We start from the raw sequence: 230686 nt of genomic DNA, 5'->3' as shown, positions 1-230686 counted from the left end.
GTTTTTACTCTAATCCATATTTAACCTTAAAAGAAGCTCAAGAGGAGGCAGACTCGGAGAATGCCCGGAGACAATTAGTAGGAATAGGCTCTGGATGAGATCACGCAGGAGGCGTTTAGGGTAAGGCGAGAGCCGCACCCTGCAGGGCGAGTAAGCTCAGACAGAGACCCTACTAATGTCGAAGGGTGTTCGCAGAGCTGACTCCTCTTACCTTCATTCTCCACACATGCTTGACTGATTTAAGCTAGTTGGCACTTAAGCAATCAAAGCTCGCTAGAGCTGCACTAATCTCATAACTAGTTGGAACTTAATCATCTAGCTCGAAGAGCTGCACGTAAAACTAACCCAGTTGACACACCCTAAACCTCCATGATACACTTAAAACAGAAAATGACTGACAGTCAGTCAAGGCGACTTCACTTAAACAGTCAGTCAAAAGAGAGAACTTATAAGAACCAAAAACAGTTCACACGGAGGTCACCACACATGCCACACCCACAAAAATACGAGCAGCTCCTACAAGCTGCCATGGAACTCATTAAAGAGAACGGCTTCGAGAAAACGTCCGTTTCTCAAATAGTAAAACGAGCTGGCGTCGCTCAGGGGACGTATTACCTTTACTTTTCCTCAAAAAGTGAAATGGTGCCAGCTATCGCAACGATGATCCTTGAGGAGCAGCTACAAAGACTGCAGGATCATTACACCAAAAAAGAGCCATCTAAGGAGGCGTTAGCCGAAGCGCTCGTCGATTCGACGTTTGAGATTACCGACGAATTTAAGGAGTTCATCTCCTTCTGCTATTCCGGAATGGCGCTATATTATTCCTTTGAACGCTGGGACGACGTGTATCGTCCGTATTATGCATGGCTCGAGCAAACGATGGAAGAGCTCGGCTTCGGAGAAAGCATGTCCGTCGCATCCATCGCCAACCTATCCGTTGGACTCGTCGAGCATGGGGCAGAGGCGTATTATCTATCAAACACTCAGCCGCACCCGCCCGAACAAGCACGACAAGAGCTACTACTCTTTTTAAAGCAAGCATGGAGGTAACATAAAAATGGAACGCAACATGTTAATATTATCGGTCGTCGCTGCAGTTGTCTTTTCGGTGTCTGGAATCATCTTCGGACTCCTGTTTCAATCGCAAATTATTCTATTCGACGGCCTCTACTCACTCGTGAGCGTCGCACTCTCATTCGCGTCACTCGCAGCAGCATCGTTTATCGCAAAAGCCGACTGGGATCGCTTCCCGTATGGCAAAGATATGATCCAGCCGCTCGTCATCTTAATTAAATACACCGTCATCCTACTACTCGTCGTAGGATCACTCATCGCCGCCATCGTCGCCGTCGCAACAGGTGGCCGCGACATCGCACTCGGACCAACCGTGATCTATTCCACCATCGGCATGCTCGCGTGTCTTGGATTCTTCCTATATATTAAGCGCAAGTCAGCCAAAACAAGCTCGGCATTCGTACGCGCCGAAGCCAACCAATGGCTACTCGACACCATGGTCTCCGTCGGCGTATTCGTCGGATTCATCATCGCCATCATCCTAGCCCAAATCCCAGCAACCGCCGCCGTCGTCCCATACGTCGACCCAATCATGGTCATCATCGTCTCGATCTACTTCCTCAAATTCCCACTCGTCGAGATGAGAATCGCGCTGCGCGAAGTGCTTGATATGACCCCTGCGGGAGAAACAACGCAGAAGCTCTCCCAGCTCGTCAAAAAACTAGAACATGATCACAAGATCAACGAATCCTTCGTACGGGTATCCAAGGTCGGTAAAACGCTTTGGGTAGAAATCGACTTCGTCGTCTCTACCGAGTCAGACGTTCAAACAGTTATGGAACAAGACCGCATAAGAGAAGAACTATCCACGTATTTAGATCGCATCACCGAACAAAAATGGTTAACGGTCTCCTTTACAGGCGATCGCAAATGGGCAGTAGAATAAGGTCTCTAGACCTATTTTACTACCCACCTCTTTAATTATTTTTCTCCCTAGCCGATAAAGTAAGTAGATAAGTACGAGACAATTAAATAGACAATCGAATAGGGAAAGGTGTGACGCGTATGCGACTTACGGGATTTGCAAGTGGGTTGGATATTAATCAAATGGTAAAAGATTTGATGCGCGCCGAGCGAATGCCTGTAGGTAGGCTTGAGCAAAGCAAGCAAACGGTCCAGTGGAAGATGGATCAATATAGAGAAGTGAATACGAAGCTGGAGGCTTTTCGAACGTCGATCTTTGACGGCGTTATGCGAGCTTCTAATATGCTTGCAAATAAAGCAACAACTTCAAACAGTGGCTTTGTTAGTGCAACGGCTGCGGCTAACTCGCAGGCAACGACGCTTCGCATTAGCTCCGTTGATCGCCTCGCAACAGCGGCGACTAACGTGAGCACGGCTGCTATCTCAGGCAGCCAAAAGCTCAACCAGACGCAAAGCATTGCGTCTCAAAACCTACCTGCTGACAGTGCGTTTAGCACGAGCAACGACGATGGTATTTGGAAAAAAGGACTTCGCAATAGAGAGACAATTACGGTGAGCCAATCACAATCGTCTCTAACAATTGCTCAGTCTATGGCTGATCCAACGGCGACTGTCGTAAAGGTGAATGGTAGTTCGTTTAAAGTAGTGACCGACAAGGAGCCGAATGATCTTTTAGCGACAGAAGTGTTACTGAAAGACGATGGGGAGCTTGTTTTTGGACGTAATTTAAACCGTGGCGATCGCGTGGAGGTTACCCAGTTTAAAGAAGATCCAGCTGGGACAGTGTTTTTCTCGGATGCGTCCATTACAACGTATGATAATAACGGTAATCCCAAAACAACGGACTTCGTCTTTACGTCCGACCAGTCATTAAATGCGATGATGAGCGAGATTAACGCTTCAGGAGCAGGCGTGAGTGCGTTTTACGATAGCTTTCAGGACAAGGTATCCTTCGTTCGCAAAGACACGGGGGTACGCAATACTGGCGGCAACGAAATGCAGTTTAGCGGCGATTTCTTTACGGCTGGCTTAAACATGTCCGATGCGGCAGAAACAGCGGCGCAAAACGCTCGCTTTACGGTGAATGGATTAACAACGGAGCGCCAAACAAATTCCTTTGACTTAAACGGTCTATCGCTTACGTTGCACCAAACGTTTACAGAAAGCCAAAGTGCGGTTACTATTGGGACAGAGCGTGATACAGGCAAGATTTTTGATACTATTAAAAAGTTTGTAGATGACTACAACGAGCTAATAGACATGGCAAACGGTCGTCTTCGTCAAGAGGTATTTCGTGATTATCCTCCGTTAACCGAGGAGCAGCGCGAGCAGCTTTCGGAGTCGGAGATCGAAAAGTGGGAAGAGAAAGCACAAAGTGGTCTGCTTCGTAACGATGCATTACTAAGTAACGGTGTCAATCGCTTCCGTAGTCAACTTTATGCCCCAGTTAATTCTAGTGCGTCAACCGATTTTCGTCAGCTAACGTCTATAGGTATTACGACAACTCGTAACTTCCAGGACGGCGGAAAGCTTGAGATTAATGAGGATAAGCTACGAGCGGCGATCGAAGCCGATGCAGAGGGAGTCTTCCAGCTGTTTGCGGCCGATGGTCCGACTCAGGCAGATAAAGGGATCGCGCGTCGCGTCCGTGAGAGCGCCAATACGATGATCGATCAGATCTCGCAGCGCGCAGGCGGTATGCGTGGACGTACGGTGAATCAGCAGTTTACGCTCGGACGTGAGCTAAATAGCATTGAGCAACAAATGTCTAACTTTGAGCGCCGCTTAAAGCAGGTCGAGGAGCGCTACTGGAAGCAGTTTACGGCGATGGAGAAAGCAATCTCTCGCTCGAACTCTCAGTCTGAAGCATTATTCGCGCAAATGTTTGGTGGTAATATGAGATAATTGTTCGTTTTAACGAATGACATTGATGATAAGGAAGGAGGGACTTTTATGACAAAATACACAGCTATTTACAAGGGCACGCAGGAGCTTCATGCACACCTCAGTAAGCCAATGCCAACCGATGATACGCGTGATACGTATATCGAAACAGTGACGGACATGCTTGCAGCTCGTGAAGAACTATTAGTTGGTGTAGAGCCTCCTTCGAATGATGACGAAGAAGTCGTCGCGAAAGAAATCGTCGAAATGAACAAGGTGATTCAAATGAAGCTTAAGATCTTCCAAGGAATTATTCAGCAGGATATTAACAAGCTGAAGCACCGCAAAAAGTCCGGTCAAAAATACGAAAACCCTTATGATGGTCCTACGACTGACGGCATTTTCTTCGATTCAAAAAAATAATTTGAATTGTTCTTTAAAACAGTTCTCTTCGTGCCGATATATAGAAAAAGACGAAGGAGCTGGTCACATGGAAGTGAACGCAGTAGGTTCTCCGTCTATTCACGAGATTTCGACAAAGCAGCCGCAACAAGCCGAGCGAAGCGTCTCTCAAAATAGACAGAGCAATGAGTCACACGGAAGTATTGATACATCATCACGTAAGGCAGAATTTGATTCACGCGAACTAAGTAAGGAATGGAGCCAGGATGATTTAGACCGCGGCCTCGAAGCAATGAACGACCTAGCACTATTCAAGGATCGCGCGCTACAATTCGAGCAGCACGAGCGCCTGAACCGCACCATGGTAAAGGTGATCGATAAGCAAACCGAAGAAGTCATCAAGGAAATCCCACCCGAAAAGTTTTTAGATATGATCTCGTCCATGCTGGAATTCGCCGGCATTTTAATTGACGAGCGCCGATAACATTGATGTTAATGATAAAAGCCCTCGCGAGGGCTTTTTTTGTTTACTGTTTTTTGGGGGACGGTGCGATTAATCGAAAAATTGTTGTAATAAACCGGAAAGGAGCCTCGATTAACCGTTCAGGCAGGTTAATAAACCGGAACAGGGCCTCGATTAACCGTTCAAGCAGGTTAATAAACCGAAACCGAGCCGCAATAAACCGTTTATAGGGAGCAGTTATGACAATATGTAAAAAGCTACGCAAGAGTAGGCTTTGCGGCTGGCCCTTTATTAACTTAGGTCTTCGATTACTGGCAGTTGGTTAAATGGATCTTAACACTGCAGACATATAGAGTTATCCACTATAAGTGAGCGTCGATTAACCGTTCGCGCGGCTCAATAAACCGAAAACGAGCGCCAATTAACCAGAAACCAACACCAATTAACCAACCCCCCACACCACTTATCCACCGCACTTATCCAGCTACCAACACAATCCGCATCCTATCGCACCCCAAACCCAACGTGAACCAACTGCCAGCTACAAGTTATCCACATCGACAAAAGTCGTACTATTTTTTCTCACAAATGTGTCGTCTAGCCTAAACTCTTTAGTAGATTGGTCGATATAAAGTACATGATAAGGGAAATTAGCATGAACGACACGCATGTGCGTTAGAAGGGGAGTTTGAGATGGCAGTGAATAATCCGTACGCAACATATAAGCAAACATCAATGGAGACAAAGTCAGCGGGGGAGCTAACGCTGATGCTGTATGAGGGATGTCTGAAGTTTATTAAGCGCGCTGAGAAGGCGATTGAGGCAAAGAACATGGAGGAGAAGAACCTCCAGCTCATGAAGGCTCAGGCGATCATTCGCGAGCTCACCGTCACACTCAACACAGAGATCGAGGTCAGCCGCAACATGCTCCAGCTGTATGAGTACATCCTATCCCAGCTCGTCGAGGCCAACACAAAGAACGACCTCGAAGCACTCAAAAATGCCGAGTCATTTGTTGCTGATTTTACAGAAACCTGGAAAGAAGTCATAAAGCTAGATCGTGTGCAACGCCACGGATCCGGGCAAGACAAACAGCCAGTTGGATCAAAGCCGCAAGCGGCAACAACAGGAAGTGCTCCAAGTGCAGCGGCTCCGAGCGCTAGCGCGCCTCAGCCGGAGCCGGCAAAAGCGGCAGAGCAGCAGGCAGCACCAGTAAAACCAGCAGTAAATCCATACGCAAAACAAAATATCAATAACCCATACGCGAAAGCAAAGCAGGCAGCGGCAGTAGCGGCAAGCTTTCGTGGGTAACAGTTGAGGCGTCCCATTTTGGGGCGTTTTTTCTTTATGGACCTCCGGTCCTCCTACGCTCTCGGCTGGCGCTTTCCTGAGGGGCTTGCTCAACTATTTCATCCGTCCTGGGGCCGGCTGAAAGGATTTTCGCTGCGCGGAAGTGCCCCTCTAGGAGACGCCAACCTTCGCTTCGGAGGACCGGAGGTAACAATTTTCTATAAAAATGCTCTTCTTTATTTATTGATTTACTAGGCGTAAGTACGTATCTCGCTTTAAGAGAGGTATTATTTAAAGCATCTTGCTCACGGTACATTTATCTCAAATACGGTACATAAAATTTCTACACGGTACATAAATCTCGTATAGCGTACATTTAATAGAGAACGCTCCCCTCAAAGTACATAAACTATGAGTACGGTACATTTATTTTTTATACGGTACATAAATCTTGTGTACGGTACAGTCTACTCAAAATACGGTAGATAAAACCTGAATTGCTAAAGACCCACTTATCTAAGTTCCAATAAAACATACTTAAGTAAGCTCTTCTTACAAAAGAAAAGCTCTATTTCATGAACTTTTTAAATCAAACGCAGAGCTGGCAGACCCGGAGGACATTCGAAGACAATCCATAGGGGGAAGAGGTTTTTGAGATCCCACAGGAGGCGTTTAGAGGGAGACGGCAGTCGAGCTCTGCCGACGAGGAAGCTCAAAGACCGGCCCTATGGATGTCGTAGAGTGTTCGTAGGGCTGACAGCTCGAAGAGCAGATTTAAACTATTTGGCACTTAGGCAATTTAAGCTCGAAGAGCTGAGGTACTTGAACTAAAATAGTTAGCCCTTAAGCAATTAAGCTCGAAGAGCTGAGGCACTTGCTCTTAAAACTAGTTGGCACTTTATCAACTCATGATCTAACACAAAGTATGAAATTCCTTCACTTTCCTGCTAAGCTAGAGGAAAGGAGGCGGCCTATGTCGAAACAGTTAACAATCAAACAAAAGCAATTCCTACAGTCTTACCTAGGCTTACTAAAAGAAGTAGAGGAAGCACTCCGCTATGCATCAGAGTGCTACATAAAGGACGATGACGACATTGCGGATCGTCTCATTAAAAGTGTGATGACTGGACTGTTAACGTATGGTCCTGAGAATATGACGATGCATTCGCTAATAACTCACGATCAACAAGCACAGGAAGAGCTTGAGACCTTTTATACGTATACCGTGACAGCAGCGAAGCTCGACGACGAGTTTTCTCAAACAGCAGAAAAGATGTCGTTTTTACACGAACGACTGTTGCCACAGCTCGAGCGCTGGCGACTGGCGATGACGAAGGGATGGGACTTGGATGCCACTGACGGATTTACCAATTGAGGCTTTGTATGAGTATGCGGGGCGCAATCCGCGGCCGGAGGATTTTGATGCGTACTGGGAGGCAGCGTTAAAGGAGCTCTCAGAGGTGGACGCGCAGATCGAAATACGAGAGGCGGCGTTCCAGACGCCTTTTGCGGACTGTTTTGATCTGTATTTTACGGGTGTGAAGGGCGCGCGGGTGCATGCGAAATATGTGCGTCCTAAAAATGTGCAGCCTGGAACGGCGATTGTGGAGTTCCATGGGTATGGCACGAATTCTGGTGACTGGCAGACAAAGCTAGGCTTTGCGGCGGCTGGTTTCTCGGTGTTTTCGCTCGACGTTCGCGGGCAGGGTGGTTTGTCGGAGGATGTTGGAGGAGTGATCGGCAACACGCAGCAGGGGCACATTACCCGCGGGCTTGCAGGCGAGCCGAAGGATTTGTTTTACCGGAGCGTGTTTTTGGATTGCGCGCAGCTAGCTGGAATCGCACTTGATCAGGAGCATGTGACCGACGTCTACGCGACTGGCTGGTCGCAGGGCGGCGCGCTCGCGCTAGTTTGTGCAGCGCTCGAGCCTCGTGTGTCGCGTGTGGCAACGGTTTATCCGTTTTTGAGCGACTACAAGCGTGTGTGGGAGATGGATCTTGCGGTCGATGCCTACGAGGATATTCGTCGCTATTTCCGCCGCTTCGATCCGACGCACAAGCATGTCGATGAGACCTTCCGTCGTCTCGGCTACATCGATATTCAGCATCTCGCGCCGCGCGTGAAGGCGGACGTGCTCATGGGCACTGGCCTCGCAGACGCGATTTGCCCGCCGTCGACACAGTTTGCGGCGTACAATAAGCTCACTGGTCCAAAGTGCGTCGAGATTTATCCAGACTTCGGCCACGAGGATCTCTCAGGCTTCAGAGATACGATCTTTCAGTTCTTTTTACAGAAAAACGGGTAGGGACTCTGGAATCTAGCTCTTCGAGCTTCAATCGATGAAGTGCAAACCAGTTTTTAAGCTCTTCGAGCTTTAAATGCTTAAGTGCTAACTAGTTACTTACAGTTTAATTTGTATTAAGAGTAAGAGCAGTCAGCTCTCCGGACACTCTCCGACATCCATAGGGTCTGTGCCTGAGCCTCCTCGGTTCGGCAAAGATCGCCTTCCCTGCGGGGTCTCATTCACAGCCTATTCCTATGGATTGTCTCCGAATGTCCTACGAGTCTGCCTGCTCTTAAATTGTATCTACTATGTACTATTTATTTCTGTGCATATGTACATAAAGCACGATAAACGATGTGGAGTACCAAACGATGGGTATGTCTTCGAAGGATAGTGTTAGTGGAGATTGGATGAGCGTGTTTGTGAAGAGTAATAACGTAAATAAGAATAGGAATTGGATGATAATGAATCCGTAAGGAACGAATGTCGTAGTAGCATAAATGATTCCGAGGAAAATTAAAAACCAGATACCGCCTACAACGAGGACTTCTAATAAAATGCTCAACGCCATTCCATCCGACATGTGATCAAACAACTAAGCGCCTCCTCATTCTTTCTTGATAGTTGAAAAGCTAGTTTAATAGTATCAAAGAAGAGCGGGTTGTTAAAGTTTATAAACGTAAGGTTGTCTCTGTTATATTGCCCATTATGATAATAAATGCCACGACGAAACCGTATCATTGCTTTTGAAATTAAAGCGAGAATACGGTTTTTTTCTTTATGAATTAGGAGAAGGATTTATAAGGCATTTAAAACGAAGTTTACCATTTATGTAACGTTCCTTTTTTAGAAATCGACTAACACTTTAGAAGCGCGTTACTAGGTTTTCTGAGGAGGGGTAGGGTGAAAGCAATTGTTATTGTGCTGCTTATGTTGATAGTGGCAGGATGTTCGGAGCAGAACGAAAGTGATGAGATACATGCGGATGCATCCTCTGTTAATGGAGATGACGGTAATGCGCCAGAGCAGGTGGATGAAGAAGAGTTGAAAGTTGCGACGGTGCTTGAGGTCCATTCAGAGAAAATAATATCAGTTAGTCCTACTGAGTGGCTCCAGTACGAAGATAATCCAGAGTTAACTATTTATCTCGAGGAAGCTTACGAGCCAACCATCTATGACGAAAACAGAAACGAAATTAAGTTAACCGATATAGAAAAAGGGGATACCGTGGAATTCAGATTAACTCGTGGATATGAGGAGAGCTCACCGCCATCCGCTGACGCTGATTACATTAAAATTCGATAGAGCTTACTACTATATAGGCTGGAAAGGGAGCGATGTTATGAAAAAGCTATTAGTAGTTGCGTCCATGCTTGTTTTAGTAGGGTGTAGTGAAGACGCAGATCAAGCAAACAGCCAAGCCGAGTATCCTTATGACGTTGTTGTTACAGATACTCATGAAGAGTTTGAACTTGCGCTATTAGAAGACGAAAATACCTATTATAAGGCGATCCGCTATCTTGGAGAAGAAAGCGAAATCGACATTCAATCTTCCTCTCGACCATTCACCTCTGCGTTATACGTAGGCGACGACGTCTATACAGTAGACGTCGCAGATATAGCAACTACATTTACACTAGAAGGCAATAACCCTTATGTAGAGGAAGTGCTAGTGAACGAAAATATTCAAGAATATGAAAATGGAGTTTTAAGTGTAACAGCCACATTCTATTACAACGATGAGCATTATGAGTTACAAGTGGAGAGTGAATTGGAAACCGATCAAGCGTCAGTGAACGTAGAAAATTATTAACAGGCAAGGTTGTTGTCGATGGATAGTGATCATTTTAGTGTAAATGTAAATGAAGCCTATTCATCCTATGCACAACAGGAGAAGCTAGACTATAACAGCGATCAAAAGGTAATTGCGATTCCGCGCACAGATAACCTAAGTATTCTCACTGTAGACAATGAATCTATTACAGAAAAAGATTTAGAAGAAATGTTAACGGAGCATTTATATATAACTGTCTATATAGATTATGATGCAAGTGCCCATTATCATAATGAATTAGGAGAGCAAGAAGATCCTTCTTACCCAGTTATTGAGTCTAGTGTTTTGATAATAGGTGAACCAGTAATGTAATTAGGGACACATCACTTCATCATCTTTAACAGAAAATCATTTTATAACTATCTATAATAGCTGACTTATTTATACGAGAGCAGCGGAGCTCACTGCAAGGACATTAATAGTATTGATAAACATATGATGAAGGAGAGGTGCATAAATACTGTTATACTTTTGATATAAGTACCCTAGAGATAAGCCAGCCACAATCAGCCCAGGCATAATAAGCGTTATAGGATGGGCTAATACAAATAGAATTGAACTTATTAAAATTGCGATAGGCACACTAAATTTGTTACTCAAGGCCTCTAGTATCCCTCCCCGAAAAATAATTTCCTCGATAATTGGTGTAACAAAAGCGATAGCTATCAATGCTGCAAAGAAAGTAAAAATAGTGATGTTTAAAGAAGCGGTACCATTTTGCGGACTAGAAAGGTTTTGCATATCATTCCCAAAATAAATCATAAGAAAAAGGACTTGAGTAGCAACCATTAAAAACCATAGTAATGGTATTTGCCATGCTAACTTAATGAGTTGCTGCTTATTTAATCTTCTAAACCCCAATGCCTCCCAACTAAGTCCGTTTTTTCTTAGCATGTATTTATTAATTGATAAAATTACTGTGGATAATACGATTATGCTTATTATGCTTAGCGAAAACTCTAGGGCATGGGTCACGTCAGCAAGAATAATGATTGTTGGTATACTTAATAAGATAATCCACGTTAAACTAATAATCATCGTTTTTAATACATCTCTTACACTAAACCTCATAGTGAGAGCCTCCTATTGAACAAACCTAAAATGATTCTTTAATAAATTCCATAAATATATATTAATGTAACTATTATTCATTAGTATTATACGATTAGAAAATCAAACAAGTTTCAAACGAGTGGTCGATACTATCAATGAATGGAATGGTTATATTTACTAAGTAGAAAGAAAGATGTGAAGGCATTAATATTATTTAAACAGAAAACGGCTTACCTTGAGTCGTCGTTCATACATCTTCAATCAGCAATCAGCCCCATCATAAAGCCCTTTACATCATTTACTATGAATGTTACGGTCTATAACTATTAAGATCTTTATACTTACTGGAACAATAGCTAGTTATAGTTGAGTAGGCAAAATAAATCATAGAACGCCTCACTTTAACTCAAAGAAAGGATTTATATGTTCTCGAAAAAATCATGGTTGATACTGCTTGCTTTGTTAATAACAATTGTTTTAATTCTCTCATTCTCACTTTATCAATCTCAAAAAGAACTGGATCATCAATATAGCCGTGCACTTTACCAAACGGTGCTTGCAACAGATCAATTTGCAACGTATTTAGAAGACTCACCAGAGTCAAACAGCAATATAGAGATTTACTCTCTAACTGTTACCAACGCTACACGAAACGTATACGGCTTTAATAGTGACATGTCGGAGCGGAATCGCGAATACAGAGAGCTATTTTCTGATTACGAAACTGCCTTTATCGAATTTCAAGAAGATAACGTATCAGTAGAACAGTTAGCTTCTACCGTCAGAGAGCTACACACGAAATTAATGGAAGACTATGAATCACAGTAATTGTGTAAGGTACCTGCTTATTAGTTAAGAAGACCAAAATAACCGACAATCCCTTTGAGGAATTGTCGGTTGTTTGATGTTAAGCAATATAACGAAGTTAATGTTTTACAAGTGAACTACTATAATAAAGCTTTTACATTTGCCCTTTCTACAAAAAGAACAAAGGCGGCAGACTCGAAGAACGTCCGGAGACAATTCGTGGGAAGTCGAGGTGCTTGAGACCCCACAGGAAGGCGTTTAGAGGAAGACGACAGTCGACCTCTGCCAACGAGGAGGCTCAAGCGCCGAGCCCACGAATGTCGTAGGGCGTTCGTAGAGCTGAAGCCTCTTACCTCATTATATAAAGCTCGAAGAGCTGAACTAAACTAGTTAGCACTTAGCAATCAAAAGGCTCGAAGAGCCTAAGAAAGGTAAACTTACTCAGCCTTCAACACCACAGCTTCTAATCCCTCAACCTCAACCACCAGCGTCCCACGCGACGCCTTATACGACTTACCAGTAAGCATATCAACAAAGCTTCCTTCAGCTGGTAGCTTCACCTTCGTCTTCTTCTCGTCACTATTCATGACAACAACGAAGTGATTCGCGTCATCTTCACGCTCAAACGCCACGTACTTCGCGTCCTTTTCTGCCTTCAAGAACGTAAAGCTTCCGTCGCGTAGCGCGCGGTAGTCCTTGCGTAGCTGAATCAGCTTCTTATAGAACGCAAACATGTCCTTGTCCTGACGGTCCTTTTCCCAGACCATCGGCTTGCGGCAGTCTGGATCTCCACCACCGTCCATACCGATCTCATCGCCATAATAAATACACGGCGCGCCTAAATACGTGAGCTGGAACAGCGCTGCAAGCTTCATGCGCTTTTTGTTTCCTTCCGCAAGCGTCAATAGACGTGGTGTGTCGTGCGAGTCTAATAGATTAAATGTCGCCTCATTCGCCTGGAGCGGATATGCGATTAAGAGTTGCTCTAAGCGACCCATAAAGGACTCAGCGTCAATTTCATCCTTGACGAAAAAGTCGAGAATACTATTTGTAACAGGATAGTTCATCACTGCATCAAACTGGTCACCTTGTAGCCATGCTAACGAATTGTGCCAGATTTCGCCTAAAATATACGCTTCCGGATTAGCAGTTTTTACTGTATCACGGAACTCTCTCCAAAAACGGTGGTCGACTTCGTTTGCCACATCAAGGCGCCAGCCGTCCACGCCAATGTCCTCGACCCAGTAGCGCGCTACTTCTAACAGATACGCCTTTACTTCTGGATTTTCGGTATTAAGCTTAGGCATTTGCGGGACAAAGCCAAACGTATCGTAATTGAGTGGGCTCTCACTAATCGGCAAGCCGCGCAGGTGGAACCAGTCCGTAAAGCGAGAATCCTCGCCGCGCTTTAACACGTCCTGAAACGGCGGCCAGTAGTAGCCGGAGTGATTAAACACTGCATCTAGCATAATCTTAATGCCACGCTTATGCGCTTCGTCGACAAGGCGCTTCGCCGTCTCGTTATCGCCAAACTGCGGATCAACCTTTAAATAGTCAATTGTGTCGTATTTGTGGTTGGAGTACGCCTCGAAAAAAGGCGTGAAATAAATACACGTGATCCCGAGATCCACTAAGTAATCGAGGTTATCAATCACCCCTTGCAGATCGCCACCGAAGAAATTATCGCGCGTTGGCACTGCATCCGCGTGCCATTCTTCGGCTCCTTCAGGCGTAAGCGACGGATCTCCGTTCGCAAAACGCTCGGGGAAGATTTGATAAAACACCGCGTCCTTGACCCACGCAGGTGGCTTGTTGACGTCAACCGCATTTAAAAATGGGAATTCAAACATTCCAGACGGCGACCACAGCATACCAACACCTGACTGGCTGAGCTCGTCTTCTTGGAATCCTACCTCATTTAAAAACACCGTCTTCTTGCCTTTCTCAAACTTAAATGCATAGGCAAAGCGGCGGAATGGCGGCTTAATCTCCACTTGATAATAGTCAAATAGCTTATCGTGCGCGAGCACGGTCATTTCCGTCGTCGTAATTTTCTCTGGCTGAAAATCGTATTTATCTCCCCACACGACAGACACTTTATCCATGTCGCCACGCTTTGTGCGAACGCGAATGTGCAAGGTCTCCTCGTCGTATGCATACGCATACTGGGATTTAGGCTGGTGGTGAATAGCTTCTAGAAGCATATCTTCGTCCTCCTTAAAAAGTATGTACCCATTGAATAGGTAAGCGTAGTTTCGTACAATAGCGGTAAGCACGTAAAGAAAGAGAGCGCAACCGATTGCGCAAATGTACATACGCTTTTCCACTAAAAGTATAGCACGGACGTGTAAGCGTGTCCATGTGCCTAGAGAGGAGATACAGATGAACGATATTTTACTATTAGATCCAATATTTAAAGAAAAGGTTTGGGGAGGCGCTGCCCTCAAGGAGCAGTTTGGCTACGATATCCCGAGCGAGAAGACAGGCGAAAGCTGGGGGATCTCCGGTCATAAGCACGGCTCAAACGTTGTCTCAAACGGGATGCATAAAGGCAAAACGATCCGCGAGCTCTGGGAGCAGGCACCCGCTCTCTTTAATAGAAAGAACGAGTCCGAATTTCCGCTACTCGTCAAGATGATCGACGCGCGCGACGACCTGTCCGTGCAGGTGCATCCAGACGATGCGTATGCAACCGAGCACGAGGGCTATGCGTTTGGGAAGACGGAGTGCTGGTACATTTTGGCGGCCGAGCCAGGAGCGGAGCTGATTTTAGGGCACCATGCAACTACACGTGAGGAGTTAGCAACAATGGTCGAAGCAGGGGAGTGGGACAAGCTCCTACGCCGCATCCCAGTTCAAGCAGGCGACTTCGTCTACGTACCAAGCGGCACCGTACACGCCATTGGGAAGGGAATCGTGCTACTAGAAGTCCAGCAAAGCTCCGACATCACGTACCGCTTTTATGACTACGATCGTCCAGATGACGACGGCAACATGCGCGAGCTCCACGTCGAGGATTCTATCGCATGTACGATGGTGCCACACGAGGACTTAACACCAGAGCGCCAAACGACAACAGATGGAGACGCCACCGTCACAACACTCATCGAAGCCGAATATTTTACGGTCACACGCTATGAGCTAGACGGCGAGATGATGCTAGGGGACTCCGACATGCATCTATTAACTGTGTTAGACGGCAATCCAACCGCCTACGCAGCAGAAGTAACCTACAAGCTCCCAGCAGGTCGCAACGCGATCTTACCAGCAGGGGTGCAAGTAAAGCTAGAAGGAAAAGCGACGTTTATTGTGGCAAGGGCTAAATAGGGAATAGAAAAACGCAGGGGGCCTAAGAGCCCACCTGCGTTTGTTGTTCATCTTGATATATTTTAACGAGCATTCGAACAAGTGCTTCATCTGAGTTTACGTGCTCCTTATATTGCCGTTCCGATACGTGTGACAGCTCTTGCACGCGGTGCTCAATCAACTGAAGGTTTGATAGTTGCTCATCTAATTGCTCGTGTATCGTATCCATATCGTTTTTCGTTATGAGCTGTGACTCTATCTTGGCTAAGCGATGCATGACGACTTTTAATAATTCGATATCTCTACCCATCTATTCAGCTGTGGCAATAGCCGATACATCGATTTTTTCACTTATAGGAGCTTGCTTTAATGGATCGGACATGACGTCTGATTCTACCACTTCACTCGCTGGTGGTTTGGGCTGCGTCTCCGGTGGAACAGGCGCAGAGATTGCGGGAACGCTTTCACGATTGAGCTTTAAAAAAGACACCGTCTCACCAATAATATCAGGGATCGTGTACTGTCTTTCTTGCCCAAGCTCTAGCTGTCTCATTTGAATGCGACCTGTTACAGAAACCATAGAACCCTTTGTACAATACGTAGCTACTCGTTCCGCTAATTTATTCCAAGACACAATGTGGATAAAGTCAGTATCGTATTGTCCTTTTGTGTTTTTAAATGGTCGACGGACCGCTAAAGCATAGCGAGTAAAATGAGTGCCGTCCTTTGTTTTCATCAAATCTGGTGTACGTACAATTCTTCCTACAAATGCAAATTGGTTCATGTCGCTAGTCTCCTTCGAATAGTAGTTGGATGATTAATAGATCAATTGTCACGAATATAGCGAAACTGCGAATCTCCTTTCGTAGATTTTAAAGCAAGGAGAAAATTAATGACTAGTATTGAGTTAATAAATTCCATAAGATCCTCCTGTCATCTATAGTAAACGATTGAATATGTGCAATTCATGTATCTAAAGACCTAAAATGTCAAATTACCATCAAATTTAGAGTGTTTTTCCCATATTTTCTTAAAGTGAGGGAATGTATGAATATTGTTGGAATAATCAGAATAATAATTGACGCGCTTTATGTCGTATTGGTATAGTAGGTGTGTGGAGGCAATCCCACGTTATCTTGAAGCGAAGGGTGCTGGCGCAAATGAAGGGTAAAGTGAAATGGTTTAACGCAGAAAAGGGCTATGGCTTTATCAGTCAGGATGGTGGGGAGGATGTATTTGTCCATTACTCAGCCATTGATCAAGACGGCTACAAATCGCTTGAGGAGGGGCAGGAGGTAGAGTTTGACGTCGAGGAAGGTGCACGAGGTCCTCAGGCTACTAATGTAAAGAAATCGTAAGGTGAATACGTAAGGCCCAGATCCGTCTCCATAAGTAGAAGACGGCTTTTTTCTACCCTGATAGCTCGGCTACCTGTAAAAGGTTCTGCAGTTTTTGTAAAAAAAGCGTAAAGAATATTTATGTTTTAGCAGGATTGTGAAGGGTACAAGTAGAATATGTTCGTATAACCGAAAGGAGTTGTTTGCACATGAATTTCAACATTCGCGGCGAAAACCTAGAGATTACTCCAGCACTGAAGGATTACGTAGAGAAAAAGGTAGGTAAGTTAGAAAGATACTTTGACACTACGCCTTCGTCAGACGTTCACGTGAAAATGAGTGTCGTGAATACAGATCAAAAGGTAGAAATCACAATTCCAATGCCTAAGCTCCTGCTTCGTGCGGAAGAAAAGAATCCAGATATGTATGCAGCAGTAGACCTTGTGATTGAAAAGCTTGAGCGTCAAATCCGCAAGCACAAAACAAAGGTCAACCGAAAATTCCGTACCGATGACAGCTTAAAGTATATGTTCAAAAACGAACTAGAGCCACTAGCTGAGGAAGAGATTCCACTAGAGGAAGATGATCTGGAAGTTGTGCGCACAAAGCGGTTTGATTTAAAACCAATGGATACAGAAGAAGCGATTCTCCAAATGGACATGCTCGGCCATAGCTTTTTCGTATTCTCCAATTCCATTAACGGTGACACGAATGTTGTCTACCGACGCCGAGACGGCCGCTACGGTCTCATCGAGCCAGAGTAAGACTATACATTGAATATGATTTATACTCCCCGTACTCCTAGTGAGGGCGGGGAGTTTTTGGGTTAAGGGAGAGTGGGAGCGGGTGGTTATGACAGAGTGGGGAGCTGTTATGACAATGTGGCGTGAGGTTATGACAATGTGGGGAGCGGTTATGACAAAATGGCGAGAGGTTATGACAGAATGGGGTGGGGTTATCACAAAACTCGGTGTAGCTATGTCCAAATGCTAGGGATGATGGCAACGTTAAGGCTATTTATGATGAAACACAGATCATTGTAAGGCGCAGAATATTAGTAACACGGTGAATTTACAATCTTCGATAAATGAACTTCTTTTTATTACTTGAATTAATAATTTATATGCTTCACTCATTTTTTCTATTCGCTAAAATACGTCTCATCTTTTCATTATCCTGCTTTAACGATGCGACTTCCTTACGAAGCTTCTCCACTTGCCCCACAATAATTCCCGCGAATACACCTAACAATAGCCCGAACCCTCCAAGTAAAAGGAATCCTGGCAAAGCGAATATAAAAATATAAAATAAAATCATTTGTGCTTCACCTCCAGCGGAGTATTTTACATGAATACCAACTATGAGAGCAATAGAATGTAGTAATGTCACTTTAAAACTATCATTCGATCAGTTGAAAAAAGACTATTAAAGGTTTTACAACATGGCTCTTATTCACCTAAGCACTTTAAGGCAGAGTGGAAAATGCTAACTAAAACAGTTAATAAAATGAAACGAAATCTACTGCTTCAACGACTAATACATAAACGTTTAACAGAACGTATAATATGAATCCAGTAACGATCTTTATTACCAAGTGATTTTCTAAAAAGGATGGTGAGCAATTGAATAGACTTTTAATCATAGTCGGTACATTACTACTTGTCATTGTAGCAGGGTGCTCGGACAGTAGTGATGCGGAAGAAGGAGCAAACCGAGTCGATAATAACCAGATGAACGAAACAATTACGAATGAAACAGACGTTGAAGAAGAATCTGAACCGATCATCACGGTCAGTAAACTCAGTGAAGACGAACAATTTGAACTGATTGTTAAAATTGATACGGAAAGATCAAAAGTTTATAAATCAGTTAAGTATTTGGGGGACAACGATGTTGAGATCGTTTCTGCATTACCTAGAGTAGATGTTAGGGACAATAATACAAACTATGTATTTTTGCTTAAAAGGGTTGCTACTAATTTACAACCGATGGAAATGATCACAGAAGAATCATCATTGAGTGATCTCACGGGCAAAAATAAGATTAATGTTTTAGCCAAGTTCAGCATCGGTGATCATGGCGAAGACTACGAAATCGAAATAAACGATATCGAAGTAGACCTTAAAGGTGACGATAAAAACTCCTAAATCCATCCACAACCCACAAAAAAACCCCCAGCCGCATGATGCAGCCGGGGGGTTCACTTCAATTAATAAACCCTATTTAATTCTCACATTCCCCGTATCGCCAGTTTTCACTTGCCCTGGATCGAGGTCGACGGATTGACCGTCGGATAGATTCGTGAAGATAATTGGCGTGATCGATGCCTTCGCCTCGGCGCGAATCTTGTCGAGATCAAACTCGAGTAGCTTGTCGCCGATTTGTACGTTATCGCCTTGCTCAACGAACGCCGTGAAGCCTTCACCGTTCATCTTCACCGTGTCGATCCCGACGTGGATCAGAATCTCCGTGCCGTCCGCGGCCTCGAGGCCGATCGCGTGCTTCGTGTGGAAGACCTGCACGATCTTTCCATCGATTGGCGAAACCACGATACCCTCCGACGGTTCGATTGCAAAGCCATCACCCATCATCTTTTGTGCAAACATATCATCTGGTACGTCAGACAGTGGCTTCAATTCTCCTGTGATTGGCATAGAAAGAGTGACACTGCTTTCGACTGGACCAGTTGATTCTTCGATCTCTTCTTCAGGCATTGGAGTTTTCCCGTCAATAATGTCCTGAATCTGTCCTTTAATTGTTTCAGAACGCGGACCAAAGATTGCTTGCATGTTGTTATTGATTTGCATGACACCAGATGCACCAAGCTTCTTCAAACGATCCTTATCAACCTTAGCTGGATCATTTACTGAGATACGTAGACGCGTAATACATGCATCTAGGTAAGATAAATTTTCTTTTCCTCCAAACGCTTTAAGCACCTCATAAGGTAGCTCGTTGTTGCCACCAGTTGCCTTGCTTGATGAGCCTTTGTCGCTATCTGCATCCGCAGCTTCACGACCTGGCGTCATGAGATTGAACTTTTTGATCGCAAAGCGGAAACCGAAGTAGTAGATAACCGCAAACACAAGACCGACTGGAATCACCAGCCACCAGTCCGTACGACCTGGCAGGATTCCGTATAGGAAGAAGTCAATTGCTCCACCTGAGAATGTTTGCCCAATCTGAACGCCTAGTAAGTGCATCGTCATAAAGGATAGACCTGCAAATAGTGCGTGAATCGCAAATAGTACTGGTGCTACAAATAGGAAGCTGAATTCGATTGGTTCTGTAATCCCTGTTAAGAAGGACGTTAGTGCTGCAGAACCCATGATACCAGCGACTAGCTTTTTATTTTCTGGACGAGCGCAGTGGTAGATCGCTAGAGCTGCGGCTGGTAGACCAAACATCATGAATGGGAATTTACCCGTCATGTACGCGCCGGCAGTAAGCTCTGCACCGTCACGAATTTGCTGGAAGAAGATTTGCTGATCCCCGCGCACGACATCGCCAGCGGCACTCGTGTACGAGCCAAATTCGAACCAGAATGGTGAATAGAAAATATGGTGTAAACCGAATGGGATCAACGAACGCTCAATGACACCGAATACGAATGTCGATAGCGTACGGTTTGATTCCGTCATAAAGATAGAGAACGTATTTAACCCGTTCTGTGCGTACGGCCAAAGCCAAAACATTAATACCCCTAAGAATAACGCAGAACCTGCTGTTACGATTGGAACGAATCGCTTACCAGCGAAGAATCCTAGGTAAGAGGGTAGTTCAATCTTATAAAACTTATTGTACATAAACGCCCCGAGAAGACCGGCTATAATACCGCCAAATACCCCGGTTTGCAAGGTCGGTATCCCGAGCACACTTGCATATTCTGGACTGCCGTCCAACATACTTGCGTCTACTTGCGCGAGTACGCTCATGACCACGTTCATAATTAAGTAACCAATGATTGCGGCAAGACCGGCAACCCCGTCACCACCAGCTAAACCAATGGCTACACCAACGGCAAAGAGTAGTGGTAAGTTCGCAAACACGATATCCCCAGCTTCTTGCATAAGCTGAGCAAGTGTTGCAAAGAAGGCAGAGTCTAGAAAGCCAAGGCGTGCGATCATATCTGGATTTTGCATCGCATCACCAAACGCGAGTAAAATACCCGCAGCAGGTAGTAGTGCTACCGGAAGCATTAAGGAGCGACCGACTTTTTGCAACGTACCAAATGCATTATTCATGGTAAAACCTCCTAAAAAAGTATGGGTGTAAAGCGTATGAAAGCATGCAGACAACAAAAAAGGCATGAGGGAAAAAGAAGGTCGCTTCAAAAACGTTCTGAGGATACACGTATCTCAAAGATCGTTTACTGAAGGTTGACCGCCCTTTTCTCTCATGCCTGCATAACCAGTAACACGGAAAAGTTAGTTCATCCGCTGTTTAGTTGTATAAATTCGCTGAATGTGAAGCGTTAAATAAACGGCTTCTGCATCAGGGACGCGCTTTTGTAAGCGCTTTTGCATCACTTTCATGAGCTTCCATGACAAAGTGTAGCACAGGGGATATTCTTTTTGCAACACATTTAATAATGTATCCTGACTTTCGGCATACGTCTCTGTTGCCACTCGCTCAATCGCATGGTGCAAATGCCGCACGAGTCGCAAATAATTCATATCATCCCGCTCAATCTCCATCTCCAAATTCGTTTCGATCAGACCGACAAGCTCACTCACAAGCTGCGTGTGACGGTTGATCTCCGACAAGTCCCGATTCGTTAGCGCGCTATGAATATGTAGCGTGATAAACCCGATCTCTCCCTCCGGAATCCGCACATCAAACTGCTTATGAATTCGCTCCGCAAGCTCCGTTGCCGCCCGATATTCTTTAGGATACGCCAATTCCGTTTCTTTGAGAAAAGGATTTTTAATGCCATGACCTTGCTGAATTCGTTTCATTGCGAAATGAAGGTGGTCTGTCAGTCCAACGTGAATATGCTCATTTAAGGAGGACTGAAACTGCTCCTCAATCCGTTCAAGCGAATCGTTCATAAACGAGATAAAGTCCTCATCCACGAACTCCAGTAACGTTTTATACTGCTCCTGCTCCTCTGCGTTCCGCAGGACAAAAAACTTTTCGGCGCTCTCTTTAGCAATAGGTTCACCTGCTTTTTTACCAAAGCCAATGCCTTTGCCAATCAGTACGACTTCCTCGTACTCTTTGTGAGCGGCGATGACCACGTTATTATTAAGTACCTTTTTTACGGTAACGATGATCCTCCCTCCCTTCAGAAGTCCTGCGACTAGTTTAACCCGAAGCGGGGTCTGTGACAATATGTAGGTTTTTAGTACCTAAGGCTAATCAAGTGCTAACTTGTGTAGTGCAGCTCTTTGAGCTTTAAGTTGATGAAGTGCCAACTAGTATAGTGCAGCTCTTCGAGCTTTAATTGCTTAAGGGCTAACTAGTTACGTTCAGTCTCTGGAGTTTTATAAAAGCAGAGGAGGAGTCAGCTCTGCGGGCACTCTACGATATTAGTAGGGTCTTTGCCTGAGCTTACTCGTCGGCAGGGCGCGGCTATCGCCTTGCCCTAATCGCCTCCTGCGTGATCTCAGTCAAAGCCTATTCCTACTAATTATCTCCGAATGCCCTCCGAGTCTGCCTCCTATTGAGCTTCTTGATGGATAGGGTAGATCAAGAACAAATACTTAGTTAAGGTCAAAACCAAAACCAACAAATTTAGTTTAATTGCTTAAAACGTAAGTTAAGAAGAGAGCTCCACTTATTTGAACTAAACCGACAGTAAGTGTCATTATAATAAAAGGTAATTTAATTCCAAAAAGAGCAACATATGTTACACTTAGATTATCAGAATTTAGAAAATAATAGAGGTATTATGGCGTTATTTGGGTATAGGAGGGGCGCAATGAAGAGTCAATTATTGAGTAATCCTATGGTAGCAGCTTATGCAGGTCTTACAGTTGGGATTTTGGGGAGCCTTGGTGACAGGTTATTAGTTAGTGTCGTGTATAGCTTAATCTTGGGTGGTCTGTTTTTTGTAGCCACATATTTCATAGAAAAGGTAATAGTTAAGCATAAAAAGTCAGGGTGATAACCTTGGCTTTTTGTAGTGATAGAATCAATTTGGAGAGTGTTATAAAGTTGCTATCCACAACTTACTGGGCCTTTAATAGAACAACGGAAATAATCGAAAAAAGCATTAGCAATCAGTTATCCACTAGACTGTATAACTGAAATGAAAGGATTAACAGAAATGAAAATATTAATTTCAGTAGCGCTAATTATTATATCATTTTGTATAACGCATCGAGTTGGAGAAAATGCAGTGAGGCTATTGAGAGAAAAAAATATAAACAAGGAGGTTAGTTGGTTTGCCTATGCTTTTTCATTTTTTATACTCTTTTTGATACTAGAAGCAAGTGATCGCTATATTGACTTACATATTACCTTTTTCAAGCAAGTAGTTGGATTAGTGACTTGCTTGATGATTTCGTATTTAAGCTTATTACTTATTCTCAAAAAGTTAAATCATAAATGGTATCGAAGAATGGTTAAAGAATTAGAAAATCATGATAAAAATATTTAACGTATAACGAGTAATTAAAAGTTGACCAATAAGATTATCTTTTTATCTTTAAGAAATCTAAATGAATTGAATCAAGGTTTGTCATCTCTATAAGCATCAAGTTTAATTTATTTAAAGCCAATTTCAATAAGTCTTATGTTTTCAAGTTGTTCTTTCTCAGCTATAAAGAAGCACAAAGGCGGCAGACTCGGAGAACGTCCGAAGACAATTCGTGGGAAGTCGAGGTGCTTGAGACCCCGCAGGAAGGCGCCTAGAGGGAGACGACAGTCGACCTCTGCCGACGAGGAGGCTCAAGCGCCGAGCCCTCGAATGTCGCAGGACGTTCGCAGAGCTGACGCCGCCACCTCCTAATCTCAGATCCGTTAACAAAGTTTTCTCATGAACGAAACAAAAAAGTAGCTCTTCATCAATAAAGCTCGAAGAGCTGCCTTTGATTTTGAACTAGAACTTGAACTTGTATTTGATTTTGAACTAGAAACTAAACGGAACTTAGAATATGGCACATCCTCAAACTCCAACGGTCTATCTTGTAAGCAATTGGTCAAACTGATAAAATGGAAGGTAGCGTCTTACAGGAAGACATCATTTCGTGTGAACGGACTGAAATTAAGAAATAAGGGAGCAATGTCCAATGTTAGGAATGTTAAAAAAGGTCATTGGAGATTCAGATGCACGCCATCTGAAGAAAATGGATAAATTAGTGGACGAGATCGAAGCGTTAGCGGATGACATGAAGCAGCTAAGTGACGATCAGTTAAAAGCGAAAACGGATGAGTTTAAACAGCGTTATCAGGACGGAGAATCTCTTGATGACTTATTGCCAGAGGCATTTGCCGTCGTACGTGAAGCATCAACACGTGTGCTTGGAATGACACATTTCCGCGTACAGATCATCGGTGGTATTGTCTTACACCGCGGCGATATTTCGGAAATGAAGACAGGGGAAGGTAAAACACTTGTTGCAACCCTACCTGTTTATTTAAACGCGTTAACTGGGAAAGGCGTTCACGTCGTTACAGTGAACGAATATCTTGCTCGTCGTGACTCGGAAGAAATGGGCAAGCTATATAACTTCCTCGGTATGACAGTTGGCTTAAACGTCGCTGGTATGTCGAAGGATCAAAAGCGTGAAGCGTATCATGCTGACATTACGTACGGAACGAATAACGAATTCGGCTTTGACTACTTGCGTGACAACATGGTGACGTATAAGAGCCAAATGGCGCAGCGTGACCTGCATTATGCAATCGTCGATGAAGTTGACTCCATTTTAATTGATGAGGCGCGTACACCGCTTATCATTTCTGGAGCATCACAGCGTCAATCTGAGCTTTATTCAACGGCGAATAACTTCGTTAAACTGCTTAAAGAGGACGTCGATTTTACGTATGACGAAAAGACGAAGACGGTTAACATTACTGAAGATGGCGTGAGCAAAGCAGAGCGCATCTTTAACATCGACAACCTTTTCGACTCGGAGCATGTGCAATTAAATCACCATATTAATCAGGCGTTAAAGGCGCATAAAGTCATGATCCGCGATGAAGACTATGTCGTAGATGAAGGCGATGTTGCGATCATTGACCAGTTTACCGGTCGTTTAATGAAGGGACGTCGTTACAGCGATGGTCTTCACCAGGCTATTGAAGCGAAAGAAGGTCTGGAGATTAAAAAGGAAAGTATGACGCTTGCGTCGATTACGTTCCAGAACTACTTCCGTATGTATGCAAAGCTTGCCGGGATGACTGGTACAGCGAAGACAGAGGAAGAGGAATTCCGTAACATTTACAACATGAACGTATATTCTGTGCCGACAAACGCGCCGATTATGCGTGAGGATCGCCCTGACTTAGTGTATAAGTCCATGAAGGGTAAGTACGAAGCGATTGTTGATAAAATCGAAGAGCTGTATAAGAGTGAGCAGCCTGTACTTGTTGGTACGGTAAACGTAGATACGTCGGAGCTTATCGCAGCTCTCCTTAAAAAGCGTCGTGTGCCACACAACGTCTTAAACGCGAAGAACCACGCGCGTGAGGCAGAGATCATTCAAAATGCGGGACAGAAAAAAGCTGTTACGATTGCGACAAACATGGCCGGTCGTGGTACGGATATCAAGCTTGGCGAAGGTGTCAAAGAGCTTGGTGGACTATTTGTACTCGGTACCGAGCGCCACGAATCACGTCGTATCGACAATCAGCTCCGTGGACGTTCTGGTCGTCAAGGTGACCCAGGTACTTCCCTATTTTTCCTCTCGCTAGAAGACACATTAATGCGTCGTTTTGGCTCAGAAAATATGAGTAAAATGATGGAGCGATTAGGGATGGAAGAGGATCAGCCAATCGAGAGTAAGATTATCACGAAGGCTGTAGAGCAATCTCAGAAGCGAGTCGAAGGTAATAACTTTGATGCGCGTAAGCAACTCTTGCAGTATGACGATGTTATGCGTGAGCAACGTGACGTTATTTACGAGCAGCGTAACGAAGTACTTGACTCAGAGAATCTGCGTCCAGTCGTAGAGCGTATGCTCGAGTCTACAGTAGAGCGTCTTATTGCGGCGTATACGCCAGCGGACGAGGTGCCTGAGGACTGGAATTTACAAGGCTTAGTGGATGCCGTTAACAATACGGTATTAGCAGAGTCGAAGATTGAGTTATCAGATGTAAATGGACAAGAGCCTGAGGAAATGCAGGAGCTTATCATCGATAAGATGAAAGAAGACTATGATGCTCGTGAAGCACTTATCTCGTCTGAGCAAATGCGTGAGTTTGAGCGCGTGATCCTATTACGTACAGTGGACCAGCGCTGGATGAGCCACATTGACCAAATGGAGCAACTACGCCAAGGTATTCACTTACGTGCATATGCACAAAATGATCCACTTCGTGAGTACAAGTTCGAAGGCTTCGAAATGTTTGAGTCGATGATTGCCACGATCGAAGAAGAAGTTTCCCGCTATATGATGAAGGCGCAAGTACAGTCTAACTTACAGCGCCAACAGGTTGCAGAAGGTAAAGCAATCCACCGAAGTGCGCAGGATGCACAGCGTCAGCCTGAGCAAAAGCGCCAGCCGGTTGTAAAAGGTGAGACAGTAGGCCGCAATGATCCATGTCCGTGTGGATCAGGTAAAAAATATAAAAATTGCCACGGTACACAGGAATAACCGAGGTATACACAAGGCTGGCCGAGAGTGGAGTGATTCCCTCAAGGACAGCCTCTTGTGTGAGCAACTCTATTTTATTTTCATAAAAAGGATGATGAAGCATGGAAATGGCAGAAATTAGACAAGAGCTCGAAAAAATCTCTACGTTGTTAGATGAGTTTAGGGGGTCTCTTTGACTTAGAGGAAAAGGAGACACGCATCGCCGAGCTAGAGGATCGCATGGCGGATCCGTCATTTTGGAACGACCAAGAGAATGCGCAAAAAGTGATTAATGAGAATAATGGGCTGAAGGCAGTCGTCGATACGTATCGCAGTTTAGAAACAAGGCATGCGGATTTAGATGTATCCTATGAGCTTGTGAAAGAAGAGGCCGATGATGATCTGTTAGAGGAGCTTGTAAGTGGCTTAAAGGGCGTACGTGAAGAGCTCGATAAGTTTGAGCTTCAGCTACTGTTAAGTGGTCCGTATGATCCGAATAATGCTATTTTAGAATTGCATCCAGGCGCGGGCGGAACTGAGTCGCAGGACTGGGCGTCGATGCTGCTACGTATGTATACGCGCTTTGCTGAGCAGCGTGGCTTTAAGGTAGAGACACTTGATTATCTACCAGGTGACGAGGCTGGCGTAAAGAGTGTGACGTTAAAGCTATCCGGGCATAATGCTTACGGCTATATGAAGGCAGAAAAAGGAGTACACCGTCTCGTACGTATTTCGCCGTTTGACTCGTCAGGTCGCCGTCATACGTCTTTCGTATCCTGTGATGTCATGCCGGAGCTTGACGAAAATATTGAGATCACGGTTTCTACAGAGGATTTACGAATTGATACGTACCGCGCAAGTGGAGCGGGCGGACAGCACATTAACACGACCGACTCGGCTGTTCGTATCACACACGTACCAACGAATACAGTGGTAAGCTGTCAGGCCGAGCGCTCGCAGATTAAAAACCGCGAGCAGGCGATGAAGATGCTGAAGGCGAAGCTTTTCCAGCAGGAGATGGATCGTCAGCGCGAGGAAGCAGAAGAAATTCGTGGCGAGCAGTCGGATATTAGCTGGGGTAGCCAAATCCGTTCGTACGTGTTCCATCCATATAATATGGTAAAGGATCATCGTACGAATGTGGAAACTGGGAACACGCAGGCAGTGATGGACGGGGATTTGAATCCGTTTGTGGATGCGTTCTTGCGTTCGCAGGTTAATTAAATAGAGGTTTTTGGGGCGTCGTGGTGTTTGTAGCTACGGCGTTTTTTGTGTTTTTTGGAGGTTGAGTTTAAGATCAAGTTCAAGCTCAAGGTCAAGTGCGGTCACCTCCGGTGTCCCTGCGCGCCAGTTGCAACTAACGGTGGTGGCTTGGCGGGCTTTTCTAGCGGCCAAACAAATGGCCGCTAGAAAGGATTTTCGCTGCGCGAAAGGGCTACCACTGTTAGTACGCAACTGTCGCTACGGGACACCTGCGGTTATGGTAGTAAACTTGACCAACTTCCTTTATTGGTAGAGAGTTTTTTAAGATCAAGGTCAAGTTCAAGGTCAAGTTCACGGTAAAGATCAAGTGCGCTCACCTGCGGTTACGGTAACAATGTAAACTACCTTCTTTCTATTTTGATAGGGAGGTGATTTAGTGAACGGTACTTCTAGTGAGAATTGGTGCTGTAGATAGATTTAGAGGGTTGTACAAAATAGCGGAGGTTTGGTGACAAATTAATCGATAGTGGTGACAAAATGAAAAGGGTTTGTGCAAAAAATAGAGGGTGTTGTGCAAATTTCACAGATAAGTGGAACTTATTAACGGAGATTTTGAATGAAAGGGAAAGAGTGAATGAAGTGCCAGCAGGCGCAAAGAGGGCAGAAGGAGGAACAAACAAGGGGGCAGGACGCGCAAAGGAAAGCGAGACGAGCGAACGAAAGTCGAAGAAGCACAAACAAACGCCTTTCCTACACACGTTTACGTAGTAAAGCGTTACTTGAATCGTGTTTACACTCCTTTCGTCCAGTGCTATACTATCGAAGGATTTTATCATATTTTTACATAGAGAAAGGAGCACTTGGATGAAAAAGCAAGCTAGAAGAAGGAACAAAGCGGAGGTACATACACCAGTTCGTCGCGTCCTTCTAGATTTTATAACAGTTTTAGCAGGGTCTGCGATCGTTGCCCTTGTTTTTAATACGTTTTTACTTCCCAACCAGATTGCATCCGGCGGTGTCTCCGGTATTTCTACCTTGTTTGTTACCTTGTTCGGATTTGAGCCAGCCTTTACGCAGTGGGCCTTTAATATTCCTTTATTTGTAGCTGGTATCTTACTACTCGGTGGTAGCTTGAGGGGTAGTATCCTTTATGGGTCGAAGACCCTTGCAGGGACATTGTTTCTTCCATTTATCGTCTATGTCACACGAGATGTGCCGCCGGCTACGACGGATCCGCTGTTGGCGGCGATTGTTGGTGGAGTGGGCGTTGGTGTTGGACTTGGATTTGTCTTCCGCTCGAATTCTTCAACAGGAGGAACAGACCTTGCCGCGCAGATTATTAACAAATATGCCGGATTATCATTAGGTGCCTGCGTCTTTGTTATTGATGGACTTGTCGTTGTATCTTCTGCATTTATATTTGGACTTGAATTCGCGCTATATGCGCTCATCGCGCTTTTCACAACCGGTAAAACGATTGATATTGTTCAAGTTGGCTTTGGGTATTCGAAGATGGTCATCATTATCTCCAAGTATGAGGAGGAGGTAAAGCAGGGGCTGCTTACGAAGGTGGATCGAGGAGTGACGAAGCTTGCAGGCTTCGGCGGCTATACAAATCATGACCAGCCAGTGTTGATGTGCGTCGTGGGGAGAAATGAGGTCACAAAATTGAAACAATTAGTACAAACCATTGACCCGCATGCATTTGTGATCGTAAGTGACACATCAGAGGTGCTCGGAGAAGGTTTCAAAGCGAAGTAAATCGGTTATAATGAAGTAGGTAGTTTGAAAATCCTGCCAACCAATTCATCGTACTAGGAGGGAATTACATGAAAAAGGTAATCGGAATCGTGTTTGCAAGCTCGCTATTATTAGCAGCGTGTGGAGGCGGCGACAACAACGCACCCGCTAATGATCCAGCAAACGACGGGATGAACAACAATGGTGCTAACATGGAAGAGAACATGAACAATGAGGCAGCTAACGAAGGCGGCGAGTATGATCTTGCTAACGGCGAAGAACTTTATGTCGGTAACTGTGCATCTTGTCACGGTGGCGAGCTTGAAGGTGGAGCTGGTCCAGCTTTAGAAGGCTACGACTTTGACGCTGTTTTAGCAGCAATTCAAAATGGTCCTGGTGGCATGCCAGCAGACCTAGTTACAGGATCTGACGCTGAGGATGTTGCAGCTTGGGTATCTGAGCAATAATACTTAATAGAGAGAAGTGCTGTCCTTTTGGATGGTGCTTTTTTTGTTGTTAAAGAAGGTTTATAGCTATTACAAGTATACGAACTGACACAAACCGACCTATATTTTCCTCGAATTTAATCCCAAATCACCTCTTGGCTCAAGCGTTGCAAGGCTTTCTTCTTGATACACATTTGAAACATAATTGTAAATTTAAAATCGATTCTTTTCGACTCGTTACGTGATATAATGTCATGGCGGACGAAAAGGAAGACCTAGGAATGGCATTTTGTTCGACAAATATTGACACAATTCTTTGCTGTGGCTCTATTTTCTTAAGCAAAGATGGGACAATGAATCTAGGAAGTGATTAGTTTGATCGAAATGCAAGATGTTTGGAAGACGTATCCAAACGGTGTCATGGCGATAAACGGGATCTCTATATATATAAAAAAGGGAGAGTTTGTTTACGTGGTGGGGACAAGCGGCGCGGGTAAATCAACCTTTATCAAAATGATGTATCGCGAAGAAAAACCAACTCGCGGTATCATTACGATTGATGGGACGAAGCTTGCGACGATGAAGGAAAAAAATATTCCATACTTACGCCGTAAGATCGGAGTCGTTTTCCAAGACTTTAAGCTATTACCTTCATTAACAGTTTACGAGAATGTTGCGTTTGCGTTAGAGGTAATCGAAGAGAAAAGCGCGAATATTAAAAAGCGAGTAATGAATGTGCTAGATATCGTTCGCCTCAAAAATAAAGCACGCTTTATGCCACATGAGCTATCAGGTGGAGAACAGCAGCGTGTTGCTATTGCGCGGGCAATCGTAAATAATCCTAGCGTTCTTATTGCTGATGAGCCTACGGGTAACCTTGATCCAGATACATCGTGGGAGATTATGCATATTCTTGAAGAGATCAATGAGCGTGGTACAACAGTCGTGATGGCCACGCACAATCGTGACATCGTCAACAATATGCGTAAGCGAGTTATTGCAATCGATGGCGGTCGCATTTCCCGAGACGAAGTTCGGGGAGGGTATGGCTATGAAAGCTAGAACACTCAACCGTCACATAAAAGAAGGATCAAAGAATTTATTTCGTAACGGCTGGATGACATTTGCGTCATTAAGCGCGGTTACGATCATGCTACTAGTCGTCGGAACGTTCCTCCTTATCATCATGAACATCAATAGCTTTGCATCAAGCTTAGAGGATGATGTGCAAATTCGCGTGTTTATTGATCGCGCGGCTGAGCAGGAGCAAATCGACACGCTAGAGGCGGAGATCGCAGCATTGCCTCGGACAGAATCTGTTCTATTTATTCCTAAAGAAGAGGGACTTGAATCTATCATTGAGAGTCTTGGAGATCAGGGGGGCTCATTCGTTAATTTACGGGACGAAAATCCATTAAATGACGAATTTGTTGTGCATGCGATCGATCCAGCGCAAACAGAATTTTTAGCGACAGAAATTGAGTCCTTAGCAAGCATCGAAGACGTTAGTATTGCAAACGACCTGTTAGACCGGTTGTTTGCGGCAACAGACCTTGTACGAATTATCGGTGCGGTGCTTATTGTTGGACTATTATTTACAGCAATCTTTTTAATTGCCAATACGATCAAATTAACGATTGTGGCAAGGAAAACGGAAATACAGATCATGAAGCTAGTTGGAGCAACGAACGGTTTTATTAGATGGCCGTTCTTTGTAGAGGGACTCATGCTAGGGGTTATCGGATCACTGATTCCAATAGCCTTGCTATCGTACGGCTACAGACAATTTTATGAAACAGTTGGTCAAAGCGCGAATCTCGATTTCTTCGAATTTCTGCCAGCGTATCCACTCGTGTTTCAAACAGGAATATTGTTAATCGGCATTGGTGCGATCGTTGGAGTATGGGGAAGTATTATGAGCGTTCGTAAATTCTTGCAAGTATAAGTAGCTTAGTTGTAACAAAAATCGCAGTCTATGAATCTTATTTCCCGGGAAATGAGAAAAAATTGAGGGGGGTTCCATGTGCTTCGTCGAATAATGGTGTCAATTCTTGCAGTGGTGCTACTGGCAACGTTACTGCCAGCAGGTGCGCTTACAGCATCAGCCAATACGGGACAAGAACTAGAGAACAGAATTCAACAATTTCAACAGCAACAAGAAGAGACAAATCGTCAATCGAGTCAAACAGAAAGTGAGCTTGGAGAAGTGCAACGTGAAGTATCCGTTGTCCAAGCTGAAATCCAAGAGCTTGATCAGCAAATGGCTACAACATCACAAAACATTGCTGACAAGGAGCAAGAAATTGATGAAACCAATACTCGCGTAGAAGAACTACGCGACGAGATCGTTATTTTAGAGGAACGAATTGCAGAGCGCGATGCTCTTTTAAAGGACCGCGTTCGCTCGATGCACCAAAGTGGGGGAGCAATTAGCTACCTAGAAGTTATTCTTGGAGCGGAAAGCTTTGGAGACTTACTAAACCGTATCTCCGCTTTAAACAACATTGCTTCTCAAGACCGTGCCATCCTAGATGAGCACGTAGCTGATATGGAAGCGTTAGAAAATGCGACAGCAGATCTAGAATCACAGTTAGCTGATTTAGAATCACAGCGTGAAGATTTAGAAAACTTACAAGCGCAGTTACAATCAGAGCTTTCTTCTAAAGATAGCTTGTTAGGAGAGTTGGAAGCACAGGGGGTTGACCTCGAAGATTATCTACTAACTTTAGACGAAGAACAACAACTCTTAGCAGCACAAGAACAAGCAGCGAAGAGTGAATTAGCTGCTTGGGAAGAAGAGCAACGTCGATTAGAGGAAGAGCGTCGTCAGCGTGAAGAAGAGGAACGCCGTGCTCGCGAAGCCGAAGCACAACGTCAGGCTGATGAGCAACGCGCAGCGGAAGAGCGCGCGGCTGAAGAACGAGCGGCATCGCAGCGAGCAAGCGAGCAAAGCTCGTCGTCTGGTTCATCGAGTTCTTCTAGTTCATCAAGCTCATCGGGCAGCAGTTCAGCTGAATCTGCAGCATCTGCGCCGTCTTCATCAACTACATTAGCACGACCATCAGATGGACGTATTACGTCTCCGTATGATATGAATCGTTTACACCCAGTCCATGGTACGGTTCGACCACACCGAGGAATTGATTACGGTGCAGATGGTGGATTAAATATTTACTCAGCTGAGGCTGGTACAGTTAGTTACTCTGGATACATGAATGGTTACGGGAACACACTTATGGTGACTCATAACGTAAATGGCCAAACGATTACTACCTTATATGCTCACTTAGCATCCTCCAACGTATCTGTTGGACAGCGAGTTAGCCGCGGACAAGTAATCGCAACAATGGGTACAACCGGCGTATCAACTGGCGTACACTTGCACTTCGAAGTACATCCAGGTGGATATAGTGGTAGCTCATCAGCTGTTAACCCAGCAAGATATTTACCATAATGATTAGGCAGAAGCGTATAGGATGCGCTTCTGTTTTTTATTGTTTGGGAAAATAATGCTAAGTGTTTATTAGCATATAGCAATTGTGTTGTAAATGTAGCTAAGGCTTATTGAGGGGGAGGTTTGGTTGGCTAGCAGTTTGTTCAAGTAGGTTATTGGATTTGTTAGTAGTTAATCAATTTAAATAATTGGTGCCGATGGAAAGGGAGCATCGACTGCGCAAGTTGAAGGCGCAACTGCGCGAAAATCAGGGTGGATCGCGCGAGAAAGAGGTCGAACTGCGTAAGTACAAAAAAAATCGCGCAAGTTGAGGGTCGAACTGCGCAAGTTGAAGGCGCAACCGCGCGAAAATCATGATGAACCGCGCGAGAAAGAGGTCAAACTGCGTAAGTACAAAAAAACCGCGCAAGTTGAAGGGGTAAATGCGTAAGTTGAAAGTCCAACCGCGCGAAAGTCAGGGTGAATCGCGCAAGAAAGAGGTCGAACTGCGTAAGTACAAAAAAACCGCGCAAGTTGAGGATCGAACCGCGCAAGTTGCAGGCACAACCGCGCGAAAATCATGGTGAACCGCGCGAGAAAGAGGTCAAACTGCGTAAGTACAAAAAAACCGCGCAAGTTGAAGGGATAAATGCGCAAGTTAAAAGTCTGATTGCGTGAAAGTCAGGGGTAATCGCGTGAACAAGTAACCATTCCTTCTACAAAGAAAAAACACCTATCTAAACTCCTCCCACTATTTTCAACAATTATTCATATTTTCTAAAGCTTTAGAGATGCTATGATGGAGAGGATATACGGAAAAACCGTAGTTACTTTCCTACATTAGGGGAAGTTTGTTATGATAAGAGTAGTCTTAACAGTGGGGGAGATTAAATGAGGTGGTCAGATGAAAAATAACATCTTCCTGCCAGTGCTCGTGTTACTAGCAGTATTGCTTGGAGCCGGTGGGATGTTTGCCGCGATGACGTTATTCCAGGATAACGAAACGGCGCAGCAACCAGTAGATCAAGTAGCGGTCCAGGGTGACCAGGAGCCATCAGCTGAGGACCAGTCAACAAATGAAGATGTGTCATCGGAAGTGACTTTCGATAAAATCGAACAAACCTTCCGCACGATTCAAGATTCTTACGTCAATGACGTAGACGATCAAACATTAATCGAGGGTGCTATTTCAGGCATGCTCGAAACATTAGAAGATCCTTATTCCGTTTACATGGATCCCTCTACCGCAGAGGAATTCATGAGCTCACTTGAGTCCTCATTTGAGGGGATCGGAGCAGAGGTAAGCATGACAGACAACCGCGTGACCATCGTAGCGCCGTTCCGAGATTCACCTGCTGAGCAGGCTGGACTTCGACCGAACGACCAGGTCCTTGAGATCGATGGCGAAGATATAGAAGGGCTATCTCTTTACGAAGCAGTTCTTAAAATTCGCGGTGAGAAGGGCACGACTGTTACTCTAACGATTGATCGACCAGGGGCGAGTGAGCTATTATCCATTGACGTCGTGCGCGACGAGATTCCAATCGAGACTGTTTACGGTGATATCGTGGAGCAGGACGGCAAAAATATTGGAATTCTAGAGCTTCGTTCTTTTTCAGAAAATACAGCAGCGCGCTTTGAAGAAGAGCTTGCTGAATTAGAAGAACAAGGTATCGATGGATTAATTCTCGATGTTCGCGGAAATCCAGGTGGTTTCCTCCAGAGCGTTGAGGATATTGGTAACTTAATTATTCCTGGCGGCGAGCCAGTTGTGCAAATTGAAGATCGTGATGGAGAGCGCATGCGTCATATCTCCACATTGGAAGAGCCAAAGGATTATCCTATTGTCGGCTTAATTGACGAAGGAAGTGCGTCTGCTTCAGAAATTTTAGCAGCAGCACTCATTGAAGCTGGCGACTACGATGTCGTTGGTAACACGACCTTCGGCAAAGGTACCGTGCAGCAGACGCTTCAGCTAGGTGACGGCAGTCAGCTCAAACTGACGCTATTCCGCTGGTTAACTTCTGACGGCAACGATATTAATGAAGTAGGCGTAGAGCCAACTATTGAAGTGGATCAGCCCGAATTTTTCTATGTATCACCAATTGAAATCGAGGGCGCGCTCACGCTTGATATGAATGATGATCGCATTCGCCAAGCGCAGCTTATGCTTGAAGGTGTAGGCTTTGACCCAGGACGCGACGACGGCTACTTCGACGAAGAGACGGAAGCCGCAGTCCGCTCCTTCCAAGAGCAAGAAGGCATCACGGCAAACGGCGAGCTCGATGCCGAGACAGCCGAGAAGCTACAGGAACGCCTCTTAGAAGCAGTGCAAGACGAAGCAAACGACCTGCAACGCCAAGAAGCAATCCAAACAATCCTTGATCAATCTTAATCCGTTTGAGGAAAAAAAGGCTCCGACTCTTGCAAACAAGCAGGGGAAGGAGCCTTTTTTTAGTTAGTGCTGGGGAAGGAACTTAACTTCCATACGAGGAACATAACTTGGCTTGAGCTAAGCATGAAGTCCATAACTCTCAAATGCGGAACATAAAATTAGAATGCGGAACATAAATCCGGGACGAGGAACATAACTAGGCTGAACCAGAGCACGAAATCCATAATATTCAAATGCGGAACATAAAATCAAAATAGAGAACATAAATCTGAGACGAGGAACATAACAAGGCTGAACCAGAGCACAAAGTCCATAACTCTCAAATGGGGAACATAAAAACAGAATAGGGAACATAAATCCGGGACGAGGAACATAACTAAGCTGAACCAGAGCACGAAGTCCATAATATTCAAATGCGGAACATAAAATCAGAATGCGGAACATAAATCCGGGACGAGGAACATAACTAGGCTGAACCAGAGCACGAAATCCATAACATTCAAATGCGGAACATAAAATCAAAATAGAGAACATAACTCCAGAACAAGGCACATATTTCCCAATCACAGAACATAACTCCACCCAATCCCAACAACCAGTAAACATCAACATCATCATTAACACACAAACTAGCGCGAAAAAGCACAGCTAAAGCTCGTTATAGCATAGCTCTTCGCGCATAAAGCACGTAAATGCGTGCATCAACTAAAGAACCCAAGAGCGCAAAACCACCACCAAATCACACTCCACCACATACTTTATTCCTGCTTGTACAAAAACCGCTTCCTTTTTCCCGTATTTCATTTACAATGAAAGGAAGGACATTACGATTAGGAGGGATTCTGTTGGAGGTTATCGCATTAGAAGTACTACGAGCAATAGGACGATTGTTTATCCATCCCCTTACATACATATTTATCTTGGCAGCTTTCCTTTTACATATAAAACGAGTGAAGATAGAACGACGAGATTTTCATACACGCGCAGTAGATGTCATCAGTGGCGTCTTATCGCCCGTCCCGAAAGGACTACTCGCGGCGCTCATCGTGTCCACTATTGTGATCCTTGCCGGCATTCAACTACCGTTTGCGATCGCGCCATTATTCACACTCATCTGGCTGATCCAGTTCGCGTTCCGGAACGCAGCCTTTTATAGCGTCACCATCACAGGTGCCGTAGCAATCTTAATCACGCCATTCCTCCCAAACGGAGGCACAGACATCGCAATCGTTGACGCATGGTTAGCGCAGCTCGCAGCAATGGATTTAGCACACTTAACCTATTTTGTCGTCCTATTATTTGTGACAGAGGTATTCCTTCTGCTCATCGACGGCGCAACGTCACCATCACCGCGCATCGTCAAAAGCCGTCGCGGCAAAATGGTCGGACAGCAAGTTGCACAACGAATCTGGTTCCTACCCGTCCTCTTGCTTTTCCCAGTAGGAGACATTGCAAATGCAGGGTACTGGCCAGCGCTCGCGATCGGCACAAGCATCACATTCGGACTCGTGCTCTTCCCATTTGTGTTAGGCATACAAGTCCCAATCTCATCCGAGCTACCGAAAGCAGGCGTCAAAACATTAGCGCGCAGACAGCTATTAATCGCTGTGCTTGTGATCGCAACAGCAGCCCTATCCGTCGTCTCAAGCATCTTTTTGTTTGCGACAGCAGCCATTCTTTTAGTGGGACGCTTATTCACTTACGTCCAATTCGCTAGACGCGAAAGCCAGCACACTAGCATCTTTAACACACGCGAGCAAGGACTCGTCATCGTTGGCATCATCCCGCATTCCATCGCCGACAAATCCAATCTCGAGGTAGGAGACATCGTGCTCAAAGCCAACGGTGCACCAGTCGCCACCCAGCGTGAGCTCTATGAGGCGCTCCAGCTCAATTCCGCCTTCGTCAAACTCGAGATCCTAGGCACCGACGGACAAATCCGCTTCGCGCAATCCAGCGTCCATCAAGGCGCACACTATCAGCTCGGCTGCCTCTTCGTCCCTGACGACGAAGCCGGCAACCTCTCGCTCCGAGGACTACGCTCCTCCGTCGTGGTTCATAAAGACCGTACCGAGCTTTCTACGGGTACAACCACACAACCGGAGCCTCTAGAGAGTACGAGCCAAAACGATGTAACAACAGAGCACCAAAACTCTCCCGCTGACAAATCTCAACAAGTAGCAGAGGAAGCGGAAGCAGCAACTACGTTGGAAGAACCAACCTCCAACACAGCATTAGAAACGGACTCGTCAGTAGCAAAAGAAGAAAATCAGTCTGACAATGAACGTATAGAAGCAAATGAAGAAACTCTTTTAATTGAGGGATCTGATTCTGATACGAAGCTATTAGAAGACACAAAGCCTGAGCCTAAACGCATAGAAGAAGTTTCTTCAGCTGACAGCGAATCAAACTCTACGCAAGAAGAGTCCGCTCCAGCAGAAGATAGCCAAAAGGAAGAAGCAAAACCTGAGGCAGATTCGAATAAACAAAAGGACGCCCACGAAAAAGGCCTCCCATATGGACAAGCAGCAGGCCTAAGCTCCTTCTACGAAGAATTCAAAAAAGGCAAGTCAGACTAACAAAAAGCACCCCTCCATGAACAAGCGGAGGAGGTGCTTTTTAATTACTATATTGCTTAAGCGCCAATTAGTTTTGTAGCTCTTCGAGCTTTAATTGCTAAAGAGCTAACTAGTTTCTTGCAGTCTTGCTATGTACATATTGTAAGACGAGTCAGCTCTGCGAACGCTCTACGACATTAGCAGGGTCTGAATCTGAGCCTATTCCTGCTAATTGTCTCCGAGCATTCTCCGAGTCTGCCTCCTCTTGAGCTTCTTTATGGTAGTTTAAGAGCGTCTCTTGCTCATGGTACATTTCTTTTGTGTATGGTACATAGATTTTTTATACGGTACATAAAACTTGAGTTCGGTACATTTATTTCAAATACGGTACATAAAAAATCTCCATTGCCATAGAGCGACTTATCTAAAACCATATATCCAAAAAGAAGGGCACTCCTACAAAGAGGAAGGCTCTTTTCTTTTGCCCTTTTTAAATCAAACGCAGAGATGGCAGACCCGGAGGACATTCGGAGACAATCCATAGGGAAAAGAGGTTTTTGAGATCCCACAGGAGGCGTTTAGGAGGAGACGACAGTCGAGTCCTGCCGACGAGGAAGCTCAAAGACCGGCCCTATGGATGTCGTAGAGTGTCCGGAGGGCTGACAGCTCGGAGAGCAGATTTAAACTAGTTAGTACTTAAGCATCTTAGCTCGAAGAGCTAGGCACTAAACTAGTTAGCACTTCATCAATCTAGCTCAGAGAGCTAGGAAGTAAATTAATAAGCTATCCATTAACTAGATCATATGTTCGCAAATTATATTTTCTCATGATATAATGTTGAGAGATGATTAAAACAGGGTACGAGGAAGAATAGTTGCTTTTTACATACAAAGCGTTATGATATATGGCAGAAATGCCGAAGCTAATATGAGATCAACATGGAAAGGAAGATGTTCCTTGGCTATTGCACACGTTCCGTTTAAGTTGCAGTCCGCGTACCAACCGTCCGGTGACCAGCCACAGGCGATTGAGGAGCTAGTTTCGGGGATTGAACGAGGAGATAAATTTCAAACGTTGCTTGGAGCAACGGGTACTGGTAAGACGTTTACGATGTCGAATGTGATTCAGCGCGTTAATAAACCAACGCTGATTATTGCACATAATAAAACACTCGCAGGTCAGCTTTACAGTGAGTTTAAAGAGTTTTTCCCAGAGAATCGCGTCGAGTACTTCGTCAGTTACTACGATTACTATCAGCCAGAGGCGTATATTCCGTCGTCTGATACCTTTATCGAAAAGGACGCAAGCATTAACGACGAGATCGATAAGCTACGTCACTCAGCAACAAGTTCGCTGTTCGAACGCGATGATGTCATTATCGTTGCGAGTGTGTCCTGTATTTACGGTCTTGGTTCGCCAGAGGACTATAGCGAACTCGTTGTTTCTCTCCGCACAGGCATGGAACGCGAACGTAACTCTCTACTTAGACAATTAGTTGACGTTCAATATGAGCGCAATGATATTAACTTTACGCGCGGAACGTTTCGGGTAAGAGGCGATGTTGTCGAAATCTTCCCAGCCTCACGGGATGAGCACTGCGTTCGCGTGGAGTTTTTCGGTGATGAAATTGATCGGATTACAGAAGTAGACGCCTTAACAGGTGAGATCCTTGGCGAGCGCGAGCACGTTGCGATCTTCCCAGCATCCCACTTCGTTACGCGCGAGGAAAAGCTAAAGCGCGCGATGAAAAATATTGAAGCAGAGCTAGATATCCAGCTTAAAGACATGCACGAAAAAGGCAAGCTTCTTGAGGCGCAACGGTTAGAGCAACGTACACGCTATGATCTAGAGATGATGGAAGAGCTCGGCTACTGCTCGGGAATCGAGAACTACTCGAGGCACCTCACATTCCGAGAGCCAGGTGCGACGCCGTATACCTTGATTGATTATTTCCCGAAGGATTCCCTTATTATCGTCGATGAGTCGCACGTGACTTTACCACAGATTCGCGGAATGTATAACGGGGACCAGGCTAGAAAAGGGGTGCTAGTCGACCACGGATTCCGACTACCATCCGCAAAGGATAACCGACCACTACAATTTGAAGAATTTGAAAAACATATTAATCAGATCGTTTTTGTTTCTGCCACACCAGGACCGTATGAAATGGATCACTGTCCGAAAATGGTCGAGCAGATTATTCGTCCAACTGGACTACTTGATCCGACGGTTGATGTACGTCCAATCCAAGGACAGATCGATGATCTTATCGAAGAAATTCGCTTGCGTAAAGAGCGTGGGGAACGCGTGCTTGTCACGACATTGACCAAAAAAATGTCAGAGGATTTAACCGACTACTTTAAAGAGATCGGAATTAAGGTAAAATACCTCCACTCCGATATTAAAACATTAGAGCGGATTCAAATTATTCGCGAGCTACGACAAGGTCAGTTTGACGTGTTAGTGGGAATCAACCTCTTACGAGAAGGATTAGACATTCCAGAGGTTTCGCTAGTAGCTATCTTAGACGCCGATAAAGAGGGCTTTTTACGATCAGAAAGGTCCCTCATCCAGACGATGGGACGTGCCGCGCGTAACGAAAACGGTCACGTTATTATGTACGCAGATAAGATGACGAAATCGATGGAAATCGCGATCGACGAAACAAAACGACGACGCATTATGCAAAAAGAGCACAACGATAAGCATGGCATCACGCCAGCAACGATTCAAAAAGCGATCCCCGAAATCATTCAGGCAACAAAAGCAGCCGAAGATGGGGAAGCGTACGAGGCGCTTGAAAAAGCTCCTAAGCAAAAGCTCAGTAAGAAGGAGCGCGTGAAGGTCATTGAACGAATGGAAGCCGAAATGAAAGAGGCCGCGAAGGCGCTTGACTTTGAGCGTGCCGCAGAGCTTCGAGATATCGTGATAGAACTGAAAGCGGAAGGATGATCCTATTATGGCGTTAGATAATTTAGAGATTAAAGGAGCGCGCTCCCATAATCTAAAAAACATAGATGTCACGATCCCTCGCAATAAGCTCGTCGTTATGACGGGCTTATCTGGGTCAGGGAAGTCGTCACTCGCATTTGATACGATTTATGCCGAAGGACAGCGTCGCTACGTGGAGTCACTCTCCGCCTATGCGAGACAGTTCCTCGGACAAATGGACAAGCCAGACGTAGACTCCATTGAGGGACTATCTCCCGCGATCTCCATTGACCAAAAAACGACAAGTAAAAACCCACGATCTACAGTTGGGACAGTTACGGAGATTTACGATTACCTTCGACTATTATTTGCGCGTGTTGGGAAGCCGATTTGTCCAAATCATGGCATCGAAATTTCTTCTCAAACCGTGCAACAGATGGTGGATCGTCTCATGGAATATCCCGAGCGCACCAAAATGCAGATCTTAGCTCCCGTTGTTTCTGGCCGAAAAGGGACGCACGCGAAGGTCTTTGAGGACATTAAAAAGCAAGGGTACGTACGTATGCGCGTTAACGGCGAGATGCACGAGGCAGCCGATGAGATCGAGCTCGACAAAAATAAAAAGCACAGCATCGAGGTCATCATCGATCGCGTCGTGATCAAGCCGGACGTTGAATCGCGTCTTGCTGATTCGTTAGAAACCGCGTTAAACTTCGCGGAAGGACAAGTTATTGTTGACGTGATTGGCGAGGAAGAACTCTTGTTTAGTCAGCAGCATGCATGTCCACAGTGTGGATTTTCGATCGGAGAGCTTGAGCCACGTATGTTTTCATTTAATAGCCCATTTGGAGCTTGCTCAAGCTGTGATGGACTTGGGCACAAGCTTGAAGTGGACCAAGAGCTAGTGATTCCTGATATGAGCTTAACGCTTCGTGAGGATGCTATTGCACCTTGGAAGCCTACGAGCTCGCAGTACTATCCATCCCTATTAAAGAGTGTTTGTGATCACTTTGGTATTGATATGGACGTACCGATTAAGGATCTGCCTAAAAAGGATCTCACCTTACTCATGAAAGGCTCAAAGAAAGAAAAGATCCACTTCCGTTACGAGAATGAGTTTGGTAGAATTCGTGAAAAGTATATGCACTTTGAAGGAGTGCTTACGAACATTTCTCGTAGATACCGTGAGACGGGCTCCGATTATATTCGCGAGCAAATGGAGCAGTATATGACGGAAACGCCGTGTCCGAAATGTGACGGCTATCGCTTAACGGAGGAGTCCTTAGCTGTAAAAGTGAACGGACTTCATATTGGCCAAGCAACAGAGAAGTCCATTAAGGATGCGAGAGAGTTCTTTGATGGTCTGGAGCTTTCAGAGAAGGATCGTAAAATCGCGCGACTTATTTTGCGTGAGATCGAAGAGCGCCTTGGTTTCCTCATTAACGTCGGTCTTGATTATCTAACGCTCTCGCGCGCTGCTGGAACGCTATCCGGTGGGGAAGCGCAGCGTATTCGTTTAGCAACGCAAATCGGATCGTCACTCATGGGCGTTCTCTACATTCTCGATGAGCCATCCATTGGTCTGCATCAGCGCGATAACGAGCGTCTCATCCGCACGCTTGAGCGTATGCGCGATCTCGGTAATACGCTCATTGTCGTGGAGCATGATGAGGACACGATGCTCGCTGCCGATCACTTGATTGATATTGGACCTGGGGCTGGTGTTCACGGCGGAGAGATTTGTGCTACCGGCACACCAGAGGAGGTTATGAATGATAAAAACTCTCTTACTGGTAGCTATTTGTCGGGCGAAAAATTTATTCCACTGCCGGCTGAACGCCGCAAGCAGGACGGACGCTTCATTAAGATTGCGGGAGCAAAGGAAAACAACCTGCAAAATACAAGCACAAAGATTCCACTCGGGATGTTTGTTGCCATCACGGGTGTGTCGGGCTCTGGTAAGAGTACGCTTATCAACGATATTTTGTATCGTTATTTAGCTCAACAGCTTACAACGGCTAAAACAAAGCCTGGTAAAGTGCGCTCGATTGAGGGTGTGGAACATTTAGAGAAGGTCGTCGATATTGATCAGTCTCCAATTGGTCGAACGCCTCGTTCGAATCCTGCGACATACACAGGTGTATTTGATGATATTCGCGATGTGTTTGCTATGACAAACGAAGCGAAGGTACGCGGCTATAAAAAAGGGCGCTTTAGCTTTAACGTCAAAGGCGGACGTTGCGAAGCGTGTCGTGGGGATGGGATCATCAAGATTGAAATGCATTTCCTCCCCGATGTGTACGTTCCGTGTGAGCAGTGTCACGGAAAGCGATATAATCGCGAGACACTAGAAGTTCGCTATAAGGGCAAAAACATCGCAGACGTATTAGAAATGACGATTGAAGAAGCAGTTGTTTTCTTCGAGAATATTCCACGCATTAAGCGTAAAATCCAAACGCTCGTCGACGTTGGACTTGGCTATATGACGCTCGGTCAGCCAGCAACAACGCTCTCCGGAGGGGAAGCGCAGCGTGTCAAACTTGCTAGTCAGCTTCACCGACGCTCAAACGGTAAAACGTTCTATATTTTAGATGAGCCAACGACGGGACTTCACGTACATGACATTGATCGGTTACTAAAAGTTCTTCAGCGTTTAGTTGAAAATGGCGATACGGTTCTCGTCATTGAGCATAACCTCGATGTCATCAAAACGGTCGACCACATTATTGATCTTGGTCCTGAGGGTGGCGACAAAGGTGGTCAAATCGTTGCTACTGGAACTCCAGAGCAAGTTGTAGAGGTCGAAGGTTCTTATACAGGTCAGTTCTTAAAACCAATTTTAGAGCGTGAACGCGAGCGCATGGACGCACGCATGAAAGAACGCACGGGTTCATAATTCTTACAAAATGTCGTAGCTTGCTACGGCATTTTCTGTACCTAAAAGGGGTATAGATAAGAGTTGGGTGAAACCATCAACTTCATAAGCACGTAATACACATAGACACTGGTGCAACAGGTCTTAGATGGAATACGACCTGAGGCGGACGACAAACGTCGAGATGATAGTATACAATGCTGATAAGGCAATTTTAGGAGGCGATTTATCGTGCAAGAAGAACGTCGTATGATACTTAAAATGATCGAGGATGGAACCATTTCCGCTGAGGAAGGCATTAAATTACTCACGGCTTTGGGCGAAAAAGAAGCAGACAAAAAAACAGAGAGTGCAAGCTCTGCATCATCTACGACAACGACACACTCCCACGAGGTTTCGCAACACGTAGACGTAGACCGTCGCACGGACACAGGCTACAAGCAGTCAGAAGAAAAAATGTCCGGCTTTGCATCGAAGTTCTCGGAATTCGTTGACGACGCTGTAAACAAAATTAAAGAGCTTGATCTAGACTTTAACTTTGGCTCCGCGCAGCAGGTTCAGCACGTTTTCCAACACAAGGATGTCTTTTTAAAAGAAGCGGATATTCATATCGAGAACGGATCGATTGAGCTTCGTCCTTGGAATGAAAAGGATATTCGCATTGAATGTGATGTGCAAGTATACCGCGTCCGCTCTGCAGAAGAGGCACGACGCGAGTTCTTACGAGACGCACAGTTCAGTTTTTCTAACGGTAAACTCCGTCTAGAATCTCGCAAAAAAACAATGAAAGTCAATACAGTCATCTATTTCCCAACGGATGATTTAGAAAAAATAAAGCTATATACGTTTAACGGTAAAATATCAGGGGAAGAAATCCCAGTACACGTATTCTCTCTAAAAGCAGTAAACGGCAAAGTAAACTTTTCTCGAATCGACGCAAAGGAAGTTGCAATTGAAACAGTCAACGGTACCATCGACCTTGGTCGCTTGAACGCTGTCGACGGCTCCCTTAAAACGATGAACGGCACGGTTCGTGTTGAAGCAGCACGCGGAAATATTGACGCGGAATCGGTAAACGGTAGCATCTACTACCATCTATCCGAGCCATCTCAATCAAAAGCGTATGTGAAAACGACGACTGGTAGCATCCACGTGTACGTTCCAAACAACGCTAAAACGGAGGGCGAGCTAAAATCAACAGTAGGCTCCATCAACTGCCACCTTCCAACAATGAGTGTCATCGAGGAGAAAAAAGAGTTTGCGAACAAACGCTTGACCTTTATTGCAAATAAAGAGGGAGACGGCCACTTTTACATCGAGGCAGAGGCAGCAACTGGCTCTGTGAATGTAAAAAACAGCTAATCTAACCTTGAGGTGACGACATGGACAAAAAGAAGCTTTATAGATCACAATCAGATCGCAAACTTGCCGGCGTATTCGGCGGACTAGCAAATTATTTCGGAATAGACGCAACCCTGCTTCGTTTAATTGGGTTACTCCTATTAATTCCATCGTTCGGTACAATGGTCTTACTGTATATTTGCGCAGTCTTCGTCATGCCCGATGAAAAAGGAGGCACTAGCGTATGAGATTCTTAATTCAAATCTTAGTCAACGCAGTCATCCTATTCGGTATCGCAGGCATCTTCCAAAGCGTCGAATTTTCCGGCTTTGGAGCAGCGATCGTTGCAGCACTAATTCTAGCGGTCGTAAACATTATCGTGAAACCGATTCTTGTCATTTTGACACTGCCAATCACTATTTTATCTTTAGGCTTATTCCTATTCGTTATTAACGGAATTACGCTTCTGATCGTGCAGGCAGTCATGGGCAATGCCTTTAATATTGACGGACTCTTTATGTCGATAGTAGTAGCGCTGATCTTTGCTATCTTGAATGCAATTCTGCAGCGTGCGATTGTAGATCCACTAACAAAATAAGTGTGTAGAGCGACCTTTCGGGGTCGTTCTTTTTTGATTGCTAAAGAGTGAACGATAGCTCTTCGAGCTATTTGCTGAAGTGCCAACTAGTTTTATACAGCTTCCCTTTATGATTGGGGGTAAGAGGAGTCAGCTCTCCGAACGCCCTTCGACATTAGCAGGGTCTTACGCTGAGCCTACTCGTCGGGCAGGAGTCGACTATCGTCTCATCCTAAACGCCCTTCTGCGTGGTCTCATCGCAAGCCTTATCCTGCTAATTGTCTCCGGGCATTCTCCGAGTCTGCCTCCTCTTGAGCTTTTAGAGTGAAAGGGCTAAGAAAAAGCTAATGGTTGGTTAAAACCAAAATCATATTAATCTCAAGTGCAATTACTCCGGTTCTCCTGCACTCTAAGCTGGCGCTTTCCTTAGGGGCTTCCTCGACTATTTCATCCGTCTAGGGGCGGCTGAAAGGATTTTCGGTGCGTGGAAGTGCTCCACTAGGAGACGCTAGCCTTCGCTTCGGAGGACCAGAGGATAGCAAAGTTTATACGAGAAGTTCTCGTTTTATAAGTTATACAAGTCGGAATTTCATTGCCTAGCTTCGAAAGAGTTTTAAAAGTATTACTTGCAGACGTTGCTCATGGTACATAAATCTCGTCTACGGTTCATAAATCTTCAAGTTACTAAAAAGCCACTTATCTTGATTCACAAATCCATAAGAACAGACCCTTTCAACTAACAAAAACTTCTTCTCTTTTGACCCTTTTAATCAAACGCAGAGGTGGCAGACCCGGAGGACATTCGGAGACAATCCATAGGGGAAAGAGGTCTTTGAGATCCCACAGGAAGTGAATAGGAGGAGACGGCAGTCGACTCCTGCTGACGAGGAAGCTCAAAGACCGGCCCTATGGATGTCGTAGAGTGTCTGGAGGGCTGACAGCTCGGAGAGCAGATTTAAACTGTTAGGCACTTAAGCAATTGAGGCTCGAAGAGCTGAAGCACTTGCACTTGAACTAACTAGTTAGCACTTAATCAAATTAGCTCGAAGAGATAAGGGGGTTTAACTTGAACTAAACTAATTAGTACTTCAGCAATTGAAGCTCGAAGAGCTAAAGCATTTGCACTTGAACTAACTAGTTAGCATTTAAGCATCTAGTCAAACTTCCCAACCTTTTTCCTCTCATTATGCTAGAATAGACGTAATGTAAAAAGCACTTTAGGAGGACTCAACTATGGCAGATGTAACATCCAAAGATTTAATGAAAGAACTCAAACTTACTTTACTAAATGACGAAGAATCGGTCACTTACAGACCCATCACCGTAAGCGATATCTCGCGACCAGGTATGGAAATGGCCGGATTCTTTACATACTATCCAGCTAAACGTATTCAGCTACTCGGAAAAACAGAAATGACGTTCTTCGAACAACTTACGGATGAAGATAAGCGCGACCGCATGGAGCGACTATGTACGTATGACACACCTGCAATTATTCTTGCACGTGGCATGGAGGCTCCACCGGAATTAAAGGAAGCCGCTAACTCTGTAGGTGTTCCTGTATTTTCTGGCGACGTATCGACAACACGTCTAAGCTCACGCGTGACGACGTTTTTAGAAAGCAAGCTCGCGCCGATGACGGCTATGCACGGTGTTTTAATTGATATTTATGGGATTGGGGTACTGATCACAGGCTCAAGCGGTGTTGGTAAATCGGAGACAGCGCTAGACTTAGTGCGTCGTGGGCATCGTCTTGTAGCGGATGATTCCGTAGAAATCCGTCAAGAGCAGGAAGGAACGCTTGTTGGACAAGCGCCAGAACTGATTCAGCACCTTTTAGAAATTCGTGGACTAGGTATCATTAACGTGATGACGTTATTTGGTGCAGGGTCTGTGCGAAATGAGAAGCGAATCGGTCTTGCGATTGACCTTGAGACGTGGGATCAGAAGAAGCAGTATGATCGTCTTGGACTCGACGAAGACGCTGTGGAGATTTTTGATACAAAGCTACCAAAGATTACGGTACCAGTACGTCCAGGACGTAACCTTGCCGTTATTATTGAAGTGGCAGCGATGAACTTCCGCTTGAAGCGCATGGGTATCAATGCAGCAGAGCAGTTCTCCGAGCGCCTAACAAGCGTGATTGAGGACAGCGATTAATAGTTACTATGACGAATGAGGTGAAACAATGTATACACTCGCTATTCAGCCACTAAATCCAGTTGCATTCGAGCTTGGACCAATAACAGTATATTGGTACGGCTTATTAATCGGGTTCGGAGCATTTCTTGGATATCTTCTCGCTAACCGTGAGATGAAGCGTCGCGGGTTGCCCGACGATATGCTTGCAGATCTATTACTATACGCGCTACCGGCAGCGATTGTCGGAGCTCGACTTTACTATGTCATTTTTAGATGGGATCAATTTGCCGATAATCCGATCAGTGTCCTCTACATTTGGGAGGGTGGAATTGCGATTCACGGGGCGTTAATTGGTTCGTTCTTAACGGCCTTTATTTTTGCAAAAAAACGTGGCGTTTCCTTTTGGAAGCTTGCCGACATTACAGCGCCAAGTATCCTGCTAGGTCAGGCAATTGGACGCTGGGGTAACTTCATGAACCAAGAGGTATATGGGGGAGAAGTGTCACGATCTTTCTTAGAAGGGCTATTCCTTCCAGAATTTATTATTAACCAAATGTTTATTGATGGTGCATACTACCATCCAACGTTCCTATACGAATCGATCTGGAATCTACTTGGGGTAGCATTGCTTCTCTATTTACGTCGCGTTAACTTACGACAAGGTGAAATATTCCTCTCGTACCTAATTTACTATTCGATTGGACGATTTGTGATCGAAGGTATTCGTACGGATTACTTACTAGTCTTTGGATTCCTGCGAACAGCACAGGTTCTCTCTGTGATCTTGATCGTCGGCGGAATTTTCTTCCTTATCTATCGTCGGAAAATGGGGCTTGCGAACAAACGATATTTAGACGATGAGCCTAAGCCAAAAACAAACAAGAAGAAGGCGTAGCAATGCGCACGTTAAAGAACGGGTTGCTTGCAGGTTTACAAACGTCTTGGAAGCTCGGTAAGATCATTTTCCCGATCACGATCATTGTGACGATTTTGAGTCAAACGGTGATCATGGATATGCTTGTTGCATCGCTTGAGCCTTTGATGCGGTTTATCGGATTGCCTGGGGAAGCGGCACTTGTGCTTGTCCTAGGTAACGTCTTGAATTTATACGCCGCAATCGGCGCGATGCTCACGATGGACTTAGCTGTGAAGGAAGTATTTATTTTAGCGATTATGCTTTCCTTCTCACACAATTTATTTGTCGAGTCGGCAGTCGCAAAGCAGGTAGGCTTAAGAATATCCGTCGTATTAGCAGTAAGGCTAGGTCTCGCATTCTTCTCTGCCTGGGTGATTCACCTCGTTTGGCAGGGAGGGAGTGAGCCAGCAAGCTACGGATTTATTTCCATGGGTGCACCGCAGGAGATCGAGGGGTTTTCGCCCCTTATCCTGCATGCTGTTCAGACAGCATTCCTAGGCGTGCTGCAGCTTGCTGCGATCGTCATTCCGATCATGCTATTCATCCAAGTCATGAAAGATATGAATTGGTTGCCTATTTTCTCGCGTTGGATGACGCCACTGACGAAGCTTTTAGGCATTAAGCCAAATACATCCACAACTCTTGCATCAGGGCTCCTATTCGGACTCGCTTATGGAGCAGGCGTGATGATTCAAGCGGTGAAAGAGGACGGCGTCTCAAAGAAGGATTTATACCTCGTGTTTATCTTTCTTGTTGCCTGTCACGCCGTTATTGAGGATACGTTAATTTTTGCACCGCTCGGAATACCGCTCTGGCCTCTTCTTTTAGTGAGAGTCGTCACCGCGATTCTACTCACGATCGCTGTTGCTTTCTTCTGGAATCGACTCGAGAAGAAGCAGGAGTCAGAAGAGATTCACCGCAAACCAGCAGCATCTGATCGGTAAAGATAGAAAGGACTAGTTATCATGAAACCAATTAATACCGTACTATTTGATTTAGATGGCACACTGATCAACACCATTGATCTTATCGTTCAATCGTTTGAGCACACGCTCGACACCTACTATCCCGGCCAATATACGCGCAAGGATATCGCCATGTTTATCGGACCACCACTTTCCGAGACTTTTGAGGCGATGGAAAATGCGGACGTGGAGCAAATGATTGAGACGTATCGTACCTTCAACCACGCCAACCACGACGCACTCGTAACACCTTACGAAGGTGTGACAGAAACACTTGATGCACTCGTAGAAAATGGCTACAAGATGGCAGTTGTCACAACCAAAAAGCGTGACACAGCACTAAAAGGTATCGAACTAATGGGCCTCTCTAAGTACTTTGAGGTGGTCGTATCATTAGATGAAGTAACCAACTACAAGCCAGACCCAGAACCACTTCTTTTAGCGCTCAAGCAACTAGACGCAAAGCCTGAAGAAGCCATTATGGTAGGCGATAGTGAGCACGATATTTTAGCAGGCCAAAACACAGGCACGAAATCAGCTGGTGTTGCCTGGTCTATTAAAGGACGCGAACACTTAGAGTCCTATAATCCAGACGTGATGCTAGGCACTATGACAGACTTACTCACATATTTACAGATCGACAACTAAGGCGGTGAACGATCGTGGCACGACGAACGGAGCGTTACCCAGTTACACGAGCAAATTCTCTGTGGCAAGTCTATAAAACCGTCCCATTTATCAAGGTAGTAAAAAACTTTATCGTCATTCAGCTCGCGCGCTACACGCCTTTTCTCGGCGTAAAGAACTGGCTATACCGAACCTTTTTACGGATGAAAATCGGGAGCGAAGCCGCCGTTGCTTTAATGGTCATGATGGACGTCATGTTCCCAGAACGCATCTCCATCGGCAAAAACTCCGTAATAGGTTATAACACCACGATCTTAGCGCACGAATATTTAATCAAAGAATACCGTCTCGGAGACGTCCACATCGGAGACAATGTGATGGTCGGAGCCAATACGACGATCCTGCCAGGAGTAACAATAGGCGACGACGCCATCGTCTCTGCAGGTACACTCGTCCATAAAGATGTCCCAGCAGGCGCCTTCGTAGGCGGCAACCCTATGCAAGTGATTCAAACAAAAGAAGAACGGGAAGCGGATCTATAATCCAATACAAAGCCATGACGCTAGTCATGGCTTTTGTTATATAGAATCTTACCTGCCAACTAGGTTCGAGCAGCTCTGACGAGCTTTGATTGCTAAAGTGCCAACTAGTTTCTTGCAGTTTTCCTTTGTGATTCTAGTAAGAGGAGTCAGCTCTGCGAACACCCTCCGACATTAGCAGGGTCTTACGCTGAGCCTACTCGTCGGCAGGGTGCGGCTTACGCCTTACCCTAATCGCCTTTCTGCGTGGTCTCATCGCAAGCCTATTCCTGCTAATTGTCTCCGGGCATTCTCCGAGTCTGCCTCCTCTTGAGCTTCTTTTGGGGAGGATAAAATGCAAATGCTTGTTAAGGTCAAGTGCAAGGGCAAAACCTAAACCTAAACCTACTCAAACGTATATATCTATTTTAAGTACTAAACTGAAAAGAACCATCGCCGTTGTGCAGAGAAAAGATGTAGTTATGAAGAACAAGTTGCCGGAAGTGACGCACAACGTGTGAGAAGTGACGATAAAACAAGAAGTGAAGCGAACCATGGTCGTTGTGAAGAGAAAGTAACACGTTATGGAGAGCAAGTTGCTAGAAGTGACGAGAAAGCAAAAAAGCGTAGCGTCACCAACCTAAAGAAGCTCTTTTCTTTTGCCCTTTTTAAATCAAACGCAGAGCTGGCAGACCCAGAAGACATTCGGAGACAATCCATAGGGGAAAGAGGTCTTTGAGATCCCACAGGAGGCGTTTAGAGAGAGACGACAGTCGAACTCTGCCGACGAGGAAGCTCAAAGACCGGCCCTATGGATGTCGTAGAGTGTCTGGCGGGCTGACAGCTCGGAGAGCAGATTTAAACTAATTGGCACTTAAGCAACAGAAGCTCGAAGAGCTGAGAAGTTGTATTTGAACGAAACTAGTTGGCACTTAATAAACATCAGCTCAAAGAGCTGAAGAATGTATGGCTCTTCAACTTGACTACCCTTCTCATCCATTGTAGACTACTCATATGATCTTTATTGCTCTATCATATTAGCGAACTAAAGCGTCACCCGATATAAACACCAGAAAAGCCCTTGAAATCAACCAAAAACACACACGTGTTTGTCATAGAGAAAGGATGTCCAAAACAATGAGTAAACTATTTATGTTCGAAAAGCCACAAGGAATGCGAGATACCCTACCAGAGCTTTACGAGTTAAAACGCAGAATTAGAGACACATTTGCAAAAGAGATTGCACAGTGGGGCTTTGAACGCGTAGAGACGCCGTCCGTTGAATTTTATGAAACAGTCGGCGCAGCTTCCGCTATTCTAGACCAGCAACTATTTAAGCTTTTAGACCATAAAGGCAACACACTCGTTTTAAGACCCGATATGACAGCACCGATTGCACGAATTGCAGCATCCACGTTAAAGGACGCAGACCGTCCTTTACGCTTAACGTACGATGCACCCGTTTTCCGTGCTCAGCAAGCAGAGGGTGGGAGACCGGCAGAATTTGAGCAAATTGGCGTGGAGTTAATTGGAGATGGATCGAGCGGAGCGGATGCAGAAGTGATCTCTCTCATGATGTCATCGTTAGCACGAGCAGAAATTAGCTCGTACCAAGTAGCTATAGGAAACGTTGGATTTGTGAATGCCCTACTAAAAGAAATTCTAGGCAACGATCATAGATCGCAGGAATTCCGTCGCTATTTATATGAGAAGAACTACGTTGGTTTCCGCAAAGCAGTCGATGCCTTGCCACTATCGTCGATCGATAAAAATAGATTGAATAAATTACTCCGATTAAAAGGAGATCGAAGCGTCATTGACGAAGCGAGAAAGCTAGTCGAGTCACAGGAAGTACAAGAGGCGCTTGATCAGCTGGAGATGGTCATGTCGATCTTAGCGGACTATGAGAGTGATGAACACGTCCTGATCGATTTAAACCTTGTCATGCACATGAGCTACTACACGGGCACGGTGTTTGAAGCCTATAGCGAAGGACTTGGCTATCCGCTTGGAGGCGGAGGTCGCTACGATAAACTACTTGAAGCGTTCAACCACGATGAGCCAGCAACTGGCTTTGGGCTTCGATTGGATCGACTGGCGGAGGCTGCTGGTCGCAAAAAGCAGCGCGTCATGAAGGATTCGTGCATTATTTTTAGCCAGGATCGCAGAAAAGAAGCGATGCAGGCGGCGAAGAAGCTTCGCGAAACAGGTCGTTCCGTCGTGATGCAAGAGATCGCTGGAATTAAAAACGTCGATTCCTACTCATCGCAGTTTAACGATGTGCAATATTTCGTTGGATCGAATGGAAATGGAGGATCAGCTAATGAGTAAGTCACTGTTAACCGTTGCAATGCCAAAAGGGCGAATCTTTGAAGAAGCAGTTGGTCTTCTTCGTCAGGCAGGCTATGCAATTCCGGAAGAATTTGATGAATCTAGAAAGCTTATTATCGATGTACCTGAATCAGGCATGCGCTTTATTTTAGCAAAGCCAATGGACGTGCCTACCTACGTCGAGCATGGTGTTGCGGACGTTGGAGTTGCAGGGAAGGATGTTATGCTAGAAGAAGAGCGTGATGTTTATGAAGTATTAGATTTAAAAATTAGCGCCTGCTATATGGCGGTTGCGGCTCTTCCATCGTATGATCCGAGTGCGGATGTGGCACCAAAGATTGCGTCTAAATATCCAAAGCTTACGTCTGATTATTTCCGTGAACAAGGCGAGCAGGTGGAGATCATTAAACTAAATGGATCGATTGAGCTTGCGCCGATTGTAGGCTTAGCCGATCGTATCGTCGATATTGTGTCAACAGGTCAAACCCTTAAAGAGAATGGTTTGGTGGAAATAGAGACGATGATTCCGATCACATCACGATTTATCGTGAATCCAGTTAGCTATCGCACCAAGTCTAAGCAAATTGATGAGATGGTGGATCGATTAGCGGAAGTCGTGTCAGAGGAGGTAGCAAAGTGAAGATTTTACCTTTAGAAGAATCGATTTCGCTAAAGCGCACGATTGATCAAGGAACAGAGGAACAGCGTATTGCCGTTCAAGCGATTTTAGCAGACGTTCGTGCGAACCAAGACAGCGCTGTGTTGCGTTACACGAAGCAGTTTGATGGCGTGGAGCTTACTGATATGCGAGTGACAGACGCGGAGATAAACGAAGCGGACAAGCGTGTAACAGACGAAACGAAGGAAATTATTCGCGAAGCGATTGCCAATATAAAAGACTTCCATGAGCGCCAGGTGCAGCAGTCGTGGATGACAACGAAGCCTGATGGAACGATTTTAGGACAAAAGGTTACGCCACTTGATGCTGTCGGCGTTTACGTACCAGGAGGACGCGCAGCGTATCCATCGTCGATCATGATGAATGTAATCCCAGCGCTTGTTGCTGGTGTGGAGAGAATCGTCATGGTTTCGCCCCCACAAAAAGATGGAGGTCTAGACGATACGGTGTTAGTGACAGCGAAGGAGCTAGGCGTCAAAGAAATCTATAAGGTTGGTGGCGCGCAGGCGGTAGCGGCACTTGCTTACGGCACAGAGCAAATTGCGCCTGTGGATAAAATTACCGGACCTGGTAACATCTTTGTTGCGTTAGCGAAGCAGCACGTGTACGGGACGGTCGATATTGATATGATTGCTGGACCGAGTGAGATCGTCGTCCTTGCTGATCAAACTGGACGCGCAGACTACATTGCAGCAGATTTACTCTCACAGGCAGAGCACGATCCTATGTCTTCGGCTATTTTAGTGACGACGAATCAAAAGTTAGCGGAAGCCGTTAGTAAAGAAGTGGACAAGCAACTTGAGACGTTACCTAAACGAGAAATTGCCTCGGAAGCGATTGAGAAGCATAGCTGTATTTATGTTGCAGCAACGCTACATGACGCAGTCAAAGCAACAAACGAGCTTGCGCCGGAGCACCTTGAGTTACACGTGGAGGAGCCATGGGTGGTGCTTAGCCAAATTCGTCACGCCGGCGCTATTTTCTTAGGAGAAATGAGCTCGGAGCCTGTTGGGGATTATTTTGCTGGTCCGAATCACGTACTCCCAACGAACGGCACAGCGCGCTTTAGTAGCCCGCTAAACGTCGAAGATTTTACAAAGAAATCAAGCATTATTTCCTATAGTAAGCAGGCGATAAAAGAGCACGGTCATAAGATCTCAAGCTTTGCTCGGTTAGAAAATCTAGAGGCGCACGCACGCGCTATTGATCTACGTTTAAAGGAGGACGAGTAAATGACAAAGAGACAATCATCGCAGTCGAGACAAACGAACGAAACGCAAATTGAGCTTACTTTCAACATTGATGGGGAAGGGAACGCAAACCTACAAACCGATGTCCCATTTATGACGCACATGCTCGACCTATTTACACGTCACGGTCTGTTTGACTTAGACTTAACAGCGCGAGGCGACGTAGAAATTGACGATCACCACACGACAGAGGATATTGGTATCGTTCTTGGAACCGCGCTACAAGAAGCGTTAGGTGATAAGCGCGGTATTAAGCGCTACGGGAACTTTACCGTACCGATGGATGATGCGTTAGCGCAGGTCGTGATTGACTTAAGCAACCGACCTCATTTCGAGCTAAAGGGAGAGATTCCTCGTGGCAAGGTTGGTACGTTTGATACGGAGCTCATCGAAGAATTCCTATGGAAGCTAGCGCTCGAAGCACGCATGAACTTACATGTGATCGTGCACTACGGGACGAATGCGCACCACATTATTGAGGCGATCTTTAAGGCACTGGGACGAGCGCTTGATGAAGCTACACAGGTAGATCCACGCGTTAAAGGAATTCCATCTACAAAGGGGAGTCTCTCATGATCGGGATTATCGACTATGGTATGGGCAACCTGCACAGTGTCACGAAGGCGCTTGAGCGTCTAGGTCACGTACCGTTTGTATCAGAGCACGCCGAGGAGTTATCGAAGGCAGATCAATTAATCCTGCCTGGCGTCGGCTCGTTTAAGGACGGAATGGCCGAGCTTGAAGCACGCGGACTAGATGTGTTTGTGAAGCAGTGGGCGGAGGACGGTAAGCCGCTATTAGGTATTTGTTTAGGCATGCAATTGCTATTTGATGAAAGCCAAGAAAACGGGCTGACGAAGGGGCTTGCACTCTTGCCAGGAAGCGTTGTAAAGTTCCAAGAGGGTGTTGCAAAAGTACCTCACATGGGCTGGAATCAACTCTCGTTTCGCCAAAAAACGCACGAGATCTTGAAAGATGTTAAAGAAGGGCACGTCTACTTTGTGCACTCGTATTTTGTGCAAACAAAGAACGACGAAGTGCTTGTGGCTACGACGGACTACGCGGATGCGGTGGTGCCTGCGGTAGTTGCGAAGGATAGTGTCTGGGCGACGCAGTTCCATCCGGAGAAGAGTAGCGGAGTTGGAATGAGTATGCTGAAGAATTTTGTGGAGCAAAAAGGGGGCGTTCGCGTTGAGTAACGAGTTTATTGTGTATCCAGCAATTGATATTAGAGGTGGCAAATGCGTCCGCTTGCTTCAAGGTGACTACGATCAGGAGACGGTGTACGGCGATTCTCCGTTTGATATGGCAAAGACGTTTGAGGAGCAGGGAGCGACGTGGATTCACATGGTGGATCTAGACGGCGCGAAGGCAGGTCAACCGGTCAATCACGAGGTGGTGATTAAGGCTGCTTCTGAGCTGTCTGCAAAGGTCCAAATTGGCGGCGGGATTCGCACGGCGGAGGACGTGGCTCGTTATTTAGACGCTGGTGTGAGCCGAGTGATATTGGGCAGTTCCGCGATTTCTGATCCGGAGTTTGTCACATCGATGCTTGCTACATACGGCGGCGAGCGCATTGCGATTGGCATTGATGCGCGCGACGGATTTGTGGCGACGCACGGTTGGCTACAAACGTCCGAGGTCAAGGCGGAGGAGCTTGGTAAGGAGCTTGCTGCTAAAGGCGCGGAGACATTTATTATGACCGATATTTCTCGCGATGGGATGCTCTCAGGTCCTAACGTCGAGGCGATCGCAAGCCTTGGTCAGGCGACTGGCAAGCAGGTGATTGCGTCAGGCGGCGTGAGTAGCATGGATGATTTGCGCGAGCTTGCGGAGAGAAAAGATAGTGGCATTGCTGGAGCAATTACAGGTAAAGCGCTTTATACCGATCGAATCGATCTGAAGACGGCGATCGAGGAGGTGCAGCAGTAATGCTCACAAAACGTATTATTCCGTGTTTAGATGTAAAGGAAGGGCGCGTTGTAAAAGGCGTGCAGTTCGTTGATTTACGTGACGCTGGGGATCCAGTCGAGCTTGCGGCGTTTTACGATGAGCAAGGTGCAGACGAGCTTGTCTTTCTAGATATTTCCGCGTCTCACGAAGGTCGTGAGACAATGGTCGATGTAGTCGAGCAGGTGGCAGGAACGCTTGCAATTCCGTTCACCGTTGGCGGTGGAATTAATGCTTTGTCTGACATGAAGCGAATTCTTCGCGCAGGAGCGGATAAGGTGTCCCTTAATACCGCTGCGGTTTTACGTCCGGAGCTTATTAAAGAGGGCGCTGACTTCTTTGGCTCCCAGTGCATCGTGGTCGCGATTGATGCAAAGTGGGACGAGGCTTTAGACTCCTGGCGCGTGTACACGCACGGTGGTCGCAAGGCAACAGATCGCGAAGTCATTGCCTGGGCAAAGGAAGCTGTTTCCTTAGGCGCTGGCGAGATTTTACTAACAAGCATGGACGAAGACGGAGAGAAGTCTGGCTTTGCGATTGAATTGACAAAGGCTGTTAGCGAAGCTGTCTCTGTGCCAGTTATTGCCTCAGGCGGTGCTGGAAATCAGGAGCATTTCGAAACTGTCTTTACAGACGGAAAAGCAGATGCGGCTCTTGCGGCATCCATCTTTCACTATAAAGAGACTTCTGTCGAAGAAGTTAAAACATACTTACGCGGAAAGGGGCTACCAATTCGATGAACATAGATCAGCTACGCTTTGACGAAAAAGGCCTTCTTCCTGCGATTGTTCAGGATTTTTCTACGAAAGAAGTGTTAACACTTGCCTATATGAATAAAGAGTCTTTAGAAAAGACGCTAGAGATCGGCGAGACGGTCTTTTACAGCCGTTCTCGCGAGGAGCTGTGGCACAAAGGCGCAACATCTGGTAACACGCAGCGCGTCGAGGAGATCCGCTACGACTGCGATCAGGACGCACTTGTTGTCCTCGTCACACCAGCCGGTCCCGCTTGTCACACCGGCGAGCGCACATGCTTCCATGAGACTCTCTTTGCAGGAGAAGACACGGTAGAGACTTCGAAAGACGGAGAAGCTAATCGCTTTGCTATTATCGAAGAGCTAGAGCAACTATTGGTGGAACGCGAGCAAACAATGCCAGAAGGCTCTTACTCGACGTATTTATTTGAAGAAGGCGTCGATAAGATTCTAAAGAAAGTCGGCGAAGAAGCATCAGAGATCATCATCGCGGCTAAGAATCGCGACAAAGACGAGCTTACGTGGGAAAGTGCAGACTTCCTTTACCACTGGTTGGTTCTCTTGCAGGAGCAAAAGCTGCCGCTTGATCGGGTATTAGAGCGGTTGAAGGATCGGCATAGTGGCAAGAAAGGGATCTAAGGTCTTGATTTATACAGGCTCTGCGAGCCTGTTGTTGCTGAAGTGCTAACTAGTTTAGTGCGTTAGCTCTTCGAGCTTAATTGCTGAAGTGCGAATTAGTTTCGTTCAGTATTACTAATTATTGAGGGTAAGAGGAGTCAGCTCTGCGAACGCCCTTCGACATTAGTAGGGTCAGTGCCTGAGCCTACTCGTCGGGCAGGAGTCGACTGTCGTCTCCTCCTAAACGCCCTTCTGCGTGGTCTCATTCCCTGCCTATTCCTACTAATTGTCTCCGGGCATTCTCCGAGTCTGCCTCCTCTTGAGCTTTTTTAGGTTGGTAGATTAAATAAGAGATCTTAGTTAAGTTCGATTGAAAACTAAAACCAAAACCGAAAGCAAAGTTAAAAGCAAAAATAACGCAAAACTAAAAGCTGGTTCAAAAACTTGATCATAACTTTTGAGGCTGTTATTTAGATATGTTAGATTGATGCTCGCTTTCTTCTTTTATAGAGGAAGGCGGGCTTTTTTGTGATTTAAGGAACTTTTAAAGTCGCATTCTTCACAAAAGAAATTTATTAAGTGATAAGTTCAAGGTAACCGCACTAAATTAACCTTAAATACAGATTACCTGCAGAATTTAAACGCTCTTAAAATGAACCTGTAAGTAAAATATTGCTTCAACGAATGATGCAATTCTTATAAAAGATAGTCCATAAGAATATTTTAGAATGTGGAGAGAATAAAACTTATAAGAATTCACTCTAGAATCTTTAAATTTAATTAAAAGAGGAGTTTGATAACAAGGTTAAAAGTATGAAAGTAGTAATAAATGATCAAAATAATCTTTCGAAAAGGTAGGAGAAAATGGTATAATTATGTTAGTTGATAAGTTTTTAGTGTGTTTTGCTCTTGGACCTTTGCTTTTTCCTCTTCGCGAAATTACCCGTTATTGCGAGTATCACTCTTACTTTTTCCTCTTTCGACAACTAATAGCTCCTTATTGGATTATAAAATTTCATACATATGTTCCACAATCGAAATAAAAAGGAGAAACTTCTCCCTTTATTATAAATAAATGGTATTATTTTTAAAAATAAATGGAGGTAACAAACTTTGAAAAAAATCGCACACGTATTATCAGCAGGAATTCTAGCTATCGTCTTAGTTGCATGTTCCAATGAGGAAGAACCTGTATTGGAAGAACAAGCTGACGCAGCGGAAGGAACAGAAGAAGTTCAAGACGATAATCAAAAAGAAAACGACAATGTGAATGAAGTAGAAGCGGAAGTCGTTAATGAAGAAGTTGACGAGTATCATGTTAGTAATTTTGGGGAAACGAGATTAGAAGTTCATCCGGATTTAGGTGTTGAAATAGACGTGTTGGAAGATTATCGCTTTGTCATCGAAGACAATACATTTGTTGTAAGTAGTCAATATGCTATGTTACGTATTTCAAATGTTCCTGAAAGGTGGGAAGATAATATAGAGTCTTACGAAAATCAAATGACTTCTACTCGTCCCTTCCTCAATAAACGAGAGACAGAAGAAATTATCATCAGTGATTTAGCTGAATCGGCTACTTTCTATTACTCTGGAGTAGATGGAAATAGAGAAATGTACATCTTAAATACAGTAAAGGAATTCGGAGCTTATTATAATGTAACTCTAACATTCCCGGAAGGGGAATTTGAAGAGCATGGGTTACCTATGTTAGCAATTCTCAATAGTCTTCACGTACCTGAAGATAGCCTACAAGCTTCTTTCGAAGACTTTGACGGAGAAGAGTACTTGCAACGTCTAGAAGAAGAAAATAAACGTCTTATGGAAGAGCAAGTCGACCCATGGGAAACTCAAGGAGAATTACCTGACGAGGAATAAAGTATTAGACAATAATAAATTAAACTACCCAACCTATTTAAATGGTTGGGTTTTTTTGTGTATAGATTGACTTCGACTCGAAAACGAGTATGATAATAAAAATTTGAAAAGGGGATGCAAAATGCTCATTAAAAGCAAGCGGTTAACAAAATTTTCAATCGGTTTAGCAATGATTACGACAACATTCCTTCTCCCTTAACCAATACAGGCTCAGGACAACGATGAACCTCCAGAGCCAATCTAAGCAACTAATAGTAGTTTCGCGTGTGTTACGAATCTGGATGCCAGTAGTTCGGAGTATCAGCCGCATTCTAGTGGTCGAGAATACGTTGATATCACATTCATATTTAAATCAAGTGTATTATATTAGAGAAAAAGCATAATAGTCTTTTCCTCATGTGTATTTATCTTAAGGAAACAAGTGAAGCAATAAAGCCACTATAACCAAGGGCGACCCGGAGCGGCGTTTGCGTTACTACCAGTGGTAGCTCTTCCGCGAAGCGAAAATCCTTTCTGACGGCCGTTGGCCGACAGAAATAGTTGAGCAAGCCATCACAGGTAGTAGCAAACGCCGCGCAGGGGCGCCGAAGGTGCCCGCCCTTGACTTGAACTTAATCAATTGACCTTGAACTTCTTACACACAAAAAACCTGCAACTAAGTTGCAGGCTCATGTAACCATTAATTCGCTTTCGCGTTCTTTTCTGCCTCATGCTTTAGAATAAGATCCGCAGTCAGCTGGCCAGAAAGGGTAACCATCGGTACGCCTCCACCTGGGTGCGTGGAACCGCCTGCAAAGTAGAGGTTCTCATATAGAGAGCTCTTTGCTGGGATTTTGAAACCACCGTTTGTAGATTTATCGGCAGCGACACCGTAGATGCTTCCGCCGTTAGCGCCGTATAGCTCTTCGAGTGTGTCAGGTGTAAACTGGTATTCGAATTCGATTGATTCGCGAAGACCCGTTAAGCCCATGCGCTCTAGCTTGTTTAGAACGACAGCGCGGTAGTCTTCCCAATCGACATCCTTTTTCATAGCTGTTTTTGGTGGAACATGTGTTAATACGAACAGATTTTCTTTCCCGTCAGGTGCTTGAGACGGGTCGGACTTAGAAGAGACACCAATGTAAACAGTTGGGTCATCCGCAGGAACGCCTTTTTCAAAGATTTGTTTAAACTCTTTTTCTGGATCTTCACTGAAGAAGAAGTTGTGATGATCTAATTCTTCGAATTTGCGATCCACTCCTAGAAGGAGGACGAGACCAGATACAGTTGGTTGGAACGTTTTAGAAAGTTGTTTCACTTCCTTCTTCACACGACCATCCTTTTTAGGAATAAGCGTGTTGTAAGCAGGGATGACCTCTAAGTTAGAGACAACAACGTCTGCTTCGTAGAAAGTACCGTTAGCTGTTACAACACCTTTTGCTGTGTCACCATCAAGGTAAATGTGAGATACCTCTTCGTTTGTGAGCACCGTTGCGCGTAGTTCGTCTAATACTTTTTGCATGCCGCGAGCGATATTGTACATGCCACCTTTTACGTAGTGGATGCCTAGTCCAAATTGAACGTAGACAAGCTGGTTTAGGATGGCTGGAGCTGCATATGGGTTAGAGCCAACGTACATAACAAAGAAATTAAATAATTGCTCAAGCTTTGGATTGTTAAAATGCTTTTTCGTGCCTTGGGCAACGGTATTAAATGGGTCCATAGATAAGAGCTCTTTTAAAGAATGCTGAGAGCGTAAATCCTTTAGTCCAGAGATGCTTGTTTTATAAAAGCTTTTCATACAAACGTCGTACATTTCCTGCGAGTATGCAAGGAACTTCATGAACGAAGAGTCTGGCTCAGGCTTTACTTTCTTTAGCTCCTCAAGCATTTGAGGGATGTCAGAAAGTACATCGATGGATGTCCCGTCCTCATAGAAGGTACGCCATTGAGGCTCAATGCGTTCGATTTCCATATAGTCATCCAGCTTTCGGTGGACGCTATCGAATAGCTGTTCTAATACCCATGGCATCGTTAAGATGGATGGGCCTGTATCAAACGTAAAGCCTTTACCACTGCGTTGATTCAGTTTGCCCCCGATCGTGTTGTTCTTCTCTAATACGGTAACGTCATATCCTTCACCTGCTAGGCGGATCGCTGTGGATAAACCACCAAGACCTGCTCCAATGACAACTGCTTTTTTTGCTATAGACAAGTAAAACACCTCCGAGATAGTTGGGTGTGAGCTATATTACACGGCATTGCCGTTAATATCAGTACAGTTAATAAATAAAGGGAAAGAGACGATAGCGTGATTCACGCCACGTTTTGTACTCCGGACCGAATGCCCCTATAAGCATATTCTCTTCTAGTTGCATACGTCTTAGAAGAAGTGGAGTAAAGAAGAGTAGAGCTGTGACTACGCCAAGAATGCTTCCCGTATAGACACTAAACCCTAACACAATACTAAAAAGGCCAGTATAGAGCGGGTGACGCAGGATGCGATAAGGGCCTTTACTGACGAGTTTATCGCCGTCGCGAACTTGTACATCACGGGTAAATTGTTTGCCAAGCTCCATGATGCCCCAGTAGCGCAAAAAGATCCCAAGACCTACTAATACGACACCGATCGTTTGAATTCCTGCCTGTTCAGTCGCTAAAATGCCGAACTCCCGCGAAACGAGAGAGATGGCGACAACGGCGATAACAGAGATGAGGATCCATGGGAATGAGGAACCATCTGCTTCGTCGGTTGCTTCAGTTTTACGACTTTTGAAAAGGAGAAATTCCCCGACCCAAATAATAGAAAGTCCGATAAATATGTAGTCGAGAACGGTCATACACGTCACTCCCAAATTATGTACTGTTTGCACAACACTATACTATATACCCTATCTTACCTAATCTGACACCTTTATCAAGAATTTTCTGACACCGCAGTAAAGATATCTTGCTTTTGATGCGTTGTAAGGCTATTCCTAGCGTGTTATACTGCATATTAGTGTATTTAGAAGAACGGAGGATTTGCCTGTATGCAGCAAACCGAACGCGGACTTGTCATTCCATTCATGCGGGATGGAAGTTTTTTTTATAAAAAGGGGTTAGAGTCTTACGAGAATAAACGAATCACAAAAGCGATTCGTCATATGAAGCGTGCGATTGAGATTGAACCGGAGGAGCCTGTATTTGCGTGTCAGCTAGCGATTATTCTAGCGGAAGAAGGCGACTACGCGACGTCTAACAGCTGGCTTCGTAAAATAAAAGATGATATCGATCCGTCGATGCCAGAGAGCTACTTTTTTTTAGCGAATAATTTAGCGCACCTTGGGGAATTTACGGAAGCAAGAGAGCATTTAAAAACGTACCAGCGTCTAGATGCTGAGGGCGAATTTTCAGAGGATGCGGAGATGCTATTAAGTCTCATCGGATCAACTGAAGACAACGCTGATGCAAATCCATTTACGATGCCGGTGATGAGCGCCTTACACATTGGTGACTTCGAGCTCGCCGAAAAAGAGGCGCGTGCCATGATTACGACTAACCCTAGAGAGTGGCTCCACTATGTGTATGTAGCGGAATCGTTGTTACACCAAGGAGAGCTTAAAGAGGCAGATCAAACTCTTCAGGATGTACTGACTAAGGTTGGTGATCACGTGCTGGCCCGAGCGGTCTACACGACTCTTTTGGTCGAAAATGGGGACGAGGCCGCTGATGAATTAGTGAGAGGGCTCCGCCTTGCTGTTCCAATGGATAGCTTCCATATGTATATGGTTGGGCGTGCGCTTTACTTTGCATCGGAGTTTGAGGCTTCGTATCAGCTGTTGCAAAAATGTATTCCAAGAACGAACGCTGTTTATCTTCATCAGCTCGCTGTTGTTGCAGCGCGAACTGGGAGGTTTGAGGTTGCTGCGAAGCTTTGGGATCAAGCAGCTACATTACACGCTGAATATAAGCCAGATTTTAAGGCTTTTGAGGAGCGTGCTAGATCACAAGAATATGCAAGTGAGCATAAGGTAGAGTGGCATTTACGTCGTATATAATCAAGTGAGCATATAAGTAGACGAATGAGCGAATTTCTTTTAAGATGAGGGAAGAGTAAATGAATGAAGAAGGAGTGTGAACGGAATGAGTGAAGAAAAAATCCATGACGTTATCATTATTGGAGCGGGACCAGCGGGGATGACAGCCGCAGTTTACACATCCCGTGCTAATTTAGATACAATTCTGTTAGAACGCGGTGTTCCAGGTGGACAAATGGCAAATACAGAAGAGGTTGAGAACTATCCAGGCTATGATCACATTTTAGGTCCGGATTTATCAACAAAAATGTTTGAGCACGCAACGAAATTTGGTGCTGTCTATAAATACGGAGATGTAAAAGAGATTACCGATCACGGAGACTACAAGGTAGTAAGAACGGGAAGCGGAGAGTTCAAAACGCGTTCCATCATTTTAACTACTGGTGCACAGTATAAAAAAATTGGGGTGCCTGGCGAGCAAGAGCTTGGTGGCCGAGGCGTTTCTTACTGTGCGGTCTGTGACGGTGCCTTCTTTAAAAATAAAGAGCTAGTGGTTGTTGGTGGAGGAGACTCTGCAGTAGAGGAAGCCGTTTATTTAACTCGTTTTGCTAGTAAAGTAACAATCGTGCACCGCCGTGATGAGCTTCGTGCACAAAAAATTCTTCAAGACCGTGCTTTTGCTAACGAAAAAATTGAGTTCATTTGGAGTCACACGGTAAAGTCCATTAACGATGAGAATGGTAAGGTCGGCAGTGTGACGTTAATTGATAAAGCGGACGGTAGTGAGAAAGAGTTTAAAACAGATGGTGTCTTCGTTTATATTGGCATGCTTCCAATTAACGAGCCATTCTTAAACTTAGGTATCACTAATGATGAGGGCTATGTTGTAACAAATAGCGATATGGAAACGTCTATCCCTGGTATTTTTGCGGCTGGAGATATTCGCGACAAAATGCTGCGTCAGATTGTTACAGCGACAGGTGATGGAAGTATTGCGGCACAAGCTGCTCACCACTACATTGAGAACTTAATGGATAAAGTGGGCGAGAAAGAATCCGTTTAAGCAAAACGTAATTTTGCTTTAATTTACCTGTAACAGCACTGCAACATTTAAGGGGTATACTACAAGTAGTAATTGACCCCCTTTTATATATTTGATGACGCGAACGAACGCCGTTCGCGTCCTTTTTTTGGTCTGAAATGTGTAATATTCTCTTAGCGTAATTCCTATTTCGATATCCTGCCTAAGCTGTTGGTGGCATAGGATAGATATAGTATAATGGGAATAAATGCATCATAGAGGGGTGTAGCCGTGCGAGTGACAAACTGTGTAATTACACATGATGGACACGTTTTACTTCTTCAAAAACCAAGTAGAGGCTGGTGGTCGGCTCCTGGCGGTAAAATGGAGCAGGCAGAGTCTGTGATAGAAAGTGTACGCCGAGAAATTTACGAAGAGACAGGAATCCGTATCGATGAGCCAGAGCTCTGTGGCGTTTTTACATTCGTTATTTATAAAGATGAGACGATTGTAAAAGAGTGGACGATGTTTACCTTTCGCACAGCTTCTTTTAGTGGGGATATGGTGGAACATTCGCCAGAAGGCGTGCTTTCTTGGATTAAGGAAGAGGATCTACGTGACATTCCAATGGCACCAGGTGACTATCCTATAATCGATCATGCCTTGCACGGCGAAGGCGTCATGTACGGCACCTTCACCTATGATACAGATCGCACGTTATTAGATCTAAAACTAGAAGCATCAGGTACAACCATTCGCGAAGGAGGGGCTCACTATGACAGAGACAAACACAATTGAACTAGTAATCATTACAGGTATGTCTGGAGCAGGTAAAACAGTTGCTGTCCAAAGCTTCGAGGATATGGGCTATTTTTGCGTCGACAACCTGCCACCTGCGTTAATCCCTAAATTTATCGACTTAATGGACGGCTCCGGTGGCAAAATGAAAAAAGTAGCGCTTGTCATTGATTTGCGAGGTCGAGAATTTTTCGACCAGCTGTTCGAGACCATCGACAGTGTTTCGGCTGAGTCAAATATCACGCCACAAATCGTCTTTTTAGATGCTTCAGATGAGACGCTCGTCCGCCGCTACAAAGAGACGCGCCGCACGCACCCATTAGCGGAGGGAGATGCCCCACTTGTTGGGATCAACGCCGAGCGCGAGATTTTAGATGATCTCAAAGGTCAGGCTCAGATCATTATCAACACGACAGGACTTAAACCTCTTCAGCTTCGCGAAAAAATATTGGAGCACTTTCAATCAAATAAAAAAGAGAGCTTTCGTATTCAAGTCATGTCGTTTGGATTTAAGCATGGCGTACCAATTGACGCTGACTTAATGTTTGATGTAAGGTTCCTACCGAATCCGCACTACATTGATCATTTAAGACCAAAAACAGGCCTTGATAAAGAAGTATCGGACTATGTGTTAAAATGGTCGGAAACGCAACAGTTTATGGAGAAGCTCGATGACTTGTTACAATACATGCTTCCTCATTATAAGCGGGAAGGGAAAAGCCAGCTTGTCGTTGCGATCGGATGCACCGGAGGCAAGCACCGCTCCGTCACTCTTGCCGAATACTATAACAAACGCTTCCAAGAGCTTGATTATCTAACAAACGTCACCCACCGTGACGTGGAGAAGGGTCGCAGGGAATAGTGAAACGAGCGAAAGTAGTGGTCCTCGGAGGAGGGACAGGTCTCTCTGTCCTTCTTCGTGGTCTAAAAACGTTCCCAGTCGACATTTCCGCAATTGTGACGGTTGCGGATGACGGAGGCAGCTCGGGTCGTTTGCGAGAAGAGCTAAATATCCCACCACCTGGTGATGTACGTAACGTGTTAGTCGCTTTGTCAGAAGTGGAGCCACTTGTCGAAGAGCTTTTTCAGCATCGATTTGAACTTGGTAAAGGATTGATTGGTCATTCTCTCGGCAATTTACTGTTAGCAGGAATGACGTCTATTACCGGAGATTTTGCACAAGGGGTGCAGGAGATCAGCCGTGTATTAAACGTGAAAGGGAAAGTGATCCCGGCATCAAATAAGCATATTACTCTTCATGCGGAGCACGAAGATGGTACAGTAACATCTGGAGAATCAAAGATTCCTTTGACCGGCAAAAAAATCAAACGTGTGTTCCTCGAGCCAAAAGAGCCTGAAGCGATGTATGATGCTGTCTATGCAATTGAGTCGGCGGATTTAGTTGTACTTGGGCCAGGGAGTTTGTATACGAGTATTATGCCGAATGTACTTGTGCCGGGAATTACGGATGCGATCAAGCGCTCTACGGCAACGAAGGTCTATATTTGTAATGTCATGACACAGCCGGGGGAGACGGACAACTATGCTGTCTCCGATCATGTTGCGGCGATCAATGATCATGTTGGGACAAATATTGTAGACGCTGTGCTACTGAACTCACAGCAAATCCCATTCTCTTATGCACAGAGGTATAAAGAGGATGGCGCTATAGGAGTCGAGGTCGACCGCGACGTACTTCAGGCAATGAACGTACGAATTATCGAGGACGAGCTGCTTTCATTTAAAAATGAACTTGTGAGACACGATGCCATTAAGCTATCCCAGCGTCTCGTATCGCTTCTATAGGGTAATAAATGAATAAAAGGGGGGTGGAATGATGTCGTTTGCTTCGATGACAAAAAAAGAGCTTACGCAGTTAGAGATTGATCCATGCTGCTCGAAGGCAGAGCTTGCCGCTTTGATTCGCATGAATGGGTCCGTCTCTTTACGTAATATGCAGATGACGCTCGATATACAAACAGAGAACGCGGCCATCGCTAGACGCATCTATTCCTTACTAAAGTCAATATATGAGGTACACGTGGAGTTGCTCGTTCGTAAAAAAATGCGACTGAAGAAAAATAACGTGTACGTGGTGCGCATTTCCAAACAGGCGCGAGAGATATTAGAATCGCTCCGTATCGTAGATGAGGCGTTTTCGTTCACACGAGAGATCTCACCGGAGTTAATTAAAGATTCCTGCTGCAAGCGAGCGTATTTGCGAGGTGCATTTTTAGCAGGTGGTTCGGTGAATCATCCGGAGACATCCTCGTATCACTTGGAAATATTCTCGTTTTATGAAGAGCATAATGCATCGCTCCGTGACTTAATGAATTACTTTGAGTTGAATGCAAAAATGATCGAGCGAAAAAAGGGATTTATCCTTTATTTAAAGGAAGGCGAGAAGATTAGCGAATTCTTAAATGTAATTGGCGCACATCAAGCCTTGCTTCGATTTGAAGATACACGTATTATGAAAGATATGAGGAACTCCGTTAACCGTTTAGTTAATTGTGAAACGGCTAACTTAAACAAAACAGTCGGAGCAGCTATGCGCCAAGTGGAAAATATCCGCTTAATTCGAGACGAAATTGGCTTAGATGCTCTTCCTGAAAAACTTCGCGAAATTGCTGAGCTGCGCATTGAACACCAAGATGTTTCACTAAAAGAGCTCGGAGAAATGCTGACTAGTGGAAAGGTAAGTAAGTCAGGCATTAACCACAGGCTACGTAAGATCGAAGAATTTGCTAACAAGCTCCGTGCAGGGGAAAAAGTGTAGGACCCCTGCACTTTTTATCTATCCGGATGAAAGCGCTTGTTTTATAGACGAGGAAAAGGAGGAATGGATTATGATCGAAAAAACATTGACTGTTAAGAGAAAAAGTGGCCTTCAAGCAAGACCAGCTGCTCTATTCGTACAAGAGGCTAATCGCTTCCATTCGGATATCTTTATCGAGAAAGACGATAAAAAGGTGAACGCAAAAAGTATTATGGGGATCATGAGCTTAGCTGTTGGTGCTAACAAGGATATTACCCTTAAAATTGACGGACCTGATGAACAAGAGGCAATGGATGCCTTAGAAGAATTCGTCAGTAAAGCAGAATAGTTTTATATCCCTAAAGCGTACAAGCCTTTGTCTATGAGACGAAGGTTTTTTGTTTTGGATTTTTGAGGATCGAGGATTGGGTGGATGGGGAGTGCGAGATTGAGAGGGCGCGGAGGGATTTAAGAGCCTTGAGGGATGCTTTGCGTCAAGTAAAGGTCTGTTTGCATCAGATCGAAGGTAAGGTGCGTCAGTTAGGCTTTCGTATGCGTCGGTTTAATTTGCTTTGCATCAAATCAGGGTGTCGATGCGTCAAACTGGTAGCCGGTTGCGTCACTCAGGGTATCTGTTGCGTCAAATTGGCACTCCTATGCATCAACCCCCTATTGTGTAATAAATTCAAAGGTCACATCCAAAATCTAATAGTAAAAAATCAAAGTTGTTTATACTATCCATTAGCTAAGGCCCCAATTTTCATTAAAAACAAAGCTATACAATAGCTTAGGATCATTCCAAAAAATACGTGAATAAAGTGCCAGACTGTTCGTGCAATGACGCAAGGAACATCATCGGTTCTCGCTCTGTTATCGATACAGATTTTATCCTCATCCCCCATACATAACAAAACGCCCCTAATCGCAGCTGCGACTAGGAGCGTTCATTACGTATTAAGAACCGATTGTTGGAGCTTTTGCCATTACGTCATCGATCAGGCCGTATTCTTTTGCTGTTGCAGCAGACATGAAGTTATCGCGGTCTGTGTCGCGCGCGATTGTTTCAAGTGGCTGACCTGTTCGCTCAGCTAAAATTTCGTTTAGCTTTTGACGCATTTCAATAATGCGACGCGCGTGGATTTCGATATCAGATGCTTGACCTTGTGTTCCACCAAGTGGTTGGTGAATCATAACTTCAGAGTTTGGTAGCGCAAAACGCTTACCAGGCTCACCAGCTGCTAATAAGAAGGCACCCATAGATGCTGCCATACCGATACAAATTGTTTGTACGTTTGGCTTGATGAACTGCATCGTGTCATAGATTGCCATACCTGCTGTGATAGAGCCACCTGGGCTGTTGATGTATAACGAGATGTCTTTATCAGGGTCATCAGCAGTTAGGAAGAGAAGCTGTGCAACGATAGAGTTTGCAACGTTATCGTCAATTCCTGATCCTAGCATAATAATACGGTCTTTTAGAAGGCGTGAGTAAATGTCATAAGCACGTTCTCCACGGTTCGTTTGTTCGATTACTGTAGGTATTAAATTCATGATTCAATTCCTCCTTAAATGTCATCTTCTAAGTATTAGATACGGGGAGTGTATATTCCTGCCTCCTCTTCGTATGAAACCATCATAACGCTAATGGTCAATGAAGGTCAAATAATTTAAACTCAAAAGTTTCACTTTTCATGATAACCGTAATTCTTGTTTCATAAACCAAAGAATAATGTATGTTAAAATAAATGGTGTAAGTGAGGAAGGGAGTGTCGCGACGTGGATTTTAGATTAGTGCAAGAGCAACAAATGAAGCTGGTTATGACCAATGAGTTGCGGCAGGCGATTACGATGCTCCAGTATTCCATGCACGACCTGCAGCAGTATTTGCACGACCAGCAGCTTGAGAATCCATTAATTGAATTACAGGAGAAGCGCACGGATGCTTCGACCGATTATAAAACAGACTTTACGTCTTATCAATCCGAAGAGGATTATACATCACCACTTGACTATGTAGCGAACACGGAGGAGGGACTCCATGACTATCTGCTGCATCAGATTCGGGTTTGGGATATCTCAGAAGAGATGAAGCGTATAGTGAGCTACTTGGCGTTGCATGTGGATGAAAATGGGTACCTGCATTCTCCGCTTCAAACGTTTGCTGAAGAGTTAAATACTTCGATCGAGCAAACGGAGGATGGCGTGCGCTTATTACAAACACTTGAGCCTCATGGAGTTGGTGCGACTAGCTTAAAAGAGTGTCTCTTGTTGCAACTTCACTATCTCGAGGTGCGCGATCCGTTGACCGAAAAAATTGTAACAGAGCACCTTGATGCCTTAGCCAAAAAGCAGTGGCAACAAATTGCAAAGGCAGAAGGAATTGATATCTTAGATGTGCAGTACGCAGCCGACTTCATTCAATCACTAAACCCAAAACCAGGAGCTGCTTTTGCTCAAGAGCCACCAAGCTATGTTATTCCAGATGTGCTTGTCCATATGTATGAAGGTACGTGGAGAGTGACTTTAAATAATGCGGACCTTCCTAAAATGACGATGAACCGTCAGTACGAGCAACTGCTTACTAACAAGCAAAAGGAAGTGCAGGATTATTTAAAGAATAAACAAGATCAGTTTGAGTGGATCCGTCGAAGTATAGCCCAGCGCCAAGAAACGATTTTACGTGTAACAGAATCGATCATCGAACACCAAGAAGCGTTTTTAACAGATGGAGAGGAAAAGCTTCGTCCATTAAATTTAAAACAGATCGCCGATCGAATTGGTGTTCATGAATCAACTGTTTCTAGAGCGACTACCAAAAAATATGTGCAAACGCCTCGTGGACTATACGAGCTTAAATATTTTTTCACCAAGGGAATAGGAGATTCAGAGACTGCAAGCTCGGCCGAGAAAATTAAGACGTATATGAGACGATTGATTGAGAATGAACCGAAGCAAAAACCTTTATCCGACCAAAAGCTGTCAGACCTACTTAAGGCTGAGCATCATATAGAAGTGTCGCGTCGGACGATTGCTAAATATCGCGAGGAGATGCAAATCGCGCCGTCCTCTAAGCGAAAAAGATACGGAGATGGATAAGATGACGTATTATTTTTACACGAAGGAGCAATGTCCACTCTGCGAGGATGGTCTTGCGGCCGTAAGATTGTTGCAAAAAGAGCTAGGATTTGAGCTTGAGGTGAGAGATATTTATAAAAATGACGAGTGGCTCGAGAAGTATCAGATTCGTATTCCGGTCATGACTGATAAGGATGATAGCGTTATCGATGAGGGCAACATCTCTTACTGGTCATTAAAAGAAAGCGTTGATAGAGCCTAAAACGAGTCAAAAATAGTTGCTTCGACATCATTTCCTTGATACAATGACAGCGCAGGTAAAAAAAGCCGCGCATCATGGAAATGATTTTTTTTGACCTGAGTGGGACGCAATATGTCTACAAGGGACGTTTCGTGTCCCTAATGAATAGGGACAAAGGAGAATTCGGATGAATATGCTATTAGATTTGCAGAAGAAACTCCTGCCGGACCTTGTCGAAGTCTTAGGACTCCGATTTCGCATTCTACGATACATACGCCTCATGCAACCAATTGGTAGGCGAACGCTTGCGACGAACTTAGAAATGTCGGAGCGAGTGCTTAGAAGCGAAGTGACATTTCTTAAAAGCCAAGGACTTGTCGAATTTGCTACATCAGGAATGACGTTAACGGAAGAAGGACAAAATCTTCTTAGTCAGCTTGAAGTAGTGATGAAAGAGGTATTTAATACTCGCTCCATGGAAGAGGAGCTACAGGCAAAGCTTGGTGTAAAAGAAGTCCATGTCGTACCAGGAGACAGTGATCAATTTCCTTGGGTAAAAAAAGAAATGGGTAGAACGTGTGTGAATGTGATTAAGCGCAACCTAGCGATGCAGGGCAATATTATCGCAGTAACAGGTGGCACAACAATCGCAGCCGTTGCCGAGATGCTCGTTCCTGATTCTGATTTAAAAGAATCACTATTTGTTCCAGCTCGAGGAGGGCTAGGTGAGCAGGTAGAAAATCAGGCGAATACGATCTGTGCCACAATGGCACGTAAAGCAATGGGCACATACAGATTGTTACATGTCCCAGATCAAGTGAGTAAAGACGCTTACGAATCATTAGTATTAGAGCCGTCGATTCAATCTATTCTCAAATTGATTCATTCTGCTACGATGGTTATTCACGGTATTGGTGAAGCACAGACAATGGCAGACAGGCGTGATACAGAAGAGGATGTTTTAGCAAAGCTGAAAGAAAAAGAAGCTGTAGCGGAAGCGTTTGGCTATTACTTTAATAAGTCTGGTGAGATTGTTCATAAAGTACCCACAATTGGCCTGCATTTAAACGACCTTGAGTCGATCAACACAATCATTGCGGTTGCCGGCGGAGCTTCAAAAGCAGAAGCCATTCAAGCGTATTTGATTAAAAGCCCAAGTCAGGTATTAATTACCGATGAAGGAGCTGCTAAAGAAATTTTAGCGAAATTGTAAGTTTATTTTTAGCTTAGTACGTGAAGAGTATTAAGTGGCACATTTTAATTCAAGGGTAACCCCTTTGAAATATAAATTTACCTACTTTAAGGAGGAATTTTATCATGGCAACAAAGATTGGTATTAACGGTTTTGGACGTATTGGACGTGTCGTATTCCGACAAGCTCTAAAGAACCCTAACGTAGAGGTAGTAGCAGTAAACGACTTAACGGACGCTAACATGCTAGCGCACCTACTTCAGTATGATTCTGTTCACGGGAAGCTTGACGTAACAGTAGAAGCGAAGGGTGATAACCTAGTAGTTGACGGGAAAGAAATCGTTGTAACTGCTGAGAGAGACCCAGCTAACCTAAAGTGGGGCGAGCTTGGAGCTGAAATCGTAGTAGAATCTACTGGTATCTTCACAAAGCGCGACGCTGCTGCGAAGCACTTAGAAGCTGGAGCAAAGAAAGTAGTTATCTCTGCACCTGCAACTGACGAAGATGTAACAATCGTTATGGGTGTAAACGAAGATAAGTACGATGCAGCTAACCATGATGTTATTTCTAACGCATCTTGTACGACTAACTGCCTAGCTCCATTCGCGAAGGTATTAAACGATAAGTTTGGTCTTAAGCGTGGAATGATGACAACTGTTCACTCTTACACAAACGACCAAAGCATCTTAGATTTACCACACAAAGACTACCGTCGTGCTCGTGCGGCTGCTGAGTCTATCATCCCAACATCAACTGGTGCAGCGAAGGCAGTATCTCTAGTACTTCCTGAGCTAAAGGGCAAGCTAAACGGTGGAGCTATGCGTGTTCCAACTCCTAACGTTTCTCTTGTTGACTTAGTTGCTGAACTAGACACTAACGTAACTGCTGATGAGCTAAACGCAGCATTCAAAGAAGCAGCTGAAGGCGATCTTAAAGGTATCCTAGGATACAGCGAAGAGCCACTTGTTTCTCGTGACTACAACGGAAACAACTATGCTTCTACAATCGATGCTCTTTCTACAATGGTTATGGAAGACAACATGGTTAAAGTAATCTCTTGGTACGATAACGAGACTGGTTACTCTACACAGGTTGTACGCCTAGTTGAGTACGTAGCAGCTAAAGGCCTATAATTCGGGTAGAAAAAAAGCACAATCCTGAATCAACCTTTAGGAGACGGGCAACGTGTCCTGTCTCCTTTTTTATTTTTCTTTCACATAAGGGATCTACCATCAGAAGGCTTCATGGCCTTTTGATGCATTACTTACTAAGAAGAGGGAGGCGTTTCTCCATGAACAAACAATCGATTCGTGATATCGATGTAAAAGGAAAACGTGTTTTTTGTCGTGTAGACTTTAACGTACCAATGAAGGACGGAGAAGTAACAGACGATACACGTATCCGTGCAGCCGTGCCAACGATTGAACTATTAGTTGAAAAGGGTGCAAAAATCATTTTAGCGAGCCACTTAGGTCGCCCAAAGGGTGAAGTAGTGGAAGAGCTTCGATTGGATGCAGTAGCACAACGTTTAAGCGAACTACTAAATAAAGAAGTAGTAAAGACAGACGAAGTGTACGGAGAAGAGCCTAAAAAGGCAGTAGCTTCACTAGAAGAAGGAGACGTACTTTTACTTGAAAACGTACGCTTTGAAGCTGGTGAAGAAAAGAACGACGAAAACCTTGCGAAAGAATTCGCTGCATTAGCAGACGTATTCGTTAATGACGCATTCGGTGCTGCTCACCGTGCGCACGCATCAACAGCGGGCATTGCTGCTCACATTCCTGCAGTAGCTGGTCTACTTATGGAGAAGGAGCTTGATGTATTAGGGAAAGCAATGGCTAACCCAGAGCGTCCTTTCACAGCAATTGTTGGTGGAGCGAAGGTAAAAGATAAGATCGGCGTTATCGATAATCTTTTAGATAAAGTAGATAACCTTATTATTGGCGGAGGACTTGCTTATACATTTGTAAAAGCACAAGGTCATGAAGTAGGGAAATCACTTCTTGAAGAAGACAAAATCGATCTAGCGAAGCAGTTCATGCAAAAAGCGAAAGACAAGGGCGTGAAGTTTTACATGCCAGTCGACGTGACAGTTGCAGATGATTTCGGCGACGATGCAAACAAAAAGGTTGTAGCAATTGAAGAGATCCCTGCTGATTGGGAAGCACTCGACATCGGACCTAAAACAATCGAACTTTACAAGGACGTTGTAAAGAATTCGAAGCTTGTTATTTGGAATGGACCAATGGGAGTATTCGAACTTGAGTCCTTTGCTAAAGGAACAAAAGGTGTAGCAGATGCACTAGCAGAATCTACGGACACGTATTCTGTTATCGGCGGAGGAGACTCTGCAGCAGCTGTTGAAAAGTTTGGTCTAGCTGATAAGATGAGCCACATGTCTACAGGTGGCGGAGCTTCTCTAGAGTTTATTGAAGGTAAAGAACTACCAGGTGTAGTAGCTCTTAACGATAAATAAAAAGGAGGACGAACAACATGCGTAAACCAATTATTGCTGGTAACTGGAAGATGAACAAAACAAAGTCGGAAGCGATTGCTTTCATTCAAGAAGTAAAAGGGTTAGTACCACCTTCAACATCTGTTGATTCTGTGGTTGTAGCTCCTGCTATCTTCTTAGATGCATTAGTACAAGAAACAGAAGGTACGGACGTAAAAATCGGTGCACAAAACGTATATTCTGAAGAGAGCGGTGCATTCACTGGTGAGATTAGCCCGTCTTCTCTAAAGGACTTAGGCGTTGAGTACGTTGTAATCGGACACTCTGAGCGTCGTGAGCTATTCGGTGAAACAGATGAGTCTGTTAACCAAAAAGTTCACGCTGCATTAAAGCAAGGGTTAACGCCAATCGTATGTGTTGGGGAAACACTTGAAGTACGTGAAGCTGGAAATACAGCAAGCGTTGTAACAGAGCAAGTTAACGCAGGACTAAAAGGTCTTTCAGAGGACCAAGTGAAAGAAACCGTTATTGCTTATGAGCCAATCTGGGCAATCGGAACTGGTAAGACAGCTTCTTCAGAGGATGCGAACGAAACATGTGCGGTTATCCGTAATGTCGTGAAAGAAACGTTCTCTGAATCAGCAGCTAATGCAGTGCGCATTCAGTACGGCGGAAGCGTAAAGCCAGCCAATATCGATGAGCTACTTGCTCAGTCTGATATCGATGGTGCATTAGTAGGTGGCGCAAGTCTTGAAGCAGATTCCTTCTTAAAGCTAGTGGAGGCGGGAAATGAGTAAGCAGCCAAAAGCGCTGATCATTCTCGACGGATTTGCTTTACGCGAAGAGTCAGAAGGAAATGCAGTAGCACAAGCTAAAAAACCTAACTTTGATCGATTCTGGAACAACTATCCGCATGCAACGCTTCAAGCATCTGGACTCGAGGTAGGTCTTCCGGAAGGTCAAATGGGTAACTCTGAGGTTGGACACTTAAACATTGGGGCAGGGCGAATTGTTTACCAAAGTTTAACTCGTATCAATCTTGCGATTCAGGACGGTTCATTCTTTAAGAATCAAACGTTCCTAAACGCGATCGAGCACGCAAAGACGAAGGGTACGGCGCTTCACCTATATGGACTAGTGTCGGACGGTGGGATTCACAGTCACATCAGCCACTTATTTGCACTACTCGAACTTGCTAAAAAGCACGAGGTAAAAGACGTTTATGTGCATGCGTTCTTAGATGGACGTGACGTTGGACCAACAACGGCACAAACGTTTATTTCTCAGCTTGAAGAAAAAATGGTCGAGCTTGGTGTAGGAGAAATTGCTACTTTACAAGGTCGTTACTATGCAATGGATCGCGATAAGCGTTGGGATCGTGCTGATAAGAGCTACCGTGCGATGGTGTACGGTGAAGGCCCTAAAGCAACCTCAACGAAGGAAGCGATCGCTACGTCATATGCAGAAGGTAAAAACGACGAGTTTGTTTTACCAACTGTTATGACGAAGGAAGATGGCGAAACGCCGGTCGCAACGATTAAAGATGAAGATGCAGTTATCTTCTTCAATTTCCGACCAGACCGTGCGATCCAGCTATCGCAGATTTTAACAACGGAACCGTTCGACTTCATTGACCGTGGAGACAAGTTTCCGAAGCATCTGCACTACGTGTGTATGACACATTATAGTGATTCTGTAAAAGGTCATATTGCATTTGAGCAGACAAGCATGGTAAATGTATTAGGAGAGGTTGTTTCAAACGCGGGCATGAAGCAGCTTCGAATTGCAGAAACAGAGAAGTATCCTCACGTAACATTTTTCTTTAGTGGCGGTCGTGAGAAGGAATTTGACGGAGAAAAGCGAGTATTAATCGACTCTCCTAAGGTTGCTACTTACGATTTAAAGCCAGAGATGAGCGCGTATGAAGTAACCGACGCTCTTCTTCAAGAAATCAACAACGATGAGCACGACATGATTATCTTAAACTTCGCTAACCCAGATATGGTTGGACACTCAGGTATGCTTGAGCCAACGATTAAGGCGATTGAAGCAGTGGATGAATGTCTTGGCAAGATCGTGGATCTTATCCACGAGAAGGGCGGAAACGCCATTATTACCGCTGACCACGGTAACGCCGATGTTCTTATGCAAGAGGACGGTAGTCCGATGACGGCCCACACGACAAATCCGGTTCCAGTTATCGTAACGGATGAGTCAGCTACACTTCGTGAAGACGGAGTTTTAGGTGATCTAGCACCAACAATGTTAGAGCTATTAGGTGTCACACAGCCAGAAGAAATGACTGGTAAGTCTTTATTAAAGAAGTAAAGTACGTTTAGCAATAAGGCAAGTAAGAGCGCAGATGGAGCCTGACTCTCTTACTTAGCACTAACAAATAAGGAGTGTTTTGAACATGACAATTATTACAGATGTTTACGCACGTCAAGTATTAGATTCACGAGGAAATCCAACAGTAGAAGTAGAAGTACACACAGAAAGTGGCGCATTTGGACGCGCAATCGTACCAAGTGGAGCATCTACTGGTGAGTACGAAGCAGTAGAACTACGTGACGGCGGCGACGCTTGGATGGGTAAAGGCGTAACAAAAGCTGTTGATAACGTAAACGACGTTATCGCACCTGAAGTTGTTGGCTTTGACGCTTTAGACCAATTAGGAATTGACCAGTTAATGATCGAGCTTGACGGAACTCCAAACAAAGCGAAGCTAGGTGCTAACGCAATCCTTGGTGTTTCTATGGCGACTGCACGCGCAGCTGCTGATGCACTAGGAGTACCACTATACGTGTACCTAGGTGGATTCAGCGCGAAGACTCTTCCAACTCCAATGATGAACATCATCAACGGTGGAGAGCACGCGGACAACAACGTAGACATTCAAGAATTCATGATCATGCCAGTAGGCGCTGGAACGTTCCAAGAAGCGCTACAAATGGGAGCGGAAATCTTCCACAACCTAAAGAAAGTATTAAGCTCAAAGGGTTACAACACTGCAGTAGGTGACGAAGGTGGATTTGCTCCTGACCTAGGATCAAACGAAGAAGCACTTTCTACAATCATCGAAGCAATCGAAAAAGCTGGTTACAAGCCAGGCGAAGAAGTTCAGCTTGCAATGGACGTAGCTGCTTCTGAAATCTATGATGATGGCAAGTACAACCTAAAAGGCGAGGGTGTTGTAAAGACATCTGCTGAAATGGTTGACTTCTACGAAGAGCTTTGCAACAAGTACCCAATCGTATCGATCGAAGACGGCCTTGACGAGAACGACTGGGAAGGCTTCAAGCTTCTAACAGAGCGCCTAGGCGATCGCGTTCAGCTTGTTGGTGACGACCTATTTGTTACTAACGTAGAAAAGCTTTCTCAAGGTATCGAGCAAGGTATCGGTAACTCTATCTTAATCAAAGTAAACCAAATCGGTACGCTTTCTGAAACGTTCGAGACAATCGAAATGGCGAAGCGCGCTGGATATACAAACGTTATCTCTCACCGTTCTGGTGAATCTGAAGATAGCACAATTGCAGACATCGCAGTTGCAACAAACGCTGGTCAAATCAAGACTGGTGCACCATCTCGTACAGACCGCGTAGCGAAGTACAACCAACTTCTACGTATTGAAGACGAGCTACAGTATGTTGGAAAGTATGCTGGTAAGACTGCTTTCTACAACTTAAACAAGTAATATTTTTTGGAGCCCCTTGTGCCGGTAACGGTGCAGGGGGTTTTTGTTTTAAGCTTTGTTCAGCTCTTCGAGCTGATTCATTGCTAAAGAGCTAACTAGTTTAAAGAAGGTTAAGGAGTTTAATGGGGTAAGAGCAGTCAGCTCTGCGAACGCCCTACGACATTAGTAGGGTCTCTGCCTGAGCTTACTCGTCGGCAGGGTGCGGCTATCGCCTTACCCTAAACGCCTCCTGCGTGATCTCATCCAGAGCCTATTCCTACTAATTGTCTCCGGGCATTCTCCGAGTCTGCCTGCTCTTGAGCTTCTAAGGGTAGTGGAAGGAATGCCTTAGTAAAAGTAAGTTCGAATGTAAAAGCAAAACCGAATAGAAATAGCGTGCATGTTGTGAGAAGTAAGTCGTAATGGAAGTAACGCACAAACTAGGAGAAGTAACACGCAAATTGCCAGAACTAACGCGGAACGAGCACGAAACAGCGCGGAAGTTGGTTAAAGTAATGCGTAAAATAGAAGTAAGGTAAAAATAAGAGGAAGTAATGCGAAACATGGGAGAAGTAACACGAAACCAAATAGAAGTAGCGCGCATTTTGAGAGAAGTAAGTCACAAAAAAAGTAACACGCAAGTTACCAGAAGTAACGCGGAATAGGCAAGGGAGACTAATGATCGCCAAACTTACTGCCAAACGTAAAACGAGTCTTTACCTACCATAATACCCTCAATAAATCCAATATAAAGAAGCAATACCACCTAACGAACTAACTAGTAAGAAAATAGATACTAGGTCCAATTATTTTAACTGTCCAAATTATTGTAATTCCCTTTTCTTCTACTTGTTATACCGATATACTAGTTCACATTGAGAAACTAGTATCTTAGAGAGGGGTTTCATCATCATGGCATCAAAAAGAAGGGGAATATTTCAACGTTTTCTCGATATGGTCGAGAACGTCGGAAATAAACTGCCTCACCCAATAACATTATTTGCTATTCTAGCATTGATGGTTGTTGGTATATCTTGGATTGTTTCGTTATTTAATATTACGGTGGATCACCCTGGGGAAGAGGGGACGGTTGTAGCCGTTGAGAGTCTGATTTCCTTTGAGGGGATTCAATATATGCTCACCAGTATGGTGGATAACTTTATTGGATTCGCGCCACTTGGCGTTGTACTTGCTACGATGCTTGGTATCGGTATTGCAGAGCGTACGGGTCTTATCAGTGCGTGCTTACGTGGCTTTGTTTTATCCGTGCCCAAGCAACTGATCACTGCTGGTCTTGTGTTTGCAGGGATTATGTCGTCTGTAGCGTCAGACGCAGGTTACGTTGTGTTACCTCCGCTTGGAGCGGTTATCTTCGCTGCGCTCGGCCGTCATCCGTTAGCTGGTTTGGCAGCGGCGTTCGCCGGTGTTTCTGCCGGATTTAGCGCGAATTTATTCTTGTCGGCGACGGATCCAATGCTCGGGGAGCTGACGATTCAGGCGGCATCGATCATCAGCGCCGAGTATGCTGAGGGTATGACGATCGCGATGAACTACTACTTCATCATTGTCTCGGTATTCCTACTGACGTTTGTCGGTGCGTTTGTCACAGAGCGTGTCGTTGAGCCACGTCTAGGCGAGTACAAAGGTGACTACCGCGAGGATCTTAAAGGTCTTGAGTCGGTGGAAAAGCGTGGGGTTGCGTGGGCAGCTGCATCGTTCATCGTTGGTTTAGGATTGACTGCACTACTTGTGTTACCACCAGGAGCTCCTATGCAGGGGACAGAAGGCGCCACGTATGTGGATAACATTATTCAGTCGCCGTTTATGAGCTCACTCGTTCCGATTATCACGCTACTATTCTTCGTACCAGGTCTTATTTACGGAATTGTGACGAAGAATATTAAGAGTGACAAGGACGTTGCAAATCAGCTATCTGATACCATGGCTTCGATGGGAATGTTCATCGTATTAGCCTTTACAGCAGGTCAGTTTGTTGCTTACTTTGAGTGGACAAACATGGGACTTGTGCTAGGTGTAGCAGGTGCTGAATTCTTAGATAGTATTAACTTAACTGGTATTCCGCTTATTTTAGCGTTTATCGCAGTGGCTGGTTTTATTAACCTATTTATCGGAAGTGCTTCTGCTAAGTGGGCCATGATGGCACCAGTATTCGTTCCAATTATGATGCAGCTCGGTTACTCGCCTGAACTAACGCAGATGGCGTACCGAATTGCGGATTCAACAACAAATATCATTTCTCCATTAATGACGTACTTTGCGATTATCATTACGTTTGCACAGAAATACGATAAGAAGATGGGTATCGGAACAATGATTTCCGTTATGTTCCCTTACACGATCTTCTTCACAATCGCATGGACGATTATGCTTGTTGTGTGGATGCTTCTTGGTCTTCCGTTAGGACCGGGATCGGGTATTGAATTTAATATGTAAGAAAATAACGTCTGGCTCGTCCCACTAAGTGGGGCGAGTTTTTATTATAGAATTAACAAGCTCTTCGAGCTTTATTATTTCTAAAGTCCTAACTATTCAAAGGACAGCTCTATCGAGCTTAATTGCTAAAGGGCAAACTAGATTCGTTCCGTTTTTCTCAATATGTTGGGGAAGAGCAGTCAGCTTTGCGAACATCCTGCGACATTAGTAGGGTCTCTGTCTGAGCTTACTCGTCAGCAGGGCGCGGCTGCCGCCTTACCCTAAGCGCCTCCTGCGTGATCTCATCCAGAGCCTATTCCTACTAATTGTCTTCGGACATTCTCCGAGTCTGCCTGCTCTCTTGCTTCTAAAAGGGAAGGCTGAAAGTAGAATCTTAGTGAATCGAGAGTTCAATTACAAATACGTGGAGAATAACCATTCTACTTTTTTGTTTAGAACAAAGTGTTCTCATCACTATGAAAAACTAATTGAAACAAGAAGTAAAACGTAACTTATGAGAAGTAAGACGCAAATTGCCAAAAGTATTGCGAAACGGTCTTGAAACAGCTCGGAAGTTGGTTCAACTAGTTCGCTAAAAAGAAGTAGTGTGGAAATGTGAAGAAATAAAACGCAATATAAACGAAGTAAATCGGAATTTAATAGAAGTAGAACGCATTGTGTAAGAAGTATTCCGCAATCAAAGCTCTCCCCATTTATGCATCCATCTTACAAAAGAAAAGTGAGGCAACGTCCTTTCGCCTCGTAACTTATAAAAAAGAAGTGGAGGACTGTATTTTAACCGTTACCGTAGGTGACCCGAAGCGTCGTTTGCGTAACTACCAGTGGTAGCCCTTCCGCGAAGCGAAAATCCTTTTGCACGGCCGCTGGCCGGGCAAAATAGTTGAGCAAGCAACCACGGTAGTAGCAAACGACGCGCAGGGGCGCCGAAGGTGCCGCCCTTGACCTTGCCCTTGCCCCTGCCCTTGACCTTGATCTTGCCCTCCAACATACTATCCTTCCCAAAAAACGCCATTTCCGCTATAGTGAAGACAGAACGCCCAAACTTAAAGGAGGCCCTACCATGACCTATCGCGTTGGCATTATTGGCTCAGGTGACATTGCTAGATCTGTACATATGCCCGCCATTCAAAAGGACCCACGTGCGGAGATTACAGCCGTTTGCTCACGTACCGAAGCGACGGCCCAAAAAGCAGCGAAAGAATTTCACGTTACGAACGTCTACACGGATGTGAAGAAGATGCTTCACGATATAGAGCTTGACCTCGTGCTGGTCGCAACACCGAACAAATTTCATGCGGCTTATGTGATGGAAGCGCTAGAAGCAGGATGTCACGTCCTGTGCGAGAAACCGCCAGCTATGGATGCTGCGGAGGCGCTTATGATGGAACAGCTTGCAACGTCTAAAGGCAAACATCTCATCTACGGCTATCATCATCGCTATAATCTTGAAACGATGTTTCTCCAAAAAGCGATTGTGTCTGGAGAGCTTGGGGATATTTATCACGTGAACGTACAAGCGGTGCGGAGGCGCGGCATTCCGGGCTGGGGCGCATTCACGGACAAGGAGTTGCAAGGGGGCGGTCCTCTCATTGACGTTGGCGTACATATGCTGGATTTAGCGATGTATTTGACGGACTTCCAGAAGCCAACCGAGGTGATGGCGATGACGCATCAGCGGCTCGGTAAAAAGCCTGGTGTAGGACTGCTTGGAGAGTGGGATCCGGCAACGTTTAGCGTGGAGGATTTTGTGGCGGGCTCGATTCGATTTGAGAATGGGATGTCGCTCACGCTTGAGACGGCTTATGCAGCTAACGTGGAGCAGGAGGAGGAGCTTAACGTCAAGCTACTTGGGGATAAAGGTGGGTCACAGACGAATCCTCTTAAGCTTTTTGGGGAAAAGTATGGGCAACTGTTAGACACGACGCCCGCGTTTATCCACAAGACGGATGCGAGATCAAGCTATGAACGACAAATGGAGCACGTGTTTGATGTATTAGATGGGAAAGCGAAGCCTATTGTAGAGGCGTGGCAGGGGACGTTTGTCCAGCAACTTGTTGATGCATTTTATCAGTCTGCGAAAGAGGGAAGAGCCGTGTCCCTCGTATAGGAGACCGTTTGCCAAAACGTCCAATTCATGCTATAGTATGGCAAGGTATAGATGTTCGTTTTAAAAGGGGTGGAGTTAGTGGAAGTTTTTCTATCTGTATTGCTTGTTATCGTATCCATATTGCTAATTGTTACCGTGCTTCTTCAGTCAAGCCGTAGCGCAGGTCTATCTGGCGCAATCTCAGGTGGGGCTGAGCAGCTTGTTGGGAAGCAAAAAGCGCGAGGTCTAGAAGCTGTGCTAAGTAAGGCTACAGCTGTTTTAGGGACTATTTTCTTTATTATTGCGCTTGCATTAGGATATTTCTTGTAAATCAGGAAGCAACGAAGCAGCAGATATCATTCTGCTGCTTTTTCTCGTATTGTTTCGTAAAATAAAGGAATCGGTGTTAGCTTTACAAGTGGATGGTGCATAACTAAAATCCGTGATTATCCTTTGCCTTTCATGGGAATAGTCTAAAGAAAATGACTTCTAAGAGAAGGTGACGTATCATGATCGGATGCCTATTTGTGCACGGATTTACGAGTAATCCCAAGGAAGTAAATGAGCTTGTCAAACATCTTGAAGACAAGTCCTGGATGGTCTATTGTCCAGAGCTCCCTGGCCACGACGGAACAAAAGAATCCCTTAAACAATTTTCATACAAGCATTGGGTATATAAAACAGAAGTAGCACTTGAAGAGCTACTTAAACGCTGTGATACCGTATATGTGATCGGCTTTTCTATGGGCGGTGTCATCGCCGGTTATCTCGCAGCTAAATACCCAGTTACAAAGCTTGTTTTAATAAGCTCTGCCGTTTACTATTTAAATCCTAAGCAGATCGCACAGGATGCTACTGGGTGGTTCATGGAGGGGATCCGCGGCGAGCTTGAAGAGAACGAACTATACCACTTCTATTTAGATAAAGTAAAACGCACTCCCGTTTCAGCGACAATTGAATTCGCCAAGCTTGTGCGTAAATTACGCCACGCGCTTGACGATATTGATGTGCCTACGCTGATTGTTCAAGGGGAGAGTGATGGATTAGTACCGCCTAAAAGCGCGGACTACATTTATTCGCACATTCAGTCAGAGGATAAACAGATTTTTTATTTCCCTAACGCTAAGCACTACATTTGGTTTGGGGAAGAAAAGCAGGAGCTAATTGACAAAATAGATGAATTTTTAGATTCAACGACAGCGAGAAAGGAACGAGACGTAGATGATGAAGATCGCACAACCGAAACCGTTTACCATTGAAGCAGGTAAAAGAGCTGTATTACTCTTACATGGATTCACTGGTAATTCAGCAGATGTTCGTATGATGGGGCGCTATTTAGAGAAGAAGGGCTATAGCTCTCACGCTCCGCATATGAAGGGACACGGGGTACCTCCAGAAGAGCTTGTAAAAACAGGCCCATCAGACTGGTGGGAGGATGTTCAAAAAGGGTACCAGCATTTAAAGGATTTAGGCTATGAGGAGATTGCCGTTGGTGGTCTATCGCTCGGCGGAGTATTTTCTTTGAAGCTCGGGTACACACTACCGGTTAAGGGCATCTTTACGATGTGTTCTCCAATGTATACAAATAACGAGAAAAAGCTTTACGATGGCGTACTAGCTTATGCTCGTCAGTATAAAAAGTATGAAGGAAAAGACGAAGAACAGATCGAAAAAGAAATGGAAGCCTTTGAAGGAACTCATATGGGAACATTAAAGGAACTACGCGAGCTCGTATCAGATGTACGAGATCATGTAGATATGATCTACACGCCAACGTTTGTAGCACAGGCGAGAAATGATGAAATGATCGACCCAAAGAGTGCCACGTTTATTCATGACGCTGTCGAAGCAGAAAACAAAACATTAAAGTGGTACGAAGAATCCGGCCACGTCATCACATTAGATAAAGAAAGAGACCAGCTGCATGTTGATGTACACGCCTTTTTAGAAAGCTTAGATTGGAGCGTGTAAGTAAAATCTGGTCTCACCAATTGAAAGGAGACCATCATAATTATTATGAGAGAACTTACGAAAGAAACATTATTAGCATATTTTAAAGAAGAGGTGGACAAGCCTCTTACTGTGAAGGATTTAGAAGATGAATTTGGACTCGGAGATTCAGACCGATTCAAAGAATGCGTCAAGCTTATGAATGAATTGGAGGAGGAGGGTGAGCTCGTACGCACGCGTTCGAATCGCTACGGTCCTCCAGAAAAAATGAACCTCCAAAAGGGTGAAGTAATCATGCACCCGAAGGGCTTCGCTTTTATTCGTACTGGAGAAGGCATGGATGATATTTTTATCCCGCCAACAGATATGAATGGCGCAATGAATAAGGATACGGTTCTCGTGCGTGTGCAGCCTGAATCGATTGGCGCGCGTCCAGAAGGCACTATTATCCGCGTCGTGAAGCGGGGTGTTACGCAAACAGTAGGAACGTATTCCGATGATAACTACTATGGTTTTGTTGTCCCTGACGATAAGCGTATTCCAGCCGACATCTTTATTCCTAAAGGTCAATCCCTTGGAGCGGTCGATGGACATAAAGTGTTAGTTGAAATTACGCAATATCCTGAAGGTCGTAAAAGCGCAGAGGGTCACGTAAAAAAGATCCTCGGTCATAAAAACGATCCTGGCGTGGATATCATCTCGATTATTCACAAGCACGGCTTACCAGGAGAATTCCCTGAGGATGTTATTGAACAGGCAAACAACGTCCCAGATGCAATCGATCCATCGGATTTAGAAGGTCGTCGGGACCTGCGTAACGAAACGATCGTAACAATCGATGGTGCAGACGCAAAGGACTTAGACGATGCCGTTCAAGTAAAACGTCTTGATAACGGTAACTTCTTACTTGGCGTGCATATCGCCGACGTTTCTCACTACGTCAAAGAGGACTCGCCGATTGATAAACAGGCGTATGAGCGCGCGACAAGTGTGTATTTAGTGGATCGCGTTATTCCAATGATTCCACACCGTCTCTCTAACGGTATTTGCTCGCTAAACCCACAGGTAGATCGTCTGACGCTTTCCTGTGACATGGAGATTACACCAAACGGTGAGGTCGTGAACCACGATATTTATGAAGCCGTTATTAACACAACCGAGCGCATGACGTACACAGACGTGCGCAAGATTCTTCAGGACGAGGACGAAGAGGTTACGGCACGTTATGAGAGCCTCGTGCCATTCTTTAAGGATATGGAGGAGCTCGCGGCGATTTTACGTCAGAAGCGATTTGGTCGCGGTGCGATTGACTTCGACTTTAAAGAAGCCAAAGTATTAGTCAATGAGGACGGTACTCCAGAGGATATCGTATTACGCGATCGTTCTGTGGCTGAAAAATTAATTGAAGAGTTTATGCTATGTGCGAACGAGACAATTGCGGAGCACTTCCACTGGCTAAAACTACCGTTTGTGTACCGTATTCACGAGGATCCAGATGAAGATAAGCTTCAGCAATTCTTGGAGTTCATCACAAACTTTGGTTACGTGGTGAAAGGTACAGCAAATACGATTCACCCACGTGCGATGCAGGAGCTATTAGATAGCGTTAAAGGAGAGCCAGAGGAAGCGGTTATTTCAACACTCATGCTTCGCTCTATGAAGCAGGCGAAGTACGATCCGGAGAACGTGGGTCACTTTGGTCTTTCAGCTGACTTCTATTCACACTTTACGTCTCCAATACGCCGTTACCCAGACCTTATCGTGCACAGACTTATTCGTACGTATTTAGTTGAAGGTAATACGGGCGATGACGTGGTTGCTCACTGGCATGAGAAGCTCCCTGAGCTTACGATGCATGCGTCTCAAATGGAGCGTCGCGCAGAGGATGCCGAACGTGAAACAGACGAGCTAAAAAAGGTACAGTATATGGAAGACAAGGTTGGACAAGAGTTTGTCGGCTTTGTAAGTGGTGTCACTAACTTCGGTTTGTTCGTCAAGCTTCCAAATACGATTGAAGGCCTTGTGCACGTTAGCTATTTGACAGACGATTTCTACCGCTTTGAGGAGCGTCAGTATTCCATGATCGGCGAACGTACCGGCAATATTTTCCGTATTGGCGATGAAATTGAAGTGCGCGTTGTGAATGTAAACGTTGATGAGCGCATCATTGATTTTGAGATCGTTGGGATGAAAAAGCGTAAGGCGGATCGCCGTAAGGATCGTCCGTTTGTGATAGAGAGTGATAAGAGAAAGTCACGCTCTAAAAAAGGTGGACGTAAGGAAGAAAGCAAAGGAAAAGGGAAGAGCACTGGCAAGAGCGGAGGCACGGACAAGCCGAAGCAAAAGAGCCAAAGTGGTCTGAACTTGTCAAACGGTAAAAAGAAAAAGAAGCCGTTTTATGAGGGGCTTCCAAAGAAACAAAAGAAAAAGATAAAGCGGAACAGAGACTAGCGTTTGTTAAGGGGGATGGGGATCCCCCTTTCTGTCTCGCTTAAGGAATGTAGAGGAGAAGAGGTGTCACGATGGCAAATGACGGTAAACCAATTGCGCAAAATAAAAAAGCAAATCATGATTATCACATCGAGGAAACGTATGAAGCAGGTATGGTGCTAACTGGCACGGAGATCAAATCCATTCGTAACCGTCGTGTAAATATGCGTGACTCCTTCGCACGTATTGCGAACGGAGAAGCGTGGGTGCACAATATGCACATTAGTCCCTATGAGCAGGGGAATCGGTACAATCACGACCCTGATCGCACTCGTAAGCTGTTGCTTCACAGGAAGCAGATTAATCAGCTTATTGGTCTGACACAACAAAAGGGCTATACGCTTATACCACTGAAGATTTATATTAAAAATGGTGTGGCGAAGCTTTTGATTGGGTTAGGTAAGGGTAAGAAGAAGTACGATAAGCGTGAGGATCTGAAGAAGAAGGATGCGAAGCGTGAGATTCAGCGTGCGTTTAAGGATGACAATCTGGGTAGATAGTTGCTTAAGGGCTATTTGCTAAAAGCCAACTTGCTAAGGAATAAGACCAGCTCTTCGAGCTTTATTGTTGATAAAGTGCCAACTAGTTTAAAACGGGTTATGGAGTTTAATTTAGTAATAGCAGTCAGCTCTGCGGGCACTCTACGACATTAGTAGGGTCTCTGGATAAGCTTACTCGCCCTGCAGGGCGCGGCTATCGCCTTACCCTGAAGGCCTCCTGCGTGATCTCATCCAGAGCCTATTCCTACTAATTGTCTCCGAATGCCCTCCGAGTCTGCCTGCTCTAGAGCTTTTTTGTGAGGGAAGGTTAGAGCTGACTTACTATTGCTTTATTGAATGAAAGTACGGTTTAGCATTAGTTTTTTAAAAAGTTGACAGGCTCTGCACATTTGTTATAATAGAAGATACCGTTAAGGAAGAGTAAGTTTAATCCTTGATGTCTCATTTATGGGGACGTTCTGGATTCGACAGGGATAGGTCGGACTTAAGTTGCGAGTCGAGCTGGGTGTCCTCGTATAAAACGCCCATCGCCTATAGTTGGCAAAGAAGATAACAATTTCGCTTTAGCAGCGGCGTAAAAACCCTGTTAGCGGTTCCTCCCTTCATCACCCATGTGAAGGATCAGGGACTCACTTATAGTGGGATACGCTACGGATCCTCCACCTGAGGAAACGTAGAAGAGATTAATCAGGTTAGTCATACGGAAGCCTGTTAGTTGGCTGAAGTATCGGCGAATGATAATTAACTGACTACACTCGTAGACGCTTCTGTTGCGTTATCTCTGGACGTGGGTTCGATTCCCACCGTCTCCACCATATAATTTATATGGTGGTTTTTTATTTGGCTTTTTTCCTCTATATTGGTGCCATCTAAGAGAATCGTCTATTAATTGGAGCGGCTTCCTCAACGTTTCATCCAGGTAAAGATAAATAGGTAAGCGTTTGAAAGAGGGAACTTTAGTCTGTGCTTGTGCGTATGTCATACATAGAGACAGTAGAGGGGGAGATCAAAATGAAAAAGATAATGATGCTCATTGGGGCTAGCGTATTACTGATGGCCTGCTCTGAGAATGAGGAAGCGGCGCTAGATGAGAACGTGGTTGCATCCATTGATGGAGTAGAAGTGACAGAAGAAGATGTGTTCCTCCTTCAAGATTACTCGGAAGATACGTTAGATGCGGCTGTAGAAAAATATGTCGCGGAAGAAGTTGTTGCGCAAGAAGCAATTATAGCAGGCTATGATATGCCAGAGAGTTCAAATGACTTTTTGCTTGAAGAGGATGAGGAGTTTATCAACGTGAGAGCGGAATATTTAGATGTTTCTGCGGAAGATTATTTCTACGAGTACTATATTCCTTATCAGGAGACACAAATGTTGATCAGCTCATTCGTAACGGACAATATTGGTTTAGAAGGTGCTGAGGACGATCTAGACGCTGCAGATGAGGAAGCGGAAGCGTTTATTAATGGTCTGCTTGCTGACAGAGATATTGAGTATTTTACAAATTAAGAAAAACAAGTGTGGGGGAATTCCTACGCTTGTTTTTTTGTTTTACAGGGGAATGGGAATACACAGAATTCTCGAACTTTAGAAGAGAGAATCGCGCCACTGAGCCTTACTCTCCCATAAGAAAACGCTTTATTTGTGAAGGGGTGAGCAAAAATAATTTTCTCCCTATTCAAAGGGAATAAAAAGGCGTATGATGAGTCAGGGAGGAATGCAAAATGGAAATTAAATCACTCGAGCAAGTCGAACAAATATCATTTAAGAAAGTCCAAATATATGAGAGCGGAATCGGCAGATACTTAGTCCGAGCGATGCTTGCAAGTATGTTTATCGGATTTGGTGTTATCGTATCCTTCCGCACAGGAAGCTTCTTTTATAATGCAGGGTCACCGTGGGCGTATCCACTCGCAGGGTTAACTTTTGGAGTTGCAATTATACTTATCGCATACGGCGGGGCGGATTTATTTACGGGGAACACTTTTTATCATACGTACACCGCTATAAGGAAAAAAATGAAGTGGGCGTTAGTAGGAAAGCTATGGGCATTGACGTACATAGGAAACGTGTTAGGGGCGATTCTATTTGCGGGTCTAATCTTTACAACTGGACTATTTGACGATCCGTTAGTAAATGGATTTTTGATGACGGTAGCAGAACAAAAGATGACGGATCCGCAGATGCAACTCTTCTTTAGAGCTATTTTATGTAACTGGCTCATCTGCATGGCTTTCTTTGTGCCAATGTCGATGAAGGATGATGTGGCAAAAATTGTAGCAATGCTTTTATTTGTATTCTGTTTCTTCATTTCCGGTTACGAGCATAGTATTGCTAACATGTGTACCTTTGCGATTGCGTTTGTCTTAAATCAGTCAGAGGTTATCACGATTCAAGGAATGTTCTATAACTTGATTCCAGTAACAATCGGAAACATTGCAGGTGGCGCAATCTTTATGGCGCTCGTGTACCACTATATGAACAAGCCGTTCTTACCTAAAGTATAAGGAGAGCAGGAGCCGATGAGGCTTCTGTTTTTTTGTTGGTTGTGATAGTGGATGGAGTGTTTAGTGATACGGATAGAGAGAGGGGGGTATCCGTTCATAGGGAGAAGTTATCCGTTTGTGGGGGAAGTTAACCGCTCGGGCTGAAAAGTAAACCGTTCAGGGAGGAAAGTAAACCACTTGCGAGTGAAAGTAATCCGCTCCCATTAGAAACTCCTAGAATATCAAACTCGATTCACATATAAAAAAACTGGGCAAGACATTCTCGCCCAGTAAATGACTACATATAAAGCTTTTTCTTACACGTTCTTTACGTCATGATAGTACGTTGCAAGGACTTCCATTCCTTTAGAGAAGTGCTCTAATGGGAAGCTTTCGTTTGGTGAATGGAGGTTGTCCTCTGGTGTTCCGAAGCCGAGCAGTACGACTGGAATGCCAAAGAGGGAATCGATTGTCTCGACAACTGGAATCGAACCACCTAGGCGGACAAATACTGTCTCGCGTCCGAAGGCTGCGGAGTAGCTTTCAGCGGCCTTTTCTAAAAGCGGATGGTTCGGGTCGACCTTGTATGCTTTAGCAGATAGGGCTTCGCGCTTGATATCGACGTGAACGCCTTTTGGCGCGTGCTCCTCGATGTAAGCGACAAGTGCATCCTGCACGTGCGTTGGATCCTGGCCGGGCACGAGGCGGCACGTGATCTTAGCTGTCGCTTTCGATGGAATGATCGTCTTAGTTCCTTCGCCTTGATAGCCACCAAAGATACCGTTGACTTCGAAAGTCGGGCGGGCCATCGTGTGCTCTTTGGCTGTGAAGCCCTTCTCTGGCGCTTCCTCTGGGACACCTGTTGTGGAAACAAAATTCTCGCCTGGTGCTGCATTCATCAGCTTACGCTCACCAACTGACAGCTCTTCGATACCATCGTGGAAGCCTGGGACCGTGATTTCTTCGTCTTCGTTCTTCATGCCAGCTAAAAGCTGCGCGAGAGCCATTGCAGGGTTTTTCACCGCACCACCGTAAAGACCAGAGTGCAGGTCGCGGTTAGGACCAGTTAGAGTTACTTCAAGACCAGTGAATCCTTTTAGGCCATATAGAATAGTAGGGATGCCTTTATCGACCATTCCAGAATCGGAAATAAGGGAGAAGTCGGCTTTTAGTAGCTCTTGGTTATTCTCAAGGAATGGATAGAGGTTGCCACTTCCGATTTCTTCTTCGCCCTCAATCACGAGCTTGACATTGATCGGCAGGGAGCCCTGCGTTTTTAAATATGCTTCGAAAACTGCCAAGTGCATGAAGACTTGTCCCTTATCGTCGCTTGCGCCACGCGCGAAGATTTTTCCGTCGCGGATCGTCGGCTTAAATGGCGCGCTGTCCCATAGATCGTATGGATCTGCTGGTTGCACGTCATAGTGACCGTAGAATAACGCCGTTGGAGCATCTTCAGCTCCTGTCCATTCTGCATACACGAGGGGGTGACCGCCCGTATCTTTACGCTCGACTGTCGTAAATCCGATGTCGCGCAGATAACCAGTTAAAAAGTCGACGGCCTTCTCCATCTCCTGTTTTTTCGATGCATCCGTACTTACACTTTCGATCTCTAAAAACGTATGTAATTTTTGCAAAAGCTGCTCTTCATTTTCTTTCAAATAATCAATAACTTCCTGTGTCATCATCATCTTCCTTTCTAATTTCATCTACGTCTTAGTGTAGCTTTCTTTCTAGTAGTTCGCAAATCTCAATGCCTTGATACCGCTTACATTTTCAGAAAAAATCGTTTATTCAGAAAACTCGTTGCGTCTGTTTCTAAAAATGAGTTATGATAAGAACTATAGTTTTTACGCATATTATCTGACATAGCATGAAGGGGATGACACATATGAGTGAAGAAAAAGATTTGCGGATTCGCAGTAAGGTGATTAGTGAAGGAGTTAACCGAGTTCCAAACCGGTCGATGTTACGCGCGGTTGGATTTACGGATGAGGATTTTAAAAAGCCAATGATCGGTATTGCCAGCACGTGGAGTGAGGTAACACCGTGTAATGTACATATTGATAAGCTTGCGATTAGTGCCAAAGGTGGCGCGAAAACAGGTGGTGGAGCACCGATGATCTTTAATACGATTACGGTTGCGGACGGCATTGCGATGGGGCACGAGGGAATGAACTATTCTCTTCCTAGCCGTGAAGTTATTGCTGATTCTATTGAGACAGTGATGAGTGCCGAAGCTCTTGACGGGCTTGTGGCAATTGGAGGCTGTGATAAGACGACTCCTGCCTGTATTATCTCTATTGGTCGACTGAATCTACCTGCTGTATATGTATACGGTGGAACGATTGCTCCCGGTAAATTAAATGGGAAAGACATCGATATTGTTTCCTCCTTTGAAGCGGTTGGGCAGTATCAGGAAGGGATTATCGATGACGGAGAGCTGCATAAAGTAGAGTGTAATGCGTGTCCGGGTGCTGGTGCCTGCGGCGGGATGTACACGGCCAATACGATGGCATCAGCGGTAGAAGCGCTCGGTATGAGTATTCCTGGCTCGTCCTCGACGCCTGCTGTGAACAATTATAAGGAAGAGGAATGTCGCCAGGCTGGGGAGCTTGTGATTGAGCTACTTAAGAAGGACATCTATCCGCGTGACATTATGACGAAAGAAGCGTTCGAGAACGCAATTACGGTTGTGATGGCACTTGGTGGCTCGACGAACGCATTCTTGCACTTAATCGCAATGGCTCGCTCTGCTGGCGTTGATTTGTCGTACGACGATTTTGAGACAGTACGTAAGCGTGTGCCGTTTATCGCGGACTTAAAGCCAAGCGGTCAATATGTCATGCAGGATCTGTATGAAGTGGGCGGCGTGCCGGCTGTGATGAAGCTACTTCTTGAGCATGGCTTGTTGCACGGCGATTGCTTAACTGTCACAGGCAAGACGCTAGCAGAAAATCTAGCCGAAGCAGAACCACTTAAAGAAGGTCAGAAGGTTATCGTTCCTTTTGATACGCCAATTAAGCCAACAGGTCCATTAGTTGTAATGAAGGGAAATCTAGCTCCTGAGGGTGCTGTGGCGAAAATGTCTGGTCAAAAAATTAGCCGTTTTGAAGGAATCGCGAAGGTGTACGATAGTGAAGCGGAAGCAACGGTTGCTATTGAAAACCGTCAAATTAAAGCTGGTGACGTAGTTGTTATCCGTAACGTAGGGCCGAAGGGCGGACCTGGTATGCCAGAAATGCTTTCTGTCACAGCAATGATCGTTGGACAAGGCCTAAACGGGAAGGTTGCGCTTATGACAGATGGACGCTTCTCTGGTGGATCACATGGCTTCGTAATCGGTCACGTAGCTCCAGAAGCTGCGGTAGGTGGTCCGATTGGACTTCTGCGCACAGGAGATAAGGTAACGATTGATAGCGATACACAAGAGATCAACATGCACGTGAGTGACGAAGAGCTTGCACAGCGTAAGCGTGAGTGGCAACAGCCAGAGCCACGTTACAAGACTGGTGTCTTGGCAAAGTATGCGCGTCTCGTAGCTTCGTCGGCGAAGGGTGCGGTAACGGATCAGGATTAATAGCTTAAAACGCCACATCTCGTATTCGAGATGTGGCGTTATTTATTAAAAGTGGAAGTAATTTAATTAGTCGCGAATGACGTAGAGACGTAAAATGAGCAGTGAGAGTCACGAATAAAAGCCGAAGGAACAAACGAGATGCTTTTGATTTTTATACTTGCACTCCCAATTTGGCACTTTAGCAATTTGACTTATATAACGTATTAGCATACGTCCTTGTGGCAGAGACAGTCCACCTTAAACGAACATTAACCACCTAATTTATTTACATTTTTGCACAACATGCTCGCTTTTTAGCACAAAGTCCCCTAAATTTATCACAACAGCCTCTGATTTTAGCACCACCACCTTTAAATTCAGCACAGCCCCTCTGAAGAGCTCACCAATCTCTCTCAATAGGGTAGAGTTTGACTAACTTTTTTACAAATTATTTATCTATAATGACCTTACCGTAGGTGACCCGAAGCGTCGTTTGCGTAACTACCAGTGGTAGCCCTTCCGCGTAGCAAAAATCCTTTTGCACGGCCGCTGGCCGGGCAAAATAGTTGAGCAAGCAACCACGGTAGTAGCAAACGACGCGCAGGGGCGCCGAAGGTGCCGCCCTTGATTTTGACTTTGACCTTGCACCAAACCACAAATCACACATAAACTGTATCAAACAACCCTCATTTACCAATGTAAGTGCTTACTTATTATAATAGAAGAAACTTTTTAAATTATTCTGTCAAATCCTTTGACATACCGAGTCAAACCATGATAAGCTACGACTCATACAAATCAACGCGGACTAACAGACAACTAATCGTTTTTCACGAAAAGGTGAATAACTTTTAGAAAAGTCGAATAAACATTTGACGTAGCTGTTTAACCGTGTTAAGATTCACATTAATTAAAAATTTAACCAATTATAACTTAATGATCTCTTATCAAGAGTGGCGGAGGGAATGGCCCTATGAAGCCCGGCAACCAACACATACTCATATGTATGATGTATGGTGCCAATTCCATCAGCGTTCATAAAAACGCTGAAAGATGAGAGAGGACGAGTTTCTTTACTGAACCCGTATCTCTCTATCTTTCGATAGAGAGATTTTTTTATTGATTTTTTCCTAAAAAGAGTAGCAATCAACGAAACACGTACAACTTTTAAACTTACTTTTCCGATAAGGAAAGTCAACTTAAAACGGAGGGATTTACCAATGGCAAATAACAATTCTTTTGAAACGTACAATCCGGAGACAGTTATCTTACACGGAGGACAATCACCAGATCCAACAACTGGGGCGCGGGCCGTACCGATTTACCAAACAACATCGTATCTTTTCCACGATACCGATCACGCAGAAAGCTTATTCTCGTTAGATGAGCCGGGGAATATTTACAGCCGAATCGGAAATCCGACGGTTGATGTTCTTGAGAAGCGATTGGCATTACTTGAGGAAGGGGTAGCGGCTGTTGCAACATCGTCCGGTATGGCTGCGATCTCTTTATCCATCTTAAACGTAGCAAGCGCTGGAGACGAGATTGTTGCAGCGACAAATCTTTACGGCGGGACTTACAACTTATTCGCAGTCACGCTACCACGATACGGTATTAACGTCACGTTCGTTGATCCGACTGATCCAGATAACTTCCGTCAGGCGATCAATGAGAATACAAAGGCTGTTTTTGCTGAAACAATCGGGAATCCTAGTCTTCACGTGCTTGACATCCCGGCTGTAGCAGATGTGGCGCACGAAGCAGGCATTCCACTCATCATTGATAACACGTTCGCAACACCTTATGTAGCGAAGCCAATTGAGCAAGGTGCTGATATCGTGGTCCACTCCGCTACGAAGTGGATCGGTGGTCACGGTACAACAATCGGTGGTGTAGTAATCGACGGAGGACGCTTTAACTGGCAGTCAGAGAAGTTCCCAGTGTTTAACGAGCCAGACCCAAGCTATAACGGCATCGTGTACGCTAAGGACTTTGGGACTCTCGCCTTCATTACTAAATTACGCGTGCAACTACTACGAGACTTTGGTCCGTGTTTGAGCCCATATAACGCATTTCAGCTTATTCAAGGGTTAGAAACTCTGCATCTACGCATCGTTCGTCATAACGAGAATGCGTTAGAGCTTGCGAAGTACTTAGAGAAGCATCCAGCAGTTGATTGGGTATCGTACCCAGGGCTTGAATCTCATCCGGCTCACGAAAATGCGAAGAAGCTGTTAAGACACGGAGCAGGTGCCGTTCTAAACTTCGGAATTAAAGGTGGACGCCAAGCAGGCAGAGACTTAATCAATAATGTCTCGCTTTGGTCTCACTTAGCAAACGTAGGGGATGCAAAGAGCTTGATCATTCACCCGGCATCAACGACGCACCAGCAGTTAACTGGTGACGATCTAAAGAAGACAGGTGTACTAGAAGATCTCGTTCGACTGTCCGTTGGACTTGAAAATATTGAAGACTTGAAGAAAGACTTAGATCGCGCTCTAGCCATTGCAACAGGCGAAGGTAATTCTTCAGATAACACCGTTATTAACGACGAAGGAGTTATCAAATGGGCGCTACAAAGTCCAAATGTAACGGAAAATAATACGACACGCATTAAAACAATCGCAGTCGTTGGACTAAGTGGTACACCGTCACGACCAAGTCACCGACTTGCTCGTAAGATGCAACGACTTGGCTATAAGATTATCCCAGTCAATCCAAGAGAAACAGAAATTCTCGGGGAAAAATCATACCCTGATCTAAAGAGCATTGAAGGACCGATTGATATTGTTCAAGTATTTAGAAGCCCAGAAGCAGCCATTGAATTAGCCCATGAAGCTGCGGAAGTGAAGCCACGTATTTTCTGGTTACAAGAAGGAGTTATCTCAGAAGAGGCGGCATCGATCGCGAAGGATGCAGGGCTTGAGGTTATCCACAACCGCTGTACGTATAAAGAGGCACAACGACTAAGAGGGACAATATCCACATTCGCGTGTGAAATATAAGAAACGGAGTGAAGACGAGTATGAAAAAGACATTATTAGGACTTAGTATCGGAGCGTTAGGATTAGTAGCTGCAGGATGTGGCTCCGAATCAAACACAGAAGCAGGAACAGCAAATACGAACGACAACTCGTCAACACCCGAAACAATTACGGTAGACTACGCGTTTTATTCTCCAACTAGTCTTGTACTAAAGGAGCAAGGCTTCCTCGATGAAGTATTTGAAGGAGAAGACGTCGAGTTTGAATATGTACTAAGCCAAGGTAGTAACCGCGCACTTGAATTCCTATCAGGAGGAAGCGTTGACTTCGGTTCAACGGCTGGTGCAGCTGCATTAATGGCAAAAGGAAATAACGCACCGATCAAAAACGTGTACATTTATTCGCAGCCAGAATGGACGGCACTCGTGACAAACGAGGGAAGTGACCTTGATACTGTCGAGCAACTAGAAGGAAAGAGAGTCGCTGCAACACCTGGTACAGACCCTTATATTTTCCTCATCCGAGCATTGGACGAAGTTGGTCTAACGGAGAGCGATCTTGAAGTCGTGCCACTTCAGCACTCAGACGGTGCTAGTGCACTGGCAAACGGAGATGTTGATGCTTGGGCAGGCCTTGATCCACACATGGCTCGTCAAGAAGTAGAGACGAACGCCGAGCTATTTTACCGCAACGAATCGTTTAATACGTACGGCTTCCTTAATGTAAGAGAAGAATTCGCGGAGCAGTATCCAGACGCGGTTGATAAAGTCATTGAAGCGTATGAGCTAGCTCGTGAATGGGTGGAAGAAAATCCAGAAGAGACGATTCAAATTTTAGTAGATGAAGCAGGAATTAGTGAAGAGGTAGCCGCACTTCAGCTAGAGCGAAACAACTTTAGTAATCCACAGCCAGGTCAGGAGCACATTGATGCGTTGACAGCCGCTGGTGAAGTGTTACAGGAATCAGGTAATTTAGATGCAAGCTTAGATCTTGAGGAACTTGTAAACAGCCTCATTGATCCAGCTTATGCAGAACGTGTTATTAACTAAACTACGAATGTAAAGGAGGAGACGACTCATGGCACTTACACAGGGACAGCAAATTGAGAATCAGAAAGCCTTAAATACAGCAGAGACGAAACAGAAGAAGGTGAGCAAGGCGATGCCGTCCCATCTAGCCCGGGTCGTCTTGGGCCTTTTATTCCCAGCACTACTAATAGCCGGATGGGAGATTGGAGGTAGGCTAGAGCTGATCAACACAACGCTCGTGCCAGTACCTTCTACTATCTTAGCAACGATTACTGCACTTGCAGCCGATGGCTCCCTTTGGGGACACATCGGAATTACGTTGTACCGCATTCTTTGGGGCTTCTTCTGGGGGACAGCCGTTGCACTAGTCATTGGCTCCTTCGTTGCTATGTCCAAAGTGATTGAAGCACTACTAGATCCAACGATCCAAGCAATTCGCGCGATTCCATCGCTTGCATGGGTACCATTATTCATCCTCTGGCTTGGAATTGGAGAACCGTCTAAAGTAACACTAATCGCACTCGGTGTATTTTTCCCTGTTTATTTGAACACAGTTGGTGGGATTCAGTCCGTTGACAGAAAATTAATTGAAGTAGGAAAAGCATACGGACTTAACACATTCCAACTAGTACGTCGCATCATTTTACCAGCATCTCTACCATCCTTTTTAATCGGTCTTAGAAGTGGACTTGGACTTGGCTGGATGTTTGTTGTAGCAGCAGAGCTACTAGGAGCAAGCCAAGGTCTAGGATACCTTCTCGTGATCGGGCAAAACACATTTAGACCAGATACGATTTTAGCGAGTATTGTCCTCTTTGCGATTTTAGGAAAGCTTACAGACTTTCTACTCAAAAAACTTCAAGAGCGCGCCCTGCACTGGCAGGATAACTTAAACGGTCAACAATAAAGGAGCGGATAACAATGAGTATACAAGTAGAAAAAGTCAGCAGAACGTTTAAAGGACAGCTTGCCGTGAATGATATCTCGTTTGAGGTGAAACAAGGAGAAATAGTTGGTCTGCTTGGTACAAGTGGATGTGGGAAAAGTACGCTACTACGAGCAATCTCAGGTCTTGATACAGGCTATGACGGCACGGTACGTGTTAATGGCAAAGAAAAGCGTGGAACATCAAGTGAACTAGGTGTCATTTTTCAAGAGCCACGATTAATGCCGTGGTTGACGGTTATTGATAACGTTTGTTTTGGACTAACAGGCTCTAAAAGAGAAAACTACGCAAAGGCAAGAGAAATCTTAAACGTTGTTGGACTCAGTGACTTTGAAAAGCATTACCCGAAGCAACTATCTGGAGGAATGGCTCAGCGTACGGCAATTGCACGAGCACTCGTAACAGAGCCATCAACACTACTACTCGATGAGCCGTTCAGTGCACTTGATGCATTTACAAAGCTACAGTTGCAGGATATGGTCTTAGACCTGTGGGATAACTACCAGCCAACAATGGTTATCGTGACACACGATATTGATGAAGCATTAGCGCTGTGTGATCGCGTTGTTATTTTAAAAGGACAGCCGGGAGAGCTATATAAAAATATTGAGCTAAATCAGCCAAAACCAAGAGATAAAGCAGATACAGAGCTTGCAAAAGTAAAATCGCAAATACTAGAGAGCTTAGAAATCGGACGTAAACCAATCCGTCCGAAAGTTGTGAGGGAGGCGTAACAATTGGCACAAGTAGAAATCGAACGTACTCATATCGAAGCAGACAAAACAATCGCAAAACGTGCTAACCTTCAAAGCTATGAGAATACAAAAGAGCTATTTACATGGGATCATGCGCTACAAGAACTATCTCAGGCACCTTCTGGCAAATGGAATGCCGCTTACGAATGTATTGACCGTCACGTTGCGGAAGGCTATGGCGATAAAAAGGCGCTTCTTTTTACAGATGGTGATCACGATGAGACATTCACGTTTGCTGAAGTAAAGCACATTACGGACGGTTACGCGCACGTCTTGAAGGAATCTGGTGTGAAGGTGGGAGATCGCGTCTTTATTTTCCTCCCGAAATCTCCGGCGTGCTATTTTACGATTTTAGCAGCGATCAAAGCAGGGGCAATTGCAGGACCACTGTTTGAAGCGTTTATGGAGGATGCGGTTCGCGAGAGAATGCAGGATTGTGAAGCGCAGTATTTGATTACAGACGAGAATCTTGTGAAGAGAGTACCGTTTGATGACGTTCCTTCTTTACTTAAAACGTGGGACATCGAGGAGTTTGATCGTGAAGCACAGCAGTACGAGGATGCGGACTCGCCAATCGTTTGGTTAGACGAACAGGATGGCATGCTTATTCATTACACGTCAGGATCTACTGGTAAGCCAAAAGGTGTCTTACATGCACAAAAGGTGTTACCGCACCACCTCATCACCGGTAAATACGTGTTAGACGTGCATGACGACGATGTGTACTGGTGCACCTCTCACCCTGGTTGGGTGACAGGGAGTGTGTATGGCGTGTTTGCGCCTTGGTTAAACCGAGCAACGGTAGTAATCCACGGTGGTCGCTTTGATGCAAAAGAATGGTATAGCCTTATCGAACGCTTTGGCGTAACAATTTGGTACAGCGCACCGACCGCGTTCCGCATGCTTATGAGCGAAGGCGACCTCTATAAAGACTTTAACTTAACGTCTCTCCGCCATTTACTAAGCGTAGGAGAGCCACTTAACCCCGAAGTGATTTATTGGGCAAAGGATGTCTTCAACGCTCGCATTCACGATACGTGGTGGATGACGGAGACTGGTGGACATCTCATCGTTAACTTCCCGTCCGCCCTCATTAAGCCAGGTTCGATGGGACGTGCTTTCCCAGGCGTGACTGTAGGGATTTTGGACGAAAATAATGAGCCACTGCCTGCCAATGAGGTTGGCAAGCTTGCTGTTAAAGCACCATGGCCTGGACTCATGAAGGAGATCTGGAAAAATAAAGAGAAGTTTGATTCCTACTTTACGGACAATGGCTGGTATTTATCAGGAGATACCGCTCGCATAGATGAAGATGGCTACGTCTTTTTTGAAGGACGTGACGATGATTTAATCAAAACAGCTGGCGAACAAGTTGGACCTTTTGAAGTAGAAAGCAAGCTCATTGAGCACCCTGCTGTAGCAGAGGCGGGCGTAATCGGGAAGCCAGATGAGCTTCGTGGCCACATTATTAAGGCGTTCATTACGCTACGTCATGGCTATTCGGACTATGACGGTCTTACTGAAGAGATTCGCCAGTTTGTGAAAACGAAGCTTGCAGCACACGCGGCACCTCGTGAGATTGAAATCGTGGAAGAGCTACCGAAAACGAAAATTAGTGGCAAGATCTTACGTCGTCTATTAAAACAACAAGAGATCGAAAAGATGCAGAAGGAGGTGGCTTCCGAGTGGCAAAAGAAAAACGCGTAGCAATTGCCGGCTTTGGAACAGTAGGGACCGGCGTCTATGAAGCGCTGTATGCAAAGCGGGACAAAATCGAAAAGTTAATCGGCGGATCGTTTCGAATTCCAGTCGTGCTTGTAAAGAATACGAATAAGATTCGACCAGTTTCAGAGGAAACGCTCGTAACAAACAACGTCAACGATGTGCTAGCAGCAAACGTGGATACGGTCGTTGAAGTGACGACAGATGCTACGACAGCTTATCCATTAGTGAGACAGTTCCTTCAAAACGGGATCACCGTTGTAACAGCCAACAAAGAACTAGTGGCGAAGCACGGCGAAGAGCTATTAGCGCTCGCAAAGATCTATCATTGCAGACTGTATTTTGAAGCGGCTGTAGCTGGAGGAATCCCAATATTAACGAGTCTAAGACATACGCTTAAAACAAACGATATAACGCGTATAGAGGCGATTGTAAACGGAACGTCTAACTTCATCCTTTCTAAAATGAGGAAAGAGGGGGCTGCCTTTGATCTGGCCTTGGAGGAGGCTCAGGCGAACGGCTACGCAGAGGCTGTGCCGGACAAGGATATTGATGGCTGGGATGCGTACTACAAGTCGACAATCATTAGCCATTGGCTTTACGGTCAGGCGCCTGTATGGGCAGCGGATAAGCCGCGCGGTATTCGAGGCGTGGATGTACGTGACTTAGTGCTGGCAGAACGGTTTGACGCACGCATCAAGCATGTTGCCACGATTGAGGCGCATGAGGGTGTGGTCGCGTCTGTAGAGCCAAAGCTTGTCTTAAGCGACCATTCACTTTATGGCGTCGAAGGCGTCAATAACGGTATTCATGTCGAAGGAAGTATTGTCGGTCAGCTATTATTCCAAGGGCCTGGCGCTGGTAAATTCCCGACGGCAAGCGCGATCATCGAGGATGTCATCAACCATTGGACGGGGACGAGTGAGCAGGAGCCTGAGAGTTCGGAGCTACCTCGAGCTACTGCTAATGTGGCTGAGACCGCCGATTCGTATTTCCTCGTGACGGCAAACAAGCTACCTTCTTCGTTAGAAAATACGGTGGAGGCTGTGTCAGCGGTGGAGCGATATGATGGTCGCGAGGCTGTTATAGTGCGAGGTACATCGGATGCGCTAAGCGGGCTTGAAGTTGTTACGTTTGCGGTAACAGGTGATGTTGTAGAGGCAAGTAGTATTCGCACATCGAAGGAACGAGTCGTTAGTTAATAAATGAAATTAGCCGAGACGTTTCATGCGAGGTAGTTGCATGAGACGTTTCTTTTTTTGGTGCACACGGATTCTGCTATGATAGAGATATCTTGAATAATGGAGGGAACACGTATGACTGTAAAAGTACGTATTTATAGTGACTTTGTTTGACCATTTTGTTATTTAGCGGAGGCTCCGCTATTCGAAGCATTAGAAGGAAAGGATTTCGAGATTGAATGGCTTCCATTCGAGCTACGACCTTATCCAACAGAAACGTTAAGTCCAAAAGGAGATTACATTCAACGTGCATGGAAGCAGTCGATTGAACCTTGGGCACAGCAACTAGGCGTGACGATGCATTTAAATATGACTGATCCACACCCACACACATATCTTGCACATGAAGGTCTTTTATTTAGTAAGCAGCATGGTCGTGGCAACGACTATGCGCATAAGGTCTTCACGGCATTTTATGTAGATGGCTTAAATATAGGCGATATTAACGTGCTTCGTCAGGTAGCAGAAGACGTTGGCCTTGATGGCGAAGCGTTTGAGGCTGCTGTATCAAGCCGCGAGTTTAGCGCAGAGCGCGAGGCTCATTTAAAGCGAGCGCGCATGGAAGACGCCGTGACAGCCGTTCCAACCTTCTTTATTGGCGAAAAGAAATTAACAGGGCTCCAGTCAAAAGAAGCCTACGTACAAGCGATTGAGGAAGCGAAGTAGAATAGATAAGCTAGACCAGCATGCCTTAGGCGAGTGCTGGTCTGTTTTTTGATGGTAGTTTCTTATCAAAAAAATGATCTAAACGTGTCATATGGTCGTTTATTTAAGTAGACAATGAGAGAGACTAAAGACAGGCTAAAAAGTAAGCGCTAAAAAATCTTAGGTTATATTCCAATTTTCGCAAAATTATAGTGCAATCTAGTACGCTATGTATGGTATTATATGAGAAGCGGAACGGACCGCACGGCATTATTTTGGGGAAAGAGTAGAGGTGGAGTTTATGTTTGATGCACTTAAGAATATGTTCCGTGTAGGGGACTTACGGAATAAAATCTTTTACACTTTAGGAATACTGATCGTATTCCGAATCGGGGCTCATCTTCCGGCACCAGGAGTTAACGCCGACGCCGTAAACTTTGATAACTTTGCAGCACTAGGCTTTTTAAATACTTTTGGCGGTGGTGCGCTGGAGAACTTCTCGATATTTGCAACGGGTATTATGCCGTACATAACGGCTTCGATTATCGTCCAGCTTTTACGTATGGACGTTGTTCCTAAATTTGCTGAATGGGCAAAAGAAGGAGATGCAGGTCGACGAAAGCTTGCTATGGTAACACGTTACGGTACAATCGGTATCGCGTTTGTACAAGCACTTGGTATGTCCATTGGATTTAACAACATTATGCCAGGACTTGTTCCAAACCCATCGTTTACCACGTATTTACTCATCGCAATCACGTTAACTGCGGGTACAGCCTTCCTATTATGGTTAGGTGAACAGATCACTGCTAACGGTGTTGGTAACGGTATTTCTATCATCATCTTCGCAGGTATTGCTGCCGGTATTCCAAACGGAGTTATGCAACTTTATGCGACATACTTAGCAAACCCAGGTGAAGCACTGTTCATTAATATCGTCATTGTCGCACTCATTCTTCTTGCGATCCTTGCGATTGTTATTGGAGTTATCTACGTTCAGCAGGCGGAGCGTAAAGTACCTGTACAATACGCAAAGCAATTAACAGCTGGCGGACGTCCAAGCGGCGGCCAGTCGTCTCACTTACCATTAAAAGTTAACACAGCAGGGGTTATTCCGGTAATCTTTGCGATGTCACTCTTCATTTTCCCACCAACTGTAGCCAATTTCTTTGGTACAGAAAGTGCAGTAGCACAGTGGGTCGTTCGCGTATTTGACTATACGAATGTGTACGGAATGATTGTTTATGCCGCTCTCATCATTGCATTCGCATACTTCTATACGTTCGTTCAAATGAACCCAGAGCAAATGTCTCAAAACTTACAGCGTCAAAATGGATTTATTCCAGGTGTACGCCCAGGTAAAGCGACAGAAGCTTACATCACAAAGCTACTTTATCGTCTTACGTTCGTTGGATCTCTTTTCCTTGCTACAGTTGCAATCCTACCGCTTATCGCAGGTAGCGCAGCTGGACTCCCACCATCGATTCAAATCGGTGGTACCGGACTCCTCATCGTCGTAGGGGTAGCCCTTGATACGATGAAGCGAATCGAGAGCCAAATGATCGATCGCCGATACAAAGGCTTCATGAGAAAATCATCGTAATACGTTTTTGAAGGAAACAAAAGCAAAGCTGTCTCGCAGGTAGAAACCTGTGAGGCAGCTTTTTTTGTTATTTAGGCTAGCTTTTGATTGGTGAAGGGACAACTAGTTTAGTGCGTTAGCTCTTCGAGCTTGATTGCTAAAAAGTCAACTAGTTTCGTTCAGTTTTACTACATATTAAGGGTAAGAGGAGTCAGCTCTGCGAACGCCCTTTGACATTAGTAGGGTCTTACGATGAGCCTACTCGTCAGGCAGGAGTCGACTATGTCTCCTCCTAAGCGCCTTCCTGCGTGGTCTCATCGCAAGCCTATTCCTACTAATTGTCTCCGGGCATTCTCCGAGTCTGCCTCCTCCTGAGCTTCTATAGGGCTAGGGTAAATTCAAATGCTGGTTAAGCTTAAGTGCAAGGTCAAAACCTAAACCTAAATTTACTCAAAAGTATATATCTATTTTAAGTGTCAAAATGAAAAGAACCACCGCTGTTGTGAAGAGGAAGTACATAGTTATGAAGAGCAAGTTGCTAGAACGAACGCGGAATGACCCGGAAAACAGCGCGGAACTTGGTTAAAGTAAGGTGGAAAAAAGAAGTAATGCGGAACTTGATAGAAGTAACCCGTAAAGGAAGTGCCATTCAACAAACGAAGGCTCTTAACGTGATGCAACAACTATTTTACAAAATAACATCGAGGCAATGATCTCTCGCCTCGTATCCTCCACAAAAAAGAAGGTCAAAGATTATATATTTACCGTAACCGAAGGAGACCCGAAGCGGCGTTTGCGTAACTACCCGTGGTAGCTCTTTCGCGCAGCGAAAATCCTTTCTGACGGCCATTGGTTTGGCCGTCAGAAATAGTTGAGTAAGCATCCACAGGTAGTAGCAAACGCCGCGGAGGGGCTCCGAAGGTGCCCGCCTTTGACCTTAATCTCGTCCTTGACCTTAATTTTCCCCTACCACCTAGTTCTGATAAGGAGACTGCTCCATATATCCACTAAACTGCTGATACGTTTGCTGCAACTTCTGCGCATCGACAGCTTCAAGAGAATACCAGCCATAAGCAAACATCGTGTTAAAAATATCACGCTGACATCGCTGAGACTCTTCAAAGATGCTAAACACATCTTCAAACAATCGCGAATGACTGGACTCGTTCATCGCCGTTGAATACGCATCCGTAATATATTTTTCTACTGTAAGCATATCAGTTAGTAAGTCACGATCATTTAGCGCAGGAGTCTGAGGGACGGGAGTTGCTGGATTCGTGATTTTTTGTGTCATTGTACGTGACCTCCAGGTTGCAAATGTGTAAGAAGCTTTTGGTAGTGGCGCTCGTGCATGCGACCGGCGGCAGTTAGCGTCTCCTTTAAACTTGGGTCCGTGCACTGCTCAGATAAGGCATTTGCCTTTTTCATCGCAAGCAAATTCCATGAGAGCATGTCCTCTAAATAGAGGTGATCCTTCACCGTAATGACATCAGGTGGTTGCGTATTATTTTGCATGTAAATGCCTCCTTCAAAATACGTTCATTTCGTAAGATCACCATTTCACAGAAAAAATATACGAAAAAGTTCCACAATTATGGTTGCAGAATTGGCAGAAATTATATATAGTAACGGTAACGGATTTATTTTTTTCGTGTAAAAATGAATGAGTGTTCATTCAAAAAATACGTATCAGAAAGAGGAGGCCTTCATGAGACACATTAAAAAGGCGGCGGTCTTAGGCTCAGGCGTCATGGGTTCAGGCATTGCAGCTCACTTAGCTAATATTGGTATACCAACCATGCTTCTTGATATTGTTCCAAAGGAAGAGGCGCAAGGAGATTCATCTGTTGCTACCGCAAGAAAAACAGAGCGAAACGTACTTGCAACAAATGCAATTAAGCAGCTTCAAAAACAAAAGCCCGCTCCACTCGCTCGCAAAGAGAATGCAGCACTCATTACTCCAGGAAATTTCGAAGACGACTTTGAGAAGTTAAAAGACGTTGACTGGATCATTGAGGTTGTTGTTGAAAACTTAGAAATTAAAAAGCAAGTTTTCACGAAAGTAGAGGAATTTAGAAAGCCAGGCACGATCATCAGCTCCAACACATCTGGTATTTCGATAGAGGCAATGACAGAAGGACGCTCGGAGGACTTTAAAAAGCACTTCCTTGGCACGCACTTCTTCAATCCACCTCGTTACCTAAAGCTACTTGAAGTGATTCCGACAAAGGAAACGGACCCTGAAGTACTATCCTTCATGAAGCAATTTGGTGAAGACGTTCTTGGGAAGGGCGTTGTAGAAGCAAAAGACACGCCTAACTTTATCGCGAACCGTATCGGCACATACGGACTGCTTGTAACGGTGCAGGAAATGATGCGCGGAGGGTATTCTGTTGGAGAGGTTGATTCTGTAACTGGACCGGCATTAGGTCGTCCGAAGTCAGCTACATTCCGTACGCTTGACGTCGTTGGTCTGGACACGTTCTTACATGTTGCGAAAAACGTATACGACCAAGTAGAAGGACAGGAGCAAGAGACATTTGATCCTCCTGCATTCATGAAAAAAATGGCGGAGAACGGCATGCTTGGTGCGAAATCCGGCAAAGGATTTTTCTATAAAGAAAAGACAAAAGAAGGTAGCGAAATTAAAGAATTAAACTACGAGACCTTTGAATATGAAACGCGTAAAAAAATGAAAGCGCCTTCTATCCAACAATCGAAGCAGGCTAAGGGCAAAGCGGCGAAAATTCAAACGCTAGTTTACGCGAACGATCGCGCTGGAGAGCTCGTTTGGAACATCTTAAAGCCAACGCTACTCTACTCAGCGGAAAAAGCGTTTGAAGTAGCGGACTCGATCTATGACATTGATCAGGCGAAGAAGTGGGGCTTCGGCTGGGAGCTCGGACCATTTGAGACGTGGGATGCCATTGGCGTTGAGAAGTCGGTAGCACGTATGAAGGAAGAAGGCGAGACGATTCCATCGTGGGTAGAAGAGATGCTTGCAAGTGGAAAAACGAGCTTCTACGAAGATCGCACTACGTACTACGACAACGGGTCTTACACGAAAGCTGAAATTAACGAAAAAGTGATTAACATTAAGAGCCTAAAAGATTCAGGCAACGTAATCATGAAAAACACGGGCGCCTCGCTAGTCGATTTGGGAGACGGGGTTGCAGTTCTAGAATTCACTTCTCCGAATAACTCGATCGGACTTGATGTCATGCAGATGATCAATAAGTCTATTGATGAAGTCGAGAAGAATTACAAAGGGCTTGTTATAAATAACCAAGGGAAAAACTTCTGTGTTGGCGCCAACTTGATGATGATTTTGATGGAAGCGCAGGATATGAACTTCCCTGAGATTGATTTAGTTGTCCGTCAGTTCCAGCAGTCCATGGCGAAAATTCGCAACTCGGAGAAGCCAGTTGTAGCAGCACCGTTTGCAATGACGCTCGGTGGAGGTACCGAGATTTCCCTACCAGCCGCAAGCATTCAAGCGTCAATGGAGACGTATATGGGGCTTGTAGAAGTGGGAGTTGGACTTATCCCTGGCGGTGGAGGAAACAAGGAGCTTTACTTGCGCCACCTAAATAACCTGCCAAAAGGAGCGAGCCTAGACTTACAGGCTGTAGCAAACAACGTGTTTGAAACGATTGCGATGGCGAAAGTGAGCACGAGTGCGCAGGAAGCAGAAGATTTAGGGTTTATTCGTCCAGAAGACGGCATCAGTATTAACGGAGATCATCTCTTACATGACGCCAAGCAAAGGGTTATCCATCTTGCTGATTCTGGCTACCGTGCACCAGCACGTGAAAAGATTCAAGTCGTTGGAGAGCCGGGCTACGCGGCAATGCTATTAGGTGCGAAGACGATGAAGTTTGGCGGACTCATTTCTGACCATGACCTCAAAATCGCTGAGAAATTAGCATTTACCATCGCTGGTGGTCGTGTACCTCGCGGATCATTTGTTGATGAGCAGTACTTATTAGATATTGAACGCGAAGCATTCTTAAGTTTAGTAGGAGAGCCAAAAACTCAAATGCGTATGCAACATATGCTCACAAAAGGCAAGCCATTACGTAACTAAGGGGAGGGATCGTGTGTGAAGGAAGCAGTGATTGTAGCAGGTGCACGGACACCTGTCGGAAAAGCGAAAAAAGGAACATTAGCGAACGTGCGACCAGACGATTTAGCCGCACTAACGATCAAAGAAACGTTAAAGAGAGCAAATAACTTTGACCCTGCGCGTATCGAAGATGTCATCATCGGGTGTGCGATGCCAGAAGCAGAGCAGGGTATGAATATGGCACGAAATATTTCTGCGCTAGCAGGACTACCAGACGAAGTACCAGCGATCACGATCAATCGCTACTGCTCGTCCGGGCTACAAAGTATTGCCTATGCAGCTGAGCGCATTCAGCTTGGTAAGGCAGAGGCAATCATTGCGGGTGGAGCAGAATCAATGAGCTTGATCCCTATGGGTGGTCACGTGATTGCACCTAACCCAACGCTTGTAGAAAATGCACCTGAATACTATATGGGCATGGGCTACACAGCAGAGGAAGTAGCAAGCCGTTTCGGCATTAGCCGAGAGGATCAAGATGCGTTCGCGGTGGAAAGTCATCGTAAAGCTGCACGTGCCCTATCAGAAGGGAAATTCGACGAAGAAGTTGTCCCTGTCCCAGTTATTCTTAGACACGTAAACGGCGACAATAAACTCGTTGAGACAGAGGTACTACTAGAGCGCGACGAAGGCGTTCGGGAAGAAACAACGGTAGAAGCTCTAGCAAAGCTACGTCCAGCTTTCAAGCCATTTGGAGGATCGGTTACAGCAGGTAACGCGTCCCAGATGAGCGATGGAGCAGCGTCCGTACTCGTTATGGACCGTGAAGTGGCAGAGAAGGAAGGCTTAACGCCACTTGTTAAAGTACTCTCCTTTGCTGTAGCTGGTGTACCACCAGAAATCATGGGAATTGGTCCTGTTGAAGCGATCCCAAAGGCAGTCAAAGAAGCTGGGCTAGAGCTATCTGATATTGGCTTATTCGAGCTAAACGAAGCCTTCGCCTCTCAGTCGATTCAAGTTATTCGACACCTTGAGCTTGACCCTGAAAAGGTAAACGTAAACGGTGGCGCTATTGCTTTAGGGCATCCACTAGGTTGCACGGGCACAAAGCTTACGCTTAGCCTGATTCATGAAATGAAGCGCCGCAATGAAAAGTACGGTGTTGTTACGATGTGTATTGGCGGAGGCATGGGTGCCGCTGGCGTATTCGAACTACTATAAACCACTATTTTAGGAGGAGATTTATATGTCAACGACTGAAAGCAAAGTTAAAGGTGGCGGATTTTTACTCGAGTCGATCTCACCAGATCGCATTTTTACACCAGAGGACTTCTCTGACGAGCATATCATGATCGCAAAAACGACAGAGGACTTCGTTGTAAACAAAGTTGTCCCTGAGATTGAGTACATTGAGCACCACGAATTTGATCGCTCTGTACGTCTTATGAAAGAAGCTGGAGAGCTCGGACTACTAGGCGCAGACATTCCAGAAGAGTACGGCGGAATTGGCCTAGATAAAATTAGCTCCTCTCTTATTACAGAAAAATTTGCCCGCGCAGGTTCCTTCTCGTTAACACAAGGAGCACACGTTGGTATCGGAACACTTCCAATCGTGTTCTTCGGAACAGAAGAGCAAAAGCATAAGTATCTACCAGAGCTTGCTACTGGTGAAAAAATTGCCGCATACGCGTTAACAGAGCCTAGCTCTGGATCAGATGCACTTGGTGCTAAGGCAACGGCTGTATTAAACGAAGCGGGTACACACTACGTGCTAAACGGAGAAAAGCAGTGGATTACGAACGCCGGCTTTGCAGACGTATTTGTTGTCTATGCAAAAGTAGACGGGGAGCAGTTCTCAGCGTTTATTGTGGAAAAAGAGTTTGGCGGTGTTTCCACAGGTCCAGAAGAAAAGAAGATGGGGATTAAAGGCTCATCGACGCGTACGCTTATTTTGCAAGACGTAGAAGTACCTGTCGATAATCTGCTTGGAGAAGTTGGCAAAGGGCACGTAATCGCATTTAACATTTTAAACGTTGGTCGCTATAAGCTTGGAGTTGGCTGTATCGGTGGCGCGAAGCGTGCGATTGAGCTATCGGCTAAATACGCAAACGAGCGCAAGCAGTTTAAAATCCCGATCTCTAAGTTTACGCTAATCCAAAAGAAGCTTGCGGAAATGGCAGCTCGCACGTACGCAATGGAAAGCACGATCTACCGTACAGGTGGCTTGATTGACGAGGCGTTTGAAGGTCTGACAGCCGATGAGCAAAAGGATGGCGTTGCGGTTGGTAAGGCAATTGCGGAATATGCAATTGAGTGCTCCCTCAACAAATTCTTCGGTTCAGAAGTGCTAGATTTCGTTGTCGATGAAGCGGTTCAAATTCACGGTGGATATGGATTTATGGCGGAGTATGAAGTGGAGATGATGTATCGTAACTCTCGCATCAATCGAATCTTCGAAGGTACAAACGAGATCAACCGTATGCTCGTGCCAGCAACAATTATGAGAAAAGCAATGAAGGGTGAGCTACCGCTATTAGAGCAGGCAGCAGGTCTTCAAGAAGAGCTCATGATGATGATGCCACAAGAAGTCGGCGATGAGCCACTTGAGCAGGAAAAGTATCTGCTTGAGAACGCGAAGAAAATCTTCCTCATGATCGCAGGAACAGCAGCACAAAAGTACGGCGAAAAGCTTCAGCGTGAGCAAGAAATGCTTGCAAACGTTGCCGATATCGTCAACGAAATCTTTAACCTAGAATCCACAATCCTTCGTACAGAAAAGGCGATGAATGCCTCTGGCGAAGAAAAAGCAGCAACAAAGCTTCTTATGACGCAAATCTATGCGCAAGAAGCATTCAATCATATCGAAGCAATTGCAAAAGAATCATTAGTAGCATTAGAAGATGGTGATAGCCTTCGTACGATGCTATCCATTCTTAAGAAGCTAACGCGTCACACTCCAATTAACCTTGTGGCGAAAAAGCGTGAGCTAGCGCAAGTAGTTATTGCACAAGAAAAGTATGTTGTTTAAGTAAGTAGTTATCCCATTTTGGGGCACTCCCCTGTCCCAAAATTTATCATCATACGCGCAATTTGCGAGTATGTATAATCAACTCTTTCTTTAAGAAGGAGCATTCTTCTCTCTTGTGTGCGCAGGTCCTTAATTGGATCTGCGCCTTTTTTATTTTGGAATTCTCACACAGCTCTCCGAGCTGTCAGCCCTACGGACACTCTACAACATCCATAGGGCCGGTCTTTGAGCTTCCTCGTCGGCAGGGTGCGGCTGCCGCCTTACCCTAAGCGCCTCCTGTGGGATCTCAAAGACCTCTTTCCCCTATGGATTGTCTCCGAATGTCCTCCGGGTCTGCCAGCTCTGCGAGCAGGTGATAAAGGGAAGTCCACCAAATAGATGTAGGTTTTTATAGGACGGCAGTTGAGCAATTGGATTTTATGAACCATATAAGAAAAGAATGTACCACACGAGAGATTTATGTACCGTATGAGAAAAGAATGAACCGTATAGGAAATTTATGAACCGCATGGAGAAAGAATGAACCGTAAGCGAAATAAATGAACGTTGCAGCATTTCAATAGACCTGTTGCATCTTTAAGAGCTAGGCAAGGTTCTTTCGCCTAGTAATATTAACAAAAGAAAATATTAATGCATCAAAGAACCTTTCTCTTTAAAGAAGCTCAAAAGGAGGCACACTCGGAGAATGTCCGGAGACAATTAGTAGGCTCAGGCACTGACCCTACTAATGTCGAAGGGCGTTCGTAGAGCTGACTCCTCTTTTTATATGGTTAGCATCAACCGCTAGCCTGAAACCAGCGAGAAAAGCACTCACTGATTTCTAACTACAAGGCTAGCTTCCTTGATGCTTTCGTTCGTCTGCAAAGTTCGCAGACTTCTCGCTAATGTCGAAGGGCGTTCGTAGAGCTGACTCCTCTTACTCCATGTAACTCATTAAACTGTTCTTGAACTAGTTGGCTCTAAAGCAATCCAAGCTCGATAGAGCTGAACTAAAATAGTCGGCACTTAATCATCATAAAGCTCGAAGAGCTGCTCTTAAATAAGTGGCACTTCAGCAAACTAAGCCAGCTGACTCTCGACAATACGCGAAGCAGCACGCTGCGCTCCCGAAATATTTCGCGCGACAGGTCCAATCTCAAGCTCTGCTAGAGCGCCAACGGCATACAAATCCTCCGCCCACATGAGAGAGGACGTTAAAATCGGAAAGCCACACTGCGCGCAAGGGAGAGAGTAGGCGTCAATCGTAGCCTGAAGCCACTCTTTACCAGGCAATACCGGTTCAAATCCTGTACAGCACACAATGTGGTCAACCTCTAAACTAGTCTGCTCATTAAAAAGCACATAGCGCCCGTCCTTACGCGTAACATCCGTCCATTCCTCTGTTATAATTTCAAGCTTTTGCTCCCGCTCAAGCTTCCGTAGCTTAAACAAAAGATCACGCGTAATCGACCCGCGATTTCGAGCCTCGTGAATACATGACCGGCGCTCCTGATAGCTCTCGACTCGCTTAAAACTACTCATCTTCTTCGGGCCGAGCCAGCCAGGATTTGAGTCAAACGCATGCACCCTAAACGCATGACGCTTACTCAAAGTCACCTGCCCAGGATATCGATTACTCAAAAGCGCCGCCGTGTGCGCAGACGTAATCCCGCCCCCGATAATCGCAATCTTTCCCTCCATACTCTCAAGGTCTAATTCTGTGTCGAAAATGTGGTGCACGTGCTGCCCATTATAAGGCTTCAAACATGCAGGAATCGAAAGCTTTTGTCCAGCACCCAACGCTAACACTACTTTATCGGAGTACATGGTTTCTCCAGATGCGAGCTCTATTTCCCATGTAGCATTCTTTTTTAATCCAGTAACGGAATCCTTAATAAAACAAGAATCCAGCTTGTGACGCTTCACTTCCTGCTCACAATACTCATGGAAGAATGCTCGCTCTGGTCGCTTATAGCGACCCAAAAATGGTGAGTCACCTTCGGCATGATTTTCTAACGTGAAGGGCTTGGAGGATAAGTGATGCACAAAGGATGAGCGCAGGTAGGGCATCTCAATTCGATTCGTGCGGAAGCGCCACTGCGCCAGCGGCTCACCGTGTGGATCAATAATCCGTAGGTTTTGGACTGAAACAATGTTGTGCTCGAGTAAGTGGACGGCAGTTGTGATCCCTTGTATTCCGCCACCAATAATCGTCCATGTATGAGTCATTCTTCATCATCCTTTTTAATTCGTAATCATTACGGTTTATATTAATAGGAAAGGTTACGATTTGCAAGGGCTCTATGCAAAATAGATGATGAAAGGGCACTTTTTAAGGTACACTGGAAATGAAATAGGCTAAAAAGGAGTCGATGAATAATGACAGTAACGTTTTATCAATACCCAGCGTGTAGCACATGTAAAAAGGCAGAGAAGTGGTTGAAGGACAACGATGTCTCCTACGAATCGGTTCATATCGTAGAAGATACGCCTTCAAAAGAGACGCTTCGCGAGCTTGTATCTAAAAGTGACCAGCCGATCAAAAAGTTTTTCAACACGAGTGGAAAGAAATATCGCGAGCTTGGGCTTAAGGATAAGGTGCAATCTGCCGACGAAGACGAGCTTTTAGAGATCCTAGCATCGGACGGAATGTTAATTAAGCGCCCGCTTGCGACGGACGGCAAGAACGTCACGATCGGGTTTAAAGAGGATATCTATGAGGAAATGTGGAAGTAGTAGGATAGAAGGTTGTTCTTCCATTATCGCTATATTATAGTGGAAGAGTGAATCAATCTACATAGCACAAAGCTGAAGGAGGATGTACACATGAGCGTACCAAAGGATTTCAAGTATTCAGAAGAGCACGAGTGGGTCAAACAAGAGGGCGAGTCTGTACGAATCGGTATCACAGATTTTGCACAGGACGAGCTAGGTGACATCGTCTTTGTCGAGCTACCAGAAGTAGGCGACGAAGTAAAAGCCGACGAGCCTTTCGGAAGCGTCGAATCTGTTAAAACTGTTTCAGAACTATATGCACCGGTTTCCGGTAAAGTAGTTGAGATCAACGAGGAGCTTGAAGATTCTCCTGAGCTAGTAAACGAATCTCCATACGAAAAAGCATGGATGATCGTAGTAGAGCCATCTGACAGCGGCGAGCTTGACAAGCTGATGGATGCAGAAGCATATGAGCAATTAATCGATGAAGACTAAGTAACGCATGGCGCCCCTAGTGGGCGCTTTTTGTTTTGAAGGTGGGATTACCTCCGGTCCTCCCACGCTCAAAGTTCAAATTGTCTAAATGCCACCTAGTTTCGTTAAGTTTTCTTAGCTTCACAAGGGTAGAGGAGTCAGCTCTACGAACACCCTTCGACATTAGCAGGGTCTGAATCTAAGCCTACTCGTCGGGCAGGAGTCGACTGTCGTCTCTTCCTGAACGCCCTTCTGCGTGGTCTTATCTCCAGCCTATTCCTGCTAATTGTCTCCGGGTATTCTCCGAGTCTGCCTCCTCTAGAGCTTCTAGATGATAAGAGTAAATTTAAATACAAAAGCCGATCTTAGCAGAATAGAATGCAAGATCTAAACCATAGTATCAAAGTGAAAAGTTCTTAAATTGCACAAACGTTGTGTTAGAGCAATTCTTGCTCACGGTACATTTCTCTTGTATATGGTACATAAATATTTTATACGGTACATAAATCTCGCACAGCGTACATTTCCTAAAGAAAATAAGCCTCAACGTACATTCATTCCGAATACGGTACATTCATTCCGAATACGGTACATTTATTTTTTATACGGTACATAAAAATCTTCATTGCTAAAAAGTCACTTATCTACAACCATATACTTAAAAAGAAAAGCTTTTCAACAAAGAGAAAGGCTCTTTATCTATGCCTTTTTTAAATCAAACGCAGAGCTGGCAGACCCGGAGGACATTCGGAGACAATCCATAGGGGAAAGAGGTTTTTGAGATCCCACAGGAGGCGCTTAGGAGGAGACGACAGTCGAGTCCTGCCGACGAGGAAGCTCAAAGACCGGCCCTATGGATGTCGTAGAGTGTCCGGAGGGCTGACAACTCGGAGAGAAGATTTAAACTAGTTAGCACTCCAGCAATTTCAGCTCGAAGAGCTGAGAAGGTATTTGTATTTAACTAGTTGACACTTCACATCCAAGCTATACAAAATCCCAAAACTACCTTATTATTTAGAGAGACGAACTAATTCGATAAACATAGCACAGGAGGCAACAATGGGATCACTAGCTGGTGATTGGCGCGACCAATTTAAACAGTACAACAAAAACGTCCGTTTATTCTTACTAAGCTCCATCCTCGTAAACATCGGGATGGGCATCTTTATGATCATCTACAACTACTACATACGAGAGCTCGGCTTTAATGATCAAACAAACGGGTCCGTCATCGCCATGCAGGCAACCGCAACTGCGATCACTTTATTACCTATTGGTATCCTTAGTGACCGAACGGGCCGTAAAAAAATCATTTTAATAGGCACCATTTTTGCAGGAGTCAGTCTCTTCGTGCGCGCGATGGTGGGGGCTGAGTCCCTTCTCCTAAGCGGAGCGTTCATGACGGGACTCTTCATGGCCTTTATTCAAGTCACAGCCATTCCCTTACTTGCTGAAAACTCAACGGAAAAGCAGCGCGTTCATTTGTTCAGCTTTAACTTTGCCGTCATTATGATTGCAAATGTTATCGGAAATTTACTTGGAGGCTCGTTAAGTGATTTCTTCATTTTTCTCTTCCAAGTATCGGAGCTTTGGAGTATCCGATTGACATTATTAATTGGAGCAACGTTTTATATAGCTGCGATTATTCCAATTACAAAAATCCGCGAAGAGCGCAAGATTCGAACAGCGAATGTTCAGAAGAAATCCTTCCGCCAACTTTTTCAAACGAATCGGAAAGGGCTTAAAATTATTATGCTGTTTGCGGTGGCGCAGATTATTATTGGCTTTGGATCAGGGCTCGTGATTCCGTATTTGAACTTATATTTTGTCGATCGATTTGATGCGTCGTATACGTCTGTCGGACTGATTCTCTCGTCTGGACAGCTGATGACGGCGATTGCGATGATGATCGGACCGGCGGTAGTGAAGCGGCTTGGTGAGGTGCGGGCCGTTGTGCTTCTGCAGCTCATGTCAATTCCGTTCTTGCTTATTACTGCCTTTACGGAGCAGCTCTGGCTTGCAGTGTTTGGCTTCCTATTCAGACAAGCGCTGATGAACGCCGGGAATCCGATTCAGATGTCTCTGATGATGCGGAGCGTCGATGATTCGATCAAGGGCCTCGCGAATTCTGTTGGTCAAGCGGTATTCCAGCTCGGCTGGGCGGTCATGGGTCCAGTTTCGACCACGATTGTCCTGGTCTATGGCGCTTACAACGGCTATGCAATCGTGTTTAGTATCACCGCAGGACTGTATATTTTAGGCACGACGTATTTCTTCCTTGTCTTCCGTCATAATAAGCCCACTTCTTAGGGGAGAAACCTCGTAGGAAAAGCGTAGACACATTTCTGAAAACGAACGATGTTTTTTGTTGACAGAACGAATAGGGAATGATAATATCCATATCAGACTAATAAACGAATAAAGATATCTTCTTATCCAGAGAGGTGGAGGGACTGGCCCTATGAAACCCGGCAACCATCAAGCATTCGCTTGGAAGGTGCCAATTCCAACAAAGCGTGTGCTTTGAAAGATGAGAGGAAGGCTTTTTACTTTTAAGTAAACCCTTCTGTTCATCTATATGACAGAAGGGTTTTTTCGTATCCTTACGAGGATTTTTTTATTCGGTTGACGCGTCTATGCGTTAAACGAATATTGATTACAGTTATTGTGGAAGGATGGACGACGTTGATTACTTTATCAAAAATAGCAAAGACATTCCGTACTCGTGACGGAAATGTGACAGCTGTCGATAATATTGATTTAACGATCGATAAAGGCGAAATCTACGGCATCATTGGCTACAGTGGTGCAGGTAAAAGTACCCTTATTCGACTGCTAAATATGCTTGAGGCACCAACATCCGGTACTGTATCGGTTGCTGGGAAAGAAATGAATAAGCTTTCTAAAAGACAGCTCAGACAAGCAAGACAGGAGATCGGGATGATCTTCCAGCATTTTAATCTCTTATGGTCACGAACTGTCGAAGAGAACATTGCGTTTCCTCTAGAGATTAAAGGGGTCTCAAAGGTTGATCAGAAGAAGAGAGTCGATGAGCTCATTAAGCTTGTAGGACTAGAAGGTAGAGGGGGATCCTATCCATCTCAGCTATCTGGAGGGCAAAAGCAGCGCGTCGGTATTGCGCGAGCACTAGCCAACAATCCTCAGGTGCTATTATGTGACGAAGCGACATCGGCACTTGATCCGAAGACAACAGACTCTATTTTAGAGCTACTAACGGATATTAATAAAAAGCTCGGATTAACGATCGTGCTCATCACACACGAGATGCACGTTATCCGGAAGATTTGTCACCAGGTTGCCGTAATGGAGCAAGGTAAAATTGTAGAAAGAGGTCCTGTATTGGATGTCTTCCGCAAACCACAGCAGGCAATGACAAAGGAATTCGTCAAGCAGGTTACTGAGCCTGAAGAGACAGAAGAAGCAATCAACCACCTCTTTAAAGAGGATGGGATTGGGCACGTGCTACAGCTTACATTTGTAGGCGGAGAAGCACAGCGACCACTCATTACGGACGTTGTTCGTAAATTTGATGTCTCCATTAGTATTTTGCAAGGAAAGATCTCGCAAACGCAAAACGGTCCTTACGGTTCTCTATTCATCAGTATGTCAGGTGACAAGAGCCAGGTTGATGGAGCTATTGCGTTTATCCAAGAGCAAAAAGTAGACGTGGAGGTGATCCACCATGGCTAACTTTTTACTAGGATCTGTATTTTTAGGTGATGTAAACTGGGAGAACATGTGGGATGCAACGCTTGAGACACTGTATATGTCTCTTATTGCACTCGTAGTTACATTTGTATTAGGGATTATGTTAGGGCTGCTTCTCTTCTTAACGAGTCGAGGACAACTTTGGCAAAATAAAGTAATAAACTTTGTGATCGGTGCTTATGTAAATATTTTTAGATCGATTCCGTTTATCATTTTAATTGTCTTATTAATTCCATTTACACGAACTATTTTAGGGACATTCTTAGGTCCCTCCGCCGCACTACCAGCGCTTATTATAGGAGCAGCACCATTCTACGCACGAATGGTAGAGATTGCGCTCCGTGAAATAGATAAGGGAGTTATTGAAGCCTCTAAATCAATGGGAGCTTCTAATGGACAAATTATTATGAAGGTTTTACTACCTGAATCCATGCCAGCCTTAGTATCTGGTATTACTGTAACAGCGATTGCGCTTGTCAGTTATACCGCAATGGCAGGGGTTATTGGAGCGGGTGGACTAGGTGACCTCGCATTCCGCGATGGTTTCCAACGAAACAATCCAGAGATTACGATTGTTGCAACGATTATCGTCCTAATAATCGTCTTTATTCTTCAGTTTATTGGCGATTATTTAACGAATAAAATTGATAAGCGATAAGCTTACAACACTTTTTAAGGGGGATTTATCCATGAAAAAAGCACTACAGGTAGCAGGAGTAGCATCATTATCAGTAGCATTCTTAGCGGCTTGCGGAGGGAACGACGCAAACGATACAAACGTAGAGAACGCACCAGCAAATAACGTGAACGACACTGCAGAAAACAATGCAGCGAATGAGCCAGCTGAAGACAATACAAACGAGCCGGCAGAGAACAATGCAAACGGTGAAGCATCAGAAGATTTAGGAACACTTGTGGTAGGTGCGTCTAACGTACCTCACGCAGAAATCTTAGAATTTGCTGCGCCTCTATTAGCAGAGCAAGGTGTAGAGCTTGAGATTCAATCTTTCAACGACTACATTCTTCCTAACCAAGCATTAAACGAAGGCGAACTGGATGCAAACTACTTCCAGCACATTCCTTATCTTGAGTCTCAAATCGAAGAATTTGGCTATGATTTCGTTAACGCTGGTGGAATTCACATCGAGCCAATCGGTATCTACTCTCAAGATTACGCAACACTAGAAGAGCTTCCTGAAGGAGCGGACATCATTATGTCAAGCTCGGTAGCTGACCACGGTCGTATTCTACGACTTCTTGAAGAAGAAGGACTTATCACTTTAGCAGAGGGCGTTGGCATTAACGCAACTTTAGATGATATTGAAGAAAATCCAAACAATTTTAACTTCCAAGATAACGTAGAAGCAGCTCTTCTACCAACGGCTTTCGAAAATAACGAAGGTGACGCGATTTTAATTAACTCTAACTATGCACTTGATGCAGGGTTAAACCCATTAGAAGATTCTATCGCAATTGAAGCTGGAGATTCTGAGAACCCATACGTAAACGTAATTGCTGTAAACAGCGGTGACGAAGATGATCCACGCGTTCAAACTCTTGTAGATGTATTACTATCTGACGAAGTACGTGACTTCATCCTTGAAGAATACAACAACGCAGTAGTACCTGCAGAGCAATAAAAAATAGTATGCAGCAACCTCGTTAGGATCTTTATCCTAGCGAGGTTGTTTTTTTGTTCAGCGATTTTGTGTGGCGGAAGGTTAAAAGAGAAGCAGGAGTAAATGAAAGCCGGAAGAATATATGAGGTGGTGCGTGGACATTCAAAGGTAAATAGAAGGGAGAACAAGCAAGGCTTGAGAACGAGCAAACAAGGTCTAAGGAAGCGCAAAGGAGAGAAGGAAGAACAAACGAAGTGTCAGCAGGACGCGCAAATAAAGCTAAAAATAATAACTACATATTAAAAAGGTGAAACTAAAAACCACTAATTTACATTTGCATAAAACCTTTTCCTTCCAAATCTAAGCTGAAGGTTGTGATCTGCTCGTTATATGGAGAAATTACGCCAAAATTGTTTCTATAAAAGACGTGAGGGGTAGAGAACTACCATCAGCAGCTATTGTCAGATTATTTGCCAGTAGGCGGTAATAGGTAGCTCGGTACCTGCATGGTATGATAGCTTCTGTACATTATAACGAGAAGGGAATTGATTCATTATCCATAATATCGAGGCGAAACACACGAGTGAAATGGAAAAGGCAATGCAACTATCTCATGGAATGGGATATGAGGAGTATGGCAGTAAGCTTGATAACATTTTAAAAGTGGAGCAACAGCGCGATAAAGAGTATGCGGAGACGAAGGAAATTGCCGAACGTTTACATCAAGGATAAAGACCTATATAATAGAGAACAGATAAAGGGTACCCGAAATCGGGTACCCTTTCATCCTGTTTTTAATTAAGATTCATTCTCAATTAGAATCGAAAAATGTTCGGTTATTGAGAATTGCATTCATGTCACATTGAGAGAGTGAACGTGATCAAGTCGTATTCACCATGCGGAAAGACGTTGAGATTATCATAAAATCTATATTCCTGAAAAGATTTGTGTATTTTCCTTGAACTGTTTTTTCGTTTGTAATAAGATTAGAATGAGAATAAATTGAGAATCTATAAAAAGATTCACATGTTATACTATAACATGTTTTTTATCTAACTTTCAAAATCAACTGGAGGTATGATTCATGACTAAGCCTAATTTGACCGTAAATGATCTTCATGTATCTATTGAAGAAAAAGAAATTTTAAAGGGATTCGGAATTGAAGTGAACGGTGGAGAAATTCACGCGATCATGGGACCGAACGGAACTGGTAAGTCTACATTAGCATCTGCTCTAATGGGACACCCCAAGTATGAAGTAACGTCTGGAGACGCTTCATTAAATGGGGAAGACCTATTCGAGATGGAAGTAGATGAGCGCGCACGTGCTGGTCTATTCCTAGCGATGCAGTATCCATCTGAAATTGCTGGAGTAACAAACGCAGACTTCATTCGTTCTGCAATGAATGCAGACAAAGAAGAGGGCGAGCAGGTTTCTCTTATGCAATTTATCCGTAAGATCGACGACAAGATGAGCACGTTAGATATGGATCAGTCGTTCCAGCACCGTTATCTAAACGAAGGCTTCTCTGGTGGAGAAAAGAAGCGTAACGAAATTCTTCAGCTTCTTATGCTTGAGCCAAAGATTGCTATTTTAGATGAGATTGACTCTGGTCTTGATATCGATGCACTTAAAGTAGTAGCAGAAGGTATTAATGATATGCGTAGCGATGACTTTGGTTGCCTAATCATCACGCACTATCAGCGCCTACTAAACTACATTAAGCCAGACTTCGTACACGTTATGATGCAAGGCCGCATCGTTAAATCTGGTGGTCCTGAACTAGCTCAGAAGCTAGAAGAGCAAGGCTATGACTGGATTAAAGATGAGCTTGGAATCGAAGACGAGACTGTAGGACAAGACTAATTACTGGTTTTAGGAGGAGGAAATGCTATGACAACAGAAGTTACTTTTCCTGTAAATCGGGAAGAACTTACAAATTTCTCTAAAGACCATAAGGAGCCTCAGTGGTTTTCTGATCTTCGACTAAGCGCTTTAGAGAGAGCAACAAAGCTTGAGCTACCGAAGCCTGACAAAACTAAAATTGCAAAGTGGAACTTTACGTCGTTCGACTTTGCTTCTAATACAGATAAAGCAAACAGCTATGCGTCTCTTACAGAAGGTGTGAAAACACTTGTAGGTGACGAAGAGAAGGTACAAAACCTTCTTACGCAAAAAAATGGTGTGACTCAGTTCCATCAAGTCCAAGAGGAGCTAGCTTCTAAGGGCGTTATCTTTACAGATATCCAAACAGCAATTGCAGAGCACGGAGAGCTTGTAGAGAAGTACTTCATGCAGGACGCTGTATCTGTAGATGAGCATCAGCTAACATCTCTTCATGCAGCACTTGTAAACGGTGGTACGTTTATCTACGTTCCTAAAAACGTAGAAGTAGAAGCGCCACTTCAAGCTGTATTCGAGCACGCTGGTCGCTTTGGTCTATTCAATCACGTGTTAATCGTAGCGGAGGCGAATAGCTCACTTACGTATATCGAAAACTATGTGAGCGAAGGATCTGGAGAAGAAGCAATTGCGAATATTATCGCAGAAGTACATGTAGCAGATGGAGCAACTGTGCGCTTTGGTGCTGTTGATAACTTAACAAACGCTGTTACAACGTATGTAAACCGTCGTGGACAAGTTACAGGTCGTGACGCAAAGCTTTATTGGGCACTCGGTCTAATGAACGATGGGAATACAGTATCGGAGAACACAACGTACCTTCACGGTGAAGGTTCTTACGGTGACACGAAGTCTGTGACAATCGGACGTGGATCTCAGTCTCAAAACTTTACGACAAACATGGTTCATTTCGGAAAGAATTCTGATGGACAAATCTTAAAGCACGGTGTTATGAAGGATAGCGCAACGTCTATCTTCAACGGTATTTCTAAAATCGAGCACGGTGCAACGAAGGCTAACGGAGAGCAAACAGAACGCGTACTTATGCTTAGTGAAAAAGCACGTGGAGATGCAAACCCAATCCTTCTTATTGATGAGGACGATGTAACAGCAGGGCACGCAGCATCTGTTGGTAAGATTGATCCAATTCAAATGTTCTACCTAATGAGCCGCGGACTTTCTCGTTTGCAAGCAGAGCGTCTGATTATTCACGGCTTCTTAGAGCCCGTTGTAAGTGAGCTTCCGATCGACTCCGTAAAAGAGCAACTTTACGAGCTGATCGAAAGGAAAGTAATGTAATGAACGTACTTGACGTTCGTCGCCAGTTCCCCATTTTGGATCAGGAAGTCAACGGACATCGATTAGTTTATTTAGATAGTGCCGCTACTTCTCAAAAGCCAATTCAGGTGATTGAGGCAGTAGAGGACTACTATAAGCGCTACAACTCGAACGTTCACCGAGGCGTTCATACGCTTGGCTCTATGGCAACGGATGGCTATGAGGGGGCGCGTGATAAGGTGAAAGCCTTTATTAACGCCAACTCAACAAAAGAAGTTGTGTTCCTTCGTGGGACAACAACAGCTATTAATTTAATCGCTTCAAGCTATGGACGTGCAAACGTCCAGGAGGGCGATGAGATTGTCATCACGCCTATGGAGCATCACAGTAACATCATCCCATGGCAACAGCTTGCAAAAGCGACAGGTGCGACGCTCAAGTACATTCCGCTTCAGCCGGATGGTACAATTACACTGGAGGATGCGCGCGAGACGATTACAGAAAAGACGAAAATCGTTTCTGTCATGCATGTCTCAAACGTTCTTGGCACAATCAATCCAGTCAAAGAGCTAGCGCAAATTGCGCATCAACATGGAGCTGTCATGGTAGTTGACGGTGCACAGTCTGTTCCACACATGAATGTGGACGTTCAAGACCTAGATGCAGATTTTTACGCATTCTCAGGTCATAAAATGTGCGCACCAACTGGAATCGGCGTATTATATGGTAAGCAACAGCTGTTAGAAAGAATGGAGCCAGTAGAATTCGGTGGGGAAATGATCGACTTTGTTGGGCTACAGGATTCCACGTGGAAGGAGCTCCCTTGGAAGTTTGAAGGGGGTACCCCAATCATCGCAGGAGCAATCGGTTTAGGGGCTGCTATTGATTTTCTTAAAGACGTAGGGCTTGATAATATTAAAGCTCACGAGCAAAAGCTTGCAGCCTATGCAATCGAGCAAATGCGACAAATTGACGGCGTGGACATTTATGGACCAGAGAAACGAGCTGGCGTTGTTACATTTAACTGTGACGATGTGCACCCACACGACTTGGCAACTTCTTTAGACTTTGAGGGAATCGCTGTACGAGCAGGACATCACTGCGCACAGCCTCTTATGAAGTGGCTGGATGTGACAGCAACAGCTAGAGCGAGCTTTTACCTTTACAACACAGAAGAAGATGTTGATGTGTTTGTGAAAGGATTAAAAAAGACAAAGGAGTATTTTGGAGATGTCTTCAGCTAATCAATTAGATACACTTTATCGCCAGGTAATTATGGATCATTACAAAAATCCACGTAATCGTGGAGAGCTTGAAGGCGACACGCTAACGGTGGATATGAATAACCCGACGTGTGGCGACCGAATTCAGCTACAGATGAGAGTCGAAGACGGTAAAATCGCTGAAGCGAAGTTTAATGGAGAAGGCTGTTCGATCAGCATGTCCTCCGCGTCCATGATGACACAAGCGGTAAAGGGACTCTCCACTGACGATGCGCTTCGCATGTCGTCACTCTTTTCAGATATGATGCTTGGCAAAGAAATTGATACAGACGGATTAGACTTGGGTGATATTGAAGCTCTATCAGGCGTAGCGAAGTTCCCAGCCCGAATCAAGTGTGCGACACTTGCTTGGAAGGCAATGGAGCAAGGTATTGATGAAAAACAGTGATTTTGTCTTTCTCCGCTCGTTCCTGTAGAATGGACGTATAGCAGATAAGCCCGTCATTTTTAGTGCACCATGCACGATTAGATTGAACAAGGAGGGTTTCACATGGCTAAAAAAATGCCAGAAATCAGTGAATACCAATACGGTTTTTCTGATAAAGACGTGTCGATTTTCCGCTCAAAGAAGGGCTTGACTCGTGAAATCGTGGAAGAGATCTCTCGAATGAAGGAAGAGCCACAGTGGATGCTTGATTTCCGCTTAAAATCTTTAGAGCAATTTTATAAAATGCCTATGCCTCAATGGGGTGGGAACTTAGCAGAACTAAACTTTGACGAAATTACGTACTACGTAAAGCCGTCTGAGCGCTCAGAGCGTTCGTGGGATGAAGTACCAGAAGAAATCAAAAATACATTTGATAAGCTTGGTATCCCAGAAGCAGAGCAAAAGTATCTTGCAGGGGTTTCTGCACAGTATGAGTCAGAGGTTGTGTATCACAACATGAAAGAAGAGCTAACAGAGCAAGGTATCATCTTTAAGGATACAGATACAGCTCTTAAGGAAAATGAAGACATTTTCCGTAAGCACTTCGGTACAGTCATTCCTCCAACTGACAACAAGTTTGCAGCGTTAAACTCTGCAGTATGGTCTGGTGGATCATTCATCTACATTCCAAAAGGAATCAAGACGGATACACCACTTCAGGCATATTTCCGAATTAACTCGGAGAACATGGGTCAGTTCGAGCGTACGCTTATCATTGCTGACGAAGACAGCTCCGTGCATTACGTAGAAGGCTGTACAGCTCCTGTTTACACAACGAACTCTCTACACAGTGCGGTAGTTGAGATCATTGTTAAAAAGGATGCATACTGCCGTTATACGACGATCCAAAACTGGGCGCCTAACGTATTTAACCTCGTTACAAAGCGTGCGGTTGCGGAAGAAAATGCAACAATGGAGTGGGTTGATGGTAACATCGGCTCGAAGCTTACAATGAAGTATCCAGCAGTAGTGATGAAGGGCCGCGGAGCACGTGGTAACGTTCTTTCTATCGCCATCGCTGGTAAAGGGCAGCACCAGGATGCTGGAGCTAAAATGCACCATTTAGCACCTGATTGCTCATCTAGTATCGTATCGAAGTCTATCTCGAAGCATGGTGGTAAAGTAACATACCGTGGTATCGTTCACTTCGGACGTCGCTCAGAGCGCTCTAAGTCCAACATCGAGTGTGATACACTCATCATGGATAATCAGTCTACTTCTGATACAATTCCATACAATGAGATCCTAAATAACGATATTACGCTAGAGCACGAAGCGACAGTATCGAAGGTATCTGAGGAGCAATTATTCTACCTCATGAGCCGTGGTATCTCAGAGCAGGAAGCAACAGAAATGATCGTAATGGGCTTCATCGAGCCATTCACGAAGGAGCTTCCAATGGAGTATGCAGTAGAGATGAACCGTCTGATTAAATTTGAAATGGAGGGAAGCATCGGGTAATGATGCTCCTCTTGATATAGAAAAAGGCGAGCCCTTGTGGCTCGTCTTTTTTTGTGTGTAAAGGTTTTTTATGTGGTGCTTCTTAAAAACAACAAAGTTATCTTTAATAAAATGTAAGAACGTGATGCATGTCACATTAACCGTTCGTAGAGCCTTGTATACTTAACGTATTCTATTTAAAGGAGAGAGCGATGAAAACATACATAGTGTTATTTAGTGTACTTATAGGTTTATTAGCTGGGTGTGGAGAGTCTACTAATGTAGAAGAAGTGCAGGCAGGAGAAGCGGAGTTTGAAACGAATAGCGTTGAATCAGAGACGACGAGTTCAGAAGTTGTTGAGCCTACTGATGTGGTTAATGAAGAGGATGAGGTAGAAGAGATTCCTTCAGGAGAGCCTGCTGAATTTGTTCATCGCGATGACTTATTTACGTTGTCATTCCCTGATGAGTGGGATGGTCAATTTGAAGCATTTTATGAGCTGAAGGGGGTTACCTTCCAAACACTCGAGGGGGCGCCGTTGTTCCGCGTTGTTCACGTGCCAGTTGAGCAGTTTGAGGAAGGAATGCAATATCTGGGCACTAGTGAAGGGCTCATGATAGGGTATGAGGCGTTGGATAATGAGCAAGTGGATGTCGATGCTATCATGGAGTCGTTTATTTATCATGTGGTATTTGAGGCCGAACCATTATCTGAGCAAGAGCTACTTACACGTGCTCAGGAAGAGCTTGGAGCTGACGCGAATATCCAACACGTTTACATCGGGGAAGATCACTTTTTTGCAGTATCCCTTGTCTATCCGACAGATCCTGTTGATATGGTATCTGAGGGTGTGCTGATGAATACGACTGGTGATCTTCTAGAATCCTTTTCTGGGAAGCAGTTAACGAATGGGGTAGATGACCAGGTGTTATCGGTGAGAGTAATCAATACTCGCGATTCGCATCAGCTGTTTGTTTTAAATGGACATAAGACGTATTATTACACGGCTCACCTGTTGCAAGAGGATGGCTTAGAGCACCTTACTCATTTCGAAAATGCCGGAGAGATGTTTGAATTAGACTGGGAACAGGACGGTTTTACTGATACGTTGGAAATCGAGATAGATACAGGTGAATTTTATGAGCTGACGTATTTTAACTGGTTAAGAGATGAGAAGCGCTATGAGCTTTATACGGGTCAAGTTAGTTAATAGAGTTGAGGAATGGATTTAGTTTATTATTACTTTAAGGGCAAGCCAATGCGGCTTGTCTTTTTTGAATGTTGATGATGGAGTAGTTAGCATAGTAAATGGGTTGTATTTGTGGGAAGTAAGGTTGGAGTGACGGATTGCATCAGATTGCATAATTAATTTGAAGCAATCCCCCACCTCATTTAACGCATCCCCTTTACAACTTACAAATGTTTCAAATCCCCCGAAGAGGGGAGGTGGATAATAGACATAAAAAGGGGGATTTATTATGCCATCTACGAAAGAAAGAGCGTCACATGCGCGATTCCAAGGAATAATGGGAACCATTTTTGTACTACCAATAATAGGCGTACTAGGTTTGCTTGATATTATACCAATCTCCATGACTGTTTCGTGGCTAGCAATTGTAGCATTTGTGATCGGACTTATTGTGCTTTTCGTTCGGTTTAATGGAAAGAATCCTGCTAATTAATTTTGAGTCGCTTCAAAATAGTCATGATAAACATCGCGCTTTTTTAACGTCGAACGATTCAATAGAGATGCTTAGCGAATGTGAACCAACGGCTACTAAAAAGAAGCGACAGTTTACATCTACCAAATAACCCCCATACACATGATTACTCTTCAGGCTCCACAATAGGCGGCGTATCATAAACATCTTCAGGCGCAGGCGGCAGGACTGGTTTAGGTCCATATGGATGCGGCTGTTGCACGTAACGAAATTGTCCGCGCCCATCAGGAGCTATGCCGTTTGCCCATGGACCATCTGCATCAGCTTGACCTCTAGAAGTATTATAGAAATCATACGCCACTTCTTGTTTGGACCATTCACGAGGAAAGGTAGTAGGAACAACAACGTCTTGCTCCACCTCTTCTAGCTCACGAATCGCTGCAATCCATTGATTTTGGTGTGCAGTATCTCGCGCTATAAGGAAGCTAAGCGTATCTTTTACTAAAGGATCGTCGGTTATTTCATAAAGTCTAGACACTTGAAGTCGACCCTGTGACTCAGCGGTTAAGTTTGCTCTAAAGTCTGCTAGTAGATTTCCGCTAGCTATAATATAGTCTGCCGTCCATCTGTTACCAACGCTATCGGCCGGCATGGCACCAAGTCCGGACACAATCGCATGCTGCGGATTCATACCACCCATAATTGCTGCAACGGCTGGATCCGCATGATAAGCATGCTCTTGCTCTTTTAACGATGTATTGTCTAATAAACGTGCAATCAAGGTTGCGAGGATTTCAATGTGTGCTATTTCCTCGGTACCAATATCCATTAATAAATCTCGGTAACGTTTGTTCCCTCGCACATTAAATCCTTGAAACATATATTGCATGGCTACAGAGATTTCTCCCCATTGACCTCCTAACACCTCTTGGAGCATCTTCGCAAACACAGGATCTGGCCTTGTTACCTTTGCCTCGTACTGCAATTCTTTAACATGAAAAAACACAGGCATAGCCTCCTTTTGTGATCATTACTTCTCAAATTTATGAGAAAACATTGAAAACATGCTCACATATTCTGTCCTTATTTGTCACACCTTCTCGAGAGTTGTACAATGATAAGAAGGTAGTACAATGCGTGAACACGTAAGGAGGATGACGATGATACAGATTGGAGTAACGGGCTGGGGAGATCACGATAGCCTGTATGAGGGAGTTCCAGCAAGACTAAAGCTCGAAGCATATGCAAGCTATTTTCCTTTAGTGGAATTGGATTCCTCCTTTTATGCTATTCCAGCAGAGGCCTCTATTAAGAAGTGGATAGCGGAGACACCGTCACGGTTTAAATTTGTTGCAAAAGCGTATCAAGGAATGACAGGGCACCAGCGTGGAGACATACCTTTTGATTCAAAAGAAGAGATGATAGATGCGTATATAAAAGCCTTTCGTCCTCTAATGGAGGCGAATAAGCTAGCGTTCGTTCTCTGCCAGTTCCCACCGTGGTTTGACTGTCAGACTAAAAACGTCCGCTACTTACGCTGGCTTCGTGAGCAATTGCGTGATTTCCCCTGTGCGCTAGAGTTTAGGCATCATTCTTGGTATAGTGAGGCGTTTATGCAAAAGACGATGGACTACATGCGCGAGGATGACTGGATTCACAGTATTTGTGATGAGCCGCAAATTGGGGAAAGGTCAGTTCCTTTTGTTGCAATTACAACTTCTAAAGAGTGGGCGTTTGTTCGGCTTCATGGTCGCAACAAAGCGGCTTGGCAAAAACCGACCAATGGTCAAAGTTGGCGAGAAGTGAGATACTTATATGACTACTCTCATGAGGAGCTTGAAGATCTAGCTGAGAAAATCACCTCTATTAGTAAGGAAGTAAAGCAAACGGCAGTCGTTTTTAATAATAACTCTGGTGGACACGCGGCTTCTAATGCGCAGTCTTTTATTTCCATGCTAACTATTACATACGATGGATTGGCACCACGTCAGCTAAATTTATTTGATGAATAGACGTATAAGCCAGTAGATTTTAAAATAAAATAGGAGTTCATTATGGAATGGATTATACTAGCGTTAGTAGGTTTTATTGCTGCGATAGTTGGTAGTCTGCTTGGGCTTGGCGGTGGAATACTAATTGTTCCAGCTTTATTATTGATTGATCAGCTTTCGGTCGAAATGACGCCACAGCTTGCGGTCGGAACATCACTACTTATTATGATATTTACAGGACTATCATCCACAATTGCTTACAAAGCGCAGGGAAAAGTCGATATAAGAAGTGGACTACTCTTTTTTATTGGGAGCGGACCTGGAGCTATTGCTGGCGTCCTCATCAATAGGCGATTAGATATAGATGGTTTCTTTCTAGCCTTCGGGATCTTTATCATAGCTTTATCTATCATTTTGACATTCAAAGATAAGGTGAAGCCTTTACCTATAAGGCAGGAACGGATAAAGCTTCACGTAGATGATACCGGAGTTACCCACCAATACGGTCTCACCCCGTCGATTGCTATTGTTCTATCCTTTTTTGTCGGGATGCTATCAGGTCTATTCGGAGTTGGCGGTGGCTCGATTATGGTCCCTGCAATGATTTTATTATTTGCGTTCCCACCTCATTTAGCGGTCGGGACATCGATGTTTTTAGTTTTCTTATCGGCTTTAACAAGTGCAACATCACACGTGTTACTTGAGCAAATTGTCTATTTATACGCACTCGTGTTGATTCCAACTGCTTGGATTGGTGCGAAGGTGGGAGCGGCGATTAATCGTCGCATGAATAGTGTTCTGCTTGTTAGGATTTTTCAGCTGTTTTTACTTATAATCGGACTACGCATGATCGCAAACGGATTCTAGCGATCGTAGAAGGAGTGCACGATGCATCAGTTAACCATTCTGCATACAAATGATTTACATAGTCAGCTTGACCAGTGGCCTTATGTCACATCACTTATTAAACAAAAGCGTCAGGAGGCACTAGAACGTGGAGATGACGTGCTTCTTTTTGATATTGGCGATCATAGCGATCGTGCCAATCCTATTACAGAGGGATTGATGGGGAGAGGCAACGTCGAATTATTGAACGCTATGAACTATGATGCTGTTACGATAGGGAATAATGAAGGCATCACCTTCTCCAAACAGCAATTGAATGACTTATATCAAGATGCAACTTTCGAGGTGCTATTGGGCAATCTCTATGACGATGATAAGCGAGCTACATGGTGCAAGCCCTCTACAACGTATACCCTACAAAATGGCACAACAATTGGGGTTATCGGTGTCACGATCCCCTTTTATTCCTTCTATGATCGATTAGGCTGGAAAGCTACGGATGCGGCAGAAGCGATTGCAGAAGAGATCGAGAGACTACAGGACTGCGATTTCCTTATTTTACTATCACACCTAGGCCTGTCAACAGACGAACAGCTTGCTACAGATTACCCCAAGCTTGATCTTATCTTAGGATCTCACACCCATCATATTTTAGAAAATGGGAAGAAAGTGAATCGCACGTGGATTAATCAATGTGGACGATCAGGTACTCATTTAGGTGAAGTAACGGTTCAATTTGATCCTTCTTATAAGGAGATTCGCGTTGTTTCTCACCCAGTAGTAGATGTGGAAGAAGACGCGGAGACCACTAAGTTGTTAGAGAAGCTAGAGCGGGAGTCGGCAAAAAGCTTAAATGAAGAGATTGCAGAGATAGAGGAGCGTCTTGCTGTTGACTGGTACGAGCCATCTCCATTTACAACGCTTTTAGGAGAAGCGCTGACGGAGTGGTGTGAGGCAGATCTATCGATGGTGAATGCAGGGGTGCTCTTAGATAGTATACAACATGGGGCTGTTACAAAAAGAATGCTCCATCAAATTTGTCCACATCCTATTAATCCAGCAAAGGTTCGAGTAAAAGGTGAAACAATTCTCCAGGTCATTGAAGAGAGCGCAAGTAAAGATATGGTCCATTTAAAGCTACACGGATTTGGCTTTAGAGGGAAGGTAGTTGGATACACGTACTTTGATCATGTGACTCAAAAAGGCGACACGTTTTATATTCGGGGTGAGCAGCTTGAATTACATAAAGATTACACGCTCGCAACGCTTGATATGTATACGTTTAGCCCTCTATATCCAGTTTTGCAAGCGCAGGAGGCACGTTATTATATGCCGGAATTTTTGCGAGATGTACTAGCCTGGAAGCTCAAGCAGCAAGTAATAAAACCATCATGAAACAACGACTTAGGAGGGTATGTGGATGAAAATGATATCCGTTCATCGTGTGAATGAAGATGACCGCTTAGCGAAAACGATTTACGACGAAGATGGTCAACCTCTTTTAAAGAGCGGAGTAACGCTCACCAGTCGTTTGCTTCAGCGATTAAAGGATAAAGGTATCTCATTTATTTATATTGAAGAAGAGGGGACAGAAGATATTTTTGCTTCTGACACGATCGACCCTATTAAACGAGCGAAGTCAATAAAATCAATTAAGCATCACTTTGAGGGAATTACAAAGATGACGACGTTACAAAAAGTCGTTAATCTAGATTCTGTCTCTTCCTCTTTTTCATCGATCGTGAATACGATCTTAGATGATATTTACGGAAAGAAAGAGGCTGTATCATTGCTGTCCGACGTTATTTGCTATGATTCTTATGTGTTTCATCACTCTTTAAATGTCACGATCTATGCGCTATCTTTAGGCAAGGAGTTAGGACTTGGCGAGAAGGATTTACATAAGCTAGGCATGGGTGCGATTTTGCATGATGTTGGTAAGGTTGGTATCCCTGAGACTGTACTAAATAAGCAGGAATCGTTAACGGATGAAGAATTTAACATGATTAAAGAGCATACAACTGTCGGATTTGATATGATTCGTCGCAGTCATACAATGTCACTTTTAACTGCCCACTGCGCGTATCAGCATCATGAGCGGATAAATGGGACAGGCTATCCAAGACAACTGAAGGGCAACGAGATCCACGATTTTGCAAAGATAATAGGAATTGTTGATGTGTTTGATGCTGTCACTTCAAACCGCGTCTACCGAGGAGCGCGGCTTCCGCACGAAGGGCTAGAAATGCTCTATAGTGGAGCATCGACATTATTTGATAAGCGAATGGTTGAGGTGTTCGCGCACACTGTCGCCATTTATCCAGTTGGTCTTGAAGTTACGCTAAGTGACGGGTCTGTTGGAGTAGTGGTGGAGACGAATAAAAACATGCCTTCACGACCTAGGGTTCGCGTGCTTTCTAGACTAGGGCAACCTATTCAGCCTATCGAAATTGATTTAGCGGACACATTAAATGTAACGATCACAGAAGCAGAATCTATCAAGCATGAGCAAGTTTAACTAAAGGAAAGGAGTCGATACGTGTGAAGCAGTACGCCGATTTATGCACACACATTTTAGAGACTGGTGTTAAAAAGGAAGATCGTACAGGAACGGGAACAATTAGTACATTTGGCTATCAGATGCGGTTTTCGTTAAAAGAGGGCTTTCCTCTCTTAACGACAAAGCGTGTGCCATTTCGTTTAATTTTAAGTGAATTACTTTGGTTTATTAAGGGAGATACAAACATTCGTTACCTTCTACAACATAATAATAATATTTGGAATGAATGGGCGTTTAAGAATTGGGTGGAAAGCGATGAGTATAAAGGGCCTAATATGACTGACTTTGGCAATCGTGCTCAAACGGATGACACGTTTAAAGAAGCCTATGAGAAAGAGATGGAAGTCTTCAAACGACGCATTCTAGAGGATGACGCTTTTGCTAGTAAGTACGGAGAATTAGGTAATATTTACGGTAAGCAGTGGCGTGACTGGCGAACCTCTCAAGGTGAAGGCATTGATCAGTTAAAGGAAGTCATTGAGAGCATTAAGACGAACCCTGACTCAAGAAGACATATTGTCTCGGGCTGGAACGTAGAAGACGTTCCATCTATGGCGCTACCCCCTTGTCATACGATGTTTCAATTTTGGGTAGCAGATGGCAAGCTTTCCTGTCAGCTTTATCAGAGGAGTGCAGATGTCTTTTTAGGAGTACCGTTTAATATTGCAAGCTATGCTTTACTCACTCATTTAATTGCGCATGAGTGCGGTTTAGAAGTTGGAGATTTCGTTCATACACTAGGAGATGCGCACATTTACTCGAATCACGTAGAGCAAGTGAACTTGCAACTTTCACGGGACGAGAAGCCTCTTCCAACCATTACGATTAACGAGTCGTTAACGTCTATCTTTGACGCAGAGATCGAGGACATTACACTGGAAGGATATGAGCCTCACCCTTCTATTAAAGCACCTATCGCAGTCTAACAAGGAGGAATGACGATGCTTGCAATGATAGTAGCACATGATCGCAATCGAGTTATTGGACGTGATAATGCGATGCCGTGGCATCTCCCAGCGGATCTCGCTTTTTTTAAGCGGACTACGACCGGGTCTACGATCGTGATGGGTCGCAAAACGTTTGAGTCGATCGGTAGACCACTACCTAATAGACGCTCCATCATTCTCACACGTAACGAAGGCTACAGCCAAGAAGGTGCTGAAGTCGTTCATTCCTTTGAGGAATTAACGACGCTGTTAAGTCAGGATGAAAAAGCATTTATCATAGGTGGAGCAGAGATATTCCGTTACTACTTGGATAAAGTGGACCGTGTCTACGTGACGTATATTGACAGTGAGTTTGAAGGGGATACCTATTTCCCAGAACTAGACCCAACTAAATGGGTGTTAAAAGAAGAACAAAAAGGGGTCAAGGATGAAAAGAATCCGTATGACTTCTACTTCCGTACATATGATGCGGTTGAGCCACTCTCTTAGCATGAGAGTGGCTTTTTTTGCATAGTTTGTGTGGAAGGGGCGTGGACAATCATGTTAAAGCAGCGCTTGCGCCGAAGACAGTCACGAAGAGGACCGTTACCACTCAAAGTCGTCTTTCTCTTGTCCTGTGCTATTTTTATTGTTCTGACTGTACAGGGGTTAATCTTAGTAGAGAAAGGCGTTCGACCAACTATTATTGCCATAGCTAAAACAGAGACTCAACGTATAGCGACACTCGCTATCAATGATGCCATCTCCAGTCAAATTTTAGAGGAGAGCCACATGGAGGATGTCCTCATTTATGAATATGATCAGAATCAGCAAGTTAACTCTGTCCAGTTAAACCCCGTTATCGTCAATCGTGTTCTTCAAGAAACGACGAAGAGAGTGCAAAATTACTTAAATGATATTGAACAGGGCAAGATTCGTGATTATCATGTAGCTCCGGATGACTCGTTGCCTCACGATGGAGCATCATTTTCTGAAGATGGTATTATTCATATGATTCCTTTAGGGCAGGCAACGAAGAATGCGCTACTCGCCCACTTGGGTCCTGAGATTCCTGTCAGACTCTCAGCGATTGGGGACGTGAAGTCGCAAATGAAGCATGAAGTGATGTCTGTAGGGATTAATAATGCGTACTTAAGCGTCTCTGTGGATATTGAAGTCGACGTAAAAGTCGTTATTCCATTTGCTACGGATACCGCTGTTGTAAAGACCGCAGTGCCTGTTACGATGGTTTGGTTACCTGGTGATGTTCCGGATTATTATGGTGGCAGTGGAACGATTCCAGCAGTCATCAATCCAAATCAGGGCGGCGGTGGGTAAGGGCCGGCTATATTTGCTATGTAAGAAAAAGGGTAGTAAGAAGCTTCGCAACTGTTGCAATTAATAGAATATAATGGGCTAGGTAAAAAGCATTGAAATTAGCCTTGATATTTGTTATTCTAATTCGGGAAACTTCGACAAGTTCATAGCAATAGATACCTCCTAACAATGTGAGGTAGAGGCGCGAAGAAAAAGAGTAATATGCGGAAGCTTAGACGAGCGATGCACGCATGTGAAAGGGTTCTTTGCCGAAGCAATTATGTACCGTCAACACATAATTAGCTGGGCCTGCACTTAATAAGTGCTGGACTGTCACGCACGTGCTTGTATAGCTCAGCGTGGAGAACTGCGAAACGTTTGTAGTGAGGATCATCTGTAGATAGCAGGGGATACTCTCCCTTGCTTTTTTTATTGTCCAGAGATCACACTACTATCCACATTTTTATATAGAGGAAGGGGCAATACTCATGGATCACGGTATCCTATCCCTGCTGCCACCGGTGCTTGCACTTGTGCTCGTGCTTATCACGAAGCGCGTGTTAGTGTCACTTGGTGTTGGTATTATTGTTGGAGCCTTAATGGTCAACCAACAGCAGGATATGTTTATTAACGAGGCATTTACACAAATAATGTCGACCGTCACAGGCATCTTTTGGACGGAGGATGGCATAAATACGTGGGAATTTTATATTATCTTATTCCTGCTACTACTCGGAATGATTGCGGCACTTATCACCATTACAGGTGGGGGACGAGCATTCGGAGAGTGGGCGCTTGCGCGAGTGAAGACGCGCATTGGCGCACAGTTTGTTGCAGCATTTTTAGGAATAATCATCTTTATCGATGATTATTTTAACAGCTTAACAGTCGGGAACGTTAGTCGACCGCTAACAGACCGTCATCGTATTTCGCGTGCTAAGCTCGCGTATATTGTGGACTCTACGGCGGCTCCAATGTGTGTGATTTCTCCAGTCTCAAGCTGGGGTGCATACATTATCACGATTATCGGTGGTATTTTAACTGCTCACGGTGTGACGCAGTATGGCTCTTTACAGGCATTTCTACTGATCGCTCCAATGAACTTTTATGCGGTATTTGCGATCATCACGGTATTTGCGGTCGCATACTTTAAGCTTGATATCGGTGCGATGCGTCATCACGAGCGTCTAGCGGTTACGTCCGGTGAATTGTTTGATCAAAGCAAAGGCGCTATTCCTGGGGAAACTGGGTTAGAAGCTCCAGAAGCAAAAGGCAAGGTTTCTGACCTCGTTGTACCAATTGCCGTATTAATTGCAGGTACAGTTATGTTCATGGTGATTACAGGTATTCAAGCAACAGAAGGCACTGCGTCTCTTCTTGCTACATTTGAAAATACAGACGTCGCTGCTTCCCTCGTATATGGTGGACTAATTAGTTTCGCCGTAGCAGTAGTGTTAGCATTCGTACGTCGTGTAGAAGTAAAGCAAGTAGGTCTTGGCCTATGGGCGGGAATTAAGTCGATGCTACCTGCTATTTATATCCTCATTTTTGCGTGGACGATTATTGAAGTCATTGACGCATTAGGTACAGGAGAATATTTAGCAAGCCAAGTAAACGAATTTATTCCACTCGCTATTTTACCAGCGCTACTCTTTGTGATCGCAGGGTTCATGGCATTTAGTACAGGAACATCATGGGGCACATTTGCCATCATGCTACCGATCGCAGGAGAAATTGCTGCACAAACAGATATTACGCTTATGCTACCAGTTTTAGCAGCAGTACTTGCTGGTGCAATCTTCGGTGACCACTGTTCACCAATTTCAGATACAACGATTCTTTCTTCAGCAGGAGCGGGAAGTCATCACATCGATCACGTGACAACCCAGCTACCTTACGCACTGTTGATCGGATTCGTAGCTATTATCGCTTTCTTAGCACTAGGAGTAACAGGATCGACGATTGTTGGACTGTTAGTAGGTGCTGTAACGTTAGCGCTGACGCTAGGTGTCACGAAAGTAATCGTAGGAAGACTCGGCACGATCGGGTAATAAGACTTGTAAGACGGAAGGCTCTCACGTTATGTGAGGGCCTTTTGTTTTTGGTGTTGGTGAGGGGAGAAGGGGAAAGAAATGGGCGAGGAATAGACGGCACTAGCAAGCGAATGATGCAACTAGCGCGAGAAAAACCGATTAGCCTTTTGCAGCGGCACGTCGCGCATAAAGCTAGTTTATGCGCGCAATCACTGCGGAAGTCCATAACTTCTGTTTAAGGAACATAACTTTAAAACGGGGAACATAAAAGCAAAATTAGGAACATAACGATGTTCAAAAAGTCCATGGAGTCCATAAAGTTTAGATGCGGAACATAACATCAGGATCAAGAACATAACTTTAAAAAGCGGAACATAAAATTAAACTAAAGATCATAACTATTCTCAATAATATGTAGAAGCGTCTAACCTTATTTCGAAGCAGATAAATACACTATAAACACAACTTCTCACTCTATTAATTGGAGAAATCACACCTACAAAACTCTATATTAAGAAAGAAATCACTCGATTTCTGTCACATAATTGAAGAAGGTTGAAGAAACCACCCCTTACTATTCTAAAGCATCATAACTTATTTAAGCGCTTACATTTCAGTTTATGCGCATAAATGTGAGAAATCATCATAATTTGTGTCGAATATTCAGAAAATACTTTGACATTCTATTTTCTGATAATTATAATAAAATAGCGAAGACAAGATCATTTGTATGATCAAAAAGTTAATAAAAGGAGGAGGCTTACACCTATTTTCCTAAAGCAGTAATAGTCTTAGCAATTATTTTTAGTTTTAAAATACAGCTATGTAGAGGGGAGTTTTTTTCATGGATCAGTCTCGTGAGCAGTTTGCCACAAGATTAGGGTTTATCCTGGCAGCCGTTGGTTCTGCTGTAGGTCTAGGGAACATTTGGCGTTTTGCGTATGTAACAGGTGAAAGTGGTGGAGCAGCATTCTTATTAATTTATGTGCTTTGTATCTTCCTAGTTGGTCTTCCTGTTTTACTTGCCGAGTTTTCTGTCGGCCGACGCGGTCAGTCAGATGTTGTAGGTTCATTCAATAATATTTCACCAGGTAAGCCTTGGGTGCTCGGTGGTATTTTAGGCGTCTTGACCTCATTCTTAATTTTATCATTTTATGGTGTTATTGCAGGTTGGGTACTTTACTACCTGTTTGCGTACATTTCAGGATCAGCTGTAGCTGTTCCAGCAGAAGGCTATGGAGCTTTCTTTGAGACATTCATTGGAGGAACAACAGGTCCAGTATTCTGGCAGTTCCTATTTATGGCTTTTACAATTGCCATCGTTTTCTTTGGAGTAAAAAAAGGAATCGAGCTATCAAACAAAGTATTTATGCCACTTTTAGCGTTAATCGTAATTATCCTTGCTGGCTATAGCTTAACGTTAAGTGGAGCTTCAGAAGGATTAGCTTTCTTATTCTCACCAGACTGGGGTGCATTTGGGGATCCTAGTGTTTATGCAGCAGCTATCGGTCAAGCATTCTTTACCCTATCGTTAGGTATGGGTGCCATGATTACGTATGCCTCTTATTTACCGAAAGATGCACGTTTACCGAGTGCAGCAGGTACGGTCGTCACATTCGATACGTTATTTGCGATTGTAGCAGGTATCATGATCTTCCCGGCAGTATTCTCCTTTGCGAGCGTGGAGCCGAATGCAGGTCCTGGACTTATCTTTATCGTCCTACCTGAAGTATTTAATCAAATGGGTGCAGGCGGTACAATCTTTGCGATTTTCTTCTTCTTCTTAGTTGCAATCGCAGCATTATCTTCTGCTATCTCGTTACTTGAAGTAAGTGTATCTTACTTAATGAGACAGTTTAACTGGAATCGTCGTAAAGCAACGTTAACGGCAGGGATTGTAGTTACACTGTTTGGTATTCCATCAGCTTTAAGTCAAGGTGGACCATTAAGTGATTTCACTATCTTCGGTTTACCGTTTTTAGATTTAATTGATACAGTTACAGATAGATTTACTCTTCCACTAGGTGGATTAATTGTTGCTCTATTCGTTGGGTGGGGCTGGAACAAAATTGATGCGCTTCGTGAAACAGGTCTTACTGATTCTGCAGTTGGTACGGTTTGGCTCTGGGCGATTCGTATTATTGCACCTTTAGGCATTCTATGGATTCTTTTCATCAATATCCAAACTACCTTCTTCGGATAACTTAACTCAAAAAACTCGGCTCTCCAAACTGGAAAGCCGGGTTTTTTATGATGATTTTTTCTTGGCACGATCCTGTCGTTCCCAAATTCGTAATGAAGGATACGGATCAAACGACCATTCCGTATAGCCTACGTGCTGATACATTCCATAGTGTAAGTGTGGGGGAAATTTACCTTGTGTGCCAGGCTTTCCATACCCAGAGCTACCCACATAGCCAATGACATCTCCAGGCTTTACGACACTCCCCTCTTCAATGCCTTTTTCAAATCCACTTAAATGTGCAAAGTAGTGATAGACGTTTTTCGTGTCGCGAAGGCCGATACGCCAGCCGCCATATTTATTCCAGCCCTTTAATTCCACCACGCCATACGTTGTTGCTTTAACTGGGACGCCGTATCCCGCGAATATATCTGTTCCTTCGTGTATTCTTCTCCCGCCCCAACCACGTGCGTCTCCCCATGTGCTCCGATAGCTATAGTTGGCATGCAGAGGGAGTGGGAAGCTTCTCTCTGGAAGGTAAGTTGTCTGAAGCTCTTTATACACCTTTGCGTGGTTAGAAATTAACGTGACTGCGTGATCTCGTCGGTAATAATCCCAAAGCGCTGCTTTAATATGATCCTCGGACGTACCTCGCTTGCTGAACTGAGTCGCAATTGCTTGAATAACATCTTCGTCGTTTAATAAGGATGCTTGCTCATCGCCATCCCCGTCCTGACCTATACCACCATAATAATCAATTGATGCTACGGATGTATCATTTTTCACCGGATTCGTCGATCCAACCCATTCTTCTTCAGAAACAATAAAAGCAAGCTTGCCATTCTCGGTAAGCTTTCTCGCCTTTCTAATCCCACGCTCATAGCTATCTGCCGCAGCAAAGTAGTACCACGGAATTTGAGACGTAATCTCTGCTTTTTCATATAAAGCCATGCGTTCGGACTCAAGGGTTGCAGGATCATCTGAGGCGAAAGCACTTTGTGGAAATAGCGCGAATAGTAGTATAATAAAACAAATAAGTCGCATGAATACCTCTCCTTTTTGATAGGTTGTGGGTAAAAACCGTGTTTTATGCATGTATTAATTTGTAGAATCTTTTGTATGTAATGCCTTAATGTGGTAAAGTGTTATAGGAAGATAGTTTTTATAAGGGGTGTGACACTATGGCGAAGCAGGAAGAGCACATCAGAAAGCCGGAGTGGCTTAAAATTAAGCTAAACACAAATGAATCTTACAAGGGCTTAAAGAAACTGATGAGAGAAAACAGACTTCACACGGTTTGTGAGGAAGCGAAATGTCCAAATATCCACGAGTGCTGGGCGGTTCGTAAAACTGCTACCTTCATGATTTTAGGAGATATTTGTACAAGAGCATGTCGTTTTTGTGCAGTTAAGTCAGGGTTACCGAATGAATTAGATCTTCAAGAGCCAGTGCGTGTGGCAGAATCCGTACAAGTTATGGGATTAAAACACGTCGTTATCACCGCAGTCGCGCGTGATGATTTAAAGGATGCAGGTGCCGGAGTATTCGCGGATACCGTGCGTCAAATTCGAAAGCTAAGCCCATTTACAAGTGTAGAGGTACTACCTTCTGATATGAGTGGTAGCGAAGATAATCTACGCATCTTAATGGACGCAAAGCCTGATATTTTTAATCATAATATCGAAACAGTTCGTCGTTTAACGCCAAGAGTTCGTGCAAAAGCAATGTATGACCGTACTCTCGAAGTGCTACGTCGTGCTAAAGAAATGAGCCCTCATACTCCTACTAAATCGAGCATTATGCTAGGTCTTGGAGAAACAAAAGAGGAAATTTTAGAGACAATGGATGATTTACGAGCAAACAACGTAGACATCATGACCATCGGTCAATATTTACAACCGACAAAAAAGCACTTAAAAATTGAGAAATACTACCGTCCGGAAGAGTTCGCAGAGCTTAAAGAAATCGCGCTATCAAAAGGCTTTAAGCATTGTGAAGCAGGCCCGCTAGTGCGGTCTTCGTACCACGCGGACGAGCAGGTAAATGCTGCAAAGGCGAATTCTTAATATAGTTTGATCAAAAAAAGAAAAATCATCCCACATCTTTGCTTGCTAAAGCAAGAGAGTGGGATGATTTTTTAATGACCTTGTGGGGAGTCCTTCATGCGTTCGATTGTTTGATCAAGCGAGTTGTGCTGAGCGTCATCTAGTGAGACATTTCCTTCAAAGCGTTCAATATCTGAGCGAAGTGCGGCATCATCACTTATATAAATATTGTAATAGGACGGAAGTACAGATAGTGCTGTTTGATATACTTGCTCCGCTACGTCATAACGCATTCCTTCACCTTGGTCGTACACAATTAAACAATCATCATCGGTAATAAGAACGCTCGCTTCCTCGACATCCTCTAGCATCGCAGTCATTTCTCCAATACTTTCCGCTAAAAGCGACCTGTCATAAATAAAGTAACCGGGGATCCCTTCGCCATCTTTTGCTTCTTGTTTTGTGTTTGATGTGTACCCAAACTGGAGCGGATCTCCATTAGAAGAATCCTGTACATTCATGACAATCGGATTATCCCCATCTTGATTAAATAGCGGAAATCCAGACTCATTTCCACACGCAGCGAGCAACAGTAATGGGAGTAGCATCATACTTTGTTTTTTCACCAACTCACCTCCATGCTTATAGGTTGCCCGTTTGTCATAAACTAATGAGAGATGTGTTATTGAAATTTTTTGTAAAGTAAGGCAAGATAGAAGGTAAGGTAGGTGGCAGTGATGATTAAAATCCAAAACCAATCCTATGAAATCATTGAAAACTTCCGTGATGGATGGGATGAAGAGGCATTTAAAGCCAGATATAGTGACGTATTATCAAAATATGACTTTATTGTAGGTGACTGGGGCTACGATCAGCTTCGTTTGAAGGGGCTGTTTGAGGATAAAAACCGTAAGGCATCTCCAGACTCTAAAATCGGCTTTTTACAGGAATACTTATATGAGTACTGTAACTTTGGTTGCTCCTATTTTGTGATTCAAAAAGTGAAGCAGCAGGATGCAAAACCTGTGGAAGAGGTTGTAGAGGCGTAATAGTTTGATTTCGGCCGGATATATTTTTTGATGAAATCCCTTGTTAGGTGATAACGGGGGATTTTTTGCTGTGAGTGGAAGGTGGAAATGCATGGAGTTCGAACTTGGGTGGATACGGTTATATGTAATGCAAACAGAAGAAGTAGAAATGCACATAGCGCGAGTAAGAATGCAGACCAGTAGGGAGGAAATGCACGTCACGGATGAAGAAATGCACACGGTTAAAATTAATGCAGACAGACGAGGTTAGAAGCTTGCGCACTCAAAATAAAAAAAGCCAGAACAAGTATAACCTTGTCCTAGCTTTTCCTCCCTATGCATGCTCTGGCATCATTAAATGAGGCTTTTGCTCGAGTCTGTGGTGCGCCTTCACATAACGAACGGTTCCAGTTTTCGCTCGCATGACGATTGTATCTGTTTCGACAATGTCGCCGCCTAAGAAGCGAACGCCTTCTAGTAGCTCTCCAGATGAAACGCCTGTTGCAGCAAAGATCGCGTCGTCGCTTTTTACTAAGTCGTCTAGCGTAAGTAGCTGAGTAGGGTCTTCTAATCCCATCGACTGACAGCGAGCAAACTCTTCGTCGTTCATTGGAACGAGTCTTGCCTGCATGTCACCGCCAAGTGCTTTAATAGCAGCAGCAGAGATAACTCCTTCAGGAGCGCCGCCTGTACCCACAAATAAATCGATACCTGATTGAGGCATCGCAGTTGCAATCGAAGCGCCAACATCGCCGTCACCAAACAGCTTTACTCGCGCGCCTTTTTGTTGCACACGTTCTACAAGCTCACTATGACGTTCGCGTTCTTGGATAATGACCGTTAAATCTCGGACACGTTTATTGCTCATTTTTGCGACGATATCAATTGTCTTCTCAATTGGATCATCTAGACGAACTAGACCAGCAGCCGCTGGACCTACGACTAGCTTTTCCATATACATATCAGGTGCGTGTAAAAGCGCGCCTTTATCTGCAATCGCAATCACGGCCATTGCGTTTGGGTGACCCTTTGCGACGATATTCGTGCCTTCAAGTGGATCGACGGCGATATCCACGTCTGGTCCGTGACCGGTGCCAAGCTTTTCTCCAATATAAAGCATTGGGGCTTCATCAAGCTCGCCTTCGCCGATGACGACAGTCCCGTTCATGTTAACCGAGTCAAACATCGTGCGCATCGCAGTTGTTGCCGCATCGTCTGCCTCATTTTTTAATCCTCGACCCATCCACTGTGCAGAAGCTAGTGCCGCCGCTTCCGTTACTCGTACTACCTCTAAAGCTAACTCGCGATCCATAGGTGATTCCTCCAAATAAAATCTATAATCAGGTATAATAAGTCCTGTAAGGTGTTTACTTAATCCTTGCTTATAATACCAAACATTACATACGATTAAAAGGTGAGAAACGAAATTATACCTCATTTTTTAACGAAAACGCTTGTAATGTGACATACTAATCGGAGGGATCCTTATGTATTTTGTCGATCGATCGTTAATAGAAGCAAGATTACGTTATTTAGAGGAGTTAACCGAACATTTTCCTCAGGTGAAAGAGGCCACAGATAAAATCTCTATCCTCGCGTTAGAGCGCATTGGACATATGATTATTGAGACGATGATGGACGTCGGTAATCAGATGATTGATGGATTTATTATGCGTGACCCAGGAAGCTTTGAGGATATTGTGCATATCATGATCGATGAGCGAGTGGTGACGAAGGAGGAGGGCGAAGCAATTGAGCGACTGCTTCCTTACCGAAAAGAGCTTCTGCAAAACTACACAGGTTATGATGTAGAGGCGCTCAAGAAAGGGTTCGAACAGGAGCTCTCGACGATTCAAGTATTCCCGGAGCGAATCCGCACGTATTTAGTGAATGAGTTAGGACCTGTATCTGCCTTTATTCCTCAGAAAGAGGATAAGTCGTGAAGGAGTACAAAGGCTACCTGATTGATTTAGATGGCACGATGTATCGGGGAACTGAATCAATAAAGGAAGCGGGACCGTTTGTGGAAGAGCTACTAAAACGCGATATCCCACATTTATTTGTGACGAATAACTCCTCTAAAACAGCGAAGCAAGTCGTGGAAAAGCTGACGTCGATGGGTATTCCTGCAGAGCCATCTCGCGTGTTTACGTCGAGCATGGCAGCGAGTAAATACGTCGATGACACGACCCCAGATGCAACCATCTACATGATTGGGGAGGAAGGCTTGAAGGAAGCGTTAGGCTCACGATGCACGCTTGATGCAAGTGAGGCAAACGTAGTCGTCATGGGTATCGATCGCGACATTACGTACGAGAAGCTTTCTGATGCTGCTTTGGCAGTAAGACGAGGCGCAACCTTTATTTCTACAAACGGAGATAAGGCCATTCCGACTGAAAAGGGCTTTGTACCTGGTAATGGCTCACTAACATCGGTCATATCCGTATCAACTGGAGTCGATCCTATCTTTGTTGGCAAGCCAGAAGCGATCATCATGGAGCAGGCTCTCGAGATCTTGGGCACCAAGCGCGATCAAACGGTCATGGTGGGCGACAACTACGACACGGACATCATGGCAGGGATTAAAGCACGCATTGATACGATTCATGTGGCAACAGGTGTCACCTCACAAGAAGATCTTAAAACAAAGACAACGCAGCCAACTCATACGATTCCTACGTTAAAAGAGTGGTTTTAGGCACGTCCCCTCTTCTTACCGCATAGGCTATGTAGGAAGGGGGGATTTTTTATGAGCATCGAGCGCGATTTGTATGAGCACTATGGGATGGTGATGAAGGAAAGTAGCTTTATTGGGGAGAGTCGCGTTTTTCATACAGCAGATCGGCTTTTTTTACTAGATGCGATAGAAGGAGAGGCGAAGAATCGACTGCCTGGTCAGTTAGAGCTTGCAGAAGCCCTTCAAACGACTGGTCTCCTACACACTAGACTCGTACCGACACGAACAGGGCAAACGATGCGATCCGACGGAGCGGAGCTTGCTTTATTTGAACTGCCTACCACACCCTCTCCAGTAATGTCATTGCCAGCGCGACTCGCTCAGCTACACGATTCCGAGCTACTAATGGAAGCGACTTCTGTACAGCAACTTTGGTTTGATCGATGGGAAGCCATCGTAAACAGGGCAGATGCGATTTTAATGAAGACGAGAATGGAGGGTGCTAGCTATTTTTTAGGACTAGCTGAGAATGCCCTTTCGATGCTTTTGCACATGGATCCTATTATGGAGCGTGGACCTGCTCATTTTCGCTTTAAGCCGGGCACATGGCTTACTGTCTACCCTCAATCACCCGAATCCATCATCCCTATTAAGGAGCTCACAATCGACCATAGATGCCGAGATCTCGCTGAGTATATCCGCTCCTCTTGGTATGAGCATCAGCAGTTTCAAACAGATATTTTAGACAGCTACATGACCTACTATCCTCTTTCAGAAAATGAGGCAAGACTCTTGTTTATTAGACTTCTCTTTCCACTGCCATTTTTCGATTGTTTAGCAAGGGAAGAGTACGACCGTATTCCAGAGCTATTAGCACAAACGAACGAGTTTGAAGACTATTTGTACGCAAGTGGGTGTGACTTTTTACCATGGCTCACACGCTCAGTGTTGTCAAAGAGAGCGCTTTCCTCTACACTGAAGGCTAGGAGGGGATAAAGCATGGATACGAAGCGAATTTTTGTCACGAGAAAGCTTCCAGAAGAAACGCTACACCTTTTACGTAAGACGTACACAGTGGAAATGTGGGAAGAGGAAGAAACGCCTTGCCCACGAGAGCTTCTTCTTGAGAAAGCAAGTCAGGCAAGTGGCCTTATTACGATGCTATCAGACAAGATTGATCAAGAGCTGATCAAACAGTCTCCTCACCTTCAGGTCGTCGCTAATTTGGCGGTCGGGCACGATAATATTGATGTAGAGTATGCAAAAGGCAAGAATATTACAGTATGTAATACGCCAGATGTATTAACGGAAACAACAGCGGATTTAGGATTTTCTCTTTTAATGGCTACAGCCAGAAGGATTGTAGAAGCAGATACATACGTGAGGGAGGACAAGTGGCAAAACTGGGGTCCTTTCTTAATGGCTGGGTCAGATATACATGATAAGACATTAGGAATTATCGGCATGGGGCGTATTGGTAGTGCGGTGGCCCGAAGAGCGAAAGGCTTTAATATGGAAATTCTTTATCATAATCGTTCACAAAACGAGGATCTAGAGCAAGAACTAGGCGCTACATTTATTTCCGATTTAAAAACCTTAGCGGAGCGTTCTGATTTTGTGATGTGTGTGGTACCTCTAACACCCGATACAGAAGGGTTACTTAACAGTGAATTCTTTTCTCATATGAAGAGCGACGGGATATTCGTAAACATTTCACGAGGAACAGTTGTAGATGAGCCAGCGCTTGTCGAAGCGTTAGAGTCTGGTCAAATCAAGGCTGCCGGGCTAGATGTGTTTGCATCAGAACCAATTCGTGCGGATCACCCCTTAGTCAAGCTAGATAATGTTGTGTTGCTTCCTCACATTGGAAGTGGGAGTATAGAGACACGTGAACGAATGGCAAAGCTAACAGCTAAAAATGTTGCCTGCGTATTAGCGGGTGAAGAAGCAATCACTCCTTTATAAAAATAAAAAGGTCGAGACAAAAGCGAGTCACTTGTCTCGGCCTTTTGCTTGTAGTAATAGAGGGCGTGAAGTTAATAAAGAGGAAGGCGCGGTCAATAAGGGGGGAGAGAGCGGTTAATAAGGGCAACCTAACGGTCAATAGCTGAAGTAGTGGTCAATAACGAGAGTAGTGTGCTCAATAAGGAAGAGTGAGCGATCAATAACAGTAAAGTGAGACCTGAACAAAGGAATTCGAACCCTGATCTCACTTCCTATCCCACGAAAAAAGGCTAGGACAGATAAATTGCTTCTGTCCTAGCCTCCATTTGTAAAAAGGTAGTCACCTTAGAATACTTGCTCTAGCTCCGTAAATCCTGGAACTTCTTCAAGTAGCGCGCGCTCAATACCAGCCTTCAACGTAATCGTTGAACTTGGGCAAGACCCGCAGGCACCCATTAAGCGAACTTTTACTACGCCTTCCTCGATATCCACTAGCTCGACGTCACCGCCGTCACGAAGTAAGAACGGACGTAATTTATCGAGTACTTCCTGAACTTGTGATTCCATTGTTTCTGTTGTCATAGACACACACTCCTTTCTATACTTATTGCTATTATAAATGTTCCCACCTAAAAAATCTATGATAGCGACTCAATTTGAATCGACAAGCCCATATTTTCTAAAATTGGGAAGATAGAAGGGGGATGAAAAGGAGCGACAAGACGATGATAATTGGTTAAAATAAGGACAGGGAGGGATTCACGTGAAGATTACTGTCTACGGCGCGGAACAAAAATGTGCCAGCTGCATTCATCTGCCGAGCTCTAAAGAGACGATGGAGTGGCTGGAAGCTGCGGTCACAAGAAAATATCCTGATTATCCGATAGAGTTTACGTACTGTGACATTACTATGCCTCAATCCGAGGAAGAAAAAATGTTTGCGGAGAAAATTTTAGAGGATGAATATTTTTATCCACTTGTTGTATTGAACGGAGAGGTGGTAGCGGAAGGAGATCCGAGGCTGCCTAATATTTATAAAAAGATAGAAGCGTCGGCATAGCGCCAACGCTTCTTTTTTACGAGCCGGAGTGATGCTTATACATCCATAATACACCTGATTTTAGTACTCGCGGTACACGGCCAACGAGCGATTTTTCGCCCATTAAACCAAATCCATGCTTTTTACCTAAAGAGCCTAACACGCCTTTAAGTTTAATGCGCGGCATCTTCTCTGGATACGGCTCTCCATCCCACTTTTTAAAGAGCAACATCGCAATTTGATCGCCTTGTGCTTCAGCAAGTTGGGCGCTCGGGGCATGCGTAGACGACGCACAGTCACCCACGACAAATGCGTTCTCGTAGTTTGGTAAGTGGTGGTGAATCGTCACGACAAGACGACCCAATCGATCCTTCTCCACATCTAGCTCACGAGCAACCTTATTCGGTTGCACTCCCGCGGTCCAAATGATGGCATCCATTTCCATTGGCTCATCGTGGTTAAAAATCATATGACGCTCCACCTTCGTAATGTTGGCGTGATTGACGATCGTCACATCATTCTCCACAAACCATTCCGTTACATAGCTATACAGCTTTTTTGGGAACATAGAGAGGATATTGGCACCTCTGTCGAATAAAAATATTTCGAGGTCTGGACGGCTTTCACGTAGCTCAGCGGCAGTTTCGACTCCGCTAAGACCACCTCCGACAATGGAGACCCGACCATTGTGACGGATTTTTTGGATGATTTGATTGGATTTCCTCGCACGGCGCATGCTTTGAATGCTTAACGAATTCTCTTCAGCACCTGGTACACCGTGATGCTTGTCCTCACAGCCTAGTCCGATAATAAGTTCGTCATAAGGAAGCTCTTTACCTGAGCCTAACTCAACAATATTATCTTCTAAACGAATGTTTGAAGCAAGGTCGTACACAAGCTCTAAACGATCGTCTTCAGGGAACGGGATACGTAAATGGTTATCTGCTACAGTTCCCGCTGCAAGTGCATAAAACTCTGTTTTTAAACTGTGGTACGGCTCTCGCTCTACTAATGTAATGCGAAAGTCTTTCCGATCCTTTTCTGCTAATAGACGTTGAATGACACGAAGTCCTCCGTATCCTCCGCCTAAAATGACTACATGATGCATGGGATGACCCCCTTAATCGTGCAATAGAGAATAAACGTAAAGTCGTTGTAACGCTTCATTCTGCTCAAGACGATGTAGTTTTTGACAATTAGATGACATATTAAATATACCAGTTTTTGAACCGATTAACAATGAGAATTGAAAGCGTTTTATACAAAGCGATGGCATGGGTGTGTAAAGCAAGGTTGTTGACAAACATATGTAGGGACAAGTAGCATGAGAAAAGAACCTTTGAGATTGAACGGAGTGACAGCGATGAATCCTATCATAGAATTTTGCGTTAGTAATTTAGCGAGTGGATCGCAAGGAGCTCTTGAAGAGCTAGAGCGGGACCTCGATTTAGATGTAGTAGAATATGGATGTTTAACCTTTTGTGGCCAATGCTCTCGTAGCCGTTTTGCATTAGTAAACGGCGAGGTAGTAAAGGGCGAGACAAACGAAGAATTAGTAAAAAACATTTATCAATTTTTAGAAGACAATCCGATGTTTTAGTGGGGGAGCCTATGCAACTAATTCCATTTGATCATACATGGCCTTATGAAAGGCAAATGGGGGACGTCTATATTGCGACGTGTCCGTATTGTCAGGAAAATAACGTATTAACGCACATGAGTAACGCAGCCCTCGAGCGCGCAAAAGATCGCATTAAAACGCGACTGAATATGCCGTGCTGTAAGAAGACAATGACCATCATTGAGGCTGATGATGATTATTTTTGGACGAACGAGCGATTGAGAGATTAATAGGTGGTGGATGTAAAACCAGGCGTGTGAGAGCGTCTGGTTTTTTTATGGGTTGAGAAGGTCAAAATCAAGGTCAAGGTCAAGTGCGGTCACCTCCCGGTGCCCCTGCGCTATGGGGCGTCTTTCCTGAGGCGCTAGTTCAACTATTTTGCCCGTCCAAAGGGCCGTGCAAAAGGATTTTTACCTACGCGAGAGATCCCTCTAGGAGTCCGCCCCGTCGCTTCGGGGCACCTTCGGTTACGGTATGAGTAAGGGGGTCAAATCTTCCTCTTTTTGGTGAGGGATACGAGGCGAGAATTCGTTGCCTCTCTTTTTGGGGCGAGAGATAGTTGATAGTGGAGTTTGTGATCAATTGGGAGGGGGTGGTGCTAAATTTAAAGAGGTTGGTGCAAAATTCAGCGGATCTTGTGCAAAAATGTAAATAAATTAGGCTGTCAAAGTACATATGGAGCGGACTGTCTTCCGAGAAAGGACAAATATCTCACCAAATAGATAAATCCAATTGCTAAAGTGCCAGCATCGGAAGGCCAGTGCGATTACCTTCCGTTTCATAAAGTTATTTATCTGAAGCCACCTCTAAACGGATGCAATCAACCTTTAAAACACCACAAAAAACGCCACCCTCCAACTTGGAGAGTGGCGTTTAACCATTATCTTAGTAAGTCTTAATGACGTTATAGAACGTGTCACGCTCGACAGGAGTCTTACCTGCGCCTTTGATAAGGTGGATAAGCTCATCTCGCGTTAAGCTCTGTGATGTTAGGGCACCTGCGGAGTGAGAAATTCTCTCTTCGATTAGTGTGCCGTGAATATCAGAGCTACCGAATGTTAGGGACATTTGCGTTAGCTGGTGTCCAATGTTGATCCAGTATGCTTTAATATGATCAAAGTTATCAAGCATTAAACGACTAATTGCGACAGTACGAAGGTCATCGTAAGCAGAAGTACGACGCTTAAGACCTGCGTTCATGCTACGTGGTTGCATAGCAAGTGGAATGAATACCATAAAGCCGTTTGTCTTATCCTGTAATTGGCGGAGGCGATCCATATGGATGAGGCGCTCCTCTTTCTTTTCGATAGAGCCGTAGAGCATCGTAGCGTGTGTTTTAAGTCCGAGCTCGTGAGCAATCTCGTGAGCTTCAAGCCACTGATCTATAGAGGCTTTGTCTGGGCTCATTTTAGCACGATAGCGCTCTGTTAAGATCTCCGCACCGCCACCAGGTAGTGTATCAAGCCCTGCATCGATCAGCTTTTCTAATACTTCGCGCATCGTTAAGTTAGCGTGTCTTGCGAAGAACTCGATCTCTGCCCCAGTATAAGCTTTAACCGTACATTGTGGATAATGCTTTTTAAGTGTGCGAATCGTATCTAGATAGTAGTCGAATGGCACTTCCGTGTTGTGACCGCCAACGATATGGAATTCGCGAATGTTATCATTCCAGCGGTCTTCTACGTATTTAAGGAGGGCAGCTTCGTCCATTGTGTACGCGCCTTCTTCACCAGGCTTACGCTTGAATCCACAGAATGAACAGCTTGCTTCACATACGTTCGTTGGATTGATGTACATATTTTGAATGAAATAGACGTTATTTCCGTTCTTTTGTTCGTTCACTTGATTAGCGAGCTGTGCGATTGTTAACAAATCAGGAGACTCATAAAGCTTTAGTCCGTCCTCAATTGTTAAACGTTCCCCCTGCATCACCTTTTGCTTGATCGACTCTAGCTCTTGATCTAGAATGATCGTACTCATATCTATCCCCTACCTTTATAAATTAGCTATATGACTACATCTATTCTACCACCATTTTCAAACCAATGCCAAACGAGAGAATCGCACGAATTGCGTTAGGAGATTGTGCTTGCTATACTAATAGTAAATAAAAGGAGGGGTTTTGATGATCACGATTACAGATGCAGCTGCATCACAAGTCAAAGAAATGCTGGCTTCTGAAGAGGACGCTAAATTCCTTCGAGTCGGCGTACAAGGTGGAGGTTGCACAGGACTTTCCTACGGGATGGGATTTGCAATGGAAGCAGAAGAGGACGATCAACAGCTTTCTATAAATGGAATTGATTTAGTTGTAGATAAAGAAAGTGCGCCAATGCTCGATGGAGTAACAATTGATTATAAACAAAACATGATGGGCGGCGGGTTTACGCTCGATAACCCTAATGCGATTGCTAACTGCGGATGCGGAGCATCGTTCCGTACAGCAACAAACGCTGGTGCGCCTGAGAATTGTTAATAGATAAAACGCTGAGCCAATGTGGTCTCAGCGTTTTTTTAGTCGTGTTTTGGTAAGCGATTCTTATTGCCTGGCTCGTGCTTTTGCTCATGCTCAAACGCGCTAATGCTGTACTGACCTTTTTGCCATGGGCTACTTTTGCCTGGTGGTAAGGAGGTGGGTGCGCCGTATGGACCTTCTGGCGTTACTTCCGGAATAACTTCTTTTCGATTTTTTTCGACTGCTGAAAAATCTTCATACATCTTTTTAGGCATTGGATAAGCTCCTTTCTCGTCATTTTAGTATAAGTAGAGGAGAGGAAAGCATACAAAAAGGGACCTCTTTTATTGTGGAAGAGGTCCCTTTAAATGAAGGATTTAGAATAAGCTAGTACTATGTCCTGCTGTAGCAGCGGCTTTTGGATCAATAAATACTTTCGCTTTATTAACAGCCGTAGGTGCTTCACCAAATCCAGTAGCAATTAATTTTGCTTTACCTTCGTAGTTAACGATGTCCCCGACAGCATAAATGCCTGGTATATTCGTTTCTGTATTCGAGTTAACGATAATCGCATTTTTATCAATTGTTAGACCCCATGTCTTAATTGGCCCAAGGTTAGAAACAAAGCCGTAGTTTACTATTAGTGAGTCGATGTCGACTTTCGTCTTTTCGCCTTCTTTATCAACTAGTGTAACAGCTGTAATACGATCGTCATCATAATGTAGCTCGTCTACATTATAAGGCGTCATGACATCAATTTTTTCAGAGCTGTGAAGCTGTTCCACGCTATGCTCATGAGCACGGAACTTATCGCGGCGGTGAACAATTGTTACCTTTTCTGCGATATCTTCAAGCATAAGCGTCCAGTCTACTGCAGAGTCTCCTCCGCCAGCAATGACGACTTTTTCTCCTGCGAAACGATTTAAGTCATTAACGAAGTAATGCAGGTTTGTTTCTTCAAAGCGCTCCGCACCTTCAATTTTTAAACGTCTTGGTTGGAATGCTCCAACACCTGCTGCGATAATAACGGTACGAGTAAGATGCGTTCCTTTATTTGTCGTTAACGTAAAAATACCTTCCTCGTCTCGTTCTACTTTCTCAACAGCTTCTCCTAGAACGATAGCTGGGTCGAACTGCATAGCTTGCTCCGTTAAGCTATCTACTAGCTCTTGAGCGCGTACTTTTGGATATCCTGCTACATCATAAATGTATTTTTCCGGATATAAGGCAGATAGCTGTCCACCAAGCTGAGGCATTGCCTCGACAATTTTTACCTTTGCTTGACGCAAACCAGCATAAAATGCCGTATATAAACCGACAGGACCCCCGCCGATAATGGTCATATCAAAAACCTCTTGATTGTGTGACACGTTATAAGCACCTCCATGAAAATGATTCTCAATTGATATTATAGACGTTAATAGGAGGAATGAAAAGCGAGTAAGCTCAGAAAGCCTAATTTTCTCAAAAAACATGGAAGACGTTAATTCGCGAAAATTGTAGGGTATCCTATAATTAATAGTTGAAAGTTGGCGGAAAAAAAATTAAAATGGAAGGTGGGTAATAACGTAAACGTAGCTACGTTCAGTTCAAGATAAAAAGGACGAGCATGTGTAAGGTGTACGCGACTAAGTGAATATTTTCACAATGTTGTGATGGTCGGTTTTTTATGTGAATAGGGTAATGCTGAAAAGAGCTGCAAAATAACCTAATTGGAGTGAGTCGAATGAAACAGAAGCAAAAGATCGTCATTCTAGGTGCCGGGTACGGTGGAATGATTCTAGCTGCACGTCTACAAAAGTCTACTGTATATCGTGACGCGCAAATTACGCTAGTAAATAAGCACAACTATCATTATCAAACAACATGGTTACACGAGCCAGCTGCAGGGACAATGCATCCTGAGAAGACTCGTATGAAGATCGACAGCGTAATCGATTTTAATAAAATTAGCTTTGTGAAGGACACGGTTTTAGAAGTAAAGCCTGAAGAGCGCAAAGTAGTTCTTGAGAATGCAGAACTTGACTACGATATTCTTGTAGTAGGTCTAGGTTCTGAGCCTGAAACATTTGGTATCCCAGGTGTACACGAGCATGCATTTGCTATCCGCAGTGTAAACTCTGTTCGTGTTATTCGTGAGCACATCGAATACAACTTCGCAAACTACAATAAGCAGGACGAGAAGGATGATTCTCTTCTAACGTTTATCGTAGCTGGAGCTGGATTCACTGGAATCGAGTTTATTGGTGAGCTTTCTGAGCGTATCCCTGAGCTTTGCGAAGAGTACGATATTCCTCGTGAAAAAGTGAAGCTATATTCTGTTGAAGCGGCACCAACTGCACTTCCTGGCTTTGATGAAGAGCTTGTTGAGTATGCAATGAACGTACTTGAAAGCCGTGGCGTAGAGTTCAAGATCAACACGCCAATCGAAGAAGTAACTGCTCAAGGCGTTCGTCTAAAAGGCGGGGAAGAAATTCATTCTAATACGGTAGTATGGACTACTGGCGTTCGCGGTAACTCTGTTATTGAGAAGTCAGGCTTTGAATCTATGCGTGGCAGAATTAAGGTTGAGAAAGATCTTCGCGCTCCTGGTCATGAAGATGTATTTGTCATCGGTGACTGTGCGTTAATCATTAACGAAGAGATCAATCGTCCATATCCTCCAACAGCGCAAATCGCGATTCAGCAAGCTTACACTGCTGCAAACAATATCAAGGCGCTTATAGAAGGAAAGAAAGACCTTGAAGCATTCAAGCCAGATATTAAAGGTACAGTTGCATCACTTGGTGGTAAGGAAGCAATCGGTGTAGTTGGATCCCGTAAAGTTTACGGTAACTCTGCATCTGTCGTGAAGAAAATGATCGACAACCGTTACCTATTCCTACTTGGTGGTATGCCACTAGTACTCAAAAAAGGGAAGCTAAAGTTCTTTTAAAAAGAAATCATAGAAACAACCTCTTGCTATTTATGGCGAGGGGTTGTTTTTTTATGGGGTTTTAGCTGTGGAGGGAGGTGAAGGTAAGGAGGAAAGTTTGGGGTGGGGGAGTGTGAGTGGATGTAGAAGTCCATAACTATAGAATAGTGAACATAAAACTCAAACGAGGAACATAACTCTGTGATAAGGAACATAAAACGGATATAACTATGCGTGAAGTCCATAACTTGCTAATAAGGCACATAAATCTGAAGTGCGGCACATAAAATCCAAACAAGGAACATAACTCAAGAATTAGGAACATAACTTCTCCCCAATCTTAACTACCAAGCCATATAAGAAAAGAACCCTTCTTTCCCAAGCCCAATTCCCATATATAAAATCTAAAAAAACCTTAGAAAGTGCGTAAACTGACGAGAAAAGTACTATGACATATATGATCGCGCTTACATGAGCGTATTCAACCTGATTCGCTTGTTTAATTAGTCTGAATTATCTGATATATTGATAAAAAGCTTGTTAGAAAGGATGACAATCATGAAGTACAAACGAAAGCGAATCACGCACGGTCAATGTTCGTACTGCGCAGGAAAAGGCTATCATCAGCTATTACTCGGTGGCTCTGAAACATGTGAGCACTGTCACGGTTCTGGTAAAAGCTCCTCATAAGTTTGACAATCCCGTGTCCGTTTACTAAACGGACCTTTTTTTGTTTGACGGACCCCTTTATATTAAGTAAACTTATTTTGACATACGAAGGGGGACGCCACGGGTGTTAAGTATTCCACAGCTTATTATTGCAATACTGCTTTATTTTGTATTATTTTTCGGTATCGGTTTCATTTTAAATATGGTTCTTCGGTCAACGTGGACAATGGCAATCATTTATCCACTTGTTGTAATCTTTATGGTAGATGACGCTGGATTCTTCAGCTACTTCTCCTCACCAGGAGAATCATTCTCGGCTCTAGGCTCTGATTTGGTTAGTTTAGCAACAGCTGATATTATCATTTTGTTATCTGGATTAGCAGGTGCTATTTTGTCAGGTATCGCGATTCGCATGCTACGAGTTAGAGGATATCAAATGTTTTAAACAAATTCGTCTATCTCCCTTTTCTTCTGATCATAATGAAGAAGAGAGGATGTGATGAAGTGAAAAAGAAAATTCTGTTAACCTTTGATTTACTCCTATTACAAGTAGCCATCATCGCATCATTTTATGGGATGACAGCAATGTATCCATGGGAATGGGTCCATTTTATTCTAAAGTAAAAGCCACCGCATTGCGGTGGCTTTTTGACGTTTTAATGAAAAATAGCATGTAAAAGTAGTGCTAACGCAATTCCTAGTAATCCTCCGAAAAATACCTCAATCGGCTGATGACCAAGTAGCTCCTTTAATTCTTTTCGTTTTTCCTGTTCTTTCTTCTCTGGCCAATGCTTCATTTCATTTACCATTTTGTTGAAATCTGTTACAAGTCGGTTGATTACCGTTGCTTGCTCGCCAGCATGGCGTCTAACGCCTGTCGCGTCGAACATCACGATTACACCAAAAATTGCTGAAATAGCAAAAAGGGGTGAGTCTAATCCGTGCTCTAAAGCTATCGCAGTAGAAAGGGCTGTTACAGCTCCAGAATGAGAACTGGGCATTCCACCTGTACTTGTTAAAAGAGTCCAGTCAAGCTTACGGTAGGCGATAAATTGTAGTGGTACTTTAATAAATTGCGCAAAGAAAATCGTAAACAACGCTACTAAAAGCGGGAAATTCGTAAATAATTCCATTATACTTCTTCGTCCCTTCCTTCCATCATACGGGCTAGACAGCTTTTATATTATAGCACAAATACCCTCTTTCGCTCATAGTACAACTGACAATTGGGTAAAGAATTCGTTAAAATCTGAAAAAATGTTTAAAAAAGTGGGAGGTTGGGAATTAGGGAACATGACTATTCTTGAAGAATACCATGCTGATTGTAAGTTGTCGTCAGGTAGTTTCGAGTCATGCTATATTTCAGGAGCTTATGCCGATATATGTCGCCTAAGGCAAATTGTCGTTCTAGGATTATTCCTATATAGTTTTGTCTAACCGTCTAATTCGCTTCAACAACTCATGATTTTTGAGCGTTTTACGCGCTTTTCTCAAAATAGATACATACAATCACATATACATAAGGGGGTGAAAATAATGCCGACCACTCAAAACGAGACCAAGCAGAAGGGTCCATTTGCAGGCGTGGTAAAGGTTGTTAAAGTACTTGATGCTGCTTTGCATACGGTAGAGAAATTCATCCTAAGCTGGGCGATGATTATGATCGCATTCTTAACTGCTGGTAATGTAATTTCCCGAGAATTAACAGGGGTGAGCTGGTTCTTTTCCGCCGAGCTAAGTCGTTTAGCACTTATCGTTGCGAGCTTTATAGGAATAAGCTATGCAGCAAGGAAGGGTCGCCACATTAGTATGTCTGCATTTTTTGATATGGCACCTAAAAAGCCGAAGAAGTTCTTGGCGATTTTTAATCCACTTCTGACAGCAACCATCCTATTCGTAGTCGCTTACTACGCTGCGCTATACACGATTGACGTATATGAATCAGGCCGTACAACTGCCGCTTTACGATTTCCATTCTGGCTAATGGTTGTTGCGATCCCTATTGGATGCTTCTTAGGAGGGCTTCAATATTTACGAAACATGTGGATGAATATTAAACACAAAGAAGTATATCTTGCACAAGACAAAAAGGATTACACCGAACAACTTTAAAATATGAGGATAGAGAGGAATTAAATATGCTTTGGATAATTTTAGGGGTTATGGTCCTCCTACTCTTCTTGGGCGTACCTATGATGATTCCACTAATTGCTGGCCCATTAATTATGCTGCTGTTTTTCGATATCGGACCTCAGCCAACATTTATGATCCAGCAAATGGTGGAAGGGATATCATCCTTCGTCCTACTTGCCGTACCACTATTTATATTTGCTGCTGACATAATGACGTCAGGGCGCACATCGCGTAAGCTTTTAGATTTTATCGGCGCTTTTGTGGGTCACTTACGAGGTGGCTATGCAATTACAACTGCAGCCGCATGTACGATGTTTGGTTCCATATCAGGTTCGACACAGGCGACAGTAGTAGCAATCGGTAAACCGATGCGAGAGAGACTTTTAAAAGTTGGCTACAAAGATTCGAGTGCGATTGCACTTATTATTAACTCAAGTGACGTTGCTTTATTAATTCCACCGAGTATCGGAATGATTATCTACGCTTTAGTAGCGAGAGACGCATCTGTAGGTGATCTGTTCATTGCCGGTATTGGACCAGGTGTCATGATCTTTGCTTTCTTTGCTATTTATTCCTTTGCTTATGCGAAGATTCATAACATACCGATGGCTCCAAAGATGCCGTGGAAAGAACGTGGGAATGTGACGTTAAAGGCATTACTACCATTAGGATTCCCGGTCATTATTATCGGTGGTATTTACCGAGGTATTTTCTCACCTACGGAAGCAGCTGCAATTTCCGTTGTGTACGCATTACTTTTAGAGGTAGTCTTTTTCCGTTCCATTAAAATTACAGAGCTACCTAAAATCGCGCTATCATCTGGTATTGTCACATCAGCAGTATTTGTACTAGTTGCAGCAGGACAAGCATTCTCGTGGGTTATCTCCTTTGCGAGGATCCCGCAAATGCTAACGGACGCAGTTATTGGTCCGGATGCATCCGCTTTATACATTCTTTTAATCGTAGCGCTATTTTTCTTTATTGGATGCATGTTCGTTGATCCGATCGTTGTTATTTTAATTTTAACTCCGATTTTCTATCCCGTAGCCATGCAGGCTGGTATTGACCCAGTCCACTTAGGAGTGGTTATCGTGTTCCAGGCAGCGCTAGGATCTGCGACACCACCATTTGGGGTAGATATTTTCACCGCGAGTGCGGTCTTTAATAAACCGTATTTAGAGGTTATTAGGGGCACGCCTCCGTATATTGTCATGCTGCTCATCGTAGCGGTATTAGTCATCTTGTTTGAAGATATTTCTCTATTCTTACTGAGACTTCTATAGTCCATGAGTGTGGAGAGATATGTTTAAAATATATAAAAATTCTTTTTGGGGGTATGTGAACATCATGATGAAAAAAACAGGTCTCTTAACAGGAGCAGTATCACTTAGTTTATTACTAGCTGCATGTGGCGGCGGTAACGACGGAAATGACGCAACTGGAGGGAACAATGCCGGTAACAATGGTAATGCTGGCAACGCAGACGCAGGCAATACAGACACTAGCGATATCGCAGCTCAAGACTGGAGAATCGTAGTAGAAGAAACGCAAGGGCAGGTTCAATACGAATATGCACAAGAATTTGCGAATCTTTTAAACGAAAAATCAGATGGAGCTCTAACTTTAGACGTTTATGAGTTCGGTGCACTTGGTAGTGAAGTAGACCAAGTAGAACAACTGCAACAAGGTATTATAGAATTTGCTGTCATCTCACCTGGGTTTACAGGTACATTAGTGCCTGAAGGAAATATCTTTGCCCTACAGTTCCTCTTCCCGGACGACCAGGAGGTAAGCCAGGAAATTCTAAACGACTCCGAAGCATTAAATGTTGATTTAGCAGAGAAATACGTGGAGCAAAGCATTATGCCATTATCCTTCTGGACAGAAGGTGCGATGCAGTGGACAGGAAGCACGCCAATCCAAACTCCAGAAGATTTTGAAGGATTCCAAATGCGTACGCAGGAATCTCCACTAATTTTAGAATCTTACAGAGCTTACGGTGCTGATCCGACAGCAATGAGCTGGGGTGAGCTTTACACAGGTCTTCAGCAAGGTACAGTTGATGGACAAGAAAACCCGATCTTCTTTATCGCCGATGCTAACTTCAACGAAGTACAGGATCACATGACGATTTCTAACCACAACATGTACGTGACAATGACAACTGTGAATCCTGACTTCTACAATGGACTAGATGAAGCGACGCAATCGATTATTGATGAGTCTATTGAAGAAATGAAGCAGCGTGGATTTGATATTCAAGCCGAGCAAAACGAAGAGTTCCTATCCATTATCGAGGATGACACTGATAATCCAACGGAAATTTATGAGCTATCTGAAGACGAGCGCGATGCATTCCGTGAGCTAGCAGTTCCGGTTCGTGACTTCTTCCGTGATGATGTTGGAGAAGATGGTGCAATGATTCTTGATAAGTTAGAAGAAGAGATTGCAGAAATGTCTGGTGACGAAGCGTAATAGTATTATAGAAGAAAGTAGCACTGCGGTATCTTTGCCGCAGTGCTTTTTTATGCGGTTAAAATGAGAGCGGTTACGTGAATATGAAGCACTATCAATGTGGTTTCTCCCTGTTGACAGATGAATAAAACGATGATAGTTTAACTACTGGTAAACATTTTAGTTCGCTAAAGAACAAAAGGAAATGGGGAAATTAGTTATGAATGCTGTTATCGTAGCAGTACTATTAATGATCATACTAAGCCTGTTTCGTGTCCACGTTGTATTAGCACTTGCTATCGGCGCATTTGCCGGTGGGTTAGTCTCAGGCATGAGCCTGCAGGACACGATCACAGCGTTCCAATCAGGACTCGAAGGAGGCGTAACCGTCGCGCTCAGCTACGGCCTACTCGGAGCCTTTGCAGTAGGTATCAGTTACACGGGACTTCCAAAGCTCTTAGTTGAAAAAGCGGTACGATTAATTGGGAAGCAGGGTGAATCGCGCAGACGTTCCTTAACAAAGGTACTTATCGTTCTTATCATTGCACTTATTTCAAGCTTTTCACAAAACTTAATTCCGATCCACATTGCATTTATTCCAATATTAATCCCGCCACTATTGTATGTGTTCAACGAGCTTAAGCTCGACCGACGCGCTACAGCAACGGCATTAACTTTCGGATTAAAGGCACCATACTTACTCATCCCAGCAGGTTACGGACTCGTCTTCCAAGAAGAGATCCTCGTACCTAACTTAAATGAGAACGGCATGAACGTATCACTTAGCATGGTACCTCAAGCGATGCTGATACCAGTCTCTGGGATGCTCGTAGGTTTATTAATCGCTATCTTTATTTCTTATAAGAAACCACGTGAATACGAGGATCGATCATTAACGCAAACGGAGAGCACATCAGAGCCACAAGAGAGCTCCTTGTTCGGTAACGTGATTGCAGTTACTTCTATAGTTGCTGTTGTAGCTGTTCAAATTACGACAAATTCGATGTTGGTAGGGTCTCTTACAGGTATCATTATTCTCTATGCGTACTTCGTGTATTTACAGGTAACAAAACGCGCCTCACTATCAGACGCGGATACATTACTTACAAGCGGGATGAAGATGCTTGCGTTTATTGGGTTTATCATGATCACAGCTGGTGGATTTGCAGAAGTAATTAGAGAGACGGGTCATGTGGAACTATTAGTTGATAATGCATCTGGCTTTATCGGAGACAATCGTGCTCTTGCAGCGATCGTCATGCTTGTCCTTGGACTCTTCATTACAATGGGGATTGGTTCTTCCTTTGCGACTATTCCTATTATTGCTGTCATTTTTGTACCATTAGCGACTGCTGTTGGATTTTCCCCAATGGCTACGATCGCGCTCATTGGAACTGCAGCGGCACTTGGAGATGCAGGATCACCTGCATCGGATAGTACGCTAGGACCGACGGCTGGACTAAATGCTGACGGTCAGCACAATCACATTTGGGACACTTGTGTACCTACTTTCTTACACTTTAATATTCCATTAATCATCTTCGGCTTCCTTGCTGCGATGATACTATAGTAAAAAGACCTGAGAATCGATTCCATTCTCAGGTCTTTTTGGTGGTTTAAACTCATGCTGCTCGTTTATTTATTCTATTATAAGAAACCGCGCGTTTGATTCTAGGTGCGAGGACAGATGCAAAGACAGCTAATATACTATCTTTAATAAAGAACGGAACCATTCCAAGTGATAAAGCTACAAATGAAATATTAGGTATTTGTAAGATGAATGCAGTGTGAATATATAGATAGGGAACGCCTATAGCGTAGTTGGTAATTAGTCCTGCTATTGCAGCTAATAGGAAAGAGCCTTTTCTTTCTATAATTAATCCAGTAACAAGAGCAATAATAGGAAATGATAAAATAAATCCAAAGGTTGAAACAGTGAGTGTGCCAAATCCTCCAGTTAATCCAGAGAAGATAGGAAGACCGGCTAACCCAATCGCTATGTAACCTATCATAGAAAATGTTCCTAAGCGTGACCCAAGAAGTGCACCTGCTAAGATAGCAATAACCGTTTGAAACGTAAGTGGTACCGTACCGACGGTAACCATGGCCGTAGCATTTGCACCTATAGCCATTAATGCGACAAACATTGCTGCGATCGTTATGTCTGAAGTGGAGAAGCGTTTTTTGTTCATTGTTATCCTCCTTTTGCATAATGTTAACCACTTTTAAATATGAGGTTAACATTATAATATGTCTGATTCTATAGGTCTGTCAATCTCATCTTATATAGAGATCAAAAAAAGATTGTAGATTCGAGTCGATTGATTATTGACCAGAGAGGGAGGGATAGGTATACTTATTTCTGCACACTTCTTCAGGAAAAAATTAATTAAAACTTTTTTTGAAAAAAGTATTGCCAAAGTAATATTATCTTGATATAGTATTACTTGTCGCTGAGACGCGATAACAAATCAAACGTCACTAACTGAACAAAACATTTTAAAAAAAGATGTTGACACTGAATGTGACAAATGATATATTATAAAAGTCGCCAAAACGAGCGGCAAGCAAGAAATTGCTCTTTGAAAACTAAACAAAAGACGAAGCGAAGGAATTAAAAGAGATGAAAACCATCTCGTCAATTTTTTTAAATGAAGAACCTAGTTCTTCAAAATGAATCGCTAGATTCGTTGTTCGAGTTTACTCGAACGTTAGTCAGAAGTTCAAACTTCGACGATTTATCGGAGAGTTTGATCCTGGCTCAGGACGAACGCTGGCGGCATGCCTAATACATGCAAGTCGAGCGCAGGAAGCATCACGATCTCTTCGGAGTGAATGATGTGGAATGAGCGGCGGACGGGTGAGTAACACGTGGGCAACCTGCCCTGTAGACTGGGATAACTTCGGGAAACCGAAGCTAATACCGGATAATCAAAGGAACCGCATGGTTCCCTTGTAAAAGTTGGGTTTTACCTAACACTACAGGATGGGCCCGCGGCGCATTAGCTAGTTGGTAAGGTAATGGCTTACCAAGGCGACGATGCGTAGCCGACCTGAGAGGGTGATCGGCCACACTGGGACTGAGACACGGCCCAGACTCCTACGGGAGGCAGCAGTAGGGAATCATCCGCAATGGGCGAAAGCCTGACGGTGCAATGCCGCGTGAACGATGAAGGTCTTCGGATCGTAAAGTTCTGTTATGAGGGAAGAACAAGTGCCGCACGAATAGACCGGCACCTTGACGGTACCTCACGAGAAAGCCCCGGCTAACTACGTGCCAGCAGCCGCGGTAATACGTAGGGGGCAAGCGTTGTCCGGAATTATTGGGCGTAAAGCGCGCGCAGGCGGTCTCTTAAGTCTGATGTGAAAGCCCACGGCTCAACCGTGGAGGGTCATTGGAAACTGGGAGACTTGAGTGTAAGAGAGGAAAGTGGAATTCCATGTGTAGCGGTGAAATGCGTAGATATATGGAGGAACACCAGTGGCGAAGGCGACTTTCTGGCTTACAACTGACGCTGAGGCGCGAAAGCGTGGGGAGCAAACAGGATTAGATACCCTGGTAGTCCACGCCGTAAACGATGAGTGCTAGGTGTTAGGGGTTTCGATGCCCTTAGTGCCGAAGTTAACACATTAAGCACTCCGCCTGGGGAGTACGGCCGCAAGGCTGAAACTCAAAGGAATTGACGGGGGCCCGCACAAGCAGTGGAGCATGTGGTTTAATTCGAAGCAACGCGAAGAACCTTACCAGGTCTTGACATCCTCTGCCACTCCTAGAGATAGGACGTTCCCCTTCGGGGGACAGAGTGACAGGTGGTGCATGGTTGTCGTCAGCTCGTGTCGTGAGATGTTGGGTTAAGTCCCGCAACGAGCGCAACCCTTGACCTTAGTTGCCAGCATTTAGTTGGGCACTCTAAGGTGACTGCCGGTGACAAACCGGAGGAAGGTGGGGACGACGTCAAATCATCATGCCCCTTATGACCTGGGCTACACACGTGCTACAATGGATGGTACAAAGGGCAGCAAAACCGCGAGGTTGAGCAAATCCCATAAAGCCATTCTCAGTTCGGATTGTAGGCTGCAACTCGCCTACATGAAGCCGGAATTGCTAGTAATCGCGGATCAGCATGCCGCGGTGAATACGTTCCCGGGCCTTGTACACACCGCCCGTCACACCACGAGAGTTTGTAACACCCGAAGTCGGTGAGGTAACCTTTATGGAGCCAGCCGCCGAAGGTGGGACAGATGATTGGGGTGAAGTCGTAACAAGGTATCCCTACCGGAAGGTGGGGATGGATCACCTCCTTTCTAAGGAGCATTAAGCTCAATCGAACTTCGCATTCGATCCTTTTGTTTAGTTTTGAGAGGGTAAGCCTCTCCGGAAGAACCCCTTGTGGGGTCTATTCCGAGTTGACCTTTGAAAACTGGATAGTAAGAACATGTAGAAAAGAATCACCGGAAAATCATCCGTTTGGAAACAAACGAAAGGTTTTTCCGAGTGTCTTAGAAGATAGCCAAGAAGTAAAACGACGTCCTAACAGTAAGTTAGGTTAAGCGAATAAGGGCGCACGGTGGATACCTTGGCACTAGGAGCCGATGAAGGACGGGACGAACACCGATATGCTTCGGGGAGCTGTAAGTAAGCGTTGATCCGGAGATTTCCGAATGGGGGAACCCACTACCCGTAATGGGGTAGGATCCATATCTGAATCCATAGGATATGAGAAGGCAGACCCAGGGAACTGAAACATCTTAGTACCTGGAGGAAGAGAAAGCAAATGCGATTTCCTTAGTAGCGGCGAGCGAAACGGAATTAGCCCAAACCAAAAGGCTTGCCTTTTGGGGTTGTAGGACATTCCATACGGAGTAAGAAAGAGAGAGTCTAGACGAAGCGATCTGGAAAGATCCGCGGTACAAGGTAACAGCCCTGTAGTCAAAAGACTCCCTCCTCCGGAGTGTATCCTGAGTACGGCGGGACACGTGAAACCCCGTCGGAATCTGGGAGGACCATCTCCCAAGGCTAAATACTCCCTAGTGACCGATAGTGAACCAGTACCGTGAGGGAAAGGTGAAAAGCACCCCGAGAGGGGAGTGAAAGAGATCTTGAAACCGTGTGCCTACAAGTAGTTGGAGCCCGTTAATGGGTGACAGCGTGCCTTTTGTAGAATGAACCGGCGAGTTACGATTACGTGCAAGGTTAAGTTGAAGAGACGGAGCCGCAGCGAAAGCGAGTCTGAATAGGGCGACATAGTACGTGGTTGTAGACCCGAAACCGGGTGATCTACCCATGTCCAGGGTGAAGTCCAGGTAACACTGGATGGAGGCCCGAACCCACGCACGTTGAAAAGTGCGGGGATGAGGTGTGGGTAGGGGTGAAATGCCAATCGAACTCGGAAATAGCTGGTTCTCCCCGAAATAGCTTTAGGGCTAGCCTCGAGGGAAGAGTATTGGAGGTAGAGCACTGATTGGACTAGGGGTCCCCACAGGATTACCGAATTCAGTCAAACTCCGAATGCCAATTACTTATCCTCGGGAGTCAGACTGCGAGTGCTAAGATCCGTAGTCAAAAGGGAAACAGCCCAGACCATCAGCTAAGGTCCCAAAGTATACGTTAAGTGGAAAAGGATGTGGAGTTGCTTAGACAACCAGGATGTTGGCTTAGAAGCAGCCATCATTGAAAGAGTGCGTAATAGCTCACTGGTCGAGTGACTCTGCGCCGAAAATGTACCGGGGCTAAACGTATCACCGAAGCTATGGATTAACACCTTAGGGTGTTAATGGTAGGGGAGCGTTCCAAGGGCTGCGAAGCAAGACCGGAAGGACTTGTGGAGCGCTTGGAAGTGAGAATGCCGGTATGAGTAGCGAAAAGAGGGGTGAGAATCCCCTCCGTCGAAAGCCTAAGGGTTCCTGAGGAAGGCTCGTCCACTCAGGGTTAGTCGGGACCTAAGCCGAGGCCGAAAGGCGTAGGCGATGGCAAACAGGTTGATATTCCTGTACCACCACGCTTTTGTTTGAGCAATGGGGGGACGCAGGAAGGTAGGGAATGCGCACGATTGGAAGTGTGCGCTGAAGCAGTGAGGCTGGTAGATAGGCAAATCCGTCTACCGTAAGGTTGAGCTGTGATCACGAGCGAAATTTAGTAGCGAAGTTCCCGATCCTACACTGCCAAGAAAAGCCTCTAGTGAGAAAGCTGGTGCCCGTACCGCAAACCGACACAGGTAGGCGGGAAGAGAATTCTAAGACGCGCGGGAGAACTCTCGTTAAGGAACTCGGCAAAATGACTCCGTAACTTCGGGAGAAGGAGTGCTCTATTAGGGTGCAAGCCCGAGAGAGCCGCAGTGAATAGGCCCAAACGACTGTTTATCAAAAACACAGGTCTCTGCGAAGCCGCAAGGCGAAGTATAGGGGCTGACACCTGCCCGGTGCTGGAAGGTTAAGAGGAGGGGTTATCCCTTACGGGAGAAGCTCTGAATTGAAGCCCCAGTAAACGGCGGCCGTAACTATAACGGTCCTAAGGTAGCGAAATTCCTTGTCGGGTAAGTTCCGACCCGCACGAAAGGTGCAACGATTTGGGCACTGTCTCAACGAGAGACCCGGTGAAATTATATTACCTGTGAAGATGCAGGTTACCCGCGACAGGACGGAAAGACCCCATGGAGCTTTACTGTAGCTTGATATTGGATGTTGGAACAGCTTGTACAGGATAGGTAGGAGCCTTGGAAACCGGAGCGCTAGCTTCGGTGGAGGCATTGGTGGGATACTACCCTGGCTGTTTTGACATTCTAACCTCGAACCGTGATCCGGTTCAGGGACAGTGTCAGGTGGGCAGTTTGACTGGGGCGGTCGCCTCCTAAAAAGTAACGGAGGCGCCCAAAGGTTCCCTCAGAATGGTTGGAAATCATTCGCAGAGTGCAAAGGCATAAGGGAGCTTGACTGCGAGACATACAGGTCGAGCAGGGACGAAAGTCGGGCTTAGTGATCCGGCGGCACCGTATGGAAGGGCCGTCGCTCAACGGATAAAAGCTACCCTGGGGATAACAGGCTAATCTCTCCCAAGAGTCCACATCGACGGGGAGGTTTGGCACCTCGATGTCGGCTCGTCGCATCCTGGGGCTGAAGTAGGTCCCAAGGGTTGGGCTGTTCGCCCATTAAAGCGGCACGCGAGCTGGGTTCAGAACGTCGTGAGACAGTTCGGTCCCTATCCGTCGCGGGCGTTGGAAATTTGAGAGGAGCTGTCCTTAGTACGAGAGGACCGGGATGGACACACCGCTGGTGTACCAGTTGTTCCGCCAGGAGCATAGCTGGGTAGCTACGTGTGGACGGGATAAGTGCTGAAAGCATCTAAGCATGAAGCCCCCCTCAAGATGAGATTTCCCATCACTTATAGTGAGTAAGATCCCTTAGAGATGATGAGGTAGATAGGTCTCGTGTGGAAGCATAGCGATATGCGGAGCTGAGAGATACTAATCGATCGAGGGCTTAACCAAGATATATAGTTTTACAGAAGGCGTCAACTAAGACGATTCTTCTTCTACATGTTCACTATCCAGTTTTGAAAGGTCAACGACCTTTATCTTTCTTGATTCGCACAGCGGAGCAAGAAATCATAGTCTAGTGACGATAGCAGAGAGGTCACACCCGTTCCCATGCCGAACACGGAAGTTAAGCTCTCTAGCGCCGATGGTAGTTGGGGGCTGTCCCCCTGTGAGAGTAGGACGTTGCTGGGCTGTACATATGGGGCCTTAGCTCAGCTGGGAGAGCGCCTGCTTTGCACGCAGGAGGTCAGCGGTTCGATCCCGCTAGGCTCCACCATATACATTTTAATAATTGGTTTATTTGGCGGTGTAGCTCAGCTGGCTAGAGCGTACGGTTCATACCCGTGAGGTCGGGGGTTCGATCCCCTCCGCCGCTACCAAATATTTACTCGGAGGAATACCCAAGTCTGGCTGAAGGGATCGGTCTTGAAAACCGACAGGCGGGTCAAACCGCGCGGGGGTTCGAATCCCTCTTCCTCCGCCATTATTTTTAAAAACTAGTAAGTGGTCCCGTGGTGTAGCGGTTAACATGCCTGCCTGTCACGCAGGAGATCGCGGGTTCGATTCCCGTCGGGACCGCCATTTTATTTCAACTTTATACGTGGAGGGGTAGCGAAGTGGCTAAACGCGGCGGACTGTAAATCCGCTCCCTCGGGTTCGGCAGTTCGAATCTGCCCCCCTCCACCAGCTTTTAGGGGTATAGTTTAACGGTAAAACGAAGGTCTCCAAAACCTTTGATGTGGGTTCGATTCCTGCTACCCCTGCCAATTAATTTTATAGTAATGCGGCGATTGTGGCGAAGTGGTTAACGCACCGGATTGTGATTCCGGCACTCGTGGGTTCAATTCCCATCAGTCGCCCCATTTATTCCTTATAGTAATGAAGGGCTATAGCCAAGCGGTAAGGCATCGGATTTTGATTCCGTGACTCGCAGGTTCGAATCCTGCTAGCCCTGCCAATTACTTGCGGAAATAGCTCAGTGGTAGAGCACCACCTTGCCAAGGTGGGGGTCGCGGGTTCGAATCCCGTTTTCCGCTCCAGAAGATACTCATATACGCGCCCGTAGCTCAATTGGATAGAGCGTTTGACTACGGATCAAAAGGTTAGGGGTTCGACTCCTCTCGGGCGCGCCATTTTAATTTCATATTTCTTTAACTACGCGGGTGTAGTTTAGTGGTAAAACCTCAGCCTTCCAAGCTGATGATGTGAGTTCGATTCTCATCACCCGCTCCATTTTTATGCTTATTAATGGGCCTGTAGCTCAGCTGGTTAGAGCGCACGCCTGATAAGCGTGAGGTCGGTGGTTCGAGTCCACTCAGGCCCACCATTTGTTCCACAGTAGCTCAGTGGTAGAGCTATCGGCTGTTAACCGATCGGTCGTAGGTTCGAATCCTACCTGTGGAGCCATTTTCCCAATAATAAGCGATAACTATGGCCCGTTGGTCAAGTGGTTAAGACACCGCCCTTTCACGGCGGTAACACGGGTTCGAATCCCGTACGGGTCACCATCTTATTTTTAATAAGAGCCATTAGCTCAGTTGGTAGAGCATCTGACTTTTAATCAGAGGGTCGAAGGTTCGAGTCCTTCATGGCTCACCATTTTTAACTTTTCACCTTATCTCATTAGAGATAAGGTTTTTTGTTGTCTTAAAGAAGAAAATTCTATTGAGAAGATTCATTTTGTCGGACATCGGTTTATTATTATAGCGAACAATCTTATACAGCTTATGCATAGTCGTAAATAAGAAATTATAATCGTTAATCGAAGCGAACGATGAAGCAAATTTTTCTGATAAAAGAAAGAGGAGAGGGCTTAACAAGCGCGCTTACCCCTCTAGTCAAATTAATTAGCAATAGAGTAAATACTTGTCATAATGGAGTATATGATACACTATAACGAACGACATATACTAGCTCGTAATTATTATAGTAGAAATTTAGTGCACCGAAACATGTTAGATAATTTCTGAATATTGTCTCTATTAGACGGACAGTACTCATATAAAGAACGTTAAAAATCAGCTTATTTTGAGCAAAGTAGTTGTTTGTAAGAGTTTTCACATGGTTTAATTAAAAGCATTACAAAGATTGGAGAGTGAGTTACATGGCTTTACGTCAACTTAACAGTAAATATAATACACTAGTAAATAATGAATGGGTAGGCAGTGCGAACGGAGAGACTGTCAAGATCTATTCTCCTGATGACAACTCTTTAGTTGGTGAGGTTCCTGCATTAAGTCAAGATGAGGTTGATGCAGCGATTAATAAAACAGCTGATGTCCAAGAAAATTGGGAAGCAACAGAAGGCTATGAGCGTTCTGAGCTACTGCATAGATGGGCGACTGAGCTTGAGAAGATGACGGATGAGATTGGTGAGATGATTCACCTTGAAGTAGGAAAGACGCTTTCTGCAGCTAAAAGTGAAGTAAAAAGAACGGCGCAATTGATTCGTCATACGGCTGAAGAGGGATTACGTACGCATGGTAGCTTCATTCAAGGAGATGCATTCCCTGGAGCAACCAAAGCTACAAAGGCAATGGTACAAAAAGTGCCTCATGGCGTTGTACTTGCCATCGCGCCATTTAACTACCCTGTTAACTTAGCGGCTTCAAAAATTGCACCAGCATTAATCACAGGTAATACGGTAGTATTCAAGCCTGCTACACAAGGTGCGATTAGTGGTCTATTAATGATCGAAGCATTAGTAAAAGCTGGATTACCTGAAGGCGTATTAAACGTAGTAACGGGACGTGGATCTGTAATTGGTGATTTTGTTGTCACACACGAGAAAATTGATATGATCACGTTCACTGGTGGTACTGCGACAGGTCAGCACATCGCGAAGAAAGCATCGATGATTCCAGTCGTACTTGAGCTTGGTGGTAAAGACCCAGCTATCGTACTTGAGGATGCTGACCTTGATAAGACTGCTAAAGAGATCGTTAACGGCGCATTAAGCTACTCTGGACAGCGTTGTACGGCTATTAAGCGTGTCATGGTTGTAGACAGCGTAGCTGATGAACTGGTTGAAAAGCTAAAAGAACGTATTTCCGCGCTAAAGGTAGGTAAATCAAGTGAAGAAGCAGATGTAACACCTATGATCGATCAAAAGTCTGCTGATTTCGTTACAAGCCTTATTGAAGACGCTACTTCTAAAGGTGCGAAAGTAGTAGTGGAAGGTAAGAAAGAAGCAAACCTTCTCGGACCTACTCTGTTAGATAATGTTACTGAAGAAATGGATGTTGCGTGGGAAGAGCAGTTTGGACCTGTCCTACCAGTTATGCGTATCCACAATGAGCTAGAAGCAATTGCTCTTGAGCGACGTAACCAGTATGGCCTGCAAGCAAGTATCTTTACGAAAAACTTAGAGAACGCATTTACTATTGCAGATAAGCTAAACGTAGGTACTGTTCAAGTTAACGGTAAGACATCACGTGGGCCTGACCACTTCCCATTCTTAGGAGTGAAGAACTCTGGTCAAGGGGTACAAGGAATTGGACGTAGTATCGACTCCATGCTGCGTGACAAAGTTATCGTTTTAAATCTATAATTTGTGAGGACTTTTAGAGTCTTTGCTTGAGAATATAGCAGGAATCGACTTGTATTTTAGTCGATTCCTGTTTTTAGTTAGAAAAAGATAAGAAATACACTTCTTATCGTAACTATGTTGGAGATAGTGGTTGCATATAGTTGGCTGGCAGTTGGTTCAAATAGGTTTTAATAGTAAACACGGTAGAAGGAACAAACGAAGTACCAGAACTCCCAAACGAAGTACCAGCCACGTGCAAAGCAAAGTAGAGGCATAATCAAGTGTGTCATTCAAAATTAAAAAAAGCCCCTACCAGTTAAGATAGGGACTTACTTAAAACGACCATCTAGAAATTACTCTTCTGTATCTTCCTCTACGTCAACATCTTCTTCCATTTCGATTTCCATGTCTTCATCCATCTCGAAGTCCATTTCCGCGTCCATCATGTCCTCTAGGTCTTGCGCGTTATCAATAACTTCTTGAGGAATTTCAACTGGACCTACTTCGTTAAAGTCACGGAATAGCATGTGGATGCTTTGCTCAGAGTCAAACGATTGACCCATCATGTCCATAGACATAACCATGTCGATTTGTGCTTCTGTTTGATAATTTGTTTCTTTGTCAATGTGGATTACGTAATTTAAGCTGCTTACATCGATCTCTTCCATAACTTCCATCATTTCATCCATTCCTTCTACTCCAAGGCCTTGGAATTCCTGCATGAACGCGTTCATGTCGATATCTTCACCAGATAGCGTAATGATGTACTCATCATCCGTTGTTTCTAGGCTTAGCTCAGAAATGTACGATTGGAGTGGGCGTAATTGCTCCTGTGGGCTCATTTGCTCCATTTGTAGAATTGCATCCATCTCAGACTCAGGTAGCTTGATCCAACCACCTAACGTTGGCTCCTCCATAAAGAATCCTTCCTCTTCAGAGAAGTAGGCTGTGTAAGCCATTGGACCTTCGCCCATGTTCATCTCACCCATGTCCATCTCCATGCGTTGCTCAAGAGCTAATGGGTTGTTTGACATGATCATTTCGCCAGTAGATGTCATTGTAAGAGACTCGCCGTCCCCCATGCCCATTGTTTGTGTCATTTCCATATCTGCCGCATATGATTCTACTTCTTCCATCGCTTCAATAGATGACGTTAAGATTGACTCGACGTCCTGCGCGTCCTCTGTGTTACATGCTGCTAGAGTAAGTAAAGATACTCCAGATAATACTAAAAGCTTTTTCATGTTATAACCTCCATTTAGTGGGTCTACCTATAGATACGATTTTCTTTCCTATAAGTTTCACCCATACTCAAATTCTGACAAATTTAAGCCAGTTTGTCTAGACCATTTTCATTCTTAAGGAGGAAAAGAGGGGAAGAGTCTAGAATATCACCCGTTGCTCGTGTAGAATAAATGAAAAAGTCGAAATTGTTTTGCGGAGGGAATTAGAATGACTAATAAAGAAAAAGAGCTACTATTATTAATAGAAAAAGAAGGCAGAATGGCAGCGGAGAAAATGTCAAAGATGCTAGATATGCCGTTAAATGAAGTAAAAGTTTTATTAAAGAGCTTAGAGGATCGTCATATTATTTTAGGCTATTCGGCTATTATCGACTGGACGAAATTCGATGCAGCGGAAATGGTAACAGCGATGATTGATGTCAAAGTAACGCCAAAACGAGGGGTTGGCTTTGACGAAGTAGCGGAGCGGATCTACCGATTCCATGAGGTGAAGGCGTGCTATTTAATGTCGGGTACGTATGACTTATCTGTTGTAATTGAAGGCCGCACGATGTCGGAGATTGCGAATTTTGTCTCGGAGAAGCTATCTACACTGGACTCGGTTATTTCAACGACAACGCATTTTCAGCTAAAGCAGTATAAGCATGACGGAATTATTTTTAAAGAGGATGATGGTGATGATCATCGAATGGTGGTGTCACCATGACCACGACAAATACGAATCATGGAGTCAAGCTGTCCCAGGCGGTAACGAGCATTGAGCCGTCAGGAATTAGACGATTCTTTGACTTAGCGTCTTCGATGGATAATATTATCTCGTTAGGCGTTGGGGAGCCTGATTTTGTCACGCCATGGAACGTCCGTGAAGCGAGTATCCACTCGTTAGAGCGTGGGATGACGGCTTACACGGCAAATGCCGGGATAATGGAGCTACGTGAGGCGATTGCAACGTATTTAGACACGCGCTTTAATACAACTTACGATCCCGCATCGGAGATTGTTGTGACAGTCGGTGCGAGTGAGGGAATTGACCTTGCGATTCGCGCAGTCTTAGATCCAGGCGATGAGATTTTAATCGTAGAGCCATGCTTTGTCTCTTATGCTCCGCTCGTAAAGCTTGCTGGAGCAACGCCAGTGCCAGTACCTACGTCGATGCAAAATAATTTTGAAGTCAGCGTAGCAGATATCGAGTCACGTTTGACGGATAAGACGAAGGCAATCATGCTATCTTTCCCAAACAATCCGACTGGTGCCGTTATGGGAAGAAAATCGTTAGAAGACCTTTCTCACTTATTAATTAAACATGACTTAGTTGTCTTTTCCGATGAGATTTACGCGGAGCTTTCATACGATGAGGGACACGTAAGTACGGCAGCGATCGATGGCTTATGGGAGCGGACGATTCTGATTTCCGGTTTTTCTAAATCGTTTGCAATGACTGGTTGGCGCGTGGGATATGTAGCAGCGCCAGAGGAATATGCGAAGGCGATGCTTAAGATTCATCAGTATTCAATGATGTGTGCGTCTACGATGGCGCAGTATGCCGCGCTTGAGGCGATGACAAACGGCCAAGTAGAAATGGATGAAATGATTACGAGCTATCGACAGCGACGTAACTTTTTTGTGAAGTCGTTGCGTGAAGCGGGATTAAGCTGTCATACTCCAGGTGGTGCGTTTTACGCATTCCCATCGATTCGATCTACAGGGCTAAGCTCCGAGGAATTCGCCGAGCGATTGTTGCTTGAGCAACGTGTAGCGGTAGTGCCTGGACATGTTTTTGGAGAAGGTGGAGAAGGACATATTAGATGCTCGTACGCAGCGTCTATGTCACAGCTAGAAATCGCGGTAGAACGCATTGCAGCATTTGTGAAAAGCTTAGATAAATAAAAAGTTTTTTAACTCCCTATTTATTGCTTTGTCATTCTAAGATTCCTGTGTTATAATTACACAGTTAATAAATAATTAGGAGTTGTTTTCATGTCAGGTCAATACGAAGTAGGAACTATCGTTGAAGGAAAAGTAACAGGAATTAAACCTTTCGGTGCATTTGTTGCATTAGACAGCCAAAAGCAAGGTCTCGTACACATCTCTCACGTAGCTCACGGTTACGTTAAAGATATTAACGATGAGCTATCCGTTGGGGATGAAGTAAAGGTAAAGATTCTTTCTGTAGACGCTGAGTCTGGTAAGATTTCTCTATCTATTAAAGAGACTCAACCAAAGCCTGAGCGCACTGAGCGCCCACGCCCACAAGGCGGCGGTGGCAACCGTGGAGGAGCTGGTGGCGGCGGTAAGCGTCCACAAGGCAACTCTCAGCAAGGTCAAGCTCAAGGATTCAACACTCTAGAAGACAAGCTAAAAGAATGGTTGAAGCAGTCTAACGAGATCCAAGCTGATCTAAACAAGCGCATCAAAAAGTAATACTGTTCTTTCCTTAAAAACGATCTACACGACGATACGCAGTATCGTCACGAGCTCTCCCGAGTTTATCGGGGGAGCTTTTTTTGCGTTTAGGGGGATTTTTGTAAGAGGTGGTTTTTAGTAATTGTGGCTTTGTGTACAATTGGGGCGGGGGCGTGACGAAAAGAGAAGGTGTGGTGCAAAATCGAGGAGAGGGTGTGCTAAAAATATCTGTGTTTGTGCAAAAAAGAGAGCAAGTTGTGAAAAACTGGAGATGAATTAGGAGACTAGCTAAAGTCAAGGGAGCTAGGTGAACTAAGTGCCAGCAGGTTAAGGGCGGTTCGTGGGTAAACGGAACAAACGTGGTGGCAGGATGCTCAAACCACATGCCAAAAAGTGAAAAGCAGCACACCAACGCTTTTAATACTTACTACATTATGTAGAGGGGCGGTAGCAACAAAGGCTACCGCATGGTGTTGCGAGGGATGATGCATGCTGCACGAGTGCAGTCATGTTTTTACGTACGCTGTGGTTCGGGGATTTCTTCGTACTCCTCAGAGGGTTTAAATAATAAGGAGATACAGTAAAGACCTGCTAAACCAACGAGAGCATAAATGAACCTAGATAGACCAGCCGCTTGACCGCCGAAGATCGCAGCAACTAAATCAAAACGGAAAAAGCCGATAAGACCCCAGTTAATTGCTCCGATGATCACCAATGTAAGCGCCGTTTTTTGAAGACCGTTCATGTTCCTCTCACCTCCTTTACATACATACAAATCCGAAGCACAAGGCTTCTGTTCATAGCTTGTTCTAGAGCGACTTTCTCATACGAAGAGAAAACTGGAAAAACCTCTTTCTTTGCATTTTCAAAAGAAAAAGGCAATAATGAACTCGTACGTGGATGAAAGGAGCGATTGAATTGGATAATTTTATTTATCAAAATCCAACTAAATTAATTTTTGGACAGGATCAGGTAGAGGAGCAATTAATCAATCAACTTAAGCCGCTTGGCAAGAGAGTATTACTTGTATATGGCGGAGGAAGTATTAAAAAGAATGGTCTTTATGATCAAGTAACGACATTACTTACAAATAATGATTTTACTGTACATGAGCTTGCAGGAGTGGAGCCGAATCCACGACTATCAACGGTTAGAAAAGGCGTTGAGCTAAGTAAAGAGCATGATATTGATGTGCTTTTAGCTGTTGGTGGCGGATCGGTGATCGATTGTACGAAGGCGATTGCTGCTGGAGCGAAGTATGAAGGGGATGCATGGGATCTTATTACGAAAAAAGCCCCTGTTGAAGCGGCATTACCGTTTGGAACAATCCTTACGCTTGCGGCAACTGGTTCGGAGATGAACTCTGGATCCGTTATTACAAATTGGGAAACGCACGAGAAGTACGGATGGGGGAGCCCACTTACATTCCCTACGTTCTCCATTTTAGACCCTAAAAATACGCTAAGTGTGCCAAAGGATCAGACGATTTATGGAATCGTCGATATGATGACACACGTGTTAGAACAATATTTTCACCAGCAGGACAATACGCCATTGCAAGAGCGCATGTGTGAGGCTGTGCTAAAGACAGTCATTGATGCTGGGCCAGGGCTTGTCGAGAATTTGGACGACCTTGCTCGTCGTGAAACGATTTTATACGCAGGTACGATTGCATTAAACGGTACGCTACAGATGGGTACGCGCGGCGACTGGGCGTCTCATAACATCGAGCACGCTGTATCCGCTGTGTATGATATACCGCACGCGGGCGGACTAGCGATTCTGTTCCCTGAATGGCTTCGTTACCACAAGGAGCTTGGACAACGTAAGCTTGTTCAGTTAGCGACTCGTGTGTTTGATATTGACCCGGCAGGCAAGTCTGACGAGGAGCTTGCAGATACTGGTATTAACGCGCTTGCAGACTTCTGGCAGAGCTTAGGTGCTCCGTCTAAGTTAGCGGATTATGACATTGATGATAGTCAAATCGATTCGATGGCTGAAAAAGCGATGGCACGTGGACCATTTGGTAACTTTAATCAACTACACAAAAAAGATGTCGAAGCAATTCTTCAGGCATCGCTCTAAGTTAATCGCTATAGCTGTCCCAAATATTGGGGCAGCTATAGCCGTTTATTACGATTATCTGCGTATTGAAGCGGTTACATGCGAGTATTGCTTGATTCTTTGCAGGCTATTTTATAAAGTGGAAGATGGAATGAATATGAACTTACTGGAGGAGATTAGATGAGTACGATTAAACTCGACTATTCAAACACACTTTTAAAGGAGCACGAGGTAACGAATTTGCAGGATGCCGTTACAAAGGCTCACGATGCGCTACATAACGGTACTGGTGCTGGCAACGACTTCTTAGGCTGGATTGACCTGCCTGTAAACTACGACAAAGAGGAGTTCAACCGTATTCAAAAATCCGCAGAAAAGATTAAGTCTGACTCGGATGTGCTACTTGTTATCGGAATCGGTGGCTCTTACTTAGGCGCGCGTGCGGCGATCGAGGCTTTAACTCACACGTTCTATAACGAGCTATCAGGCGAGCAGCGCAAAACGCCTCAAATCTTTTATGTAGGAAACAACATTAGCTCTACGTACGCAAAGCATTTACTAGAAGCAATCGAGGGGAAAGACGTATCGATTAACGTTATCTCTAAATCAGGTACGACAACGGAGCCTGCGATCGCTTTCCGTATTTTCCGTGACTACATCGAGAAGAAATATGGGGTAGAAGAAGCTCGCAAGCGCATTTATGCGACAACTGATAAAGCGCGCGGAGCATTAAAGCAGCTTGCAACAGAGGAAGGCTACGAGTCGTTTGTTATTCCTGATGATGTAGGTGGACGCTTCTCGATCTTTACTGCAGTTGGACTACTTCCAATCGCAGCGGCTGGTCTAGACATTGAGAGCATGATGCAAGGGGCAGCCGCAGCGCGCGAGGCGAGTGCAGACAGCGACTTAGCAACGAACGAAACGTATCAGTATGCTGCGGTTCGTAATGCTCTTTATAACAAAGGAAAGACAATTGAGCTTATGGTGAACTATGAGCCAGCGCTACACTATGTAGGAGAGTGGTGGAAGCAGCTTTACGGCGAGTCTGAAGGGAAAGACGGCAAAGGTATTTTCCCAGCAGCAGCGGACTTCTCAACGGATCTGCACTCCCTTGGCCAATACGTGCAGGATGGACGTCGTGATTTATTCGAGACCGTTCTTCACGTAACAAACGAGAAGGAGTCTATGACGATTGAGGAAGCGGCACAAGACCTTGACGGACTAAACTACCTAGCTGGTAAGTCCATGGGCTTCGTTAACGACAAGGCGTATCAAGGAACGTTACTTGCGCACCTTGACGGTGGCGTACCGAATATCATTTTAGAAATTCCTGAGCTAACAGAGTATCACTTCGGATATCTCATTTACTTCTTTGAGAAAGCATGTGCGGTGAGCGGATATTTACTAGGTGTAAATCCATTTGATCAGCCAGGAGTAGAAGATTACAAGCGCAACATGTTTGCGCTACTAGGAAAGCCTGGCTTTGAAGCAGAAAAAGCAGAGCTTGAAAAGCGATTAACAGGTAAATAAGGAAACAGACTATCCTCTTCAGCCGATTGTGGTTGGAGAGGGTTTTTATTTGGGGAGGAAGTAAGGTGTAAAAAAGAAGTAACTCGTAAAGTGGGAGAAGGAACGTGCAAGTTGCCGAAACAAACGCGGAACGGTCGAGAAATAGCATTGAACTTAGACAAAGCGCTCGTATAATTACCTGCTACTTGCTTACACTACGTAAAAAAGGTGGTTAGGTAAATGATCATGTTGAGTAGTGAGATGACGGGTAAATCGATGACGATGAAGGAATTGCGCTCATGCTTGGAGCCGGTGGGATTTGAGCTTGGGGGAGGCTGGGACTACGATCATGGATACATGGATCACCAGCTAGAGGCGCATGGAACATATTTATACGTGCGGATTCCATTTAAAGCAAAGGGAGAGGAGGATATCAGCTCCTCTCATGCACACGTCGAGATTGGGGAGCCATTCTTACTAAACCACGAATATCAGGATGGGTTAGATGACTTTGCGCAGGATCCAAATCCCTTATTAAATCAATTCTCGGAGCCGAAGAACAAGGATGGCGCGTTCCCAGAATCCTATGTCGAGGCAGGAAAGGCGAAGCTAAAAGAAGCGGAGACGGCCATTCTCCACTAAAGCAAAGACTCCGTTAAATACTCGCCGATTTTTGAGCTCAACACAATGACTTGATCAGCTCCAGCGCGAACCGCGTGAATTTCTTGCGCGCTTGAGATGACTTCTACAACAACAAATGCTTTCGGATGAAGAGCTTTGATCGAGATTAATGTTAAAATGCTCGTGGCATCCGCGATGTTGTGCGCAATGTGAAGATTAGCCGTGATGATCACCTTTGCGGCTTCTTTTATATTCGCTCGGAGCAACGTGTCGTCTAGGCAAGGGTTTCCCCTTATGTACCGGATAGATGGAGACGATTGTTGGAGCGCTGATAATGTGTCATCAATGATCACGATTGGTCGTTGTTTGGCGTGTTGAATGACATAGTGCGTTCGTTCATTCCAGCCAATTATGAGTAGTGCAGGCGCTGATTTCATATAACCCTTCCCTTGCTGTAATTCTTCTTTAGCAACAACAGATAGTACCGATGCATTGGCGAGAAAAAAGGAGAACAGTGCAATACCTGTTAGCATAAGTAAAACTGCTATTAGTCTGCCGCCTTGAGTAACTGGCACGAGATCTCCATAGCCAACTGTTGTGATGGTGACAAACGCCCACCACATCCCATCTGGTATAGTTGGAAAGCTCTCTGGCTCCATTAAATAAACAGATAGTCCTGCTAAACAGATAAAAAAAAGGACCATGACGCTAAGTCTAATCACCATCCATTTATGAGCGTAAAGCTCGGCAAAAAACAGATCTCGATACACGAGCTGTCACCTCCAGCCTCTCTAGTATCGGCGGTTTGAAAGCGGCTCATACATCATCTTCCCTTTTGCAGAATAATTTGGTAAGATGAAATCTGGAGGGATTTTCGACATGATAGAGGCATTTATTTTTGCGTGTACGATGTTTATTGGATGGACGATTTTTGACTATATTAAGCATAAAAAATTCATGAAGGAAAATGTCCTCTCAGGCCTCGTTGTGGGCGTCATTGCCGGAATCGCCTGGTACATTTTATTCATCATTTTTTAGGGGCATTAGTTCAGCGGGAGAATGTCACACTGGCAGTGTGAAGGTCAGGGGTTCAAATCCCCTATGCTCCACCATACATAACATCTTAAACCCTTGCAGAGATCAAGGGTTTTTCTTTTTGAGGAAAATAGGGTGGTTTTTATTACGTTATGAGGACGGTGAAAGGTTATGGCTAAAGAGTTTGAGTTGAAGTTCTCTCATCCATTTTGGCAAGGTGATCCTAATGCAGATTTGTGTTCTCATGGTGAAGTCTATCTTCGAATCTGCGAGACAGTTTTAGTGGAACCGTCAGATGGAGAGTGGAATTTAAATGAATCTGCACTTAGTCTCCTTCGAAGTGTAGTGATGGATTTCCCTCGAGAAACTGTTCCAGATTATTATCCAGTAGAGATAGAAAAGGAAGAAGCACTTCTTTTTCACTGCGGATGCTTTATGCTCTTCTGTCCAATAAATATAGGATTTCACGTTCATCATATGAGTGATAAAGTAAAGCTATCACATTTTCATAAAGATGATGGGGAAGAGGAATTGCCATACCACCATGTCGAACTTTCTCTTAAGGATTACGCTAATGAGATTTATACCTTTGCTAAAGAAGCAAAAAAGTTTTTCGATAATCAACCCAAGTGCGCAGCGGATGTAGAGCTTTTTGAAGGTCAATATCAGGTATTTTGGAATGAATATAACGTACTTTTAGGCGAGGTTGAGGAGTTAGTAAGTAAGCTTTAGTAAAGAAATTAAAACATATTAGAGGTATAATTAAACTAATTATTAACTCTTAAGCATAATACTACTAATCTATTCAGGAGGATCTTTATGCAAAAAACATTACTCACTATAGCTCTAACTAGCCCCCTATCTTTTCTGTTAATAGGCTGTGGAAATGATTCGCAAGAAATGGTAAATGGCCAGGAGGGTGATACAGAGAATACAACTGTGCTTACCACGATGGATCATCCACTCGAAGCGGAATTTAGACTTGTGGAGAATAACTTTGTCGTCCTTAACATTAGTGAGCCTTACACAGAGTATTGGGATGAGCATGTAGGTGGTCCGATGACTACGGAGGAAAAGACCGTTAGAATCGAATGGACTGATGACCTCCTTATTCAGAACCTGGAGGGTGACACTGTAGAGTTGGAGAATGTTGAAGAAAACGATATCGTCTATCTTGATTACGATATTGCTCAGATTGTTGAGCAGAAGGAAGAGATTATTGATGTAGACATGATTTTTATTGAATAGAAGTAGAGAGCATCTTAACCCTTGTAGATCAAGGGTTTTTCTTTTGGAGGAAAATATGGTGTGGTTTTGAACTGGAGTTGGATTCTAAGCTTACGATGGACGAAGTTTATAACTTCCCCATTAGGAACATAAAATTAGAATGGGGAACATAAATCTTGGATTAGGAACATAACTCTAGAATGTGGAACATAAAAAAGGAAGAAGTCCATAACTTTTAAATTAGGAACATAAAATTAAAATGGGGAACATAAAAACAGAATCAGGAACATAACTTTAAAATGCGGAACATAACTTCACTTTAATCAAGTAATCTTTCAAAGATACATATTAAAAGCATATGAATGCACATATTAGCGCGAAACAAGAGCTGTTAAAGTACGATACAGCACAGCTTTTCGCGCATAAAGGAATGAAATGCGCGCATTCATTGAAAAAAGTGGAGTACTTTAAGATAGGAACATAACTCTGAAATGGGGAACATAAAAACAGAATCAGGAACATAAAACATAAACAAAGAACATCCCCCCACAATAACGTTCATTACCACCTCCTCAAACCCCAATTGTCCTTGATTTGTCACAACATTGTAAGCAAGATTTCTTTTCGTAGTCGTGAAAAAGTGATAGTCTATTCCTTAGAAAGGTAGGTGGGACGATGAAGAAGCTACTTTTGCTGGCTGGAACGCTGTTTCTAGCGGCATGTTCATCAGACCTGGAGAGTGGGGACTATAATCCGGACGACTATGAGTACTCCTTAGAGAGTAGTTCTGGAGAAGAGGTAGAGGTATTTACGGCAGATCAGCCTGACCTCTACTTATATTTTACCGGCGTCACCTGACAAGTTTGTACCTCTCAGCTAGTTGAGCTGAACGAATATGTAGAGGACATTGAAGCAATGGGTTACCGAGTGCTTGGGATAAGCCCGGCTGATCCGGCAAGTCACGCCCAGTATATCGAGGCAAATAATCTTGGTATGGAGATTCTCTCTGATATAAATGGAGAGCTTGGTGTGGAGCTTGGCTTCATTGATGAAGAAGCACAGATGATCACACGTGGCTTTGCAGCGGTTAATCCTAACACCAATGCTATGCTTGTAGAGATCGATTATTTAGTGGGAGAAAATAGTGATACCATTTTAAACGAATTGGAAGAATTAGCAAACGAATAACGAAAAACACGCTATGCCGCAGAGGCTAGCGTGTTTTTTTACGTCTTTTTTTACTATCGCCACTCTTATAAATCGAGAGCTTCACAAGCGACCACGGCCATAAAAGCGTGATCCATAAACCAATAAATCCGTATCTAATTGCGTCCGCTTCAACCGTCGCAGGTAAGAGTTCTTTCCCGCCAACTTGAATGCCAAATGTAAACAAAATGCCGATGACATATGCTACCACTTTTCGTCCAAAAGATTGAGAGGTTGTAAAGTTGCTCGTCTGGCGCTCGAGCATATATCCGACGCTTGCGCCAAGCAGAATCCCGCCGTACTGATACCCCTCCGTCGCTGGGAGGAAAATAACGAGCGCGATTGGTAGGATGAAAATAATTGTCCACACGATAAAGGCAGGAAGCTTTTGCACCTTTGCGGAGATGAAAAGCCCAATTGCAACAAAGGCTACACCTAAAGCAATACCAGCGAGCACATCTAAGGGCCAGTGCAGGCCAGTATAAAGCCGCGATACAGCGATTAATAGGATGAGGACGGCGGCAAATGCGTAAAACCAAGGCTTACGCACGACAGCTGCGATATAAGCCCAAAGGGTCGTCGAGCCTTGTGCATGTCCGCTCGGGAAGGAATCATTTGGGTAGTGACTACCAACTTCCGCAGAAGAAACAAATAACGATTGCACGCCTTCTACGCCAATTGGTCTAGGTACAGCAAACGTAATCTTTAAAAATGCATTTACATACATGGATAAAAGGAAAATATAAAAGAGCTGAAAGCCAACTTGTTTATGTATACACCAAAAAATGAGCGGGATAAGTAAAAAATAAAATTCCTCATTGCCTAGAAAGGTAAGGACTTGTGCAATGGAATCGAGAACGGGCCCTTGTAATGAGGTAAGAAATCGAAGTATCTCCGTTTGAATCATAAAAGCCTCCTTATTTAAGCATCCTAAAAGATATTCGACACAATATCAAAATATCCTGTCGTGTTTGAAGAAAAGATAGAAGGGTAAACGATTACAAAATAACGAAAGAGGTGACAGATTCATGAGTAAGCACATAGTAGCTTATTTTAATACGGAGAATGACGCAGAATCTGCTTTAGCGAGTCTGCGAAAAGTAGGTGTCATGGATGAACGTGTGGACATGATCCCTGAGGAAGGACGAGGGCAACGCATCATTATGCCTGCAACGAATTTAGGATCTGGTGGCGGTGGCTTACCTGGACACAGTGGAGCATTTGCTGCTATTACAAATATTAAAGAAACATTTACAGGGAAGGATGAGAAGCATCCATCCTATGCTCTCGAGTTTTCTGTAGAGGATTCTCGTGTCGATGATGCGATTCACGTGTTAAAAGAATCGGATGCTTATGTAGATAAATCACTAACAGTAGACTAACTTTTATGCCTGCTCTCTCTTAACGAGAGGGCAGGTCCTTTTTGTGCTAAAATGCTTGTAAGAACACGATCTTAAAAGGAGGAAAAGATGAAAAAACGAACCGTTGGGATCTACTTATTTGATGATGTGGAAGTACTTGATTTTGCTGGACCGTTTGAAGTATTTTCTGTCACGGAGATTGATGGCGAGCAGCCGTTTGAGGTTGTAACGCTCTCGGAGGATGGGGAGGCGATTCGGGCTAAGAATGGGTTGCGGGTGATACCTGATTATTCATTGGAGTCTGCGCCAGCTTTGGACATAGTCGTTATACCTGGTGGTACTGGGGCGACGTCGAATGAAATGAATAAGCCAGAAGTGTTGGATTTTGTGCGCGCGAAGGCAAAGCAGGTAGAGCTGATGGCATCTGTTTGTACAGGTGCATTTGTGCTGGCTGAGGCTGGATTGCTTAAGGGCAAGCGAGCAACGACGCACTGGCGCAGATTAGATGATTTAAGAGAGCGATATCCTGAGATCGAGGTAATCAAGCAAACAAAGTTTGTTGATCAAGGAGAAATCTTAACAGCTGCCGGCATCTCGTCAGGCATTGAGCTTTCGTTACATATTGTTGGGCGTTTGTATGGCAAGGAAGTAAGTAAGGATACAGCCAAGTATATGGAATATGGGGAGGGGAGCGGATCATGAATATTATTTGTGTCGGGTTAAACTATGCGCTTCATGCGAAGGAAATGAAAAGTGCGGCACCATCGAAGCCGGTACTATTCAGTAAACCAAGTCATGCATTGGTAGAACAACCAGAGGAGATTGTGTTGCCGAAGGGGCGAGGCAGGGTCGACTATGAAGCAGAACTTGTGTTAAAGCTCAAAGATACGTATGAGACGGGCGCGGATTTAGCCGATTGTGTAGAGGCATTTACGCTTGGCCTTGACCTTACTCTGCGTGATGAGCAGGCTTGGGCGAAGGAAAACGGCAAGCCTTGGCTCGTTGCAAAAGGCTTTAAAGGCTCCGCTATTATTGGCGAGTGGCAGCCTTTTATCAGTGAAGAAGATTTTTTAGAGCAAGCGTTTAGACTCACGATTAATGGAGAAACAAGGCAACAGGGGTCACCACGTGATATGACGTTTTCTGTTAGAGAATTGTTAGAATACGGTGTTGATGTCGTTGGATTAGGAAAAGGAGACCTTCTCTTTACTGGCACACCAGACGGGATTGGCCCACTTCATGAGGGGGACAAATTGCAGCTGTCGTTAGTTAGCTCGGGTAAGGTGTTGCATAAGTCTGTTGTAGTCGGTAAGAGTTGATTGAAATAGTAAATAATTTAAAAGGGAGCAGAGGCCGAAGTGGCTTCTGCTTTTTTTGGTAGGGTGGGTGTTGGTTTTAATAGGATGGATGTTGGTTAACTGGTGGTTTGGGTTTGATGGGTTACGTGAGGTTGGGATGGATGCGTGAGATGGAGGGTGAATTGCGCGAGATGAAGGGGCGATCGCGTGAAAGTGAGGGTGAACCGCGCGGAAAACTGGTGCGACTGCGTAAGGTGGAAAAAACCGCGCAAGTTGGAGGGTGAATTGCGCGAGATGAAGGGCTGATCGCGCGAAAGTCAGGGTGAACCGCGCGAAAAACTGATACGACTGCGTATCGTGGAAAAAATCGCGCAAGTTGAAGGGCGGACTGCGCGAGATGAAGGGCTGATCGCGCGAAAGTGAGGGTGAACCGCGCGAAAAACTGATACAACTGCGTATCGTAGAAAAAACCGCGCAAGTTGGAGGAGGAACTGCGTAAGATGAAGGATCAATAGCTTGAAACCAACCCAATACCAAAACCAAACCAAAAAGCACGCAATTCCCAAAAGGAATCGCGTGCTCCTTGCATGACCCACTACTATTCTCCAGTAATAAGGTTTAATAAACCTGTTGAATAAAGGAATACAAGTAGGATAGCTATTGGAGCTGCAATTCGTAAAATCCAAATCCAAACGATCCCGATAGCAGATCCTTGTAGATCTCCTGCAGCAAGGGCATCGGCTTTTTTCCATCCCCAACCGACAAAGAGGGCGATGATGAATCCGCCGACAGGAAGGAAGATGTAGGATGCTAAGAAGTCCATGGAATCGAAGATGCTTCGATCGCCTAGAACGGTAACATCTGACCAAGCACCGAAGCTAAAGGACGACGGTAATCCGATAAGGAAGATGATCGTACCAATGATTAGTGCAGCTTTTTGGCGTGTCCAATTCATTTGACGCATGAAGAATGCGACAGCAACCTCTAACAGCGATACACCAGAAGAAATGGCTGCAGCAGTTAGTAGGAAGAAGAATAGTAGTCCAAATAAAGTACCTAAGGATAGATTATTAAAAATTTCAGGTAGAGTAATGAACACGAGTCCAGGACCAGAGTCCGGAGCGATACCAAATGCGAATACTGCAGGGAAAATCATTAAACCTGCGATAATGGCAAAGCCAGAGTCCATGATGGAGACGCCAACAGCAGCCCCAGGTAGTTTTTCTTTTTGATTTAAATAGCTTCCGTACGTAATAAGAGCCCCCATACCTAAGCTTAGAGAGAAGAAGGCTTGAGATAGAGCGGAGAACCAGACAGCAGGCTCACCTAGAGCGCTCCAGTCAGGTGAAAACAGGAAGCTGATCGCTTCGGATGCTCCACCTAAAGTCAAGCTGTAGCCCGCAAGTACGATTACTAAAATAGCTAAAAGTGGCATCAAGATTTTGTTACTAAGCTCGATTCCTTTTTTAACACCTACAAAAACAATTCCAACCGTTAATGCCATAAATGCAAACTGCCAAAATAGTGGTTGGACCATGTTAGATGTGAAGGCACCGAAGTAATCACCATAAGACATTCCACCTTCAAGAGAAGGACCACCTGCAAAGTACTGAATAAAGTAATGGAGGGACCAACCGGCAACGACCCCGTAGAAAGAAAGAATGATAAATGCTGAAGCAACACCTAAATAACCGGCCAATACCCAAGGCTTCCCTGGTGCTAGAGATTGGAAGGATCCTACGACATCGCTCTGTGAACGACGCCCGATCGCAAATTCTGCTAACACAATCGGTATACCAATTGCTACGATACATAATAAATAGACGAGAAGAAAGGCTCCACCACCACTTTCACCGGCAACATATGAAAAACGCCAAATATTTCCTAAACCAACGGCTGATCCAAGAGCGGCTAACATAAAGCCGAGCTTAGAAGCCCATTGCTCACGAGGAGCATGTTGTGAACTCATGTAAAATTTTCCTCCTTTTAAACGTTAAAGTGCAAAAATTGTGCGAATATTAATATAACATATCCCCTAGGCTTTGTAAGGGGGAATTTGAAAAGAATTTAGGAAGAAACCCTTTTCACAACAATTAATTTAATCAGCTACCCAATGTCTCCCATATTTTCTGCAAATACCAAAGAAACATATGGAAATATGGGATATTCAGGCAACAATATAATTGTTCTGATTATTCTGGTAAAATGATCTTTACAAGTGAGGTGATCGTATGACAGTCGCAGCTGAAATTTTACAAGCGCCTATTTTTGAACATGCCAAAGTCCGAGCGGGGACGTCTTTTTTAGCGCAAAATTACATCGAATGGATATCAGTGATGGAGCTTCCAGTCGAGAATTTTGTTCGTGAGAATGAATTTGTGTTGACGACAGGCATCGGTTGTCACGGCGACTACGTCCTGTTGGAGCAATTCGTGAGGGACGTAATCGACTCAGGAGCTTCTATGTTAGGGATCGCAACCGGCAGATTTATCTTCACGATCCCAGACTCGATTTTAACTTTAGCTAATGAGCATGAGTTTATTATTGTAGAGATTCCTTGGGAAGTACGATTTGGTGATGCGATTCAAGCGGTGCTCCACGTTATTAATCATCAAAAGCGAAGTGAGCGGGAGGAAAGTGAGCGAATTCGAAGACAGTTTATCAATATCGTTTTACAAACAACCGATGTACAGGCAATATGCGAGCTCCTTCATGATCACACGTCTTTGTCACCTATTATTATAGATAATAAGGAAACTGTTCGAGCGCATATTAAGTCCAATCCACCCGTTTTATCGGTAAACGATTTACCACTCGCAGAGTCGGAATCTCCTATTTCTGATCATCCTTTATATCCTTATATTGAGAGCTATAACTACCAGGATACGGTTTATAGCACGATTCAAATTGAGGCCAGCCACCGTAAGCTAGGCTATATTTGGTTTCCGCACCCTTCTAGTACGCTATCCTGGTTTCACTTGACGATTTTAGAGCATGCACTCACAGCCTGTGCGCTATTTTTTGTCCAAGAGGATGCTGTTGAGACGGCCGAGATACGTCTTAAAGATACCTTTTTACTGGAGCTTGCGCGTGGCATAGTCACCGAGGACAGTACACTCAGTTCGAAGGCTCAAAAACTTGGCTATGACCTCAATCTCACCTATTTATGTATCGTCGGAGATATTCATTTAAGAAAAAAGGTAGGAGACTTCCCGTCCTTTAAGCAGGATAGTCCTACTACTTCGTCTCTCCAAAATGTGAACTATTACATTCAGCGTGAGGTAGCAAATGCGGCTCAGTTTCTGTCAAAGCGAGTGATGGTTACGTTTGATGAAGGGGAAGTGATTATTTATTTGGAGACGGATCATCATTTATTAGCAGAGTCGGCGAATCAATTTTTGGATACGGTTGATCGGCGCCTTAACGAGCTACTCACGGAGGTGGGACTGAATTGGGGAATTGCGGCAAAGCGTGATAGCTTTAAACAAAGCTATGTAGAGGCGAAAGCTGCGCTTGATATTGGTCTGCGCTCGAGTGTGGAGCGCACGTTTTATAAGGACACTCGGATTAAGCGTCTTCTTCTTACGATGCTTGATAAGCCGGAAGTTTTTGATGTGATGGAGGATACGATTCAACCCTTGTTAGACTATGACGCTAAACGACAGACGGATTTAGTGCATACATTTATGATGTATAACAAGCATAATGGCAACGTGAGCCAAACCGCACGCGAGCTTCATTTGCATCGGCAATCTTTGCTATATCGCTTGCGCAACATTGAATCCTTAACGCAGCTCTCCTTAGTTGATGCGGATGATGTTTTTTTACTAGAGCTATGTATTCGGCTTTCTATGCTAAAGAACGGCGTTGATCATGACTAATAGTTGGATAGAGGATGTTTTAGTGATAGAGAGGGACCGACGAGTTGTGTTGGGTCCTTCTCTTTTTTTTGTTTTAGTGATGGTCGGAAAGGTGAAGGGAATTTTGTGTTGAGATAGAGTGGGGGTTCTTGCGATCAACTTAAATGCACACGAACGAGGGTGAAATGCAGACAGCGTGAGTAAGAATGCAGACTGGCAAGGAGGAAATCCACGCCGTGGAGGTAGAAATGCATCGTCAAACAAATCCTCCCCACCCAACAAGTAGATCCTGCATTTATAGATTCTTGCGTGTTTTGTGGTGAAAAAAAGTGGGGAGGTGTATATACGTAAGTATCTTTTTTAGGAGTTGATCGTAGATGAAGCAAACGTTGCTAAAAGGAGGAACTGTCCTTTCTCAAGACAAACAGGTTGGGAATTTTACGGTGGCAGACGTCCTCATAGAAGGAGAAAAAATCAAGCAGGTAGCACCTTCCATAGATGCGCCAGACGCAGAGGTAGTTGATGCATCGGACATGATCGTGATGCCTGGTTTTGTTGATAGCCATCGGCACACGTGGGAATCCGTCGTGCGTAATGTAGGCACTGACTGGTCACTTCAAAAATACTTAGGTAGTATTTACTTTGGCAACATTGGCTCTAAACGAACGCCAGAGGATGATTATATTGGCAACCTGTTAGGTGCACTGGAAGCATTAGATGCAGGGGTTACGACCATTTTGGACTGGACGATGATCATGTCGCGTGACCATACGGAGGAAATGATTCGTGGTCTTGATGAGTCCGGGATTCGGGCAGTCTTTGCTCACGGTAGCCCTGGAGAAGAAGAATACTGGAACCGTGAGAGTATGTTAACAACGATAGAGGAAGCGAAGCATATTAAAAAGACGCACTTTAACTCGAATGATGCGCGTTTAACAATGGGTCTCGCTATACGCGGTCCAGAGTTTAGCTCATTCGAGACTGCTGCTGAAGAGATTCGTTTTGGTAGAGAAATTGGCGGCGTTACCTCGATGCATTTAGGCTTCGGTACGTGGGGCGCAGTCGATCGTTCGATTGAAAAGCTGCATGCAGCCAACCTACTCGGTCCAGACCTCAACTTTGTGCACGCAAACGCCATTAGTCCTGAAGAGATGCGTCTTCTCCGTGACCACGGTGGCTCTATTTCTGCAACCCCAGAGGTCGAGATGATGATGGGCCATGGATATCCGGCCATTGGTCTCAGCTTGGAGAATGGCGTGAAGCCAAGCCTGGGCGTAGACGTTGTCACCTCCACAGGCGGCGATATGTTTGCCCAAATGAAGTTTGCGCTTCAAGCGGAGCGAGCGCGCGTGAATGACCATCAATTGAATGATCAGGTCATGCCCGGACCTGAGCTGCACATTAAAGCGCAAGAGGTGCTCGACATGGCCACGATCGAGGGTGCCAAAGCGCTTCTTTTAGAAAATAAAATCGGATCGCTGACACCAGGTAAACAAGCAGACGTTATTATGATCAGGAAGACAGATACAAACATGTTCCCACTCAACGATCCAATCGGCACGGTCGTACAATGCGCACACACCGGTAACGTAGACTCTGTCTTTGTCGCAGGAAAAGCAGTCAAACGAGATGGGCGACTAATAAACGTAGATATGAAACGCATTCAAAAGCTAGCAAATGAAGCACGTGATCGCGTCTTCGCAAACTACGGCAATCCAGACAATGCATGGCTAGTTTAATAAGGTAGAAGATAGAAAGAAGGAACGAGGGCATTGTTGATGCCCTCGTTCCCTTTTTGATGTGGGACGATATTTGGATAATCGAAGCGAGTAAACGGTTAATCGGAGGTAAAGTTCGGTTAATTAAAGTTGGAATTCGAATAATCGAGGTACGATTTCGGATAATGAAAGAGGAAAGACGGATAATCGAAGTACGATTTCGGATAATGAAAGAGGAAAGACGGATAATCGAGGCACGATTTCGGATAATGAAAGAGGAAAGACGGATAATCGAAGTACGATTTCGGATAATGAAAGAGGAAAAACGGATAATCGAGGTACGATTCCGGTTAATCACAGAGAAACCCAAGTTAATCAATCCCAGCCGTCTCACCCCACACCCCCACCAAACTGTCTAACAAAACTATCTGAACATTCATACACTTTGGTCATCACATCTTCTCCTAATAATTACTATAGTAAAAGCAGGTACCATACACTTAATAAAAAGAGGGGGATGGCCATGCTACCGTTTGATTTAACGGAATATCAGGAGCGTTTGCTACAGACAAAAGAGAGAATGGCGGAGAGGAATATCGATGTGCTTCTTCTCACAGATCCCTCCAACATGAATTACATCACAGGCTACGATGCGTGGTCGTTTTATGTGCATCAGATGGTCGCGATCATTATTGATGAACCGCAGCCACTCTGGTTTGGGCGCTATCAGGATGCGAATGGAGCCAAGCTCACTACTTGGGTTTATGACGAAAATATTATCGCGTATCCCGACTTTTATGTGCATGCTGCAACCGATGATCATCCGATGGACTTTATCGGAGAAATATTGCAGCAAATTGGGCAGGGTACAAGACGTCTTGGAGTGGAGATGGATAACTACTACTTTTCAGCAAAAGCATTTGCACGACTGCAACGAGCACTACCGAACGCTACCTTTGTAGACGGGGACTTGCTCGTCAATCGAGTTAGGCTAATTAAATCACCAACGGAGCTCTCTTACATGCAAAAAGCAGCTACGATCGCGGATAAGGCGATGCACCACGGGTTAGAGGCGATCAGGGCGAATGTGCGAGAATGCGATGCCGCGGCAGCGATTTTTTATCATCTTGTCTCGGGCACGGAGGAATCGGGCGGGGATTACCCGTCGATCGTGCCACTCATGCCAGCAGGATCCAATACCGGAATCCCGCATCTGACGTGGTCAGAAAGGAAGTTCCAAGAAGGGGATTCGGTCATCGTGGAGCTCGCAGGTTGCTACAAGCGCTATCACGTGCCGCTTGCCCGGACGGTGAGTATTGGTCAACCAAACGACGCCCTACTAAAGCTTGCGCCAATCGTCACGGAGGGGATAGAAGCAGTCCTGCAAAAGGCTAAGCCAGGAGTTACCTGCAGTGATCTTGAGGCTGCCTGGAGAAACGTAATAGCACGCTACGGGCTAGAAAAAGAAGCGCGACTTGGCTACTCCGTAGGGCTCGGTTATCCACCTGATTGGGGCGAGCATACGGCAAGCATTCGTAAAGGAGACAACACCGTCCTTGAACCGAATATGACCTTTCATCTTATTCCAGCTCTATGGTATGACAACTTTGGTATTGAAATTAGCGAGACGATTCGCATTACAGAAGCAGGAGCAGCAACGTTTACGAACTATCCACGTGAACTGATCGTTCAGCATCCGTTTTTACTCAATCAGCACGGAGGAGAAATATCTTAATTTAATCATGATGAGGAGGAGTCACTATGACAAGGAAAGAACCAACTATGGGGACAAAAGCAATCTGGGCAGGGGAGAAGGATTATTTAGCGTTTGGAGCAACGCAGGTACCAGTTGTGCACAGTGTCTCATTCGGCTATGACGATATGGATGAATGGTACGACGTGGCGATTGGAAAGAAGAAGGGGCACATTTATGGACGGAATACGAACCCGACTGTTCAAGCGTTTGAAGATAAAGTCAAAGCGTTAGAATCGGCCGAGGCTGCTACTAGCTTTTCCACAGGAATGGCGGCAATTAGCAATACGCTTGGCACTTTTTTAACGCCAGGAGATCGAATCGTCTCAATCAAGGATACGTATGGAGGCACGAATAAAATCTTCACGGAATTTTTACCTAGACAGCATATTGAAGTCGTACTCTGTGATACCGGTGATCATGCCGCAATTGAAGCGGAGGTGGCGAAGGGTTGTAAAATCCTCTATTTGGAGACGCCGACGAATCCAACGGTAAAAATCACGGATATTGCGCGCATGGCGAAGGCTGGGAAGCAGGCAGGTGCAATCGTCGTGGTGGACAATACGTTTGCGACACCGATTAATCAAAATCCACTTGCACTTGGCGTAGATCTCGTGTTGCATAGCGCGACAAAATTTTTAGGCGGGCACGCCGATGCGTTAGGCGGCGTCCTGTGCGGTAGCCATGAGCTCGTGGAGCAGGTCTATCACTACCGAGAAATCAACGGCGCGACGCTTGATCCGATGGCGGCGTATCTGCTCTTACGTGGCATGAAAACGCTGAGTCTTCGCATTGAGCGACAAAACGCAAATGCCATGCAGGTAGCAAGGTATCTCCAATCCGTGGACTTAGTAGAAGATGTTTTTTATCCTGGTTTACCAACCCATCCGCACCATGATATTGCGAAGGAGCAAATGTCTGGATTTGGCGGTATGCTCAGTTTTTCTGTCAAAGGTGGGGTGGAGACGGTGCGAGATCTGCTACCTAAGCTACGCTTTGCAAATAGGGCGGCTAATCTTGGCGCGGTGGAAACAATTGTAGGACCGTCACGCACGACGAGTCACGTAGAGTGTACGCCAGAGGAGCGAGCGGCGATGGGCATTCCGGAAGGGTTGATTCGCTATTCCGCAGGTATTGAGGATATTGATGATCTCCTTGCGGATTTAGAGCAGGCATTTGCCGCGGTGGCAAAGGAGGCGGTAGGATGACAGTAAAACTCGCGTTTGTAGGCTTTGGAGGAGTAGGGCAGGCGCTAGTACGACTTCTAGAGGAAAAACAAACGATGCCATTCCAGGTTGTAGCTGTAAGTGATATGCTGAAAGGCTCGCTATATGATCCATCTGGGTTAGACGTACAAAAGCTATTAGAGGCTGGTAAATCAGGTAGCTTAGATTCCTACCAGGATCGACAAGTGGCAAGGGGATTAACGAGCTTACAGACAATCAAGGATACAAATGCGGATGTCATTGTAGAGGTGACGTATACAAACGTGGTCACAGGTCAACCAGCAATTGATCATGTAAGAGTTGCGTTTGAGGCAGGGAAAAGTGTCGTGACAACGAATAAAGGACCTCTCGCCTTAGCGTATAAGGAGCTTTCAGAATTAGCGGAAGCGAATAATTGCTATTTTGGATTTGAAGGGACAGTGATGAGTGGTACTCCAGCGCTTCGCCTTCCGCTGGAAACGCTTGTTGGGAATGATATAAAAGAAATTCGCGGAATCTTAAACGGGACAACAAACTATATGTTAACAGAGATGGAGAAGGGGCTAAGCTATGAGGAGGCGTTAAAGCAAGCGCAAGCGTATGGCTATGCAGAAGCGGACCCGACAAGTGATGTTGAGGGCTATGACGCGAGGTATAAAGCGGTCATCTTAGCGAATGTGGTGCTAGGGAAAGAACTAGCCGTCGATGATGTCACGTGTACAGGGATAACCTCCGTTACGAGTGACGATCTAAAGGAGGCTATCAAAGCTAAGAAGCGGATTCGACTCATTGCGTCTATTACACAAGAGGGTAGTGAAGTAACTGCAAAAGTCCAGCCAGAACGGATTGATGAAACGGACCCGTTAGCTACTGTTGCTGGTGCCACAAACGCTATTTTATATGACTGTGATTTAGCTGGACCAATTTTCTTAACGGGAGCCGGCGCAGGTTTAACAGAGACGGGGTTTTCACTACTCATTGACTTAGTTCACTATCAAAAAAGGTTCATCACTGTTAACTAGGGGGGAGCATGATGCAGACTCAAACGAGAGAGCAAGCAATCTTTAGCTGTGGAGAATGGGTGCATTTACAGGAGACGTTTGATGTGATTAATCCTCAGAATGGCATCACGATTGCTACGGTGCCAAAAGCGACTGGTGCGTTTCTTACAGAAGTGATTGAGCGAACGGAATCCATGTTTCGTCAAAAAAAGTCTTGGGCAACGCACGAGCGCATTCGAGTCTTAGCACGAGCAGCTGATTATATAGAAGATCGAGCAGAGACATACGCCCATACAATTGCGCTTGAAGGGAGCAAGACGATTCGAGAGGCGAGAGCAGAGGTAACGAGAGCGGTCACAACTCTGCGCATTAGTAGCGAAGAAGCTAGACGCATGCACGGCGAGACGATTCCGTTTGATCAGCGACCGGGAAGTGAGCGGCGTCACGGCTATTACATGCGATTACCAATGGGGATTGTTGCTGCAATTACGCCTTTTAATGATCCGCTTAATCTTGTTGCGCATAAGGTGGGACCAGCGCTCGCGGTTGGGAATCCGGTGATCGTAAAGCCGGCGTCCGCTACGCCATTAAGTGCCTTGCTACTTGCGGAAGCACTCGAAGCATCTGGTTTACCTAAAGGCTATTTGTCGGTTGTGACAGGCTCTGGACAGGAGCTAGGTCCTGTGTTAGCCAAGCATCCAAGCATTAAAATGATCTCCTTCACAGGTGGAGCAGAGGCTGGCGATCAACTCGCTAAGCTAGCCGGTAAGAAAAAGCTCAGCATGGAGCTTGGCTCGAATTCTCCTGTCATTGTGCTCAAGGATGCCGATGTGGACGATGCTACTTCTAGCTGTGTAGATGGAGGATTTTCAGCGGCTGGCCAAAATTGTATCGGCGTGCAGCGCATCTATGTGGAGCGTGAGAGGTATGAGGAGTTTGTACGTTTAGCTGCAGAAAAAACGCAGACACTCCGAGTTGGGGATAAGTTACTTGATACAACCGATATTGGTCCAATGATTTCAGCAAGAGAAGCAGAGCGAGTGGAAGCGTGGGTAGAGGAAGCCGTAGCAGGTGGTGCAAAAGTTTTAGCTGGAGGAAAACGGGAAGGTGCATTTTTTGAGCCGACGGTGCTAGTAGATGTACCTCCGTCTGCAACAATCTATCACGAGGAGGTTTTCGGACCAGTTGTCCTCATTGAGCAAATTGATTCACTAGAAGAAGGAGTGGCGAAAGCAAACGACGTAAACTACGGTCTGCATGCTGGTATCTTCACAGCCTCTATTGATCAAGCGTTTTATGCAATTGAACACTTAGAGGTTGGAGGAGTAATGGTGAACGATAGTAGCGATTATCGTGTTGATGCCATGCCGTTCGGTGGCGTAAAGGAATCGGGAGTAGGACGAGAAGGCATCAAGTTTGCTATGGAGGAAATGACGGAGACGAAGGTCGTTTGCTTTCGTATGAAGTAAAAAATCAGGAGTGAACGAAGTTACTTGTGATAGCTAGGAGACTAGATCGTTGTAAACGGAGGCTCTTTTTTGCTATTATTATCTCACAATTTGTGATAGCGCTATCAAAGGAGGGCTTTAGTTGACTAAAACAGCGATTGTAACAGGTGGAGGAAGTGGAATAGGGTATGCCACCGCTATGAAGTTAGCGGATCAGGGTATTAACATCGTCATTGTCGACATTAATGATGAACATGGTAAAGAAGCGGTTCGCATCTTGAAAGAAAAGAACGTCGATGCTTTGTACGTAAGAGCCGATGTGTCTAAGTCTGCAGATGTAAAAAAGTATGTAGAAGCAACAATGGACAATTTTGGTAGGATTGATTACTTTTTTAATAACGCAGGTATTTCTGGTAGTGGTGGTTATTTCCTCGATACAGAGATTGAAGAAATAGAACAAATCGTAGGAATTAATTTACTTGGTGCACTGTACGGAGTTCGCTATGTAGCGGAAATTATGGTGAAAAATGGAGGCGGATCGATCGTTAATATGGCGTCTAGTGCAGGCGTAATCGGTCAAACAACGGTTGTAACGTATTCCGCAACGAAACACGCTGTTGTTGGTATGACGAAAAGTTTAGTTGCGGAATACGCGAAGGACGGTCTGAGGGTGAACGCAGTGGCTCCAGGACCAACTGAAACGCCAATGGTTAAGGCATATTTTGATGCGAATCCAGAAATGAAAGCAAGCGCTGAAAAAGGAATCCCGCAACAACGCCTAGGGACTTCTGAAGAAGTAGCAGAATTAGTGACATTTCTTCTTACGTCAAAAGCTCAGTACATCAACGGAGAAGTTGTCCGGATTGATGGAGGGTTTACAAATTCAAAGTAACGGTTTTAGTTAGTAGTGGAAGGCAGATTTTTATAAAGTAGGGAGGCCGATGTGAGTGATGTTGGCTTCTCTTTTTTTGTGAAGGTGGGGATTTTAAGTGTGTTGTGTTGGAATCACGTGCAAAATAGGTTGGTTCTGAATGGATTGCGCGAGTTGAAGGCGGGATCGCACGAGCCGGGAGGGCTAATCGCGCGAAAAAGAGGTGCGACTGCGTAAGGAGAAAAAAACCGCGCAAGTTGAGGTGCGAACCGCGCGAATCGGAGGGTCGACCGCGCGAAAATCATAGTGGATTGCGCGAAAAAGAGGTGCGACTGCGTAAGGAGAAAAAAACCGCGCAAGTTGAGGTACGAACCGCGCGAATCGGAGGATCGACCGCGCGAAAGTCATGGTGGATTGCGCGAAAAAGAGGTGCGACTGCGTAAGGAGAAAAAAACCGCGCAAGTTGAGATGCGAACCGCGCGAATCGGAGGGTCGACCGCGTGAAAATCATGGCTAATCGCGCGAAAAAGAGGTGCGACTGCGTAAAGAGAAAAAAACCGCGCAAGTTGAAGCCTTTATGCGCAGGTTTAAGCGATAGCTACTTGGAATGCAATCTTTTAACGCACCTTTCAACCAACCCACTCACTTCCATACAAAAAAGAGCCTGAGAAAACTCGGGCTCTTGAACCGATCTAGCACAAAAACTATTTTTTTAGTGGGGCCTTTTCAGCTACGAGTAAACCGTTTCGAATGAGTTTGCTTAATTCGCTTTTTGTGCGTTGAAGCTCATTCAGCTCTTCTTTTACGACTTGAAGCAGGTCAAGATCTGCTTCGGTTTCCTCCAGGATTTCCACAATTTCTAAGCGAAGTAACCAGTCCTCCGGATACTCACTTAGCGATTCGTGCACAGCTTTGAGCTCGCGTGCACCATCGCTTAGTTCTTGTTCACGGACAGTGCGAACTCGACCGTATAACTCATCTAGCTCGGTTACTTCCTGTTCGTGAGCGAGCGTAGATTCTGCTGGAAGGTCTTCTCCAAAGTAGGCTTCGCTGTCTGCAGCTCCAGCGAAGACAGAAGGAATGGTTGCTCCAACTGCCATATCGTAATCGCCCCATTCAGGCTCAAACAAACGCTTATCTCCAAGTGTAACTACAGCATTCTTCCACTGGATCAAAATAGACTTTCCGTTATGAGTTAACACGTTATGAACCGTTCCAGTAACAACTACACCAGAGGCAAAGCGAAGCTCTGTTTGACTACCTACTAAAATGCCAGCCTCGGCAAGCTGCTCTGTAGTCATTTCTTCAAGGGACGTACCATCCTCTAATAGTCCAATTGGAGTTCCGTAACCATCGGTGTGTGTATGACGACCATGCCCATCAATTTCTAGATCATTTACCGCAAGAGAAGTAGGTTTTGAGGCTTGAAGATACACCACTTCACCGTCTTCATTTCGTTCCCCACGCTCCCACGTACTTGTTATCTGTAAACCAGATGATAATTCAATCGTCGCCGTGCTACCAGATGCCACTGCTTTATCAACACTTTCTGTTCCACCACGACGAAAAGCCATCGTCTCAGCAAATTGCTCCAGCCCTTCCATCAATTCGTCAAATGAAGCAGTCACGAATAGTTGAGGCTGTGGCTTCGTAATATCAAACGTCGTGTTTACTACTTTATCAACCTCATAAGGCACCTTTTCCACTTCTTCGCTTAAAATGTTGCCACCTTCTTCAACAGAAGAGAGGAGTCCAGCTCCGTAAATTTTTGGATTCTCAAGTTTGCCAATTAATCCGTACTCTACTGTCCACCAGTATAGACGACCTATAAGCTCCGCTTCTGATTCTCCAGTTACAAGAGATTCTTTTTCTGAGATAGTTTGTTGCGCTTCCTCAAGCTGTTCTTTCGTCGCACTCCCTTTTTCAAGCAGGTTTGAATACGCTCGAACAGCCTCAAACACATCATGCTCTTCTTTTGTCGCAATCGCTTTTTTCCCGATTTCACCAAATCGTTTTACATACGCGGCGTATGTTTCATTAGCAAGAATAGGGGCATGGCCAGCTGCTTCGTGAATCATATCTGGAGCAGGGGTGTACTGAATATTTTCAAGCTTGCGTATTTCTGCTACTACAGGCAGAATGCCGTGGGATTGGAAATCAAAGAATGCGACTCCCGGAATAAAACCGTCGATTGTAGCGGCTCCAAGTCCAAAGCGACCAAGCTTTTCGTTCATCTCTGCTACGTCAGGTATTTGTTCGATAGAGATTCCAGAAGCGGTTAGTCCATCTGTGTATGCTTCGTGTGCTAAATTCTTTAATGTCTCATGGTTTTGTCTCATCACATAGCGCCACACCGCATGGTTAATTGGTGTATAGTTATCATAGTTTTGTGTAACGGTATATTGGCGCAGGTGCGCTGGGATTTTTTTCGTCATTGGGGAAATCCTCCTTTAAATAACACACAATACCCATTTACTAAAACGCAATAACGCTTCACCTGAATAAAGTGCTGATACGTATATTTTCGCATGAGGATATTTCTTCGTCAACTGTTTAGCCTGACGAAGGAATAGTCGTGCGAAGAAAATGTTTGATTGTTCATTCCTCAAAGATTACCCTGCTTTCGCCTGTTGATAGCGCCTAGTAGCTCTTCGCTCGACGGTTAGTAATACGGATCCTAAAATAGCAACGATCCCCATGAACTGCCAAAATGAAATGATTTCTTGAAAAACGAGAAGACCAATTATAATTGCAACAACAGGTTCTATCGTAGAAAGTATTGCAGCGCGGCTTGATTCTACCGTTTTAAGTCCCGTTGTATAAAAAACATAGGCTAAAACAGTTGCAAAAAACGCTAGGCTTACTCCATTAGCCAAAACGGGCGCCGTGAGGAGGACATCTGCTTTTTGCCAAATCTGCGTGACAGGAAGAAGAAAGGCGCTCCCAATTATCATGGAGTAAACAGTAATGGTTAAGGCATGATAGCGTCCACTCACGTACTTGCCAAAGATGCTGTAGAGTGCATAAAAAAATCCAGATGCTATTCCAAATAAAATCGTCATCATAGAAGCATTTAGAGAGCCTGTAGGAAGGAGTCCTACTGTAAAAGCGCATCCAATAAACATGAGAACGAGTGCGATTGTTTTATTTCGTGTAAAGGCTTCTTTGAATGTAAATCGCGAGATTATGGCTACAAATACTGGTCCAGTATAGAGAAGGACGACTGCTAAAGAGATACTAGCCTGCTCCATGACGGTAAAGAAGAAATAGTTAAAAAATGCAATGCTTACGATACCAGTTCCGATAAAGAATGGGAGATCGCGAAGCTTTATAAGTAAGTAAGAGGGTTTTACTATAGCTAAATAAAGAATCAGTAAAATAGCGGCAAAGCTCAAGCGTATCGTTACTACCTCAAGAGGTGTAAAAGAGTAGTCATATAACCTCGTTACGAATAAACCGGTTGTACCCCAAAGCGCTGCCCCAGCTATGATAGATAAATAAGCGATGTTTTTCATGAACAACAGACCTTCCATAAGAGCTAATCTCGGTCTATTGTACATCTGTGATGAGCATCCGTCTATTTAAAAGGAAGAAAAAGCCTCGCTTATTCTACCTCATTTGTTATATAATGTAATAAAGAGCTTTCAACGTAATCGCTCTAATTTGTACGAGAATGTCACCGTAGGGGGTACCAGATGATTAATGAAGCAACGCTTGCTATCTTGCTAGTCGTATTTATGATGCTTAACTTTGTTACTGTGGGATATTTATTTTTTGTATTAATCGATAAAATGAGAATGTCTAAAGTGAAATCAACGTTATATATTACTCTGCAAGTAATAAGTACGTTTTTAGTTGCGCTCCTGTTTTATCACTTCGTCATTTCGCGATTTACAGACCCAGCTTATCTCAATTTCCCTAACTTAAGAGACTATAGCTTGTACTATATGATTGGCTGGAATGCCTTTTTTGCCTTCCTTGCTCTTCTCTATTTACTAAACGCAATTGCACATCATATCTATGCCAAACGACGTTTAGAATCGTACTAATTTGCCCCGTTTTGTAGTATAATAAAGAGGTAGAATAGGATGGAGGCGATCTGCGTGTCGCAGAAGACAGTCGTGCAGGTGGAGTCAGCACTTTGTTGTGCCAAAGGATCACTTGCTGTAGAAGGATTGACGTTAACAGCTAAACAAGAGCAGCTTGTCAAAGATCAGCTTCTCGGAAATGTCTCTCATGAAGCGTTTGTAAAGCAGGCTCTTAAATTATCGCGCCATGGGTAAATACGGATCTGGCGCGTCAAAGTATTGCTATCCAGGGACGGACGTACTCATCAACCTTTTTCACATTCGTCAGGATGAGCAGCTCATGCAGCTTGATGCTATGTTCACATCTAAACGCCTTTCTGAGCTCCAGCTTAAGGAGCTATCGGGAAGGCTTGATTTTTCTCATTTTAAAGAGATTCATCGCTACATCTTTCAAGATCTTTATCCGTTTGCCGGTAAGCTACGTGAAGAAAATATCTCGAAGGATGGGTTTACATTTGCTCAATGGACACATTTAGAAGAAAACGGAGAAGAGTTATTTACGAAGCTTTTGTCAGAGGACTGGGCTGAATTAACCACTGCAGAGCTTGTCCATGCACTAGCACACTATTTAGCAGAAATTAATGTATTACATCCTTTCCGTGAAGGCAATGGTCGAGCGACAAGAGAATATATTCGCCAGCTTGCACGGAGGTACGGGTTTGCGATTAACTGGTCTCGAGTAGATAATGATCGAATTTTACAAGCATCTATTCGTTCTACTTACGACGAAGGACCACTTCGTGACGTACTATTAGAACTGTTGAGCTAAATATAGATGAAAAGCAACGGGGCTAATGAGTATGCTACTACTCATAGCCTTTTTATATGTAAAAGAAGAGTTTGTATCACGTTTTTATGGAACGACAGCCTGCGTAGACGGTAAAATAATATGGGTATGGGTTGTCCGTGCGCGAGAAGGGGTATAAGTAGCATAGATGCCACATTTGTGTCTCCGTGCGAAGGAATGTACAAAAAGGAGTTGTCAATATGGCTATATTAATGGGGTTATTTATTTTGTTGCTCATTGCTTGGGTGCTGAGTGCAACCATTAAGATTAAGCGAAGCGCATTAATGATGCAACTGCAAGATTTTAATACACAATCATATAAAGATTATTTAAGAGAGAATAAAAAACTTGTCACACCAACAAGTGAAATGCTGTTTATTATTCCAGCATTAGTAGCCATATTTGATGGCACACAAGAAATGATTCTTTTGACAGCGGCGCTTGCTTTTTTAGTCGTATTTGTTCGCTCCATTACAACGAGTCAAAAGGTAGAAGGGACGATTACGTATTCGAAGCGTATGCAACGTCTCATAGGCTTTAGCTATGCCTCCCTTTGGTTATTTGCAGCCTTTGCCACGGGCGCAGCTGCAGCTGGATTTGCAGAGCTTGCCGTATTGCTTCTTGTTACGCCAGTCATTTTTGCACATCAGCTGATACGAGTGATTAATCGTTTAACAGGTCCTATCGAAGAGAATGTGTCACGTCGCACTATGGAAGATGCTAAAAGACTTATTCGTTCTTATGAGGCAAAAATAATTGTCGTATTTGATAAAAATCAGCCTTTTTTAACAGATGGTATTAGTCAAAAACTAGGATCCGATCATGTCATCATGTACTCTCTCTATGACCAAACAACGGAGGAAATTGCGCAAGCTATAAATAAAGACTTAACAGAGACGCACTCTTACGTCGTGATACGTTTTGGACATGCAAACAAAGAGGAAGTTGCGGATTTCTTCACGATACTAGAACCTAACTGGATGGTCGTTGATCGATTGAATAAAGAGGATAAAAAAGAATTGGCAGACACTTTAACCACCGTTTCGACCCAGACAGAGAAGGTGTTTATTCTTACCGATGAAGGGAATTCTCTACATGGGATGAACCATGCTATTACGGTCTCAAGTAAGGACCAAAGTGCAACAATTCACGCGACGGATGTCGTAAAGCACTCATCAGGGATGGAAGGAATAGCGGTTTATCAAGGCGTAGGAAGGTATCCTGTCCGAACGGTCTCTCGCGATAATCAGGAGCTAACGCTTGAGCTTATTTGGATCGGTTTAGCAAAAGAGTTAGGTTTTTTGAATGATACAGAAAGTGTATAAGTAAGACTATACGTAACGTTGAGGTGATTGGATGAAAAAATGGTTATATGCGTCACCCTTACTACTAATGGCGTGTGGGGGAGAGCCTAACGATCCGAACGAGCCACCGCAGGTAGATAGTAATAATGCTACTCCTAGCGCGGAAGAGAATAATAATCTTGAGAACGATCAGAATACGAGTAACGATGAAGATAGTCAACAAGCATCCTTATCGTCAGATGACGAATGGAACGTAGAGGTTGTTGCCTCAAATTTGGCTTCCCCATGGTCTATCACGATTGAAGATGAGGTCATTTATATGACTAGTCGAAATGGGTCTATCATGAAGCTACAAGATAATGAGATCATGGAGCAAAATATAGACACATCTGACTCAATTGTACAGGCAGGTGAAGGAGGTTTGTTAGGGTTTACGATGCATGAAGGACAAGCCTTCGCATACTACACCTATGAGAGCGAAGAGACAGGATTAACAAACCGAGTTGTAACTCTCGAGGAACAAGATGATAATTGGGTCGAAACAGGTATTCTTTTAGACGCTATTGAAGGTGATAACATTCATAACGGCGGTCGCATAGCTGTTGGCCCTGATGATATGCTGTATGTAACAACTGGCGACGCAAATGAACCTGATTGGTCTCAGAACGAATCAACTTTAGCAGGTAGTATTTTACGTATGACGCTTCAAGGGGACGTGCCTGATGATAATCCGATAAATGACTCATATGTATATAGCTATGGCCATCGAAACCCTCAAGGATTAGCGTGGAATGAGGAAGAAGAACTTTATAGCTCGGAGCATGGCCAAACAGCACTTGATGAAATTAATCTGATTGAAGCAGGCAACAACTATGGATGGCCAGTGATTGAAGGCGATGAAGAAGAAAGTGGGATGGAGACACCTGTTGCACATTCTGGTGATGATACATGGGCTCCTTCTGGAATAACTTTTTATGATAATCAACTTGTTGTAGCAGGACTTCGAGGCGAAAGTTTATATGTATTAAATGAAGATACGGAGGAGTTAGAGGTCATTTTTGATGGAGAAGGTAGATTACGTGATGTCGTTTCTCACAATGATGCTCTCTACGTTCTAACTAATAATACGGATGGACGTGGATCACCTGCGGATAATGATGATCGATTGCTTCGTTTAACGAGATAATGTAAAAAAGAGCTTTAGGTCTAATTAGTTTTAAGACCTAGAGCTCTTTTCTTAATTATAGTAGCTTATGTAGATCGTTAAGCTCTTTAATTTCATGTGTAGCTTGTACAGGTGGCGTTGGCTTGTCAAATCGATTCAACCACACAGAATCAATGCCTGCTCTATTCGCTCCTAGAATATCTGTTTGTGGATTATCTCCAATCATAAGCACATCTTCTTTCTTCACGTTTGCTACTTCTAACGCATGTACAAAAATGGACACATCCGGTTTACCTTTCCCAAAATCACCGGAAATAATAATATGATCGAAGTAAGGCACGAGCTCTGGTGTAAGCTTAAGCTTTAAGTTTTGCAACGAAGGCGCACCATTCGTTAGCATAAGAAGCGTGTATGATTGCGAAAGTTCTTTTAGTATCGGCAATGCATCGTCGAACAAGAACGGACTATTAATACGTTGTTGAATAAATTGGTCCTTTAACTCAAGTGCCAACTGATCATCTGTGATCCCTACTCGCTCCAATGCTGTCTGCCATGTTTTGAACTGATAGTCCTCTATAATGCTGTGAAGCTCTTGAAATTTCTCGCCCTCATCATTAAAAGAGCCCCATAAACCTTCGAATGGATTAATCCCAATCATCTGTGTGAACGAGTAAACGTCGTAGCCACTATAGTGACTTCGCGCAGCTTTTCGTACTTCGTCTTCCAATACCTTTGCATCGACATTGTCGACGGATTGACACGTTAATTCTAATGCTGTCTGAATACTTTTTTCGTCCCAAAGCAATGTATCATCTAAATCAAAGAATAAGGCTTTTTTACTCATGAAGACCTCCTAGTAGTAGTATGACACTCATTATACGCATCATTTGATTGTTTTGGGAAGAATGATAGAACCCTAATAAAATTCTTTTATTGTCAGAAAATATAAGTCTTTCCTCTTAAATAACACGATAAGATTTTATACATTTTTCGACAAAACCATACTTTGGTCGTGATTAAAACGAAATTTAATAGTATACTGAATGTGAAATGGAGGGGATGGCGTGCTTGTAAAAATGCTCATGAGTACTTTACTAATGATGATATTGTCAGCTGGAGCGATTTTTTTCGTCATCCAAACGGACGTGCTATCTGCAGACGGAGGAAACGACTATGAGAATGGTACTTTAGCTTATACATTTTCAGATGAGACGTACTTTTTTCATCTATCTCGCGAATCCATTCGAGATACGATCGAAGAAGCGACATCTACCGTTGAAAGTATCGAAGGATATTTGCTTGAAGAAACAATGTCGACACTCACACAACCGGACATTGCATTTGTTTATGTCGAAACGCCACGGTTAACAGCTATAAAAGAGACAAAGCTTATTTATGATCATTTTGGAAGAACGCCATCTGTGCCGGAAATGGAAGCAAAGCTATCCGATCAATTCTTACCCATCCATGTTCGATTTACCTCCAATAGAGGGTTTGTGTATGAGGTCGTTCTTTATCAAGGAGCGGAAAAGGTTTCATCTATTAAACGCGAAGTCACCGGCGCAGGAGCAATGCAAACCGTCTACGTAGATACGAGTGGTATTGATTTTAGTCAGCCTGCGACAGTTGTTGTAGAAGATCAGATGGACGAAGCATTATTCGTGGAATACGCGGTGGATTTTGGTTCACTAAATAGAAAGTAACGAAAAAAGAAGCTGAAACCAGCTTCTTTTTTGATTGACGCATTATAGCTTCATGCTTGTAATCTAGGGATACTCTTATAAATCTGAGTTAAATAACCCTGGATTTTGCTCAGACAACCTTTCTAAAATCTCAGACTCTGTTGCATAATATGCCTGAATTTCTTCTTCATCCGATAGAGATCCTTCGCTAATTTGTCCCCATAGGAACGATTTTGCAAACTGATACTCTAGCTGCCTAAGATAAAGTGACTCATCATCAGCTTCAAGCTCATCTAAAAGAACCGTTAACGACGCATTTGAATCAGAAAGCGCCTCTTCGTTCTCTACATATCGAAGTAAATCTTCTTCGTCATACGAATACCCAACTTCGTCCTCGGCGTATTCAAACCACGCTCGAAGTTCTAAAGCGATCCATTCTGCATCCTCTTGGATCAAGTCTTCTTCAAGCACATTTTCATCATCTTGAATTTGATAAGCATTATATAAAAGGGCATGCTCATATAGCGCCTCAGAAGAAAAGGGTTCTAAGTTTGGATCAGGTCTATAAGCCTCAAGAGCATCTTGAGCTTGCTCAATTAAATCCTCTTGTATATCAGGATCAAGGGTTTCACCCTCAGAAATAGCAATATCCTCTTGAAGAGGTACCGAGTCTCCTCCAGATGAAGGTGTTTGTTCTGATGATTCGTCCTCTAACTGAACGGTATTAAGATCATCCTCCGCTACCTGAAATTCTCCCGTTTGATCGGAAAGAATGAGCAGAGCGGATAGCGCAATTAGGATAACTAATCCCCCTGCAAGAATGAAGATTTTGTTCCTTGCCATTTGCTCACCTCAACCACATACATTTTTATTCAGTATACCACGCGTGAAAAATCTTTACCCAAAAGGAATATAATAATTTTATTAAATTCTTCATACAGAAAAAATATAAATTGATCTCCGAATGAAACTTTCGTATGATAAAATATACATACATCTTATTAAACGTGTTACTTTTTTAACAGACATGAGAAGGCGAAGGTGAATGAAGTGAGATTTATTAGGGATTTATCATTAAGAAAAAAGTTGGTCGGGACATTTCTACTCATTATTTTACTTTTAATTATTGGGGCAGGAATCTCTTTCGCCCAAATGAATCAAATTAGTGATGATATTGATACATATGCGCAAAGAAGCGAGCGAGCAGTTGTCGTAACAGACGTTGCCTCATTAGTTCGATCTCAATATATTTCCATTGCGGACTATATTCGTACAGGTGGAGAGAACTCGAATGAGGAATTTTTTACATCTCAACGTGAAAAACTTGATGGCTTTTTAGAAGAGCTTCGAGGCAGAATGTATACAACAGAATCTCAAGAGCTTTTTGAGCAATTAGATGCACAAGTGACAACGTTCAACGAAGCGTTAGTAAACGTCCCATTAGAAAGAGGACCTCTGCAAACGTCACGAATGAATGAATTAGCAGATTTGCGTCATGAGATTGTAGAAGATAGCTTAGCTTTAGCAGAATATGCAGTGAACGAAGCTGAATTGGCGCGTGATGATGCCCGTGATATCGTAACCTATAATCGAATTATTTTTGTCGCTATTATTTTAGCAATTGTGATAATTGGCGGAGGTATCTTCTTTGCAGTTGCTACTCTGCTATCAAGCTCAATTAATCGAGTCGTACAGACAACAGATGAAGTCAGTAAAGGAAATCTACAAGTTGCTCCTCTTCCTGTTAAAGGAAAGGATGAGGTAGGCACGATGTCTCTTGCTGTAAACCGAATGATTGATAGTTTACAAACGATGATGAGACAGGTTGGCGATACCGCTGATCAAGTCGCTGCAAGCTCAGAACAACTTTTAGCAAGCTCTAACGAAACAAGCCGAGCTACAGAAGAGATCTCTCAGTCTATTCAAGAAGTAGCGTCTGGAGCAGATCAACAGGTAGAGCGAGCTGCGGCAAATGAAGAGACAGTTGCACAAATGGCAAAAGGAATTACTGCAGTTAGTGGAGCAGTATCTGAGGTAAATAAAGCAGCCTCCTCTTCATCAGCAAAAGCATCTGATGGGCAACAAATTATTAGTCAAACTGTTACGCAAATGTCGACGATTAATACATTAACAGAGCAGATTGATTCATCTGTAAACAGACTTTCAGATAAATCGGAGCGAATCGGTAAGATCGTATCACTAATTACAGATGTAGCAGAGCAGACTAACTTGTTAGCACTCAACGCAGCTATCGAAGCTGCTCGTGCCGGAGAGCACGGGAAAGGGTTTGCGGTTGTTGCAGATGAAGTGAGAAAGCTTGCGGAGCAGACCTCCAATCAAACGAACGAAATTCGTTCCCTTGTAGCCCAAATTCAAGAGGAAGTATCATCCTCTGTTTCTTACACAAAGGATGGTAGACAAGCCGTTCAGTCTGGCATGAAGTATGTTGAAGAGGCAGGTACGTCTTTTGAGGATCTATCTACTGCAATTGGTGAGGTTACAAAACAAATGGCACACGTTACGGAGGCTGTTTTAACGGTCGATACTGGTATCCAAACCGTCCGTGATTCTGTGAGAGAAACAACGGAGATAGCAGAACAATCAGCTGGCTATACGCAAAATGTCGCGGCATCAGCAGAAGAACAACTAGCATCGATGGAAGAAGTAAGTGCATCAGCGAATCAATTAGCAAAGATGGCAGAAGAACTTCAAGAAGCTATCCGCACGTTTAAGCTATAACTAGTAAAGGCAGGGGCCAAGAACAAGGTCCCTGTTTTTTTTGAATAAAAAATCACCATGCATACTTTCTCTCCTTTTTCATACAATTTGGTAGCAGAGGAGGGGATAAGTATGTATGAACAAGAGAGAAACGCGAGCGTCGAATATAAAACGTTGTTTGATCCGTTTGTGTATCAGACACTAGTTAGTGTAAGAGGCAGCATGCTGAATGTACAGACAACAAAGGGAAGTGTTCGAGGTAGGCTAGAAGATGTGAAGCCAGATCATATTGTCGTAAGCTCTGGAGGAGCATCCTTCTTCATACGAATTCAAGAGATTGTCTGGGTTAGTCCATCGCAGGATAGAGAAGACGATGAATAAGTAAATACATGGAGCTGCCTGAGATAAGGCAGCTTTTTTGATTCTACTAACACAGCTAAAATAATTGGTATTTGCCTCCATGAGCTCTTATTCATATACGTCTTCATAATTACTTAATATATTTACTGTTGTTTATATAAGCGATTGATTATATAATGAGGAAGTGTTTTACGAAGAAGGGGTGTTTTATTACATGATAACGGTATACTTAGCAGTGTTAGTTTTTGCCTTGACGATCACACTCGTTATATGGCAACCAAAAGGATTATCAATAGGCTGGTCTGCGACAATTGGTGCAATACTAGCTCTTATGATTGGTGTCGTCGATTTAAACGATGTAGGAGAAGTAACAGGAATCGTTTGGAATGCGACGCTTACGTTTATCGCCATTATTATCATTTCTCTCATCCTTGATGAGATTGGCTTCTTTGAGTGGGCGGCGTTACATATGGCTAAGCTTGCAAAAGGTAGCGGACTTAAAATGTTTTTATACGTGTCCTTGTTAGGTTCAATCGTTGCGGCTTTCTTTGCGAATGACGGTGCAGCATTAATCTTAACACCGATCGTACTAGCAATGGTAAGAGCACTTAAGTTTAAAGAGTCCATGATCTTACCATTTATTATGGCGAGCGGATTTATTGCTGATTCAACATCACTACCATTACTCGTGAGTAACTTAGTGAACATTGTCTCAGCAGATTTCTTTGGTATTGGATTTATCGAATATGCAACTTATATGATTGTTCCTAACTTCTTTTCATTAGGAGCAAGTATTCTCGTGCTTTACTTATACTTCCGTAAAGATATTCCTAAGAATTACGATATGAATATGCTACGTAAGCCGAGTGAAGCGATTAAAGACCTTAAAATGTTCCGCTTATCTTGGTTAGTACTAGGCTTATTACTCGTAGGTTATATCGTGTCAGAATTTATTTACATTCCAGCATTTACAACGGACGGAGTAATGAGCCTACCTGTTTCGTTTGTTGCAGGATTAATCGCTATATTCTTCTTGATCATGGCTCAAAGAAGTCCTGCAGTTGAGACTCGTACGGTATTAAAGGGCGCACCTTGGGCAATTGTCGTCTTCTCCATTGGTATGTACGTGGTGGTATTTGGGCTTCGTAATGTAGGATTAACAGATGTTCTTGCTGTCGTTCTTCAGCAAGCGTCTGAGCAGGGTCTGTTCGTTGCAACTATCTCTATGGGCTTCATTGCAGCCATTCTATCCTCTGTGATGAATAACATGCCTACAGTTATGATCAACGCATTAGCGATCGAGGATGCAGGATTTACAGGTGTTATGCGTGATGCATTTATCTACGCAAATGTTATCGGATCCGATTTAGGACCAAAGATCACGCCAATTGGATCACTAGCAACGCTACTATGGCTCTTTGTCCTTCAGCAAAAAGGAATCAAGATCTCTTGGGGCTATTATTTTAAAGTCGGTATTATCCTAACAGTACCAACCCTCTTCATCACACTCGTGGGCTTGTACGTATGGATGCTCATCATCGGCTAAATAAAAATATGCAAAAGGATGGCAATTGCCGTCCTTTTTTTGTATAAAAACGATTGGAAGACGTATAAACGAAAGAGGTTCTAAAAGTACTTTGTAAATTTTTAAATTAAATTCCGAGCTGGCTGACCTATGGATGTTGTAGAGTGACTGAAGGGCTGACACCTCGGAAAGCTTCTATAAACTAGTTAGCATGTAAACGCAATAGATATCCATTGATTTAAAAGAGCGTAAATAGGGAAAATAATGAGGAAGTGCCACATGCGGACAATAGTCGTCAAATTTGGTACACTAACGTCAGATAATATGGACAGCGGAGGTACAGACGATGCAATCATTTTTAGACTATTATCGGAACGAAGTCACGTTCTCAACGAAGGACCATCCCTTTTCAGAGGATCCGAAGCATGTTTGGGTCGTCACAACCTTTGAGGATAAATGGCTATTAACCGTTCACTCCTCTCGTGGAATCGAGTTTCCTGGAGGGAAAGTTGAAAAAGGAGAGACAGCTCAAGATGCAGCCATCAGAGAAGTGTACGAGGAGACAGGTGGAGTTGTGTCCACTATTCATTATGTCGGACAATATCGAGTGCAAGGCAAGGCTGAGACGGTCATTAAAAACGTCTATTATGCAGAAGTAGATCACCTTGATCAAAAGGATTCTTACATGGAAACACAGGGTCCGAAGCTGTTAAAACAATTACCTGATCAAATTGCTAATCAGGAGGCATACAGCTTTATCATGAAAGATCTTGTACTACCATTAAGTATTTCAGAGGTTAAACGACGTTTCCCTTCAAATACGCTTATGTAAGAGTATGATACCTCAGCTAAAGCCACTTTTGTGGCTTTAGGAGGCAATCCTTCTCAAGAGACAGTCCCAACTACTTTTTTTTCAATAAACAAAACGATGCGATACATAATCGTTGCAAAGATCGCGATAAAGAAGAGTGACATCATAACGAGTGTAAAATTAAAGACTTGGAACCCATAAATAATGAGGTAGCCTAGACCTTGCTTTGATACTAAAAATTCCCCAACTATTACCCCTACCCATGAAAGACCTACGTTTACTTTTAATGTTGCCATAATCGTTTGATGAGTCGCAGGGAAGATAACATGTCGAAAGCTTTGCCATTTACTTGCGCCGAAGCTTCGTACGACTGTTAGATAGTTCTGATCGACTTGATTAAATGCTTGGAACACCACCATTGTCGTGATAATGATGGATATTAATGCACCCATGGCAATAATAGCGGCGAAACTTGGACCAAACGCAACGATGACAATAGGACCTAGTGCTACTTTGGGCATGGAGTTTAACACGACTAAAAAAGGGTCGGAAACCCTTGCAATAAAGGTATTGCTCCATAAAATAGTCGCGATTATTATCCCTCCAACAGTTCCTAGTAAGAACCCTGCAATTGTTTCTAAAACGGTAACGGAGATATGGACAAAAATGCTAGTACCTTGTTGCAGGATTAATTGGATCACGCGAGACGGAGAGCTAAATAGTAATGGGTCTATGAAAGCTGTGTGAGCAGCTATTTCCCAGGAAATAAAGAAGGCAAGTAAAAGACTAAGCTGAGTAAGTCGTACACGTCTTCGGCTACGAGCGAGCTTCTTTTGATATGCTTGAAGTATTGTCATCCTGCATCATCTCCTTCCACACAACGGTGAAAAGAGAATGAGCATCGGGATGAAGACGTGCCTCAAGAGGAGGAAGCGATCGTAAACTCTCAGGGACGTCAAAGATTTTTTGAATCGTACCTGGGCGCCTTGATAAAAGAATAATGCGATCACTCATAGCGAGCGCTTCTAGAATATCATGCGTCACTAGAAGCGTTGTTTTTTTGTGTTGCTTTACAATACTGGCGACAGTTTGCTCTAACTGAAGCTTTGTTTGATGATCGATGGCAGAGAAGGGCTCATCTAGTAATAGAAGAGATGGATTCGATGTAAGCATTCGTATTAAAGCAACCCGTTGCTTCATGCCGCCAGATAAATTGTCTGGATAGACATCTTTTTTGTCACTTAAATACACGTCTTGTAACAAATTTTCTGCAAAAACCACATGCTTTTCATCCTGCATATGTTGCAAGGTTAATCCAAGCATTATATTTTCCCAAACAGTGAGCCATGGAAACAGGTAGTCTTGTTGGAGCATGTATCCGACTTCCTTGGAAGGACCGGTTATTGGTTTTCCGTAAAGTGAAATGGACCCCGCTGTAGCTTGGGTCATCCCTGCGATTAGAGATAGAAGCGTCGATTTTCCGCAACCGCTAGGCCCGATAAGGGACACAAACTCTTCTGCCTGAATAGTTGCTGTAATGTTTGCTAATGCTTTTGTTTCTGATGTAGGGGATAAGAACGATTTACTTACTTGCTGCAGTTCTAAGAGCGTCATTTTACATCAACTGGTTTCACTAACGTGTCAAAGTCGACACGTGCTGGTAACTCGTTAGCTTCCTCCATAATGTCTTGGAGATGGTGCCATTCTTCTTCCTTGAGTCCTGGTTCCGTTGCATACGAGCCTTGGTCACGATATCGCACAAAGACCTCTTCGATAGTAGCGAGTGGTGTGTCTTCGAAGAATGGTTGTAGCGACTGAGCAACGGTTGCGCTATCTTGTTCGTGGACAAAGGCTTGTGCTTTCGCTAATGCTCGGTTGAAACCCTCTAAGTTTAGGCTATCAAGCTTACTCTCTTTTGCCATATAAACGGTGTAAGGTAAGAAGCCAGACTCCGTTCCAAATGAAGCAACAATCTTACCAATACCATCCTGTTCAAATTGAGTTGCTTGAGGTTCGAATAATTGAACATAGTCCCCTGTTCCAGATGCAAACGCAGCTGCAATGTTTCCAAAGTCAATATTTGAGATGAGCTCCATGTCTGTATGGGGGTCAATTCCATGCTGTTTAAGCACATATTCTCCAACCATTTGAGGCATGCCACCTCTTCGTTGACCTAAAAGTGTCTGTCCTTTTAAGGCGTCGAAGGAGAAGGGCTCATCAAGGTCGCGTTGCATAAGAAATGTTCCATCTGTTTTAGTCACTTGTGCAAAGCTTATTACAGGATCACGAGCATCTTGAGCGTATACATAGATAGATGTTTCAGCACCAACCAAGGCAACGTCAGCACCATCTGAGAGTAGTGCTGTCATCGTTGTATCGCCTCCCCACGTGGTAGTGAGATCAATCTCTATCCCTTCCTCTTCAAAAAATCCTTCACTTATTGCGACGTATTGTGGTGCATAGAAAATTGAGCGCATGACTTCGGCAACTTGAATCGTGTCTTGCCCTTTTGAACATGCAGCAAGAGGTAGTAAAAGTAGCAGTAACCAGAGTTTTTTCACGAGTATCCCTCCATTTCTAATAATGTTTTATAGCGTATGTTCGTTGTTTAAGACTGGTGAAAAAGGGAAGCGATATCATAGGTAGATAAGAACTGTTGACAGGTCGTCGATTTTTGGGTATCATTCATCAAAGCGGATACTCTTATCCCGAGTTGGCGGAGGGACAGGCCCTAGGAAGCCCAGCAACCATCACTTCTTTTGACAAAGTGAAACGGTGCTAACCTGCAAGGCGCAATGCGTCTTGACCGATAAGAGGTGAAAGGCGAACGAGTAAACCCCTTTTCCTCAAGCGGAAAAGGGGTTTTTATGTTTATAAAAATTCTTTTATACTCGGATAATCACGCATTTCAGGGAACAGAGTACCGTAAAACAATGCCTTATTAACACGATAAGGTTATCCCTAGGAGGTTACAAGTATGGCAAAAACGCGTTTATTCACATCAGAATCAGTAACAGAGGGTCATCCGGATAAGATTTGTGATCAGATCTCGGATTCCATTTTAGATGAAATCTTAAAGCAAGATCCAAATGCTCGCGTAGCATGCGAAACATCTGTTAATACAGGACTTGTTTTAGTAGCAGGGGAAATTAGTACTTCTGCCTATGTAGATATTCAAAAGACAGTTCGTAAAACCATTAAGGATATTGGCTATATTCGTGCGAAGTACGGATTCGACTATGAAACAAGTGCTGTACTCGTTTCAATCGATGAGCAGTCTGCTGACATTGCACAAGGTGTTGATAAGGCTCTTGAAGCTCGTGAAGGTCAGATGACTGATGACGAAATCGAAGCAATCGGTGCTGGTGACCAAGGTCTTATGTTTGGTTATGCAGATAACCAGACAGAAGAGCTAATGCCTTTACCAATCTCTTTATCTCATAAGCTTGCTCGCCGTTTAGCGGAAGTGCGCAAGCAAGAAGTAGTTGATTACCTTCGCCCAGACGGAAAGGTACAGGTAACAGTCGAATACGGTGAAGATCATCAGCCACAGCGAATTGATGCTATCGTTATTTCTACACAGCACGCGGAAGAGACAACGCTTGAAACAATCAAAGCAGACATGAAGAAGCACGTTATTGAACCAATCGTTCCAGCGGAGCTACTTGACGAAAATACAAAGTATTTCATCAACCCTACAGGACGTTTTGTAATCGGTGGTCCTCAAGGAGATGCTGGTCTTACAGGACGTAAAATCATCGTAGATACGTATGGTGGATATGCTCGTCACGGTGGTGGAGCATTCTCTGGTAAGGATGCGACAAAGGTAGACCGTTCTGGAGCATACGCTGCGCGCTATGTAGCGAAAAACATCGTTGCAGCTGGTCTTGCTGACCGTTGTGAGGTACAAGTAGCTTATGCTATTGGTGTAGCACAGCCTGTATCTATTGCTGTAGACACGTTTGGTACTGGTAAAGTATCAGAAGATGTACTTGTTCAGGTTGTTCGCAATAACTTCGACTTACGTCCAGCAGGAATTATTAAAATGCTAGACCTACGTCGTCCAATTTATAAGCAAACAGCTGCTTACGGTCACTTTGGTCGTACGGATATCGATCTTCCTTGGGAGCAAACAGATAAAGCAACTACTCTTAAAGAAGAAGCGCTTGAGCTTGCAAGCAAATAATAGAAAAAATAGGAGAGGCTAAGACGCTTATTGTAGCGTTTTGGCTTCTTTTTTTGTAGTGCGAGTTCAAGAGCAAGTTCAAGAACAAGTTCAAGAGCAAGTTCAAGTGCGGGCACCTTCGGCGCCGCTGCGCGTCGGGCGCTACATACCTGTGTGGCTAACTCAACTATTTCGATCGGCCAAACCAATGGCCGATCGAAAGGATTTTCGTTGCGCGATAGGGCTACACGGGTATTACGCACCCGCCGCTTCGGGGCTTCTGCGGTTACGGAGAATATGGAGCTTAGCGACCTTCTATTTTGAGAAATCGATTTGCTATAGAAGTAGTACGTAAACTACGAGAAGTAAGGTGGAAGTTGCTAGAAGGAATGCGGAACGCTCTGGGAACAGCACGAAATTTGGTTCAAGTAAGGTGTAAAAAGAAATAATGCATAACTTATGAGAAGTAAGACGGAAGTTGCCAAAGATCACGCGGAACGAGCTTGGAACTTGAAGTCCATAAATTCGGAATGGGGAACATAAAATTGAAATGCGGAACATAAAGTCAGAAGAAGGAACATAAATGAGAAGAAAGCTTACACAAAGTCCATAACTTTGAAATGCGGCACATAAAAATAAAGTAGGGAACATAAAGTCAAAATGCGGCACATAAATCCAGAATACGGAACATAAAACCAAAATAAGAAATATAAAATCAAAAAATAAGCGAATCAAACAAAAAAAGAGCCGCTCTTTCCTAGTTGGCTCTTCATTCACATTTAAATTTACTATTCATTATTTAAGAGACTTATAGTATTGGCCTTTATCCACATAGCTTTTGCGGATTCGGTCCATGTCAGCGAGGTCTTCTTCCGTAAGCTTACGTACAACTTTAGCTGGGCGACCAAGTGCTAACACATTTGGTGGAATGACTTTGCCAGGTGGTACGAGGCTTCCGGCTCCGATAAAAGCTCCTTCTCCGATAGTTGCTCCGTCTAAAATGATCGATCCCATTCCAATCAACGCATTCTTTTCAATCGTACAGCTATGTAACAGGCATTGGTGTCCAACTGTGACGCCTTTTTTAATGTGCAAAGGTACATTTGGACTTTGGTGCAGCGTGCTATTATCTTGGATATTTGCCTCTTCTTCAATAATCGTTGTGGCGACATCGCCTCGAATGACAGTGTTAAACCAGACGCTTGCTCGCGCATGGATCGTGACGTCACCGGTTATGACGACATTGTCCGCTACGTAGGCCGTTTCATCGATGTACGGATGTTTTCCCTTATATTCATACGATATCATGCTATCAACTCCTTCTTACTCAAAAGTCTACATGGTTTGTTTGGAAAAAACTAGTTCGAGATTCTTGACTATTTGTTTTTGGAAGGGGAAGATAAAAGAAATAGCAGGAGGTGGTTTGTCGTGTTTAGATTTGAAACTACAGATAAAAAACCAAAAGGAGTATTTGTCGTGGTGCACGGAGCAGGCGAATACCATGCAAGATATCGTTTTGTCGTCGAAAAATTAAATGAGTTTGGCTATCACGTTATTATGGGAGACTTACCAGGTCAAGGAACAACACAAGGACCGCGTGGTCATATAACTAGCTTTCAGCAATACATAGATACCATTAGACTATGGTTATCGGAAGCGAGACAATTTAAGCTTCCTGTTGTACTTCTAGGTCATAGCATGGGAGGACTTGCAAGCACACGCACGCTCATGCAACTCTCTGAGAAGGAATTACCAGATGCAGTCGTCTTATCATCACCATGTTTTGGACTCTATAACAAAACGCCGCTTAATAAACGAGCGCTTGTGAAAATTCTAAATAAGGTAGCTCCAGGCACACTTTTCCCAACAAATCTAGAAGCAGGATCGGGTACTCGAGACAAATGGATGAACGATCGAGACGCGAGCGACGAGCTTATGATTAAAAAGGTTAGTGTGCGTTGGTATCGCGAATTGACATCCTCTATCAACTATGTCCATGAAAATACGGAATTGTTCCCAGAAGTGCCGCTATATATCATGCAGGGTGGGACAGATAAGATTGTGGATAAGTATAGCGTGAAGGATTGGTTTAATCAGGTGGATGTGTTAGACAAGCACTATAAAGAGTGGCCGAATTTATATCATGAGGTCTTAAATGAGCCAGAGAGACATTTGGTATTTGCTCATATGATGGGGTTTGTTACGACGCAGCTAGCGTTTAGGAGAGAAGGTTTTTGAGGATAGGTTAGAGGGGGGAGACAAACGTGTTGTGCGTTTGTCTTGTCCTCTTTTTTGTTGATTGGATGGGCGAGAGGTGGTGCTGAGTGAGCTCTGGTGATTTGGATATACGCAGTCGAAGGGGATATTCGCGCGATTGAGGTGGAAACTCGCGCGGTTCGGGCATCAACTTGCGCAATAACCCCATCAAGATGCGCGAATAATTTCAGGATACGCAGTCGAAGGTGATAGTCGCGCGGTTGGGGTAAAAACTCGCGCAGTTCGAGCATCAACTCGCGCAATAACCCCATCAAGATGCGCGATTAATTACAGGATACGCAGTCGAAGGGGATATTCGCGCGATTGAGGTGGAAACTCGCGCGTTTCGGGCATCAACTTGCGCAATAACCCCATCAAGATGCGCGATTAATTACAGGATACGCAGTCGGAGGTGATAGTCGCGCGATTGAGGTGGAAACTCGCGCGGTTCGGGCATCAACTTGCGCAATAACCCCATCAAGACGCGCGAATAATTTCAGGATACGCAGTCGAAGGTGATAGTCGCGCGGTTGGGGTAAAAACTCGCGCAGTTCGAGCATCAACTCGCGCAATAACCCCATCAAGATGCGCGATTAATTACAGGATACGCAGTCGGAGGGGATATTCGCGCGGTTGAAGTGAAAATATACGCGGTTCGAGCACTAACCCGCGATAAACTCATTCCTCCAACCACACCCCACAAAAAAAGTAGCCAACATCAGCAATGTCAGCTACTTCTTCTATCCTAATCCCTATTCACAAACGGCTAAAGCTTATCCAAGCACTTACTTCTTCCCAATAGCTAATAAAAAAGGTGGATCGTTCTTTTGGTTGATAAAACCATATCGAAGCACATCATACTGCTTTTGCGGCAGTGCCTCGACATACTGTAACAGCTCTTCTTTTTCTTCTTTACCGCCATCATGCCCGTAGTAGACAACTAATATCAATAGTCCACCGCGCTTCAATGCAGCTAACATATCTTCTACTGCCTTAAGTGTCGTGTCAGCAAGTGTGATGACAGACTTATCGCTCCCAGGCAAATAGCCTAAGTTAAAAATGGCGGCGTCAATTTCAGCTTCACTGACGTAGGAAGCGAATTTCTCGTGACCATCGTGAATCAACGTGACGCGCTCTCGAAGCTTTGCGGCTTTAAGCTTTGCTTCCGTGCTCAAGATTGCTTCTTGTTGAATATCAAAGCTATATACGTGCTTGGCGTTTTCGGCGAGAAACAACGTGTCGTGTCCGTTACCAGCCGTTCCGTCTACAACAATGCTATCCTTTGTTAAAACTTGCGTTAATAAGGAGCGAGTAAAAGGAATAATTCGTTCAATCATACTTGTTCACCTCGAGTAAAATTTGCCTTGATAGCTGTTGCGCTTCTTAAGCTCTGCATCAATTGCGTTTAAAGCACTCCACTTTTGCATGCTCCACATCGGACCGATTAAAAGATCAGCGGGACCGTCTCCAGTTAGGCGGTGAATCATCATATCGGGAGGTAACACTTCGAGCTGATCGCAAACGAGCGACACATATTCCTCAAGCTCCATCAAATCCACAAGGCCTTTCTCGTATTGCTTCACCATGGCCGTTTTTTTCAACAGGTGTAAAAGATGAATTTTAATGCCTTGTACGTCAAGCTTTGCGACCTCATGAGCTGTCTCAAGCATCATCTCGTGTGTCTCGAGGGGAAGGCCATTAATGATGTGGGAACAAATGCGAATGTTATGAGCGCGGAGCTTAGCAACGCCCTCTTTATAGCAATCGAAGTCGTGTGCGCGATTAATGATGCGACCTGTTTTATCGTGAGCGGTTTGTAAACCGAGCTCGACCCATAAATAAGTTCGCTTATTTAACTCGGCTAAATAATCGACAACGTCAGGAGGTAAACAGTCGGGTCTCGTTGCAATCGCAAGACCGACGACGCCTTCCTGAGCTAGAATTGGCTCGAACTTTTCTTTTAAAACCTCAACTGGTGCATACGTATTTGTGTAGGCCTGAAAATAACCAATGTACTTCGCTTTTGGCCATTTGCGATGCATGCGTTCTTTGACGTCATGAAACTGCGTGACAACATCAAATTCTCGATCTCCAGCAAAGTCACCTGAGCCTCGAACGCTACAAAACGTACAACCTCCATGTGCAACTTTGCCATCCCGATTCGGGCAATCGAAGCCAGCGTCTAAAGGAATCTTCATGATCTTGTGACCGAAGTGTTCCTTTAAGTGCTGGTTCCATGTGTAGTACCGCTTACCATCTGTCATGTGAGCTGGGATCATGAAGCACCAAGCTCCTGAATGACCTTAATGACTTGCTCAATATCTTCTTTCGAAACATCTCTGTTTGTTGTGAAACGAAGAGAACCGGCTTTATAAGGAATAATACGAACGCCTTTTTCTTCAAAGAGATCGACCCATTCATGAACAGATCGTTTAGAAGGTGCGACGTTTGCCACGACAATATTTGTTTGCACCTCGTGATCAATTGTTAAATCAGTCCATGTACGTAAAGCCTCCGCGATTTTCTGTGCATGCTGATGGTCGACATGAAGCTGTTCGCGATGGTGCTTTAAGGCATAAAGACCAGGTGCTGCTAACACGCCTGCTTGTCTTAAGCCACCACCGAGCATTTTGCGGACTTTACGGGCGCGTTTAATAAACGGGGCGGGGCCTGCGAGCATCGATCCAACAGGAGCACCTAGCCCTTTTGATAAACAAAATTGAACCGTATCGACATACTGCGTGATCTCGGACGGTTCGACCTGTAAACTCGCAGCAGCGTTAAATAAACGAGCGCCATCCATATGGACGGGAATCTCGTATCGTTGAGCTAAAGTATAAAGCTCCTTCATATAAGAGAGAGATAAGACAGCTCCACCACCGCGGTTATGCGTATTTTCGAGCCAAATCAAGCCTGTCTCAGGGAAATGAATATCGTCTGAGCGAATGGAGCGCTCTACTTCATCTAGATTCATCTCGCCATTCGTGTGAGGGAGACTCATCGCCTGAACACCAGCAAACACAGACATCGCGGCGCCTTCGTAAATGAAGACGTGCGCATCGCGATCCATAATAATCTCGTCGCCTGGTCTTGTGTGAGCCAGGATCGCAGCCTGATTCCCTTGCGTGCCGCTTGTGACAAAGAGAGAGGATTCCTTTTGCACGAGCTCTGCTACGTATCGCTCTAGCTCATTGACGGACGGATCCTCTCCATAAACGTCATCTCCGACATCTGCTTCGGCCATAAGCCTTCTAAGCGTTTCGTTTGGTTTTGTGACCGTATCACTGCGTAAATCAATCATCTATGTAACACCTTCCGATCCTTATAAACTAATGAACTACGATTATACTATGACAAAACAGGATTTGCGAAGGAATCTTATTGTTGTTTTGTAGATAATCTACTACACTTAGTTAGAGAGTCTAAATGATTAAGGAGTTTTTTTATGCCTAGGGCGATATGGATATTAATTATTGGCATGTCTATTAATATAACGGGGGCATCTTTTTTATGGCCTCTTAACACGATTTACATGAGTGAGGAGCTTGGCAGATCTCTTACTGCCGCAGGAGTTGTACTAATGATAAACGCTGCAGCCGGGATTATCGGTAACTTAATTGGTGGCAAGCTGTTTGATTTTATTGGTGGTTTCAAAACGATGGTGATGGGTACGGGAATTGCGATGATGAGTGCGTTCACGTTAGCCGTTAACTATGAATCGTTTCCTGCATACGTGATTTGTCTCGTGTTAATTGGCTTCGGCGGTGGGATGGTAATCCCTTGTATGTATGCCATGGCTGGGGCCGTTTGGCCGGAGGGGGGCAGACGACCATTCAATGCGATGTACGTTTCTCAAAACGTTGGCGTTGCATTAGGGGCGGCGCTTGGCGGTCTGTTAGCGAGCTTTCGCTTTGATTTTGTCTTTTTAGGCAATGGTCTGATGTACGCCGTCTTTTTAATACTCGCTCTCGTTTTTTTCAGAAACTTAGAAAGTGGTACCTTAAAGGGACGCGCTACGAATGTTTTTGAACAAGCAGAGAAGATTGAGCATAAGCGTCGCTTTCATGCGCTTGCCATTTTGTGCATTGGCTTCTTAATTTGTTGGATTGCGTATACACAGTGGGCGTCGACGATCGCTGCGTTCACACAAGAGGTCGGCATTCCACTTAGTAGCTACAGCTTACTTTGGACGATTAACGGTCTGATGATTATTCTTTGTCAGCCGCTGATTCGCTTCTTCGTAGAGCGGTATGTGCATTCATTAAAGGCGCAGATTTACGTAGGACTAGTCATCTTTATGGCAGCGTACGCGGTGCTTTCTCAAACAGAGGTATTTACGGGCTTTGTTGTGGCTATGATTATTTTAACGATTGGGGAAATGTTTGTCTGGCCTGCGATCCCAACGATTGCACACCAGCTAGCACCAGAGGGGAAGGCTGGATTTTATCAGGGCATTGTCAATAGTATCGCGACTGGTGGACGACTAATTGGTCCTTTATTCGGTGGATTTATGGCAGATACGTTTGGGATGCAGATCTTGTTTTACGTGATTCTCTTCTTATTTATTATCCCATTTATTACGACAAAGCTATTTGATCGCGGCGTTCCGCATATCGACTTTCAGCGAGAAGAGAAGGAGGCGTCTTGACACACGCTTTATACATGCATACAATAGCATTACGTATAACGAAAGAACGTTGAGAAGGAATAGTAGGCATGTCGCGCTTCTTCAGAGAGTTAACGGGTGGTGAGAGTTAACAGTGCGAATGGTCGAACTCACCTTTGAGTGCGCATGTGCGCCGTCTAACCAGCGTTATTGGTGTTGAGTGAGCGTCGTGACGCTAATCGTGGGTGGTACCGCGGGAAGGATTTTAAACCTCTCGTCCCTTATGTATATTTGGGATGGAGGTTTTTTTATATTTTGAGGAGGTAATGACAGTGGCTTTTCATCACGAAAAAATTGAGTCAAAGTGGCAATCGTATTGGGAGGAACATCATACGTTTAAAACAGAAGAGGATCCAGCAAAGAAGAATTTTTATGCACTAGATATGTTCCCATATCCATCAGGTGCAGGCCTTCACGTTGGACACCCTGAAGGATATACAGCAACGGATATTTTAGCACGCATGAAGCGTATGCAAGGCTACAACGTCCTTCACCCAATGGGATGGGATGCGTTTGGATTACCAGCTGAGCAGTACGCGCTTGATACAGGGAATCACCCACGTGAATTCACGAAGCAAAACGTGGACACATTCAGACGTCAAATTAAAGAGCTTGGCTTCTCCTATGATTGGGAGCGCGAAGTGAATACAACGGACGAGGATTACTATAAGTGGACACAGTGGATTTTCATCCAGCTTTATAACAAAGGACTTGCGTACGTCGATGAGGTTGCCGTTAACTGGTGTCCGGCCCTTGGTACGGTACTTGCCAACGAAGAAGTCATTGATGGTAAGAGTGAGCGTGGCGGACATCCCGTAGAGCGCCGTCCGATGAAGCAATGGATGCTTAAGATCACGGAGTATGGTGATCGCTTGCTTGCGGATCTTGACGATCTTGATTGGCCGGAGAGCCTTAAAGATATGCAGCGCAACTGGATCGGCCGTTCAGAAGGCGCGGATGTAGACTTCCACGTTCCTTCTGCTGAAAAGACGATCACGGTCTTTACAACACGTCCTGACACGCTATTTGGTGCTACGTATTTAGTGCTTGCTCCTGAGCATTCCCTTGTTGACGTGCTTACAACAGACGAGCAACGTGATGCTGTCGAAGCATATCAAAAGCAGGTAGCAACGAAGAGTGACCTAGAGCGTACCGAGCTTGCGAAAGAAAAAACAGGTGTCTTCACAGGTGGCTATGCGGTTCACCCTGTCACAGGTGAAAATGTTCCTGTCTGGATTGCTGACTACGTTCTTGTTAACTACGGAACTGGCGCTATTATGGCGGTCCCTGGTCACGATGAGCGTGACAACGAGTTTGCTAAAGTGTTCGACTTGCCGATTGTAGAGGTTGTTGCTGGCGGAGACGTACAAGAAGAAGCTTATGCAGGTGATGGAGAGCACGTAAACTCCGATTTTCTCAATGGGCTGAAGAATGAAGAGGCAATCACGGCAATGTGTGATTGGCTAGAGTCGAATCAAAAAGGAAAGCGTCAGGTTACGTATCGTTTGAGAGACTGGCTCTTTAGCCGTCAGCGCTACTGGGGCGAGCCGATTCCAGTGATTCACTGGGAGGATGGCACGATGACGACGGTGCCGGAGGAGGAGCTTCCGCTCACGCTTCCTGACATGAACGAATTCAAGCCGTCAGGCACAGGCGAATCGCCGCTTGCGAACAACGAAGAGTGGTTGATCGTCACAGATCCAAAGACAGGCATGAAGGGTCGCCGCGAGACGAATACGATGCCTCAATGGGCTGGTAGCTGTTGGTATTACCTGCGCTACATTGATCCAAAGAACGATAAGATGCTAGCAGATCCTGCTAAGCTTGAGAAGTGGTTGCCTGTCGATATTTATATCGGTGGAGCGGAGCACGCTGTCTTGCACCTCCTTTACGCGCGATTCTGGCACAAGGTGCTTTATGATATCGGTGTAGTGCCAACTAAAGAGCCTTTCCAAAAGCTTTATAACCAAGGTATGATTTTGGGCGAAAATAATGAGAAGATGAGTAAATCAAAAGGAAACGTCGTGAATCCGGATGATATTATTCGCTCTCACGGAGCGGACACGCTTCGTCTATATGAGATGTTTATGGGACCACTTGATGCATCGATTGCATGGAGTGAGAACGGTCTTGACGGTGCGAGAAGATTCCTTGACCGCGTGTGGAGACTTCTTGTAACAGATAGTGGCGAGCTAAAAGACTCGATCGTGGACGCTGCCACAAGTGACGACATGTCGCGCACGTATCATCAAACGGTGAAAAAGGTAACGGAGGACTTCGAAGGACTTCGCTTTAACACGGGTATTTCTCAGCTAATGGTATTTGTTAATGAAGGCTATAAGCAGGAGAAGCTATCTCGTAGTCAGGTTGAAGGCTTCATCAAACTTCTTTCTCCAGTCGCACCTCACGTAGCAGAGGAGCTATGGAGCAAGCTTGGTCACAGTCAATCTCTCACGCATAGCACATGGCCTGTTCATGACGATGCATGGCTCGTCGAGGATGAGGTAGAAGTTGTTGTCCAAGTAAACGGCAAGCTTCGCGCAAAGATTAAAATTGCGAAGGAAGCATCGAAAGAAGACTTGGAAGCTGCGGCGTTTGACGTAGATAAAGTAAAAGAAGAAGTGGAAGGGAAGACAATCCGTAAGGTGATTGCGGTTCCTGGTAAGCTTGTAAATATTGTAGCGAATTAATATGGTGGTTGACCCCTTGTCTCCGGTTGGAGGTGAGGGGTTTTTTAGGTTGAGGGGTTTGAATGAAGGAGGTCAAGGTCAAGGGCGGGCACCTTCGGAGCCCCTGCGCGGCGGGCGCTACATACCTGTGTGGCTGGGAGGGCTTTTCGATCGGCCGAACTGAGCGGCCGCTCGAAAGGATTTTCACTGCGCGAAAGTGCTACACGGGTATTTCGCACCCGCCGCTTCGGGTCTCCTACGGTTGGGTTTATAAATTGTGGAATCGTTTTTGAATCGAAAAGGCCTTTTTAAATAAAAAACTACTTAGATGCTAGAAAGCTAGCAATAAAGGGCGTAGTCTTTAAATAAGTGGTTAAAGCCTTTCACAGCTGGCACTCCATTCAATTTAATCATGCAAAGTCAGGAGTAGCATCCAAGGAGCGGGTATGCGAATCAACTTTTGCGCTACCAAGTTCATGTGAATGAAGAGCCGAATATAAATAGACTGGGAACGGGTAACCAGGAGGTGTTTTCGGATAATGAGAGAGAGTTTTCGGATAATCGAAGGACATAATCGGATAATGGCACCAGGTTTTCGGATAATCGAAGGCTATAATCGGATAATGACACCAGGTTTTCGGATAATCGAAGGCTATAATCGGATAATGACACCAAGTTTTCGGATAATTGAAGGCTATATCGGATAATGACACCAGGTTTTCGGATAATCGAAGGCTATAATCGGATAATGACACCAGGTTTTCGGATAATTGAAGGCTATATCGGATGATGACACCAGGTTTTCGGATAATTGAAGGCTATAATCGGATGATGACACCAAGTTTTCGGAAAATCGAAGGCCATAACCGGATAATCCCCCCAGCCAACACCCATCGCCACCAACAAAAAAAGCTGGAACAGCTTACTCGCGCTTTTCCAGCCTCACCTTACTACTCTATCTATTGCACGACTTCATTTCCTTCTACCGCACACCGCTCCGCTGCAGCTTTCCCAGCCGTATAGCCAGTGGAGAAGGCGACGGTAATATTATATCCACCAGTGTATCCGTGCAGATCCATGACTTCTCCGCAAAAGAAGAGGCCTTGCTTCATTTTGGATTCCATTCGTTTTGGGTAGACTTCTTTCACGCTGACGCCACCGCCAGTTACGAATGCTTTCTCAATCGACAAGGTACCGGTTGCTGTCAGCTCAATGTGCTTCATCGCTTTTGCTAATGCACGTATTTTATCGTGACCAAGCTCCGTGCATACAGTCATGCCATCAATAGAAGCATTCTTTAAAAGAATCGGCATTAATCGTTCCGGAGCAAAGCCGGATAGCGCATTCTTAACGGCTTTCTTAGGCTCTGATTGAATCACTTTATTCAATCTCTGGAATAGTGTCTCTTCATTTTCGTCCACAAAAAGATCGATCTCCATAGGCACGGAGGATACGTCATGCTTCTTTTTAGCCTTGATGACATACTGGCTACAGCGCAGGCCGATCGGACCGGAGACACCAAAATGGGTGAAAATCATGTCGCCGCGATGGGCTTTAATAAGCTTACCCTTTTTTGGATCGATCACGGAGAGTTGCACGTCGCGAAGGGAGAGCCCTTGAAGCTCCTTCGTGTGGATAAAGCTGTCGCTCATCGTGATGGGTACCTCAGTCGGGTATAAATCGGTGATCGTGTGACCGGCTTTTTTCGCCCACGGGTAGCCGTCGCCAGTGGATCCCGTGTAAGGGACAGACATACCACCGACTGCTACGATCACGTTTTTAGCTTGAATTAACTCTCCGTCCGTAAGCTCCACGGCACTGACAGCATCCTCTGTATAATGGATGTCCGCAACCTCTGTTTTAGTGCGTATCTCCACGTTTAACGATCGAATCTTATTTAATAATGCTCGAACAACCTCAATCGCTTTATCATTAACGGGGAACATTCTGCCGTTATCTTCTTCCTTTAACGGGATATTCAACCCTTCAAAAAAGGCAATGATATCCTCGTTGTTAAAGATAGAGAAGGGACTGTACATAAATCGACCGTTACCTGGGATGTGCTTAATGATTTCAGCGGCATCGACTCGGTTCGTCACGTTGCAGCGTCCGCCTCCGGAAATAGCTAGCTTGCGCCCGAGCTTACTGCCTTTATCCAGTAAAAGCACGCTAGCGCCGTGAGACGCACTCGCGACTGCTGCCATTAGTCCGGAGGGACCACCGCCTATAATTACTACATCTTTCACGTAAATCGCTCCTTTGATTTGCTCTCACACGATTGTACGGTTTCTAGATAGAAAATGCAATAAGGCCTTGTTTTTAAGCAAATTTGCTTAAAATGTGGCTTCTGTCATGATCATGTCACATTAGCAACAGATTTTTAATGAATTGTCTGTTTTATTCTGAATTTTACTGTGGTACACTTCTTGTGGAAGATTTTATGCTAGGAGGTTTTTTACCATGTTAGGACAGCTACGACAACGATTCACCGCTAAAAAAGAGCGGTTTGCAGAAGAGACGCAGGAACGAATTCGCCAATATGCTACTTTAGAGCGCCAAGCTGCTCTTCAAGATATGAAACAGAAACACGAAAGCCAGACGTTATTAAATCAAGCCGTGAGTGAGTATTTGACAACCGTTCACCCAAGCTTTTTATTACACCCAGACGTACACCGCGCAGTATTAAATATGCTATTTGCACGTTCAGAAGGAACGTTCAGCATGTCTATTTCGATGACGAAGGAAATGAGAAAAGCTTATTCGTTCTATCATAATGATTTAAAGCCGTTTATCGTAGCGCTTGAAGAGCGCGGTTTTAGACTAAACGGTAATGAAGAGCTATTTTTAACGTCTTTATTAACGAAACTACGGGAGACTAACTATCGCATGCTTTCGGAGCGATACGGCGACTTTATTTCCATTGAAATGTCGCTATCTGATGCGTTCTATCGGTATTTTGTCGTTGTACCTCGTGAGTCAAGGTTTGAAAGTGGACACTTA

At 44.5% G+C, this 230686-nt stretch carries 202 protein-coding genes, 16 tRNA genes, 3 rRNA genes, 1 other RNA gene, 3 pseudogenes, 4 riboswitches and 1 other annotated feature (1 of these 230 cut by a window edge); of the genes and pseudogenes, 182 read left to right on the top strand and 43 right to left on the bottom strand.

Annotated elements, in window-relative coordinates; translation table 11 throughout:
* The first annotated feature begins 486 nt into the window (after positions 1-486).
* The 8 genes and pseudogenes from FLK61_RS15605 (at position 487) to FLK61_RS15570 (ending at position 8343) form a co-directional block, all read left to right on the top strand.
* Entirely contained in the window at positions 487-1050 is a 564-nt protein-coding gene (locus FLK61_RS15605; RefSeq protein ID WP_176010291.1) for a TetR/AcrR family transcriptional regulator, read from the top strand.
* Between the two features lie 7 nt (positions 1051-1057).
* The gene (locus FLK61_RS15600; RefSeq protein WP_176010290.1) at positions 1058-1960 is read left to right on the top strand and encodes a cation diffusion facilitator family transporter; all 903 of its coding nucleotides are present in this window, start codon (positions 1058-1060) and stop codon (positions 1958-1960) included.
* Between the two features lie 119 nt (positions 1961-2079).
* Positions 2080-3903, top strand: coding sequence for a flagellar hook-associated protein 2 (locus FLK61_RS15595; protein ID WP_176010289.1), 1824 nt, complete (start codon positions 2080-2082; stop codon positions 3901-3903).
* 48 nt (positions 3904-3951) lie between these two features.
* A complete protein-coding gene (gene fliT / locus FLK61_RS15590; protein ID WP_176010288.1) occupies positions 3952-4305 on the top strand; it encodes a flagellar protein FliT in 354 nt (117 codons plus the stop codon).
* A gap of 67 nt (positions 4306-4372) precedes the next feature.
* Complete coding sequence (locus FLK61_RS15585) at positions 4373-4768, top strand: flagellar protein FlaG (protein WP_176010287.1); 396 nt, start codon at positions 4373-4375, stop codon at positions 4766-4768.
* Between the two features lie 672 nt (positions 4769-5440).
* A pseudogene (gene fliS / locus FLK61_RS20095) lies at positions 5441-5830 on the top strand (flagellar export chaperone FliS); the annotation flags it as partial.
* 1180 nt (positions 5831-7010) lie between these two features.
* Positions 7011-7412 (top strand): DUF8042 domain-containing protein, encoded by a 402-nt coding sequence (locus FLK61_RS15575; RefSeq protein ID WP_176010286.1) that lies wholly within the window; start codon positions 7011-7013, stop codon positions 7410-7412.
* A complete protein-coding gene (locus FLK61_RS15570) occupies positions 7387-8343 on the top strand; it encodes an alpha/beta fold hydrolase (RefSeq protein ID WP_176010285.1) in 957 nt (318 codons plus the stop codon). Before FLK61_RS15575 ends, FLK61_RS15570 begins: the two co-directional genes overlap by 26 nt.
* A 292-nt stretch (positions 8344-8635) precedes the next feature.
* Here the strand turns inward: FLK61_RS15570 and FLK61_RS15565 are convergent, their stop codons facing one another.
* Complete coding sequence (locus FLK61_RS15565; protein ID WP_176010284.1) at positions 8636-8917, bottom strand: hypothetical protein; 282 nt, start codon at positions 8915-8917, stop codon at positions 8636-8638.
* 308 nt (positions 8918-9225) lie between these two features.
* Here FLK61_RS15565 and FLK61_RS15560 point away from each other — a divergent pair, with 308 nt between their 5' ends.
* From FLK61_RS15560 to FLK61_RS15550, 3 genes are read left to right on the top strand one after another with little or no spacing between them, the layout of a single operon-like run.
* The gene (locus FLK61_RS15560; RefSeq protein WP_176010283.1) at positions 9226-9627 is read left to right on the top strand and encodes a hypothetical protein; all 402 of its coding nucleotides are present in this window, start codon (positions 9226-9228) and stop codon (positions 9625-9627) included.
* 37 nt (positions 9628-9664) lie between these two features.
* The gene (locus tag FLK61_RS15555) at positions 9665-10135 is read left to right on the top strand and encodes a hypothetical protein (RefSeq protein WP_176010282.1); all 471 of its coding nucleotides are present in this window, start codon (positions 9665-9667) and stop codon (positions 10133-10135) included.
* An 18-nt stretch (positions 10136-10153) separates the two neighbouring features.
* Positions 10154-10468 (top strand): hypothetical protein, encoded by a 315-nt coding sequence (locus tag FLK61_RS15550; RefSeq protein WP_176010281.1) that lies wholly within the window; start codon positions 10154-10156, stop codon positions 10466-10468.
* Positions 10469-10537: 69 nt separating this feature from the next.
* On the opposite strand, the gene FLK61_RS15545 is transcribed toward FLK61_RS15550, so the two are convergent.
* Complete coding sequence (locus FLK61_RS15545; protein ID WP_176010280.1) at positions 10538-11227, bottom strand: CPBP family intramembrane glutamic endopeptidase; 690 nt, start codon at positions 11225-11227, stop codon at positions 10538-10540.
* Positions 11228-11632: 405 nt separating this feature from the next.
* On the opposite strand from FLK61_RS15545, the gene FLK61_RS15540 reads away from it, so the two are divergent.
* On the top strand, positions 11633-12037 hold the full coding sequence (locus FLK61_RS15540) for a hypothetical protein (protein WP_176010279.1): 405 nt from the start codon (positions 11633-11635) through the stop codon (positions 12035-12037).
* Between the two features lie 416 nt (positions 12038-12453).
* On the opposite strand, the gene FLK61_RS15535 is transcribed toward FLK61_RS15540, so the two are convergent.
* A complete protein-coding gene (locus FLK61_RS15535) occupies positions 12454-14220 on the bottom strand; it encodes an alpha-glycosidase (protein ID WP_176010278.1) in 1767 nt (588 codons plus the stop codon).
* Between the two features lie 178 nt (positions 14221-14398).
* Here FLK61_RS15535 and manA point away from each other — a divergent pair, with 178 nt between their 5' ends.
* Positions 14399-15343: a mannose-6-phosphate isomerase, class I gene (gene manA / locus FLK61_RS15530; RefSeq protein WP_176010277.1), complete on the top strand. Its 945-nt coding sequence runs from the start codon at positions 14399-14401 to the stop codon at positions 15341-15343.
* A gap of 22 nt (positions 15344-15365) precedes the next feature.
* Here the strand turns inward: manA and FLK61_RS15525 are convergent, their stop codons facing one another.
* Positions 15366-15632, bottom strand: coding sequence for a hypothetical protein (locus FLK61_RS15525; RefSeq protein WP_176010276.1), 267 nt, complete (start codon positions 15630-15632; stop codon positions 15366-15368).
* Positions 15633-16106 (bottom strand): single-stranded DNA-binding protein, encoded by a 474-nt coding sequence (locus FLK61_RS15520; protein ID WP_176010275.1) that lies wholly within the window; start codon positions 16104-16106, stop codon positions 15633-15635.
* A 376-nt stretch (positions 16107-16482) separates the two neighbouring features.
* Here FLK61_RS15520 and FLK61_RS15515 point away from each other — a divergent pair, with 376 nt between their 5' ends.
* The 3 genes from FLK61_RS15515 to FLK61_RS15505 all read left to right on the top strand — a co-directional run bounded on the left by FLK61_RS15515 (position 16483) and on the right by FLK61_RS15505 (position 17652).
* Positions 16483-16680, top strand: a complete 198-nt coding sequence (locus FLK61_RS15515) for a cold-shock protein (RefSeq protein ID WP_176010274.1) — start codon at positions 16483-16485, stop codon at positions 16678-16680.
* Positions 16681-16868: 188 nt separating this feature from the next.
* Positions 16869-17423, top strand: coding sequence for a ribosome hibernation-promoting factor, HPF/YfiA family (gene hpf / locus FLK61_RS15510; RefSeq protein WP_176010273.1), 555 nt, complete (start codon positions 16869-16871; stop codon positions 17421-17423).
* A gap of 88 nt (positions 17424-17511) precedes the next feature.
* On the top strand, positions 17512-17652 hold the full coding sequence (locus tag FLK61_RS15505; RefSeq protein ID WP_176010272.1) for a hypothetical protein: 141 nt from the start codon (positions 17512-17514) through the stop codon (positions 17650-17652).
* 135 nt (positions 17653-17787) lie between these two features.
* On the opposite strand, the gene FLK61_RS15500 is transcribed toward FLK61_RS15505, so the two are convergent.
* Positions 17788-17976 carry a hypothetical protein gene (locus tag FLK61_RS15500; RefSeq protein WP_176010271.1) on the bottom strand — a complete coding sequence of 63 codons (189 nt, stop codon included), beginning with the start codon at positions 17974-17976 and terminating at the stop codon, positions 17788-17790.
* Between the two features lie 305 nt (positions 17977-18281).
* On the opposite strand from FLK61_RS15500, the gene FLK61_RS15495 reads away from it, so the two are divergent.
* Positions 18282-18806 carry a hypothetical protein gene (locus FLK61_RS15495; protein WP_176010270.1) on the top strand — a complete coding sequence of 175 codons (525 nt, stop codon included), beginning with the start codon at positions 18282-18284 and terminating at the stop codon, positions 18804-18806.
* 72 nt (positions 18807-18878) lie between these two features.
* Here the strand turns inward: FLK61_RS15495 and ptsG are convergent, their stop codons facing one another.
* Together ptsG and glcT are read right to left on the bottom strand one after the other, a co-directional pair.
* Positions 18879-20903, bottom strand: a complete 2025-nt coding sequence (gene ptsG / locus FLK61_RS15490; protein ID WP_176010269.1) for a glucose-specific PTS transporter subunit IIBC — start codon at positions 20901-20903, stop codon at positions 18879-18881.
* A gap of 183 nt (positions 20904-21086) precedes the next feature.
* Complete coding sequence (gene glcT, locus FLK61_RS15485; protein WP_176011268.1) at positions 21087-21932, bottom strand: glucose PTS transporter transcription antiterminator GlcT; 846 nt, start codon at positions 21930-21932, stop codon at positions 21087-21089.
* Positions 21933-22582: 650 nt separating this feature from the next.
* Between glcT and FLK61_RS15480 the strand changes: the two genes are divergently transcribed.
* The 30 genes from FLK61_RS15480 to FLK61_RS15335 all read left to right on the top strand — a co-directional run bounded on the left by FLK61_RS15480 (position 22583) and on the right by FLK61_RS15335 (position 60529).
* Complete coding sequence (locus FLK61_RS15480; RefSeq protein ID WP_176010268.1) at positions 22583-22768, top strand: hypothetical protein; 186 nt, start codon at positions 22583-22585, stop codon at positions 22766-22768.
* A 162-nt stretch (positions 22769-22930) separates the two neighbouring features.
* Positions 22931-23263, top strand: a complete 333-nt coding sequence (locus tag FLK61_RS15475) for a hypothetical protein (protein ID WP_176010267.1) — start codon at positions 22931-22933, stop codon at positions 23261-23263.
* A gap of 631 nt (positions 23264-23894) precedes the next feature.
* Positions 23895-26423 carry a preprotein translocase subunit SecA gene (secA, locus tag FLK61_RS15470; protein WP_176010266.1) on the top strand — a complete coding sequence of 843 codons (2529 nt, stop codon included), beginning with the start codon at positions 23895-23897 and terminating at the stop codon, positions 26421-26423.
* Positions 26424-26524: 101 nt separating this feature from the next.
* A protein-coding gene (gene prfB / locus FLK61_RS15465; RefSeq protein ID WP_176010265.1) for a peptide chain release factor 2 occupies positions 26525-27626 on the top strand; the annotation gives its coding sequence in 2 pieces (ribosomal slippage) (positions 26525-26596 and positions 26598-27626; 1101 coding nt in all).
* 843 nt (positions 27627-28469) lie between these two features.
* A complete protein-coding gene (locus FLK61_RS15460) occupies positions 28470-29366 on the top strand; it encodes a YitT family protein (RefSeq protein WP_176010264.1) in 897 nt (298 codons plus the stop codon).
* Between the two features lie 68 nt (positions 29367-29434).
* Entirely contained in the window at positions 29435-29812 is a 378-nt protein-coding gene (locus tag FLK61_RS15455) for a c-type cytochrome (RefSeq protein WP_176010263.1), read from the top strand.
* 354 nt (positions 29813-30166) lie between these two features.
* Positions 30167-30853 (top strand): cell division ATP-binding protein FtsE, encoded by a 687-nt coding sequence (gene ftsE, locus FLK61_RS15450; protein ID WP_176010262.1) that lies wholly within the window; start codon positions 30167-30169, stop codon positions 30851-30853.
* Positions 30843-31736 carry a permease-like cell division protein FtsX gene (gene ftsX / locus FLK61_RS15445; protein ID WP_176010261.1) on the top strand — a complete coding sequence of 298 codons (894 nt, stop codon included), beginning with the start codon at positions 30843-30845 and terminating at the stop codon, positions 31734-31736. Before ftsE ends, ftsX begins: the two co-directional genes overlap by 11 nt.
* A gap of 78 nt (positions 31737-31814) precedes the next feature.
* Positions 31815-33245: a murein hydrolase activator EnvC family protein gene (locus FLK61_RS15440; protein WP_249777612.1), complete on the top strand. Its 1431-nt coding sequence runs from the start codon at positions 31815-31817 to the stop codon at positions 33243-33245.
* Positions 33246-34128: 883 nt separating this feature from the next.
* Complete coding sequence (locus FLK61_RS15435; protein ID WP_176010260.1) at positions 34129-35619, top strand: S41 family peptidase; 1491 nt, start codon at positions 34129-34131, stop codon at positions 35617-35619.
* Positions 35620-36464: 845 nt separating this feature from the next.
* Entirely contained in the window at positions 36465-38198 is a 1734-nt protein-coding gene (locus FLK61_RS15430; RefSeq protein WP_176010259.1) for a PDZ domain-containing protein, read from the top strand.
* A gap of 936 nt (positions 38199-39134) precedes the next feature.
* Positions 39135-41129 carry an excinuclease ABC subunit UvrB gene (gene uvrB, locus FLK61_RS15425; RefSeq protein ID WP_283811859.1) on the top strand — a complete coding sequence of 665 codons (1995 nt, stop codon included), beginning with the start codon at positions 39135-39137 and terminating at the stop codon, positions 41127-41129.
* Positions 41130-41136: 7 nt separating this feature from the next.
* On the top strand, positions 41137-44004 hold the full coding sequence (uvrA, locus tag FLK61_RS15420) for an excinuclease ABC subunit UvrA (RefSeq protein WP_176010257.1): 2868 nt from the start codon (positions 41137-41139) through the stop codon (positions 44002-44004).
* 210 nt (positions 44005-44214) lie between these two features.
* Positions 44215-45345, top strand: coding sequence for a DUF4097 family beta strand repeat-containing protein (locus FLK61_RS15415; RefSeq protein WP_176010256.1), 1131 nt, complete (start codon positions 44215-44217; stop codon positions 45343-45345).
* Between the two features lie 20 nt (positions 45346-45365).
* Positions 45366-45572 (top strand): PspC domain-containing protein, encoded by a 207-nt coding sequence (locus tag FLK61_RS15410; RefSeq protein ID WP_176010255.1) that lies wholly within the window; start codon positions 45366-45368, stop codon positions 45570-45572.
* Positions 45569-45922 carry a phage holin family protein gene (locus FLK61_RS15405; RefSeq protein WP_176010254.1) on the top strand — a complete coding sequence of 118 codons (354 nt, stop codon included), beginning with the start codon at positions 45569-45571 and terminating at the stop codon, positions 45920-45922. Before FLK61_RS15410 ends, FLK61_RS15405 begins: the two co-directional genes overlap by 4 nt.
* Before the next feature lie 1212 nt (positions 45923-47134).
* Positions 47135-48061: an HPr(Ser) kinase/phosphatase gene (gene hprK, locus FLK61_RS15400; RefSeq protein ID WP_176010253.1), complete on the top strand. Its 927-nt coding sequence runs from the start codon at positions 47135-47137 to the stop codon at positions 48059-48061.
* Between the two features lie 28 nt (positions 48062-48089).
* On the top strand, positions 48090-48938 hold the full coding sequence (lgt, locus tag FLK61_RS15395) for a prolipoprotein diacylglyceryl transferase (RefSeq protein ID WP_176010252.1): 849 nt from the start codon (positions 48090-48092) through the stop codon (positions 48936-48938).
* A gap of 2 nt (positions 48939-48940) precedes the next feature.
* A complete protein-coding gene (locus FLK61_RS15390) occupies positions 48941-49903 on the top strand; it encodes a nucleoside recognition domain-containing protein (protein WP_176010251.1) in 963 nt (320 codons plus the stop codon).
* 21 nt (positions 49904-49924) lie between these two features.
* Complete coding sequence (ppaX, locus tag FLK61_RS15385; RefSeq protein WP_176010250.1) at positions 49925-50572, top strand: pyrophosphatase PpaX; 648 nt, start codon at positions 49925-49927, stop codon at positions 50570-50572.
* A gap of 14 nt (positions 50573-50586) precedes the next feature.
* On the top strand, positions 50587-51093 hold the full coding sequence (locus FLK61_RS15380) for an acyltransferase (RefSeq protein ID WP_176010249.1): 507 nt from the start codon (positions 50587-50589) through the stop codon (positions 51091-51093).
* Positions 51094-52206: 1113 nt separating this feature from the next.
* Positions 52207-53400 carry an ATP phosphoribosyltransferase regulatory subunit gene (locus tag FLK61_RS15375; protein WP_176010248.1) on the top strand — a complete coding sequence of 398 codons (1194 nt, stop codon included), beginning with the start codon at positions 52207-52209 and terminating at the stop codon, positions 53398-53400.
* The gene (gene hisG, locus FLK61_RS15370; protein WP_176010247.1) at positions 53393-54040 is read left to right on the top strand and encodes an ATP phosphoribosyltransferase; all 648 of its coding nucleotides are present in this window, start codon (positions 53393-53395) and stop codon (positions 54038-54040) included. The genes FLK61_RS15375 and hisG overlap by 8 nt, the downstream gene beginning before the upstream one ends.
* The gene (gene hisD, locus FLK61_RS15365; protein ID WP_176010246.1) at positions 54037-55311 is read left to right on the top strand and encodes a histidinol dehydrogenase; all 1275 of its coding nucleotides are present in this window, start codon (positions 54037-54039) and stop codon (positions 55309-55311) included. The genes hisG and hisD overlap by 4 nt, the downstream gene beginning before the upstream one ends.
* Complete coding sequence (hisB, locus tag FLK61_RS15360; protein WP_176010245.1) at positions 55312-55905, top strand: imidazoleglycerol-phosphate dehydratase HisB; 594 nt, start codon at positions 55312-55314, stop codon at positions 55903-55905.
* Positions 55902-56528 carry an imidazole glycerol phosphate synthase subunit HisH gene (hisH, locus tag FLK61_RS15355; protein ID WP_176010244.1) on the top strand — a complete coding sequence of 209 codons (627 nt, stop codon included), beginning with the start codon at positions 55902-55904 and terminating at the stop codon, positions 56526-56528. The genes hisB and hisH overlap by 4 nt, the downstream gene beginning before the upstream one ends.
* Complete coding sequence (gene hisA, locus FLK61_RS15350; RefSeq protein WP_176010243.1) at positions 56521-57261, top strand: 1-(5-phosphoribosyl)-5-[(5-phosphoribosylamino)methylideneamino]imidazole-4-carboxamide isomerase; 741 nt, start codon at positions 56521-56523, stop codon at positions 57259-57261. Before hisH ends, hisA begins: the two co-directional genes overlap by 8 nt.
* Positions 57261-58019: an imidazole glycerol phosphate synthase subunit HisF gene (gene hisF / locus FLK61_RS15345; protein ID WP_176010242.1), complete on the top strand. Its 759-nt coding sequence runs from the start codon at positions 57261-57263 to the stop codon at positions 58017-58019. The genes hisA and hisF overlap by 1 nt, the downstream gene beginning before the upstream one ends.
* Complete coding sequence (hisIE, locus tag FLK61_RS15340; RefSeq protein ID WP_176010241.1) at positions 58016-58672, top strand: bifunctional phosphoribosyl-AMP cyclohydrolase/phosphoribosyl-ATP diphosphatase HisIE; 657 nt, start codon at positions 58016-58018, stop codon at positions 58670-58672. The genes hisF and hisIE overlap by 4 nt, the downstream gene beginning before the upstream one ends.
* 1092 nt (positions 58673-59764) lie before the next feature.
* Entirely contained in the window at positions 59765-60529 is a 765-nt protein-coding gene (locus tag FLK61_RS15335) for a hypothetical protein (protein WP_176010240.1), read from the top strand.
* Positions 60530-61208: 679 nt separating this feature from the next.
* Here FLK61_RS15335 and FLK61_RS15330 read toward each other — a convergent pair.
* Positions 61209-62717 (bottom strand): phytoene desaturase family protein, encoded by a 1509-nt coding sequence (locus FLK61_RS15330; RefSeq protein ID WP_176011266.1) that lies wholly within the window; start codon positions 62715-62717, stop codon positions 61209-61211.
* Positions 62718-62790: 73 nt separating this feature from the next.
* The gene (locus FLK61_RS15325) at positions 62791-63348 is read right to left on the bottom strand and encodes a methyltransferase family protein (RefSeq protein WP_176010239.1); all 558 of its coding nucleotides are present in this window, start codon (positions 63346-63348) and stop codon (positions 62791-62793) included.
* 192 nt (positions 63349-63540) lie between these two features.
* Here FLK61_RS15325 and FLK61_RS15320 point away from each other — a divergent pair, with 192 nt between their 5' ends.
* From FLK61_RS15320 to FLK61_RS15290, 7 genes are all read left to right on the top strand, one after another.
* Positions 63541-64548 carry a tetratricopeptide repeat protein gene (locus FLK61_RS15320; protein WP_176010238.1) on the top strand — a complete coding sequence of 336 codons (1008 nt, stop codon included), beginning with the start codon at positions 63541-63543 and terminating at the stop codon, positions 64546-64548.
* An 85-nt stretch (positions 64549-64633) separates the two neighbouring features.
* The gene (gene trxB, locus FLK61_RS15315; protein ID WP_176010237.1) at positions 64634-65590 is read left to right on the top strand and encodes a thioredoxin-disulfide reductase; all 957 of its coding nucleotides are present in this window, start codon (positions 64634-64636) and stop codon (positions 65588-65590) included.
* Positions 65591-65839: 249 nt separating this feature from the next.
* A complete protein-coding gene (locus FLK61_RS15310) occupies positions 65840-66346 on the top strand; it encodes an NUDIX hydrolase (protein WP_176010236.1) in 507 nt (168 codons plus the stop codon).
* On the top strand, positions 66324-67208 hold the full coding sequence (gene rapZ, locus FLK61_RS15305) for an RNase adapter RapZ (RefSeq protein WP_176010235.1): 885 nt from the start codon (positions 66324-66326) through the stop codon (positions 67206-67208). The genes FLK61_RS15310 and rapZ overlap by 23 nt, the downstream gene beginning before the upstream one ends.
* Positions 67205-68152, top strand: a complete 948-nt coding sequence (locus FLK61_RS15300) for a gluconeogenesis factor YvcK family protein (RefSeq protein ID WP_176011265.1) — start codon at positions 67205-67207, stop codon at positions 68150-68152. Before rapZ ends, FLK61_RS15300 begins: the two co-directional genes overlap by 4 nt.
* Positions 68153-68183: 31 nt before the next feature.
* Positions 68184-69125 carry a DNA-binding protein WhiA gene (whiA, locus tag FLK61_RS15295; protein WP_176011264.1) on the top strand — a complete coding sequence of 314 codons (942 nt, stop codon included), beginning with the start codon at positions 68184-68186 and terminating at the stop codon, positions 69123-69125.
* A 70-nt stretch (positions 69126-69195) separates the two neighbouring features.
* The gene (locus FLK61_RS15290; RefSeq protein ID WP_176010234.1) at positions 69196-69453 is read left to right on the top strand and encodes an HPr family phosphocarrier protein; all 258 of its coding nucleotides are present in this window, start codon (positions 69196-69198) and stop codon (positions 69451-69453) included.
* 605 nt (positions 69454-70058) lie between these two features.
* Here FLK61_RS15290 and clpP read toward each other — a convergent pair.
* Entirely contained in the window at positions 70059-70655 is a 597-nt protein-coding gene (clpP, locus tag FLK61_RS15285; protein WP_176010233.1) for an ATP-dependent Clp endopeptidase proteolytic subunit ClpP, read from the bottom strand.
* A 225-nt stretch (positions 70656-70880) separates the two neighbouring features.
* Between clpP and rpoN the strand changes: the two genes are divergently transcribed.
* The 19 genes from rpoN to FLK61_RS15190 all read left to right on the top strand — a co-directional run bounded on the left by rpoN (position 70881) and on the right by FLK61_RS15190 (position 91730).
* Positions 70881-72200 (top strand): RNA polymerase factor sigma-54, encoded by a 1320-nt coding sequence (gene rpoN / locus FLK61_RS15280; protein WP_176010232.1) that lies wholly within the window; start codon positions 70881-70883, stop codon positions 72198-72200.
* 1 nt (position 72201) lies between these two features.
* Entirely contained in the window at positions 72202-72441 is a 240-nt protein-coding gene (locus FLK61_RS15275) for a glutaredoxin family protein (RefSeq protein WP_249777611.1), read from the top strand.
* Between the two features lie 166 nt (positions 72442-72607).
* On the top strand, positions 72608-73633 hold the full coding sequence (locus tag FLK61_RS15270) for a sugar-binding transcriptional regulator (protein WP_176010230.1): 1026 nt from the start codon (positions 72608-72610) through the stop codon (positions 73631-73633).
* 104 nt (positions 73634-73737) lie between these two features.
* The gene (gene gap, locus FLK61_RS15265; protein ID WP_176010229.1) at positions 73738-74745 is read left to right on the top strand and encodes a type I glyceraldehyde-3-phosphate dehydrogenase; all 1008 of its coding nucleotides are present in this window, start codon (positions 73738-73740) and stop codon (positions 74743-74745) included.
* A gap of 158 nt (positions 74746-74903) precedes the next feature.
* Positions 74904-76088: a phosphoglycerate kinase gene (locus FLK61_RS15260; RefSeq protein WP_176010228.1), complete on the top strand. Its 1185-nt coding sequence runs from the start codon at positions 74904-74906 to the stop codon at positions 76086-76088.
* A gap of 17 nt (positions 76089-76105) precedes the next feature.
* Entirely contained in the window at positions 76106-76864 is a 759-nt protein-coding gene (gene tpiA / locus FLK61_RS15255) for a triose-phosphate isomerase (RefSeq protein WP_176010227.1), read from the top strand.
* The gene (gpmI, locus tag FLK61_RS15250) at positions 76857-78395 is read left to right on the top strand and encodes a 2,3-bisphosphoglycerate-independent phosphoglycerate mutase (RefSeq protein WP_176010226.1); all 1539 of its coding nucleotides are present in this window, start codon (positions 76857-76859) and stop codon (positions 78393-78395) included. Before tpiA ends, gpmI begins: the two co-directional genes overlap by 8 nt.
* Before the next feature lie 85 nt (positions 78396-78480).
* Positions 78481-79764, top strand: a complete 1284-nt coding sequence (gene eno, locus FLK61_RS15245) for a phosphopyruvate hydratase (RefSeq protein ID WP_176010225.1) — start codon at positions 78481-78483, stop codon at positions 79762-79764.
* 891 nt (positions 79765-80655) lie between these two features.
* The gene (locus tag FLK61_RS15240; protein ID WP_176010224.1) at positions 80656-82197 is read left to right on the top strand and encodes an AbgT family transporter; all 1542 of its coding nucleotides are present in this window, start codon (positions 80656-80658) and stop codon (positions 82195-82197) included.
* Between the two features lie 654 nt (positions 82198-82851).
* The gene (locus FLK61_RS15235) at positions 82852-83025 is read left to right on the top strand and encodes a hypothetical protein (RefSeq protein ID WP_176010223.1); all 174 of its coding nucleotides are present in this window, start codon (positions 82852-82854) and stop codon (positions 83023-83025) included.
* Positions 83026-83257: 232 nt separating this feature from the next.
* Positions 83258-84304, top strand: a complete 1047-nt coding sequence (locus tag FLK61_RS15230; RefSeq protein WP_176010222.1) for a Gfo/Idh/MocA family protein — start codon at positions 83258-83260, stop codon at positions 84302-84304.
* Between the two features lie 78 nt (positions 84305-84382).
* Positions 84383-84613 (top strand): preprotein translocase subunit SecG, encoded by a 231-nt coding sequence (gene secG, locus FLK61_RS15225; RefSeq protein ID WP_176010221.1) that lies wholly within the window; start codon positions 84383-84385, stop codon positions 84611-84613.
* Between the two features lie 179 nt (positions 84614-84792).
* Positions 84793-85542 (top strand): alpha/beta hydrolase, encoded by a 750-nt coding sequence (locus FLK61_RS15220; RefSeq protein WP_176010220.1) that lies wholly within the window; start codon positions 84793-84795, stop codon positions 85540-85542.
* The gene (locus FLK61_RS15215) at positions 85508-86254 is read left to right on the top strand and encodes an alpha/beta hydrolase (protein WP_176011263.1); all 747 of its coding nucleotides are present in this window, start codon (positions 85508-85510) and stop codon (positions 86252-86254) included. The genes FLK61_RS15220 and FLK61_RS15215 overlap by 35 nt, the downstream gene beginning before the upstream one ends.
* 45 nt (positions 86255-86299) lie before the next feature.
* Positions 86300-88684: a ribonuclease R gene (gene rnr / locus FLK61_RS15210; protein ID WP_176010219.1), complete on the top strand. Its 2385-nt coding sequence runs from the start codon at positions 86300-86302 to the stop codon at positions 88682-88684.
* A gap of 71 nt (positions 88685-88755) precedes the next feature.
* Positions 88756-89223, top strand: a complete 468-nt coding sequence (gene smpB / locus FLK61_RS15205; RefSeq protein WP_176010218.1) for an SsrA-binding protein SmpB — start codon at positions 88756-88758, stop codon at positions 89221-89223.
* Between the two features lie 449 nt (positions 89224-89672).
* Positions 89673-90038: a transfer-messenger RNA gene (ssrA, locus tag FLK61_RS15200) on the top strand.
* Positions 90039-90234: 196 nt separating this feature from the next.
* Positions 90235-90732, top strand: a complete 498-nt coding sequence (locus FLK61_RS15195) for a hypothetical protein (protein WP_176010217.1) — start codon at positions 90235-90237, stop codon at positions 90730-90732.
* Positions 90733-90947: 215 nt separating this feature from the next.
* On the top strand, positions 90948-91730 hold the full coding sequence (locus FLK61_RS15190) for a formate/nitrite transporter family protein (RefSeq protein WP_176010216.1): 783 nt from the start codon (positions 90948-90950) through the stop codon (positions 91728-91730).
* A gap of 296 nt (positions 91731-92026) precedes the next feature.
* On the opposite strand, the gene FLK61_RS15185 is transcribed toward FLK61_RS15190, so the two are convergent.
* Positions 92027-93394 (bottom strand): dipeptidase, encoded by a 1368-nt coding sequence (locus FLK61_RS15185; protein WP_176011262.1) that lies wholly within the window; start codon positions 93392-93394, stop codon positions 92027-92029.
* Between the two features lie 206 nt (positions 93395-93600).
* Between FLK61_RS15185 and ilvD the strand changes: the two genes are divergently transcribed.
* From ilvD to secY, 9 genes and pseudogenes are all read left to right on the top strand, one after another.
* Positions 93601-95289, top strand: coding sequence for a dihydroxy-acid dehydratase (gene ilvD / locus FLK61_RS15180; RefSeq protein ID WP_176010215.1), 1689 nt, complete (start codon positions 93601-93603; stop codon positions 95287-95289).
* Positions 95290-96209: 920 nt separating this feature from the next.
* Positions 96210-96328: riboswitch (SAM riboswitch) on the top strand.
* 160 nt (positions 96329-96488) lie between these two features.
* Positions 96489-98273, top strand: coding sequence for a PLP-dependent aspartate aminotransferase family protein (locus FLK61_RS15175; RefSeq protein ID WP_176010214.1), 1785 nt, complete (start codon positions 96489-96491; stop codon positions 98271-98273).
* Between the two features lie 20 nt (positions 98274-98293).
* Positions 98294-99301: an aliphatic sulfonate ABC transporter substrate-binding protein gene (locus tag FLK61_RS15170; RefSeq protein ID WP_176010213.1), complete on the top strand. Its 1008-nt coding sequence runs from the start codon at positions 98294-98296 to the stop codon at positions 99299-99301.
* A 28-nt stretch (positions 99302-99329) separates the two neighbouring features.
* Positions 99330-100187 (top strand): ABC transporter permease, encoded by an 858-nt coding sequence (locus tag FLK61_RS15165; protein WP_430708769.1) that lies wholly within the window; start codon positions 99330-99332, stop codon positions 100185-100187.
* Between the two features lie 14 nt (positions 100188-100201).
* A complete protein-coding gene (locus tag FLK61_RS15160; RefSeq protein WP_176010212.1) occupies positions 100202-100960 on the top strand; it encodes an ABC transporter ATP-binding protein in 759 nt (252 codons plus the stop codon).
* Between the two features lie 18 nt (positions 100961-100978).
* Positions 100979-102688, top strand: coding sequence for an acetate--CoA ligase (acsA, locus tag FLK61_RS15155; RefSeq protein ID WP_176011260.1), 1710 nt, complete (start codon positions 100979-100981; stop codon positions 102686-102688).
* Positions 102667-103905 (top strand): homoserine dehydrogenase, encoded by a 1239-nt coding sequence (locus FLK61_RS15150; protein WP_176010211.1) that lies wholly within the window; start codon positions 102667-102669, stop codon positions 103903-103905. The genes acsA and FLK61_RS15150 overlap by 22 nt, the downstream gene beginning before the upstream one ends.
* A 165-nt stretch (positions 103906-104070) precedes the next feature.
* Positions 104071-104610, top strand: a pseudogene (locus tag FLK61_RS15145) (DsbA family oxidoreductase); the annotation flags it as partial.
* A 280-nt stretch (positions 104611-104890) separates the two neighbouring features.
* Complete coding sequence (secY, locus tag FLK61_RS15140) at positions 104891-106192, top strand: preprotein translocase subunit SecY (RefSeq protein ID WP_176010209.1); 1302 nt, start codon at positions 104891-104893, stop codon at positions 106190-106192.
* A gap of 952 nt (positions 106193-107144) precedes the next feature.
* Here secY and FLK61_RS15135 read toward each other — a convergent pair.
* Both FLK61_RS15135 and FLK61_RS15130 read right to left on the bottom strand, forming a co-directional pair.
* Positions 107145-107465, bottom strand: coding sequence for a spore coat protein (locus FLK61_RS15135; protein ID WP_176010208.1), 321 nt, complete (start codon positions 107463-107465; stop codon positions 107145-107147).
* Positions 107462-107686, bottom strand: a complete 225-nt coding sequence (locus FLK61_RS15130) for a hypothetical protein (protein WP_176010207.1) — start codon at positions 107684-107686, stop codon at positions 107462-107464. The genes FLK61_RS15135 and FLK61_RS15130 overlap by 4 nt, the downstream gene beginning before the upstream one ends.
* 193 nt (positions 107687-107879) lie before the next feature.
* Here FLK61_RS15130 and FLK61_RS15125 point away from each other — a divergent pair, with 193 nt between their 5' ends.
* The 3 genes from FLK61_RS15125 to FLK61_RS15115 are packed head-to-tail and all read left to right on the top strand — an operon-like array spanning position 107880 to position 113262.
* Positions 107880-110258 carry a 3-hydroxyacyl-CoA dehydrogenase/enoyl-CoA hydratase family protein gene (locus FLK61_RS15125; protein WP_176010206.1) on the top strand — a complete coding sequence of 793 codons (2379 nt, stop codon included), beginning with the start codon at positions 107880-107882 and terminating at the stop codon, positions 110256-110258.
* A 15-nt stretch (positions 110259-110273) separates the two neighbouring features.
* Entirely contained in the window at positions 110274-111455 is a 1182-nt protein-coding gene (locus tag FLK61_RS15120) for an acetyl-CoA C-acetyltransferase (protein ID WP_176010205.1), read from the top strand.
* Between the two features lie 25 nt (positions 111456-111480).
* On the top strand, positions 111481-113262 hold the full coding sequence (locus FLK61_RS15115) for an acyl-CoA dehydrogenase family protein (protein ID WP_176010204.1): 1782 nt from the start codon (positions 111481-111483) through the stop codon (positions 113260-113262).
* A gap of 1059 nt (positions 113263-114321) precedes the next feature.
* Here the strand turns inward: FLK61_RS15115 and FLK61_RS15110 are convergent.
* Positions 114322-115470: an FAD/NAD(P)-binding protein gene (locus FLK61_RS15110; protein ID WP_176010203.1), complete on the bottom strand. Its 1149-nt coding sequence runs from the start codon at positions 115468-115470 to the stop codon at positions 114322-114324.
* Between the two features lie 150 nt (positions 115471-115620).
* On the opposite strand from FLK61_RS15110, the gene FLK61_RS15105 reads away from it, so the two are divergent.
* The 14 genes from FLK61_RS15105 to FLK61_RS15045 all read left to right on the top strand — a co-directional run bounded on the left by FLK61_RS15105 (position 115621) and on the right by FLK61_RS15045 (position 129792).
* Positions 115621-115977 (top strand): arsenate reductase family protein, encoded by a 357-nt coding sequence (locus tag FLK61_RS15105; RefSeq protein ID WP_176010202.1) that lies wholly within the window; start codon positions 115621-115623, stop codon positions 115975-115977.
* 90 nt (positions 115978-116067) lie between these two features.
* On the top strand, positions 116068-116451 hold the full coding sequence (gcvH, locus tag FLK61_RS15100; protein WP_176010201.1) for a glycine cleavage system protein GcvH: 384 nt from the start codon (positions 116068-116070) through the stop codon (positions 116449-116451).
* A gap of 1038 nt (positions 116452-117489) precedes the next feature.
* Positions 117490-118740: an MFS transporter gene (locus FLK61_RS15095; protein WP_176010200.1), complete on the top strand. Its 1251-nt coding sequence runs from the start codon at positions 117490-117492 to the stop codon at positions 118738-118740.
* Between the two features lie 119 nt (positions 118741-118859).
* A riboswitch (SAM riboswitch) is annotated at positions 118860-118967 on the top strand.
* Positions 118968-119115: 148 nt separating this feature from the next.
* Positions 119116-120141: a methionine ABC transporter ATP-binding protein gene (locus FLK61_RS15090; protein WP_176010199.1), complete on the top strand. Its 1026-nt coding sequence runs from the start codon at positions 119116-119118 to the stop codon at positions 120139-120141.
* Positions 120134-120817, top strand: a complete 684-nt coding sequence (locus tag FLK61_RS15085) for a methionine ABC transporter permease (protein ID WP_176010198.1) — start codon at positions 120134-120136, stop codon at positions 120815-120817. The genes FLK61_RS15090 and FLK61_RS15085 overlap by 8 nt, the downstream gene beginning before the upstream one ends.
* Positions 120818-120848: 31 nt before the next feature.
* Positions 120849-121799 (top strand): MetQ/NlpA family ABC transporter substrate-binding protein, encoded by a 951-nt coding sequence (locus FLK61_RS15080; RefSeq protein WP_176010197.1) that lies wholly within the window; start codon positions 120849-120851, stop codon positions 121797-121799.
* A 579-nt stretch (positions 121800-122378) separates the two neighbouring features.
* Positions 122379-122510, top strand: a complete 132-nt coding sequence (locus tag FLK61_RS20090; protein ID WP_430708766.1) for a YuzK family famiily protein — start codon at positions 122379-122381, stop codon at positions 122508-122510.
* Positions 122511-122862: 352 nt separating this feature from the next.
* Complete coding sequence (sufC, locus tag FLK61_RS15075) at positions 122863-123645, top strand: Fe-S cluster assembly ATPase SufC (RefSeq protein ID WP_176010196.1); 783 nt, start codon at positions 122863-122865, stop codon at positions 123643-123645.
* A 27-nt stretch (positions 123646-123672) separates the two neighbouring features.
* The gene (sufD, locus tag FLK61_RS15070; protein WP_176010195.1) at positions 123673-124980 is read left to right on the top strand and encodes a Fe-S cluster assembly protein SufD; all 1308 of its coding nucleotides are present in this window, start codon (positions 123673-123675) and stop codon (positions 124978-124980) included.
* A complete protein-coding gene (locus FLK61_RS15065; protein ID WP_176010194.1) occupies positions 124980-126203 on the top strand; it encodes a cysteine desulfurase in 1224 nt (407 codons plus the stop codon). The genes sufD and FLK61_RS15065 overlap by 1 nt, the downstream gene beginning before the upstream one ends.
* Entirely contained in the window at positions 126190-126630 is a 441-nt protein-coding gene (gene sufU, locus FLK61_RS15060) for a Fe-S cluster assembly sulfur transfer protein SufU (protein ID WP_176010193.1), read from the top strand. Before FLK61_RS15065 ends, sufU begins: the two co-directional genes overlap by 14 nt.
* 102 nt (positions 126631-126732) lie before the next feature.
* Positions 126733-128130: a Fe-S cluster assembly protein SufB gene (sufB, locus tag FLK61_RS15055; protein ID WP_176010192.1), complete on the top strand. Its 1398-nt coding sequence runs from the start codon at positions 126733-126735 to the stop codon at positions 128128-128130.
* 191 nt (positions 128131-128321) lie between these two features.
* Positions 128322-129320 carry a hypothetical protein gene (locus FLK61_RS15050; RefSeq protein ID WP_176010191.1) on the top strand — a complete coding sequence of 333 codons (999 nt, stop codon included), beginning with the start codon at positions 128322-128324 and terminating at the stop codon, positions 129318-129320.
* Positions 129321-129588: 268 nt separating this feature from the next.
* On the top strand, positions 129589-129792 hold the full coding sequence (locus FLK61_RS15045) for a hypothetical protein (protein WP_176010190.1): 204 nt from the start codon (positions 129589-129591) through the stop codon (positions 129790-129792).
* Between the two features lie 145 nt (positions 129793-129937).
* On the opposite strand, the gene FLK61_RS15040 is transcribed toward FLK61_RS15045, so the two are convergent.
* Positions 129938-130777 (bottom strand): manganese catalase, encoded by an 840-nt coding sequence (locus tag FLK61_RS15040; protein WP_176010189.1) that lies wholly within the window; start codon positions 130775-130777, stop codon positions 129938-129940.
* 154 nt (positions 130778-130931) lie between these two features.
* On the opposite strand from FLK61_RS15040, the gene FLK61_RS15035 reads away from it, so the two are divergent.
* The 9 genes from FLK61_RS15035 to FLK61_RS14995 all read left to right on the top strand — a co-directional run bounded on the left by FLK61_RS15035 (position 130932) and on the right by FLK61_RS14995 (position 141647).
* Complete coding sequence (locus FLK61_RS15035) at positions 130932-131783, top strand: DUF72 domain-containing protein (RefSeq protein ID WP_176010188.1); 852 nt, start codon at positions 130932-130934, stop codon at positions 131781-131783.
* A gap of 42 nt (positions 131784-131825) precedes the next feature.
* Positions 131826-132629 carry a sulfite exporter TauE/SafE family protein gene (locus FLK61_RS15030; RefSeq protein WP_176010187.1) on the top strand — a complete coding sequence of 268 codons (804 nt, stop codon included), beginning with the start codon at positions 131826-131828 and terminating at the stop codon, positions 132627-132629.
* Between the two features lie 21 nt (positions 132630-132650).
* Positions 132651-134003 carry a bifunctional metallophosphatase/5'-nucleotidase gene (locus FLK61_RS15025; protein ID WP_176010186.1) on the top strand — a complete coding sequence of 451 codons (1353 nt, stop codon included), beginning with the start codon at positions 132651-132653 and terminating at the stop codon, positions 134001-134003.
* Positions 134004-134028: 25 nt separating this feature from the next.
* Positions 134029-135126 (top strand): HD-GYP domain-containing protein, encoded by a 1098-nt coding sequence (locus FLK61_RS15020; RefSeq protein WP_176010185.1) that lies wholly within the window; start codon positions 134029-134031, stop codon positions 135124-135126.
* Positions 135127-135149: 23 nt separating this feature from the next.
* On the top strand, positions 135150-136094 hold the full coding sequence (locus tag FLK61_RS15015) for a thymidylate synthase (protein WP_176010184.1): 945 nt from the start codon (positions 135150-135152) through the stop codon (positions 136092-136094).
* Positions 136095-136109: 15 nt separating this feature from the next.
* Entirely contained in the window at positions 136110-136604 is a 495-nt protein-coding gene (locus FLK61_RS15010; protein ID WP_176010183.1) for a dihydrofolate reductase, read from the top strand.
* 51 nt (positions 136605-136655) lie between these two features.
* Positions 136656-137432: a sporulation protein YunB gene (yunB, locus tag FLK61_RS15005; RefSeq protein ID WP_176010182.1), complete on the top strand. Its 777-nt coding sequence runs from the start codon at positions 136656-136658 to the stop codon at positions 137430-137432.
* A 168-nt stretch (positions 137433-137600) separates the two neighbouring features.
* Positions 137601-137789, top strand: a riboswitch (Lysine riboswitch).
* 110 nt (positions 137790-137899) lie between these two features.
* Positions 137900-139462, top strand: a complete 1563-nt coding sequence (locus FLK61_RS15000) for a Na+/H+ antiporter NhaC family protein (protein WP_176010181.1) — start codon at positions 137900-137902, stop codon at positions 139460-139462.
* 826 nt (positions 139463-140288) lie between these two features.
* Positions 140289-141647, top strand: coding sequence for a sodium-dependent transporter (locus FLK61_RS14995; protein WP_176010180.1), 1359 nt, complete (start codon positions 140289-140291; stop codon positions 141645-141647).
* 45 nt (positions 141648-141692) lie between these two features.
* Here the strand turns inward: FLK61_RS14995 and FLK61_RS14990 are convergent, their stop codons facing one another.
* Positions 141693-142670, bottom strand: coding sequence for a M23 family metallopeptidase (locus FLK61_RS14990; protein WP_176010179.1), 978 nt, complete (start codon positions 142668-142670; stop codon positions 141693-141695).
* Between the two features lie 137 nt (positions 142671-142807).
* On the opposite strand from FLK61_RS14990, the gene lipA reads away from it, so the two are divergent.
* A complete protein-coding gene (gene lipA, locus FLK61_RS14985) occupies positions 142808-143692 on the top strand; it encodes a lipoyl synthase (RefSeq protein WP_176010178.1) in 885 nt (294 codons plus the stop codon).
* Positions 143693-143763: 71 nt separating this feature from the next.
* Here lipA and FLK61_RS14980 read toward each other — a convergent pair whose 3' ends face one another.
* A complete protein-coding gene (locus FLK61_RS14980; RefSeq protein ID WP_176010177.1) occupies positions 143764-144297 on the bottom strand; it encodes a YhcN/YlaJ family sporulation lipoprotein in 534 nt (177 codons plus the stop codon).
* Positions 144298-144408: 111 nt separating this feature from the next.
* Between FLK61_RS14980 and FLK61_RS14975 the strand changes: the two genes are divergently transcribed.
* Positions 144409-144720: a YutD family protein gene (locus FLK61_RS14975; RefSeq protein WP_176010176.1), complete on the top strand. Its 312-nt coding sequence runs from the start codon at positions 144409-144411 to the stop codon at positions 144718-144720.
* Between the two features lie 91 nt (positions 144721-144811).
* Positions 144812-144970: a hypothetical protein gene (locus tag FLK61_RS14970; protein WP_176010175.1), complete on the top strand. Its 159-nt coding sequence runs from the start codon at positions 144812-144814 to the stop codon at positions 144968-144970.
* 63 nt (positions 144971-145033) lie between these two features.
* Here FLK61_RS14970 and glpX read toward each other — a convergent pair whose 3' ends face one another.
* A complete protein-coding gene (gene glpX, locus FLK61_RS14965; protein ID WP_176010174.1) occupies positions 145034-146011 on the bottom strand; it encodes a class II fructose-bisphosphatase in 978 nt (325 codons plus the stop codon).
* 175 nt (positions 146012-146186) lie between these two features.
* Here glpX and FLK61_RS14960 point away from each other — a divergent pair, with 175 nt between their 5' ends.
* Genes FLK61_RS14960 through FLK61_RS14945 form a run of 4 tightly spaced genes read left to right on the top strand, consistent with a single transcriptional unit; the run spans position 146187 to position 149341 of the window.
* On the top strand, positions 146187-146642 hold the full coding sequence (locus FLK61_RS14960) for a DUF86 domain-containing protein (RefSeq protein WP_176010173.1): 456 nt from the start codon (positions 146187-146189) through the stop codon (positions 146640-146642).
* Complete coding sequence (locus FLK61_RS14955) at positions 146639-147397, top strand: TIGR01457 family HAD-type hydrolase (RefSeq protein WP_176010172.1); 759 nt, start codon at positions 146639-146641, stop codon at positions 147395-147397. The genes FLK61_RS14960 and FLK61_RS14955 overlap by 4 nt, the downstream gene beginning before the upstream one ends.
* Before the next feature lie 51 nt (positions 147398-147448).
* Entirely contained in the window at positions 147449-148372 is a 924-nt protein-coding gene (locus FLK61_RS14950; protein ID WP_176010171.1) for a protein kinase family protein, read from the top strand.
* A 3-nt stretch (positions 148373-148375) separates the two neighbouring features.
* Positions 148376-149341, top strand: a complete 966-nt coding sequence (locus tag FLK61_RS14945; protein ID WP_176010170.1) for a 2-hydroxyacid dehydrogenase — start codon at positions 148376-148378, stop codon at positions 149339-149341.
* A gap of 324 nt (positions 149342-149665) precedes the next feature.
* Here the strand turns inward: FLK61_RS14945 and FLK61_RS14940 are convergent, their stop codons facing one another.
* A complete protein-coding gene (locus FLK61_RS14940; RefSeq protein ID WP_026697596.1) occupies positions 149666-149902 on the bottom strand; it encodes a NifU family protein in 237 nt (78 codons plus the stop codon).
* Between the two features lie 175 nt (positions 149903-150077).
* Here FLK61_RS14940 and FLK61_RS14935 point away from each other — a divergent pair, with 175 nt between their 5' ends.
* Complete coding sequence (locus FLK61_RS14935; protein ID WP_176011259.1) at positions 150078-150380, top strand: YuzD family protein; 303 nt, start codon at positions 150078-150080, stop codon at positions 150378-150380.
* Positions 150381-150396: 16 nt separating this feature from the next.
* Here the strand turns inward: FLK61_RS14935 and FLK61_RS14930 are convergent, their stop codons facing one another.
* Entirely contained in the window at positions 150397-151467 is a 1071-nt protein-coding gene (locus tag FLK61_RS14930; RefSeq protein ID WP_176010169.1) for an NAD(P)/FAD-dependent oxidoreductase, read from the bottom strand.
* Positions 151468-151722: 255 nt separating this feature from the next.
* On the opposite strand from FLK61_RS14930, the gene FLK61_RS14925 reads away from it, so the two are divergent.
* Positions 151723-151959, top strand: coding sequence for a YuzB family protein (locus tag FLK61_RS14925; protein WP_176010168.1), 237 nt, complete (start codon positions 151723-151725; stop codon positions 151957-151959).
* An 11-nt stretch (positions 151960-151970) separates the two neighbouring features.
* Complete coding sequence (locus FLK61_RS14920; protein WP_176010167.1) at positions 151971-152210, top strand: hypothetical protein; 240 nt, start codon at positions 151971-151973, stop codon at positions 152208-152210.
* A gap of 655 nt (positions 152211-152865) precedes the next feature.
* On the opposite strand, the gene mqnE is transcribed toward FLK61_RS14920, so the two are convergent.
* Positions 152866-153960: an aminofutalosine synthase MqnE gene (mqnE, locus tag FLK61_RS14915; RefSeq protein ID WP_176010166.1), complete on the bottom strand. Its 1095-nt coding sequence runs from the start codon at positions 153958-153960 to the stop codon at positions 152866-152868.
* 145 nt (positions 153961-154105) lie between these two features.
* Between mqnE and FLK61_RS14910 the strand changes: the two genes are divergently transcribed.
* Positions 154106-154456, top strand: a complete 351-nt coding sequence (locus tag FLK61_RS14910; protein WP_176010165.1) for a HesB/IscA family protein — start codon at positions 154106-154108, stop codon at positions 154454-154456.
* Between the two features lie 38 nt (positions 154457-154494).
* Here FLK61_RS14910 and FLK61_RS14905 read toward each other — a convergent pair whose 3' ends face one another.
* Both FLK61_RS14905 and FLK61_RS14900 read right to left on the bottom strand, forming a co-directional pair.
* Positions 154495-154710 carry a hypothetical protein gene (locus FLK61_RS14905; protein ID WP_176010164.1) on the bottom strand — a complete coding sequence of 72 codons (216 nt, stop codon included), beginning with the start codon at positions 154708-154710 and terminating at the stop codon, positions 154495-154497.
* Between the two features lie 102 nt (positions 154711-154812).
* Complete coding sequence (locus tag FLK61_RS14900) at positions 154813-155805, bottom strand: NAD(P)/FAD-dependent oxidoreductase (protein ID WP_176010163.1); 993 nt, start codon at positions 155803-155805, stop codon at positions 154813-154815.
* Positions 155806-156161: 356 nt separating this feature from the next.
* Between FLK61_RS14900 and FLK61_RS14895 the strand changes: the two genes are divergently transcribed.
* From FLK61_RS14895 to FLK61_RS14885, 3 genes are all read left to right on the top strand, one after another.
* The gene (locus FLK61_RS14895; protein WP_176010162.1) at positions 156162-157370 is read left to right on the top strand and encodes an NAD(P)/FAD-dependent oxidoreductase; all 1209 of its coding nucleotides are present in this window, start codon (positions 156162-156164) and stop codon (positions 157368-157370) included.
* 537 nt (positions 157371-157907) lie between these two features.
* Positions 157908-158039, top strand: a complete 132-nt coding sequence (locus FLK61_RS14890; protein ID WP_249777609.1) for a YuiA family protein — start codon at positions 157908-157910, stop codon at positions 158037-158039.
* A 103-nt stretch (positions 158040-158142) separates the two neighbouring features.
* Complete coding sequence (locus tag FLK61_RS14885) at positions 158143-158463, top strand: YuiB family protein (protein ID WP_176010160.1); 321 nt, start codon at positions 158143-158145, stop codon at positions 158461-158463.
* Positions 158464-158674: 211 nt separating this feature from the next.
* Here the strand turns inward: FLK61_RS14885 and FLK61_RS14880 are convergent, their stop codons facing one another.
* A complete protein-coding gene (locus FLK61_RS14880) occupies positions 158675-159151 on the bottom strand; it encodes a divergent PAP2 family protein (protein WP_176010159.1) in 477 nt (158 codons plus the stop codon).
* Between the two features lie 403 nt (positions 159152-159554).
* Here FLK61_RS14880 and FLK61_RS14875 point away from each other — a divergent pair, with 403 nt between their 5' ends.
* The 4 genes from FLK61_RS14875 to FLK61_RS14860 all read left to right on the top strand — a co-directional run bounded on the left by FLK61_RS14875 (position 159555) and on the right by FLK61_RS14860 (position 164175).
* Positions 159555-160130, top strand: a complete 576-nt coding sequence (locus tag FLK61_RS14875) for a TRAP transporter small permease (RefSeq protein WP_176010158.1) — start codon at positions 159555-159557, stop codon at positions 160128-160130.
* A gap of 26 nt (positions 160131-160156) precedes the next feature.
* Positions 160157-161434, top strand: coding sequence for a TRAP transporter large permease (locus FLK61_RS14870; protein ID WP_176010157.1), 1278 nt, complete (start codon positions 160157-160159; stop codon positions 161432-161434).
* A 64-nt stretch (positions 161435-161498) separates the two neighbouring features.
* On the top strand, positions 161499-162626 hold the full coding sequence (locus FLK61_RS14865; RefSeq protein WP_176010156.1) for a DctP family TRAP transporter solute-binding subunit: 1128 nt from the start codon (positions 161499-161501) through the stop codon (positions 162624-162626).
* A gap of 199 nt (positions 162627-162825) precedes the next feature.
* Entirely contained in the window at positions 162826-164175 is a 1350-nt protein-coding gene (locus FLK61_RS14860) for a Na+/H+ antiporter family protein (RefSeq protein ID WP_176010155.1), read from the top strand.
* Positions 164176-164227: 52 nt separating this feature from the next.
* Here the strand turns inward: FLK61_RS14860 and FLK61_RS14855 are convergent, their stop codons facing one another.
* On the bottom strand, positions 164228-164797 hold the full coding sequence (locus FLK61_RS14855) for a biotin transporter BioY (RefSeq protein ID WP_176010154.1): 570 nt from the start codon (positions 164795-164797) through the stop codon (positions 164228-164230).
* Positions 164798-165343: 546 nt separating this feature from the next.
* On the opposite strand from FLK61_RS14855, the gene FLK61_RS14850 reads away from it, so the two are divergent.
* The 19 genes from FLK61_RS14850 (at position 165344) to FLK61_RS14760 (ending at position 173687) form a co-directional block, all read left to right on the top strand.
* A 16S ribosomal RNA gene (locus FLK61_RS14850) occupies positions 165344-166910 on the top strand.
* Between the two features lie 240 nt (positions 166911-167150).
* Positions 167151-170089, top strand: a 23S ribosomal RNA gene (locus FLK61_RS14845).
* A gap of 123 nt (positions 170090-170212) precedes the next feature.
* Positions 170213-170329, top strand: a 5S ribosomal RNA gene (gene rrf / locus FLK61_RS14840).
* Together the 16S, 23S and 5S rRNA genes with 15 tRNA genes alongside form the textbook arrangement of a ribosomal RNA operon.
* Positions 170330-170338: 9 nt before the next feature.
* Positions 170339-170414, top strand: a tRNA-Ala gene (locus tag FLK61_RS14835).
* Between the two features lie 26 nt (positions 170415-170440).
* A tRNA-Met gene (locus FLK61_RS14830) sits at positions 170441-170517 on the top strand.
* An 11-nt stretch (positions 170518-170528) separates the two neighbouring features.
* Positions 170529-170621 (top strand) — tRNA-Ser (locus FLK61_RS14825).
* A 22-nt stretch (positions 170622-170643) separates the two neighbouring features.
* A tRNA-Asp gene (locus tag FLK61_RS14820) sits at positions 170644-170719 on the top strand.
* Positions 170720-170740: 21 nt separating this feature from the next.
* Positions 170741-170824 (top strand) — tRNA-Tyr (locus FLK61_RS14815).
* A gap of 6 nt (positions 170825-170830) precedes the next feature.
* A tRNA-Trp gene (locus FLK61_RS14810) sits at positions 170831-170904 on the top strand.
* A gap of 20 nt (positions 170905-170924) precedes the next feature.
* Positions 170925-171000 (top strand) — tRNA-His (locus tag FLK61_RS14805).
* Positions 171001-171020: 20 nt separating this feature from the next.
* Positions 171021-171095 (top strand) — tRNA-Gln (locus FLK61_RS14800).
* Positions 171096-171102: 7 nt separating this feature from the next.
* A tRNA-Gly gene (locus FLK61_RS14795) sits at positions 171103-171177 on the top strand.
* Between the two features lie 16 nt (positions 171178-171193).
* Positions 171194-171270: transfer RNA gene (locus FLK61_RS14790), tRNA-Arg, on the top strand.
* A gap of 26 nt (positions 171271-171296) precedes the next feature.
* A tRNA-Gly gene (locus FLK61_RS14785) sits at positions 171297-171370 on the top strand.
* A gap of 17 nt (positions 171371-171387) precedes the next feature.
* Positions 171388-171464 (top strand) — tRNA-Ile (locus FLK61_RS14780).
* A 5-nt stretch (positions 171465-171469) separates the two neighbouring features.
* Positions 171470-171544, top strand: a tRNA-Asn gene (locus FLK61_RS14775).
* Between the two features lie 26 nt (positions 171545-171570).
* A tRNA-Glu gene (locus tag FLK61_RS14770) sits at positions 171571-171645 on the top strand.
* A gap of 15 nt (positions 171646-171660) precedes the next feature.
* Positions 171661-171736 (top strand) — tRNA-Lys (locus FLK61_RS14765).
* Positions 171737-172241: 505 nt separating this feature from the next.
* Complete coding sequence (locus tag FLK61_RS14760) at positions 172242-173687, top strand: NADP-dependent glyceraldehyde-3-phosphate dehydrogenase (protein ID WP_176010153.1); 1446 nt, start codon at positions 172242-172244, stop codon at positions 173685-173687.
* Between the two features lie 332 nt (positions 173688-174019).
* Here FLK61_RS14760 and FLK61_RS14755 read toward each other — a convergent pair whose 3' ends face one another.
* Positions 174020-174910, bottom strand: a complete 891-nt coding sequence (locus tag FLK61_RS14755; protein ID WP_176010152.1) for a DUF6612 family protein — start codon at positions 174908-174910, stop codon at positions 174020-174022.
* A gap of 208 nt (positions 174911-175118) precedes the next feature.
* Here FLK61_RS14755 and FLK61_RS14750 point away from each other — a divergent pair, with 208 nt between their 5' ends.
* The 3 genes from FLK61_RS14750 to yugI all read left to right on the top strand — a co-directional run bounded on the left by FLK61_RS14750 (position 175119) and on the right by yugI (position 177331).
* Entirely contained in the window at positions 175119-175616 is a 498-nt protein-coding gene (locus tag FLK61_RS14750; protein ID WP_176010151.1) for an Lrp/AsnC family transcriptional regulator, read from the top strand.
* Entirely contained in the window at positions 175613-176797 is a 1185-nt protein-coding gene (locus FLK61_RS14745) for an aminotransferase (RefSeq protein WP_176010150.1), read from the top strand. Before FLK61_RS14750 ends, FLK61_RS14745 begins: the two co-directional genes overlap by 4 nt.
* Positions 176798-176887: 90 nt before the next feature.
* Complete coding sequence (gene yugI / locus FLK61_RS14740; protein WP_176010149.1) at positions 176888-177331, top strand: S1 domain-containing post-transcriptional regulator GSP13; 444 nt, start codon at positions 176888-176890, stop codon at positions 177329-177331.
* A 496-nt stretch (positions 177332-177827) separates the two neighbouring features.
* Here the strand turns inward: yugI and FLK61_RS14735 are convergent, their stop codons facing one another.
* Complete coding sequence (locus FLK61_RS14735) at positions 177828-178058, bottom strand: DUF378 domain-containing protein (protein WP_176010148.1); 231 nt, start codon at positions 178056-178058, stop codon at positions 177828-177830.
* A gap of 173 nt (positions 178059-178231) precedes the next feature.
* Between FLK61_RS14735 and FLK61_RS14730 the strand changes: the two genes are divergently transcribed.
* From FLK61_RS14730 to FLK61_RS14720, 3 genes are all read left to right on the top strand, one after another.
* Complete coding sequence (locus tag FLK61_RS14730) at positions 178232-179398, top strand: iron-containing alcohol dehydrogenase (protein ID WP_176010147.1); 1167 nt, start codon at positions 178232-178234, stop codon at positions 179396-179398.
* A gap of 159 nt (positions 179399-179557) precedes the next feature.
* On the top strand, positions 179558-180907 hold the full coding sequence (locus FLK61_RS14725; RefSeq protein ID WP_176010146.1) for a glucose-6-phosphate isomerase: 1350 nt from the start codon (positions 179558-179560) through the stop codon (positions 180905-180907).
* Positions 180908-181126: 219 nt separating this feature from the next.
* Complete coding sequence (locus FLK61_RS14720; protein WP_176010145.1) at positions 181127-181528, top strand: YugN family protein; 402 nt, start codon at positions 181127-181129, stop codon at positions 181526-181528.
* Here FLK61_RS14720 and FLK61_RS14715 read toward each other — a convergent pair.
* Complete coding sequence (locus FLK61_RS14715) at positions 181525-182277, bottom strand: potassium channel family protein (protein WP_176010144.1); 753 nt, start codon at positions 182275-182277, stop codon at positions 181525-181527. The two genes, FLK61_RS14720 and FLK61_RS14715, sit on opposite strands and share 4 nt — an antisense overlap.
* Before the next feature lie 109 nt (positions 182278-182386).
* On the opposite strand from FLK61_RS14715, the gene FLK61_RS14710 reads away from it, so the two are divergent.
* The 6 genes and pseudogenes from FLK61_RS14710 to FLK61_RS14685 form a co-directional block, all read left to right on the top strand.
* Complete coding sequence (locus FLK61_RS14710; RefSeq protein ID WP_176010143.1) at positions 182387-182545, top strand: hypothetical protein; 159 nt, start codon at positions 182387-182389, stop codon at positions 182543-182545.
* Positions 182545-182619: transfer RNA gene (locus tag FLK61_RS14705), tRNA-Ala, on the top strand. The genes FLK61_RS14710 and FLK61_RS14705 overlap by 1 nt, the downstream gene beginning before the upstream one ends.
* A 94-nt stretch (positions 182620-182713) precedes the next feature.
* Positions 182714-183274, top strand: a complete 561-nt coding sequence (locus FLK61_RS14700; RefSeq protein ID WP_176010142.1) for a hypothetical protein — start codon at positions 182714-182716, stop codon at positions 183272-183274.
* 87 nt (positions 183275-183361) lie between these two features.
* Positions 183362-183790: a hypothetical protein gene (locus FLK61_RS14695; RefSeq protein ID WP_176010141.1), complete on the top strand. Its 429-nt coding sequence runs from the start codon at positions 183362-183364 to the stop codon at positions 183788-183790.
* Between the two features lie 654 nt (positions 183791-184444).
* Positions 184445-184627 carry a hypothetical protein gene (locus tag FLK61_RS14690; RefSeq protein ID WP_176010140.1) on the top strand — a complete coding sequence of 61 codons (183 nt, stop codon included), beginning with the start codon at positions 184445-184447 and terminating at the stop codon, positions 184625-184627.
* A 15-nt stretch (positions 184628-184642) separates the two neighbouring features.
* A pseudogene (locus FLK61_RS14685) lies at positions 184643-184957 on the top strand (redoxin domain-containing protein); the annotation flags it as partial.
* 25 nt (positions 184958-184982) lie between these two features.
* Here the strand turns inward: FLK61_RS14685 and FLK61_RS14680 are convergent.
* Positions 184983-185882, bottom strand: coding sequence for a phosphatase PAP2 family protein (locus FLK61_RS14680; protein ID WP_176010139.1), 900 nt, complete (start codon positions 185880-185882; stop codon positions 184983-184985).
* 121 nt (positions 185883-186003) lie between these two features.
* Here FLK61_RS14680 and FLK61_RS14675 point away from each other — a divergent pair, with 121 nt between their 5' ends.
* The 3 genes from FLK61_RS14675 to FLK61_RS14665 all read left to right on the top strand — a co-directional run bounded on the left by FLK61_RS14675 (position 186004) and on the right by FLK61_RS14665 (position 187655).
* The gene (locus FLK61_RS14675; protein WP_176010138.1) at positions 186004-186357 is read left to right on the top strand and encodes a hypothetical protein; all 354 of its coding nucleotides are present in this window, start codon (positions 186004-186006) and stop codon (positions 186355-186357) included.
* Between the two features lie 87 nt (positions 186358-186444).
* Positions 186445-187038, top strand: coding sequence for a DJ-1/PfpI family protein (locus tag FLK61_RS14670; protein WP_176010137.1), 594 nt, complete (start codon positions 186445-186447; stop codon positions 187036-187038).
* Positions 187035-187655, top strand: coding sequence for a fumarylacetoacetate hydrolase family protein (locus FLK61_RS14665; RefSeq protein ID WP_176010136.1), 621 nt, complete (start codon positions 187035-187037; stop codon positions 187653-187655). The genes FLK61_RS14670 and FLK61_RS14665 overlap by 4 nt, the downstream gene beginning before the upstream one ends.
* A 577-nt stretch (positions 187656-188232) precedes the next feature.
* Here FLK61_RS14665 and FLK61_RS14660 read toward each other — a convergent pair.
* Positions 188233-189603, bottom strand: a complete 1371-nt coding sequence (locus FLK61_RS14660; protein WP_176010135.1) for a sodium-dependent transporter — start codon at positions 189601-189603, stop codon at positions 188233-188235.
* Between the two features lie 262 nt (positions 189604-189865).
* Here FLK61_RS14660 and FLK61_RS14655 point away from each other — a divergent pair, with 262 nt between their 5' ends.
* The 7 genes from FLK61_RS14655 (at position 189866) to FLK61_RS14625 (ending at position 199511) form a co-directional block, all read left to right on the top strand.
* On the top strand, positions 189866-191515 hold the full coding sequence (locus FLK61_RS14655; protein ID WP_176010134.1) for a PucR family transcriptional regulator: 1650 nt from the start codon (positions 189866-189868) through the stop codon (positions 191513-191515).
* Between the two features lie 356 nt (positions 191516-191871).
* On the top strand, positions 191872-193233 hold the full coding sequence (locus tag FLK61_RS14650) for an amidohydrolase family protein (RefSeq protein ID WP_176010133.1): 1362 nt from the start codon (positions 191872-191874) through the stop codon (positions 193231-193233).
* A gap of 502 nt (positions 193234-193735) precedes the next feature.
* Positions 193736-194947 (top strand): M24 family metallopeptidase, encoded by a 1212-nt coding sequence (locus tag FLK61_RS14645; protein ID WP_176010132.1) that lies wholly within the window; start codon positions 193736-193738, stop codon positions 194945-194947.
* A gap of 26 nt (positions 194948-194973) precedes the next feature.
* A complete protein-coding gene (locus FLK61_RS14640; protein WP_176010131.1) occupies positions 194974-196173 on the top strand; it encodes a cystathionine gamma-synthase family protein in 1200 nt (399 codons plus the stop codon).
* Positions 196170-197192 carry a homoserine dehydrogenase gene (locus FLK61_RS14635; RefSeq protein ID WP_176010130.1) on the top strand — a complete coding sequence of 341 codons (1023 nt, stop codon included), beginning with the start codon at positions 196170-196172 and terminating at the stop codon, positions 197190-197192. Before FLK61_RS14640 ends, FLK61_RS14635 begins: the two co-directional genes overlap by 4 nt.
* A gap of 8 nt (positions 197193-197200) precedes the next feature.
* Positions 197201-198640 carry an aldehyde dehydrogenase family protein gene (locus tag FLK61_RS14630; RefSeq protein WP_430708763.1) on the top strand — a complete coding sequence of 480 codons (1440 nt, stop codon included), beginning with the start codon at positions 197201-197203 and terminating at the stop codon, positions 198638-198640.
* Positions 198641-198761: 121 nt separating this feature from the next.
* Positions 198762-199511 (top strand): SDR family NAD(P)-dependent oxidoreductase, encoded by a 750-nt coding sequence (locus FLK61_RS14625; RefSeq protein ID WP_176010129.1) that lies wholly within the window; start codon positions 198762-198764, stop codon positions 199509-199511.
* 683 nt (positions 199512-200194) lie between these two features.
* On the opposite strand, the gene FLK61_RS14620 is transcribed toward FLK61_RS14625, so the two are convergent.
* The gene (locus FLK61_RS14620) at positions 200195-201925 is read right to left on the bottom strand and encodes an aromatic amino acid hydroxylase (protein WP_176010128.1); all 1731 of its coding nucleotides are present in this window, start codon (positions 201923-201925) and stop codon (positions 200195-200197) included.
* 177 nt (positions 201926-202102) lie between these two features.
* Positions 202103-203005, bottom strand: a complete 903-nt coding sequence (locus FLK61_RS14615) for an EamA family transporter (protein ID WP_176010127.1) — start codon at positions 203003-203005, stop codon at positions 202103-202105.
* Positions 203006-203185: 180 nt separating this feature from the next.
* On the opposite strand from FLK61_RS14615, the gene FLK61_RS14610 reads away from it, so the two are divergent.
* The 5 genes from FLK61_RS14610 to FLK61_RS14590 all read left to right on the top strand — a co-directional run bounded on the left by FLK61_RS14610 (position 203186) and on the right by FLK61_RS14590 (position 206855).
* Positions 203186-203539, top strand: a complete 354-nt coding sequence (locus FLK61_RS14610; protein WP_176010126.1) for a hypothetical protein — start codon at positions 203186-203188, stop codon at positions 203537-203539.
* Positions 203540-203593: 54 nt separating this feature from the next.
* A complete protein-coding gene (locus FLK61_RS14605) occupies positions 203594-203773 on the top strand; it encodes a hypothetical protein (protein WP_249777607.1) in 180 nt (59 codons plus the stop codon).
* Positions 203774-203858: 85 nt separating this feature from the next.
* The gene (locus tag FLK61_RS14600; RefSeq protein WP_249777606.1) at positions 203859-204347 is read left to right on the top strand and encodes a Fic/DOC family protein; all 489 of its coding nucleotides are present in this window, start codon (positions 203859-203861) and stop codon (positions 204345-204347) included.
* Between the two features lie 218 nt (positions 204348-204565).
* The gene (locus FLK61_RS14595; protein WP_176010123.1) at positions 204566-205690 is read left to right on the top strand and encodes a hypothetical protein; all 1125 of its coding nucleotides are present in this window, start codon (positions 204566-204568) and stop codon (positions 205688-205690) included.
* A 31-nt stretch (positions 205691-205721) separates the two neighbouring features.
* Entirely contained in the window at positions 205722-206855 is a 1134-nt protein-coding gene (locus tag FLK61_RS14590; RefSeq protein ID WP_249777605.1) for a PQQ-dependent sugar dehydrogenase, read from the top strand.
* A 55-nt stretch (positions 206856-206910) separates the two neighbouring features.
* Here the strand turns inward: FLK61_RS14590 and FLK61_RS14585 are convergent, their stop codons facing one another.
* Positions 206911-207678 (bottom strand): HAD family hydrolase, encoded by a 768-nt coding sequence (locus FLK61_RS14585; protein ID WP_176010122.1) that lies wholly within the window; start codon positions 207676-207678, stop codon positions 206911-206913.
* Between the two features lie 220 nt (positions 207679-207898).
* Between FLK61_RS14585 and FLK61_RS14580 the strand changes: the two genes are divergently transcribed.
* Positions 207899-208537, top strand: coding sequence for a hypothetical protein (locus FLK61_RS14580; protein WP_176010121.1), 639 nt, complete (start codon positions 207899-207901; stop codon positions 208535-208537).
* A gap of 75 nt (positions 208538-208612) precedes the next feature.
* Here the strand turns inward: FLK61_RS14580 and FLK61_RS14575 are convergent, their stop codons facing one another.
* A complete protein-coding gene (locus FLK61_RS14575; protein ID WP_176010120.1) occupies positions 208613-209359 on the bottom strand; it encodes a hypothetical protein in 747 nt (248 codons plus the stop codon).
* Positions 209360-209557: 198 nt separating this feature from the next.
* Between FLK61_RS14575 and FLK61_RS14570 the strand changes: the two genes are divergently transcribed.
* From FLK61_RS14570 to ytkD, 4 genes are all read left to right on the top strand, one after another.
* Positions 209558-211255: a methyl-accepting chemotaxis protein gene (locus FLK61_RS14570; protein ID WP_176010119.1), complete on the top strand. Its 1698-nt coding sequence runs from the start codon at positions 209558-209560 to the stop codon at positions 211253-211255.
* A 111-nt stretch (positions 211256-211366) separates the two neighbouring features.
* A complete protein-coding gene (locus tag FLK61_RS14565) occupies positions 211367-211615 on the top strand; it encodes a YuzF family protein (protein ID WP_176010118.1) in 249 nt (82 codons plus the stop codon).
* 193 nt (positions 211616-211808) lie between these two features.
* Positions 211809-213140: an arsenic transporter gene (locus tag FLK61_RS14560; protein ID WP_176010117.1), complete on the top strand. Its 1332-nt coding sequence runs from the start codon at positions 211809-211811 to the stop codon at positions 213138-213140.
* A gap of 325 nt (positions 213141-213465) precedes the next feature.
* A complete protein-coding gene (gene ytkD, locus FLK61_RS14555) occupies positions 213466-213951 on the top strand; it encodes an RNA deprotection pyrophosphohydrolase (RefSeq protein ID WP_176010116.1) in 486 nt (161 codons plus the stop codon).
* Between the two features lie 53 nt (positions 213952-214004).
* Here ytkD and FLK61_RS14550 read toward each other — a convergent pair whose 3' ends face one another.
* From FLK61_RS14550 to FLK61_RS14540, 3 genes are read right to left on the bottom strand one after another with little or no spacing between them, the layout of a single operon-like run.
* Complete coding sequence (locus FLK61_RS14550) at positions 214005-214787, bottom strand: ABC transporter permease (RefSeq protein WP_176010115.1); 783 nt, start codon at positions 214785-214787, stop codon at positions 214005-214007.
* A complete protein-coding gene (locus FLK61_RS14545) occupies positions 214747-215544 on the bottom strand; it encodes an ABC transporter ATP-binding protein (protein ID WP_176010114.1) in 798 nt (265 codons plus the stop codon). The genes FLK61_RS14550 and FLK61_RS14545 overlap by 41 nt, the downstream gene beginning before the upstream one ends.
* Entirely contained in the window at positions 215541-216491 is a 951-nt protein-coding gene (locus FLK61_RS14540; RefSeq protein ID WP_249777604.1) for an ABC transporter substrate-binding protein, read from the bottom strand. Before FLK61_RS14540 ends, FLK61_RS14545 begins: the two co-directional genes overlap by 4 nt.
* Positions 216492-216630: 139 nt before the next feature.
* Positions 216631-216746: riboswitch (SAM riboswitch) on the top strand.
* 161 nt (positions 216747-216907) lie between these two features.
* Here FLK61_RS14540 and metK point away from each other — a divergent pair.
* On the top strand, positions 216908-218116 hold the full coding sequence (metK, locus tag FLK61_RS14535; protein ID WP_176010113.1) for a methionine adenosyltransferase: 1209 nt from the start codon (positions 216908-216910) through the stop codon (positions 218114-218116).
* 774 nt (positions 218117-218890) lie between these two features.
* Here metK and FLK61_RS14530 read toward each other — a convergent pair.
* Positions 218891-219400 (bottom strand): gamma carbonic anhydrase, encoded by a 510-nt coding sequence (locus FLK61_RS14530; protein ID WP_176011254.1) that lies wholly within the window; start codon positions 219398-219400, stop codon positions 218891-218893.
* A gap of 123 nt (positions 219401-219523) precedes the next feature.
* On the opposite strand from FLK61_RS14530, the gene FLK61_RS14525 reads away from it, so the two are divergent.
* Positions 219524-220333, top strand: coding sequence for an alpha/beta hydrolase (locus FLK61_RS14525; RefSeq protein ID WP_176010112.1), 810 nt, complete (start codon positions 219524-219526; stop codon positions 220331-220333).
* Positions 220334-221136: 803 nt separating this feature from the next.
* On the opposite strand, the gene mnmM is transcribed toward FLK61_RS14525, so the two are convergent.
* From mnmM to ltaE, 3 genes are read right to left on the bottom strand one after another with little or no spacing between them, the layout of a single operon-like run.
* Positions 221137-221688: a tRNA 5-(aminomethyl)-2-thiouridylate-methyltransferase MnmM gene (mnmM, locus tag FLK61_RS14520; RefSeq protein WP_176010111.1), complete on the bottom strand. Its 552-nt coding sequence runs from the start codon at positions 221686-221688 to the stop codon at positions 221137-221139.
* Between the two features lie 6 nt (positions 221689-221694).
* Positions 221695-222630 (bottom strand): tRNA modification radical SAM protein MnmL/YtqA, encoded by a 936-nt coding sequence (gene mnmL / locus FLK61_RS14515; protein WP_176010110.1) that lies wholly within the window; start codon positions 222628-222630, stop codon positions 221695-221697.
* Positions 222627-223652 (bottom strand): low-specificity L-threonine aldolase, encoded by a 1026-nt coding sequence (ltaE, locus tag FLK61_RS14510; protein ID WP_176010109.1) that lies wholly within the window; start codon positions 223650-223652, stop codon positions 222627-222629. The genes mnmL and ltaE overlap by 4 nt, the downstream gene beginning before the upstream one ends.
* A gap of 144 nt (positions 223653-223796) precedes the next feature.
* On the opposite strand from ltaE, the gene FLK61_RS14505 reads away from it, so the two are divergent.
* Both FLK61_RS14505 and leuS read left to right on the top strand, forming a co-directional pair.
* Positions 223797-224999 (top strand): MDR family MFS transporter, encoded by a 1203-nt coding sequence (locus FLK61_RS14505; protein WP_176010108.1) that lies wholly within the window; start codon positions 223797-223799, stop codon positions 224997-224999.
* 40 nt (positions 225000-225039) lie between these two features.
* Positions 225040-225242 (top strand) — a binding site (T-box leader).
* A gap of 47 nt (positions 225243-225289) precedes the next feature.
* On the top strand, positions 225290-227707 hold the full coding sequence (gene leuS, locus FLK61_RS14500; protein ID WP_176010107.1) for a leucine--tRNA ligase: 2418 nt from the start codon (positions 225290-225292) through the stop codon (positions 227705-227707).
* A 938-nt stretch (positions 227708-228645) separates the two neighbouring features.
* On the opposite strand, the gene FLK61_RS14495 is transcribed toward leuS, so the two are convergent.
* The gene (locus tag FLK61_RS14495; RefSeq protein WP_249777742.1) at positions 228646-229890 is read right to left on the bottom strand and encodes a BaiN/RdsA family NAD(P)/FAD-dependent oxidoreductase; all 1245 of its coding nucleotides are present in this window, start codon (positions 229888-229890) and stop codon (positions 228646-228648) included.
* Positions 229891-230146: 256 nt separating this feature from the next.
* Between FLK61_RS14495 and FLK61_RS14490 the strand changes: the two genes are divergently transcribed.
* On the top strand, positions 230147-230686 hold the 5' portion of the coding sequence (locus FLK61_RS14490; protein ID WP_176010105.1) for a hypothetical protein. The gene runs 150 nt beyond the window's last position; 540 of the gene's 690 nt are visible here — the first part of the coding sequence; it begins with the start codon at positions 230147-230149; its stop codon lies beyond the right edge, outside the window.

Source organism: Paenalkalicoccus suaedae (genome assembly GCF_006965545.2).
GTDB classification, from domain to species: Bacteria; Bacillota; Bacilli; order Bacillales; family Salisediminibacteriaceae; genus Paenalkalicoccus; species Paenalkalicoccus suaedae.
This window is presented reverse-complemented; position numbering and strand designations above follow the sequence as displayed.

What these genes read in the sequence shown, in the direction of transcription:
- FLK61_RS15605 (WP_176010291.1), top strand. Translation starts at nt 487, where the DNA reads ATGCCACACCCACAAAAATACGAGCAGCTCCTACAAGCTGCCATGGAA.
- FLK61_RS15600 (WP_176010290.1), top strand. Translation starts at nt 1,058, where the DNA reads ATGGAACGCAACATGTTAATATTATCGGTCGTCGCTGCAGTTGTCTTT.
- FLK61_RS15595 (WP_176010289.1), top strand. Translation starts at nt 2,080, where the DNA reads ATGCGACTTACGGGATTTGCAAGTGGGTTGGATATTAATCAAATGGTA.
- fliT (WP_176010288.1), top strand. Translation starts at nt 3,952, where the DNA reads ATGACAAAATACACAGCTATTTACAAGGGCACGCAGGAGCTTCATGCA.
- FLK61_RS15585 (WP_176010287.1), top strand. Translation starts at nt 4,373, where the DNA reads ATGGAAGTGAACGCAGTAGGTTCTCCGTCTATTCACGAGATTTCGACA.
- FLK61_RS15575 (WP_176010286.1), top strand. Translation starts at nt 7,011, where the DNA reads ATGTCGAAACAGTTAACAATCAAACAAAAGCAATTCCTACAGTCTTAC.
- FLK61_RS15570 (WP_176010285.1), top strand. Translation starts at nt 7,387, where the DNA reads ATGCCACTGACGGATTTACCAATTGAGGCTTTGTATGAGTATGCGGGG.
- FLK61_RS15555 (WP_176010282.1), top strand. Translation starts at nt 9,665, where the DNA reads ATGAAAAAGCTATTAGTAGTTGCGTCCATGCTTGTTTTAGTAGGGTGT.
- FLK61_RS15550 (WP_176010281.1), top strand. Translation starts at nt 10,154, where the DNA reads ATGGATAGTGATCATTTTAGTGTAAATGTAAATGAAGCCTATTCATCC.
- FLK61_RS15545 (WP_176010280.1), bottom strand. Translation starts at nt 11,227, where the DNA reads ATGAGGTTTAGTGTAAGAGATGTATTAAAAACGATGATTATTAGTTTA.
- FLK61_RS15540 (WP_176010279.1), top strand. Translation starts at nt 11,633, where the DNA reads ATGTTCTCGAAAAAATCATGGTTGATACTGCTTGCTTTGTTAATAACA.
- FLK61_RS15535 (WP_176010278.1), bottom strand. Translation starts at nt 14,220, where the DNA reads ATGCTTCTAGAAGCTATTCACCACCAGCCTAAATCCCAGTATGCGTAT.
- manA (WP_176010277.1), top strand. Translation starts at nt 14,399, where the DNA reads ATGAACGATATTTTACTATTAGATCCAATATTTAAAGAAAAGGTTTGG.
- FLK61_RS15525 (WP_176010276.1), bottom strand. Translation starts at nt 15,632, where the DNA reads ATGGGTAGAGATATCGAATTATTAAAAGTCGTCATGCATCGCTTAGCC.
- FLK61_RS15520 (WP_176010275.1), bottom strand. Translation starts at nt 16,106, where the DNA reads ATGAACCAATTTGCATTTGTAGGAAGAATTGTACGTACACCAGATTTG.
- FLK61_RS15515 (WP_176010274.1), top strand. Translation starts at nt 16,483, where the DNA reads ATGAAGGGTAAAGTGAAATGGTTTAACGCAGAAAAGGGCTATGGCTTT.
- hpf (WP_176010273.1), top strand. Translation starts at nt 16,869, where the DNA reads ATGAATTTCAACATTCGCGGCGAAAACCTAGAGATTACTCCAGCACTG.
- FLK61_RS15505 (WP_176010272.1), top strand. Translation starts at nt 17,512, where the DNA reads ATGACAGAGTGGGGAGCTGTTATGACAATGTGGCGTGAGGTTATGACA.
- FLK61_RS15500 (WP_176010271.1), bottom strand. Translation starts at nt 17,976, where the DNA reads ATGATTTTATTTTATATTTTTATATTCGCTTTGCCAGGATTCCTTTTA.
- ptsG (WP_176010269.1), bottom strand. Translation starts at nt 20,903, where the DNA reads ATGAATAATGCATTTGGTACGTTGCAAAAAGTCGGTCGCTCCTTAATG.
- FLK61_RS15480 (WP_176010268.1), top strand. Translation starts at nt 22,583, where the DNA reads ATGAAGAGTCAATTATTGAGTAATCCTATGGTAGCAGCTTATGCAGGT.
- FLK61_RS15475 (WP_176010267.1), top strand. Translation starts at nt 22,931, where the DNA reads ATGAAAATATTAATTTCAGTAGCGCTAATTATTATATCATTTTGTATA.
- secA (WP_176010266.1), top strand. Translation starts at nt 23,895, where the DNA reads ATGTTAGGAATGTTAAAAAAGGTCATTGGAGATTCAGATGCACGCCAT.
- FLK61_RS15460 (WP_176010264.1), top strand. Translation starts at nt 28,470, where the DNA reads ATGAAAAAGCAAGCTAGAAGAAGGAACAAAGCGGAGGTACATACACCA.
- FLK61_RS15455 (WP_176010263.1), top strand. Translation starts at nt 29,435, where the DNA reads ATGAAAAAGGTAATCGGAATCGTGTTTGCAAGCTCGCTATTATTAGCA.
- ftsX (WP_176010261.1), top strand. Translation starts at nt 30,843, where the DNA reads ATGAAAGCTAGAACACTCAACCGTCACATAAAAGAAGGATCAAAGAAT.
- FLK61_RS15435 (WP_176010260.1), top strand. Translation starts at nt 34,129, where the DNA reads ATGAAAAATAACATCTTCCTGCCAGTGCTCGTGTTACTAGCAGTATTG.
- uvrA (WP_176010257.1), top strand. Translation starts at nt 41,137, where the DNA reads ATGGCGTTAGATAATTTAGAGATTAAAGGAGCGCGCTCCCATAATCTA.
- FLK61_RS15410 (WP_176010255.1), top strand. Translation starts at nt 45,366, where the DNA reads ATGGACAAAAAGAAGCTTTATAGATCACAATCAGATCGCAAACTTGCC.
- FLK61_RS15405 (WP_176010254.1), top strand. Translation starts at nt 45,569, where the DNA reads ATGAGATTCTTAATTCAAATCTTAGTCAACGCAGTCATCCTATTCGGT.
- hprK (WP_176010253.1), top strand. Translation starts at nt 47,135, where the DNA reads ATGGCAGATGTAACATCCAAAGATTTAATGAAAGAACTCAAACTTACT.
- lgt (WP_176010252.1), top strand. Translation starts at nt 48,090, where the DNA reads ATGTATACACTCGCTATTCAGCCACTAAATCCAGTTGCATTCGAGCTT.
- FLK61_RS15390 (WP_176010251.1), top strand. Translation starts at nt 48,941, where the DNA reads ATGCGCACGTTAAAGAACGGGTTGCTTGCAGGTTTACAAACGTCTTGG.
- ppaX (WP_176010250.1), top strand. Translation starts at nt 49,925, where the DNA reads ATGAAACCAATTAATACCGTACTATTTGATTTAGATGGCACACTGATC.
- FLK61_RS15375 (WP_176010248.1), top strand. Translation starts at nt 52,207, where the DNA reads ATGAGTAAACTATTTATGTTCGAAAAGCCACAAGGAATGCGAGATACC.
- hisG (WP_176010247.1), top strand. Translation starts at nt 53,393, where the DNA reads ATGAGTAAGTCACTGTTAACCGTTGCAATGCCAAAAGGGCGAATCTTT.
- hisB (WP_176010245.1), top strand. Translation starts at nt 55,312, where the DNA reads ATGACAAAGAGACAATCATCGCAGTCGAGACAAACGAACGAAACGCAA.
- hisH (WP_176010244.1), top strand. Translation starts at nt 55,902, where the DNA reads ATGATCGGGATTATCGACTATGGTATGGGCAACCTGCACAGTGTCACG.
- hisF (WP_176010242.1), top strand. Translation starts at nt 57,261, where the DNA reads ATGCTCACAAAACGTATTATTCCGTGTTTAGATGTAAAGGAAGGGCGC.
- hisIE (WP_176010241.1), top strand. Translation starts at nt 58,016, where the DNA reads ATGAACATAGATCAGCTACGCTTTGACGAAAAAGGCCTTCTTCCTGCG.
- FLK61_RS15325 (WP_176010239.1), bottom strand. Translation starts at nt 63,348, where the DNA reads ATGACCGTTCTCGACTACATATTTATCGGACTTTCTATTATTTGGGTC.
- FLK61_RS15320 (WP_176010238.1), top strand. Translation starts at nt 63,541, where the DNA reads ATGCAGCAAACCGAACGCGGACTTGTCATTCCATTCATGCGGGATGGA.
- trxB (WP_176010237.1), top strand. Translation starts at nt 64,634, where the DNA reads ATGAGTGAAGAAAAAATCCATGACGTTATCATTATTGGAGCGGGACCA.
- rapZ (WP_176010235.1), top strand. Translation starts at nt 66,324, where the DNA reads ATGACAGAGACAAACACAATTGAACTAGTAATCATTACAGGTATGTCT.
- whiA (WP_176011264.1), top strand. Translation starts at nt 68,184, where the DNA reads ATGTCGTTTGCTTCGATGACAAAAAAAGAGCTTACGCAGTTAGAGATT.
- FLK61_RS15290 (WP_176010234.1), top strand. Translation starts at nt 69,196, where the DNA reads ATGATCGAAAAAACATTGACTGTTAAGAGAAAAAGTGGCCTTCAAGCA.
- clpP (WP_176010233.1), bottom strand. Translation starts at nt 70,655, where the DNA reads ATGAATTTAATACCTACAGTAATCGAACAAACGAACCGTGGAGAACGT.
- FLK61_RS15275 (WP_249777611.1), top strand. Translation starts at nt 72,202, where the DNA reads ATGACGTATTATTTTTACACGAAGGAGCAATGTCCACTCTGCGAGGAT.
- FLK61_RS15270 (WP_176010230.1), top strand. Translation starts at nt 72,608, where the DNA reads ATGAATATGCTATTAGATTTGCAGAAGAAACTCCTGCCGGACCTTGTC.
- gap (WP_176010229.1), top strand. Translation starts at nt 73,738, where the DNA reads ATGGCAACAAAGATTGGTATTAACGGTTTTGGACGTATTGGACGTGTC.
- FLK61_RS15260 (WP_176010228.1), top strand. Translation starts at nt 74,904, where the DNA reads ATGAACAAACAATCGATTCGTGATATCGATGTAAAAGGAAAACGTGTT.
- tpiA (WP_176010227.1), top strand. Translation starts at nt 76,106, where the DNA reads ATGCGTAAACCAATTATTGCTGGTAACTGGAAGATGAACAAAACAAAG.
- gpmI (WP_176010226.1), top strand. Translation starts at nt 76,857, where the DNA reads ATGAGTAAGCAGCCAAAAGCGCTGATCATTCTCGACGGATTTGCTTTA.
- eno (WP_176010225.1), top strand. Translation starts at nt 78,481, where the DNA reads ATGACAATTATTACAGATGTTTACGCACGTCAAGTATTAGATTCACGA.
- FLK61_RS15240 (WP_176010224.1), top strand. Translation starts at nt 80,656, where the DNA reads ATGGCATCAAAAAGAAGGGGAATATTTCAACGTTTTCTCGATATGGTC.
- FLK61_RS15230 (WP_176010222.1), top strand. Translation starts at nt 83,258, where the DNA reads ATGACCTATCGCGTTGGCATTATTGGCTCAGGTGACATTGCTAGATCT.
- FLK61_RS15220 (WP_176010220.1), top strand. Translation starts at nt 84,793, where the DNA reads ATGATCGGATGCCTATTTGTGCACGGATTTACGAGTAATCCCAAGGAA.
- FLK61_RS15215 (WP_176011263.1), top strand. Translation starts at nt 85,508, where the DNA reads ATGAAGATCGCACAACCGAAACCGTTTACCATTGAAGCAGGTAAAAGA.
- rnr (WP_176010219.1), top strand. Translation starts at nt 86,300, where the DNA reads ATGAGAGAACTTACGAAAGAAACATTATTAGCATATTTTAAAGAAGAG.
- smpB (WP_176010218.1), top strand. Translation starts at nt 88,756, where the DNA reads ATGGCAAATGACGGTAAACCAATTGCGCAAAATAAAAAAGCAAATCAT.
- FLK61_RS15195 (WP_176010217.1), top strand. Translation starts at nt 90,235, where the DNA reads ATGAAAAAGATAATGATGCTCATTGGGGCTAGCGTATTACTGATGGCC.
- FLK61_RS15190 (WP_176010216.1), top strand. Translation starts at nt 90,948, where the DNA reads ATGGAAATTAAATCACTCGAGCAAGTCGAACAAATATCATTTAAGAAA.
- FLK61_RS15185 (WP_176011262.1), bottom strand. Translation starts at nt 93,394, where the DNA reads ATGACACAGGAAGTTATTGATTATTTGAAAGAAAATGAAGAGCAGCTT.
- ilvD (WP_176010215.1), top strand. Translation starts at nt 93,601, where the DNA reads ATGAGTGAAGAAAAAGATTTGCGGATTCGCAGTAAGGTGATTAGTGAA.
- FLK61_RS15175 (WP_176010214.1), top strand. Translation starts at nt 96,489, where the DNA reads ATGGCAAATAACAATTCTTTTGAAACGTACAATCCGGAGACAGTTATC.
- FLK61_RS15170 (WP_176010213.1), top strand. Translation starts at nt 98,294, where the DNA reads ATGAAAAAGACATTATTAGGACTTAGTATCGGAGCGTTAGGATTAGTA.
- FLK61_RS15165 (WP_430708769.1), top strand. Translation starts at nt 99,330, where the DNA reads ATGGCACTTACACAGGGACAGCAAATTGAGAATCAGAAAGCCTTAAAT.
- FLK61_RS15160 (WP_176010212.1), top strand. Translation starts at nt 100,202, where the DNA reads ATGAGTATACAAGTAGAAAAAGTCAGCAGAACGTTTAAAGGACAGCTT.
- secY (WP_176010209.1), top strand. Translation starts at nt 104,891, where the DNA reads ATGTTTGATGCACTTAAGAATATGTTCCGTGTAGGGGACTTACGGAAT.
- FLK61_RS15135 (WP_176010208.1), bottom strand. Translation starts at nt 107,465, where the DNA reads ATGACACAAAAAATCACGAATCCAGCAACTCCCGTCCCTCAGACTCCT.
- FLK61_RS15130 (WP_176010207.1), bottom strand. Translation starts at nt 107,686, where the DNA reads ATGCAAAATAATACGCAACCACCTGATGTCATTACGGTGAAGGATCAC.
- FLK61_RS15125 (WP_176010206.1), top strand. Translation starts at nt 107,880, where the DNA reads ATGAGACACATTAAAAAGGCGGCGGTCTTAGGCTCAGGCGTCATGGGT.
- FLK61_RS15115 (WP_176010204.1), top strand. Translation starts at nt 111,481, where the DNA reads ATGTCAACGACTGAAAGCAAAGTTAAAGGTGGCGGATTTTTACTCGAG.
- FLK61_RS15110 (WP_176010203.1), bottom strand. Translation starts at nt 115,470, where the DNA reads ATGACTCATACATGGACGATTATTGGTGGCGGAATACAAGGGATCACA.
- FLK61_RS15105 (WP_176010202.1), top strand. Translation starts at nt 115,621, where the DNA reads ATGACAGTAACGTTTTATCAATACCCAGCGTGTAGCACATGTAAAAAG.
- gcvH (WP_176010201.1), top strand. Translation starts at nt 116,068, where the DNA reads ATGAGCGTACCAAAGGATTTCAAGTATTCAGAAGAGCACGAGTGGGTC.
- FLK61_RS15095 (WP_176010200.1), top strand. Translation starts at nt 117,490, where the DNA reads ATGGGATCACTAGCTGGTGATTGGCGCGACCAATTTAAACAGTACAAC.
- FLK61_RS15085 (WP_176010198.1), top strand. Translation starts at nt 120,134, where the DNA reads ATGGCTAACTTTTTACTAGGATCTGTATTTTTAGGTGATGTAAACTGG.
- FLK61_RS15080 (WP_176010197.1), top strand. Translation starts at nt 120,849, where the DNA reads ATGAAAAAAGCACTACAGGTAGCAGGAGTAGCATCATTATCAGTAGCA.
- FLK61_RS20090 (WP_430708766.1), top strand. Translation starts at nt 122,379, where the DNA reads ATGCAACTATCTCATGGAATGGGATATGAGGAGTATGGCAGTAAGCTT.
- sufC (WP_176010196.1), top strand. Translation starts at nt 122,863, where the DNA reads ATGACTAAGCCTAATTTGACCGTAAATGATCTTCATGTATCTATTGAA.
- sufD (WP_176010195.1), top strand. Translation starts at nt 123,673, where the DNA reads ATGACAACAGAAGTTACTTTTCCTGTAAATCGGGAAGAACTTACAAAT.
- FLK61_RS15065 (WP_176010194.1), top strand. Translation starts at nt 124,980, where the DNA reads ATGAACGTACTTGACGTTCGTCGCCAGTTCCCCATTTTGGATCAGGAA.
- sufU (WP_176010193.1), top strand. Translation starts at nt 126,190, where the DNA reads ATGTCTTCAGCTAATCAATTAGATACACTTTATCGCCAGGTAATTATG.
- sufB (WP_176010192.1), top strand. Translation starts at nt 126,733, where the DNA reads ATGGCTAAAAAAATGCCAGAAATCAGTGAATACCAATACGGTTTTTCT.
- FLK61_RS15050 (WP_176010191.1), top strand. Translation starts at nt 128,322, where the DNA reads ATGAAAACATACATAGTGTTATTTAGTGTACTTATAGGTTTATTAGCT.
- FLK61_RS15045 (WP_176010190.1), top strand. Translation starts at nt 129,589, where the DNA reads ATGCCATCTACGAAAGAAAGAGCGTCACATGCGCGATTCCAAGGAATA.
- FLK61_RS15035 (WP_176010188.1), top strand. Translation starts at nt 130,932, where the DNA reads ATGATACAGATTGGAGTAACGGGCTGGGGAGATCACGATAGCCTGTAT.
- FLK61_RS15030 (WP_176010187.1), top strand. Translation starts at nt 131,826, where the DNA reads ATGGAATGGATTATACTAGCGTTAGTAGGTTTTATTGCTGCGATAGTT.
- FLK61_RS15025 (WP_176010186.1), top strand. Translation starts at nt 132,651, where the DNA reads ATGCATCAGTTAACCATTCTGCATACAAATGATTTACATAGTCAGCTT.
- FLK61_RS15020 (WP_176010185.1), top strand. Translation starts at nt 134,029, where the DNA reads ATGAAAATGATATCCGTTCATCGTGTGAATGAAGATGACCGCTTAGCG.
- FLK61_RS15010 (WP_176010183.1), top strand. Translation starts at nt 136,110, where the DNA reads ATGCTTGCAATGATAGTAGCACATGATCGCAATCGAGTTATTGGACGT.
- yunB (WP_176010182.1), top strand. Translation starts at nt 136,656, where the DNA reads ATGTTAAAGCAGCGCTTGCGCCGAAGACAGTCACGAAGAGGACCGTTA.
- FLK61_RS15000 (WP_176010181.1), top strand. Translation starts at nt 137,900, where the DNA reads ATGGATCACGGTATCCTATCCCTGCTGCCACCGGTGCTTGCACTTGTG.
- FLK61_RS14995 (WP_176010180.1), top strand. Translation starts at nt 140,289, where the DNA reads ATGGATCAGTCTCGTGAGCAGTTTGCCACAAGATTAGGGTTTATCCTG.
- FLK61_RS14990 (WP_176010179.1), bottom strand. Translation starts at nt 142,670, where the DNA reads ATGCGACTTATTTGTTTTATTATACTACTATTCGCGCTATTTCCACAA.
- lipA (WP_176010178.1), top strand. Translation starts at nt 142,808, where the DNA reads ATGGCGAAGCAGGAAGAGCACATCAGAAAGCCGGAGTGGCTTAAAATT.
- FLK61_RS14975 (WP_176010176.1), top strand. Translation starts at nt 144,409, where the DNA reads ATGATTAAAATCCAAAACCAATCCTATGAAATCATTGAAAACTTCCGT.
- FLK61_RS14970 (WP_176010175.1), top strand. Translation starts at nt 144,812, where the DNA reads ATGGAGTTCGAACTTGGGTGGATACGGTTATATGTAATGCAAACAGAA.
- glpX (WP_176010174.1), bottom strand. Translation starts at nt 146,011, where the DNA reads ATGGATCGCGAGTTAGCTTTAGAGGTAGTACGAGTAACGGAAGCGGCG.
- FLK61_RS14960 (WP_176010173.1), top strand. Translation starts at nt 146,187, where the DNA reads ATGTATTTTGTCGATCGATCGTTAATAGAAGCAAGATTACGTTATTTA.
- FLK61_RS14950 (WP_176010171.1), top strand. Translation starts at nt 147,449, where the DNA reads ATGAGCATCGAGCGCGATTTGTATGAGCACTATGGGATGGTGATGAAG.
- FLK61_RS14945 (WP_176010170.1), top strand. Translation starts at nt 148,376, where the DNA reads ATGGATACGAAGCGAATTTTTGTCACGAGAAAGCTTCCAGAAGAAACG.
- FLK61_RS14940 (WP_026697596.1), bottom strand. Translation starts at nt 149,902, where the DNA reads ATGACAACAGAAACAATGGAATCACAAGTTCAGGAAGTACTCGATAAA.
- FLK61_RS14930 (WP_176010169.1), bottom strand. Translation starts at nt 151,467, where the DNA reads ATGCATCATGTAGTCATTTTAGGCGGAGGATACGGAGGACTTCGTGTC.
- FLK61_RS14925 (WP_176010168.1), top strand. Translation starts at nt 151,723, where the DNA reads ATGAATCCTATCATAGAATTTTGCGTTAGTAATTTAGCGAGTGGATCG.
- FLK61_RS14920 (WP_176010167.1), top strand. Translation starts at nt 151,971, where the DNA reads ATGCAACTAATTCCATTTGATCATACATGGCCTTATGAAAGGCAAATG.
- mqnE (WP_176010166.1), bottom strand. Translation starts at nt 153,960, where the DNA reads ATGAGTACGATCATTCTAGATCAAGAGCTAGAGTCGATCAAGCAAAAG.
- FLK61_RS14910 (WP_176010165.1), top strand. Translation starts at nt 154,106, where the DNA reads ATGATCACGATTACAGATGCAGCTGCATCACAAGTCAAAGAAATGCTG.
- FLK61_RS14905 (WP_176010164.1), bottom strand. Translation starts at nt 154,710, where the DNA reads ATGCCTAAAAAGATGTATGAAGATTTTTCAGCAGTCGAAAAAAATCGA.
- FLK61_RS14895 (WP_176010162.1), top strand. Translation starts at nt 156,162, where the DNA reads ATGAAACAGAAGCAAAAGATCGTCATTCTAGGTGCCGGGTACGGTGGA.
- FLK61_RS14890 (WP_249777609.1), top strand. Translation starts at nt 157,908, where the DNA reads ATGAAGTACAAACGAAAGCGAATCACGCACGGTCAATGTTCGTACTGC.
- FLK61_RS14880 (WP_176010159.1), bottom strand. Translation starts at nt 159,151, where the DNA reads ATGGAATTATTTACGAATTTCCCGCTTTTAGTAGCGTTGTTTACGATT.
- FLK61_RS14875 (WP_176010158.1), top strand. Translation starts at nt 159,555, where the DNA reads ATGCCGACCACTCAAAACGAGACCAAGCAGAAGGGTCCATTTGCAGGC.
- FLK61_RS14870 (WP_176010157.1), top strand. Translation starts at nt 160,157, where the DNA reads ATGCTTTGGATAATTTTAGGGGTTATGGTCCTCCTACTCTTCTTGGGC.
- FLK61_RS14865 (WP_176010156.1), top strand. Translation starts at nt 161,499, where the DNA reads ATGATGAAAAAAACAGGTCTCTTAACAGGAGCAGTATCACTTAGTTTA.
- FLK61_RS14860 (WP_176010155.1), top strand. Translation starts at nt 162,826, where the DNA reads ATGAATGCTGTTATCGTAGCAGTACTATTAATGATCATACTAAGCCTG.
- FLK61_RS14855 (WP_176010154.1), bottom strand. Translation starts at nt 164,797, where the DNA reads ATGAACAAAAAACGCTTCTCCACTTCAGACATAACGATCGCAGCAATG.
- FLK61_RS14760 (WP_176010153.1), top strand. Translation starts at nt 172,242, where the DNA reads ATGGCTTTACGTCAACTTAACAGTAAATATAATACACTAGTAAATAAT.
- FLK61_RS14755 (WP_176010152.1), bottom strand. Translation starts at nt 174,910, where the DNA reads ATGAAAAAGCTTTTAGTATTATCTGGAGTATCTTTACTTACTCTAGCA.
- FLK61_RS14750 (WP_176010151.1), top strand. Translation starts at nt 175,119, where the DNA reads ATGACTAATAAAGAAAAAGAGCTACTATTATTAATAGAAAAAGAAGGC.
- FLK61_RS14745 (WP_176010150.1), top strand. Translation starts at nt 175,613, where the DNA reads ATGACCACGACAAATACGAATCATGGAGTCAAGCTGTCCCAGGCGGTA.
- yugI (WP_176010149.1), top strand. Translation starts at nt 176,888, where the DNA reads ATGTCAGGTCAATACGAAGTAGGAACTATCGTTGAAGGAAAAGTAACA.
- FLK61_RS14735 (WP_176010148.1), bottom strand. Translation starts at nt 178,058, where the DNA reads ATGAACGGTCTTCAAAAAACGGCGCTTACATTGGTGATCATCGGAGCA.
- FLK61_RS14725 (WP_176010146.1), top strand. Translation starts at nt 179,558, where the DNA reads ATGAGTACGATTAAACTCGACTATTCAAACACACTTTTAAAGGAGCAC.
- FLK61_RS14720 (WP_176010145.1), top strand. Translation starts at nt 181,127, where the DNA reads ATGATCATGTTGAGTAGTGAGATGACGGGTAAATCGATGACGATGAAG.
- FLK61_RS14710 (WP_176010143.1), top strand. Translation starts at nt 182,387, where the DNA reads ATGATAGAGGCATTTATTTTTGCGTGTACGATGTTTATTGGATGGACG.
- FLK61_RS14700 (WP_176010142.1), top strand. Translation starts at nt 182,714, where the DNA reads ATGGCTAAAGAGTTTGAGTTGAAGTTCTCTCATCCATTTTGGCAAGGT.
- FLK61_RS14695 (WP_176010141.1), top strand. Translation starts at nt 183,362, where the DNA reads ATGCAAAAAACATTACTCACTATAGCTCTAACTAGCCCCCTATCTTTT.
- FLK61_RS14690 (WP_176010140.1), top strand. Translation starts at nt 184,445, where the DNA reads ATGAAGAAGCTACTTTTGCTGGCTGGAACGCTGTTTCTAGCGGCATGT.
- FLK61_RS14680 (WP_176010139.1), bottom strand. Translation starts at nt 185,882, where the DNA reads ATGATTCAAACGGAGATACTTCGATTTCTTACCTCATTACAAGGGCCC.
- FLK61_RS14675 (WP_176010138.1), top strand. Translation starts at nt 186,004, where the DNA reads ATGAGTAAGCACATAGTAGCTTATTTTAATACGGAGAATGACGCAGAA.
- FLK61_RS14670 (WP_176010137.1), top strand. Translation starts at nt 186,445, where the DNA reads ATGAAAAAACGAACCGTTGGGATCTACTTATTTGATGATGTGGAAGTA.
- FLK61_RS14665 (WP_176010136.1), top strand. Translation starts at nt 187,035, where the DNA reads ATGAATATTATTTGTGTCGGGTTAAACTATGCGCTTCATGCGAAGGAA.
- FLK61_RS14660 (WP_176010135.1), bottom strand. Translation starts at nt 189,603, where the DNA reads ATGAGTTCACAACATGCTCCTCGTGAGCAATGGGCTTCTAAGCTCGGC.
- FLK61_RS14655 (WP_176010134.1), top strand. Translation starts at nt 189,866, where the DNA reads ATGACAGTCGCAGCTGAAATTTTACAAGCGCCTATTTTTGAACATGCC.
- FLK61_RS14650 (WP_176010133.1), top strand. Translation starts at nt 191,872, where the DNA reads ATGAAGCAAACGTTGCTAAAAGGAGGAACTGTCCTTTCTCAAGACAAA.
- FLK61_RS14645 (WP_176010132.1), top strand. Translation starts at nt 193,736, where the DNA reads ATGCTACCGTTTGATTTAACGGAATATCAGGAGCGTTTGCTACAGACA.
- FLK61_RS14640 (WP_176010131.1), top strand. Translation starts at nt 194,974, where the DNA reads ATGACAAGGAAAGAACCAACTATGGGGACAAAAGCAATCTGGGCAGGG.
- FLK61_RS14635 (WP_176010130.1), top strand. Translation starts at nt 196,170, where the DNA reads ATGACAGTAAAACTCGCGTTTGTAGGCTTTGGAGGAGTAGGGCAGGCG.
- FLK61_RS14630 (WP_430708763.1), top strand. Translation starts at nt 197,201, where the DNA reads ATGATGCAGACTCAAACGAGAGAGCAAGCAATCTTTAGCTGTGGAGAA.
- FLK61_RS14620 (WP_176010128.1), bottom strand. Translation starts at nt 201,925, where the DNA reads ATGACGAAAAAAATCCCAGCGCACCTGCGCCAATATACCGTTACACAA.
- FLK61_RS14615 (WP_176010127.1), bottom strand. Translation starts at nt 203,005, where the DNA reads ATGAAAAACATCGCTTATTTATCTATCATAGCTGGGGCAGCGCTTTGG.
- FLK61_RS14610 (WP_176010126.1), top strand. Translation starts at nt 203,186, where the DNA reads ATGATTAATGAAGCAACGCTTGCTATCTTGCTAGTCGTATTTATGATG.
- FLK61_RS14600 (WP_249777606.1), top strand. Translation starts at nt 203,859, where the DNA reads ATGCAGCTTGATGCTATGTTCACATCTAAACGCCTTTCTGAGCTCCAG.
- FLK61_RS14595 (WP_176010123.1), top strand. Translation starts at nt 204,566, where the DNA reads ATGGCTATATTAATGGGGTTATTTATTTTGTTGCTCATTGCTTGGGTG.
- FLK61_RS14590 (WP_249777605.1), top strand. Translation starts at nt 205,722, where the DNA reads ATGAAAAAATGGTTATATGCGTCACCCTTACTACTAATGGCGTGTGGG.
- FLK61_RS14585 (WP_176010122.1), bottom strand. Translation starts at nt 207,678, where the DNA reads ATGAGTAAAAAAGCCTTATTCTTTGATTTAGATGATACATTGCTTTGG.
- FLK61_RS14575 (WP_176010120.1), bottom strand. Translation starts at nt 209,359, where the DNA reads ATGGCAAGGAACAAAATCTTCATTCTTGCAGGGGGATTAGTTATCCTA.
- FLK61_RS14565 (WP_176010118.1), top strand. Translation starts at nt 211,367, where the DNA reads ATGTATGAACAAGAGAGAAACGCGAGCGTCGAATATAAAACGTTGTTT.
- FLK61_RS14560 (WP_176010117.1), top strand. Translation starts at nt 211,809, where the DNA reads ATGATAACGGTATACTTAGCAGTGTTAGTTTTTGCCTTGACGATCACA.
- ytkD (WP_176010116.1), top strand. Translation starts at nt 213,466, where the DNA reads ATGCAATCATTTTTAGACTATTATCGGAACGAAGTCACGTTCTCAACG.
- FLK61_RS14550 (WP_176010115.1), bottom strand. Translation starts at nt 214,787, where the DNA reads ATGACAATACTTCAAGCATATCAAAAGAAGCTCGCTCGTAGCCGAAGA.
- FLK61_RS14545 (WP_176010114.1), bottom strand. Translation starts at nt 215,544, where the DNA reads ATGACGCTCTTAGAACTGCAGCAAGTAAGTAAATCGTTCTTATCCCCT.
- metK (WP_176010113.1), top strand. Translation starts at nt 216,908, where the DNA reads ATGGCAAAAACGCGTTTATTCACATCAGAATCAGTAACAGAGGGTCAT.
- mnmM (WP_176010111.1), bottom strand. Translation starts at nt 221,688, where the DNA reads ATGATTGAACGAATTATTCCTTTTACTCGCTCCTTATTAACGCAAGTT.
- mnmL (WP_176010110.1), bottom strand. Translation starts at nt 222,630, where the DNA reads ATGATCCCAGCTCACATGACAGATGGTAAGCGGTACTACACATGGAAC.
- ltaE (WP_176010109.1), bottom strand. Translation starts at nt 223,652, where the DNA reads ATGATTGATTTACGCAGTGATACGGTCACAAAACCAAACGAAACGCTT.
- FLK61_RS14505 (WP_176010108.1), top strand. Translation starts at nt 223,797, where the DNA reads ATGCCTAGGGCGATATGGATATTAATTATTGGCATGTCTATTAATATA.
- FLK61_RS14495 (WP_249777742.1), bottom strand. Translation starts at nt 229,890, where the DNA reads ATGGCAGCAGTCGCGAGTGCGTCTCACGGCGCTAGCGTGCTTTTACTG.